General features: G+C 67.2%; 182 protein-coding genes, 2 other RNA genes and 1 pseudogene (1 of these 185 cut by a window edge). 60 read left to right on the top strand and 125 right to left on the bottom strand.

Annotation, left to right across the window (positions count from 1 at the left end; translation table 11 throughout):
- The 7 genes from Q8S38_RS20190 to Q8S38_RS20220 all read right to left on the bottom strand — a co-directional run.
- Positions 1-972 carry the 5' portion of an endonuclease/exonuclease/phosphatase family protein gene (locus Q8S38_RS20190; RefSeq protein ID WP_305682135.1) on the bottom strand. Its footprint begins 144 nt before the window's first position, so only the first 972 of its 1,116 coding nucleotides appear in the window; the start codon lies at positions 970-972; the stop codon falls past the left edge of the window.
- 193 nt (positions 973-1,165) lie between these two features.
- Entirely contained in the window at positions 1,166-2,014 is an 849-nt protein-coding gene (pdxY, locus tag Q8S38_RS20195; protein WP_305682136.1) for a pyridoxal kinase PdxY, read from the bottom strand.
- Positions 2,015-2,106: 92 nt separating this feature from the next.
- Positions 2,107-2,514: a nuclear transport factor 2 family protein gene (locus tag Q8S38_RS20200; protein WP_305682137.1), complete on the bottom strand. Its 408-nt coding sequence runs from the start codon at positions 2,512-2,514 to the stop codon at positions 2,107-2,109.
- A gap of 110 nt (positions 2,515-2,624) precedes the next feature.
- Entirely contained in the window at positions 2,625-3,677 is a 1,053-nt protein-coding gene (locus Q8S38_RS20205) for a sensor histidine kinase (RefSeq protein ID WP_305682138.1), read from the bottom strand.
- Positions 3,678-3,866: 189 nt separating this feature from the next.
- The gene (locus tag Q8S38_RS20210) at positions 3,867-4,892 is read right to left on the bottom strand and encodes an ABC transporter substrate-binding protein (protein ID WP_371125934.1); all 1,026 of its coding nucleotides are present in this window, start codon (positions 4,890-4,892) and stop codon (positions 3,867-3,869) included.
- A gap of 184 nt (positions 4,893-5,076) precedes the next feature.
- On the bottom strand, positions 5,077-5,865 hold the full coding sequence (locus tag Q8S38_RS20215; protein WP_305682140.1) for an ABC transporter permease: 789 nt from the start codon (positions 5,863-5,865) through the stop codon (positions 5,077-5,079).
- Entirely contained in the window at positions 5,862-6,758 is an 897-nt protein-coding gene (locus Q8S38_RS20220; protein ID WP_305682141.1) for an ABC transporter ATP-binding protein, read from the bottom strand. Before Q8S38_RS20220 ends, Q8S38_RS20215 begins: the two co-directional genes overlap by 4 nt.
- A gap of 221 nt (positions 6,759-6,979) precedes the next feature.
- Here Q8S38_RS20220 and Q8S38_RS20225 point away from each other — a divergent pair, with 221 nt between their 5' ends.
- Positions 6,980-7,522, top strand: a complete 543-nt coding sequence (locus Q8S38_RS20225) for a DedA family protein (protein ID WP_305682142.1) — start codon at positions 6,980-6,982, stop codon at positions 7,520-7,522.
- A gap of 199 nt (positions 7,523-7,721) precedes the next feature.
- Here Q8S38_RS20225 and Q8S38_RS20230 read toward each other — a convergent pair whose 3' ends face one another.
- The 11 genes from Q8S38_RS20230 to Q8S38_RS20280 all read right to left on the bottom strand — a co-directional run bounded on the left by Q8S38_RS20230 (position 7,722) and on the right by Q8S38_RS20280 (position 14,998).
- Positions 7,722-7,946, bottom strand: coding sequence for a hypothetical protein (locus Q8S38_RS20230; protein WP_305682143.1), 225 nt, complete (start codon positions 7,944-7,946; stop codon positions 7,722-7,724).
- A 20-nt stretch (positions 7,947-7,966) separates the two neighbouring features.
- On the bottom strand, positions 7,967-8,143 hold the full coding sequence (locus Q8S38_RS20235; protein WP_305682144.1) for a hypothetical protein: 177 nt from the start codon (positions 8,141-8,143) through the stop codon (positions 7,967-7,969).
- A 253-nt stretch (positions 8,144-8,396) separates the two neighbouring features.
- On the bottom strand, positions 8,397-9,416 hold the full coding sequence (gene ilvC, locus Q8S38_RS20240) for a ketol-acid reductoisomerase (RefSeq protein WP_305682145.1): 1,020 nt from the start codon (positions 9,414-9,416) through the stop codon (positions 8,397-8,399).
- A 46-nt stretch (positions 9,417-9,462) separates the two neighbouring features.
- Positions 9,463-10,113, bottom strand: a complete 651-nt coding sequence (locus Q8S38_RS20245) for a TetR/AcrR family transcriptional regulator C-terminal domain-containing protein (RefSeq protein ID WP_305682146.1) — start codon at positions 10,111-10,113, stop codon at positions 9,463-9,465.
- A gap of 135 nt (positions 10,114-10,248) precedes the next feature.
- Positions 10,249-10,461, bottom strand: a complete 213-nt coding sequence (locus tag Q8S38_RS20250; RefSeq protein ID WP_305682147.1) for a hypothetical protein — start codon at positions 10,459-10,461, stop codon at positions 10,249-10,251.
- 2 nt (positions 10,462-10,463) lie between these two features.
- Entirely contained in the window at positions 10,464-10,775 is a 312-nt protein-coding gene (locus Q8S38_RS20255; RefSeq protein WP_305682148.1) for a type II toxin-antitoxin system PemK/MazF family toxin, read from the bottom strand.
- A 10-nt stretch (positions 10,776-10,785) separates the two neighbouring features.
- Positions 10,786-11,103, bottom strand: coding sequence for an AbrB/MazE/SpoVT family DNA-binding domain-containing protein (locus Q8S38_RS20260; RefSeq protein ID WP_305682149.1), 318 nt, complete (start codon positions 11,101-11,103; stop codon positions 10,786-10,788).
- Positions 11,104-11,154: 51 nt separating this feature from the next.
- The gene (gene ilvN, locus Q8S38_RS20265) at positions 11,155-11,694 is read right to left on the bottom strand and encodes an acetolactate synthase small subunit (protein ID WP_305682150.1); all 540 of its coding nucleotides are present in this window, start codon (positions 11,692-11,694) and stop codon (positions 11,155-11,157) included.
- Positions 11,691-12,404 (bottom strand): glutathione S-transferase family protein, encoded by a 714-nt coding sequence (locus tag Q8S38_RS20270; RefSeq protein WP_305682151.1) that lies wholly within the window; start codon positions 12,402-12,404, stop codon positions 11,691-11,693. Before Q8S38_RS20270 ends, ilvN begins: the two co-directional genes overlap by 4 nt.
- On the bottom strand, positions 12,401-13,111 hold the full coding sequence (locus Q8S38_RS20275; RefSeq protein ID WP_305682152.1) for an aspartate/glutamate racemase family protein: 711 nt from the start codon (positions 13,109-13,111) through the stop codon (positions 12,401-12,403). Before Q8S38_RS20275 ends, Q8S38_RS20270 begins: the two co-directional genes overlap by 4 nt.
- Before the next feature lie 123 nt (positions 13,112-13,234).
- Entirely contained in the window at positions 13,235-14,998 is a 1,764-nt protein-coding gene (locus Q8S38_RS20280) for an acetolactate synthase 3 large subunit (protein WP_305682153.1), read from the bottom strand.
- Positions 14,999-15,330: 332 nt separating this feature from the next.
- On the opposite strand from Q8S38_RS20280, the gene Q8S38_RS20285 reads away from it, so the two are divergent.
- On the top strand, positions 15,331-16,791 hold the full coding sequence (locus tag Q8S38_RS20285) for a GGDEF domain-containing protein (RefSeq protein WP_305682154.1): 1,461 nt from the start codon (positions 15,331-15,333) through the stop codon (positions 16,789-16,791).
- Between the two features lie 4 nt (positions 16,792-16,795).
- Here Q8S38_RS20285 and miaA read toward each other — a convergent pair whose 3' ends face one another.
- Positions 16,796-17,731 (bottom strand): tRNA (adenosine(37)-N6)-dimethylallyltransferase MiaA, encoded by a 936-nt coding sequence (gene miaA, locus Q8S38_RS20290; RefSeq protein ID WP_305682155.1) that lies wholly within the window; start codon positions 17,729-17,731, stop codon positions 16,796-16,798.
- 17 nt (positions 17,732-17,748) lie between these two features.
- On the opposite strand from miaA, the gene serB reads away from it, so the two are divergent.
- Complete coding sequence (gene serB, locus Q8S38_RS20295; RefSeq protein ID WP_305682156.1) at positions 17,749-18,633, top strand: phosphoserine phosphatase SerB; 885 nt, start codon at positions 17,749-17,751, stop codon at positions 18,631-18,633.
- A 146-nt stretch (positions 18,634-18,779) separates the two neighbouring features.
- On the opposite strand, the gene Q8S38_RS20300 is transcribed toward serB, so the two are convergent.
- From Q8S38_RS20300 to Q8S38_RS20335, 8 genes are all read right to left on the bottom strand, one after another.
- On the bottom strand, positions 18,780-19,121 hold the full coding sequence (locus Q8S38_RS20300) for a DHCW motif cupin fold protein (RefSeq protein ID WP_305682157.1): 342 nt from the start codon (positions 19,119-19,121) through the stop codon (positions 18,780-18,782).
- Between the two features lie 141 nt (positions 19,122-19,262).
- On the bottom strand, positions 19,263-20,744 hold the full coding sequence (locus Q8S38_RS20305; protein ID WP_371125935.1) for a Do family serine endopeptidase: 1,482 nt from the start codon (positions 20,742-20,744) through the stop codon (positions 19,263-19,265).
- Positions 20,745-20,963: 219 nt separating this feature from the next.
- A complete protein-coding gene (locus Q8S38_RS20310) occupies positions 20,964-21,149 on the bottom strand; it encodes a DUF2065 domain-containing protein (protein ID WP_305682159.1) in 186 nt (61 codons plus the stop codon).
- Positions 21,150-21,170: 21 nt separating this feature from the next.
- Complete coding sequence (gene hflC / locus Q8S38_RS20315; protein WP_305682160.1) at positions 21,171-22,097, bottom strand: protease modulator HflC; 927 nt, start codon at positions 22,095-22,097, stop codon at positions 21,171-21,173.
- Positions 22,094-23,263, bottom strand: coding sequence for an FtsH protease activity modulator HflK (gene hflK, locus Q8S38_RS20320; RefSeq protein ID WP_305682161.1), 1,170 nt, complete (start codon positions 23,261-23,263; stop codon positions 22,094-22,096). Before hflK ends, hflC begins: the two co-directional genes overlap by 4 nt.
- Positions 23,264-23,416: 153 nt before the next feature.
- Positions 23,417-23,932, bottom strand: a complete 516-nt coding sequence (locus Q8S38_RS20325; RefSeq protein ID WP_305682162.1) for a dihydrofolate reductase — start codon at positions 23,930-23,932, stop codon at positions 23,417-23,419.
- A gap of 4 nt (positions 23,933-23,936) precedes the next feature.
- Positions 23,937-24,419, bottom strand: a complete 483-nt coding sequence (locus Q8S38_RS20330; protein WP_305682163.1) for a GNAT family N-acetyltransferase — start codon at positions 24,417-24,419, stop codon at positions 23,937-23,939.
- Entirely contained in the window at positions 24,416-25,225 is an 810-nt protein-coding gene (locus Q8S38_RS20335; RefSeq protein ID WP_305682164.1) for a thymidylate synthase, read from the bottom strand. The genes Q8S38_RS20330 and Q8S38_RS20335 overlap by 4 nt, the downstream gene beginning before the upstream one ends.
- 225 nt (positions 25,226-25,450) lie before the next feature.
- On the opposite strand from Q8S38_RS20335, the gene Q8S38_RS20340 reads away from it, so the two are divergent.
- The 7 genes from Q8S38_RS20340 to Q8S38_RS20370 all read left to right on the top strand — a co-directional run bounded on the left by Q8S38_RS20340 (position 25,451) and on the right by Q8S38_RS20370 (position 29,368).
- Positions 25,451-25,759, top strand: a complete 309-nt coding sequence (locus tag Q8S38_RS20340) for a PepSY domain-containing protein (protein ID WP_305682165.1) — start codon at positions 25,451-25,453, stop codon at positions 25,757-25,759.
- 137 nt (positions 25,760-25,896) lie between these two features.
- A complete protein-coding gene (locus Q8S38_RS20345; protein WP_305682166.1) occupies positions 25,897-26,208 on the top strand; it encodes a hypothetical protein in 312 nt (103 codons plus the stop codon).
- Positions 26,209-26,246: 38 nt separating this feature from the next.
- Positions 26,247-26,658: a transfer-messenger RNA gene (ssrA, locus tag Q8S38_RS20350) on the top strand.
- Positions 26,659-26,717: 59 nt separating this feature from the next.
- Entirely contained in the window at positions 26,718-27,371 is a 654-nt protein-coding gene (locus tag Q8S38_RS20355) for an SspB family protein (RefSeq protein ID WP_305682167.1), read from the top strand.
- Positions 27,372-27,460: 89 nt separating this feature from the next.
- Positions 27,461-28,870 (top strand): class II fumarate hydratase, encoded by a 1,410-nt coding sequence (gene fumC / locus Q8S38_RS20360; RefSeq protein ID WP_305682168.1) that lies wholly within the window; start codon positions 27,461-27,463, stop codon positions 28,868-28,870.
- A gap of 16 nt (positions 28,871-28,886) precedes the next feature.
- Positions 28,887-29,099, top strand: coding sequence for a DUF4169 family protein (locus Q8S38_RS20365; protein ID WP_305682169.1), 213 nt, complete (start codon positions 28,887-28,889; stop codon positions 29,097-29,099).
- Positions 29,096-29,368 (top strand): ribbon-helix-helix domain-containing protein, encoded by a 273-nt coding sequence (locus Q8S38_RS20370; protein ID WP_305682170.1) that lies wholly within the window; start codon positions 29,096-29,098, stop codon positions 29,366-29,368. The genes Q8S38_RS20365 and Q8S38_RS20370 overlap by 4 nt, the downstream gene beginning before the upstream one ends.
- Before the next feature lie 70 nt (positions 29,369-29,438).
- On the opposite strand, the gene Q8S38_RS20375 is transcribed toward Q8S38_RS20370, so the two are convergent.
- Positions 29,439-33,038 carry an AsmA family protein gene (locus Q8S38_RS20375; RefSeq protein WP_305682171.1) on the bottom strand — a complete coding sequence of 1,200 codons (3,600 nt, stop codon included), beginning with the start codon at positions 33,036-33,038 and terminating at the stop codon, positions 29,439-29,441.
- Between the two features lie 120 nt (positions 33,039-33,158).
- A complete protein-coding gene (locus tag Q8S38_RS20380; protein ID WP_371125927.1) occupies positions 33,159-34,598 on the bottom strand; it encodes an FAD-linked oxidase C-terminal domain-containing protein in 1,440 nt (479 codons plus the stop codon).
- A 241-nt stretch (positions 34,599-34,839) separates the two neighbouring features.
- Between Q8S38_RS20380 and Q8S38_RS20385 the strand changes: the two genes are divergently transcribed.
- Positions 34,840-35,400, top strand: coding sequence for a thioesterase family protein (locus Q8S38_RS20385; RefSeq protein ID WP_305682172.1), 561 nt, complete (start codon positions 34,840-34,842; stop codon positions 35,398-35,400).
- A 30-nt stretch (positions 35,401-35,430) separates the two neighbouring features.
- Here the strand turns inward: Q8S38_RS20385 and Q8S38_RS20390 are convergent, their stop codons facing one another.
- Positions 35,431-36,219 carry an ion channel gene (locus tag Q8S38_RS20390; protein ID WP_305682173.1) on the bottom strand — a complete coding sequence of 263 codons (789 nt, stop codon included), beginning with the start codon at positions 36,217-36,219 and terminating at the stop codon, positions 35,431-35,433.
- A 119-nt stretch (positions 36,220-36,338) separates the two neighbouring features.
- On the opposite strand from Q8S38_RS20390, the gene Q8S38_RS20395 reads away from it, so the two are divergent.
- The gene (locus tag Q8S38_RS20395; protein ID WP_305682174.1) at positions 36,339-36,620 is read left to right on the top strand and encodes a DUF427 domain-containing protein; all 282 of its coding nucleotides are present in this window, start codon (positions 36,339-36,341) and stop codon (positions 36,618-36,620) included.
- Between the two features lie 6 nt (positions 36,621-36,626).
- Here Q8S38_RS20395 and Q8S38_RS20400 read toward each other — a convergent pair whose 3' ends face one another.
- The 4 genes from Q8S38_RS20400 to Q8S38_RS20415 form a co-directional block, all read right to left on the bottom strand.
- Complete coding sequence (locus Q8S38_RS20400) at positions 36,627-37,244, bottom strand: class I SAM-dependent methyltransferase (protein WP_305682309.1); 618 nt, start codon at positions 37,242-37,244, stop codon at positions 36,627-36,629.
- A gap of 44 nt (positions 37,245-37,288) precedes the next feature.
- The gene (locus tag Q8S38_RS20405; RefSeq protein ID WP_305682310.1) at positions 37,289-38,542 is read right to left on the bottom strand and encodes a BtaA family protein; all 1,254 of its coding nucleotides are present in this window, start codon (positions 38,540-38,542) and stop codon (positions 37,289-37,291) included.
- A gap of 95 nt (positions 38,543-38,637) precedes the next feature.
- Positions 38,638-39,606, bottom strand: a complete 969-nt coding sequence (locus Q8S38_RS20410) for a tripartite tricarboxylate transporter substrate-binding protein (protein WP_305682175.1) — start codon at positions 39,604-39,606, stop codon at positions 38,638-38,640.
- A 64-nt stretch (positions 39,607-39,670) separates the two neighbouring features.
- Positions 39,671-40,375: a GntR family transcriptional regulator gene (locus Q8S38_RS20415; RefSeq protein WP_305682176.1), complete on the bottom strand. Its 705-nt coding sequence runs from the start codon at positions 40,373-40,375 to the stop codon at positions 39,671-39,673.
- 116 nt (positions 40,376-40,491) lie between these two features.
- Between Q8S38_RS20415 and Q8S38_RS20420 the strand changes: the two genes are divergently transcribed.
- The 3 genes from Q8S38_RS20420 (at position 40,492) to msrA (ending at position 42,769) form a co-directional block, all read left to right on the top strand.
- On the top strand, positions 40,492-41,568 hold the full coding sequence (locus Q8S38_RS20420) for a tartrate dehydrogenase (RefSeq protein WP_305682177.1): 1,077 nt from the start codon (positions 40,492-40,494) through the stop codon (positions 41,566-41,568).
- Between the two features lie 123 nt (positions 41,569-41,691).
- On the top strand, positions 41,692-42,132 hold the full coding sequence (msrB, locus tag Q8S38_RS20425) for a peptide-methionine (R)-S-oxide reductase MsrB (protein ID WP_371125928.1): 441 nt from the start codon (positions 41,692-41,694) through the stop codon (positions 42,130-42,132).
- 1 nt (position 42,133) lies between these two features.
- Entirely contained in the window at positions 42,134-42,769 is a 636-nt protein-coding gene (gene msrA, locus Q8S38_RS20430) for a peptide-methionine (S)-S-oxide reductase MsrA (RefSeq protein ID WP_305682178.1), read from the top strand.
- Between the two features lie 21 nt (positions 42,770-42,790).
- Here the strand turns inward: msrA and Q8S38_RS20435 are convergent, their stop codons facing one another.
- Positions 42,791-43,141, bottom strand: coding sequence for a hypothetical protein (locus Q8S38_RS20435; RefSeq protein WP_305682179.1), 351 nt, complete (start codon positions 43,139-43,141; stop codon positions 42,791-42,793).
- A 157-nt stretch (positions 43,142-43,298) separates the two neighbouring features.
- On the opposite strand from Q8S38_RS20435, the gene Q8S38_RS20440 reads away from it, so the two are divergent.
- Positions 43,299-45,665, top strand: coding sequence for an ATP-dependent helicase (locus tag Q8S38_RS20440; RefSeq protein WP_305682180.1), 2,367 nt, complete (start codon positions 43,299-43,301; stop codon positions 45,663-45,665).
- A gap of 18 nt (positions 45,666-45,683) precedes the next feature.
- On the opposite strand, the gene Q8S38_RS20445 is transcribed toward Q8S38_RS20440, so the two are convergent.
- Together Q8S38_RS20445 and Q8S38_RS20450 are read right to left on the bottom strand one after the other, a co-directional pair.
- The gene (locus Q8S38_RS20445) at positions 45,684-46,010 is read right to left on the bottom strand and encodes a helix-turn-helix domain-containing protein (protein ID WP_305682181.1); all 327 of its coding nucleotides are present in this window, start codon (positions 46,008-46,010) and stop codon (positions 45,684-45,686) included.
- Positions 46,007-46,390 (bottom strand): type II toxin-antitoxin system RelE/ParE family toxin, encoded by a 384-nt coding sequence (locus tag Q8S38_RS20450; RefSeq protein WP_305682182.1) that lies wholly within the window; start codon positions 46,388-46,390, stop codon positions 46,007-46,009. Before Q8S38_RS20450 ends, Q8S38_RS20445 begins: the two co-directional genes overlap by 4 nt.
- A gap of 68 nt (positions 46,391-46,458) precedes the next feature.
- Here Q8S38_RS20450 and Q8S38_RS20455 point away from each other — a divergent pair, with 68 nt between their 5' ends.
- Positions 46,459-46,629, top strand: a complete 171-nt coding sequence (locus Q8S38_RS20455; RefSeq protein ID WP_305682183.1) for a hypothetical protein — start codon at positions 46,459-46,461, stop codon at positions 46,627-46,629.
- A gap of 142 nt (positions 46,630-46,771) precedes the next feature.
- On the opposite strand, the gene Q8S38_RS20460 is transcribed toward Q8S38_RS20455, so the two are convergent.
- On the bottom strand, positions 46,772-47,185 hold the full coding sequence (locus tag Q8S38_RS20460; protein WP_371125936.1) for a winged helix-turn-helix transcriptional regulator: 414 nt from the start codon (positions 47,183-47,185) through the stop codon (positions 46,772-46,774).
- A 109-nt stretch (positions 47,186-47,294) separates the two neighbouring features.
- On the opposite strand from Q8S38_RS20460, the gene Q8S38_RS20465 reads away from it, so the two are divergent.
- The gene (locus Q8S38_RS20465) at positions 47,295-48,038 is read left to right on the top strand and encodes an SDR family oxidoreductase (protein ID WP_305682184.1); all 744 of its coding nucleotides are present in this window, start codon (positions 47,295-47,297) and stop codon (positions 48,036-48,038) included.
- A 157-nt stretch (positions 48,039-48,195) separates the two neighbouring features.
- A complete protein-coding gene (locus Q8S38_RS20470) occupies positions 48,196-49,143 on the top strand; it encodes a 50S ribosomal protein L11 methyltransferase (RefSeq protein WP_305682185.1) in 948 nt (315 codons plus the stop codon).
- A gap of 172 nt (positions 49,144-49,315) precedes the next feature.
- On the opposite strand, the gene Q8S38_RS20475 is transcribed toward Q8S38_RS20470, so the two are convergent.
- Together Q8S38_RS20475 and Q8S38_RS20480 are read right to left on the bottom strand one after the other, a co-directional pair.
- Positions 49,316-49,444, bottom strand: a complete 129-nt coding sequence (locus tag Q8S38_RS20475; RefSeq protein WP_305682186.1) for a hypothetical protein — start codon at positions 49,442-49,444, stop codon at positions 49,316-49,318.
- A 78-nt stretch (positions 49,445-49,522) separates the two neighbouring features.
- Positions 49,523-49,765: a hypothetical protein gene (locus Q8S38_RS20480; protein ID WP_305682187.1), complete on the bottom strand. Its 243-nt coding sequence runs from the start codon at positions 49,763-49,765 to the stop codon at positions 49,523-49,525.
- Between the two features lie 302 nt (positions 49,766-50,067).
- Between Q8S38_RS20480 and Q8S38_RS20485 the strand changes: the two genes are divergently transcribed.
- Entirely contained in the window at positions 50,068-51,909 is a 1,842-nt protein-coding gene (locus Q8S38_RS20485) for an aminopeptidase P family protein (RefSeq protein WP_305682188.1), read from the top strand.
- Positions 51,910-51,977: 68 nt separating this feature from the next.
- Positions 51,978-52,655, top strand: a complete 678-nt coding sequence (locus tag Q8S38_RS20490) for a hypothetical protein (protein ID WP_305682189.1) — start codon at positions 51,978-51,980, stop codon at positions 52,653-52,655.
- A 1-nt stretch (position 52,656) separates the two neighbouring features.
- On the opposite strand, the gene Q8S38_RS20495 is transcribed toward Q8S38_RS20490, so the two are convergent.
- From Q8S38_RS20495 to ligA, 4 genes are all read right to left on the bottom strand, one after another.
- On the bottom strand, positions 52,657-52,956 hold the full coding sequence (locus Q8S38_RS20495) for an AzlD family protein (RefSeq protein WP_305682190.1): 300 nt from the start codon (positions 52,954-52,956) through the stop codon (positions 52,657-52,659).
- Positions 52,953-53,669, bottom strand: a complete 717-nt coding sequence (locus tag Q8S38_RS20500; RefSeq protein WP_305682191.1) for an AzlC family ABC transporter permease — start codon at positions 53,667-53,669, stop codon at positions 52,953-52,955. The genes Q8S38_RS20495 and Q8S38_RS20500 overlap by 4 nt, the downstream gene beginning before the upstream one ends.
- A gap of 12 nt (positions 53,670-53,681) precedes the next feature.
- A complete protein-coding gene (locus Q8S38_RS20505) occupies positions 53,682-54,545 on the bottom strand; it encodes an AraC family transcriptional regulator (protein WP_305682192.1) in 864 nt (287 codons plus the stop codon).
- Between the two features lie 100 nt (positions 54,546-54,645).
- Positions 54,646-56,802, bottom strand: a complete 2,157-nt coding sequence (gene ligA / locus Q8S38_RS20510; protein ID WP_305682193.1) for an NAD-dependent DNA ligase LigA — start codon at positions 56,800-56,802, stop codon at positions 54,646-54,648.
- A 220-nt stretch (positions 56,803-57,022) separates the two neighbouring features.
- Between ligA and Q8S38_RS20515 the strand changes: the two genes are divergently transcribed.
- On the top strand, positions 57,023-57,826 hold the full coding sequence (locus tag Q8S38_RS20515; RefSeq protein WP_305682194.1) for a DUF2189 domain-containing protein: 804 nt from the start codon (positions 57,023-57,025) through the stop codon (positions 57,824-57,826).
- Positions 57,827-58,073: 247 nt separating this feature from the next.
- Here the strand turns inward: Q8S38_RS20515 and Q8S38_RS20520 are convergent, their stop codons facing one another.
- The gene (locus Q8S38_RS20520; protein WP_305682195.1) at positions 58,074-60,305 is read right to left on the bottom strand and encodes a DEAD/DEAH box helicase; all 2,232 of its coding nucleotides are present in this window, start codon (positions 60,303-60,305) and stop codon (positions 58,074-58,076) included.
- 361 nt (positions 60,306-60,666) lie between these two features.
- Between Q8S38_RS20520 and Q8S38_RS20525 the strand changes: the two genes are divergently transcribed.
- Positions 60,667-61,050 carry a hypothetical protein gene (locus Q8S38_RS20525; RefSeq protein WP_305682196.1) on the top strand — a complete coding sequence of 128 codons (384 nt, stop codon included), beginning with the start codon at positions 60,667-60,669 and terminating at the stop codon, positions 61,048-61,050.
- Between the two features lie 29 nt (positions 61,051-61,079).
- Here Q8S38_RS20525 and recN read toward each other — a convergent pair whose 3' ends face one another.
- The 20 genes from recN to Q8S38_RS20625 all read right to left on the bottom strand — a co-directional run bounded on the left by recN (position 61,080) and on the right by Q8S38_RS20625 (position 85,725).
- Positions 61,080-62,765 carry a DNA repair protein RecN gene (gene recN / locus Q8S38_RS20530; protein ID WP_305682197.1) on the bottom strand — a complete coding sequence of 562 codons (1,686 nt, stop codon included), beginning with the start codon at positions 62,763-62,765 and terminating at the stop codon, positions 61,080-61,082.
- 60 nt (positions 62,766-62,825) lie between these two features.
- Complete coding sequence (locus Q8S38_RS20535) at positions 62,826-63,761, bottom strand: outer membrane protein assembly factor BamD (RefSeq protein ID WP_371125929.1); 936 nt, start codon at positions 63,759-63,761, stop codon at positions 62,826-62,828.
- A 168-nt stretch (positions 63,762-63,929) separates the two neighbouring features.
- Positions 63,930-64,877 carry a UDP-3-O-acyl-N-acetylglucosamine deacetylase gene (lpxC, locus tag Q8S38_RS20540; protein ID WP_305682198.1) on the bottom strand — a complete coding sequence of 316 codons (948 nt, stop codon included), beginning with the start codon at positions 64,875-64,877 and terminating at the stop codon, positions 63,930-63,932.
- Between the two features lie 311 nt (positions 64,878-65,188).
- Positions 65,189-66,871 (bottom strand): cell division protein FtsZ, encoded by a 1,683-nt coding sequence (gene ftsZ, locus Q8S38_RS20545; protein ID WP_305682199.1) that lies wholly within the window; start codon positions 66,869-66,871, stop codon positions 65,189-65,191.
- 153 nt (positions 66,872-67,024) lie between these two features.
- Positions 67,025-68,353, bottom strand: coding sequence for a cell division protein FtsA (gene ftsA / locus Q8S38_RS20550; protein WP_305682200.1), 1,329 nt, complete (start codon positions 68,351-68,353; stop codon positions 67,025-67,027).
- A complete protein-coding gene (locus Q8S38_RS20555; RefSeq protein WP_305682201.1) occupies positions 68,350-69,285 on the bottom strand; it encodes a cell division protein FtsQ/DivIB in 936 nt (311 codons plus the stop codon). Before Q8S38_RS20555 ends, ftsA begins: the two co-directional genes overlap by 4 nt.
- 388 nt (positions 69,286-69,673) lie before the next feature.
- On the bottom strand, positions 69,674-70,600 hold the full coding sequence (gene murB / locus Q8S38_RS20560; RefSeq protein ID WP_305682202.1) for a UDP-N-acetylmuramate dehydrogenase: 927 nt from the start codon (positions 70,598-70,600) through the stop codon (positions 69,674-69,676).
- 40 nt (positions 70,601-70,640) lie between these two features.
- Positions 70,641-72,047, bottom strand: coding sequence for a UDP-N-acetylmuramate--L-alanine ligase (gene murC, locus Q8S38_RS20565; protein WP_305682203.1), 1,407 nt, complete (start codon positions 72,045-72,047; stop codon positions 70,641-70,643).
- An 87-nt stretch (positions 72,048-72,134) separates the two neighbouring features.
- A complete protein-coding gene (gene murG / locus Q8S38_RS20570; RefSeq protein ID WP_305682204.1) occupies positions 72,135-73,229 on the bottom strand; it encodes an undecaprenyldiphospho-muramoylpentapeptide beta-N-acetylglucosaminyltransferase in 1,095 nt (364 codons plus the stop codon).
- 4 nt (positions 73,230-73,233) lie between these two features.
- Positions 73,234-74,367 carry an FtsW/RodA/SpoVE family cell cycle protein gene (locus Q8S38_RS20575; protein ID WP_305682205.1) on the bottom strand — a complete coding sequence of 378 codons (1,134 nt, stop codon included), beginning with the start codon at positions 74,365-74,367 and terminating at the stop codon, positions 73,234-73,236.
- Positions 74,368-74,471: 104 nt separating this feature from the next.
- The gene (locus Q8S38_RS20580) at positions 74,472-75,656 is read right to left on the bottom strand and encodes a MalY/PatB family protein (RefSeq protein ID WP_305682206.1); all 1,185 of its coding nucleotides are present in this window, start codon (positions 75,654-75,656) and stop codon (positions 74,472-74,474) included.
- A gap of 134 nt (positions 75,657-75,790) precedes the next feature.
- Positions 75,791-77,221 carry a UDP-N-acetylmuramoyl-L-alanine--D-glutamate ligase gene (gene murD / locus Q8S38_RS20585; protein WP_305682207.1) on the bottom strand — a complete coding sequence of 477 codons (1,431 nt, stop codon included), beginning with the start codon at positions 77,219-77,221 and terminating at the stop codon, positions 75,791-75,793.
- A 2-nt stretch (positions 77,222-77,223) separates the two neighbouring features.
- Complete coding sequence (gene mraY, locus Q8S38_RS20590; RefSeq protein WP_305682208.1) at positions 77,224-78,306, bottom strand: phospho-N-acetylmuramoyl-pentapeptide-transferase; 1,083 nt, start codon at positions 78,304-78,306, stop codon at positions 77,224-77,226.
- A gap of 20 nt (positions 78,307-78,326) precedes the next feature.
- The gene (locus Q8S38_RS20595) at positions 78,327-79,751 is read right to left on the bottom strand and encodes a UDP-N-acetylmuramoylalanyl-D-glutamyl-2,6-diaminopimelate--D-alanyl-D-alanine ligase (RefSeq protein ID WP_305682209.1); all 1,425 of its coding nucleotides are present in this window, start codon (positions 79,749-79,751) and stop codon (positions 78,327-78,329) included.
- Positions 79,748-81,202, bottom strand: a complete 1,455-nt coding sequence (locus Q8S38_RS20600) for a UDP-N-acetylmuramoyl-L-alanyl-D-glutamate--2,6-diaminopimelate ligase (protein WP_305682210.1) — start codon at positions 81,200-81,202, stop codon at positions 79,748-79,750. Before Q8S38_RS20600 ends, Q8S38_RS20595 begins: the two co-directional genes overlap by 4 nt.
- A 38-nt stretch (positions 81,203-81,240) precedes the next feature.
- Positions 81,241-83,001, bottom strand: a complete 1,761-nt coding sequence (locus tag Q8S38_RS20605) for a peptidoglycan D,D-transpeptidase FtsI family protein (RefSeq protein ID WP_305682211.1) — start codon at positions 82,999-83,001, stop codon at positions 81,241-81,243.
- Complete coding sequence (gene ftsL / locus Q8S38_RS20610; RefSeq protein WP_305682212.1) at positions 82,998-83,384, bottom strand: cell division protein FtsL; 387 nt, start codon at positions 83,382-83,384, stop codon at positions 82,998-83,000. The genes Q8S38_RS20605 and ftsL overlap by 4 nt, the downstream gene beginning before the upstream one ends.
- 3 nt (positions 83,385-83,387) lie before the next feature.
- Entirely contained in the window at positions 83,388-84,443 is a 1,056-nt protein-coding gene (gene rsmH / locus Q8S38_RS20615) for a 16S rRNA (cytosine(1402)-N(4))-methyltransferase RsmH (RefSeq protein ID WP_305682213.1), read from the bottom strand.
- Positions 84,440-84,916, bottom strand: coding sequence for a division/cell wall cluster transcriptional repressor MraZ (locus Q8S38_RS20620; RefSeq protein WP_305682214.1), 477 nt, complete (start codon positions 84,914-84,916; stop codon positions 84,440-84,442). Before Q8S38_RS20620 ends, rsmH begins: the two co-directional genes overlap by 4 nt.
- A 344-nt stretch (positions 84,917-85,260) precedes the next feature.
- A complete protein-coding gene (locus Q8S38_RS20625; RefSeq protein WP_305682215.1) occupies positions 85,261-85,725 on the bottom strand; it encodes a MarR family winged helix-turn-helix transcriptional regulator in 465 nt (154 codons plus the stop codon).
- Positions 85,726-85,954: 229 nt separating this feature from the next.
- Here Q8S38_RS20625 and Q8S38_RS20630 point away from each other — a divergent pair, with 229 nt between their 5' ends.
- Positions 85,955-86,377, top strand: coding sequence for an organic hydroperoxide resistance protein (locus Q8S38_RS20630; protein ID WP_305682216.1), 423 nt, complete (start codon positions 85,955-85,957; stop codon positions 86,375-86,377).
- A gap of 160 nt (positions 86,378-86,537) precedes the next feature.
- Here the strand turns inward: Q8S38_RS20630 and rnpB are convergent.
- Both rnpB and Q8S38_RS20640 read right to left on the bottom strand, forming a co-directional pair.
- Positions 86,538-86,945: RNase P RNA component class A (gene rnpB / locus Q8S38_RS20635), an RNA gene on the bottom strand.
- Positions 86,946-87,011: 66 nt separating this feature from the next.
- A complete protein-coding gene (locus Q8S38_RS20640) occupies positions 87,012-87,632 on the bottom strand; it encodes a transglycosylase SLT domain-containing protein (protein WP_305682217.1) in 621 nt (206 codons plus the stop codon).
- A 349-nt stretch (positions 87,633-87,981) separates the two neighbouring features.
- On the opposite strand from Q8S38_RS20640, the gene Q8S38_RS20645 reads away from it, so the two are divergent.
- From Q8S38_RS20645 to Q8S38_RS20670, 6 genes are all read left to right on the top strand, one after another.
- A complete protein-coding gene (locus tag Q8S38_RS20645; RefSeq protein ID WP_305682218.1) occupies positions 87,982-88,731 on the top strand; it encodes a J domain-containing protein in 750 nt (249 codons plus the stop codon).
- Positions 88,728-89,555, top strand: a complete 828-nt coding sequence (locus tag Q8S38_RS20650) for an N-acetylmuramoyl-L-alanine amidase (protein WP_305682219.1) — start codon at positions 88,728-88,730, stop codon at positions 89,553-89,555. The genes Q8S38_RS20645 and Q8S38_RS20650 overlap by 4 nt, the downstream gene beginning before the upstream one ends.
- 144 nt (positions 89,556-89,699) lie before the next feature.
- On the top strand, positions 89,700-91,370 hold the full coding sequence (locus Q8S38_RS20655; RefSeq protein ID WP_305682220.1) for an efflux RND transporter periplasmic adaptor subunit: 1,671 nt from the start codon (positions 89,700-89,702) through the stop codon (positions 91,368-91,370).
- A gap of 145 nt (positions 91,371-91,515) precedes the next feature.
- Positions 91,516-92,277 carry an ABC transporter ATP-binding protein gene (locus Q8S38_RS20660; protein WP_305682221.1) on the top strand — a complete coding sequence of 254 codons (762 nt, stop codon included), beginning with the start codon at positions 91,516-91,518 and terminating at the stop codon, positions 92,275-92,277.
- Entirely contained in the window at positions 92,274-93,506 is a 1,233-nt protein-coding gene (locus tag Q8S38_RS20665) for an ABC transporter permease (RefSeq protein ID WP_305682222.1), read from the top strand. Before Q8S38_RS20660 ends, Q8S38_RS20665 begins: the two co-directional genes overlap by 4 nt.
- Before the next feature lie 94 nt (positions 93,507-93,600).
- A complete protein-coding gene (locus Q8S38_RS20670) occupies positions 93,601-94,551 on the top strand; it encodes a sensor domain-containing diguanylate cyclase (protein WP_305682223.1) in 951 nt (316 codons plus the stop codon).
- A 66-nt stretch (positions 94,552-94,617) separates the two neighbouring features.
- Here Q8S38_RS20670 and Q8S38_RS20675 read toward each other — a convergent pair whose 3' ends face one another.
- The 8 genes from Q8S38_RS20675 to Q8S38_RS20710 form a co-directional block, all read right to left on the bottom strand.
- Positions 94,618-95,187, bottom strand: a complete 570-nt coding sequence (locus Q8S38_RS20675; RefSeq protein WP_305682224.1) for a flavodoxin family protein — start codon at positions 95,185-95,187, stop codon at positions 94,618-94,620.
- A 127-nt stretch (positions 95,188-95,314) separates the two neighbouring features.
- Positions 95,315-95,749 carry a GNAT family N-acetyltransferase gene (locus Q8S38_RS20680; RefSeq protein ID WP_305682225.1) on the bottom strand — a complete coding sequence of 145 codons (435 nt, stop codon included), beginning with the start codon at positions 95,747-95,749 and terminating at the stop codon, positions 95,315-95,317.
- Entirely contained in the window at positions 95,749-96,048 is a 300-nt protein-coding gene (locus Q8S38_RS20685) for an alkylphosphonate utilization protein (protein WP_305682226.1), read from the bottom strand. The genes Q8S38_RS20680 and Q8S38_RS20685 overlap by 1 nt, the downstream gene beginning before the upstream one ends.
- Before the next feature lie 128 nt (positions 96,049-96,176).
- Positions 96,177-99,932 (bottom strand): methionine synthase, encoded by a 3,756-nt coding sequence (gene metH, locus Q8S38_RS20690; protein WP_305682227.1) that lies wholly within the window; start codon positions 99,930-99,932, stop codon positions 96,177-96,179.
- Between the two features lie 17 nt (positions 99,933-99,949).
- Positions 99,950-100,177 carry a hypothetical protein gene (locus Q8S38_RS20695; RefSeq protein ID WP_305682228.1) on the bottom strand — a complete coding sequence of 76 codons (228 nt, stop codon included), beginning with the start codon at positions 100,175-100,177 and terminating at the stop codon, positions 99,950-99,952.
- 146 nt (positions 100,178-100,323) lie between these two features.
- Positions 100,324-101,238, bottom strand: coding sequence for a methylenetetrahydrofolate reductase [NAD(P)H] (gene metF, locus Q8S38_RS20700; protein WP_305682229.1), 915 nt, complete (start codon positions 101,236-101,238; stop codon positions 100,324-100,326).
- Positions 101,238-102,251, bottom strand: coding sequence for an ArsR/SmtB family transcription factor (locus Q8S38_RS20705; protein ID WP_305682230.1), 1,014 nt, complete (start codon positions 102,249-102,251; stop codon positions 101,238-101,240). The genes metF and Q8S38_RS20705 overlap by 1 nt, the downstream gene beginning before the upstream one ends.
- An 87-nt stretch (positions 102,252-102,338) precedes the next feature.
- A complete protein-coding gene (locus tag Q8S38_RS20710) occupies positions 102,339-103,766 on the bottom strand; it encodes an aminotransferase-like domain-containing protein (protein WP_371125930.1) in 1,428 nt (475 codons plus the stop codon).
- Between the two features lie 99 nt (positions 103,767-103,865).
- Between Q8S38_RS20710 and Q8S38_RS20715 the strand changes: the two genes are divergently transcribed.
- Complete coding sequence (locus Q8S38_RS20715; RefSeq protein ID WP_305682315.1) at positions 103,866-104,741, top strand: DMT family transporter; 876 nt, start codon at positions 103,866-103,868, stop codon at positions 104,739-104,741.
- A gap of 21 nt (positions 104,742-104,762) precedes the next feature.
- On the opposite strand, the gene Q8S38_RS20720 is transcribed toward Q8S38_RS20715, so the two are convergent.
- The 3 genes from Q8S38_RS20720 to Q8S38_RS20730 form a co-directional block, all read right to left on the bottom strand.
- On the bottom strand, positions 104,763-105,371 hold the full coding sequence (locus Q8S38_RS20720) for an MOSC domain-containing protein (protein ID WP_305682231.1): 609 nt from the start codon (positions 105,369-105,371) through the stop codon (positions 104,763-104,765).
- A 49-nt stretch (positions 105,372-105,420) separates the two neighbouring features.
- Positions 105,421-105,624, bottom strand: a complete 204-nt coding sequence (locus tag Q8S38_RS20725; RefSeq protein ID WP_305682232.1) for a cold-shock protein — start codon at positions 105,622-105,624, stop codon at positions 105,421-105,423.
- A 130-nt stretch (positions 105,625-105,754) separates the two neighbouring features.
- Positions 105,755-107,989 (bottom strand): glycoside hydrolase family 3 N-terminal domain-containing protein, encoded by a 2,235-nt coding sequence (locus Q8S38_RS20730; protein ID WP_305682233.1) that lies wholly within the window; start codon positions 107,987-107,989, stop codon positions 105,755-105,757.
- A gap of 180 nt (positions 107,990-108,169) precedes the next feature.
- Here Q8S38_RS20730 and Q8S38_RS20735 point away from each other — a divergent pair, with 180 nt between their 5' ends.
- Together Q8S38_RS20735 and Q8S38_RS20740 are read left to right on the top strand one after the other, a co-directional pair.
- Positions 108,170-108,799, top strand: a complete 630-nt coding sequence (locus Q8S38_RS20735) for a DUF6198 family protein (RefSeq protein ID WP_305682234.1) — start codon at positions 108,170-108,172, stop codon at positions 108,797-108,799.
- Between the two features lie 86 nt (positions 108,800-108,885).
- Positions 108,886-110,058 (top strand): alpha-hydroxy acid oxidase, encoded by a 1,173-nt coding sequence (locus Q8S38_RS20740; protein WP_305682235.1) that lies wholly within the window; start codon positions 108,886-108,888, stop codon positions 110,056-110,058.
- 16 nt (positions 110,059-110,074) lie between these two features.
- Here the strand turns inward: Q8S38_RS20740 and Q8S38_RS20745 are convergent, their stop codons facing one another.
- The 3 genes from Q8S38_RS20745 to Q8S38_RS20755 are packed head-to-tail and all read right to left on the bottom strand — an operon-like array spanning position 110,075 to position 112,747.
- Entirely contained in the window at positions 110,075-111,031 is a 957-nt protein-coding gene (locus Q8S38_RS20745; RefSeq protein ID WP_305682236.1) for a Bug family tripartite tricarboxylate transporter substrate binding protein, read from the bottom strand.
- A 2-nt stretch (positions 111,032-111,033) separates the two neighbouring features.
- Entirely contained in the window at positions 111,034-111,408 is a 375-nt protein-coding gene (locus Q8S38_RS20750; RefSeq protein ID WP_305682237.1) for an AtuA-related protein, read from the bottom strand.
- A 1-nt stretch (position 111,409) separates the two neighbouring features.
- Positions 111,410-112,747, bottom strand: a complete 1,338-nt coding sequence (locus Q8S38_RS20755; RefSeq protein ID WP_305682238.1) for an acyclic terpene utilization AtuA family protein — start codon at positions 112,745-112,747, stop codon at positions 111,410-111,412.
- A gap of 86 nt (positions 112,748-112,833) precedes the next feature.
- On the opposite strand from Q8S38_RS20755, the gene Q8S38_RS20760 reads away from it, so the two are divergent.
- Positions 112,834-113,757, top strand: coding sequence for a LysR family transcriptional regulator (locus tag Q8S38_RS20760; protein WP_305682239.1), 924 nt, complete (start codon positions 112,834-112,836; stop codon positions 113,755-113,757).
- 48 nt (positions 113,758-113,805) lie between these two features.
- On the opposite strand, the gene Q8S38_RS20765 is transcribed toward Q8S38_RS20760, so the two are convergent.
- Complete coding sequence (locus tag Q8S38_RS20765) at positions 113,806-114,810, bottom strand: alpha/beta fold hydrolase (RefSeq protein ID WP_305682240.1); 1,005 nt, start codon at positions 114,808-114,810, stop codon at positions 113,806-113,808.
- A 167-nt stretch (positions 114,811-114,977) separates the two neighbouring features.
- Between Q8S38_RS20765 and Q8S38_RS20770 the strand changes: the two genes are divergently transcribed.
- The gene (locus Q8S38_RS20770; protein WP_305682241.1) at positions 114,978-115,421 is read left to right on the top strand and encodes a MarR family winged helix-turn-helix transcriptional regulator; all 444 of its coding nucleotides are present in this window, start codon (positions 114,978-114,980) and stop codon (positions 115,419-115,421) included.
- An 89-nt stretch (positions 115,422-115,510) separates the two neighbouring features.
- Here the strand turns inward: Q8S38_RS20770 and Q8S38_RS20775 are convergent, their stop codons facing one another.
- From Q8S38_RS20775 to ettA, 3 genes are read right to left on the bottom strand one after another with little or no spacing between them, the layout of a single operon-like run.
- Entirely contained in the window at positions 115,511-115,810 is a 300-nt protein-coding gene (locus Q8S38_RS20775) for a hypothetical protein (protein WP_305682242.1), read from the bottom strand.
- Between the two features lie 18 nt (positions 115,811-115,828).
- Entirely contained in the window at positions 115,829-116,605 is a 777-nt protein-coding gene (locus Q8S38_RS20780) for a DUF4062 domain-containing protein (RefSeq protein ID WP_305682243.1), read from the bottom strand.
- Positions 116,606-116,623: 18 nt separating this feature from the next.
- Positions 116,624-118,276 carry an energy-dependent translational throttle protein EttA gene (ettA, locus tag Q8S38_RS20785; RefSeq protein ID WP_305682244.1) on the bottom strand — a complete coding sequence of 551 codons (1,653 nt, stop codon included), beginning with the start codon at positions 118,274-118,276 and terminating at the stop codon, positions 116,624-116,626.
- A gap of 174 nt (positions 118,277-118,450) precedes the next feature.
- Here ettA and Q8S38_RS20790 point away from each other — a divergent pair, with 174 nt between their 5' ends.
- From Q8S38_RS20790 to Q8S38_RS20800, 3 genes are all read left to right on the top strand, one after another.
- A complete protein-coding gene (locus Q8S38_RS20790; protein WP_305682245.1) occupies positions 118,451-119,005 on the top strand; it encodes a hypothetical protein in 555 nt (184 codons plus the stop codon).
- A 142-nt stretch (positions 119,006-119,147) separates the two neighbouring features.
- On the top strand, positions 119,148-120,110 hold the full coding sequence (locus Q8S38_RS20795; RefSeq protein ID WP_305682246.1) for a Bug family tripartite tricarboxylate transporter substrate binding protein: 963 nt from the start codon (positions 119,148-119,150) through the stop codon (positions 120,108-120,110).
- A gap of 115 nt (positions 120,111-120,225) precedes the next feature.
- The gene (locus Q8S38_RS20800) at positions 120,226-121,074 is read left to right on the top strand and encodes an MBL fold metallo-hydrolase (protein WP_305682247.1); all 849 of its coding nucleotides are present in this window, start codon (positions 120,226-120,228) and stop codon (positions 121,072-121,074) included.
- A 51-nt stretch (positions 121,075-121,125) separates the two neighbouring features.
- Here the strand turns inward: Q8S38_RS20800 and Q8S38_RS20805 are convergent, their stop codons facing one another.
- The gene (locus tag Q8S38_RS20805) at positions 121,126-122,934 is read right to left on the bottom strand and encodes a monovalent cation:proton antiporter-2 (CPA2) family protein (RefSeq protein WP_305682248.1); all 1,809 of its coding nucleotides are present in this window, start codon (positions 122,932-122,934) and stop codon (positions 121,126-121,128) included.
- Positions 122,935-123,025: 91 nt separating this feature from the next.
- Complete coding sequence (locus Q8S38_RS20810) at positions 123,026-124,039, bottom strand: aldo/keto reductase (protein ID WP_305682249.1); 1,014 nt, start codon at positions 124,037-124,039, stop codon at positions 123,026-123,028.
- 224 nt (positions 124,040-124,263) lie between these two features.
- Between Q8S38_RS20810 and fliK the strand changes: the two genes are divergently transcribed.
- The 4 genes from fliK (at position 124,264) to mog (ending at position 127,945) form a co-directional block, all read left to right on the top strand.
- On the top strand, positions 124,264-125,880 hold the full coding sequence (gene fliK / locus Q8S38_RS20815; protein ID WP_305682250.1) for a flagellar hook-length control protein FliK: 1,617 nt from the start codon (positions 124,264-124,266) through the stop codon (positions 125,878-125,880).
- Positions 125,877-126,194, top strand: a complete 318-nt coding sequence (locus Q8S38_RS20820) for an EscU/YscU/HrcU family type III secretion system export apparatus switch protein (RefSeq protein ID WP_305682251.1) — start codon at positions 125,877-125,879, stop codon at positions 126,192-126,194. Before fliK ends, Q8S38_RS20820 begins: the two co-directional genes overlap by 4 nt.
- A 2-nt stretch (positions 126,195-126,196) precedes the next feature.
- Entirely contained in the window at positions 126,197-127,321 is a 1,125-nt protein-coding gene (locus Q8S38_RS20825) for a GNAT family N-acetyltransferase (RefSeq protein WP_305682252.1), read from the top strand.
- Positions 127,322-127,399: 78 nt separating this feature from the next.
- Complete coding sequence (mog, locus tag Q8S38_RS20830; RefSeq protein WP_305682253.1) at positions 127,400-127,945, top strand: molybdopterin adenylyltransferase; 546 nt, start codon at positions 127,400-127,402, stop codon at positions 127,943-127,945.
- 4 nt (positions 127,946-127,949) lie between these two features.
- Here the strand turns inward: mog and Q8S38_RS20835 are convergent, their stop codons facing one another.
- From Q8S38_RS20835 to Q8S38_RS20900, 14 genes are all read right to left on the bottom strand, one after another.
- A complete protein-coding gene (locus tag Q8S38_RS20835) occupies positions 127,950-128,591 on the bottom strand; it encodes a flavin reductase family protein (protein ID WP_305682254.1) in 642 nt (213 codons plus the stop codon).
- A 4-nt stretch (positions 128,592-128,595) separates the two neighbouring features.
- On the bottom strand, positions 128,596-129,525 hold the full coding sequence (locus Q8S38_RS20840) for an N-carbamoyl-D-amino-acid hydrolase (protein ID WP_305682255.1): 930 nt from the start codon (positions 129,523-129,525) through the stop codon (positions 128,596-128,598).
- A gap of 101 nt (positions 129,526-129,626) precedes the next feature.
- Entirely contained in the window at positions 129,627-130,196 is a 570-nt protein-coding gene (locus Q8S38_RS20845) for a glutathione peroxidase (protein ID WP_305682256.1), read from the bottom strand.
- Between the two features lie 171 nt (positions 130,197-130,367).
- Entirely contained in the window at positions 130,368-130,757 is a 390-nt protein-coding gene (locus Q8S38_RS20850; protein WP_069055903.1) for a response regulator, read from the bottom strand.
- Between the two features lie 12 nt (positions 130,758-130,769).
- Positions 130,770-131,861: a chemotaxis-specific protein-glutamate methyltransferase CheB gene (cheB, locus tag Q8S38_RS20855; protein WP_305682257.1), complete on the bottom strand. Its 1,092-nt coding sequence runs from the start codon at positions 131,859-131,861 to the stop codon at positions 130,770-130,772.
- Positions 131,861-132,454 carry a chemoreceptor glutamine deamidase CheD gene (locus Q8S38_RS20860; protein ID WP_305682258.1) on the bottom strand — a complete coding sequence of 198 codons (594 nt, stop codon included), beginning with the start codon at positions 132,452-132,454 and terminating at the stop codon, positions 131,861-131,863. The genes cheB and Q8S38_RS20860 overlap by 1 nt, the downstream gene beginning before the upstream one ends.
- Positions 132,451-133,296, bottom strand: coding sequence for a CheR family methyltransferase (locus Q8S38_RS20865; protein ID WP_305682259.1), 846 nt, complete (start codon positions 133,294-133,296; stop codon positions 132,451-132,453). The genes Q8S38_RS20860 and Q8S38_RS20865 overlap by 4 nt, the downstream gene beginning before the upstream one ends.
- A gap of 26 nt (positions 133,297-133,322) precedes the next feature.
- Positions 133,323-135,257, bottom strand: a complete 1,935-nt coding sequence (locus tag Q8S38_RS20870) for a methyl-accepting chemotaxis protein (protein WP_305682260.1) — start codon at positions 135,255-135,257, stop codon at positions 133,323-133,325.
- 72 nt (positions 135,258-135,329) lie between these two features.
- The gene (locus Q8S38_RS20875; RefSeq protein ID WP_305682261.1) at positions 135,330-135,845 is read right to left on the bottom strand and encodes a chemotaxis protein CheW; all 516 of its coding nucleotides are present in this window, start codon (positions 135,843-135,845) and stop codon (positions 135,330-135,332) included.
- Positions 135,842-138,142, bottom strand: coding sequence for a chemotaxis protein CheA (locus tag Q8S38_RS20880; protein WP_305682262.1), 2,301 nt, complete (start codon positions 138,140-138,142; stop codon positions 135,842-135,844). The genes Q8S38_RS20875 and Q8S38_RS20880 overlap by 4 nt, the downstream gene beginning before the upstream one ends.
- An 11-nt stretch (positions 138,143-138,153) precedes the next feature.
- The gene (locus tag Q8S38_RS20885) at positions 138,154-138,513 is read right to left on the bottom strand and encodes a response regulator (protein ID WP_305682263.1); all 360 of its coding nucleotides are present in this window, start codon (positions 138,511-138,513) and stop codon (positions 138,154-138,156) included.
- Between the two features lie 5 nt (positions 138,514-138,518).
- Positions 138,519-138,800: an STAS domain-containing protein gene (locus Q8S38_RS20890; RefSeq protein ID WP_305682264.1), complete on the bottom strand. Its 282-nt coding sequence runs from the start codon at positions 138,798-138,800 to the stop codon at positions 138,519-138,521.
- Positions 138,801-139,007: 207 nt separating this feature from the next.
- On the bottom strand, positions 139,008-139,475 hold the full coding sequence (locus tag Q8S38_RS20895; RefSeq protein ID WP_305682265.1) for a response regulator: 468 nt from the start codon (positions 139,473-139,475) through the stop codon (positions 139,008-139,010).
- A gap of 73 nt (positions 139,476-139,548) precedes the next feature.
- Positions 139,549-141,003 (bottom strand): methyl-accepting chemotaxis protein, encoded by a 1,455-nt coding sequence (locus tag Q8S38_RS20900; RefSeq protein ID WP_305682266.1) that lies wholly within the window; start codon positions 141,001-141,003, stop codon positions 139,549-139,551.
- Between the two features lie 258 nt (positions 141,004-141,261).
- Here Q8S38_RS20900 and Q8S38_RS20905 point away from each other — a divergent pair, with 258 nt between their 5' ends.
- The gene (locus Q8S38_RS20905) at positions 141,262-142,008 is read left to right on the top strand and encodes a superoxide dismutase (protein WP_305682267.1); all 747 of its coding nucleotides are present in this window, start codon (positions 141,262-141,264) and stop codon (positions 142,006-142,008) included.
- Positions 142,009-142,152: 144 nt separating this feature from the next.
- Complete coding sequence (gene mbfA / locus Q8S38_RS20910; protein ID WP_305682268.1) at positions 142,153-143,145, top strand: iron exporter MbfA; 993 nt, start codon at positions 142,153-142,155, stop codon at positions 143,143-143,145.
- Positions 143,146-143,250: 105 nt separating this feature from the next.
- On the opposite strand, the gene Q8S38_RS20915 is transcribed toward mbfA, so the two are convergent.
- The 3 genes from Q8S38_RS20915 to Q8S38_RS20925 are packed head-to-tail and all read right to left on the bottom strand — an operon-like array spanning position 143,251 to position 145,588.
- Positions 143,251-144,645: an AtzE family amidohydrolase gene (locus Q8S38_RS20915; RefSeq protein WP_305682269.1), complete on the bottom strand. Its 1,395-nt coding sequence runs from the start codon at positions 144,643-144,645 to the stop codon at positions 143,251-143,253.
- Positions 144,642-144,866, bottom strand: coding sequence for a DUF4089 domain-containing protein (locus tag Q8S38_RS20920; protein WP_305682270.1), 225 nt, complete (start codon positions 144,864-144,866; stop codon positions 144,642-144,644). Before Q8S38_RS20920 ends, Q8S38_RS20915 begins: the two co-directional genes overlap by 4 nt.
- Positions 144,863-145,588 carry a cysteine hydrolase family protein gene (locus tag Q8S38_RS20925; RefSeq protein WP_305682271.1) on the bottom strand — a complete coding sequence of 242 codons (726 nt, stop codon included), beginning with the start codon at positions 145,586-145,588 and terminating at the stop codon, positions 144,863-144,865. Before Q8S38_RS20925 ends, Q8S38_RS20920 begins: the two co-directional genes overlap by 4 nt.
- 271 nt (positions 145,589-145,859) lie before the next feature.
- On the opposite strand from Q8S38_RS20925, the gene atzF reads away from it, so the two are divergent.
- A complete protein-coding gene (gene atzF / locus Q8S38_RS20930; RefSeq protein ID WP_305682272.1) occupies positions 145,860-147,656 on the top strand; it encodes an allophanate hydrolase in 1,797 nt (598 codons plus the stop codon).
- A 134-nt stretch (positions 147,657-147,790) separates the two neighbouring features.
- Here atzF and Q8S38_RS20935 read toward each other — a convergent pair whose 3' ends face one another.
- From Q8S38_RS20935 to Q8S38_RS20960, 6 genes are all read right to left on the bottom strand, one after another.
- The gene (locus Q8S38_RS20935) at positions 147,791-148,477 is read right to left on the bottom strand and encodes a GntR family transcriptional regulator (RefSeq protein ID WP_305682273.1); all 687 of its coding nucleotides are present in this window, start codon (positions 148,475-148,477) and stop codon (positions 147,791-147,793) included.
- A gap of 70 nt (positions 148,478-148,547) precedes the next feature.
- Positions 148,548-148,928: an oxalurate catabolism protein HpxZ gene (hpxZ, locus tag Q8S38_RS20940; protein WP_305682274.1), complete on the bottom strand. Its 381-nt coding sequence runs from the start codon at positions 148,926-148,928 to the stop codon at positions 148,548-148,550.
- A 142-nt stretch (positions 148,929-149,070) separates the two neighbouring features.
- Positions 149,071-150,774: a dipeptide ABC transporter ATP-binding protein gene (locus Q8S38_RS20945; RefSeq protein ID WP_305682275.1), complete on the bottom strand. Its 1,704-nt coding sequence runs from the start codon at positions 150,772-150,774 to the stop codon at positions 149,071-149,073.
- A 157-nt stretch (positions 150,775-150,931) separates the two neighbouring features.
- Positions 150,932-151,840 carry an ABC transporter permease gene (locus Q8S38_RS20950; RefSeq protein ID WP_371125931.1) on the bottom strand — a complete coding sequence of 303 codons (909 nt, stop codon included), beginning with the start codon at positions 151,838-151,840 and terminating at the stop codon, positions 150,932-150,934.
- Positions 151,841-151,844: 4 nt separating this feature from the next.
- Positions 151,845-152,858, bottom strand: coding sequence for an ABC transporter permease (locus tag Q8S38_RS20955; protein ID WP_305682276.1), 1,014 nt, complete (start codon positions 152,856-152,858; stop codon positions 151,845-151,847).
- Positions 152,859-152,976: 118 nt separating this feature from the next.
- Complete coding sequence (locus Q8S38_RS20960; RefSeq protein WP_305682277.1) at positions 152,977-154,566, bottom strand: ABC transporter substrate-binding protein; 1,590 nt, start codon at positions 154,564-154,566, stop codon at positions 152,977-152,979.
- Positions 154,567-154,878: 312 nt separating this feature from the next.
- On the opposite strand from Q8S38_RS20960, the gene Q8S38_RS20965 reads away from it, so the two are divergent.
- The 3 genes from Q8S38_RS20965 to Q8S38_RS20975 all read left to right on the top strand — a co-directional run bounded on the left by Q8S38_RS20965 (position 154,879) and on the right by Q8S38_RS20975 (position 159,915).
- Entirely contained in the window at positions 154,879-155,802 is a 924-nt protein-coding gene (locus Q8S38_RS20965; protein ID WP_305682278.1) for a LysR family transcriptional regulator, read from the top strand.
- 76 nt (positions 155,803-155,878) lie between these two features.
- Positions 155,879-157,930: a hydantoinase/oxoprolinase family protein gene (locus Q8S38_RS20970; RefSeq protein WP_305682279.1), complete on the top strand. Its 2,052-nt coding sequence runs from the start codon at positions 155,879-155,881 to the stop codon at positions 157,928-157,930.
- Between the two features lie 2 nt (positions 157,931-157,932).
- A complete protein-coding gene (locus Q8S38_RS20975) occupies positions 157,933-159,915 on the top strand; it encodes a hydantoinase B/oxoprolinase family protein (protein ID WP_305682280.1) in 1,983 nt (660 codons plus the stop codon).
- Positions 159,916-160,047: 132 nt separating this feature from the next.
- On the opposite strand, the gene Q8S38_RS20980 is transcribed toward Q8S38_RS20975, so the two are convergent.
- The 4 genes from Q8S38_RS20980 to Q8S38_RS20995 are packed head-to-tail and all read right to left on the bottom strand — an operon-like array spanning position 160,048 to position 164,347.
- Positions 160,048-160,764, bottom strand: a complete 717-nt coding sequence (locus Q8S38_RS20980) for an MOSC domain-containing protein (protein WP_305682281.1) — start codon at positions 160,762-160,764, stop codon at positions 160,048-160,050.
- Positions 160,761-161,651 carry an ABC transporter permease gene (locus tag Q8S38_RS20985; RefSeq protein WP_371125932.1) on the bottom strand — a complete coding sequence of 297 codons (891 nt, stop codon included), beginning with the start codon at positions 161,649-161,651 and terminating at the stop codon, positions 160,761-160,763. The genes Q8S38_RS20980 and Q8S38_RS20985 overlap by 4 nt, the downstream gene beginning before the upstream one ends.
- A complete protein-coding gene (locus Q8S38_RS20990; protein WP_305682282.1) occupies positions 161,648-162,604 on the bottom strand; it encodes an ABC transporter permease in 957 nt (318 codons plus the stop codon). The genes Q8S38_RS20985 and Q8S38_RS20990 overlap by 4 nt, the downstream gene beginning before the upstream one ends.
- A gap of 51 nt (positions 162,605-162,655) precedes the next feature.
- Entirely contained in the window at positions 162,656-164,347 is a 1,692-nt protein-coding gene (locus tag Q8S38_RS20995) for a peptide ABC transporter substrate-binding protein (protein ID WP_305682283.1), read from the bottom strand.
- Positions 164,348-164,580: 233 nt separating this feature from the next.
- Here Q8S38_RS20995 and Q8S38_RS21000 point away from each other — a divergent pair, with 233 nt between their 5' ends.
- From Q8S38_RS21000 to Q8S38_RS21020, 5 genes are all read left to right on the top strand, one after another.
- Positions 164,581-165,915, top strand: coding sequence for an NAD(P)/FAD-dependent oxidoreductase (locus Q8S38_RS21000; RefSeq protein WP_305682284.1), 1,335 nt, complete (start codon positions 164,581-164,583; stop codon positions 165,913-165,915).
- Between the two features lie 88 nt (positions 165,916-166,003).
- Positions 166,004-167,347, top strand: coding sequence for an amidase (locus Q8S38_RS21005; protein WP_305682285.1), 1,344 nt, complete (start codon positions 166,004-166,006; stop codon positions 167,345-167,347).
- Positions 167,348-167,418: 71 nt separating this feature from the next.
- Positions 167,419-168,741 (top strand): NAD(P)/FAD-dependent oxidoreductase, encoded by a 1,323-nt coding sequence (locus Q8S38_RS21010; protein WP_305682286.1) that lies wholly within the window; start codon positions 167,419-167,421, stop codon positions 168,739-168,741.
- A gap of 160 nt (positions 168,742-168,901) precedes the next feature.
- Complete coding sequence (locus Q8S38_RS21015; RefSeq protein WP_305682287.1) at positions 168,902-169,570, top strand: haloacid dehalogenase type II; 669 nt, start codon at positions 168,902-168,904, stop codon at positions 169,568-169,570.
- A gap of 4 nt (positions 169,571-169,574) precedes the next feature.
- Positions 169,575-171,044: an aldehyde dehydrogenase family protein gene (locus Q8S38_RS21020; RefSeq protein WP_305682288.1), complete on the top strand. Its 1,470-nt coding sequence runs from the start codon at positions 169,575-169,577 to the stop codon at positions 171,042-171,044.
- Between the two features lie 155 nt (positions 171,045-171,199).
- On the opposite strand, the gene Q8S38_RS21025 is transcribed toward Q8S38_RS21020, so the two are convergent.
- Positions 171,200-172,477 carry an NAD(P)/FAD-dependent oxidoreductase gene (locus Q8S38_RS21025; protein WP_305682289.1) on the bottom strand — a complete coding sequence of 426 codons (1,278 nt, stop codon included), beginning with the start codon at positions 172,475-172,477 and terminating at the stop codon, positions 171,200-171,202.
- A 196-nt stretch (positions 172,478-172,673) separates the two neighbouring features.
- Between Q8S38_RS21025 and Q8S38_RS21030 the strand changes: the two genes are divergently transcribed.
- Complete coding sequence (locus Q8S38_RS21030) at positions 172,674-173,549, top strand: GNAT family N-acetyltransferase (RefSeq protein ID WP_305682290.1); 876 nt, start codon at positions 172,674-172,676, stop codon at positions 173,547-173,549.
- On the opposite strand, the gene Q8S38_RS21035 is transcribed toward Q8S38_RS21030, so the two are convergent.
- From Q8S38_RS21035 to Q8S38_RS21075, 9 genes are all read right to left on the bottom strand, one after another.
- Positions 173,546-173,968, bottom strand: a complete 423-nt coding sequence (locus tag Q8S38_RS21035; protein WP_305682291.1) for a DUF1801 domain-containing protein — start codon at positions 173,966-173,968, stop codon at positions 173,546-173,548. The two genes, Q8S38_RS21030 and Q8S38_RS21035, sit on opposite strands and share 4 nt — an antisense overlap.
- Positions 173,969-174,006: 38 nt before the next feature.
- Positions 174,007-174,483, bottom strand: a complete 477-nt coding sequence (locus Q8S38_RS21040) for an Lrp/AsnC family transcriptional regulator (RefSeq protein WP_305682318.1) — start codon at positions 174,481-174,483, stop codon at positions 174,007-174,009.
- 122 nt (positions 174,484-174,605) lie between these two features.
- Positions 174,606-176,000, bottom strand: a complete 1,395-nt coding sequence (locus Q8S38_RS21045; RefSeq protein ID WP_305682292.1) for an aminotransferase class III-fold pyridoxal phosphate-dependent enzyme — start codon at positions 175,998-176,000, stop codon at positions 174,606-174,608.
- 47 nt (positions 176,001-176,047) lie between these two features.
- Positions 176,048-176,467 (bottom strand): helix-turn-helix transcriptional regulator, encoded by a 420-nt coding sequence (locus tag Q8S38_RS21050; protein ID WP_305682293.1) that lies wholly within the window; start codon positions 176,465-176,467, stop codon positions 176,048-176,050.
- A gap of 175 nt (positions 176,468-176,642) precedes the next feature.
- Entirely contained in the window at positions 176,643-177,569 is a 927-nt protein-coding gene (locus Q8S38_RS21055) for a 2-hydroxyacid dehydrogenase (RefSeq protein ID WP_305682294.1), read from the bottom strand.
- A gap of 13 nt (positions 177,570-177,582) precedes the next feature.
- On the bottom strand, positions 177,583-178,443 hold the full coding sequence (locus Q8S38_RS21060; RefSeq protein ID WP_305682295.1) for a GNAT family N-acetyltransferase: 861 nt from the start codon (positions 178,441-178,443) through the stop codon (positions 177,583-177,585).
- On the bottom strand, positions 178,443-179,165 hold the full coding sequence (locus tag Q8S38_RS21065; protein WP_305682296.1) for a cupin domain-containing protein: 723 nt from the start codon (positions 179,163-179,165) through the stop codon (positions 178,443-178,445). The genes Q8S38_RS21060 and Q8S38_RS21065 overlap by 1 nt, the downstream gene beginning before the upstream one ends.
- Before the next feature lie 115 nt (positions 179,166-179,280).
- Positions 179,281-180,630 carry an oxygen-independent coproporphyrinogen III oxidase gene (gene hemN / locus Q8S38_RS21070; RefSeq protein ID WP_305682297.1) on the bottom strand — a complete coding sequence of 450 codons (1,350 nt, stop codon included), beginning with the start codon at positions 180,628-180,630 and terminating at the stop codon, positions 179,281-179,283.
- Between the two features lie 105 nt (positions 180,631-180,735).
- A complete protein-coding gene (locus tag Q8S38_RS21075; RefSeq protein WP_305682298.1) occupies positions 180,736-181,464 on the bottom strand; it encodes an SDR family NAD(P)-dependent oxidoreductase in 729 nt (242 codons plus the stop codon).
- Positions 181,465-181,975: 511 nt separating this feature from the next.
- Between Q8S38_RS21075 and Q8S38_RS21080 the strand changes: the two genes are divergently transcribed.
- The 6 genes from Q8S38_RS21080 (at position 181,976) to Q8S38_RS21105 (ending at position 190,141) form a co-directional block, all read left to right on the top strand.
- Complete coding sequence (locus tag Q8S38_RS21080; protein WP_305682299.1) at positions 181,976-182,998, top strand: DNA-methyltransferase; 1,023 nt, start codon at positions 181,976-181,978, stop codon at positions 182,996-182,998.
- 195 nt (positions 182,999-183,193) lie between these two features.
- The gene (locus Q8S38_RS21085; protein WP_371125933.1) at positions 183,194-185,101 is read left to right on the top strand and encodes a DEAD/DEAH box helicase family protein; all 1,908 of its coding nucleotides are present in this window, start codon (positions 183,194-183,196) and stop codon (positions 185,099-185,101) included.
- Positions 185,094-185,303 carry a DNA modification system-associated small protein gene (locus tag Q8S38_RS21090; protein ID WP_305682301.1) on the top strand — a complete coding sequence of 70 codons (210 nt, stop codon included), beginning with the start codon at positions 185,094-185,096 and terminating at the stop codon, positions 185,301-185,303. Before Q8S38_RS21085 ends, Q8S38_RS21090 begins: the two co-directional genes overlap by 8 nt.
- A complete protein-coding gene (locus Q8S38_RS21095) occupies positions 185,300-187,285 on the top strand; it encodes an AAA family ATPase (protein WP_305682302.1) in 1,986 nt (661 codons plus the stop codon). The genes Q8S38_RS21090 and Q8S38_RS21095 overlap by 4 nt, the downstream gene beginning before the upstream one ends.
- Entirely contained in the window at positions 187,282-187,656 is a 375-nt protein-coding gene (locus tag Q8S38_RS21100) for a hypothetical protein (RefSeq protein ID WP_305682303.1), read from the top strand. The genes Q8S38_RS21095 and Q8S38_RS21100 overlap by 4 nt, the downstream gene beginning before the upstream one ends.
- Before the next feature lie 28 nt (positions 187,657-187,684).
- On the top strand, positions 187,685-190,141 hold the full coding sequence (locus Q8S38_RS21105; RefSeq protein WP_305682304.1) for a sigma factor-like helix-turn-helix DNA-binding protein: 2,457 nt from the start codon (positions 187,685-187,687) through the stop codon (positions 190,139-190,141).
- 204 nt (positions 190,142-190,345) lie between these two features.
- Here Q8S38_RS21105 and Q8S38_RS21110 read toward each other — a convergent pair.
- Positions 190,346-190,678 (bottom strand): annotated as a pseudogene (locus tag Q8S38_RS21110) (transposase); the annotation flags it as partial.
- Positions 190,679-191,065 lie beyond the last annotated feature (387 nt).

The raw sequence follows: 191,065 nt of genomic DNA on the forward strand, positions 1-191,065 counted from the left end.
GCGATAGGGCAGCCCGCGGCGGATCATTCGTATGGCAGGAGCGGGATTGGCCGCAGCCAGCGCCGGCGACAGGAGGATATGGTCGAGCGGCATATGCGTCTCGACCAGTTGCTGGCGCACCTCCGACCAGTAGCGGCGGAAATGCGTCCAGCGCTCATGCGGCGGGATGGCTTCCATCGGATCGACGGCGAAATTGTCGAGCAACGGCTCGATTCCGCTCTCGCCCTCGTCGATTCGCTCAGCCAGCGGCCCCAGCCCGAAGCGGTAGGCGTTGAGATCGCCCAGCACGATCCAGTTCGCCTCGCGCCAGCCCTCGCCGAAATGCTGCTTGATCAGCCCTTTGACCGCGCGCGCCTCGGCCCGGCGCACCGGCAGGGTCGCCACCCGCCCATCGTCGCGGCCATTGCTCATCGATTTGAAGTGGCAGCCGAACAAGGCGAGGCTCCGGTCGCCGAAATCGAGCTCGACCTGCAGGCAGTCGCGCGCAAACACCTTGCCGTCGCGGTCGATCCCGAGCGCGGCGAGATCGCGGTCATGGACGCCGGCCGCAGCAAAACTGAGATCCTTGTGCGAGCGCACGCTCACCCGCTGCGGCGCCAGCAGATCGCGCCGCGCGGCGAAGCCGATATCGATGTTGCGGCGGTCGTTGCCGTCCAGCAGCGTGAAATGGCCGTAGCGGTGGTCGGCAATGCGGTGGACGTAATTGGCGAAGAAGGCCTGCAGGCTCGCCAGCGAATCGACCTCCTGCAGCATCCAGAGATCGGCATGCGCCTCAGCCAGAGCGAGCGCGGTCATCTGGCGCTTGTCATCCTCCAGCGCAACCGCCAGCGAACGCTCGACCGCGTCGCGCTCGTCGACGCGGGGGAAATGGAACAGCGACATGGCGGGCGCGGTATCGCTGCGCTCGCCCGAGGAGAAGCGATGGCGCGTCAGCAGGTTCTCGACGTTGAAGGTGCCGACGCGCAGTTTCATGACGTCTGACGCTGCCGAACGCGGTGCGGAACCGCACCGTCAGCCCGCCCGCAGCCCTCATCCTGAGGAGCCGCGCAGCGGCGTCTCGAAGGATGCTCCAGATGGATCACGAACCAGCTGGAGCATCCTTCGAGACGCGCTCCTGCGGAGCGCTCCTCAGGATGAGGGCTGAGTGAGGGGCGCTTCATCCCGCTCAGAGCTTCTCGGGCACGAACTGGTGCGTCGGCGTCACGAACTCGTCCTGCGCCGCGACCGTCAGGATTTCGCGGGAGCCCGCCTCCTTGGTGCGCTTGAGCAGGCCGTAGATCGAGGCCGCGGCCTTCGCGAGCGCGGCAGCCGCCGATTCCTCGCGCAGGTAATGCACGAAGAACAGTGCCGCGATCGCGTCCCCCGCGCCGTTGACGCTGACGTCGAGCTTGGGCGTGCGGACGCGGAAAGCGCCCTTCGCGTCGGCCGCCATCAGGTCGATCGAGTCGGCCGGCGTCTCGTCGGTGACGAGCGAGGTGACGAGCACGACCTTCGGCCCGGCATCGCGCAGCGCCTCGACCGCGCGATGCGCATCCGCGATCGTGCGAATCTCGATATCGGTCAGCAATTCGAGCTCGAACTGGTTGGGCGTGACGATGTCGGCAGCCGGCACCGCCTGTTCGCGCATGAACTCAGGGATGCCCGGCCGCACGAAGACGCCACGCCCGACATCGCCCATCACCGGGTCGCAGCAATAGACCGCCTTCGGATTGGCCGCCCGAACGCGCTCGACCGCCGAGAGGATGGCATGGCCGATATCGGCCGAGCCCATATAGCCCGAGAGCAGGCCGGTGCAGGACGGCAGCACGCCGCGCTCGGCGATGCCCTCCATCACCTCGTCGATCATGCCGCCGTCGAAGACGCGGCCCTTCCAGGCGCCGTAGCCGGTGTGGTTCGAGAACTGCACCGTATGGATCGGCCAGACCTCGACGCCCAGGCGCTGCATGGGGAAGACGGCGGAGGCGTTGCCGACATGGCCATAGGCGACATGCGACTGGATCGAGAGGATGTTCATGGGCATCTCGGCAGAGTCTGGGGGCGCAAGCTCTAACCGCTCGCGCGGCCGGACGGCAAATCGAAAGCCGTCATGGCCACCATCACCCAAGCTCAGGTCGCGCTCAGCCTCGCGACGCCGGCCGTGTCCGTGAACTGCGTGACGCTGGCGATCTTGCCGTCGGCAATCGTGAAGATGTCGACGATCTCGAACGGGGCGCTGCGGCCGCTCGGCTTGCAGGCGACATCGGCCCGCCAATGCAGGATGGCCCGGTCGCCATCGACGGTGAGGCCGAGTTCCTCGACATTGCTGAAGACATAAGCCGCGATCAGCCCGGCCATCTGCTCGCGCACGGCCTCGAGGCCCTCGGGCTGCCGGAAGGCCTCGGCGGCGGCGGGTCCGCCGACGAGCCGATAGCAGCATTGCGGATGGAAGAAAGCCATCAGCGCGTCGAGATCGCCGCGGTGGCGCGCGGCATAGGCATTCCGGATGAGGGCTTCGCTCGCGACGGTGTCCGCCATCTCGCCTCTCCCTGCGTCAGCCACGATACTGTCGCGCCGATGCGGCGGAGTGTCCACCCTGCGACCGCACATCCCGGTTGCCGCGGACCTGCGCGGGAGACCCGGCCCGGTCAGTGCCGATCCGCCTCGCGCGGCACCATCTTGTCCATCGTCGTGACGAGACTGTAGCGGAAGCCATCCGGCGCGTAATCCAGCCGGGCCTCACCGCCGAAGGTCTGCGCCACGATCCGCTCGATCAGGCGCGAGCCGAAACCCATCCGCCCCGGCGGATTCACGGGCGGACCGCCGCTCTCCACCCAGTCGAGCCTGAAAGGCTGTGCGTTGTCGGCAAGACCGGCTTCCCAGCCGAGATCGACACGCCCTCCCTCCGTCGAAAGCGCGCCATACTTCACGGCATTGGTGATCAGTTCGTTGATCGCCAAGGCCAGCGTCAGCGCCTGGTCGGCGCCGAGTTCGAGGGCCGGGCCGGACACCGACAGCCGCGCCGGCTCGATGCCATGCGGCGCCAGCGCGCTGCGGATCACATGGCCGATCGGCGCGCCGCTCCAGCTCGACTGGGTGAGAATGTCGTGCGCCTGTCCCAGCGTGGCGATGCGCTCGCCGAACGTCGCCTGCGCCTGCTGGAGCGAGGTGGAGGCGCGGAAGGTCTGGCTGGCGACGGCGGACACCATGGCCATCACATTCTTCATCCGGTGCGCCAGCTCGGTGTTGAGCAGGCGCGCATCGCGCTCCGCCTTCATCTTTCCGGTCGTCTCGATGACCGTATCGAGAATGCCGACCACGGCGCCGGTCTCGTCACGCACCGGGCTGTAGCAGAAGGTGAACCAGGTCTGCTCCGGCCGGCCGAACCGTTCCACAACCAGCGGCATGTCCTCGAAGAAGCTGGCCTCGCCCGCCAGGGCCTTTTCGGCGACCGGGGCCAGATCGTCCCAGACCTCCGGCCAGACCTTGGCGAAGGGGCGCCCGAGCGCCTCGGGCTTGGCGCCGAGCATCGGCCGATAGGCGTCGTTGTAGATGCTGATCAGCTCCGCCCCCCAGAACAGACATTTGGGGAAGCGCGAATTGACCATCGTGCCGACGCTGACCTTCAGCGCGGTCGGCCAAGCCGCGAGCGGTCCTAGCGGCGTCGCCGCCCAGTCATGTCTGCGAATGGCGTCACCCATGACGCCACCGCCCGTTAGGAAATCGTCAATCACGCGGACCTGTCGAGTGAACCCGGGAAGTCCCGAAACCCATGACGCAATTCAGTCGGCTGTATATGCAGGAACGATCCGCCCTGACGAAATGGCCGGCCCCAGCACCCTTTTTTGGGCTGGAGCCGGCAAAAATGCCACAAAAACGACGATGCCGGACTAGCTGCCGGCAGCAGCCTTCTTCGCGAAGGTATCGATGAAGGTCGTCTTGAGATCGACATTCGACGAGGCCAGCTCGGGGTCGAGCAGCTTGAGCGCGTCATACATGCTCTTCATCGCCTCGGGCGTGGAGACGCCGGTGCGCGAATAGCTTTCGAGCGAGTTCTTCACCGCCCGCAGATAGAGCGGCTTGTCGCCGAGATGGTATTCGGCCGGCACCAGATCGGCGACGTCCTCGGGCTTGGCGGTTTCCAGCCATTTCAGCGCCTTGACGAAGGCGTTGGCGAGCTTCTGCGTCGTCACCGGGTTCTTCGTGGCGAAGTCGCCCTTGAGATAGAGCACCGCCGCCGGGTTGGAGCCGCCGAAGAGCGCCTTGGTGCCGGCCTCCGTGCGGGTGTCGATCAGCGCCACGACATCGCCGTCGGCCTCGAGCTTCGAGGTCACGGGGTCGAGATGCGAGATGATGTCGACCTGCTTCTGCTTCATCGCCGCCACCGCGCTCGCGCCCGCGCCGACACCGATGATCGCGGCGTCGCTGGCCTTCAGCCCGGCCTTGACCATGGCGTATTGCGCCGTCAGCGCCGTCGAGGAGCCCGGCGCGGTGACGCCGATCTTGAGGCCCTTGAAATCGGCGGCCGACTTGACCTTGTCGGCGAGGTCCTTGCGCACCGCGATGGTGATGCCGGGAAAGCGGCCGAGCTCGACCACGGCGCGGATGTCCTGGCCCTTGGCCTGCATCCGGATGGTGTGCTCATAGGCGCCCGTGACGACGTCGACCGAGCCGCCGACCAGCGCCTGCAGCGACTTCGCGCCGCCGCCGAAATCGTTGATCTCGACGTCGAGCCCCTGCTCCTTGAAGAAGCCCTTCTTCTCCGCGACCGTCAGCGGGAGATAATACAGCAGCTGCTTGCCGCCGACGCCGAGCGTCAGCTTGGGCTTCTCGGCATTCTGCGCGAGCGCGGCATAAGGGGCGAAGCCCAGCGCGGTGGAGAGCGCTAGCGCAGCCAGCGCCGCGCGGCGTGAAATCGTCATGGGTGTTCCTCCGGTTGAGTGAATTGCGCTTCTGGATGAGCGCATTGGGAAACAGGTTAGGCGAGATCGGAGCCGGCGGGCAAGAACTGCGTCATTCTCGGGCGAAGCGCAGCGCAGACCCGAGAATCTCCGGGCAGAGATGCTCGGGTCTGCGCCCGAGCATGACGCGGCTTCAGCCTCACACCGTCGTCGAACTCTGCCCCGGCCGCCAGACCAAAAGCCGCTTCTCGACCATGGTCACCACGGAATCGATCGCGATCACGAAGATCATCAGGATGACCATGCCGGAGAACACGCCGGTGACGTCGAAGACGCTCTCGGCCTCCTGGATCTTGTAGCCGAGCCCCGCAGACGAGCCGAGATATTCGCCGACCACCGCACCGATCAGCGCAAAGCCGACCGAGGTGTGCAGGGACGAGAACATCCAGGTCAGCGCGGAAGGCCAGTAGACGTGCCGGAACAGCTGGCGCTCGTTCATGCCGAGCATGCGAGCGTTCGCCAGCACCGTCGGCGAGACCTCGCGCACGCCCTGGTAGACGTTGAAGAAGACGATGAAGAAGACGAGCGTGAAGCCGAGCGCCACCTTCGACCAGATGCCCAGGCCGAACCAGAGCGCGAAGATCGGCGCCAGCACCACGCGCGGCAGGGCGTTGGCCGCCTTAATATAGGGGTCGAACACCGCCGCCAGCAGTTGCTGGCGGGCGAAGGCGAAGCCGAAGAAGATGCCGGCCGCCGAGCCGATGACGAAGGCCAGCACAGTCTCCGTCAGCGTGATGCCGATATGCCAGTAGATCTCTGTCCCGGTCAGCTGGTTCCAGGTCCGACCGATCACGGCGGCCGGTGTCGAGAAGAAGAACTGGATCGTCTTGACCTCGCCCATGATCGGATAGGCGGTGACGACATGCCAGATCAGCAGGAAGACGACCATCACCATCGCCTGAAGAAACAGGAGTTTGGCGCGCTTCATGACGCGGCTCCCTCGACCAGTTCGCGCCCGTCGCCCATCGCATAGGCCTTCTGCACCTCGACGCGCAGCGAGGCCCAGATGTCGCGGTGGATTTCGTGGAAGGCCTTCTCCAGCCGGATCTCGGCGATGTCGCGCGGACGCGGCAGGCTGACCCGGTAGTCGGCGACGATGCCCGCCGCCGGCCCCGCCGACATCACCACCACCCGGTCCGACAGCGCGATCGCCTCTTCCAGATCATGCGTGACGAAGATCAGCGCCTTTTTGTCCCTCGACCAGAGATCGAGCAGGAGATTGCCCATGATCTGGCGGGTCTGCGCGTCGAGCGGCCCGAAGGGCTCGTCCATCAGCAGGATTTCAGGATCGCGGATCAGGACCTGCGCCAGCGCCACGCGCTTGCGCTGCCCGCCCGAGAGCATGTGCGGATACCGATCGACGAAGGCGCGCAAGCCCACCCGCGCCAGCCATTCCCGGGCGCGCCGGTCGGCCTCCGCGTCGGGCACGCCCATCGGCTCGAGCGCGACCTTGACGTTGTCGAGCGCCGTCTTCCACGGCATCAGCGCATCGGCCTGGAAGAGGTAGCCGGCCCGGCGGTTCAGCCCCGACAGCGGCTTGCCGAAGATCGTGACGGTGCCGGCCGACGGCGTCAGCAGCCCGGCAGCCGCGTTGAGCAGGGTCGATTTTCCGCAGCCGGTCGGTCCGACCACCGAGACGAATTCGCCCGGCGACACCGCGAGGTCGATCCCCGTCACCGCCTGGTAGCGGTTGCCGCCGTCGAGATGGAAGGTGATGTCGAGCCCACCGAGCGCGACCGCCGCTGCCGGCTCTGGCGAAGCGGCGCGCGGCGACAGACCGATTCCGCCCGCAGCACCCTGCGGGTTGTGTTGCAACGCCATGAATCCCGTTTCCTCGTCGGCATCCGGCGCTCTTGGCGGCGCTGGCCGAACCTTGATGGCAATCGTTGTCGGGAGATTAGGGCATCGCGGCGCGAAGGCAACGGCGTCGGGCGACGGCCCAGCACCTCCGCACACCCGAATGTCAGCGTGCGGTCGGTTGCATTGGTCTGGCGGGGCGGCGATAAGCCTCCACTTTCCGCAAGCGAGCGCCCCGAACGACCATGGCCCAACTCGAACTCTGGATGCAGGCGCTGGTGCAGTTCATGCAGGCGAATCAGAGCTGGGCCGTGCCCATCGTCTTCCTGATCGCCTTTGCCGAATGCGTCGCGATCCTGTCATGGCTGGTTCCGGCCACCGTGTTCTTCACCGCCTTCGGCGCGGTCGCGGGCGCATCCGGCCTCAACCTCGTGCCGATCGCGTTTGCGGCGGCAGCCGGTGCCGGCATCGGGTTCTGGATTTCGTACTGGGCCGGCCAGGTTCTGGGCCCCCGTGTCGACGACTACTGGCCCTTCAACAAGAACCCGCAGATGCTGGAGAAGGGCCATGTCTTCTTCGAGAAATGGGGCGTCGCCAGCATCCTGATCGGGCATTTCTTCGGGCCGCTGCGGGCGGTCGTCGCCATCGTCGCGGGCATCGTCAACATGCCGTTCTGGCCGTTCCAGATCGCCAACTGGCTGGCCTCGATGGCCTGGGGCTTCGGCTTGATCTATGGCGGCGGCACGCTGGCGGAGATGGCCAAGCAAAGCGGCATGCTGTCGCGCTAGCGGGGGCTCCCCGTCAGGCGAGCCCCAGGATCACGGCGGCCAGAAGCGCAAGCGAGAGGGCGAGCGCGACCCCGGCCATCGTCGTCGGATGCATCAGTCTCGATAGCGTCATCGCGATCTCCCTGGTGCAGCGCGACCTCTCGGACGAGGGCCTGCCGGCGACAACCGTGCCACCCCCCGCAACTCCGAAAAGCCGGCGTCAGGCAACGGCCTCGACCACGAACCAGGCGACGATCGCCAGCACGAGGCCGCCCACCAGAACCATCAGCACGGGCGCACCGAGAAAGCCCTGGCGACCCTCGACCGGCGTCTCCACTGCCGGGCTCGCATTGGTGTGATCGTCGGCCCGCATCGGGGGCACCTTCGTGCCGTGCTCGGGGCCTTCGGTTTGCGTCTTGGCCCGGTCCGTCGCTTCGTTGGTCATGGTCGCGTCCTTTGTGACGGTCAGCCCGGAATCAGGCCCAGAAAGGTGTTGAAGAGCAGCGCCACCGCCAGCCCGCCGAGGAGCGCGCTCAGCAGCGGCCAGTCCTCGTCACGATCGGGGCGGGCGACGTCGCTGCGATCCCGCGCAGCGTTGCTCGCCTCGTGGCGCCTGCGCTGTTCGAAGGCCTCGTCGTTCATTGGCATCAGCCCGCTCCCATCTGTCCTGTGAGCTGAAAACGCAGACGAGCGGCATCGGTTCCTCATTCGTTAACGGGCCGCAGCCGAGCCAACGAAAAGGGCGGGCGCATCGCTGCGCCCGCCCTTTCGGGATTTTCAAAAACGGTGCAGGAACCGAGGCTTACACGCTGACCCTGAATCGTTTTGTCAATGACCGGCTCGCCTGGTGCCGATGACCGCCTTGGGAGCGGCCACCGCACTCGGGCACCGTCGATCAGTTCTTGGTCTTATCAACCAATGCCTTGGCCTTGATCCAGGGCATCATGTCGCGAAGCTTGGCGCCGACTTCCTCGATCGGGTGGGCGGCGTAGCGGGCACGGGTCGCCTTGAACGAGGTCTGGTTGACCTTGTTCTCCAGCATCCAGTCGCGGGTGAACTTGCCCGACTGGATGTCGGTCAGCACGCGCTTCATCTCCGCCTTGGTCTCGGCCGTGATGATGCGCGGGCCGGTGACGTACTCGCCGTACTCGGCCGTGTTCGAGATCGAGTAGTTCATGTTCGCGATGCCGCCCTCATAGATCAGGTCGACGATCAGCTTCACCTCGTGGAGGCACTCGAAATAGGCCATTTCGGGGGCGTAGCCCGCTTCCGTCAGCGTCTCATAGCCGGCCTTGATCAGCTCGACGAGGCCGCCGCAGAGCACGACCTGCTCGCCGAAGAGATCGGTCTCGCACTCTTCCTTGAAGGTCGTCTCGATGATGCCGGCGCGACCGCCGCCATTGGCCGAGGCATAGGACAGGCCGAGGTCATGGGCGTTGCCGGTGGCGTCCTGGTGGATCGCGATCAGCGTCGGCACGCCGCCGCCGCGCTGATACTCGGAGCGCACGGTGTGCCCGGGGCCCTTGGGGGCGACCATCAGCACGTCAAGGTCCTTGCGCGGCTCGATCAGGTTGAAATGCACATTGAGGCCGTGGGCGAACAGCAGCGCGGCGCCCTGCTTCATGTTGCCATGCAGTTCGTCGCGATAGATGTCGCCCTGCAGTTCGTCGGGGGTCAGCATCATCATGATGTCGGAGACCTTGGCGGCCTCGGTCGGGGTCATCACGGCAAAGCCGGCCTCTTCGGCCTTCTTGCGGGTGGCGGAGCCCGCCTTCAGGGCGATGACGACGTCCTTGACGCCGGAATCGCGCAGGTTCAGCGCATGGGCATGGCCCTGCGAGCCGTAGCCGACGATGCAGACCTTCTTGCCCTTGATCAGGTTGATGTCGGCATCACGATCGTAATAGACGCGCATGGGAGTGGTCCTTCCTTGGGTTTGGCTTTGGGAACGGGTGGTTTCTTCAGGCTTCCGGTGCGGCTGTCATCCGTCCGTAAAGGGTGAGGAACTGATCTGTGGCGCGGGCGGCGTCGCGCGCCACCTCGTCGGGACCGAGCGTGAGGCCGTCGCCGAGCAGAAGGCGGATCTGCACGTCGCGCCCCACAAGGCCGAAGAAAGTGCGGAACGCCGTCTCGGAATCGTCAAAAGCCAAAAGCCCCGCCTCCCGACCGGCCTCGAGCACCGGCCGCAGCCGCTCGCCGATGGCAAAGCGCCCGTTCTCCAGCACGATGCCGCCGAGATTGCTCTTGCGCGACGCTGCATGGCCGATCGCCAGGCGGTTGAGCGCGATCGATGTCGGGCTCGAGATCACCGCGAGCCAGGTTTCGGCAAACCCTTTCAGGCTGTCGCGCAAGGTGGCGATGTCGAGCGTCGGGCGGTCATAGCGCCCGGCGCGCACCCGGGCCGCCTGCCAGCGCACGGTCGCAGTGAGCAGCCCGTCGCGGTCGCCGAACCATTTGTAGAGCGTCTCCTTGGAGCAACTCGCCCGGCGCGCCACGGCGGTCATGGTAAGCTGGTCGCCCTCCTCCACCATCAACGACAGGACAGCGTCCAGCACGGCCTGCTGCCGCGCCGTCGGCTCGTCGGTGTCCGCGATGATCTGTGTCGCCGCCATGAGGGCCCGGGCCAGGAGGAGTTGCCGTACCGTACGTTACGGTTCGGCTGGATAGCGTAGCCTGCTCACCTTCGCAAGGGATTTCGTCGTCGCGGGATCGTGCCTCTCGGCGGCCCGCCGGCTCAGACCGCCACGCTACAAACCCGCCGCCTGCTGGCTCGCCATCCGCTGCAGGAAGATCGCCGCAACCGTGAGGATGAAGCCGGCCCACCATAAAGGCGAGCGCAGGCTCGAGCTGCTGCCGGGGGGCGGCGCCGGGATCTGGCCCCTCACGCGCTGCAGGATCGGCCAGGCGAAACAGGCCAGCCCGGCGATGCCGAGCCCGAGGGCAATCTGTTCGAGATTCATCGTCATCGAGCACCAGCGAATGCGAGGAGAAGCTGTCGAGCGAGCTGGGTGACGTCATCAGGCAGGCGGCCGGCATAGCGAAACCGCCGGACCCGCCGATCGACCATCCGCGCCTGATCCACCAGAATGGTGCCTGATACGACGCAGCCTTCGGGGATCATCACCTTGGTCGGCCAGGGCACCGAATTCGAGGTGATGGGACAGATCAGGACTCTGCTCGACACGTTGTGCAGCATCGCGTCGGACAGGACCAGCGCCGGGCGCCGTCCCGACTGCTCGGACCCCAGCACGGGGTCGAGATCGACCCAAAACACGTCGCCCGGCTCAGGCTCCGGGCTTGCGTGGATTGTAGTCGTCATAGATCACTTCCGAACCCATATCCCGGCCCCAATCCCAATCGTCCTTGGGCTCGTTCTCAGGCCCGAGGCGCTTGATCTCGGACACGATCCACTCGAGCGTGATCGGGTCGGGCATGCCATTGAGTTCCCGCACCGACTGGGGACGATTGGGCGCCAGCATCACCGACTGCCCCTCCACGGACACATCGACCGTCATCCCCGGCTTGAGCCCGAGTTGCTCCACCACGGCCTTCGGCAACCGCACCGCGGTGCTGTTGCCCCATTTCGCGACCTGAACCTTCATGGCCTCGCTCCTTGCCGGATATCCATAGCATCCGGCCCGGATATCCGCCAATCACATCGCCTCGGGGCCGCGGCTCATGGCGGCGATGCCGGTGCGCGAGACCTCGGTGAGCCCCACCGCCGTCATCAGCTTGATGAAGCGCTCGATCTCCTCGGTGGAGCCGGTCAGCTCGAAGACGAAGGAGGTCAGCGAGGCGTCGAGCGTGCGCGCGCCAAAGGCGGCAGCCAGCCGCATCGCCTCGACGCGGTGCTCGCCCTTGCCGACGACCTTGACCAGCGCGAGTTCGCGCTCCAGCGCCTCGCCCTGCAGGGTCAGATCGACGACGCGATGGACCGGCACCAGCCGGTCGAGATGCGCCTTGATCTGGTCGATGACATTGGCGGTGCCCGAGGTCACGACCGTGATGCGCGAGATATGCGCGTCATGCTCGGTCTCGGACACGGTCAGGCTCTCGATGTTGTAGCCCCGGCCCGAGAACAGCCCGGCGATGCGCGCCAGCACGCCCGGCTCGTTGTCGACGATGACCGCCAGCGTGTGGCGGGCGACGGGCTGCGCAACGGGCGCGTTGGGATAATGCGACGACGTGTTCATGAGGACGCTCGGCTGCGACTGAGGGAGGGACGAAAATCGGTCAGGACGGGCTCGTTTGCCTCGTCCTCGGCCACGATCCAGGGCTCGGCAAACGCGCCGAGCCGCCAGGACTGGAAGCCTTGCGTCGCCTGCACGGCGTCGCAATAGGCGGCACTGACGGGGTCGAGCGCGATGGAATAGCCCGAGAACCGCGCCGTGACCGGCGCAAACATCGCATCCGCTGCCGTGAAGGCCCCGAAGAGAAATGGCCCCTCCCCGCCGAAGCGCTCGCGCGCCTCGCGCCAGATTGCGCTGATCCGCGCGACATCGAAGGCGACCTTCGGGCCGCGATCGCGCGCGGCATGCACCCAGGCGAGGTTCATCGGGCAGGCGCCGCGCAAAGCCTGGAAGCCCGCATGCATCTCGGCCGCAACCGAGCGGGCCATGGCCCGGGCTGCCGGGTCGCGCGGCCAGATCGCCAGATCGGGCCGCATATCGGCGACATGGTCCATGATCGCCAGCGACTCCCAGACCTGGATCTCGCCATCGATCAGCGCAGGCACCTTGCCGGCCGGCGTGAAGGCGGACACCGCGCGCTTCCAGTCCGGGTCGTCGAAGGTGCGCCCGAACGGGATCAGAACCTCCTCGAAGGGGATGCCGAACGCGGTGAGCAGCAGCCAGGGCCGCAGCGACCAGGACGAGTAGTTCTTGTTGGCGATGACCAGCTTCATGCCGCGCGGCTCTCCGCCGCGAGCGCGAAATCGAGCGCGGCCGCGACATGCAGCGCCGTCGTGTCGAACACCGGGACAGCGACATCGCGCTGCGAGATCAGCAGGCCGATCTCGGTGCAGCCGAGGATGACGCCGTCGGCCCCCTGCCCGGCCACGGCAGCGGCGATGATCTCGCAATAGCGCGCTTTCGAGGCAGGCTCGATCCGGCCGCGGCAGAGCTCCTCATAGATGATGCGGTGGATCTCGGCGCGCTCGGCCTCGCCGGGCACGACCGCGTCGACGCCATGGGCGAGCAGCCGGTCGCGGTAGAAGCGCTGCTCCATCGTGAAGCGCGTCGCCAGCAGCAGGGGCCGGCGCGAAGGCGTGCGCATCACCGCCTGGGCGGTGACGTCGCCGAGATGCAGGAAGGGGATGCGCGTCGCCGCGGTGATCTGGTCGGCGAGCTTGTGCATGGTGTTGGTGCACAGCAGGAGGCAGCCCGCACCGGCCCGCTGCAGGCGCCGCGCGCTCTCGGCCAGCAGCCGACCAGCCGCGTCCCAGTCACCCACCGCCTGCATTTCCGCGACCGGCGAAAAATCAAGCGAATGCAGCAGGATGTCGGCCGAGTGCAGCCCACCCCGCCGCCCCCGGACGCCCTCGTTGAGCTGCCGGTAATAGACCGCCGTCGATTCCCAGCTCATCCCGCCGATCAGGCCGATGGTCGTCATGGTATCCCTCCCCCGCCACGCCAGCCTCGTCATTCTCGGGCCTGACCCGAGAATCCCGCGCAGGATGAAACAACCCATCCGGCCTGAGATGCTCGGGTCAGGCCCGAGCATGACGGTGAGGCGTCACACCAGCTGCTTGCCCTTGGCGTCGATGATCTCGCCGGTGTCGCCCTCGAAATCGGGCAGGATCATCTCGTTATGAGCCTTGCCCGACGGGATCATCGGGAAGCAGTTCTCCTGCTTGGCGACGAGGCAGTCGAAGATGACGGGCTTGGGCGTCTCGATCATCTCCATGATCGCGTCGTCGAGCGAGGCCGGATCCGAGCAGCGGATGCCGTGCCCGCCAAAGGCCTCGGCCAGCTTCACGAAATCGGGCAGGGATTCCGAATAGCTCTCGGAATAGCGGCCACCATGCAGGAGTTCCTGCCACTGCCGCACCATGCCCATATACTCGTTGTTGAGGATGAAGATCTTGACCGGCAGCCGGTACTGCACCGCCGTCGACATCTCCTGCATGTTCATCAGGATCGAGGCTTCGCCGGCGATGTCGATGACGAGCGCCTTGGGATGCTTCATCTGGACGCCGATGGCGGCCGGCAGGCCGTAGCCCATCGTCCCCAGGCCGCCCGACGTCATCCAGCGGTTGGGCTCCTCGAAGCGGTAGTACTGCGCAGCCCACATCTGGTGCTGGCCGACCTCGGTGGTGATGTAGGTGTCGCGGTTCTTGGTCAGCTCATAGAGCCGCTCGATCGCATATTGCGGCTTGATGACCGATCCGGACTGCTTGTAGGCGAGGCTCTGGCGCGCGCGCCAGCCATCGATCTGCGTCCACCAAGCGGTCAGCGCGGTCTTGTCGATCTGGGGCGAAGTCTCGCGCCAGACGCGGACCATGTCCTCGAGCACATGGGCGCAGTCGCCGACGATGCCGATGTCGACCTTGACCGTCTTGTTGATCGAGGATGGATCGATGTCGACATGGATCTTCCGCGAGCGCGGCGAGAATCCGTCCAGGCGGCCGGTGATGCGGTCGTCGAAGCGCGCACCGATATTGATCATGACGTCGCAGTCATGCATCGCGAGATTGGCCTCGTAGGTGCCGTGCATGCCGAGCATGCCGAGCCACTGCTTGTCGGCGGCGGGATAAGCGCCGAGCCCCATCAGCGTCGAGGTCACCGGGAAACCGGTCAGCCGCACGAGTTCGCGCAGCAGCGCCGAGGCGTGCGGGCCGGCATTGATGACGCCGCCACCGGTGTAGAACACCGGCTTCTTCGCCTTCGCCATCAGTTCGACCGCCGCCCTGATCTTGTTCAGGTCACCCTTGACGGTCGGGCGATAGGTCTTGTGCTGGTTGTCGCGCGGCCGGCTGTAGAGCCCGGTGGCGAACTGGATGTCCTTGGGGATGTCGATGACGACCGGCCCCGGTCGGCCATTGGCGGCGACGAAGAAGGCCTCGTGCAGGATGCGCGGCAGGTCCGCGATGCTCTTCACCAGGTAGTTGTGCTTGGTGCAGGAGCGCGTGATGCCGACCGTGTCGCATTCCTGGAAGGCGTCCGAGCCGATCAGATGCGTCGGCACCTGGCCAGTGATGACGACGAGCGGGATCGAATCCAGCAGCGCGTCGGTCAGGCCGGTGACCGCATTGGTCGCACCGGGGCCCGAGGTGACGAGAACGCAGCCGACCTTGCCGGCCGTCGAACGGGCATAGCCCTCGGCGGCATGGACCGCACCCTGCTCGTGGCGGACGAGAATGTGCTTGACCTTCTCCTGCTGGAACAGCGCGTCGTAGATCGGCAGCACGGCGCCTCCGGGGTAGCCGAACAGATGTTCGACGCCCTGATCCTGAAGCGCGCGGACGACCATTTCGGCACCGGTCATCATCTCGCTCATAACGCTCTCCTGCGGCAGTTTGGTGGGATAGGGGGTCGAAAACGGGCAATAAAAAAGGCCCTCGAAGGGCCTGGACATGCGCTGGCGTCGGGAAGACGCGGTTCCATCAAGAACCGGCCCCTACCAGCGCACCCCTACGATAATAAGCTTGCGCATCGCGCTTCGACCCTTTGCGAATGTTGCGTCACGCTAGTCGACGGCTGCCCGGCGGTCAAGGGTTAAGGCCCGCCCGCGCGCGACGCCCCCAGCGGATCGGGTAAAAGCCGTTCCGCAACGGAACACTTTATCAACGACGTGTTGCTAGCGTTCATCGCCAGAGCCTCGAGACGAGAATGTATCAGGAAGTTCACACGGAGAACATCGAGGCCCGTGCCCATGCGGCAGAGGTGGCCGAGTTGTTGGAGCGCTTCAGACGAAGCGCGCAGGGCCCGGCTGGCGTGCCCTATGAGGACTTTTGCAACGAGGTGATGGCGGATTTCGGCGCGGATCTCATGATCCTGGCGCCGACCGGCGATGGCGACTATCTGCACGTCCATTACGGGCGCGAGATCGTGCGCTACGCCGGTGGCAGCCGCATGGGCGAGCGCGTCTCGACGATGACGCCCCAGGTGGCACGCTTTACCATCGCCTGTTGCGACCGGGCTCTCGCCGACGGGAAGCCCAGCTACACCATCCATCGGTCGCTCAAGACGGTGCGGGTCTGCCTTTGGGAAAGGCTGGTCATGCCGGCGACCTCCCGCGACGGCGGCCGCTTCCTGCTTGTCTTCAGCCGGCCGCTCCAGTTTCGCGAGGAGCTGCTGACCACCGTGCTCGACACCTCGCCCTCCGGCATCGTGGCGCTGCGTGCGATCCGTGACCATGAGGGGCATATCGAACGCACGGTGATCATCACCGCCAACCGCCGCGCCGCGGCCCTGGCCGGTTGCGAGGGTGAGGGCCTGCTCGACAGCGACGCCCAGGTCAGCCTGCCCTTTCTGGCCGAGGCCACCGTCTGGCGGCGCTGCCTCTATGCGATCGAGCTGCGCCGCACCGACATGATCGAGGCCAGCTTCACCTCGGACGGGCGGACGATATGGCTGCAGATCGCGGTCGCACCGCTGGGTGACGGGCTGGTCCTGACCATCACCGACATCTCCGATCTGATCGTCGCCAACCAGACCCTGCAGAGCCGCGCCGCGACGCTGGCGCTGGAGATCGGCCGCGAGCGCGCCACCCGTCGCGCGCTTTCCCAGGAGATCGGCCAGCGCGAGGAGCGTGAACAGGAGCTGCGCCGCCTCGCCGAGACCGATCCCCTGACGGCGTTGCTGAACCGCCGGTCCTTCACCGAAAAGGCTCATGCCGCCATCCATGCCTGCGAGGCGGCCGGCACCGACATCTCGCTCATCGTCGTCGACCTCGATCATTTCAAGGCGGTCAACGACAGTTTCGGCCATCCGGCGGGCGATGCCGTGATCCGCGCCTTCGCCGATCTCCTGCTGGGCCAGGTCCGCAACGAGCGCGACCTGGTGGGCCGCTTCGGCGGCGAGGAATTCGCCATCCTGCTGCCGGGCGCCGATCTCGAAGCCGCGCTGCGCATCGCCCTGCGCATCCAGGACATTCTGGCCTCCCGCCGCTTGCCGGTGTCAGAGACCCTCGCGCTGCAGGTCTCGGCCAGCCTCGGCATCGCCACCCACCAGAAGCGGGAAACCCTGTCGGCTTTGATCGAACGCGCCGACAAGGCGCTTTACCGCGCCAAGCACGATGGCCGTCGCTGCATCCGCATCGCCGACCCCGACCTGTCGGTCGCCGCCTGAGGCCTCAGACGCCGGCGTCGAGCGCGCGCAGCGCGACATCGCGCGCCTCTTCGGGGGCGACCGCGAGCCAACCCGGCATCTGGTGGCGAAACCAGGTGACCTGGCGCTTGGCATAGGCCCGCGTATCGGCCTGGCCGCGGGCGATCGCCTCATCCAGCCTGAGCCGGCCGTCGAGATGGGCGATCAGCCCCGGCACGCCATGGGCCCGCATCACCGGCAGCAGCGGGTCGAGCCGGCGTTCGCGCAGGGCCGCGACCTCGTCCAGCGCGCCCTGCGCCATCATCGCCTCAAAGCGCCTGTCGATGCGCTGGCGGACCTCGTCCCGCTCGGGCGCGACGAACAGCTTGAGCATCGGGGCGCCATCGAGCGGCCCGGGATGGCGTTCCCCCTGGAAGCTCGCGATCGAACGGCCGGTCGCGATGAACACCTCGAGCGCCCGCATGATCCGCATCCTGTCGGCCGGCTTCAGCCGCTCGGCCATCTCCGGGTCGCACCGGCCGAGTTCGGCATGCAGGACGAGCGTGTCCTGGTCGGCGACGCGCTCGCGGAAGGCCGTCCGAACGTCCTCCGGCACAGGCGGGATCGCCGAAAAACCGTCGGTCAGCGCCTTGAAATACAGCCCCGTGCCGCCAACCAGCACCGGCACGCCGCCGGTCCCCGCGATCTCCGCCAGCACGGCCTCGACATCGGCGACATAGCGCATGGCCGAGTAGTTCACCGCCCCGTCGACATGGCCGTAGAGCCGATGCGGCACCGTCGCCTCCTCGGCCATCGTCGGACGGGCCGTGAGCACCCGCAGATCGCCATAGACCTGCATCGAATCGGCGTTGACGACCGTGCCGCCCAGCGCCCGCGCGATCGCGATGGCCAGCGCCGACTTGCCGCTGGCGGTCGGACCTGCGATGAGCACCGCCCTGATCCCCTGCGTTGCTCCCGTCACCTGACCAGGCCCTTCCCATGCTCGTCGCGACACTGGTTTCCGCCCATGGACAGGCCCTGCTCGACGACTCCCTGCTGAAGCGCCTCGAAACGGTCCCCGGAGCGCTGCGCAGCCAGCGCCTCGACGGCGCCATCGCCGCCGACCTCTTCGCGGAAGCGCGCGATGCGCGCAAGCTCGAAGCCGATCTGCGGGGGCTGCTCGGCGAAGCCGCAATCGACATCGTCGTGCAGCCCGCCGCGACGCGCCGCAAGGCGCTGTTCCTCGCCGACATGGATTCGACCATGATCGGCCAGGAATGCATCGACGAACTCGCCGCCTATGTGGGCTTGAAGGAGAAGGTCTCCGGCATCACAGACCGTGCCATGCGCGGCGAGATCGCCTTCGAGCCGGCGCTGCGCGAGCGCGTCGCGCTGCTGAAGGGCGTGCCGCTCTCGGTCGTCGCGGAGATCATCGCGCAGCGCATCACCCTGACGCCGGGCGGGCGTGAACTGGTCATGACGATGGCCCGCCACGGCGCTTACACCGCTTTGGTCTCGGGCGGCTTCACCGTCTTCACCGGCCCGATCAGCGCGACGATCGGCTTCGACGAGCATCGTTCCAACACCTTGCTCGCGGAAGACGGCGTGCTGACCGGCGCCGTCGCCGAGCCGATCCTCGGCAAGCAGGCCAAGCTCGATGCGCTCGTTGAACTGCGCAGCAGCCGCGGGCTGACGCCGGCTCAGACTCTGGCGGTCGGCGATGGCGCCAACGACCTCGCCATGCTCGGCGAGGCCGGCCTCGGCGTCGCCTTCCGCGCCAAGCCGGCGGTCGCCGCGGCCGCTCATGCGCGGCTCGACCATGCCGATCTCACCGCGCTGCTCTATGCGCAGGGCTATACGGGTGCGGAGATCGTCCGGGGGTAAACCGTCAGCGTCCCTGTGCTGCCGTCATCCTGGACCAGCCGCGAAGCGGCGCAGCCGGGATCCATCGTAGGGCCCGGTCGCGATCTATGATGGATCCCGGCCGGCCTTCGTCCGTCCAGGATGACGCCGGTGAGGACCGACCACTTTCAGTCCACGATGAACAGCTTCGCGCCGGTCGCCGTGCTGGAGCGATGCGCCTCGGCGCCGTCGGCGACCTGGTAGCTCATGCCCGCGGTGAGCGGCATCACTCGCCCGTCCTCCAGCGTCGTCTCCATCGAGCCCTCGAGGCACAGGATGATGTGGCCCTTGGAGCACCAATGGTCGGCGACATAGCCGGGCGAGTACTCGACCATGCGGACGCGGACCCGGTTGTCCGCCGGGCCGAAATACTGCGTGCGCCAGAACGCTTCGCCGACATCGCCGGCATGCCGCTCGGCGGGCACGGTGGACCAGTCGGTGGTCACGAAGGGGATGTCGCTCAGTTTCATGGGGCTTCTCCGGTCGCAGCGGCTCGACTCTGCCACTGCGATGCACAGGCGACCAATGCATATCAGCGATGGGCGCGATCACCCGAACGCAAAAGGGCGGCCACAGGGGCCGCCCTCGAACAGGCACGGTGGAGCCGAAGATCAGTTCATCGACACGGCGACGAAGCGGACCTCGCCCTGGGCGTTGGAGACCAGAAGCAGGGCCGACTTCTTGCCCTCCTTCTTCAGCGCATCGATGCGCTTGGTCACGTCCTCCGGCGAGTTGACCGCCTCCTGGCCGATCTCGACGATCAGTTCGCCGACCTGAACACGCTTGTCGGCGGCGTTCGAGTTCGGATCGACCTTGGTGACGACCACACCCTTGACGCCCTCCTTGATCGAGTAGCGCTTGCGCAGCTCCTCGGTCTGCGGCGAGAATTCGAGACCGAGCGCCGCGGTGACTGCAGGCTTGGCCGGTTCGGCCGGAGTGCGCGCCGAGGCCGGCTGGACCTTCTCGCCATCCTCGAGACGGCCGAGCTTGACCGTCTTCACCTCTTCCTTGCCCTTGCGCATGATCGTGACCGGCACGTCCTTACCGACCGGTGTCGCGGCGACGATGCGCGGCAGGTCGCGGGAATCCTTGACCTCCTTGCCGTCGAACTTGGTGATCACATCGCCGACGTCGAGACCGGCCGGCTTGCCCGGGCCCTTCTCGTCGACACCGGCGACGAGCGCGCCGCGCGCCGTGCCCAGGCCGAGTGCCTCGGCCGTGGCGTCATCGACGCTCTGGATGCGCACGCCGAGCCAGCCGCGGCGGGTCTCGCCGAAATCGCGCAGCTGGTCGACGATCGTGGTCGCCAGCGAGGACGGCACGGCAAAGCCGATGCCGACCGAACCGCCCGTGGGCGACAGGATCGCCGTGTTGATGCCGATGACTTCGCCGGCCATGTTGAACAGCGGCCCACCCGAATTGCCCTTGTTGATGGCCGCGTCGGTCTGGATGTAGGTGTCGTAGGGGCCCTGCTGGATATCGCGGTTGCGCGCCGAGACGATGCCCGACGAGACCGAACCGCCGAGCCCGAACGGATTGCCGATCGCCATCACGGGATCGCCGATGCGCATCTTGTCGGAATCGCCGAACTTCACCGCCGGCAGCGGCTTGTCGTGCTTCACGCGCAGGACCGCGAGGTCGACCTTGGCGTCCTTGCCGACGACCTCGGCCTTCAGCCGCAGGCCGCTGTTGAAGATCACCGTGATCTCGTTGGCGTCGCCGATGACGTGGTTGTTGGTGACGACGAGGCCCGAGCCGTCGATCACGAAGCCCGAACCGGCCGATTGCGAACGCCGCTGCTGCGGGGCCTGCCCCTGGCCCTGGCCCTGCTGGCCCTGGCCGCGGCGGTTGAAAAATTCCTCGAACAGATCGCCGAAGGGGGTGTCGGGGCCCAGCTGCGGAATCTGCGGCAGCGTGCGACCGCGCGTATCGCTCGTCGTCACGGCTGCGATGTTGACCACGGCCGGCATCACGCGCTCGGCGAGATCGGCCAGAGAGACCTGGCCCTGAAGGATCGGCGCCGACGCCGTCTGGGCCGAGGCGACGATCGGGGATGCCAGCAGCGCCAATCCGGCGACGCCCGCCGCCAGCATGCCGCGGCGCGCGCGACGCAGCACCGCATGGGGGAACCGGGAGGGAGCCGAGGCGGAAGCGGGGGCGAGAGAGGTGAGCGTTGCCATCAGTGTCCTCGTGAATTCAGATTCGGGCGTGCCGCGCGATGCAAAAACTAACCCAGAGTGAACCTCGAATTGCGGCGGAAGGTCGACACATGATCATGTCCATCGAACACGATCATGTGCGCCCGGCTGCCCTCAACCCCGGGCGAGCCAGACCAGAACCACGCCGACCACCGCAGAGGCGAGGCCGATCAGCCTCATCCTCTCCGGCGGCGTCTCGGCGGCGCTGCGCAGCGCATCTTTCGCGAGATTGGGCACCGCTGCAAACAGCAGGCCCTCGATCGCGAAAACAAGGCCAAGCGCCGCGATGAAATCAAACATGCGCGACGCCTATGGTGGAAATCAGGGCTGCGCCGGCGCCGGCACGGCCGGCGCTGCGGGAGCCTGATCGCGACGCGGCGCGTTGGGACCGTTGAAGAACCGGAAGAACGGCGAATCCGGCGATAGGACCATGCGCGTATCGCCCGCCTTGATGCTCGCCTCATAGGCCTGCATCGAGCGGTAGAAGGCGAAGAACTCCTCGTCCTGGCCGAAGGCCTTGGCGAAGACACGGTTACGCTCGCCTTCGCCCTGACCACGCACCTCGTCGGACTGACGCTGCGCCTCGGCCACGATCACGGTCGAATCCCTGTCCGCGCGAGCCCGGATCTCCTGGGCCTGCTGGGCACCGAGCGCGCGCGCTTCGGCCGCCTCGCGCTGACGTTCCGTCTGCATCCGCTGGAACACGGCGGCCGAGTTGGCGGCCGGCAGATCGACGCGCCGAAGCCGGACGTCCACGACCGTCATGCCGAAACGGGCAGCCTCGCGGTTCACCTCGTCACGGATGCGGTTCATCAGCCGCGCCCGGTCGTTGCGGACCATGGAGGTGAAGCTCGCCTCGGCCAGCACCGAGCGCACGTTACCATTGACGATCGACGCGAGCTGGGAGTTGGCCCGCGGGATGTTGTTGACCGCCTGGTAGAAGCGCAGCGGATCGGAGATGCGGTAGCGCGTGAAGGCATCGACCACGAGACGCTTCTGGTCCGAGGCGATGATTTCCTGCGCCGGCAGGTCGAGATCGAGGATGCGGTTGTCGAGCAGGGTGACCTGCTCGAACGGAGCCGGCAGCTTGAAGTAGAGGCCGGGCGCGGTGACGACGCTGCGGACCGCGCCGAAGCGCAGCACAAGAGCCGATTGCGTCTGCTGGACCACGAAGGTCATCGCATAGAAGACGATCGCGGCCAGTCCGAGGACGACGAGCAGGCCGATGCGGATGATGCCACTGTTCATCGGACAGCTCCCGTCTGCGGGGCGCCCGGAACGGGGCGCCTCTGCTGCAACTGGTCGAGCGGCAGATAGGGCACGACGCCCTGCCCGCCGGCCGTGCCGTCGAGGATGATCTTGTCGGTGCCGCCCAGCACGCGTTCCATCGTCTCGAGGAAGAGACGTTCGCGCGTCACAGCCGGCGCCAGCTTGTACTGCTCGTAGACCGCGTTGAAGCGGCTCGCCTGACCGAGCGCCTCGGCGACGGTCTGCTCCTTGAAGGCTTCCGCCGACTGGATCAGCTGGGCCGCGCGACCGCGCGATTCCGGCACGACGCGGTTGGCATAGGTCTCGGCCTCGTTGCGCAGGCGCTCCTGGTCGGCTCGCGCCGCCTGGACGTCACGGAACGCATCGATGACCTGCTGCGGCGGATCGACCTTCTGCAGCTGCACGAGGCGGATCTGCACGCCGGCATTGTAGCCGTTCAGCGTCTCCTGCATCAGCTGGCGCACTTCGGTTTCGATCGCGGCGCGGTCCGTGGTCAGCACGGGCTGGATGTTGCGCCGGCCGATGATCTCGCGCATCGCGCTCTCGGCGACGGCCTTCACCGTGCCCGGCGGGTCCTGGATGTTGAAGACGTAGTTCTCAGGCGCGGCCGGATCGATCTGCCACTGCACGATCACGTCGATGTCGACGATGTTCTCGTCGCCCGTGAGCATCAGGCTTTCTTCGATCACGTCGGACTGGCGCGAGGCGCGCACGGATTCGACGGTCCGGAAACCGACCTCGGTGGTGATGACGTTGGTGACCTGGGGCTTGATCACGGTCCCGATCGGATAGGGCCAGTTGTAGTTCAGGCCTTCGCCGGTCTTGCCGATGAACTGGCCGAAGCGCAGGTTCAGGCCGACCTCGTTCGGGCGAACGATGTACCAGCCCGTGAGCAGCCAGACCACGATCAGGGCGAGCAGGCCGAAGATCAGCCCCCTCCCGCCGAGATTGCCGCCGGGCAGCAGGTTTTTCAGCCTGTCCTGGCCACGACGAAGAATGTCTTCGAGATCGGGCGGGCCGCTGTTGCCGCCGCCGGAGCCGCTGCCCCAGGGGCCGCCGCCACCACCGCCGCCGCCGCTTCCCCCGCGCTGGCCCCAGGGTCCGCCCCCGTTATTGCCACCGCCGCTCTGGTTGCTCCAAGGCATACTTGCGCCGTTCCCTTTCTCTGCGACCAGCCGTGCCTCGCGGCGCCTGACGGTCGCGTGTCCGCGCTCCCTGGCGGAGCGTTCTGGGCTGAATTGGGCATGGGCCATGGATTCGTCAACGACGCAAGCCATTCATCGTCAACGGAAAGACGGTCAGACCCGGCGGCGAAACGTCGCGAAGGTAAACGGGTGCTCGTCGTCGGGGCTGCGCGGATGGCTTTCGCGCGCGCCAGCGTCGAAGGCGTTCCGGTCCCAATCGGGGAAGACGGCATCCCCCTCGGGCGCCGCGTGGACCAGCGTGAGCTCCAGCCGGTCCGCCAGCGGCAAGGCCTGCCGGTAGATCTCCGCACCGCCCGCGACCGCCACGGAATCGGCGCCCATATCCGCGCCGAGGCGCTGCGCGCGCAAAAGCGCCTCGTCCAGCGCATGGGCGACATGGACGCCCTCGGGACGGTAGGCGAGGTCGCGCGTCAGGACGATGGTTTCCCGCCCCGGCAGAGGCTTGCCGATCGACAGGAAGGTCTTGCGCCCCATCAGCACCGGCCGCCCCAGCGTCAGGCTCCGGAAATGGCGCAGATCGGTCTTCAGCCTCCAGATCAGCCGGTTGTCGTCGCCGATGACGCCGTTATCGGCGATGGCCGCCACGATGACGATGGGAAGCGCGGTCATCGCCTCACCCCTTCTCGGCCAGGCGCAAAAGCGCCTCGCCGTCGAGCCGCTTGACCGTCCATTCGTCCTGCGCCTTGGCGCCCAGCGAACGGTAGAACACGCGCGAGGGCTCGTTCCAGTTCAACACCCACCAGGCCAGGCGCGGCAGGCCCTCGGCGACGCAGCGCTTGGCCAATGCCGCGATCAGCGCCTTGCCGAGGCCGCGACCGCGATGCTGCGGATGCACGAACAGGTCCTCCAGCCAGATGCCGTGGCGGCCGCTGAAGGTCGAATAGGTGTAGAACCAGACCGAAAACCCCGCAGGCTCGCCCTCCCATTCGGCGATGTCGCAGAAGGCGCGCGGGTTGTCGCCAAACAGCGCCTCCGCGATCTCGGCCTCCGTCGCGACGACATGGTCGGCGAGTTTCTCGTAATCGGCGAGCGCCCTGATGAAATCGAGCACGAGGCCGGCCTCATCGGGCCGGGCGGGACGGATGATGAGGGTCATATCGCGATCGGCGCCTTGATCGCCGGATGGGGATCGTAGCCCTCGATCGTCACATCGGCGAAGTTGAAGTCCTCAAGCCGGGTCACGGCCGGGTTCAGCGTCAGTTTCGGCAGCGGCCTGAACTCCCGGCCGAGTTGCAGCTTCGCTTGGTCGAGATGGTTCACGTAGAGATGCGTGTCGCCGAAGGAATGGACGAAATCGCCGACGGCCAGCCCGGTGACCTGCGCCACCATATGGGTCAGCAGCGCATAGCTCGCGATGTTGAACGGCACGCCCAGGAACACGTCGGCCGAGCGCTGATAGAGCTGGCAGGAGAGTTTGGCCGGTCCTTCCGCCGAAGGCTGGACGAAGAACTGGAACAGGCAGTGGCACGGCGCCAGCGCCATCTTCGGAATATCGGCCGGATTCCAGGCCGAGACGATCAACCGCCGCGAATCCGGATTGCGTTTGATCTCGTCGACCAGCCAGGCGATCTGGTCGATCGTCGTGCCGTCGGGCGTCGGCCAGGAGCGCCACTGCCGGCCATAGACCGGGCCGAGCTCGCCATTGGCGTCGGCCCATTCGTCCCAGATCGTGACGCCGTTCTCCTGAAGGTAGCGCACATTGGTGTCGCCCCGCAGGAACCAGATCAGCTCGTGGATGATCGACTTGAGATGCAGCTTCTTGGTGGTAACGAGCGGGAAGCCCTCGCTGAGATCGAAGCGCATCTGGTGACCGAAGACGGCGAGCGTGCCGGTGCCCGTGCGGTCGTCCTTGCGGACGCCTTCGTCGAGAACGCGGCGAAGCAGGTCGTGATACTGGCGCATGGTCGAATCCCGGTCGAAACGGCGTCACCATAGCGGCAACCGCGCGCCATGGGGCGACAGGAGGTGCGTGGTCCACCGGTTTTCTCGCCCCGGTTTCGCGCCGCGGATCCTGGCATTCTCGCCCCTTTGGGGCCGCCGCGATCGCCAGGAATCGGAACCGGGCGGGCGCAGGGCGGTTGGTTTGGTGAAACCCGACCCACACCTTCGAGAGACGAGGAGATCCTCATGACCTTGCGCACCACGGCCTCTGCGATCGTTCTGTCCACCCTGATGGCCCTGCCCGCGTCCCTGACCCAGGCCCAGCCCGCGTCCGACAGGCCCGCCAGTCCGGCGATTTCGATGGATGACGCCCGCCGCATCGCCAATGACAACGGCATGGTCCGGGTCGAGCAGATCGAACTCGACGACGGCAAATGGGAGATCGAGGGGCGCGACGCTGTCGGCGCCGAAATCGAGATCGACCTGCGCGCGACCGACGGCATGGTCATCAAGATGGAGCGCGACCGTCCGGCAGCGGCCGGCGTCCGGCCTTGAACGCGAGCCAGCCTCACGTGATCGGGAGCGGAAGTGACCGGCTGGCCCGGTGACCGTTGCTTGTAGCGATACGAAATAGACCTCCGGCGCGACCCCGTTTCGCGTTGCGCGGGAGGCTTTCAATGCAGACTATTTCCATGCTGGCCACGATCAGGGCGTCGATGAGCGCCGTTCTGCTCATGGCACCCCTGGGCGCTGCCATGCCGGCCCTCGCCAGTGCGACGCCGCCCGTCGTCCAGTCTCCGTCGGTGCGTATCCCCGCGGCGGCGGCCCAGCCCAGGCAAGCGATTGCCGAGGCGGCGGCGCGGCAGATCGCCTGGCGCTCGGGCATCGACCATATCGAGGAGGCGCTCCTTTGGGGCGATCGCTGGGAGATCGCCGGTCGCGACCGCGAGGGGAACGAGATCGCGCTGGACATCCACGCCTATGACGGGCGGGTTCTTCGTTGAGAGGCCCGCATTGAAATAAGCCGGCGATCCGTTCATCGGCTCTTTCCCCGCAGGCCGGCACCCCCTATATTGATCTTGCCGTTCGCAAGATCGGCTATGGCGATAAACGAGCGTCGGAATAAGCTTTTCGGACCCGGGGGCGGTACCCGGCGCCTCCACCACAGCCCTGCGGCGAAAGCCTCGAGGGCGGCTTGCGGGATCTTTGGACCGCGGGCTGGCCAGGCCGTTCAGGCAGGGTTGCGGCGGGGGCGAAATAGGATCGACGAGAGTGTAAAGGCCGTTCTTTTGCCCGGTATGGTTCCGCCGTTATAGGGCTAACGCATAGTTGCCAATGACAACAATGCTCGGGTCGCTGTCGCCGCGTAAGCGGTGCTGGTTCCCAAACCTAAGTCCTTCCGTTTAGCGACGTAAGGCGGGGCCCGGAGGCGCCTGGCAACAGAAGCCTCCACTTTTTTTGATGGCCTGGCCGGCTGGCGCAGCCGGATACTGCAAGCGGAAGCCACGACCCGATGTCAAAGGATGTTCTTCGCTACGATCTGATGGTGCAGGAGGCACTGAAGGGGGTCGTGCGCAGGATTCTCACCGAGGCTGGGCGGGACGGCCTGCCGGGCGAACATCATTTCTACATCACCTTCCGGACCACGGCGCCGGGCGTGCGGGTTTCGCAACGCCTGCGCGACAAGCATGCCGAAGAGATGACGATCGTTCTCCAGCATCAGTTCTGGGATCTGAGCGTCAGCGAGCATGCCTTCGAGGTCGGCCTGTCCTTTTCCGGCGTGCCGGAACGGTTGCTGATCCCCTTCGACGCCATCACCACCTTCTTCGACCCGTCCGTCCAGTTCGGCCTGAAGTTCGAGACGCAGGACGCCGCCGATAGCGCCTCCGCCAACGACCAGGTGGCCTCGCCCAAGCCGCGCGGCGCCGGCTCCGAGCCGAGCGAGGCGCTGCCCGCGCCCGTTTCGCTCCCCGTCAAGGCGACACCGGCAGGCGTGCCCGCCATCAAGGGCAAGGTCGAGCGCGATCTCGCGCCGGCCGGCAAGGCCGGCGCCAAGGCGGCAAAATCGCGCCCCGACGATACGCCTGCGGATGCGGCAGCTGTGGCGGGCGACGACAATGCCGGCGCCCAGGTCGTCAGCCTCGACGCCTTCCGCAAGAAAACCTGACCCGCCGCCGAGCCTGACGGGCAAGAACCTCACCGGGCTCGACCCCTGCGCATCGTCGCCGACGGCAGCCCCCGCAGAGCAGGCTGACCATGCCCGAGACGCGCACCACCGACATCCGCACCGAGACCGATTCCTTTGGTCCGATCGCCGTGCCCGCGGATCGCTACTGGGGCGCGCAGACGCAGCGCTCGCTGGAGAATTTCCGCATCGGCGGCGAGCGCGAGCGCATGCCGCTGCCGCTCGTCCATGCGCTGGTCCTGGTCAAGAAGGCGGCCGCCCATGTCAATGCGAGGCTCGGCCTCATCGACCAGCGCGTAGCGGGAGCCATCGGCCAGGCCGCCGACGAGGCGCTGGCGGGCAAGTTCGACGGGCATTTCCCGCTGGTGATCTGGCAGACCGGCTCCGGCACCCAGTCCAACATGAACGCCAACGAGGTGCTGGCCAACCGCGCCAACGAGATCCTCGGCGAGGGGCTGGGCGCCAAGAGCCCGGTCCATCCCAACGACCACGTCAATCGCGGCCAGTCCTCGAACGACTGCTTCCCGACGGCCATGCACATCGCCGCCGTGCTCGAACTCTCGCGGCGCCTGCTGCCGGCGCTGCGTGGGCTCGAACAGGCGCTTGCGGCCAAGGCCGAAGCCTTCAAGAGCCTCGTCAAGATCGGCCGGACCCATCTCCAGGACGCCACCCCGGTCACGCTCGGCCAGGAGTTCTCCGGCTATGCGATGCAGCTTCATCTCGGCATCGGTCGCATCGAGGCCTCGCTCGGCGGGCTTCTCGCGCTGGCGCAGGGCGGCACCGCGGTGGGCACGGGGCTCAACACCCATCCCGATTTCGCCGTGCTGTTCGCAAGGGAGGTGCAGTCGCTGACCGGCCTGCCCTTCCGCAGCGCCGAGAACAAGTTCGAGGCGCTGGCGAGCCATGGCGCGCTCGCCGCTGCCCATGGCGCGCTGTCGGCGCTCGCCGCCGACCTGTTCAAGATCGCCAGCGACATCCGGCTGATGGGCTCGGGCCCGCGCTCGGGGCTCGGCGAGATCAGCCTGCCGGAGAACGAGCCCGGCTCCTCGATCATGCCCGGCAAGGTCAATCCCACCCAGGCCGAGGCGCTGACGATGGTGGCGGCGCAGGTTCTCGGCAACCAGACGACGATCGGCTTTGCCGCCAGCCAGGGTCATTTCGAGCTCAATGTCTTCAAGCCGGTGATCGGAGCCGCCTTCCTGCAGTCGGTCCGGCTGCTGGCGGACGCTGCCGAGAGCTTCCGTGTCCATTGCGTCGAGGGCATCCTCGCCAACGAGGCGCAACTCGAAGCCCTGCTGTCGCGCTCGCTGATGCTGGTGACGGCGCTGGCGCCGGCGATCGGCTACGACAAGGCGGCCGGCATCGCCAAGGCGGCCCATCACAACGGCACCACGTTGCGCGAAGAGGCCCTGCGCGCCGGCGTCGAAGCGGCGCTGTTCGATGCGACCGTCAGGCCCGAGCGCATGCTCGGCCCGGCCTGAACGGAGCCCGACCGCCATGGCCGAGATCGTCAATCTTCGTCGCGCCCGCAAGCAGCGCGCAAGGCAGGACGCGGAGGCGCAGGCGAACCAGAACCGGATCGCATTCGGCCGCACCAAGGCCGAGCGCAAGATTACCGAGGCTGAGGCCGACAAGGCGGAGCGCACGCTCGACGGACACCGGCTGATCGGCCGAGATGGCAAACCGAGAGACGACGAGCCTGCGCCGTGAACGCCGACCGCAAGCGCTCCCTGACGATCGCTGGGCACCGCACCAGCGTCTCGCTGGAAGAGCCGTTCTGGGAGGCGCTCAAGGACATCGCCGCGATCGAGGGCCAGACGGTGGCGGCGCTGATCGCGGCCGTGGACGGCCGCCGCGAGGGCGTCAACCTCTCCTCCGCCCTGCGGCTGCATGTGCTGGCGCATTACCAGGGGCTGGCGGCGCAGTCGGCCGTTTCTCACGCAGGCACCGAGGCCGCCAGGTCGCCTGAAAGCGATTGACCATCAGGCACTTGCCGCCGCCTCCTGAATCATCCTCGTAACATCTTGAATCAGAGTACGAAGCCGCCCTTCAGTTGGGCTGTCCGGTCCGCGACAAGGGCCGCGGCACGGACTCGATGTCGATCGGCGGCGCGAGCGGCGGGGCCGGCTGCAGGATCGCATCGGGGAAGTTCGCTCGGGGGGCGCCGGGCAGGATCAGCGGCCCGGGCTGCGGGGGCTGAGCCGCCGCGCGTTCCGCTGCCGACCGCTCGGCGGCGGCGCGCGCCCGCTCTGCCCGCTCCTCGCTCTCGATGCGGCGGCGCATCTCCTGCTCCATCCGCGCCTGCTCGGCGCGGCGCGTCTCCTCCGCCCGGCGCTCCTCGGCGAGCCGTCTGGCCTCCTCGGCCCGCCGCGCCTCCTCGGCCCGTTTTTCCTCGGCGAGACGGCGTTCTTCCTCCGCCTTGATGAATTCGGCAAGCTTGCGCTCGTTCTCGCGCGTTTCCCGCTCGGCCCGCAGCCGTCGCGAATGGGCAGCGCGCTCGCGCGCATCGGCCTCGAACGCCTCGACGCGCTCGATCTCGCGCGCCAGCGCCCGCGCCGCCACGACATTGGAGAGCGCGTTGACGTCGGTCTCCCGCCGCGGCGCGAAGAGCGGGCCGCGCCAGGCGACACCGACCTGCGGCGCCTCCGGGGGCCAGCCCTTCGGCAGGGGGCCGAGCGGCTTGAGGCCGAGCCGCAGATCGAGCGTCAGGGCGCGCAGATCGACGATGCCGCTGGCCTCGGTTCGCAAACCAGCGCGCTCGAAGGTCAGGGGCTGGAGCCGGATCAGTCCACCCGCCAGGGTGAAGGGCACGGTGACGCCGCCCAGCGCCCAGCTGTCACGGTCGAGCGCCTCGGAGAGCCGCTGCTGCAGCCGCGACGCATCGCTTTCGGAGGCGTCCTCGCCGGTGGCGGCGATGATGCGGGCATAGGCAGCCGGGTCGAAGCGGGTGAGGCGCGCCTCCGCGAAGGTCAGGCTGCCGGCGCCGCCGAGCCCCGCGATCAGCCGGGCCGGGCTTTCGCCCGAGCCGCCGGCCTCGAACTGGCCGGACACCTTGCCGCCGAGGGCGCCGCCTGTCAGCGGGGCGAGATCGACCCCATCGAGGCTGATCCGCCCCGACAGCTGCGCAAGCCCGCCTTCGCGGCGCGTTGCGAAACGCCCGCCGACGCGCCCGCCCCCATAGGCCGCAATCAGGTCGTCGAGCCGCAAGCCGTCCTGATCCGACCGCAGGCCGAAGCGCGCATCGCGCAGGACGATGCCGTCGCCTGCGGCCAGCGCGGCGGCCTCGATCGCGAGCTGAAAATCGGGCAGTCCGGCGGCTGCACCAAATCGCGTCGTCGACCAGGTCGCTCCTCCCGCCGGACCGGCACCAAGCGCCGCGCCCAGCAGCCGGCGCAGATCGACATCCGCCAGAGCAAGCCGGCCGCTCAGGCCCTTCTCCCGGGCGAAAGCAACGGCGCCGCGCGCCCCGGCGGGGCCCAGATTGACGACGAGGTCGTCGAGCGTCACGGCGTCCGGGCCGAAACCGACGCGGGCATGGGCGTCGACCAGGCCCTCGGGCAGAAGCCGCGAGGCTCCTTCGGGCAGAAGCTGCCCGATTCCGTCAGCCTGGATCGTCAGCCGCGCCGCCGCCGCCTCGTTCTCCAGCACGATCGAGAGGCCGGGGCCGGCGAGCGTCCCGACCAGCCGGTTGGCGCCCTGCTCCAGCACGAGGTCGCCGGGCCCGCCCTGGCGGGGCGCCGGCAGCCCCAGCGCAACAAAGATCTGACGGCGGTCGGCGACGTCAAAACGCAGCCGCGCGCCCGTCCAGCGCCCATTGCCATCGAGCCGCCCGGTCAGCGAGAGGCGCCCGGCCTGCGCCGAACCCTCGACGACGAGGCCGGTGTCGCCGGCAGGCGCCCGCGTCAGGCGAAAGCCCGCATCGAGCCGCGACAGACCGTCCCCAGCGCGCATCAGACCCTGCCGCGCCGCCTCGGGCAAAAGCGGCCCGGCGAGCGCGGCGATCGTCTCGAAGCGCGGCGCGCGGATGCGGCCGGCAATCTCCCCGCCCTCGGCCAGCAGCGCCCCCGAGCCCGCGACGCTGACGCCGCCGAAGCCCTCGATCGCCAGCCGGCTGAGGCGCCAGACCGGGCCCTCGCGGCGCAGGTCGAGGCTCGCCGAGCCCGGCGGCGCATTGCGGAAGCGCGCCTGTGTCAGGTTGAGGTCGAGCGCGAGGTCACGCGCGCCGAGCAGGCCGGCGAAGCTCTCGCCCGGCGGCAATGTGTTGAGATCGATGCCCTGCAGCACCGCTCTGGCCGCCAGCCGCTGCGGGGTGATGTCGCCCGACAGATCGAGCCGGACGCCCGACGAGCCGATCACCATCAGCCGCTGCAGGCCGATGCGCCCGCCATCCCAGGCGCCGATCGCCTCCGCATCGATCTGGCCGAGCCCCCCGACGAGGTCGGCCAGCGCCGGATCAAGACCCGCCCGGGCCAGCACGAGCCCGACCCGCCGCGCATCCTCGGCCTTGACGTTGAGCCGGCCGGCCAGGCCTCGGGGGTCGGCCGCACCGCTGGCGCCGAGCAGCGCACCGGCGATGCGCGCAGACGCCGTGGCCTGCGTCAGGCCGTTGCCATCCAGCCGCCCGCGCAGACCGAAGGCGGAGAAATCCTCGCCGCGCCAGAGGATCTGGTCGAGATCGAGCGAGATGTCGAAATGCCCCGGCAGGGCCTGCAGGGCCCGTTCGAAGCCGGCGCGCTCGGCCAGCGCACCGGCCAGCCCGTCGAGATCGAGCCGGCGCGCCCGCAGCGCCAGCGATCCCGTTCCCGCCGCCGGCAGGAACTGCCCCTCGCCTTCCAGCCGGGCCGCCCCGCCGGCGATGTCGAGGACGAGCCCCGTCGCGCTGAGTTGCCGGCTGCCGCCGCTGACCTTGCCCGACATGGCGAGCGCGCCGCCCGGCGACAGCGTGAACGCGCCGTCCAGCCCGAGACCGCTTGGGCCGTTCTCCGCCGGCAGCAGCAGATGGCCGTCGAAGCTGAACTGGATGTCCTGCCCGGTGACGAAGGTCTTGGCGCGCAGCCTGCCGTCAGGCTCCAGCGCGCCGGTGGTGATGCGAACCGACGCTCCGGCCGCCTCGCCCTCGAACCGCCACGGGCCCGACAGGCTGACGGCGGAAACCTCGGCGGCAACGGGGCCGATCGTCACGGGCTCCCGCCCGGCCTCGCGCCAGACCAGCACGGAGCGGCTGATCGCGAGCCGGTCGAGGCTTGTCTGCGTCGGCAGGCCGGAGCCCGTGCGCGCCGGCAGGCTGACCGCACCGGCCTCGTCGAGCACGACGGACACGACCGCACCGTCCGCCCGGGCGTCGGCGATGCGGAACTCGCCCCGCGCCAGCGCCGACAGCGCGAGTTCGACCGTCAGCGTCTCGACGGACGCCGTGCTGGCATCGGGCGTCGTGCCGCCGAAGCGCACATCCTGAAGCGTCAGCCGCGGCGACGGCAGCAGCCGCAGCCCGATTCCCCCGGCCAGGCGCGTCTCGACACCGAGCGCGCTGCCGAGCCTCGCCTCGAACTGGGGCCGGTAGCCGCGCCAGTCGACGAAGCCGGGCCCGATCAGGGCGGCCAGCAGCGCCAGCACCAGCAGGCCGGCCAGGACTGTCAGGGTCTCACGCAACGTCCGGCACTATCCTCGTCATCTGGGGGGCGACCCGGATCATGCAGGCAAGTCGCGGCGAGATCACGACATTTTCAGACAATGCGGTACAATTTGCCGAACCGTCCGTCCGGCGCACCGTCAGAGAACGAAAATCTTGCCGGGGTTGAGGATGTTCTGCGGATCGAGCGCACGCTTCAGCGTCCGCATCACCGCCATGGCGGGGGCGCCGTGCTCGGCCTCGAGATACTTGATCTTCTTCTGGCCGACGCCGTGCTCGCCGGTGCAGGTGCCGCCCATGGCCAGCGCGCGCTTGACCAGCCGGTCGAGGAAACCCTGGACGCGCGCAACCTCGTCCGCATCGGACAGGTCGAGCAGAGGCTGGGTGTGGAAGTTGCCGTCGCCGACATGGCCGGCGATGGGCGCGATCAGCCCGCTCGCCTCGATGTCGCGCTTGGTCTCCTCGACGCACTCCGCGAGCTGCGAGATCGGCACGCAGACATCGGTCGCCAGCGTCTCGGCGCCAGGCCTGAGCGCGCGACCGGCCCAATAGCCGTTGTGGCGGGCTTCCCAGAGCCGGGTCCGGTCCTCGGCCTTGGTCGCCCAGTCGAAGGGGCCGCCGCCATGCTCGGTTGCGATCTCGCCGAAGCGTTCCGACTGCTCCTTCACCCAGGCCTCGGTGCCGTGGAACTCGACGAACAGCATCGGCGTCTCCGGCAGGCCGAGCTTGGAATGCAGGTTGAAGCCCCGGATCATCACCTCGTCGAGAAGCTCGATGCGCGCCACCGGGATGCCGGTCTGGATCGTCATGATGGCGGTGTCGCAGGCCGCCTTGATCGAGGGGAACGGGCAGACGCCCGCGGCGATCGCCTCGGGGATGCCGTGCAGCTTCAGCGTCACCTCGGTGATGATGCCGAGCGTGCCCTCGGAGCCGACCAGCAGGCGGGTCAGGTCGTAGCCGGCCGAGGTCTTGCGGGCCCGCGTCGAGGTCTTGACGATCGAGCCGTCCGCCATCACCGCCGTCAGCGCCAGGACATTGTCCTTCATCGTGCCGTAGCGCACCGCATTGGTGCCCGAAGCCCGGGTGGCGGCCATGCCGCCGAGCGAGGCGTCGGCGCCGGGGTCGATCGGGAACATCAGTCCCATGTCGCGCAGATGCTCGTTCAGCTCCTTGCGGGTGACACCGGCCTCGACGACGCAGTCGAGATCCTCGGCATGCACCGCGACGATGGCCTTCATCTGGCTCATGTCGATGCAGACGCCGCCGAAGGGCGCGTTCACATGCCCCTCCAGCGAGGTGCCGGTCCCGAAGGCGATGGCGGGCACGCCATGCTGGGCGCAGAGCTGCACAATCTGCGAGACCTCCTGCGTGCTGTGCGGAAACACCACCGCATCGGGCGCCTGATTAGGGATCCAGGTCAGCGTGTGGCCGTGCTGCTGGCGCACCGCCAGGCTCGTCACCAGCCGATTGCCGAAGGCCGCCGCCAAGGCACGGGTCACGGCGGCGACGGATTCCGGCGAGGGCGGCAGCATGGCGGCCGGTGCGGGGGCTTCATGCGCGGCAGTGGCGGGCAAACTCATTGTCAACATCCGGCTCTGGAGATTAGACTTGAAACAGTTCGGTTTTGCAGACCGTTACGATCCGGGCGGCACCACGGCGCCGGCTGGTTCGGCGGTCTCTCACCGGGCTGACGGCGGCTCATCATGCAGTATGACAGACCATCGCGGCAGGCAACGGGCAGGCGCGACGCGGCGCTCTGCGGGGAGGCCGGCGCAGGACGGGAAGCGTGAGCCAGCGAGGCTCCGACAGAGGGAGGCGGCCATGAAAGACGACACCCGCAGCCCCGTGCTGTTTTTCGCGCCCTTCGTGTCTTCGGCGATGCGGGTCGAGCCGCAATGGATCGACTATAACGGCCATCTCAACATGGCCTATTACCATGTGATGTTCGACCGCGCCGTGGACGAGGTGTTTTCGCTGGTCGGTCTCCACCAGCACTATGTCGACACCCGCCACGCCTCGACCTTCACGGCCGAGTGCCACATCCTCTACAAGCGCGAGCTGACCGAGAGCGACCAGGTCCGGGTCACCGCCCAGCTCATCGCCTTCGACGACAAGCGGCTGCATTATTATCTGGAGATGCGGCATGCCACCGAGGGCTGGCTCGCCGCCACCAGCGAGAACCTCTCGCTCCATGTCGATCTGACCACCCGCAAGGTCTGCCCCTTCCCGGCCGACATCCTCGCCAACATCGCCCTGATGAAGGCGGCCCACAGCATGATGCCGCTGCCGGCGACGATCGGCCGGATCATCGGCATGCCGCAGAAGACCGCGATCACGGTCGAGGGCATGACCGGCGAGCGCGAGACCGAAACGCGGCACTGATCGCGCGCCCTCTCCGGCCCGCCCGCTCTCTCAGTCCGGATCGGGAATGCACAGCATCATGCCGCAGGCCTTGCAGTGCACTGCGTCAGGCTCATGGCGCTGCAAACCGCATTGCGGGCAGGGAAACGTCACCTTGTTGGGCCGGAACACCGCCTGCGCAAGCCGCACGAACAGCGAGATGCCGACGATCATGACCACGATCGCCGTCAGCTTGCCGGCGATGCCGGGCAGGACGATGTCGCCGAACCCGGTCGTCGTCATCGTCGTGACCGTGAAATACAGCGCATCGACATAGCCCTCGATGCCCGGCCGGCCGGTGAAGAAGAAGCTGTAGATGAAGCCGCTGACGACGAAGAGAAAGGTCGTCAGGTTGATCACCGCGCGCGCGGCGTCCTCCCATTCGCGGAATCGCGTGCGGCGCAGCTGCATCCAGAGCGAGCCGCGCTTCGACAGCGACCAAAGCCTCAAAATGCGCAGGAAACCGAAATTCTCCAGCGAATCCGGCGCCAGCAGCGTCGCCAGGATGAACAGGTCGAGCAGCATCGTCGGCTGCCGCAGCAGGCGGAGGACATGCGACGCCGCCAGCATCCGCGCCACGATTTCTAGCGCCAGGATCGCGGCGATCGAATAGTCGATCCACAGGAAGGACGGCCTGTCGCGGATCAGCGGAGTCGCGATGAAGAAGGCGATGATCACGACATCGACGATCGCGGTCGCCATCTGGAAGCGCATCGCCGCCGGCGAGCGACCGTGGTAAAGCTGGCGCAGGCGGCCGCGCAAGCGCTGGAAACCGGCCTGAGCCGCAGTATCGATCGTCACTCCCATGCCTCGGCGCTAGCACGGGCCGCGGCAAACCGTCCAGCACGACACGGGAGACTGGCAAAGCGGCGGCCGCGCTCCCACCTCTCCTCGACAAAAACAACGATCAGGAGCGCGCCATGGTCAAAGCCGTCTGGAACGACACCATCATCGCCGAATCCGACGACACGGTCGTGATCGAGGGCAACCACTATTTCCCCGATTTTTCGATCCGCCCCGATGTCCTGAAGCCGAGCGCCACCACCACCGTCTGCGGCTGGAAGGGCACGGCGAACTACCATTCCATCGTCGTCGACGGGAAAGAGAACCGCGACGCGGCCTGGTATTACCCCGAGCCCAAGGCGGCCGCCGCCGAGATCAAGGGCCGCATCGCCTTCTGGAAGGGCGTCCAGGTCTCCTGACGCGCGTCAGGCCGTGCTGCGCAAAGTCGCCAGCACGGCATAGCCGCGATGCAGGGGCTCGACCGTGACGCCGGCCCCGCTTGCGCGTGCCGCCTCGTCGAGCACGGCAGCCAGCTCGCCGCGAGGCGTTACCTGGAACAGGGCGAGCCAGCGGTTCAGCAAAGCCCGGAACGGCGTCGGCAGCCCCGCCTGGTCGCCGAAATCGACGATGTGCAGCTCACCGCCCGGCGACAGACGCCGCAGCGCCTCCTCGACCACGCCCTGCCAGGGTGGGATCATCGAGAGCGCGTAGGAGATCACGATGCGGTCGAAGCCGGCCTGGCCGAACAGCGCCCGGGGCTCGAACGCCGTCGCATCGGCCTGTTTCAGCACGATGCGATCCGTCAGGCCCGTCCGCGCCACCGATTGCCGCGCCGTCTCCAGCATCGCCGACGAGACATCGAGGCCGAAGCAGACACGCCCGGGATAGGCCTGCGCGATCTTGATCAGGTTGCGGCCGGTGCCGCAGCCGATCTCGAGAACCGTCCCGCCCGGCGGCGGCGCCAGTCGTGCGATCAGCCGGTCGCGCCCGAGCAGATAGAATTTGCGGCTGGCGTCGTAGATGTGCCGCTGGTGGCGGTACATCGCATCCATCAGGCCGGCTGCGCCGGTGTCGGGCGCGGCCGCGCTCACGCCGCCGCCCCCGGCAGCACATAGAGATGGAAGCCGCCATAGATCGCCGAGCGGTCGCGCGCACACAGCGCCCGGCTCGTCGCCTCCTCGTAGCGCCACTGCTCGAGGATCTCGGCCGGGACCCGGCCGGGCAGCAGGCGCTCATCGGCCGCCGTGCGGAAGATCACGCGGGCGCCGGGCCTGGCCGTGCGGGTGATCTGCGACCACAGCGCGGTCAGGTCGGCATCGTTCATCCAGTCCTGCGCATCGAGCAGGACATAGGCGTCGCAGCTCTTGGCCGGCTGGTCCTCGAGGAAGGCCGTGATGGCGCTCTGGTGATAGGCGACGCGGCTGGAGCGCGTCTTAACCCGCTCGAAATTCTGACGCTGCAAATAGGGCGGCAGCGCGGCCTCCGGGCCTGGCTCATAGCTGCGCCCGAAGGCCTGCCGGGCGAAGTAGTTGGTCTTCAGGTCGAAGCCGCAGGCAAGACGCTCCATCCTGTCATAGAGCGCACCACGGATACCGTCTGAGCCGTCGGCGGCGAGCGCCTTGTACTGCGCCGGCGGGATGCCGAGCCCGTAGAGCGAGGCCGGCTGGCGGATCAGCCAGCGCACGAAGGGCTTGTCGAAGACCGGCGCGACATGCCGCTCGAACAGCACGCGCTGCTCGGCGAGATCGCGCGCCTCCAGCATCTTGCGGGGATCGCAGCCGAGCGCCCGGCCGAGCAGATGGCCCGCGCCGATGAAGCGCCCGAGCAGACCGAAGCGATAGACATTGCGGGCGAACATGCCGATGCGGCGGCGCCCGTCCAGCCCCCGCCCTTCCCAGTAGCTGCGGGAGGTCGCGTCGAGATGCGGCGCGATCAGGCGGTGGTAGCAGGCGACATTGTCGGCGGACTGCGCCTGCCCGAAAAAGCGCAGGAACTCGTCATGGCGGGTCATCTGCGCCAGCGCCGCGAGCTTCAGCTTGCCGAGTGCGATATGGGCGCCGTTGAGGTCGATCGCGCTGATCTTCGCGGGATCGGCCGTCAGATAGGACAGCACATTGCAGGAGCCCGAGGCGATCGCCACGACATGGTCGTCGGCGGTGAGGCGCAAGGCCTCCATGTCGACGACCGGGTCCTCCCAGATCTGCGGATAGACCAGCCCCGAAAAGGCCAGTGTGAACATCCGCTCCAGCAACCCCGCTTTCGAAAGCGGCTTGTTGCGGTGGACCGCCGTGGTCAGCCCGATGCTGGTCGTACGCCGGACCGTGCGGGCCGTCTGCGTCACATGCTGCGTCACCTGGCCCTCGCTCGCCATCCTTCGATGGCGAGCCGACTAGTGGAGTCGCATGACGCTTGGGTGACGGCCCGCAGCCGCCGCCGTTACTGCGCGGTCACGCCGGCCGCCTTGATCACCGGCGTCCATTTGTCGACCTCGGCGCGCACATGCGCAGCGAGCGCCGCGGCGCTCTGGCCGGCGTCATCGGGAATGATGCAGCCGAGTTCCAGCAGCCGCGTCCGCACGCCGGCATCGGCCAGCGCGGCGCGGCCGGCCGCGTTGAGGCGGTCGACGATCTCCTTCGGCGTGTCCTTGGGCGCGAAGATCGCGTTCCAGCCCACGGCCTGGAACTCGGGCAGACCGCCTTCGGTGCTCGTCGGCACGTCCTTGGCGACGTCGAGGCGGCTGGGCGTCGCGACGACATAGGTCTTCAGCTGGGTCAGCTGCGGCACGATGCCCACGGTCTGGTCGCAGACATAGTCGAGCTGCTTGGCGAGCAGCGCATTCATCGCCGGGCCCGAACCGCGGAACGGCACCTGCTGCACCGGCGCCTTGATCAGATGGTGGAAGAATACGCAGGTCAGATGCGAGGTCGAGCCGATGCCGCCATGGCCGTAATTGTACTTCGACGGGTTGGCCTTCAGCAGGGCGACGAACTCCTGGAAGGTTTTCGCCGGGAAGTCCTTATGCGCTGAAATCAGCATCGGCGTTCCCGCCGTGTTGATCACCGGGGCGAAATCGGTGCGCGGATCATAGGCGAGGTTGGGATAGAGCCCCACCGAAGCCGAATGCGTGCCGAGATTGCCCATCATCACGGTGTAGCCGTCGGGCGTGGCGCGGGCGACGCGCAGCGACCCGGTCGTGCCGCCGGCGCCCGCGACGTTCTCGACCACGATCGACTGGCCGAGCGTGCGGCTCATATGGTCGGAGACGATGCGGGCGATCACGTCGGTCGGCCCGCCCGCGGCGAAGGGCACGATCATCGTGATCGACCGTGCGGGATAGGTTTGCGCGGCCGCGGGTACCGCGGCCATGGCGAAAGCGGCCCCGAGGGCCAGGATCAGGCGACGCATAGTTTCCTCCGTGAGTTGATGCCGCGTTGACCGCGGTCTGGGATGGTTGGAACGGGCCGACGGCTCACATGTGCCGAAGGCCCACGCTCTCGATCAACGGCAGCAATTCGCCGCGCGCGCGGATGCGGTGCCGGCGCGCCGCCTCGCGGGCCAGACCCGGCAGGCCGCGCCGGATCGCTTCGCTGGTGTCGCGATGCTCCGCCTCGGAGGCTGGCAGGCGCGGCCGCAGCCTCAGGGTCAGCATGCGGGCGCGGTGCGACTGGTCGTTGACCGTCTGGATGATCCGCGCGAAGCGGCCATTGCCGCAGCCCTCGACGAGCAGCCTGTGGAACGCCTCGTCGGCATGCCCCCAGGCGGCCAGGTCGCCGGCGGCGAGAGCCTGCCCCATCTCGCTGGTGGCCCGGTCGAGATCGTCCGCCAGCGCGAGGCGCGCCGCGTCCGGCAGCCGCGCCGAAAGCTCGGCCGCGCCGGCCTCGATCGCGATCAGCACCTCGTAGATCTCGGCGATGTCATGGGGGGCGAGCGCGCAGATCAGGATGCCGCGCTTGGGGAGGATGCGGACGAGCCCCTCCTCCTGCAGCCGCAGCGCCGCCTCATGGACCGGCGTCCGGCTGACACCCAGCCGCAGCGCCAGTTCACCGGCTGAAGCCTGGTAGCCGGGCGCGAAGACGCTCTCGCGGATCGCGTGCTTGAGAGCGCCATAGGCGGCATCGACGAGGCTCTCACCCCGTTCCCCCACCGGCTCCATCGCCTTGCCGCGCAGCACCATCTCGCACCCTCCCCGCCTGAAGCTATCAGCTTCCATGGAAGCTGCAATGCATTCTTGACTTGCAGCGGCTTCGCTCGCAAAGACGCGTCAAGGACAGGTTCGAGGAGACAGGCGCCATGAAGACCCACCGCATCGCAGCCATCCCGGGCGACGGCATCGGCGTCGAGGTCATCGCGGCCGGCATCGAGGTACTTGAGGCCCTGGCCAAGCGCGACGGCTCCTTCGGCTTCGCGTTCGACCATTTCGACTGGGGCTCGGACTACTACAAGCGCACCGGCCTGATGATGCCGGAAGACGGGCGCGACCAGATCAAGAGCCACGACGCGATCTTCTTTGGCGCCGTCGGCGCGCCCGGTGTTCCCGATCACATCACGCTTTGGGGTCTGCGGCTGGCGATCTGCCAGCCCTTCGACCAATACGCCAATGTCCGCCCGACGCGGGTTCTGCCAGGCATCACCTCGCCACTGCGCCACGTCTCCGGCCCGGAGCTCGACTGGGTGATCGTGCGCGAGAACTCGGAAGGCGAATATGCCGGCGTCGGCGGGCGCGTGCACAAGGGCTTCCCCGAGGAGGTCGCCACCGACGTCTCGATGATGACGCGCACCGGCGTCGCCCGCATCATGCGCTACGCCTTCAGGCTGGCGCAGGCGCGGCCGCGCAAGCTGCTCACCGTCGTCACCAAGTCGAACGCCCAGCGCCACGCCATGGTGATGTGGGATGAGATCGCCGCCGAAGTCGCAGCCGAGTTTCCCGACGTGACCTGGGACAAGATGCTGGTCGACGCCATGACCATGCGCATGGTGATCAAGCCCGGCAGCCTCGACACCATCGTCGCGACCAATCTCCATGCCGACATCCTGTCGGATCTTGCCGCCGCGCTCGCCGGCTCGCTCGGCATCGCGCCGACCGCCAATCTCAACCCCGAGCGCGCCTTCCCCTCGATGTTCGAGCCGATCCATGGCTCGGCCTTCGACATCGCGGGCCAGGGGATCGCCAACCCGATCGGCACCTTCTGGACGGCGACGATGATGCTCGACCATCTCGGCGAGCCTGCGGCTTCGGCCCGACTGATGCGGGCGATCGAGCGGGTGACGGCCGATCCGGCCTTCCACACGCCCGATCTCGGCGGCAAGGCGACGACGCGGGCGGTGACGGACGCCGTCATCGCCGCGATTGCCGGCGACAACGCTTGAGCGTCAACGGCATCGTGACCCTGCCGCGCGCCAGGCGCTGCTGACAACCGGCCGCCCGCTCCCCATATCCTGCGCGAACGAATAGCCTCGGAACGCGCGAAAGGGAGAGCGGGAATGGGACTGATGAGCATGTTCGGCGGCAGCCAGGCGCCCAAGGAGCACTACCCCTACGAGCTCAGCGACGCCGAGTGGCGCGCGAAGCTGACGCCGGAGCAGTACAACGTGCTGCGCGGCCATGGCACCGAGCGCCCCGGCTCCTGCGCCCTGAATTTCGAGAAGCGCGCCGGCACCTTCTCCTGCGTCGGCTGCGGCCAGGCGCTGTTTCGCAACGGCACGAAGTTCGAGAGCGGCACCGGCTGGCCGAGCTTCAACGAACCGCTCGAAGGCGCCGTCGGCACCACCGAGGACCGCAAGTTCGGCATGCTCCGCACCGAGGTCCACTGCGCCAATTGCGGCGGCCATCTCGGCCATGTCTTCCCGGACGGCCCGCCGCCGACCGGTCTGCGCTACTGCATCAACGGCGTCGCGATGGATTTCGAGCCCGCCGACGGCTCGCAGGTCTGAGATGGAAACGCGCCGCACCCTCCTCGCCGGGCTCGCCGTTGCGGCAGGGCTCGGCCTGTCATCGCCCGGCCTCGCCCAGCAGCCCGCCGGTCCCGCGACCGCCACGGCGATTTTCGCCGGCGGCTGCTTCTGGTGCATGGAGCCGCCCTTCGACGCACTGCCCGGCGTGATCTCCACGACCTCCGGCTACACCAGCGGCCACACCATCGACCCGACCTACAAGGAGGTCTCGGCCGGCAAGACCGGGCACACCGAGGCGGTGAAGATCGTCTACGATCCGGCGAAGGTCTCCTACGGCAAGCTGCTGCAGGTCTTCTGGCGCAACCACGATCCGCTGACCGCCAATGCCCAGTTTTGCGACAGGGGCAGCCAGTATCGCGCGGGCATCTATTACGGCTCGGAGCAGGAAAAGGCGCAGGCCGAGGCCTCGAAGGCCGAACTCGAGACGTCGGGCCGGTTCAAATCCAGGATCACGACCGAGATCGTCGCGCAGACGACCTTCTATTCGGCCGAGGACTATCATCAGGATTATTATCTGAACAACCCGATCCGCTACAAGATCTACCGCGGCGGCTGCGGCCGCGACAGCCGTCTCAGGGAACTCTGGGGTGCGGAGGCCGGCGGCGGGCAGTCCTGACGGCGCAGATCAGGGCGGGGCTCAGCGCTCGGTCGGCATCTCGACAAAATAGACCGCCCGGTTGGCCGGCGTGCCCGCATGCAGGCAGACCACCCGCGCGCGGCGCATGCCTCCGGCATCCTCGACGGCGGCGAAGGCGATGTATTCGGTCGCGACGTGCTGGCCGCCGATCTTCTTGTCGAAGCGGTTCTCGATCAGGCTGTCGCCACGCTCGATCCTGATCGTCTTCAGGCTGCCGCCATCCTTCTTCGATTCCGTGACCGCGAAGCGTTCGCAATCGTCCAGCGGGTCGGAAGCGGACCGCGCCTGCGCCAAGGCCAGATGCGGCACAGCGACGAGCATGAGGACAGCGGCGCAGGAGATCGGATTCATCGCGAGGCCTCTTAGATCGGGAGGCCTGACCATGCGACAGCCGCAGCCTGCCGACAATCCTGTGGCCGCGAACCCGCAAAATGCCGCAGAGCCCGCGCAATCGCCTCTCGACACCCTATATTGACCGTGAACGAATCACGCACGAGCAGCGCCGATCTTGTCAGACCACAGCATCACCTCCGCCCCCCTGCCCCGCCCCGGCGGCCTCGCTGCGCGCGCTCAGGCCGCGCCCGCGGCCGGCTATCTCGCCGGGCTGAACCCGGAGCAGCGCCAGGCGGTCGAGGCCACCGACGGGCCCGTGCTCGTGCTGGCCGGCGCCGGCACCGGCAAGACCCGCGTGCTCACCACCCGCATCGCCCATCTGATCGCGACGAACCGCGCCTTTCCCTCGCAGATCCTCTCGGTGACCTTCACCAACAAGGCCGCGCGCGAGATGAAGGAGCGCATCGGTCATCTCGTCGGCGCGGTCGCCGAGGGCATGCCGTGGCTGGGCACCTTCCATTCGATCTCCGCCAAGATCCTGCGCCGCCACGCCGAACTGCTCGATCTGCGCAGCGATTTCACCATCCTCGACACCGACGACCAGATCCGCCTGATGAAGCAGGTGATCGCGGCCGAGGGCATCGACGAGAAGCGCTGGCCCGGTCGGATGCTGGCGGGCTTCATCGATTCCTGGAAGAACCGGGGCCTCGCCCCCAAGGATGTCGCGCCAGGCGAGGCCGCCGTCTTCGCCAACGGCAAGGGCGGCAAGCTCTACGCCGCCTATCAGGACCGGTTGAAGAGCCTGAACGCGGTGGATTTCGGCGATCTCCTGCTGCACTGCCTGACGCTCTTCCGCGACCATCCCGACGTGCTCGCCACCTATCACGAGCGCTTCCGCTACATCCTCGTCGACGAGTATCAGGACACCAACACCGCCCAGTATCTCTGGCTGCGCCTGCTGGCTCAGGGGCGGCGCAACATCGCCTGCGTCGGCGATGACGACCAGTCGATCTATGGCTGGCGCGGCGCCGAGGTCGACAACATCCTGCGCTTCGAGCACGATTTTCCCGGCGCCACGGTGATCCGGCTGGAGCGCAACTACCGCTCGACCGGCCATATCCTCGCCACCGCGTCAAAACTGATCGCCCGCAACGAGACGCGGCTGGGCAAGACGCTGCGCACCGAGGACGAACTCGGCGAGAAGGTCACCGTCACCGGCGCCTGGGACAGCCAGGAAGAGGCGCGGCTGATCACCGACGAGATCGAGGCGATGCAGTCGAAGGGCGACAACCTCGCCGAGATCGCCGTGCTGGTGCGCATCTCCGCCCAGATGCGCGAGCTGGAGGAGCGCTTCGTCCAGACCGGCGTGCCCTATCGCGTCATCGGCGGCCCGCGCTTCTACGAGCGGGCCGAGATCCGCGACGCCATGGCCTATCTGCGCTGCGTCGTCTCGCCCACCGACGATCTCGCCTTCGAGCGCATCGTAAACCAGCCCAAGCGCGGCCTGGGCGACGCCACCATCCAGATCCTGCACAACCACGCGCGTGCGACGCAGCTTTCGCTGCTGCAATCAGCCCGCGCCATCGTCGAGAGCGACGAGCTCAAGCCCAAGGCGCGCACGAGCCTGCGCGAACTGGTCGAGGCCTTCGGCCGCTGGTCGAAGCGGGCCGAGCACATGCCGCAGGGCGAGCTCGCCGAACTCGTGCTGGAGGAGAGCGGCTACACCGAGATGTGGCAGAAGGACCGCTCGGCCGACGCCGCCGGCCGGCTCGAAAACCTGAAGGAGCTGGTGCGCTCCCTCGACGAGTTCCCCGACCTGCCGTCCTTCCTCGAGCATGTCTCGCTGGTGATGGACACCGACAATGGCGACGTGACCGAGCGCGTCTCGATCATGACGCTGCATGGCGCCAAGGGGCTGGAGTTCGACACGGTCTTCCTGCCCGGCTGGGAGGAAGGCCTGTTTCCCAACCAGCGTGCGCTCGACGAGAGCGGCCGCGCCGGTCTGGAGGAGGAGCGCCGCCTCGCCCATGTCGGGCTGACGCGCGCCCGCAAGCGGCTGAAGCTCTATTTCGCCTCCAACCGCCGCATCCACGGGCTCTGGCAGTCGAGCCTGCCCTCGCGCTTCATCGACGAACTGCCCGAGGAGCATGTCGAGGTCGTCCAGGCGGCATCCAACTATTCGCAGGGCGGCTATGGCGCCTCGCGCTTCGACCGGATGGAGAGCTTCGGCTCCTCCTACAACACGCCGGGCTGGCAGCGCGCCCAGGAGAACAAGGCCAAGGGCGGCGGTTTTTCGGAGAACGGCGCCAATTTCGGCCAGAGCGGCTTCGGCAACAACCGCCAGCGCGGCCCCCTCCTGATCGAAGGCGAACTCACCGCCAAATCCTCAGGCTCCTCCGCCTATGACGAAGGCGCCCGCGTCTTCCACGTCAAATTCGGACCCGGCTCGGTCGCCAGCGTCGACGGCAACAAGCTGACGGTGGATTTCGACAAGGCCGGGCGGAAGATGGTGCTGGACTCATTTGTGCAGAAGGCGGGGTGAGCTGCTCGGGCGGTTCCCTCACATAATCCCCTCCAGCCCCTTCCGCATCACCAGGTTCAGCAGCTTCAGTGAGGCCCCGTCCGGCGTTTTCTCGCCGCGTTCCCATTTGCTGACCGTGCCTTTGCTGACGTTCAGGTAATGGGCGAAGACAGGCTGAGAGATGCGCTCGCGCTCCCGCAGGGCCTTGATGGCGTCGGGCTCGAGTTTTTCGACCGGCGCGAGGCAGCCCGCGTCGAACTCCCGCATCGTTTCGCGGTCTAGCACCCCGGCCTTGTGCAAACCGCTCATCGTCTCATGGAGGATCGCGAGCGTCCGTGTCGCCGCCTTGGGCCGTCTGAGCGTCATGATACACCCTCGCAATCGATCGCGATGATCTCCCCGGCGGCGATCGCCACCGCGATATCGGTCTGCGATAAACGCAGTGTCACCGCACTGGCTTTCTTGAACAGTGCCAGTTCCACGGCCGTGATGTTGTCTCTCTCGTTCTTCGCAAAGCCCCGGATGAAGAACAGATCTGTGCCCGAGCGAAACAGCACGATCGTCCGAAACCCTCCTGACCGGCCTTCGCCCTCCCGCGCCACCCGCTGCTTGATAACGCCGCCGCCGAGGTCGGCGTCGATCCGCCCAGCCGCAATGTCCCTGGCCGCACGACACAACAGCGAGTCGCTGATACCCGCCTTGCGTGCATAGCGGGCAAACGGCTTAAATGCGTAAACGGCTGCCATGCCGCGATCCAGCCTCGACCACGGCACCATAGCACCAGGGACCACACAAATAAAGCGGGGAGCTGCTGATGCACCACAAGCGCAAACGCCCGAAATCAGCCCGCGCCGGCTGCCTGCTCTGCAAGCCGCACAAGGCGAATGGCTGCTGCCCCGATCACAAAAATATGCGCTATGGCAACCGCCGCCGCTATGAGGCGGGCCGTGACCAACTGCGCTGCGAGGGCCTTAACGCGCGGTAGGTCAAGCCGCCCCGTCATCCCGGACAAGCCGCGAAAGCGGCGCCGATCCGGGATCCATCATCGAGCGATGTCCCATCCTATGATAGATCCCGGGACTTCGCTGCGCGAAGCCCAGGATGACGGCGCGGTTGTCTGAGCAGCTTCACCGCCCCTCCCGCGCCTTGAACGCCCGGCGCGCCGCCTCGACCTGCGCGTGATAGGTCTCCGCCCAGACCCAGACCCCGCAGAACGCCGCCGTCAGCTCGCGGCCGATCTCGGTCATCGTGTAATCGACATGCGGCGGGATCACCGGATGGACCTTGCGGGTGATCAGCCCGTCGCATTCCATCTGCCGCAGCGTCTTGGTCAGCATCTTCTGGCTGATGCCGCCGACGGTCCGCCCGATCTGGCGGAAGCGCAGCGTGCCGTGTTCCTCCAGCGCCTCCAGGATCAGCATGGTCCATTTGTCAGCGACCTGGCCGATCACGTCCCGCACCAGCGCCTCGACCTCCGGCGCGACCGCGGGATGGACCAGCCGGCCCTGTTCGCGCATCGCCTCCACGGCCTCGCGGATCATCTGCATGCGACGCTCTCCTTTGGGTGCCTATGGCACTTTCGGGTGCCTTCTTTCGAATGGAGAGCATCGGCCCTAGCTGTGTCGGACGCAACCGAGAAAGGGCCTTGCGATGAACATCACCGGCAACACCATCCTCATCACCGGCGGCGGCAGCGGCATCGGCCGCGCCCTGGCCGAAGCGCTGCATGCCAAGGGCAACAGCGTCATCATCGCCGGCCGCCGCGAGCGCGTGCTCGACGAAGTCACGCAGGCCAATCCCGGCATCGCGTCGATGCTGCTCGACATTCAGGACAAGGCGGACATCGCAGCTTTTGCCCGTGAGGCCGTCACGCGCTTTCCGGCGCTCGACGTCGTCATCCACAATGCCGGCATCATGAAACCGGAGACGCATGTCGATCTGACCATCGCCGAGGAGACGATCGCGACCAATTTGCTCGGGCCGATCCGGCTGACGGCGGCGCTGCTGCCGCATCTGCTCGCCCGGCCGCGCGCCTCGGTCGTCACCGTCTCGTCAGGCCTTGCCTTCGTGCCCCTGGCTGCGACCCCGACCTACTCCGCCACCAAGGCGGCGATCCATTCCTGGTCGATGGCGCTGCGCCATCAGCTTAAGGACACCTCGGTCGAGGTCGTCGAGATCGCGCCACCTTACGTGCAGACCGAACTCCTCGGCGCGCACCAGTTGACCGACCCCGACGCGATGCCGCTCGCCGCGTTCACCGACGGGGTGATGGCGATCCTCGAAGACGCCCCCGCCTCCGGGGAGGTCATCGTCGAGCGCTGCAAGCCGCTGCGCTTCGCAGAAGAAAACGGCAACTTCGCCGGCGTTTTCGCGATGGTGAACAGCCGGCACTGATCGGCAAGGACCCCCGCGTCATTCTCGAGCCTGAACCGAGAATCTTCCAAACCAGACAGCACTGGTTTCCGAGATGGTCGGGTCAAGCCCGACCATGACGCGGGGGCCGACATGGCGGGCCATGACAACGGCCCGCGCGCCTGCTAATCCCCCGATCATGCGTGAAGGTCTTCTGCCATCGACGGTCGCGACCGTCCTCGAACTCTCCACCTCGGGCGAGAAGGCGCGCGCGCTGACCGAGCTGCTGGGCGAGGTTTTCGACCCCACCGAAACCGCGATCTCGGCCTTCGAGATCGAAACCGGCGTCACCACGCTCTCGCTGAATGCGCCCTGGAAGGTCGAGATCTATTTCGCGGTTCATCCCGACGAGGAGGCCGTGCGCGACATGCTGCGCCCCATCGTTGGCGACGTCATTGACACCACGCCCTTCGAGACGGTCAACCAGCAGGACTGGGTCGCCGCCAGCCTCGACGGGCTGAAGCCCGTCCGCGCCGGCCGTGTCCTCGTCCATGGCGCGCATGACCGCGACGCGGTGCGCATCAACGATGTCGGCATCGAGATTCCCGCCGCGCTCGCCTTCGGCACGGGCCATCACGGCACGACCGCCGGCTGCCTGCTCGCGCTCGATGCCGAACTGAAGCGCCGTCGCCCGCGAAACGCCATCGATGTCGGCACCGGCACCGGCATTCTTGCGCTGGCGCTCGCCAAGCAGATCAAGCGCAAAGTCGTCGCCGGCGACATCGACGCCATCGCGGTCGAGGTCGCCGCCCACAACGCCCGCGTCAACCACGCACCGCACGCGCTCGATCTCTATGTCGCGCCGGGCCTGCGCCACGCCAGGGCGAACCGTCCGGGCCATTTCGACCTCGTCTTCGCCAACATCCTCGCTGGGCCGCTGAAACGCCTCGCCCCGTCGATCGCGCGGGTGCTGTCGGATGACGGCACGGTCATCCTCTCGGGCCTGCTGGCGATGGACGTCGCCGGTGTCGTCTCGACCTACCGGCACCAGGGGCTCTATCTCGCCCGCCAGTCGCTGCGCGAAGGCTGGGCGACGCTGGTCATGAAAAAAGGCGGCGCAGCCCCAAGGCCACGCCACCTTCGATAATCCTGAAAGTCGTTCAGGCGCCGCCGCGAGGGACGGAGTGATCCTTCGCTAGGACGCGGCGAATGGCGCGCCGCGCGAGAACCGGAGCGGAGCGGACATGAAGTCCGTGAGCACCGGAAGCGCAGCGCGGTGGGTCAGGCGCCCGGCCTAGTAGAAGGAGCGCCCGTCCCGCTCAGAAGCCGATATGGCCGTACTTGGCTTCCGCCTCCGCCTGCATCGCGCGGGCGTCGTGCCAGACGGCGGAGGTGAACTTCGCGGCGTCAATGATGGTCTCGTAAACATGCTTGATGATGGCGATCATGGTCTTGGTCCTTGAAAGCGCCGGAGGCCGGCGCGGAATGGGAGGCTCCGGCGCGTCATGCGCCGGACAGCACGGCGCTCACCGGTTGAAGGGCAGCGTCTCGTCGCTCGACAGCGTGGTGGCGGGAATGCCGCCGAGCAGGATGCCGGATTCGTTGATGCGGTAGCTGTAGGCGCGCAGTTCGCGCAGCGCCGAGCGGCGGCGGCTCTCGATCATCGCAGCGTAAAGGCGCTGCCAGAAGCCGGGGCCTGCCGAAGCGGCGGCAGTCTGCTTGACGTCGGTCGCAGGCAGGACGGAGGTGTCGTTCAGCACATAGGTCATAGGGATCCATCTCCTCAATCGAAACGAAGGACAGTCCCGGTCGCTTCCTCGTTCTCTTATGCGACCAAAGTGGTACGTCTTCGCACTTGCGAAAAGGGGACTTCGCAGATGCGAGATATGCGTCTGACGCATGCGTACCGCAGGTTTTCATTAACGATTGACGAATTCGCATAACGATGCGGCAGAAGCCTGCTTTTGCGGCGGCTGTCTCATGGGTCCTGATGGGCCGCGGCCCGGCATTTCGACTCGCCATCGCCGCCGGCAGCCGCGACGATGGCGCAAAGCTCAACCGGACCCGCCCGATGCCCGAATCGCCTGCCGCCCTCCCCGCCTGCCGTTTCCAGACCTTCTCCGAGCCGACCGATCCCGCCCAGGTCGCGCCGCGCATCGCGGCGCTGCGGCGCGAACTCGCAAGGCAGGGGCTCGCCGGCTTCATCGTGCCACGCGCCGACGAGCACCAGGGCGAATACGTCCCCGCCCATATGGCCCGCCTCGCCTGGCTGACCGGCTTCACCGGCTCGGCCGGCAACGCGATCATCCTCGCCGACAGAGCGGCACTGATCGTCGATGGCCGCTACACCATCCAGTCCCAGGAGCAGACCGACACGAACATCGTCACGCCGACGCGGATGGAAGAGACGCCGCTTGATCGCTGGATCGAGCAGAACCTGCCGGCCGGCGGGCGGCTCGGCTACGATCCCTGGCTACACACGGTCGACGGCGTCGCGAAGCTGGAGAAGGCGGCAGCCGCGGCCGGCGGCTCGCTCGTCGCGCTGTCGCAGAACCCGGTCGATGCGATCTGGCGCGACAGGCCGGCGCCCCCCGCCGCGCCCGTGAAGGCCCATCGCGGCGACTTCGCGGGAGAGGACGCCGCCAGCAAGCTCGCCCGCATTCAGGACGCGCTGACCAAGGCGAAGGTCGATGCGCTCGTCGTCTCGGACCCGCATGCGCTGGCCTGGACCTTCAACATCCGCGGCGGCGATGTCGAGCACACGCCCCTGCCGCTGGGCTATGCCATCGTCCCGCGCGAGGGCCGCCCCACGGTCTTCCTGGCGCCTGAGAAGATCACCAACGAAGCCGGAGACGCAATCGGCGCGGTCGGCGAGATTGCCGCGCCGGCCGCTCTGGCGACGCAGCTCGCGGCGCTGGGCGCGGCGGGGGCCAAGGTCAGGCTGGACGCGACGACGGCCGCTTCCGCGCTCGCGACCCTGATCCGCGATTCGGGCGGCACGCCCGATGCGGGCACGGACCCGATCGCCCTGATGAAGGCGCGCAAGAACGAAGCCGAACTCGCCGGCACCCGCGCCGCCCACCTGCGCGACGGCGCCGCGATGGTGCGCTTCCTGTCCTGGATCGCGCGCGAGGCACCCAAGGGCGGACTGACCGAGATCGACGCGGTCGCGGCGCTCGAAGCCGAGCGGCTGAAGACCGGCCTGCTCAAGGACGTCTCCTTCACCACCATCGCCGGCGCCGGCCCCAATGCGGCCCTGCCGCATTATCGCGTCACGGAAGCGAGCAACCGCCGCATCGAACCCGGCATCCTGCTGGTCGATTCCGGCGGGCAATACGAGGACGGTACCACCGATATCACCCGCACCATGGCGATCGGCGAGCCCAGCGCCGAAATGCGGGACCGCTACACCCGCGTACTCAAGGGCCATATCGCGATTTCGCGGGCGCTCTTCGTCAAGGGCACCTCGGGCGCGCAGCTCGATGCGCTGGCGCGGCTGCCGCTCTGGCAGGCGGGGTTCGATTTCGACCACGGCACCGGCCATGGCGTCGGCAGCTATCTCTCGGTGCATGAGGGGCCGCAGCGGATTTCCAAGCTCGGCACCACGCCGCTGGAGCCCGGCATGATTCTCTCCAACGAGCCCGGCTACTACAAGGAAGGCTATTACGGCATCCGCATCGAAAACCTGATCGTGGTCGAGGAGCGGGCCATCCCGGGCGGCGACCGGACCATCTACGGCTTCGAGACCATCACCTGGTGCCCCTATGAGCGCGCGCTGATCGACCGCGCCTTGCTGGACGCCGGCGAGATCGCCGGGATCGACGCCTATCACGCGCAAGTCTGGAGCCAGCTCGCGGGGCTGGTCGAGGGCGAGGCGAAGGCGTGGTTGAGGAGGGCATGCACGCCGCTATAAGCGAATATCGATATTGACACAACCTATGGTAGCATTATCGTCCCTGCCAATCTCGAGCGGGGGCGACCATGACCAGGCATTTCCTATCGATCGCATGCGGACTTCTGGCAGCCGGTTGCGCGACCTCGCCGCCGATCGATCTCAGTCAGCCCACCGGGGGCCGCGAGCTTCGGCCGGCGCGCGCCGGCATCAATGTCGGCTCGCTCTATTTCGCCCGCGAGAAGGCGACCGAGGACCGGTCCCGCCCCGTCAACCTTGAGCGTCTCTACGAAGTCGATCTGGCGCGATATGCCGTGCTGCCGGTCGATGCCAGACAGTCGGACGTCGATCTGAGCTTCAAGCTTGAGGCCAGCGGCGCGGTGAGCGGTATCAAGAACATCTTCGTCAATCTTGGCCTCAGTGGCAATTTCAGCGATCATTTCGAGTACAAGCTGACCAATGTCGTCGATCGCAGCATCAGCTATCAGGAGGCCGAGACGCTCTTCGCAGACCGGGCCTTCAAGCGCGATTGCAGCCACTGGCGCCGGAACATCTCGCGCGAGAACTGGGCGCGCTACCAGGTCCTCTCGCTCAAGACCGGCGACATCGTGCTCCGGCAGAAGACGGACAGCGGCGCCTCCGCCGACATCAAGGCCAAGATCGCCGTCGCAGAGCCGCAGCTCAAGGCCGCCCTGTCGCGCAGCTACAACCTCGCCGTGAGTGGACAGGGCATGGTGATCGCGGTCAACCCGATCATCCGCGACTGAGTCACGCGAGCGCCCGCAACGCCACCACCGCCGCGACGCCGACCGCCACCACGCCCAGCAGCGGCAGGCGCGTCGCGGCGAGCGCGGCGAGTAGCGCAGCCGCCGTCTCCGGCCAGCCGGTGGCGAGCGCGCTCGGCGCGATGACGGCGACGAGCACGGCCGGCGGGATCGCGTCGAAAGCGGCCTGGGCGCGTGGCGACAGCTGGAGCCGTCCGGCGAGCGCGAGCCCGGCGAGGCGCGTCGCATAGGTCGCGAGCGCCATGCCGAGGATGGCGAGCAGATTGTGCGGATCGAGCGTCATGGGCGCATCTCCGGCGCCGGCTCGGCATCCCCGACGGATCCGGCCGCGAACCAGGCGGCGGCGAGCCCGCAGAGCGAACCCGCCAGCACGTGCCAGGGCGGGCCAATGAGCCGGTAGGTCAGCGCCGAGGCCAGCCCCGCCGCCGCGACCGTCCAGAACGTCACCCGCCCCTTCCAGAAGGCGGCCACCAGCGCGATGAACAGCGCGGTGAAGGCGAAATCGGCCCCGAAGCGGCGCGGATCACCCAGCGCGGCGCCAACCACGGCACCGAGCGTCGAGGTCGCGACCCAGCAGGCGACGAAGGGCACCACCATCCCGAACCAGTAGGCCGGCGTCAGAGCGTGGGTGCGCGCCCGCTTCTCGGCCAGCGCCCAGTTCTCGTCGGCCATGAAATAGAGCCCGAGCGCCGTCTGCCCGCGCGAGAAGCCCGCGAGCTTCGGGACCAGCGAGGCGCTCATCAGCACATGGCGGGCATTGATCAGCAGCGTCGAGAACACCAGCGCACCGATCGGCGCCGGCGTCGCCCAGAGTTCGACGGCCGCGAATTGCGCCCCACCGGCGAAGACCAGGACGCTCATCGCCATCGTCTCCAGCGGAGACAGACCCTTGCCGGCCGCCAGAGCACCGAGCAGCAGCCCGATCGGCACGGCCGCCAGCATGGCGGGCCAGATGTCGCTGAGGCCCCGACGGGCATCGTCGCGCAAGGTGGACATCGTGATGGGCCTTCAGGAGAGATGGGCGGCGCGGAAGGCGCCCGGCGTCACGCCGAGCCTGGCCTTGAAGGCGCGCGTCAGATGCGCCTGGTCGCTGAAGCCGGTGGCGGCGGCCACCGCAACCGGCGCCTCCCCGCGACGCAGGCGGTCACGCGCGCGTCGCACCCGCACATCGACGAGGAAGGCATGCGGCGTCAGCCCGGTCTCAGCCCGGAAGGCGCGGATCAGGTGATGCCGCGGCAGGCCGACCGCAGCGCCGATCGCGGCGAGCGACAGATCCTCATCATGGCGGGCTTCGATCAGCGCCCGCGCGCGATCAACCGGTCCGGGTTCGCGCCCGATGAGGCGCGGGCCGAGATCGGCATGGCGCACGAGCATAGCGGCATAGGCCCGCAGCAGCGCCTCCTCGCCCGCCAGCGCATCCGCGCCCTCTTCCAGCAGCCGGTGGGCCGCGGCGAAGAGCGCAGCTCCGTCCGGATCATGCACGACGGGTGCGCGGAAGAAGGGCGTACCGGGGCTCCCGCGCCCGGTCAGCGAAGCCGCAAGCTCCTGCATCAGGTCGAGCCCGGGATAGCTCATCCGGTAGCGATAGCCGCCCTCGCTCGGCGCGCCATCATGGACGTCGAGCGGCTGATTCATCACGAGATCGCCGGGGCCGGCATAGAGCTTCCGACCGCGCGCATGCCAGACCTCGCAGCCGGTCAGGATCGTCCCGATCGCATAGGTGTCATGGGCATGGGGGGCATAGGCATGCGTGCGGAAGGTCGCCGCCAGGAACTCCAGCCCGTCGAAGCGGCGCGCGGCGAAGAGATGCGCCCGCTCTCCCGCCTTCAGCGGCGTCTCGGCCAGCGCCTGTTCCTGCGTGATCAGATCCATCGCGCGAGGTTAAACCCGATCACGCGGGGGCCGTCTTGAAGAAAAGTGATCGGGCGCATCAGCGCCGCCGATAGGACCTGGCAGGGAATAGGCGGCCGGCTCAGCCGCCGACGAGATCGAACCAGCCGGCCTCGTCGATCACCTGGACGCCGTGCTTTTGCGCATCCTTCAGCTTCGAGCCCGCGCCCGGCCCGGCCACCAGCAGATCCGTCTTGGACGAGACCGAGCCCGCGACCTTCGCACCGAGGCGCTCCGCCATCGCCTTGGCCTCGTCGCGGGTCATGCGCTCGAGCGCCCCGGTGAAGACCACGATCTTACCGGCGACGGGGCTGGCGGAGGCGACGGCCTCCAGCGGCTGCGGCGTCACCTGCGCCAACAGGCGGTCGAGCAGTTCCTCATTGTGCGGCTCGCCGAAGAAATCGGTCAGCGCCTCGACCACGGTGGGCCCGACGCCATCGATCGCGTCGAGCTCCTGCCGCTCTGGCGAGACCGGGTCGGCCGCCGCCAGCCCCGCCGCCCGCAGGGCGTCGAAGGAGCCGTAATGGCGCGCCAGCAGGCGGGCATTGGTTTCGCCGATATGGCGGATGCCGAGCCCGAAGATGAAGCGGTTGAGCGGGGGCGTCCGGCGCTCCTCGATCGCGGCGAAGAGCTTGGTCACGCTCTGGGCGCCGAAGCCTTCCTTGTCCTTCAGCTTCTTGAGATTGGCGGCGTCGCGCGCGGCGAGCGTGAAGATGTCGGCCGGCTCCTTCACCGGCAGGTCGGGATCGCCGTGGAAGAACTCGATCTGCTTGTCGCCGAGCCCGTCGATGTCGAGCGCGTCGCGCGAGACGAAATGCTTCAGCCGCTCGACCGCCTGCGCCGGGCAGATCAGCCCGCCGGTGCAGCGGCGCACCGCATCCTCCTTGCCGGAGCGCGGATTGATCTCGCGCGTCGGATGGCTGCCGCAGGCGGGGCAGAGCGTCGGGAAGACGTAAGGCTTGGCCCCCACCGGCCGCTGGCTCAGATCGACCGCCGCCACCCGCGGAATCACGTCGCCGGCGCGCTTCACCGTGACCGTGTCGCCGACGCGGATGTCCGGCGGCTCGCCGTCGCGGATGCGCTCGCCCTTGGAATCGTAGCCGCGGATGTAATCCTCGTTGTGCAGCGTCGCATTGGTGACGACGACGCCGCCGACCGTCACCGGGCGCAGGCGCGCCACCGGCGAGAGCGCGCCGGTGCGCCCGACCTGGATCTCGATCGCCTCCAGCACGGTCGTCGCGAGTTCTGCCGGGAACTTGTGCGCGATCGCCCAGCGCGGCGCCCGCGAGACGAAGCCGAGCCGCGCCTGAAGCGCGAGATCATCGACCTTGTAGACCACGCCGTCGATGTCGTAGCCGAGCGTGGCGCGCTGGCTCTCGATCAGCCGGTAATGCGCGATCAGCGCCTCGACGCTCTCGCAGCGCTGCATCAGCGGATTGGTGCGGAAGCCCCAGCGCCCGAAGGCCTCGACCACGCCCGACTGCGTCGGCGCCGGCAGCTCCGGCATCTCGCCCCAGGCATAGGCGAAGAAGCGCAGCGGTCGCGAGGCCGTGATCGTCGCGTCGAGCTGGCGCAGCGAGCCTGCCGCCGCATTGCGCGGATTGGCGAATTCGGGCAGCCCCTTCTCGCGCTGGCGCTCGTTGATCCCTGCGAAATCGGCATGGCCCAGATAGACCTCGCCGCGCACCTCCGCGACCGCCGGCACGTCCGGCCCGGCGAGCGCCTGCGGTATCTCGGCAATGGTGCGGGCGTTGACCGTGACGTCCTCGCCCTCCTCGCCATCGCCGCGCGTCGCGGCATGGACGAGCGCGCCGTTTTCATAGCGCAGTGAGAGCGACAGCCCGTCGATCTTGGGCTCGGCGGTGAAGGCGATGGGGTCCTCCTCCTTGCGGCCGAGGAAGCGGTGGACGCGCTGGACGAATTCGGCCACGGCCTCGTCGGTGAAGGCGTTGTCGAGCGAGAGCATCGGCACGCGATGGCGGATCTTGGCGAATTTGCCCGACGCCTTGGCGCCGACCTTGGCGCTGGCCGAGGCCGCTTCCTTCAGTTCCGGATGGGCGTCCTCGATCGCCACCAGCCGCAAGCGCAGCGCGTCGAAGGCGGCGTCGTCCATCACCGGTGCGTCGTTCTGGTGATAGGCGATGTTGGCCGCCTCGACCTGGGCGGCGAGGCGCTTGTGTTCGACCTTGGCCTGGCGGGCGGTCAGATCGGAGACGGGGATCGGCTGCGGCATGCTCATGGCCCTTCATTAGGCGAGAAGCCGTCGTCGAAAAAGGGCAGGAGCGCCGCGCGAGGGACCGCTCTCCCGCATTCGTGTTCGCGTCGGAAGCGACAGGGCGTGCATTTCGGGCTATCGTGGCACCAGCTGGGAATTGGAAGCTCGACGCCTTCAGGCCGTTGACCCAAGGATCGCGTCAAAGGGCTGCAAGGCGAACCGGGCCGCAACCGGGAGACACGCCATGGCCGATATCAATGCTCCTCTGCGCGCCGCCGCACGGGACCAAGGCCCCGCGCTGCCGCGCATCAACACCATCACCGTCGCGGATTTGCGCGATGCGCTCGCCCGCGGCTGGGAGGATTTCAAGGCCCAGCCCAGCCATCTCGTCTTCGTCGCGCTGATCTATCCCGTCATCGGCGTGCTGCTCGCGCAGGCGACCGTGAGCTTCAACATCTTCCCGCTGCTGTTTCCGCTGCTCGGAGGCTTTGCGCTGCTGGGCCCCTTCGCCGCGATCGCGCTCTACGAGGTCAGCCGCCGGCGCGAGCGCCAGCTCGATTCGGGCTGGGAGCATGCCTTCGCCGTTCTGCGCTCCCCGGCGATCAGCCAGATCCTGCTGCTGGGCGCGATGCTGACGGGCCTGTTCATCGCCTGGCTGATCTGTGCCTGGGTGATCTATCGCGGCCTGCTCGGGCTGCCGGCGGACGTCTCCACCGCAGACTTCCTGCGCACCGTCTTCACCACCCCGCAGGGCTGGATGATGATCGTCGCCGGCAATCTGGTTGGGCTGCTTTTCGCCATCGTCGCCTTTTCGATTTCGGTCGTCGCCTTTCCGCAGATCATCGACCGGCGCGTCGATGTCGCCACGGCGGTGCGCACCTCGATCGCCGCCGTCGAGCACAACCCGCGCGTGATGGTGATCTGGGGCCTGATCGTCAGCGGGCTGCTGGTTCTGGGCAGCCTGCCCTTGCTGGTCGGACTCGTGGTGGTCATGCCGGTTCTCGGCCACGCCTCCTGGCATCTCTACCGCAAGGTGGTCGACGGCTGAGGGCAGCCCCGCCCGAAGCAGAGCGGGGAACAATCGCCGGAAAGCGAGGTTCATGGAGCGTGAGCGACGAGGCTCACGGGCGCGCGGGCCAACGGGCCCGCCCTTCTTCCGGGGGCACCATCCATGAACAACATCATCTACATCGTCGGACTGATCGTCGTCGTCCTGGCCATCCTCTCCTTTCTCGGCCTGCGCTGAGGAAGGGTCGGCGGCGCCAACGCGGCCCGATGATCAGCCCACAATCATCTCAGCGCGGCTTCTTGCCCTTGTAGGGCGCCTTGCCGGCCGGGCGGGCATCGCCGTCGCGTGAGGCGGGCTTGCCGGCAAAGGGCTTGCCCGCGAATGGCTTGCCCCCACCCGACTTGCCCGCGCCGAACGGCTTGGGCGCATAGGGCTTCTTCTCGCCATAGGGCTTGTCGCCGGCCGGCTTGTCGTAGCGCGGCTTGGGGCCGGACCGGAACGAGACGTTCGGGTCCGACAGCGCGTCACGCTCGCTGCGCACCGGATCGTAGGGCTTGGCCGCGCCGAAGGGCTTCGACTTGCCCTCATAGGCCTTCTTCTTGCCCTCATACGGCTTCGGCTCGCCGCCTTCCGAGGGTTTGCCCTCATAGGGCTTCGGCTCATAGGCCTTCTTGGCGTAGGGCTTCTTCTCCCCGCCTTCGTAAGGCTTCTTCTCGTAGGGCTTCTTCTCGTACGGCTTCTTCTCGTAGGCCCGGACGGGGCGCGCATCGCCTTCCGGCTTGGAATAAGGCGCGGGCGCATGGCTCGCCTTTTCGGCGAAGGGCTTGGCCGGGCGGCGCTCCTCCTCGCCGGTGACCGGCTCGATCACGATCTTGTCGCGATCGACCGCCTTGGCCAGCTCGTAGAAGCGCTCGGCGACATCGGCGTCGATCTCGACCTTGGTCTCCTTGTCGAAGATGCGGATCGCGCCGACCTCGTCGCGGGTGATCTTGCCGCGGCGGCAGATCATCGGCAGCAGCTGGCGCGGATCGGCGCCGTCCTTGCGGCCGATGTTCAGACGGAACCAGACGGTGTCGCCACGCGGACCGGACTTGTGGCGCGGTGCGTCCGAACGCGGGCTGTCGTCGCGGTTTTCGCCGAAGCGCTGGCCCTCGCGCGGCGCGTAATCCTCGCGGGCCCGGGCCGGACGGCGCTCGTCGCGCGCGAAATTCGGGTCCCCGGCCTCCTCCGAAGCCGGCAGCCGGGCGCGGTAGATCCGCACCAGCGCGGCGGCGATCTCGTTGACCGTACGGCCGGCGATCAGCGCCTCGACCATCGCGGCATCGACCTCGCCCGGCTCGCCGGTCAGGATCGGGTCGCTGAGCAGGCGCTCCTTGTCGAGTTCGCGGATCTCGTCCTGCGTCGGCGGGCCGGCCCAGACGGCCTCGACCTTGGCCTCGGCCAGCAGCATCTCGGCCTTGCGCCGGCGCGACGGCGGCACCAGCAGCACGCTGGTGCCCTTCTTGCCGGCCCGCCCGGTGCGGCCGGAGCGATGCTGCATCACCTCCGGGTCGTTGGGCAGTTCGGCATGGATGACCAGCGTCAGGCCCGGCAGATCGATGCCGCGCGCGGCGACGTCGGTGGCGACGCAAACGCGCGCCCGGCCGTCGCGCAGCGCCTGCAGCGCCGAATTGCGCTCGCTCTGCGAGAGTTCGCCCGAGAGCGCCACGGCGGAGAAGCCCCGCTCCAGCAGGATCGCCTCGAGATGGCGGACCGCGTTGCGGGTGTTGCAGAACACCAGCGAGCACGGCGAATCATGGAATCGCAGCAGGTTGACGACCGCGAGCTCGGCTTCCTTCGGGTAGCACCGGATGGCGCGGTACTCGATGTCGGCATGGCCGCCCGGGGTGGCGGCGACCTCGATGCGCAGGGCATCATTCTGGTAGCTCTTGGCGAGCTGGATGATCGCCTTGGGCAGCGTCGCCGAGAACAGCAGGCTCTGGCGCTCGGCCGGCGTCGTCTTCAGGATGAATTCGAGGTCGTCGCGGAAGCCGAGATCGAGCATCTCGTCGGCCTCGTCGAGCACGACGGCCTTGAGCGCGGATACGTCGAGGCGATGGCGCTCGATATGGTCGCGCAGGCGGCCCGGCGTGCCGACGACGATATGGGCGCCCTCATCCAGAAGCGCGGCCTCGCGGCGCGGGTCCATGCCGCCGACGCAGGCGATGATGCGGGCATTGGCGTGCTTGTAGAGCCAGGCGAGCTCGCGCTGGACCTGGAGGGCCAGTTCACGCGTCGGCGCGATGATCAGGGCGAGCGGCTTGGAGGCGCGGCCGAAGGCCTCGGCCTCGCCCAGCAGCGTCGAGCCGATGGCGAGGCCATAGGCGACGGTCTTGCCGGAACCCGTCTGCGACGAGACCAGCAGGTCGCGGCCGGCGGCGGCCGCCTCCAGCACGGCGCTCTGTACCGGCGTCGGATCGGAATAATTGCGTTCGGCGAGCGCCCGCGCGAGCGGCGCACTCGAGGTCAGAAAGGACATGGATAAACGGGCCTAAAGGTTACGGCGCGAGATCGGAATGACGGCGCAGGATGTCGGCGATGGGCGTGGTCGCAGCCATCGATTGCAGCGGCTCATAGCGCAAATGGCGACGGAAAGAAACCGTGGTGGCAATCGCTGCCTGAAAGGGTACGCCCGACGATCCAAACGGGCCGTCATTCCGGACAAGCCGCGCCAGCGGCGCCGCTCCGGAATCCATCCTGGAGCGCAGCGCCCGACGATGGATTCCGGGTCTTCGCTGCGCTCGCCCGGAATGACAGAGCAGGTTTGATCAGCTCTTGTGGCCTTGACGACTCAGGCCCGTCGCGCGATCCCGCCGCCCTTTGCAGGGAAAGCGATGCGGATGCGGTGGGTGATCGTGGCGGTGGTGTTGGCGGCGAGCGCGCAGGCTCATGCCCAGGACGGCGCGCAGATGATGACGCTGGCCGAGGTCAAACAGCGCCGCGCCGAACTCGCCGGGCTCTTCATCCGCGTCGAGAACGTCACCGTCTCCGGCTTCACCATGGCCCGCGGCGGCCTCGCCCAGGACGCCAGCGGCACGGTGCGCCTCGACGATACCGGCATGCCGCAGGACACCATCACCTATCTCGAACGCCACTGCGCCAATGCCGGCGCGAAGGCTGGCGCGGCCGCCCCGGCCGGGTGCCGCGGCGCGCTGGAGTTCACGGTCGCCTCAGCGCAGGGTGCCTTCACCATCAGTGACGCGCAGTTCATTCCAGGGCGGTGAGGTTCAGCCGAAGCGCGGCTGGCCTCCTTCTACCCACGCACCCCGGCAGCCTCCAGCAACCGCCCGGCGGCCGCCCTCGCCTCTTCGGTGATGCTCGCGCCCGCCAGCATGCGGGCGATCTCCTCGCGCCGCGCCTGATCTTCAAGCGCCGTCACCCGCGTCACGGTGCGGGAGGCGGCGTCACCGGCGAGCGCCGATTTGGCGATGAGGAAATGCTGGGAGGCCTTGGCCGCGACCTGCGGCGCATGGGTCACCGAGATCACCTGGACCTTGCCGGCGAGCCGCGCCAGCCGCTCGCCGATCGCGTCCGCGACCGCGCCGCCGACGCCGGTGTCGATCTCGTCGAAGACCAGCGTCGGGGCCGAGCCGCGCTCGGCCAGCACGACCTTGAGCGCCAGCATGAAGCGCGAGAGTTCGCCGCCCGAGGCGACCTTCATCATCGGCCCCGGCCGCGTGCCCGGATTGGTCTCGACCCAGAACTCGACGCGGTCGAAGCCTTCCGGGCCCCGCGCCGTCTCGTCGCTGTCGATCTTGGTGATGAAGCGGGCCCGCTCCAGCTTGAGCGGCGGCAATTCGGCCTTCACGGCAGCGTCGAGCTTCGCCGCCGCTTTCTGGCGGGCTGCGGAGAGCTTGCCCGCGAGTGCGACGAAGCTCGCCTCGGCCTTCTGCAGCGCGTCTTCGAGCCGACCGAGCGAGATCTCGCTGTCGTCGAGCGCCGCGAGATCGGCTGTCATGCTCTGCGCCAGCGGCACCAGGCCATCGACCGGGACATCGTATTTGCGGGCGGCGCCCCGGAGGGCAAACAGCCGCTCCTCGACGCGCTCCTGCTCGCGCGGATCGTATTCGGCGGCGCGCATGCCGGCCGAGAGCGTCTCGCCCGCTTCTTCGAGCGCGACGATCGCGGTGTTCAGCGCCGCAAGCGACGGGTCGATCAGCGCCGGCGCCTGCCCGGCCCGGCGCTCCAGCCGGCGCAGCACGGCCGACAGCGCGGATATCGGCGAGCCCTGCCCGCCCACCGCCTCATAGGCGTCGATCAGGTCGCGGGCGACCTTCTCGGCCTGCATCATGCCCTGGCGCTGGGCTGCGAGCCCCTCCTCCTCGCCGGGCTTGGGCGCGAGCTTGCCGAGTTCGGCGACGGCGTGGCGCAGGAAATCGGCCTCCTTGCGCGCCGCCTCGACGCGAATTCGCTGCGCCTGCAGGGCCTGGCGGGCGCGCTTGAGCGTCTCGCTGGCGGCGGCCACGCTCTCGGCCTGCGCCTCGAACCCGCCGAAGCCGTCGAGGATCATGCGGTGCTGGGCGGGGTCGGTCAGCGCGCGATCGTCATGCTGGCCATGGATCTCGACGATCGCCGCCCCGATCATCCTGAGGATCTGGACGCTGACCGGCTGGTCGTTGACGAAGGCGCGCGTGCGCCCGTCCGCATATTGGACACGGCGCAGGATCAGATCGCCGTCGGTGTCGATTTCCTGGGCCTGGGCGAGCTTGCGGGCGCCATGCTCATGCGGCAGGTCGAAGACGGCACTGACCTGGCCCTGTGCCTCGCCATGGCGCACGAGACCGCCATCGCCGCGCCCGCCGAGCGCCAGAGCGAACCCGTCGAGCAGGATCGACTTGCCGGCGCCGGTCTCGCCGGTGAGCACGCTCAGGCCGTCCCGAAACGTCAGGTCGAGACGGTCGATCAGGACGATGTCGCGTATCGACAGTTGGACCAGCATGGCACTCAGCGCAAACTCGAGGGGCGGGGCATGCGCGAGCGACCCTCTTGTCGGGCGAGACTAGATCCGGCCGCCGAACCCGACGATGCCCGTGACCGCGCGCGAGAAGCCCTGGAAGGCCCGGCTGATATAGGAGCCGCGATCCTCACGAGGCTGCAGGCCGCCGCTTTCGAGCAGGACATAAGCGTCCTTGTACCACGGGCTGTCGGGGAAGTTATGCCCGAGAACGGCTGCCGCCGTCTGCGCCTCGTTGGTGATGCCCAGCGCCATATACGCTTCCGTCAGGCGCATCAGCGCCTCCTCGACGTGGCGGGTGGTCTGGTACTTGGTGATGACATCGCGGAAGCGGTTCACCGCGCCGGTGTAGTTGCGCTTCTCGAGATAGAAGCGGCCGACATTCATCTCCTTGCCGGCGAGCTGGTCACGCGCCACCAGAAGCTTCTCCTTGGCGTCGAGCACATATTCCGACTTCGGATACTTCTGGATCAGCTGCTCGAAGGCGGCGATAGCGAGCTGGGTGCGCTCCTGGTCGCGCGTCGCGTCCGGGATCTGGTTGAAATAGGACATCGCCATCAGATACTGCGCATACGCGGCATCCGGGCTCGCCGGGTTCTGTGCGATGAAGCGCTTGGAGGCGGTGATCGTCTCCTCCCACTTCGAAGCCTGGTAATTGGTATAGGCGGCGAGGATCAGCCCGCGGCGCGCATAAGGCGAGAACGGCGTGGTCTTGTCGATCTCGTCGAACTTCTTGGCGGCGCCTTCGCTGTCGCCGTTCTGCAGGCGCGCGAGCCCTTCATTGTAGAGCCTGTCGGCGGGAACGACCTCCTTGACCTCGGGCTTGTAGACCTCGGGCCGGTCGAAGGGGTTGAGCGACGAGACGGTGTCGCAGCCGCCGAGCAACAGGGCGGCGCCAAGGGCCAGGGCAGCGCCCCTCCCCACCGACTTGTTCGATTCGGCGCGCTTGGATGTCGGGGTGTTCAGCCGCTTGACGCTCACGTCGTCCGTCCTCTTGTCATCGTCCCCGCTCGGTGGGGATGCATGCCTTACCTCAGACGCCGAAGCCGCGCCACTGCCGAAAGCGCAAGCCCACGGCAACAGCGTCGTCTATTCGACAGAAAACCGGCAACAGGAAGGCGCTGGGGCGGAAAAAGCGGCGCTTGGCCTTCAGTGCACATCCGGCGCGAAAGCGGCCGGCGCGGCCGCGGCCATCTGCACGGCGCGGCGCGGCGCATAGACCGGCTCGGCCTCGACGATCGCGTAATTGGCGCGGTCGGCGAAAAGCGCCTCGAGAATGCGCACATTCATGCGGTGGCCGCCGCAATAGGAGCGGAACTCGCCGATGATCGGATAGCCGGCGAGCGCCAGATCGCCGATCGCGTCGAGAACCTTATGGCGGACGAACTCGTCGCCATAGCGCAGGCCTTCAGGGTTGATCACCTTGTCGTCGCCGACGGCGACGGTGTTGTCGAGCGAAGCGCCGAGCGCGAAACCAGCCTTCCAGAGCTGCTCGACATCGCGCATGAAACCGAAGGTCCGGGCGCGCGAAATTTCCTGGGCATAGGCCGAAGCCTCGAGATCGAAGACCTTGCGCTGGCGGCCGATCACCGTCGTGTCGAAATCGATCTCGACATCGAGGCGGAAGCCGTTCGCCGCAGGCAGCAGTTCCGCGAAGGCGCGGCCATGCTCGACGCGCACCGGCTGCAGCACCTTGAGATAACGCCGCGCGGCAGAGAGGCCGACGATGCCGGTGGCCTCGATCGCCGTCACGAATTCGGCGGCGCTGCCGTCCATGATCGGCATTTCCGGCCCGTCGATCTCGACGAGGACATTGTCCAGGCCCAGACCGGCGCAGGCCGACATCAGATGCTCGATGGTCGCGACCGAAGCCGAGGCGCCGTCGCCGATCACCGTGCAGAGTTCGGTCGCGCTGACCTTGGTGTGCTTGGCGTGGATGAGCTGCGCGGGAGCATCTTCGAGGCCCGCGCGGAGAAACACGATGCCGGAATTGGCGCTGGAAGGCTTCAGGCAGATCGTTGCGGGGGCTCCGGAATGGACACCGATACCGGTCAGCGTCACAGGGGCCCGCAGGGTGGTCTGCCGATCGAAGCTCATTCGGGTATCCAATCCTGATCGCGAACGACGCCGTTTCATCGGCTTGTGACCGGGCGACGAGGGGTCGTTGGCGATGTGTCTGAAGGCTGGAGCAGGACGTTGCCCTGTTCCGGTATCCCATGGTGCGGCTGCAACATAAGCTTTTGGAGCAGGGTCACAAAATCACGCTTTCTTTCGCTCTGTTACAGCGCAGCGAACCGGAGCCTCAGCAGGTATCGATTTGAATTCCTTAGGCTTTTTGGCAGAGCAAAACCCCGGCGCGCACAGCGCGCCGGGGTGGTGTTTACAAGCCGTGAAGTCTGGCCTCCGGCTCAGGTCGCCTGCCGGCGCAGGAAGGCGGGGATCTCGAGATGATCCTCCTCGCTGCTGCGATTCGGCGCGGCGCGGCCATGCGGGTCGAGCTGACCCTGCGGCGGGCGGGCGACCGGAGCCGCCGGGCGGCGCATATACTCGGCATGGGCCGCGCTCGGCGCCTGCGGGATCGCGGGAGCGGGCGGGGCCTGGCGCACCGGCATCGGCTGCGGCTCGGCCGCCTCGTCGTCCCGGCGGCCGAAGCCCACGGAAGCGAGGCGCTGCATCAGCGACATGCGCTTCTGGTCGGCCATGTTCGGCGCCGGCGGAGCCGTCTGCGCGATCCGGTTGGCGGCGATCTGGTTTTGCGCAGGCATCGGCAGATCCTCGACCCGCGGCATGCGCGTCGGGCGGACCACGGAGCGCTCCGGCATCGGCGGGATGAAGCTCTCCTCCAGCATCGGGGCGGGCTCGGGCGGCAGCATCGGCGCGGGGGCTGCGCTCATCACCGGACGCGGCTGGGCCGGCTCGATGCGGATGTCTTCCGAGAGGCTGGCGCGCGGCTGGGTGTCGATAGAGATCGGCATCCGCATCTCCAGCGGCGGCTCGACCGGGGCCGGCGCAGGCGCAGCCTGGCGGGCGGGCGGCGCGGTGCGCAGGCGCGCCTCGGCCTTCAGCCGCTCGGCAACCTGGGCGATGCGGGCCTCGGTCTCGTCCATCTCGGCCTGCGAGGTCACCGGCTTGTCGATGCCCGTCGCCACGACCGAGACGCGCACGATGCCCTCGAGCGCCTCGTCGAAGGTCGCGCCGACGATGATGTTGGCCTCGGAGTCGACCTCCTCGCGGATGCGGGTGGCGGCCTCGTCGACCTCATAGAGCTTCATGTCGCGCCCGCCGGTGATCGAGATCAGCAGGCCGCGCGCGCCCTTCATCGAGACGTCGTCGAGCAGCGGGTTGTTGATCGCCGCCTGGGCCGCGTTCAGCGCACGCTTGTCGCCCTGCGCCTCGCCGGTGCCCATCATCGCCTTGCCCATGCCGCGCATCACGGCGCGCACGTCGGCGAAGTCGAGGTTGATCAGGCCCGGACGGACCATCAGGTCGGTGATGCAGGCGACGCCCGAATACAGAACCTGGTCGGCCATGCCGAAGGCGTCGGCGAAGCCGGTGGTCTCGTTGGCGACGCGGAAGAGGTTCTGGTTGGGGATGACGATCAGGGTATCGACCGCCTCGTTGAGCTCGCCGATGCCGGCTTCCGCCATACGCATGCGGCGGTGACCCTCGAACTGGAACGGCTTGGTGACGACGCCGACCGTCAGGATGCCCATGTCGCGGGCGACGCGGGCGATGGCGGGAGCCGCGCCCGTGCCGGTGCCGCCACCCATGCCGGCGGTGATGAAGACCATGTGCGCGCCAGCGAGGTGATCGCGGATCTCGTCGATCACCTCCTCGGCGGCCGCGCGGCCGACCTCGGGCTGCGAGCCGGCACCGAGACCCTCGGTCACCTGCAGGCCCATCTGGATGATCCGCGAGGCGCGCGAGAGCGCCAGCGCCTGGGCATCCGTATTGGCGACCACGAAATCGACACCATCGAGACCGGCCTCGATCATGTTGTTGACGGCATTGCCGCCGGCACCACCGACGCCGAACACCGTGATCCGGGGCTTGAGTTCCCGGATGTCCGGGGCTTGCAGATTCATCGCCATGGTTGCCTCTTTTGATCCTTTGTCCGGCGCCTGGCGGGAGCCGTCCCGATTGCTACATTCGACGCCGTGGCCCGCCGCGAAGCGAAAAGCCGGTACTCACTCGTTTTTCGATCAGGATGCGGACAAACGGGTGCCCGCTGCTCCGCGCCCTGATCAGAAACTCTCCTTCAGCCACCGGCCGACGCGGGAGAAATACCCGTCCGTCCCGGTGGCGAAATACGCCTGCCCCGCGCGGGGCTCGAAATGCTCGACATGGGCCACCTGCGGATAGACCAGCAGGCCGACCGCCGCCGCGAAGGCCGGGCCCTTGCCGGCCTCCGGCAAACCCTTGATGCCCAGCGGCCGCCCCGTGCGGACCTGGCCGCCGAGGATGCGACGCGCCACTTCGGGCAGGCCGGTGAGCTGGCAGGCGCCGCCCGTCAGCACGACGCGGCGCCCGGCCTGGGCCGAGAATCCGGCCTGGGTCAGGCGGTCGCGCACCAGTTCGAGGATTTCCTCGACGCGCGGCTTGATGATCCGCACCAGCTGCGACTTCGGCAGATGGTTGGGCGTGTCGCGCTCGTCGTCGTCGACCTGCGGCACCGAGATCATGTCGCGCTCGTCGGACGCGCTGGCGATGCAGGAGCCGTGCAGCGTCTTGAGACGCTCGGCCGCCGAAACCCGGGTCGAGAGCCCGCGCGCCACGTCCATGGTGATGTGGTTGCCGCCGACCGCGATCGCATCGGCATGCATCAGGTGCCCGCCGGAGAACACGCCGAGGCTCGTCGTGCCGCCGCCGAGATCGACGACCACGACGCCCATTTCGGCCTCGTCGTCGACCAGCACGGACAGGCCCGAGGCATAAGGCGTCGCGACCACCGCCTCGACCTCGAGATGGCAGCGCTCGACCGCCAGCATGACATTGCGCGCGGCCGAGGCCTCGCTGGCGACGACATGCATGTCGACCGAGAGCTTGCCGCCGATCAGGCCGCGCGGATCGAGCACGCCCGGGACGCCGTCGAGCGCATAGCCCGTCGGCAGGGCATGAAGCACGGCCTTGCCGGGCCGCAGCGCATGGGTCGCGGCATGGGCGAGCACGCGCTTGACGTCGCCGTCGCCCACAGAGCCGGCGCGCAGATCGACGCTGGCCGCGTAATGCTGCGAGGCGAGGCGCCCGCCGGTCAGGTTGACGATGACCGACTGGACCTCGACCTTGGCCATGCGCTCGGCTGCGTCGACCGCGGCGCGGATCGCCTTCTCGGCGCTTTCGAGATCGATGATCGCGCCGCCCTTGAGGCCGAGCGAGCGCTGATGGCCGATGCCGATGATGCGCGCGACATGGGTGCGGCCGCGCAGCCGTTCATTCGCCTCGGCCGGGTTCAACTCGGCGATCAGGCAGACGACCTTGCTGGTGCCGATGTCCAGAATCGACAGCGTCGCGCTCTTGCGCGACGAGAGCGGACGCATTCGCGGTGTCAGTCCCTGGGAGGTGAGGTGGTTCATGCCTCGCCTCCCTTCTTCTTGGTCTTGCTCTTGAGCTGCTCGGCGCGGGCGGCGGCGCCCTCCTCCGTCAGCCGCATGACGACCCGGTCGGGCTGGCGCAGATCGATCGCCATCACGTCCTTGTCGAAGATCCGGAAATCGGCCTGCAGCGAGGCCAGCCGTTTGACGGCCGCCGCGGGCTCGACTTCGGGAAGGCGCACATCCATGCCGTTGTCGAGCTTCAGGTTCCAGCGCCGACCCGAGACGAGCGTCGCCGCGCGAATATGGGGGGCGATTGCGCCAGCCTGACCCCGCAGCGCCACATATTCGCGCGCACGGCTGTTGGCCTCGGGCCCGACGACGAGTGGCAGATGGGCGAAGCGGCCATCATCCATCTTGTCGATCACGGTGCCATCGGCAGCGATGACGAAGAGCTCGCCCTTGACCTGCCAGAGCGCGAAGGGCTCGCGCTCGACCAGGGTGATCGCGACTTCGCCGGGATAGAGCTTGCGGACCGCCGCCTCGCGAATCAGCGGCGCGGACTCCAACCGCTTGCGGGCCTGGTCGGCATCGAAGAAGGCGAGCGAGGTCTTCGAATCGATTCCCGCCGCGACCAGGACCTCGACCTCGGACAGCTCGGCGATGCCCGAAATCGTGACACGGTCGATGCCGAAGCCGACCAGGCTCGCCAGCATGTGGTGCGGCTCGCCATAGGTTTCGCGCAGGGTGTCGAGATGTCCGCCGAGAACCGTGCCGGTTCCCAGGCTGAGGCTGATGAAGCCGAGCGCCAGCCAGGTGCCCAGCCGCCGCGGCAGACGCTGCGCCAGCGGCACGGCCACCGCGCTGCGGCGCGAGCGGCGCAGCCAGCGACCGCTCCGCTCACCGACGAGCAGTTGCGGCCCGGGAGCCGGGACCGGCAAACGCGAGGCGGCCGGAGCCGCTGCCGTCTTCACCGATCGAGGGAGGCGTCCTGCACCGTCCATCTGACGCGTTCACCGAAGTTGAGGCCCGTTTGGGCAGCCAGTTCGGGCATCACGCGGGGTCTCGGTCGTTCCGGGTCGCCCGCTGGCTTCCGGGCGAACGAACCTTTCGGTGTCGTCGTCGCGAAGGCCCTCAATGGCTGGCGTCCCGGCACCCGATTGCTTGATGCGCCGTTAACGCCACTCTTCGATCTGCTGGTAAATTTTTGGTAAAGTTTGAGCGATGACGATGTGGATCGCGCGCGCTTTCTTGCCGGCCACCGGCTTGCCGAGCACGCCCAAGGCAGTTCGCAGCGGAGACCGCGGATCAGCGTCCACGGGCATTCTGCGAGGACGGCACCCGCCACCCGAGCCGTGCCGTTCAGGCCGCCACGCCGATGCGCTTGATCTCCCAGTGCAGATCGATGCCGGATTGCTCCTTGACCCGCCGGCGGACCTCCTCGCCCAGCGCCTCGACATCGGCCGCGGTCGCGCCGCCCGTGTTGATCAGGAAGTTGCAGTGCATCTCGGACACCTGGGCTCCGCCGACGCGCAGCCCTCGGCAGCCGGCCGCGTCGACGAGCTGCCAGGCCTTGGCGCCGGGCGGGTTCTTGAAGGTCGAGCCGCCGGTGCGCTCCCTGATCGGCTGCGCCGCCTCGCGCGCCGCCGTGACCCGGTCCATCTCGGCCTGGATCTGCGCCTGATCGCCCGGTCTCCCTTGAAACAGCGCCGAGGTGAAGATGATGTCCTGCGTGTCGGCCCCGCTGCTGCGGTAGGCAAACCCCATCTGCGCGTGGCTCAGCGTGACAATCGCGCCCGCCAGCGTCACCCCACGCGCCTCGATGAGGACGTCGGTGGTCTCGCCGCCATGGGCGCCGGCGTTCATTCGCAGCGCCCCGCCGATGCAGCCGGGGATCCCCCGATAGAAGGCGAGCCCGTCGAGGCTGGCATCAGCCGCCGCACGCGCGACCTTGACGTCCGGCACAGCCGCGCCGGCCCGCAGCCGATCGCCCGTCTCGATCGCGATCTCGCCGAAAGCCTTGCCGCCGAGCCGGATCACCAGCCCGGGAATGCCGCCGTCGCGCACGATCAGGTTCGAGCCCAGACCGACCACGGTGATCGGGACATCGGCCGGCAGATGAGCCAGCAGATAGGCCAGATCGGCTTCATCGGCGGGGGTGAACAGCGCCTGAGCCGGCCCACCAACCCGAAACCAGGTCAGCGGCGCCATCTCGGCATTGGACAGCAGGCGGCCACGCAGTTCGGGCGCGGCGGCGCGGATGGCGGGAGCGATGTCGGGGAAGGTCATGGTCGGCGCTATAACCGATGTCCCCCGAGGGGAGAAGAGATCAGGCCCCGAGCGCCGCCAGTTCCCCCGGCAAGGCGTAGGCCCATTGCGTGATGTTGCCGGCGCCGAGGAAGACGACATAGTCGCCCGGCCCCGCGACCTCGGCCACCATCGAGGCGAGGCTGGAGGGCCCCTCCAGCGGCAGCGCATGGCGGTGTCCGCGCGCCTTGATGCCCGACACCAGCGAATCGCGGTCGGCACCGGCGATCGGCGCCTCGCCCGCGGCATAGGTGTCGGCGACGATCACCGTGTCGGCGTCGTTGAAGCAGGCGGCGAAATCGTCGAACAGGCTGGCGAGCCGCGTGTAGCGATGCGGCTGCACGATCGCGATCACCTTGCCCTTGGTCGAGGCCCGCGCCGCCTTGAGCACGGCGGCGATCTCGACCGGGTGATGGCCGTAATCGTCGAAGATCAGCGCGCCGTTCCACTCGCCGGTCTTGGTGAAGCGGCGCTTGACGCCGCCGAAGCCGGCGAGGGCCGCACGGATGCTGTCGACGGGAATGCCGAGATCATAGGCGACCGCGATGGCGGCGGTGGCGTTGAGCGCGTTGTGATGGCCAGGCATCGGCATGATCAGGTCGCGCACGACTTCGTCGCGGCCGCGCTTGCGGTCGCGGATCAAGAGCGTGAACTTGGCCTGGCCGCCGGACAGGTCGATGTCGATCAGCCGGAAATCGGCCTGCGGGTTCTCGCCATAGGTGACGACGCGGCGATCCTCGATCTGCCCCACGAGGCTCTGCACGGTGGGATGGTCGATGCACATCACCGCGAAGCCATAGAAGGGCAGGTTCTCGATGAAGGTCCGGAACGCGGTCTTGATCGCGTCGAAGGTGCCGAAATGGTCGAGATGCTCGGGGTCGATATTGGTGACGATGGCGACGTCGGCGGGCAGCTTCAGGAAGGTGCCGTCCGATTCGTCGGCCTCGACCACCATCCAGTCGCTCTCGCCCATGCGGGCATTGGTGCCGTAGGCATTGATGATGCCGCCGTTGATCACGGTCGGATCGAGCCCGCCCTTCTCCAGCAGCGTCGCCACCAGCGAGGTCGTCGTGGTCTTGCCATGCGTGCCGGCGATCGCGATGCAGCTCTTCAGCCGCATCAGCTCGGCCAGCATCTCGGCGCGGCGCACCACCGGCAGGCGCTTCTCGCGGCCAGCGATCAATTCGGGATTGTCGCGCTTGATCGCGGTCGAGACCACGACCACCTCGGCCTCGCCGAGATTCTCGGCCTTGTGGCCGACGAAGGTCTTGATGCCCTTCTCGGCCAGGCGCTTGACGTTGGCGCCGTCGGAGGCGTCCGAGCCCTGAACCTGGTAGCCGAGATTGTGCAGAACCTCGGCGATGCCGGACATGCCGATGCCGCCGATGCCGACGAAATGGATGGAGCCGAGCTTCGGCGGCAGCTTCATGATGGAGCGATCCTTGATGAGCCTAGAGCGTATTCGGGCGAAGGGAGGGTCGGTTCGCGCGAAGCCAACGCGTGACGAGGACAGGGGCTAGAAACCGGCGACCTCGATGACGAGGCGGGCGAGTCGGTCGGCGGCGTCGGCGATTCCGGCGCTCTTGGCGCTCTCGGCCATGACCGTCAAGTGCGCCGGCTGAGCCAGCAGCGTGGAGAGCTCGCTCGCCAGCCGCCGCGGCGTGAAATCCGGCTGGAGGATGCGGACGGCCCCGCCGCACTTTTCGAGGAAGGCGGCGTTGGCCGCCTGGTCCTGGTCGAGCGCACCCGGCAGCGGCACCAGGATGGACGGCCGCCCGATCACGGTCAGTTCGGCCACGGTCGAGGCGCCGGAACGGCCGACGATCAGATGCGCCGTCGCCATGCGGGCGGGCAGGTCCTTGAAGAAGGGCGCGATCTCGGCCCTGACGCCGAGGCTCTCATACATCCCGCTGACCCGGCCGTCGTCTTCCTGGCGGGCCTGCTGGGTGATGAACAGGCGGCCCCGCTCGGCCGGCGTCAGAAGCTGGATCGCCGGCGGCAGGATGTCGGCCATGATCCGCGCGCCCTGGCTGCCGCCGAAGACGACCAGGTTGAAGGTGCCCTCGCCCGGCCAGGGATAGGGCGAGGCCGCCGCCACGACCGCCGGTCGCACGGGGTTGCCGACATGCCGGCATTTCGCACGCGCCTTCGGGGAAAGACCGCCGACCTCGGCAAAACCGGTCCCGATCGCATCGACCCAGCCCGAGAGAAAATGGTTGGCGCGGCCGACGACGGCGTTCTGCTCGTGGATCATCGTCTTGACGCCGCCCAGCGCGGCGCCGAGCACCGGCGGGACCGTCGGATAACCGCCGAACCCGACGACGAGCCCGGGCTTCAGGTCCTTGACGATCCGGCGCGCCGCCAGGACGCCCTTGCCGACCTCGAAGGCGACACGGATCTTGCCCGACAGCGGCAGGCCCGAGGGCGTCGCCGAGGGCACGGGAATGACGGCGTCGGCCGGGAAGTCGCCCGCGAACTCCGCCCCGCGCGGGTCCGTCATCAGCACCACCCGGATGCGCTGCGCCCGCAGCGCGTGGCTCAGTGCTTCGGCGGGAAAGAGATGGCCCCCCGTTCCCCCGGCTGCGAGAATGACGAGCTTGGACTTCGGCATGGCGTCAAGTCCTGTACTGGCCGAAATCGACGGCCCTTGGCCGCTTGCGCGTCAGGGCGAGCAGGAAGCCCGTCCCGATCGCCAGCGAAATCAGCGAGGAGCCGCCAGAGGAGATGAAGGGCAGCGTCATGCCCTTGGCCGGCATCATGTGCAGGTTCACCATCATGTTGATCGCCGCCTGGATGCCGAAGAGCAGGGCGAGCCCCGTGACCGCGAGGCGGATGAACGGGTCTTCCGCCTTCTGCGCGACCGACAGCGCGCGCAGCACGATCAGCGCAAACAGCATGACCAGCAGGATGCAGACGACGATGCCGAATTCTTCCGCCGTCACCGCGAAGATGAAGTCGGTATGCGCGTCGGGCAGGATGCGCTTGACCGTGCCCTCGCCCGGCCCTTTGCCGAGCCAGCCGCCCTGGGCGAAGCTCTCCAGCGCCGTGTCGATCTGGAAGGTGTCGCCCGAGCCCTTGTCCATGAAGCGCTCGATGCGGGCGCGCACATGCGGCACCAGCTCATAGGCGATTAGGATGCCGACCGCGCCGGCTCCACCCAGCCCGAGCACCCAGAACCAGTGCAGCCCGGCAACGAAGAACAGACCGGCCCAGACCAGCGTCACCAGCATGGTCTGACCGAAATCGGGCTGCAGCACGAGCGGCGCGATCGTCGCCGGCAGCAGCAGGAAGGCAATCCAGGTGCCCGGGAGATCGGGCCGGCGCGTGCCTTCCGCGAAGGCCCAGGCGGCCAGCACCACGAAAGCGGGCTTGAGGAATTCGGCGGGCTGCACCGAGCCGATCGGCCCCAGCGTCAGCCAGCGCCGCGCGCCCTTGACCTCGACGCCGAGATAAAGCGTCGCCACCACCATCGCGAGCGAGACCACGAAGATCAGCAGGGCGAGCCGCCGCACCTGGCGGGGGGTCAGGAAGGAGACGACGATGAAGACCGCCAGGGCCATGGCGAGATAGACCGCCTGGCGGTTGACGAAATGGAAGGTCGACAGGCCCAGCCGCTCCGCCACAGGCGGCCCTCCCGCCATCAGCAGCACGACGCCGGAGACCATCAGCGCCACGAGGGCGCTGAGGATCACCCGGTCGATCGACCACCACCAGCGACCGCTGAGAGAGGGTTCGGCGCGCGAAACCATGACGCGAGGCTCCAGAACAGGCAGCGGCGCGTCGATTGCGCGCTTGCTTTCCGAATCACTCTGTCAATGAAGGGTTAACGGAATGATTCCGGATGGAGCGGTTGCTACTGCAGATCGCCGAAGGCCTGCTTCAGGCGCGCCACGGCGTCCGCCACGACCGAGCGCGGCGTCGCGAGGTTGAAGCGCAGGAAGCTGCCGCCTCCGCTGCCGAAACTCGGACCGTGATTGGCCGCAATCCTCGCCTGCTTCTCGACGCGGGCGGTGAATTCGCCGGTCTCCATGCCGGTCGCGGCGAAATCGATCCAGGCGAGGTACGTCGCCTCGAGCGCCATCGGGCAAACGCCGGGGATCGTCGCCAGCCCCTCCTCGAAGAGGCGCCGGTTGCCGTCGAGATAGACCACAAGCTCATCGACCCAGGCCGCCCCCTCCGGGCTGTAGGCGGCGGTGGCCATGACCATGCCGAAGGAGTTCGGCGAGACGCCCTGGGCATTCAGACTGGCCTGGAAGCGGCCCCGCAACGCCTTGTCGGGAATGATGACGTTGCCGACATGGCAGCCGGCGAGATTGAAGGTCTTGGTGGTGGCGGTCATCATGACCAGCCGATCCTGGATATCGGGCGCCGCCAGCGGCATGACCGTGTGCTTGTGGCCAGGCATCACCAGATCGTGGTGGATCTCGTCCGAGACGAGGATCAGGTCGTGGCGGACGCAGAACGCCGCAATCGCCCGCAATTCATCGCCCGTCCAGACGCGGCCACCCGGATTATGCGGCGAGCACAGGATCAGCATCCGCTCGCCGCCGGTCATCATCGCGTCCCAGCCGGCGATGTCGAGGACATAGCGGCCCTCCTCGATCGCGAGCGGGCATTCGACCACCTTCCGGCCGGCCGCCGCGATGACGCGGGCGAAGGCGTGATAGACCGGCGTCATCAGGACGACGCCGTCGCCCGGCTTGGTATAGGCGTCGACGCAGAGCGCGGTGCCGTTGACCAGCCCGTTGGCGGTGAAGATCGAGGCCGATTCGACCTCCCAGCCATGGCGGGTCTTCATCCACCAGCGAATGGCATCGTGATTGGCGCGGTTGTCGCCGAAATAGCCGTAGAGGCCATGGGCCGCCATGCCTTCGAGCGCCGTCTGCACGCAGGCCGGCGGCCGGAAATCCATGTCGGCCACCCACATCGCGATGCCGTTGGCAGCGGGCACGCCATAGAGGGGCTCCATCATGTCCCACTTCGACGAATGGGTGCCGCGGCGGTCGATGATCTCGTCGAAGTTCGGGGCGGTGGTCATCGTCAGTCCTCGCTCGATCGGCATCCGGACCAGCCGGCTCGCCCTTCAGCCTTGTCGCGTTTCGCGGCCGCCGGCCAGTTCAGCGGCGTATGGCGACCATACCCCGAGCGCCTGCCTGCCATCGATTGTGGGACCTACCCCGCCCCGAACGCTGCAAATCCCGGCAACGCCGTGACCAGCGCCCGGAAGGCCTCGCCCCGCACCTCGAAATTCGGGAACTGGTCGAAGGAGGCGCAGGCCGGCGAGAGCAGGACGGCGATCTCGCCTGTGCCGCTGGCCGCGAGCGCGTCCTGTGTCGCCTGCGCCACCGCGCGGTCGAGCGTCCCGCTCCGGTCGTAAGCCACGCGGCCATCCGCGTCGAAGGTCGCGGCGAAGGCGTCCGACGCCGCGCCGATCAGATAGGCCCTGGCGATGTTGGGGAAGTAGCGTCGCAGGGACTCGATGCCGCCCTCCTTCGCCTTGCCGCCGAGGATCCAGAAGATGTCGCGAAACGAGGTCAGCGCCTTCTCGGTCGAATCGGCGTTGGTCGCCTTGGAGTCGTTGATGAAGACGACCCGGCCGATGCGGCCGATTTCTTCCATGCGATGTGCCAGCCCCGGATAGCTCCGGAACCCCGCCGCGATCTCCGCCGCCGTCAGGCCCAACGCGAAACAGGCGGCGAACGCTGCCGCCGCATTCTGCGCATTGTGCGAGCCGCGCAGCGAGCCGATGCCCGCCAGGTTGGCGACGATGCGCGGCTTGCCGTCGAGCACCTGGACGATGCGAGTTTCCAGCGTCCCGGCATTGGCGGTCACGCCGGCGAAGACGCCGGCATCGAGCGGCTGTTCCCCACTGATCTTCACCAGCGCCCGCCCGGTGGCCGCACGGCGCCGCGCCATCTGCTTGGACGCCTCGTCATCGACCCCGATCACGGCGACGTCGGCGTTGGCGACGAGCCGCTCCTTGATCGCGCCGTAGGCCTCGAAGGTCCCGTGGCGATCGAGATGATCCGGCGTCAGGTTCATCTGGATGCCGACGCTCGGCGCCAGCGAGGGCGCGAGATCGATCTGGTAGCTCGAACATTCGATGACGTGGATGCGCTCGGCGGCAGGCGCCTCCAGCGCCAGCACGGCGGTGCCGATATTGCCGCCCATCTTCACGTCGCGGCCTGCGGAGCGCAGCACATGCGCGATCAGCGCCGTCGTCGTCGATTTGCCGTTGGTTCCGGTGATGCAGACGACCGGAGCGGCCGGCGCGATCGCCGCGCGCTGCCGGAAAAACAGCTCGATATCGCCAATGATCTCGACGCCCGCGGCCCGGGCCTTCTCGACCGTCCAGTGCGGCGTCGGATGGGTCAGCGGCACGCCGGGCGCCAGGATCAGGCTGTGGAAAGTGGTCCAGTCGGCGACGGCCAGATCGACAATGGCTATGCCGGCCGCCGCAGCCTTGTCGCGGCTGGCCGGGTTGTCGTCGAAGGCAGCGACCTGCGCCCCACCGGCGATCAGCGCCCGAGCCGTGGCGAGCCCCGAACCGCCGAGCCCGAACAGCGCGACGCGCTTGCCTTCGAAGCAGGTGACGGGTGTCATGATCAGCGCAGCTTCAGGGTCGAGAGGCCGATCAGCGCCAGCACCACGGAGATGATCCAGAACCGGATCACCACCTGCGGCTCGGTCCAGCCCAGCTTCTCGAAATGGTGGTGGATCGGCGCCATCAGGAACACCCGCCTGCCCGTGCGCTTGTAGACGAAGACCTGGATGATCACCGAGAGCGCCTCGATGACGAAGAGACCGCCGACGATGGCCAGCACGATCTCGTGCTTGGTCGCGACCGCCACGACGCCGAGCAGGCCGCCCAGGCCCAGCGAGCCGGTGTCGCCCATGAAGATCTGGGCGGGCGGCGCGTTGAACCACAGAAAGCCGATGCCGGCACCGATCAGGGCGCCGCAGACCACGGCGAGTTCGCCGGCGCCCGGGACATGGTGGATCTGGAGGTAGTTCGCGAAGATCGCGTTGCCGGTCAGATAGGAGATGAAACCGAAGGTCGCCGCCGCGATCATCACCGGCACGATTGCGAGCCCGTCGAGCCCATCGGTGAGGTTCACCGCATTGCCGGCGCCGACGACGACGAACGCCGTCACCAGCGGGAAGAAGATGCCGAGCGGGATCACCAGTTCCTTGAGGAACGGCATGGCGAAGCCCGACGCGATCCCCGGCGGGCCCAGCTGCATCACCACCCAGCAGGCGATGAGCGCGATCACCATCTCCAGCCCGAGCCGCGCCTTGCCCGAAAAGCCCTTGTGGGACTGCTTCGTCACCTTGAGGAAATCGTCATAGAAGCCGATCGCGCCATAGCTGACCGTGACGCCGAGCACGACCCAGACATAAGGGTTGCGCAGATTGCCCCAGAGCAATGTCGCGACCAGCAACCCGCCGAGGATCATCAGCCCGCCCATCGTCGGCGTGCCGCGTTTGGCGAGGTGCGATTCAGGACCGTCCGTGCGGATCGGCTGGCCCTTGCCCTGCTTGATCCGCAGCCAGGAGATCGCGGCGGGGCCGAAGAAGAAGACCACGAGCAGCGCCGTCGCGGTGGCCCCGCCCGCCCGGAAGGTGATGTACCGGAAGACGTTCAGGATCGGGAACGTGCCGGAGAAATCCGCAAGCCAGACGAGCATCGGTTTGTGTGTCTCTTGTTCTAGTCGTCGGTCGATGCGGCGGGAAACCGCGCGGCGAGCGCCTTGACGATCGGCCCCATGCGCGAACCCAGGGACCCCTTGACCATGACGACGTCACCGGCGCGGATCGCGTCCAGCACGAGAGGCTCGAGCCCGCTCGCCTGCGCGGCATAAGCCCCCCGCAGGGTGGAAGGCAAGCCGTCATAGAGCCCGCGCATCAGCGGGCCGCAGGCAAACACGACATCGACGCCGTTGCCGAGGATCGCCTCGGCCAACCCCTTGTGCAGTTGCGGGCCCGTCGGGCCCAGTTCCAGCATGTCGCCGAGCACCGCGATCCGCCGGCCCCGGCCCGCAACCGGGATACGCCCGAGATTCTCGATCGCCGCCCGCATCGAGGCGGGATTGCCGTTGTAGCTTTCGTCGATCACGGTGAAGGGGCCGCCCGGCCCCTCGAGCCTCTGCTGCGCCCCGCGCCCGACGGGCGGCCGCAATTCCCCCAGCGCCAAAGCCGCCAGAGCGAGATCCGCGCCAAGCGCCTTGACCGCAGCGAGAACCGCCAGCGAGTTCAACACGATATGCTTGCCCGGGCTGCCGAGCCGATAGGTCACCGGCTGCCCCATCACCACGGCGTCGACCGTCGAGACATCGGATCGCAGCGCGCAGGAGATCAGCCGGACATCGGCGTCGAGGCTTTCGCCGAAGCGGATCACCCGTCCGGCCGGCCCCGACTTCGCGATCTGTTCGAGCAGATCGGCCTGCGGGATATCGGCGTTGACGATGGCCGTCCCGCCGGGTTCGAGCTCCCAGAAGACGCCGGCCTTCTCCTCGGCGATGCCTTCGAGCGACTCGAAGGCGGCCAGATGCACCGGCTGGATCGTCGTGATCAGCGCGACCTGCGGGCGCACCAGCCGCGCCAGCGGCAGGATCTCGCCGGGATGGTTCATCCCGATCTCATAGACGGCGTAATCCACGTCGCGGGGAGTCCGACATAGCGTCAGCGGCACGCCCCAATGATTGTTGTAGGAGGCCACGGGCGCATGCGTCTTGCCCTGGCGCGACAGCACCAGCCGAAGCGCATCCTTGGTGCCGGTCTTGCCGACGGAGCCGGTGACGGCGACGACGCCGCCCTTCAGCTGCGCGCGGCGGGCGCTGCCGGCCCGCTCCATCGCTGCGAGCACGTCGGGAACGATGGCGAGCGCGCCCTGGCCGGCGAACTGCGCGGCATGCGCCTCGTCGACGACGGCGAGCGCCGCTCCCTTGGCCAGCGCGGCCGCAACGAAATCATGCCCGTTGCGGGCTTCGCCGGTGATCGCGAAGAAGGCATCGCCCGGCTCCAGCGTCCGGGTGTCGATCGAGATCCCCGTGATCGCCGCGGGCACCGGACCGTCGGCGCGCGCGGCAAGCGCCGCCACCAGTTCGTCTCCGCTCCAGAGAGGGGCGCTCATCCTGCGATCTCCGCGATAGCCGTCCGCACCACGTCCTGGTCGGAGAAGGGATAGGTCCGGTCGCCGATGATCTGGCCGGTTTCATGGCCTTTTCCGGCCACGACCAGAACATCGCCCGGCATCAGCATGGCGACGGCGGCCCGGATCGCCTCCGCCCGGTCGCCGATTTCGGTGAGCTTCGGCGAGGCCGCCATCACCTGGGCCCGGATCCCGGCAGGGTCCTCGCTGCGCGGATTGTCGTCCGTGACGATGGCGATGTCGGCTTTCTCCGCCGCGATCGCCCCCATCACCGGCCGCTTGCCCGTGTCGCGGTCGCCGCCGCAGCCGAAAACGCAGATAAGACGCCCCGTGGCGTAGCCCCGCAAGGTCGACAGCACGGCGGCCAGCGCATCGGGCTTATGGGCGTAATCGACGACGACAAGCCCGCCATTCGCCTCGCCGACGCGCTCCAGACGTCCGGCAACCCCGGTGAGCCCGCCGATCGCCTGCAGCGCCGCTTCGGTGTCGTCACCGGTCGCTATCGCGAGCGCGGCCGCCACCAGCGCATTGCCCGCCATGAAATCTCCGACGAGCGGCAGGGTCACGATCACCTCCCGCCCCTCGACTGCGAGCGTCAGCCTCTGCGAGAAGCCCTCGCGCGCGCTTTCGATCAGCCGGATCGTTTCGCCCTGGCGGCCGATGCCGATCAGCCGGTGCCCGATGGCGGCAGCCGCCTGCGCGGCCTCCGCCGCATAGGGTTCGTCGCGGTTGATCACCACCGGCGCACCCTTGGGCAAGAGCGCCCAGAGCCGCAGCTTGGCCGCGAGATAATCCGCGATGGTCGGATGATAGTCGAGATGATCGCGCCCGAGATTGAGGAAGGCGGCCGCCTTCAGCCGCACCCCGTCGAGGCGGCGCTGGTCGAGGCCGTGCGACGAGGCCTCCATGGCGAGGTGCGTGATCCCCTCGCCGGCCAGCCTGTCGAGAGAGGCGTGCAGCGAGAGCGGGTCGGGCGTGGTCAGCGAACCGTAGTCGGCGCCCTTCGCCGTGACGACGCCGATCGTTCCAACGCTCGCCGCCTGATGTCCGAGCGCCTGATAGATCTGCCGCGTGAAGTCGGCGACCGAGGATTTGCCGCTGGTGCCGGTGACTGCGACGATCGTCTCCGGCTGGCGCGGATGCACGACGGCCGCCGCCAGCGACAGCGCCAGCCGGGGGTCGTCGACCTGCGCGAAGGCAACCGAGCCGTCCAGTTCGGCCGGCCGCGGCTGGCCCGAGACCACAGCGACCGCGCCCTTGGCGACGGCATCGGCAATGAAGCGGGCGCCGTCAGCCCTGGCGCCGGCCAGCGCGACGAAGACCGCACCCGGCGCAACCTTGCGGCTGTCGAAAGCGACGCCGGAGACGAGGCGCGACGCTTCGGGCTCGAAAGCTCCCGGAAACAGGCGGCCGAGGCTGAAAGCTTCTGTCATGTTCGCTCGCTACCGTGCCGGGGGAGTGTCGGCAAGCTTCAGCGCGTGCCCCAGGCTCCCACCCGCGCCATCAGCGGGAAGGGCGAGACCGGCGGCTCAAAGCGCGGCGGCAGGCCGAGGATCGGCGCCGTGCGCTCGATCACCTTGCCCGTGGTGATGCCGGCGTTCCAGGCGGCGGTCGAATAGCCGCCGCTTTCGGCATAGCCCTTGGGCTCGTCATAGATCGCCAGGAACAGGTATTTCGGCTTATCGGAGGGTGCGATCGCGGTAAACGTCGTGAAGTTCTTGTTCTTGGCGTAGCGGCCGTTGATCACCTTCTCCGCCGTGCCGGTCTTGCCGCCGACGAAATAGCCGGCGACATCGGCCTTCCGCGCCGAGCCCTTCTCGCCATTGAGGCGCATGATGAAGCGCATCGCCTCCGAGGTCTCGGGTTTGATCACCCGCACGCCGATCTTCTTCGCCTCGGCCTCCGAGCGTTTCAGGAAGGTCGGCGTGATCAGCGTGCCGCCATTGACCAGCGCCGCCACCGCCGCCATCGCCTGCAGCGGCGCGACCGCGAGGCCATGGCCGAAGGCGATCGTGGCCGTGTTGATCTCGCCCCAGCGCCCGGGAACGATCGGGGCTGCGCTTTCCGGCAGCTCCGTCGTCATCCGGTCGAGCTGCATCATCTTCTTCAGGAAGGCCTTGTGGCCCTCGACGCCGACGGCCAGCGCCATCTTGATCGAGCCCATGTTCGATGAATGCAGGAAGACCTCGGGTACGGTCAGCGTCCGCCCGGTGCCGTGATACTCGCGGATCACCTGCCGGCCGAAACGCATCATCCCGCCCGCGGTCGAATAGGTCGAGTTGATGTTGGCCTTGCCCGAATCCAGCGCCATCGCGATCGTCAGGGCCTTGAAGGTCGAGCCCATCTCGTAGACGCCGACATTCATCCGGTTGATCCGGTCCTTCTCCAGCGCGTCCACCGGATTGCCGGGGTCGAAATCGGGGAGCGACACCAGCGCGATCATCTCGCCGGTGTTGACGTCCATGATCGCGCCCGCGGCGGCGATCGCCTTGTATTTCTCGATGCCTTTCGACAGCTCGTCGCGCAGCGCATGCTGGACGCGCAGATCGATCGACAAGGTCATCGCCTTGAGATCAGAAGCCTGGGTGGCAAGCCCTGCGCCATTCAGATCCTGCAGCCCTTGCGAGTCGATGTATTTTTCCATGCCGGCGATGCCGACATTGTCGACATTGGCGAAACCCAGCACATGGGCGGCAGCCGGGCCGTTGGGATAGACGCGCTTGTTCTCGGGCACGAAGCCGACGCCGGGAATGCCGAGCCGGTGAACCTCGGCCTGCTGGCGCGGCGTGATCTCGCGCTTGACCCAGACGAAGCCCTTTTTGGTCGCGAGCTTGTCGCGCAGGTCCTTGGCGTCGAGATCGGGCAGGACGGCGGTGAGAAGCTCCGTCGCCTCGTCCTTGTCCAGGATCTTGCGCGGCTCGGCGAAGACCGAGACGGTGCGGATATCGGTCGCCAGCACATCGCCATTGCGATCGACGATGTCGGGCCTCGCGGCCGAAATCGCCGTGGTCGTGGCGCGGCGCAGGCCGACCTGCTCGTTGGGCAGCGTCGCCAGCATGACGAGCCGGCCGGTGATCGCCAGGAACAGAACCGAGAAGCCGAGGATCACGAGGCCGACGCGCGGCTCGCTCTTCTCGCCGCTCATGCGGAAGACGTTGCGCAGCGCGCCGAAGCGATGCGCCGGCGCAGCCTCGCCTTCGGGCTCGCCGGCGGTCGTCGTGGTCTCGCTCATGGGCGGCCTCCCGGCGTCGTGGCGCTCACCTTGCGGTCGCGCGGGGTCTCGGTCGGGAGCCCGAGACCCAGATCCTCGAGCTTGCGGCCGATGGCGTCGACCTTCGGCCCGCGATTGGGGACATCGGACATGCGGACGACCTGCGTCACCGAAAAGGCCTGGAGGTCGAGGTGACGGTCCGCCAGCGCCTGAACGCGGTCGGGGCGGTTCAGGAACTGCCACTCCGCCTTCAGGACCGCGATGGCGTCGCGCTCGCGCTGCGCCTTCATGCGGGTCTTCTGGAGCTGTTCGGCCTCGAGCGTGGTCTCGTACTTGATCGTGTAGGCGTAGAAGGCGGAGGACACGAGCGCGCCGATGGCGACGACATGGAGGAGCTTGATCATGACCTAGGGCCTCCGCCGGGGCTGGGGCGCGGGAATGCCCGCCAGGGCGACGAGATCGGGCTCAGGCTCCCGGGCCGGCGCGGCATTGCGCTCGGCGGCCCTCAGCTTGGCGGAGCGGGCGCGCGGATTGAGCCGCGTCTCGGCCTCGCCCGCCGCGATCGGCCCGCGGTTGACGAGGCTGAAGGTCGGCTGGGCGGCCGCGACGACGGGCGCATGGCGCGAGCCCGCCGGCGCCCGGCCGGAACGCTCGGCGAGGAACTGCTTGACGATGCGGTCCTCCAGCGAATGGAAGGTCACCACCACGAGCCGCCCGCCCGGCGCCAGCACGGCCTCGGCCGCGTGCAGCGCCGAAACCAGCTCGCCGAGTTCGTCGTTGACCGCGATGCGCAGCGCCTGGAACACCCGCGTCGCGGGATGGGCCGCGCCGGGCTCGGCCCAGACGATGCCGGCCACGAGCTCGGCCAGTTGCTTCGTCGTGGTCAGCGGCGCCTTGCGCCTGGCCTCGACGATGGCGCGCGCCACGGCGCGTGAACGGCGCTCCTCGCCGTAATGGTAGAAGATGTTGGCCAGCAGCCCCTCTTCCGCCTCGTTGACGAAATCGGCGGCGCTGCGGCCCTCGCAGCCCATCCGCATGTCGAGCGGGCCGTCGAAACGGAAGGAGAAGCCGCGCTCCGCCTGGTCGATCTGCATGGAGGAGACGCCGATGTCGAGCACGACGCCGTCGAGCGGCGCCATCTGGAAGCGCTGCGCCTCCTCGGCGAGGTCGGCGAAGCGCGCCTGCGCCAGCGTCAGCCGGCCGCCCATCGCCGCGACGAGACCGGCCCCGCCGGTGATCGCCGTCGGGTCGCGGTCGAGCGCGAGCAAGGTCGAGCCGGGCGCGGCCTCGAGGATGGCGCGCGCATAGCCGCCGGCGCCGAACGTCCCGTCGAGATAGCGCCCGCCCGGCCGGGGCGCGAGCGCCGTCAGGACTTCGGCGAGGAGAACCGGGATGTGAGGCGCGGAGACGCCATCGGCCGCCCCGCCGACGGCATCGTCATCCCGGGGGCCGCGACGTTTCATGCGCCTGCAAGCCCGGTCGACGGCAGGGGCTGCGAGCCGAGCGCGCGCTTCACGTCGCGCAGCCTCGCCTTCGCCGTCTCGAGATGGGCCTGGAAACGCTGCGGCTCCCAGATCTGGAACTTGTGGCCATGCCCGACGAAGGTCACCGCATCGGCAATCCCCGTATGCGCCTTCAGCGCCTCGCTCAGCATGATGCGCCCCTCGGGATCGACCTTGAGCACCTCGGAGGTGCCGTTGAGCGCTGTCGACAGCGATTCCCACTCCTCCGAAAAGGGCGAGAAGCGCGCCAGAATGTCGTCGATGGTTCGGCGCAACGCGTGGCCGCCCGCATCGAAGGCGGCGAGATCCAGCGCGGGATGGACATAAAGGCCCTCGTAGCCGTCCTTCGCCAGCACGGCGCGGAAGCTCGAAGGGATCGAGACGCGGCCCTTCGCATCGAGCCGGTTGGTGAAATTCGAGACGAAGCGGTCCATCAACGCCGCCCTCCGGCCCGGCCTCCACCTGACCGCCGGGCCCCGGAACGGGCGGGGCGGAAGCCCCCCGTCGAGGCAGACACGGCATCGGCACCGACCCGGATCCGCGCGGCACACGGACCTTGATCTGACGGTTGCCTGCCGGCCTCGACGGGATGATTTGGGATAGCATGGGTACTTATGGGCGTCAATGGAATCGGGCTTGCGGAGGCAGGCCTGAGAGCGTGCGCGACCATCACAGCTCGGTAAGGTTAAGTATCCGTAACCACGCGCGATTCCGCGTCCGGCGCCGCCGGGGGGCGGTTCGGGCACTCAAAAAAAGCGGCAAGAAATTTGGTCCGCGATCAGGTCCGGTCGCTGGCAGCCAGCAGCGCGACGCGCAGCGCGGCCAGATCGGCGAGCAGCCGGCCGTCCGGATTGAGGGCGGAGCCGATCGCCTGCCCCATCGCCTCCGGCACGCAGGCCCCCTTCTCGCGCAGCGCGTCGCCCACGGCGGTCAGGTGAAGCAGCACCTGGCGCTCGTCAGCGCTGCTGCGCCGGCGGCTGATCAGCCCCGCTGCCTCGAGCCGCTTGAGCAAAGGCGTCAGCGTGCCGGAATCGAGGGACAGGCGCTCGCCCACGGCCTTCACCGTGATGCCGTCGGATTCCCACAACACGAGCATGACCAGATATTGAGGATAGGTCAGGCCGAGCTCGGCGAGGATCGAGCGATACATCCGGGTGAAGGCATGGCCCGCCTGATAGACCGCGAAGCAGAGCTGCTCCTCCAGCCGCGGCCCGGGCCGACCGGGAACCTTTTTCGACGACATCGCTTCCCTATCTGCCTCTTGCGCTCGAAGCCCGAGCCCGGGCGCGGCACGGCGCGCCTGGAAAACCAGTTCTAGAACCAGACTCGACCGCGCAGAGCAATCAACTGCGCGTGAGCTACCTGTATCGATCGTTGACAATTAGATTGTGCGCGATCTAAGAAATCGACGCAAGGACATCGAGGTCGGGGACTCGATCCATCCCGGTGTCTCAACAGCGAAGGAGTTCGCCATGAAGATTCTCTACACCGCCCACGGCTCCGCGACCGGCGGCCGCGAAGGCAACGCCACCACCGATACCGGCAACATCAGCGTCGTCCTTCACACCCCCAAGGAGATGGGCGGCAGCGGCGGCGAGGGCACCAATCCCGAGCAGTTGTTCTCGATGGGCTATTCGGCCTGCTTCCTCGGCGCGCTGAAATTCGTCGCCGGCAAGGAGAAGGTGAAGATCCCGGAGGATGCCAAGGTCAGCGCCGATGTCGGCATCGGCCCGCGCGATGACGGCGGCGGCTTCGGCCTTGCGGTCAAGCTCACCATCTCGGTGCCGGGTGTCGACAAGGCCGTAGTCGAGGACCTCGTCCAGAAGGCCCACATCGTCTGCCCGTATTCGAACGCGACGCGGGGTAACATCCCGGTCGAACTAAAGGTCGCCTGACGACGGGTCGTTCGGCGCAGACCGAGCGATCTGGAAATTCGTTGCGGTGAGGCAGCTGGAGCGGGCATCGAGAACCGGAGCGGAGCGGACATCGGTCCGTGAGCACCGGAAGCGCAGATGATCGCTTCAGATGCCCGCCGCAGCGGATTTAGAGACGCGAGGTGCCAGTCGGCCTGTAAGCCGGGTTTTGGATGGCCGGAGGATCGCTCCCCCGACGTGACGGCCATTCCTCTGGGACGCGCATTGCTGCACGCCTCGAGCAACCAACCCGGACGACAAGGCCCAGAAACAGGCCCCTCCCCGCTTGCGCGAAAAGCATCGTCCCTATTCGGTTTTGCTCCCGGTGGGGCTTGCCATGCCGTCCCCGTTGCCGGGTCCGCGGTGCGCTCTTACCGCACCTTTTCACCCTTACCTGCGAGCCGAGGCACGCAGGCGGTTCGATCTCTGTGGCGCTTTCCCTGGGGTCGCCCCCGCCGGACGTTATCCGGCACCGTGTTTCCGTGGAGCCCGGACTTTCCTCCCTCGCGCAAACCTGAGTTCTTGCGAGAGCGGCCGTCCGGCCGACTGGCGGGAGGGCTAGTGCGCGCTCTCAGGTCCCGCGTCAAGGCGAGCCACCCGGACAGAGCGTGCCGTTTCAGTTGCTGGCGGTGATGGTGCGGACCTTGGCGCAATAGGTCCGGTTGGCGCCGTTCATCCGCGTCGCCATATGCCCGCTCTGGTACTTCATGATGGTGCGGCAGGTATCGCCGCCCGCGGCGCGATAGGCCATCGCCAGGTATTTCATGGCGTAGCGCGCATTGGTCTCGGCATCGAGCAGTCCCCCGGCGCCGCCGGAATAGCCCATGCCGCGCGCCGTCTGGTGGCGGATCTGCATCAGTCCGTAATTGCCGGCATTGGACGCGCGGGGATTGTAGCGGCTCTCGATGCGCACGACGGCATCGGCCAGCGAGAACGGCACACCGTTGGCGGCGGCGTGGCGCGCCACCAGCGCCTTCAGGCCTTCCGAGCCAACTGGGGCAGCAAGGGCTGCGCGTGCCGGCTTCTGCTTCGCGTCCACGGCCGAGGCGGCAACCGACCCGGTCGTCTCCGTCTTGTCCTCACCGGCCTCCGCAGCCGCTTTCGCGCGCTGGATCTCGGCGTCACGGACGATGAACGCGCGGGCGTCCGTCTCGGCATTGACCTGGGCTTGCGCCGACTGGAGGGAAGCGAGGCAAATCGCGAGCGCGGCGAAGGCGCCGCTGGAGGTATACCGCATCGTTGACTGAACCCTTACTGCCGCCAATTGGCTGGGAGGGCCAGTCCAGTGACCAGTAAATGCGACGAAAATCTGTCGGCCGATTCGGAAATTGGCTCGGTTTTGGCAGCTGGAGATCTTCTATACGTTATTTTACTATCAAGTATTAGCGCTGTATTCCGCCGGCAAGCGGCCCCTTCGTCGCGGCTAGCCTGTGTATTCCAGCCGGCTCAGCACTTTCTGCCTCCTTTTTGCCGCAATTGACGTTAGCGAGTCGATAAGATTCCCGATCGGGCGTGGGCGGGCTGTCGGCGCCCGCCTCTTCCCGCTATCATCGCGGCGTCAGCCCGAGGCCCGGAGTCGCCCGCATATGGTTTCGTCTTTCTGGGGGCTGCTGGGTGGCGGCAGCCTCGGCCTCGCGCTCGGTGGCCCGCTCGGCGCGCTCGTCGGCGCGCTCGCCGGCCATGTCCTGGTCGACCGCGAGGGCGCCCCGTTTGGCGCCGCCCCGCGCGAACTGGTCTTCACCACCGGCCTCGTCGCGCTCGCTGCCAAGATGGCGCGCTCGGACGGGGTCGTGACGCGCGACGAGGTCGCCGCCTTCCACCGCATCGTCACTGTGCCGCCCGAGCAGCAGGCGCGCATCGAGATGCTGTTCGACCTTGCCAAGCAGACCAGCGCAGGTTTCGAGGCCTATGCCGGGCAGATCGCCGAGGCCTTTCGCGACGAACCGGCCCTGCTTGAGGACGTGCTCGACGGCCTCTTCCTGATCGCCGCCGCCGATGGCGCGATCCACCAGGACGAGCATGCCTATCTGCGCGATGTCGCGACGATCTTCAGCATCGACGAGGCCGATTTTGCGCGCATCGAGGCCCGCCATGTCCGCCGCGCCGACGACCCCTATCTCGTGCTGGGCGCAAGCCGCGAGATGAGCGAGGCGGAGCTGAAGCGGCATTACCGCCAGCTGGTCTCCGACAACCATCCCGACCGCGAGATCGCGCGTGGCCTGCCCGAAGAGGCCGTCGCCATCGCCACCCGTCGCCTCGCCGCGATCAACGCAGCCTGGGACGCGATCGAGCGCGAGCGCGGCCTGCGGGCGCGGCTGACGAGCGAGCCCGCATGACCCCGACGCTGACCGCCCCGACCATGCAGCCCGACAGCCGCTTCGCCGCCAAGATCTTCCCCTCCCCCAACCATGGCGAACGCAAGGGCGGCGCCGCCGAAAAGGAGGGCGGCCCGACCGAAGGCGCGCCCCGTCGGCCCGACATGCTGATCCTGCATTACACGGGGATGGGGAATGCCGGCGAAGCCCTGCAATGGCTGTGCAACCCGGTCTCGCAGGTCTCCTCGCATTACTTTGTCTTCGAGAACGGCCACACGCTTCAGCTCGTGCCGGAAGCGCGCCGCGCCTGGCACGCCGGGGCCTCGCACTGGGCCGGCGAGAGCGACATCAACTCCTGCTCGATCGGCATCGAGATCGCCCATCCCGGCCACCCCGGCGGCCTGCCCGATTTCCCGCAAGAGCAGATCGCCGCCACGCTCAACCTCTGCCGCGACATCTGCGAGCGCTGGGCCATTCCGCCCGAGCGCGTGCTCGCCCATTCCGACATCGCCCCGGGCCGCAAGATCGACCCCGGCGAGAAATTCCCCTGGCGCCACCTTGCCGAAGCCGGCGTCGGGCTCTGGAGCGAACCCGCCCCGATCTGCAGCGGCCGCTTCTTCGCCCGTGGCGACGCAGGCCAGCCGGTCGAGGCCCTGCAGGCGATGTTCGCCATGCTGGGCTACGGCGTCTCGGTCGACGGCGTCTATGACGAGAAACTGGAGGCCGTCGTCGCCGCCTTCCAGCGCCACTGGCGCCCTGAAAAGGTCGATGGCGTCGCCGATGCCTCGACGATCACCACGCTGCGGGATTTGCTGGCGGCGACGCAGGAGGGGCGGACGGGGTGAGCGGCGACGCCCGTATCATTCGCGAAATAACCGGAAACGTGCGGGTTTTCGAACATTGCGGTAAGTTAACTCGCCGTTCGCACGCCCTTCTGGCATGGTCCGACGGATAACGCAGGCTCGCCTGCGCGACGATGGGGACGAACTTTGCGCAAATGGCTGATCGGATCGGGACTGGCGGCCCTCGTCGTGGCGGCCGGCTACTGGACGCTGCGTCCCGCCGGGGGGCCCACCAGTGAGGCCGCCTTTCGCACGGCGCCGGTCGATCGCGGCCAGATCACCGCGGCCGTGCGCGCCACCGGCACGCTGACGCCAATGACGACCGTGCTGGTCGGCTCGCAGCTCTCGGGGCAGATCGTCGAGATTCTCGCCGACTATAATTCGCAGGTGAAGGCCGGACAGGTCGTCGCGCGGCTCAACAGCGACCAGATCAAGACGCGCAGAGACGCCGCCCAGGCCGACGTCATGCAGGCGCGGGCCGATCTCCTGGTCAAGCGCGCCCAACTCGACCGCGCCCGCTCGACCCGGCTCAAGGCCAATTCGACGGTCAAGGACCTGGAAGCCCAGCGCGACCGCATCGCGGCGCAACTTGCCGATGCGCGGCGCACCTTCGAGCGCCAGAACGAGCTGTTCAGCCGCAACACCGGCTCGCAGCAGGCGCTCGATACGGCCCGCACGCAAGTCGAGGTCCAGGTCGCGACGCTGGCCTCCGGCGAGGCGCAGGTCGCCTCGGCGAAGGCCGAGCTCAACGGGCTCGATGCCGACATCCTGCTGGCCGAGGGGCAGGTGAAGTCCGGCGAGGCGCTGATCGCGCAGCGCGACGCCAAGCTGAAGGACATCCTGATCGACCTCGAGCGCACCGACATACGCTCGCCTGTGGACGGCGTCGTCGTCCAGCGCCAGGTCGATCTCGGCCAGACGGTCGCCGCCTCGCTCTCGACGCCGACCCTGTTCCAGATCGCGCAGGATCTGCGCACCATCGACATCTACGCCAATGTCGACGAGGCCGATGTCGGGCGCCTGAAGGCCGGCCAGCCGACGACCTTCACGGTTAACGCCTATCCCAGCCGCACCTTCGAGGGCCGCGTCGAGATGGTCAGGCTCGGCGCGCAGACCATCCAGAACGTCGTCACCTATACCGGCGTGATCCGCGTCGACAACGCCGACATGGCGCTGCTGCCGGGGATGACCGCCAATCTGCAGGTCGTGACCGAGGATCGCCGCGATGTGCTGCGCGTCGCCAATGCGGCCCTGCGCTTCCGCCCGGCCGGAATGGCCGCGGCGACGCCTGCGGCGGCTCCCCGGGCCGCATCGGGAGAAGGCACCGCGCAGGCCGGTCGCGGCGGCACGCAGGGCGCCGCATTTCGCGAACGCATCGAGACCGAATTGCAGCCGACGCCGGAGCAGAAGCAGGCGATCGCCGCGATCATGCAGGAGCGCCGTGCAGGCACCCGCGAAGCCATGGCCGGGCTCACCGAAGAGGAACGCGGCGCCGCCTTCCGCAAGGCCCGCAGCGAGATGGTCGCCAAGGTCGCGGCCGCCCTCGATCCCGAACGCAAGGCCAAGTTCGCGGCGATGATGCAGCAGGGCCGCGCCGCGCCCCAGCAGGGCACGCCGGGCCGCGTCTATGTTCTGGGCGAGGACGGCCAACCGAAGGCGGTTCCCGTGATGCTCGGACCCACCGACGGCGCCTATACCGAACTCGTCTCCGGCGAGTTGAAGGAGGGCCAGGTCGTGATCATCGGCGGTGGGCCTCGCGCCACGACTGCCCCGGCTGCTGCGGGAGGACCGCCGGTGCGCGGACCGCGGCTGTTCTGATGGTGGCCCGCGCCCTCGCGACGCGCGTCATGGTCGGGCTTGACCCGACCATCTCGGAAACCAGTGCGTTCTCGTCCAGAGATTCTCGGGTCTACGCTCCGCTCCGCCCGAGAATGACGCGCCTGCCCCGCACGGGACACCCCCCATGCCCCTGATCGAAGCCCGCGAGCTCTCCCGCGTCTACGACCTCGATTCCGGCCGCGTCACGGCGCTCGACCGGGTCTCGCTCGACATCGCGGCGGGCGAGCTGGTCGCGGTGATGGGCCCCTCAGGATCGGGCAAATCGACCTTCATGAATCTGATCGGCTGCCTCGACCGGCCCAGCGGCGGGCATTACCGGCTCGATGGCGTTGCGGTCGAGACGCTCGGCAGCGATGGGCTCGCCGCGCTGCGCAACCGCAAGCTCGGCTTCGTCTTCCAGCAGTTCAACCTTTTGCCGCGCGTCGATGCCTGCGCCAATGTCGAATTGCCGATGGTCTATGCCGGCGCCGACCGCAAGACGCGGCGGCAACGCGCGCTGGCCGCGCTCGGCCGAGTCGGCCTCGGTGAGCGCGCCCATCACCGCCCGATGCAGCTTTCCGGCGGGCAACAGCAGCGCGTCGCGATTGCGCGCGCACTGGTCAACGAACCGCGCCTGCTGCTCGCCGACGAGCCGACCGGCGCGCTCGACAGCCGGACCGCATTGGAGATCCTCGCCCTGTTCCAGGACCTCAACCGCGAGGGCGTCACCGTCGTGCTCGTCACCCATGATGCGGAGGTCGCCCGCCACGCCCGCCGCGTCATCCGCTTTCGCGACGGGAAGCTGTTGAGCGACCAGCGCCAGGAACCCGCCGACGCCCGCAGCGCCCTGGCGGCGCTCGACGCCGCGGCCCCCGCAACCGAACGACTCGCGGAGGCGACATCATGAGCCTGTGGGAAGCCGTCCGCTCCGCCCTTTCGGCCATCGGCGCCAATGCGCTGCGCTCGGCTCTGACAATGCTCGGCATCATCATCGGCGTCGCGGCCGTCATCGCCATGGTCGCGATCGGCTCGGGCGCGCGCGAACGGGTGACCTCGCAGATCAAGTCGCTCGGCGCCAATCTCGCCATCATCCAGTCCGGCAACGTCACGCAGGGCGGCGCGAGGCTGGGCGCAGGCGCCTCCTCGACGCTGACCGACGAGGACGCGACCGCCATCGCCAGGGAGATCGACGACGTCGTGGCGGCGGCGCCCGTCATCGTCACCCGCGCCCAGGCGGTCTATGCCGGCAGCAACTGGTCGACGCAGATCACCGCGACCGATCTCGATTTCTTCACCGCCCGCGAATGGGATGTCGCCGAGGGCCGCCTGTTCGAGCCGGAGGAGCTGCGCCGCGGCGAGATCGTCGCCATCATCGGCCAGACGGTCGCGCGCAATCTCTTCGGCGAGCAGAACCCGCTCGAGCAGCAGTTCCGCATCCGCAACGTGCCCTTCAAGGTCATCGGCGTGATGGCGCCGAAGGGCCAGTCGGCGCTGGGGCAGGACCAGGACGACGTGATCTTCGTGCCGCTCGACACCGGCCGGCGCCGCATCGTCGGCCGCAACTACGCCCGCGACCGCTCGGTCCAGACGATCATGGTCAAGTTCGCCAGCGAGGACGCGATCGCGCCCGGCATCGAGCAGACCAGCGCGCTCCTGCGCCAGCGCCATCGCCTGATGCCGGACCAGGACGACGACTTCATCGTCCGCAACCTGACCGAGATCGCCAACACCGCGACCCAGGCCGCCACCACCCTGTCCTGGCTTTTGGCGGCGGTGGCCGGCGTCTCGCTGCTGGTCGGTGGCATCGGCATCATGAACATCATGCTGGTCTCCGTCACCGAGCGCACCCGCGAGATCGGCCTGCGGCTCGCTGTCGGCGCGCGGCAGCGCGACGTGCTGGCGCAGTTCCTGATCGAGGCGACGACGCTGGCCACCATCGGCGGCGCGGTCGGGATCGCGCTCGGCGTCGGCTCGGCGCTCACAATCGCGCGAATAGCAGGCTGGCCTTCCGTCGTCTCGATCGAGACGATCCTGATCGCCGTGGGCGTTTCGGGCATGATCGGGGTGTTTTTCGGCTTCTACCCCGCCCGCCAAGCGGCCAGGCTCGACCCGATCGAGGCGTTGCGACGAGAATAAGCCGACCGCTTTCGCGCATCCCGGAAAGAGACGTTTAACACCACCGACCTATCTTTCGCGAGATGGCCCACCAAGACCTCGCGGACCCGCATTGATGCTCGATACCCGCACGGCGCCGGGCGCAATCAGCGCCGCAAGCCTCTACGAGCAGGCTCTGCTCGGGCCGGGCGGCGCATGGTGCTGCGATCTCGCCACCGAGGTTCTGACCTGGACCGACGGAGTCTATGACCTGTTCGGCATCAAGCGCGGCCTGAAGCTGAACCGGGCGATGTCGCTCGACGTCTATCAGAGCCAGAGCCGCAGCGAGATGGACCAGCGCCGGGCGGCCGCCATCAAAACGGGCAAGGGCTTTGCGCTCGACTGCCAGCTCAGGACCAACGGCCAGAGTCGCTGGATGCGCCTGCGCGTCGGCGTGACCTATGAACATGGCCGACCGACCCGAATCTTCGGTTCGAAGCAGGACGTCACCGCCGAAAAGAAGATGTGGGACGGCCTCGTGACGATCGCCGGGTATGACCCGCTGACGGGTCTGGCCAACCGCCGCGCCTTCGAGGAGGCGACGCGCGAACTCAGCCGCCATGCCGAGGGCTCTCATGGCTTTGCGCTCGCCGTGCTGTCGATCGACGATCTCGAGACGATCCGCGCCGAGCACGACCAGGCCGGCGCGCAGGCGTGCCTGCGCGGCATCGGGGAACGGCTCGCCCGGCTCTTTCCGGACGCGGTTCTGGTTTCGCGGATCGGCGGCGGCGAATTCGCGCTGCTGCTGCGCGTGTCAGGCGGCTCGGGCGGCCTGTCGACCACGCTCAACAACGCCCACCGGCTGCTGTCCCGCCCGGTGCCAAACGGCCCGGGCGCCATCGCGATCGGCCTGACGGTCGGCGCGGCCTTGCTGAAACCGGCGCATCGCAACGAGCCCGGGAGGCTGTTTGCAGAGGCCGATTCAGCGCTCTACGTGGCCAAGGCAGCAGGCCATGACTGCGTGCGGGTCTTCGACGGCATGATCGCACGCCCGGTCATGGCCGCCGCGGCCGCAGGATCAGGCTGAACCGGGACGGTCGCGCCGTCTTCGACGCATCGCGACCCTCCGCGCGCAGGCCGGCAGCGGGGCTCCTCAGCCCTTCACGCTCTTGACCACATCGGCAACATTCGCGCCGAAGGCTTCGGCCGTCTTCAGGTCGCCCGCGATCATCTCGTCGACGCCGGCATCCGACGGCGAGGTCACGAGCAGGCCCTGATAGCCGCCGAGATTGTTGAGATCGTCGCGGGTGCTCGCCTTGGCGTTGGACGGGTGCATGCCCGTGCCGGTCCAGAGCATTTTGTGCTGGGCGGCGAAGAGCGCGAGATAGGCGATCGTCGAGCCCTTGTCGCCGTTGAGCGTCGCGGAATTTGTGAAGCCGGCGGCGATCTTGCCCTTCCAGTCCATTGTGTACCAGGGCTTGCTCGAGGCATCGGCGAACTTTTTGAACTGCCAGGAGACGCTGCCCATATAGGTCGGCGAACCGAAGACGATGCCGTCGGCGGCCTTCAGGGTCTCCCAGGCCGCATCGGTAACGTTGCCCTCGGCGTCGATCGCGATCAGATCGACCTGTGCGCCGGTCGAAACCGCGCCCTTCCGGACATGCTCGGCGACCTTGGCCGTGTGGCCGTAGCCGGAATGATAGACGATGGCGATCTGGGTCATGGCGAAGCCTTTGCGTGGGTGAACCAACACGGTGCCGCCAGGATGTTGCACCGCGGCGACGGCTTCAATGGGCAAAGCATTGCGGGAGCGCAGGACGACGATGGCGCGTCCGCAATCCCCGATCGTCTCAGCCCAACGGCTTGATGAAAACCACGTTCCCGTCGAGCGAGACGCCCATCTCCTGCCAGCCCTGGCGGCGGTAGAATCCTTCGGCGCGCGTGCCGCCGCCCGTCGTCAGATGTGCCTGGACGATGCCCCCCGCCTGCAGCGCGTCGAGCGCCGCATCGAGCAGCGCCTGTCCGTGGCCGCAGCCCTCATGGGCCGGATCGACAAAGAGCGCCCAGATCAGCCCGGTCTGGTGGTTGGCGCAGCTGAAGCCGGCGACCTCGCCGCCCGCCTCCGAGACCAGGAAGATGGCCTGCTCGCGATACCAGGCGACCTCCTCGTCGGTGACACGCGACGGATCGCTGAGCACGTTCTCGCGCACGCCCATGCGGATCGCGTGGATGCGCGGCTGGTCGGCCGGCGTCGCCTTGCGGATGGGAATGCCGCCGGCCGTCATCAGCGCTTGCGAACGAATTCGGTCCGCAGCACCAGGCCCCGGATTGCGTCATGACGGCAATCGATCTCCTCGGGATCGTCCGTCAGGCGGATGGTCTTGATCACCGTGCCCTGCTTGAGCGTCTGGCCGGCGCCCTTGACCTTAAGGTCCTTGATCAGGACGACCGAGTCGCCATCGGCCAGCACATTGCCGGCGGCATCGCGGACTTCGGCGCGTCCCGGCGCAGCGGCGGCCACCATCTCGGACGCCGGACGCCACTCGCCCGTCACCTCGTCATAGACGTAATCGTCGTCGGCCATTTGCCCTGCCTCGTACCGTCAATCGCCGGAGCACCCGGCCCCGGACGGCTATACGACCCGCATCCTCAATTCAACAGGCGCGGGATGTATAAACGGGAATGCAGGTCGCCGTGGTGCCAACGACGCCCCTACTCCGCCGCTTCCAGCCGGTAGCTCGCCGGCTCGTAGTTCAGGATCGGCGCCAGCCAGCGCTCGACCTCGTGCAGCGGCATGCCCTTGCGCGCGGCATAGTCCTCGGCCTGGTCGCGCTCGACCTTGGCGACGCCGAAATAATAGGCGTCCGGATGCGAGAGATAGATCCCCGACACCGACGAGCCCGGCCACATCGCGAAGCTCTCCGTCAGCTTGACGCCGACGCGGCGCTCAGCCTGCAGCAACTCGAACAGGGTCGCCTTCTCGGTATGGTCGGGCTGGGCCGGGTAGCCCGGCGCCGGCCGGATGCCGCGGTATTCCTCGCGGATCAGATCCTCGTTCGAGAGCGTTTCGTCGGGGGCGTAGGCCCAATAGTCCCTGCGCACGAGCTGGTGCATGCGCTCGGCGAAGGCCTCGGCGAACCGATCCGCCAGGGCCTTGACCATGATCGAACGGTAATCGTCGTTGTCGCGCGCGAATTTCTCGGAGATGCGCTCTTCTTCCGCCCCCGCGGTGACGACGAAGGCGCCGACATAGTCGGGCCGCTCGATGCCCTCCGGCGCGATGAAGTCCGACAGGCACATATTCGGCTTGCCGTCGCGCTTGGAGAGCTGCTGGCGCAGACCGTGGAAGGTGGCCAATGTCTCCTGCCGGCTTTCGCCGGTGTAGAGGCGGATGTCGTCGCCGACCGCATTCGCCGGCCAGAAGCCGATCACGGCCTTGGGGTTGAACCAGCGCTCCTCGACGATGCGCTTGAGCATCGCCTGCGCATCGTCCCACAGCGCGCGCGCCGCCTCGCCCTGCTTCTCGTCCTCCAGGATCGCCGGGAACCGGCCCTTCATCTCCCAGGTCTGGAAGAACGGCGTCCAGTCGATCAGCGGCACCAGATCGGACAGATCATAGGTCCGGAACGTCCGCGTGCCGAGGAAGCTCGGCTTGGGCGGCTGATAGGCGCTCCAGTCCGCCTTGAAGGCGTTGGCGCGCGCCTTGGCCAGCGGCAGGCGCTGCTTGTCGGCTTCCGAGCGGCGATGCGCGGCGGACACCTTGGCGTATTCGGCGCGAATGCCCTCCACATAGGCCGGCTTCTGGTCCTGCGAGAGCAGCGCCGAGACCACGCCGACCGCCCGGGACGCATCGGTCACATAGACCGTCTGGCCCTTTTCATAGGCCGGATGGATCTTCACGGCCGTATGCACCCGGCTCGTCGTCGCCCCGCCGATCAGCAGGGGAATGTCGAACCCCTCGCGCTCCATCTCGGAGGCGACGGTGACCATCTCGTCGAGCGAAGGCGTGATCAGGCCGGACAGGCCGATGATGTCGACCTTCTCCTTGCGGGCGACGTCGAGGATCTTCTGCGTCGGCACCATGACGCCGAGATCGATGACCTCGTAATTGTTGCACTGGAGCACGACGCCGACGATGTTCTTGCCGATGTCGTGAACATCGCCCTTCACCGTCGCCATCAGCACCTTGCCGGCGGCCGAGCGCTCGCCGCCGCCGTTCAGGCGCTTCTCCTCATCCATGAAGGGCATGAGATAGGCGACTGCCTGCTTCATCACACGGGCGGATTTCACCACCTGCGGCAGGAACATCTTGCCGGCGCCGAACAGGTCGCCGACGACGTTCATGCCGGCCATCAGCGGCCCTTCGATGACATGCAGCGGCTTTTCGGCCTTGGCGCGGGCCTCTTCGGTATCGACGTCGATGAAGGCCGTGATGCCGTTGACCAGCGCATATTCCAGCCGCTTCTCGACCGGCTCCTCGCGCCAGGCCATGTCCTTGCCGGAAAACGCGACCGAGCCGTCGCCCTTGAAGCGGGGCGCGGCGTCGAGCAGCCGCTCCGTGGCATCCTTGCGGCGGTTGAGGACGACGTCCTCGCAGAGCTCGCGCAGTTCCGGATCGAGCCCGTCATAGGAGCCGAGCTGGCCCGCATTGACGATGCCCATATCCATGCCGACCTTGATGGCGTGGTAGAGGAAGACCGAGTGCATCGCCTCGCGGACCTTCTCGTTGCCGCGGAACGAGAAGGACAGGTTCGAGACGCCGCCCGAGATATGGGCGTGCGGCAGCGTCTCGCGGATCGTCTTGGTCGCCTCGATGAAGTCGTTGCCGTAATTGTCGTGCTCTTCGATGCCGGTCGCCACCGCGAAGACGTTGGGATCGAAGATGATGTCCTCGGGCGGGAAGCCGATGGTCTCGGTCAGGAGCTTATAGGCGCGCGTGCAGATCTCGATCTTGCGGGCGTAGGTGTCGGCCTGGCCGGTCTCGTCGAAGGCCATGACGACGACGGCCGCGCCGTAGTTGCGGCAGATGCGGGCTTGCTCCAGGAAGGCCTCCTCGCCCTCCTTCATCGAGATCGAGTTGACGATCGGCTTGCCCTGGATCGTCTTCAGGCCGGCCTCGATCACGGGGAACTTCGACGAGTCGACCATGATCGGCACGCGCGAGATGTCCGGCTCCGAGGCGACGAGGTTGCAGAACTCGGTCATCGCGGCCTGCGAGTCGAGCAGGCCCTCGTCCATGTTGATGTCGATGACCTGCGCGCCATTGGCGACCTGGTCGCGGGCGACGTCGAGCGCCGCCGCATAATCGCCGGCCGTGATCAGCTTCCTGAACTTCGCCGAACCGGTGACGTTGGTGCGCTCGCCGATATTGACGAAGGGGATGGTCTCGTCGAGCGTGAACGGCTCCAGCCCCGCCAGCCGCAGATAGGGCTTGATCACCGGCACCTGGCGCGGCGCCTTGCCGGCCACGGCCTGGGCAATCGCGCGGATATGGTCGGGCGTCGTGCCGCAGCAGCCGCCGACGACATTGACCAGGCCAGCATCGGCGAATTCCGCCAGCATGCCCGCCGTCGCCTCGGCGCTCTCGTCATACATGCCGAACTCGTTGGGCAGCCCGGCATTGGGATAGGCGCAGACCAGCGTGTCGGCGACGCGCGACAGGTCCTTGATATGAGCGCGCATTTCGCGCGCGCCGAGCGCGCAGTTGAGGCCAATGGTCAGCGGCGCGGCATGGCGCACAGCGTTCCAGAAGGCTTCGGTCGTCTGGCCCGAGAGCGTGCGCCCCGACAGATCGGTGATCGTGCCGGAGATCATCACCGGCAGGCGGACGCCCTTCTCATGGAAGACGTTCTCGATCGCGACGATCGCGGCCTTGGCGTTGAGCGTGTCGAAGATCGTCTCGACCAGGATGATCTGCGCCCCGCCATCCATCAGGCCGCGCACCTGCTCGGCATAGGACTCGCGAACCTGGTCGAAGGTCACGGCGCGGAAGCCGGGATTGTTGACGTCGGGCGAGATCGACAGCGTGCGGTTGGTCGGGCCGATCGCACCCGCGACATAGCGGCGCCGGCCGTCGGCCTTCTGCGCGATCGCGGCCGCCTCGCGCGCCAGCTTCGCCGACTCCACGTTCAGCTCATAGGCCAGCGCCTCCATGCCGTAATCGGCTTGGGCGATCTGGGTCGAGGAAAAGGTGTTGGTCTCGACGATGTCGGCGCCGGCCTGGAAATACGCCAGGTGGATGTCGCGGATCGCTTCGGGCTGGGTCAGCACGAGTAGATCGTTATTGCCCTTGAGATCGTGGTTCCAGCCCTTGAAGCGTTCGCCCCGGAAATCGGCCTCCGAGAACTTCTGGTCCTGGATCTGCGTCCCCATCGCGCCATCGAGCACGAGGATGCGCTCGGAAGCGGACTGGCGCAGCGCGCGCTCGATCTCGGCGCCGTCGACGGGGGTAAGGGTGAACTCGGACATGGCCAGGGCTTTCGATCTCAATGCTTGGTTTCGAGCGCCTTGAGGCGACTCTCCAGCGCTTCGACGCGCTTGATCAGTCCATTTGCGAGGCCGCGAACGAGAATGGCCTCGCCCTGCATGAATTTCTCCATGGCACGCGTGTCTAGGCTAGCCATCAAATCAGACGCAGCTGCGAGAGGCTCGGCCCAGAGCCGCTCCCTGAACGCGAGCAATTCGCCAAGGCTCATATTCTCGATCCTCGCCATCGCCATGTGCCTCCCTCAGCCCTCATCCTGAGGAGCACTTCGCAGAAGTGCGTCTCGAAGGATGTTCCTGATTTCTCCCAAGCCTCCTTGACCATCCTTCGAGACGCCGCCTTCGGCGGCTCCTCAGGATGAGGGCTCGTCAGAATTCACTCCGCCGCCGCCGCAGCCTGCGCTGCCATCTTTTCGGGCTTCACCCCGACCAGATGGCAGATGGCATAGACCAGATCGGCTTTATTCATCGTATAGAAGTGCAGATCGCCGACGCCGCGATCGATCAGGTCGAGCGCCTGTTCGGCGCAGACGGCGGCCGCCACCAGGCGACGCGTCGCCGCGTCCTCTTCCAGCCCCTCGAACCGGTCGGCCAGCCATTGCGGCACGCTCGCCCCGGTCTTGCGGGCGAAATTCGCGGTCTGCTTGAAGTTCTGCACCGGCACGATGCCGGGCAGGATCGGGATGTCGATCCCAGCGGCGCGGACCTTGTCGAGATAGCGGAAATAGACGTCGTTATCGAAGAAGAACTGGGTGATCGCCCGCGTCGCGCCGGCATCGACCTTCTTCTTCAGCGCGTCGATGTCGGCCTCCAGCGAGGCGGCTTCCGGATGCTTCTCCGGATAGGCCGAGACCGTGACCTCGAAATCGCCGATGCGCTTCAAGCCGGCGACGAGATCGGAGGTCTGGTGGTAGCCTTGCGGGTGCGGCTCATAGACCGTGCCGAGCCCGCCGGCAGGGTCGCCGCGCAGCGCCACGACATGGCGCACGCCGGCTTCCCAATAGGCGCGGATGACCTCGTCGACCTCGTCGCGGGACGCCGAGACGCAGGTGAGATGCGCAGCCGGCTTCAGCGCCGTCTCCTCGACCATGCGCTTGACGGTGGCGTGCGTCCGTTCGCGGGTCGATCCGCCGGCGCCATAGGTCACCGAGACGAAGGCAGGGCCGAGCGGCTCGAGCCGGCGCACACTCTCCCAGAGCGCGACCTCCATCTCCGCCGTCTTGGGCGGGAAGAACTCGAACGAGATCTTCGGGCGGCGCGAGCCATGACGGCTGGGGCGAAACGCGTTCATCAGGCGACCTCCAGATTGTTCTGTCGCGGCATCGGATCGGACTGGACGCGCCGATCGCAGCCCCGCCACAGCATGACCGGCAGCTGGCCGGAACCGCCGCCGGCGAGCTTGATTTCATCGGACAGGTCGCAAGCCAGCCCGCTCTCGGCAAACCAGCCCGCGATCTGGGCCCGCGAAAAGCCGAGCCGGCGATGGGCATGCTCGGTCCGCAGGAACTCCATCTCGTGGGGAGCGAAATCGACGACGATCAGCCGCCCGCCGGGCGCCAGCATCGCGGCCGCCTCGCGCACGGCGCGTCCGGGGTCGTCCAGAAAATGCAGGACCTGGTGGATGACCACGCAATCGAAGCTGCCGCGCGGAAACGGCAGAGCGTAGATGTCGCCCTGGCGCAGTTCGACGCGGGCGAGCCCCACCTTTTCCAGATTGGCGCGCGCCACCGCCAGCATGGCGTGGTTGGCGTCGACGCCGACCGCCCGGCCGAATTTCGGCGCGAGACGCTCCAGCATGCGGCCTGTCCCCGTGCCGAGATCGAGCAGGCTGCCGGGCGTGCCCCGGCCCACCGCCATCTCGACCGCGGCCTCGACCGCCTCGTCGGGCACATGCAGCGTGCGCAGCCGGTCCCAATCCCGCGCGACGCTGGCGAAATAGCTCTGCGCGACCTCGGCGCGCGTGCCCCTCACCGCAGCCAGGCGCTCGCGATCGGCCGCCAGCACCGGGTCGCTCCGGTCGAGCCAGGCCGCCAGAGACGCGGCGAAAGCCCCGCCAGTGCCGGTTTCGTCGAGCCGGAAGAAGGCCCAGGCGCCCTCGCGCGCCCGCCGCACCAGGCCGGCCTCGGTCAGCAGCTTGAGGTGGCGCGAAATGCGCGGCTGCGACTGGCCGAGAATGTCGGTCAGATCCGACACGGACAGCTCCCCCTCCGACAGCAGCGCCAGGATCCGCAGCCGCGTCTCCTCGCCTGCGGCCCGCAGGCCTGCGAGGAGGACATCCGAGGATAGCGTGGTCGGCAAACGCAAGCGCACAAACTCCGGGATCACAGCAGAGAGACAACGAAGAAAAAGATATAAAGATATCTTTATGTCGAGAGCAGCCGCGACGCAAGCCTATTCTCCGGCCGCGCATCCGCCTTGCGCCACCATCGCCCGCTGCAGCGCCCTGAACAGGCGCGGATCGCCCGATTGCGCGACATTGAAGCGCATGAACCGATCCGCCGTTTGCGACAGGCTGTAGACATTGCCAGGCGCCAGCACGATGCCCTCGCTCAGGAGTTGCCTCGCGATCACGGCGGCATCCTGCCCTGTTGGCAGCTCGCACCACAGGAACATTCCGCCGCGCGGTTCGATCCAGGGCAGGATGCCGAGCCCTCTCAGGCGCGCCGAGGTCTCGCCCATGGCCCGCGCGAGCCGCGCCCGCAAGCCGTCCATGTGCTTGCGGTAGCTGCCATCCGTCAGCACGCTCAGGACCAGTTCGGCCGCCAGCCGCCCGGTACCGAAGGATGCGGCGATCTTCAGATCGATCAGCGCCTCGATCCAGTCCGGCCGCGCGGCGATGTAGCCGCAGCGCACCGAGGCCGAGAGCGATTTGGAGAAGCTGCCGATCTGGACAACGCGCTGGAGCCCGTCGAAAGCCGACAGCCGCGGCGATGGCTCCGGCTCGAAATCGGCGAAGATGTCGTCCTCGACGATGGTCAGTCCGAACTGGTCGGCGAGCTTCAGCACGCGATGCGCCACGAGTGGCGACAGCGTCGCGCCGGTCGGGTTGTGCAGCGCCGAATTGGTGACGTAGAGGCGCGGGCTTTCCGCCGCCAGCACCTGTTCCAGCGCCGCGATATCGGGGCCGCTGGCCGTGTAGGGCACGCCGACGATGCGAACCCGGTGCGCCCGCAGCAAGGCGTGGAAGTTGAAATAGCAGGGATCGTCGACCAGCACCGTGTCGCCGGGCTCGACCAGCAGGCTGCAAACCAGATCGAGCGCCTGCGTGCCGGATTCGGTCAGCATGATCTGGTCGGGCGACGCCTCGACGCCATGGACCGCCAGGCGGCGCGCGAGAACCTGCCGCAGCGGCGAAAGGCCAAGCGGCGAGCCGTAATCGGCCAGCGTCTCGTCGGCGGCGCGCGACAGCCGGCGCAGGCCCCGGCGCAGGGCCTCCTGCGGCATCCAGTCCGCCGGCAGCCAGCCGCAGCCCGGCTTGAGCACGCCCTCCCCGGCATCCAGCGACTGCCGCGAGACCCAGAACGGATCCACCGCGCGCTCCAGGCGCGGCCCGAGATCGGCCGGCGAGAACGGCGGCGCATGACCGGCAACGTAGAAGCCAGAGCCACGGCGCGCCTGGATGACACCCTCGGCGGCCAGCCGGTCATAGGCCTCGACGACCGTCGATTTCGACACCCTGAGGCTCTCCGCCAACGCCCTGATCGACGGCAGCCGCGCGCCGGACGCCAGCGCCCGCCCGGCGATGCGCGCGCCGATCGCCTGCATGACGAGCCCGACGCGCGGCGCGCCCTTCTCATTGAATCCCTCGACTGGGCGCATCTGTCTGACTCCTTGACCAGTACAGTTTGTCCGAATTGTCCTGAACTGTCTCTGGAGAACTTGTTGATCCTGCCCGATGCGGACGGCAGCGGCGGGATGATGGACATGATGGCGAGCGGCTGGATCAACGGGTTTCTCGGCGTGCTGATCTTCGCCGGCTCTCTGCCGGCGACACGGGTCGCCGTGGCCGATTTCGACCCGGTCTTCATGACGCTCGCCCGCGCGGCGATCGCCGGCCTCGTCGGCCTGGCGCTGCTCGGCATCTTCCGTGAAAAGCGCCCCGTACGCCGCGATCTCCTGCCCCTGCTGGTGGTGTCGCTCAGCGTCGTCATCGGGTTCCCGCTGCTGACGGCACTGGCCCTGCAGCAGGTCACCTCGGCCCATTCGATCGTCTTCATCGGCCTGCTGCCGCTCTCGACCGCGCTGTTTGCCGTGCTGCGCGGCGGCGAACGGCCCCGCCCCGCCTTCTGGCTGTTCTCCGGCCTCGGCAGCGCGCTGGTGGCGGGATTTGCCCTGGCGCAGGGTTTTGCTGCCTCGCCGACCGGCGATCTGCTGATGCTGGCCGCGATCGTCATCTGCGGCCTCGGCTATGCCGAAGGCGCAGCGCTCTCGCGCCGGCTCGGCGGCTGGCAGGTCATTTCCTGGGCGCTGCTGCTGTCGCTGCCCATTACCGCGGCGCTGAGCTGGATCACGGCGCCGGACTCGCTGAGCGGCGTGGGGCTGCCGGCCTGGCTCGGCCTGGCCTATGTCTCGCTGTTCAGCATGCTGATCGGCTTCGTCTTCTGGTATCGAGGCCTCGCCCAGGGCGGCATCGCGGCCGTTGGACAATTGCAGTTGCTGCAACCCTTCTTCGGGCTCGCGCTCGCGGCGCTGCTGCTGGGCGAGACGGTGACCTGGCCCATGCTAGCCGTGTCGGCGGCCGTGGCGGCCTGCGTCGCCGGAGCCCGGCGCTTCGCCCGATCACGCCCCTCCTGAGGCGCCTCGCGGCGCCTGGCCTCAGCCGCCCCTCGCCAGCACGGGCGGGATCACCACGACCGCATCGCCGGGCCCGATCGTCCCGGCGAGATCGACCGAGAGCACGAGCCCCCGCAATCCCGCCGCTGCCTTGACGAAGGCGAAGGTGAGGTCCTTGCGGCCGGTGGCGGCGGCGATCGCAGCCCCTGCCCGGCGGCAAGGCGCGTTGTAGGCCTCGACGCGCAGCACAGCCGCGCCGTCGAACCGGCCCTGGCCGCACCATTGGCCACCAATGGCCAGCCGGCTGCCGGGAGCGATATGGGAAAACCCCGCCAGACCCTCGACCAGAAGATTGCCGCCGAGCCATTCGGCCGGCAAGGCGTCGAGCCCGAGCCGCTGGGCGATCACACCCAGTTCGGCCGGGCACAGCGCCGACAGCTGGCGATCGTTACGCAGGGTCCGGCCGCGCGGCAGCCAGGGTTCGCGGGCCCCGGACGTCCGCGTCGCACCGGCATGGAGATCGCCCCGGATGCCGCCCTGGTCGAGCGGCAAAGACCCCGTCGGCACCGTGACGAAGGGGTAAGCGGCCGCAGTCGTGCCGCTTGCGACGAAGACGCCTGTCACGGCGCCCAGGGCGCGCAGAACTTTCATGCGGGCGGCATCGCTCCATGCCCCCGGTGCTGTCAAGCGGCCGAACGGCTCACATCAACTGCAACGAACCCGCTGCGGTCTTGCCGCGTTCGGTCTTGAGTTCGAACGCGACTTTCTGCCCTTCGGTCAACGTCATCAGACCCGCTTCCTTTACGGCAGTGATGTGAACGAACACATCCTTGCCGCCATCGGCCGGTTGAATGAAACCAAAGCCCTTTTCAGTATTGAACCATTTCACGGTTCCGGTCGCCATCGCCACATCCTTTGAAGCCAAAGCATCGACGTAACCCTCGCCCGCAAGCAGCCCAGGTCACGGCTTCGAAGAATTGACCGAAAATGCACGTCTGTCGAGAGCAAAGGGCAGGCCAGCTAGTCCTGATCGATCAAGATTTGGTCAAACGCACTTGCGTCATCACCGAGGTTTGCGACGAGCCACCTAGATATATCTCAACATCTCCGGGCTCGACATTGTAACGGCCCGCCTCGTCATGGGCGCCCAGCCGTGCCGCGTCGAGCCTGAACCGCACCGTGCGGGTCTCGCCGGCGCGCAGCATCGGCTTGTCGAAAGCCTTGAGTTCCCGCACCGGGCGCGAGCGGCTGGCGACAGGCTGGCGGATGTAGAGCTGGACCACCTCCTGCCCGTCGCGCGGGCCCGCATTGGTGACGTCGACCGAGACCTCTACGGACCCATCCAGCCTCATGCTCGGCTTCGAAACGCGCGCATTGGCGTAGGTGAAGCGCGTGTAGGACAGGCCGTGGCCGAAGGGGTAGAGCGGCTCGTTGGCCTCGTCGATGAAGATCGATTCATAGCGCTGGCGGATCTTCTGCGGCCGCCCCGTCGGAAGATGATCGTAATAGACCGGGATCTGCCCGACGGAGCGCGGGAAGCTCATCGGCACCCGGCCCGACGGATTGACCTTGCCGGTCAGGATGTCGGCGATGGCCGTGCGCCCTTCCGTGCCGCCATGGAAGGTCTGCAGGATGGCCGCGACATGGGCATCGGCCCAGGTCAGCACGAGCGGGCGCCCGGTGGCCAGCACCAGCACGACCGGCTTTCCGGTGGCGACCAGCGCTTCCAGCAGGGGCTGCTGCACGCCCGGGAGATCGAGCCTGGTGCGCGAGGCGCCCTCGCCCATGAACTCGCAATCCTCGCCGAGCATGGCGATGATCAGGTCGCTGGCCGCCGCGGCCCGGATCGCGGCCTCCTTGTCGGCGAACTCCGTGCCGCAGGCCTTGGTGAAGGCCGGCTCGTAGGTGACCGAGACATCCGCCGGCAGGCGCTCCTTCAGCGCCTCGGGCAGCGCCTGCACGACGCGGCGGCCGAGACCGGCCGGGTCCGTCCAGACGCGCTCGTCCTCCGGCCGCGCCATCGCGCCGATCACCGCGACGGATTTGACCGAAGGGCGGATCGGCAGGATGTCGTCCGCGTTCTTGAGCAGCATCGCGCCTTCCTGCGCTGCCGTAAGGGCAACATCGCGGGCGGCCTGCGTCTGCATCATCGCAGGGGCCGCTGCAGGGTCGACATCGGGGCGGTCGAACAGGCCGAGATGGAACTTGACCCGCAGCACCCGCCGCACCGCCTCGTCCAGCACCTTCACCTGTACGCGCCCGGCCCGCACCTCGGCGGCGAGGTGCTTGTGGTAGACGTCGCCCATCATGTCCATGTCGATGCCGGCGAGCAGCGCCTTGCGCGCGGCCTCCGCGTCATCCCTGGCGATGCCATGCAGGCGCAGCTCGGTGATCGAGCCGAAATCCGAGGTGACGAAGCCCTTGAAGCCCCATTGCCCGCGCAGCAGGTCCGTCAGCATGCCCCGATGAGCGGTGGCCGGCATGCCGTTGAGCGCATTGAAAGCCGCCATCGCGGTCATCGCGCCCGCATCGAAGGAGGCCTTGAAGGGCGGCAGATGCAGGTCGAAGAGCTGGCTCGTCGGGATCCAGGTCGAGTTATAGTCGCGCCCGGCCTCGCCCGCGCCATAGCCGACGAAGTGCTTGACCGAGGTCGCGACGCCGCCGCGCTGGTAGCCGCGCGTGCGCGCCGCCGCCACGACGGACGCCAGATGGACGTCCTCGCCCGCGCCTTCGAGCACGCGGCCCCAGCGCGGGTCGCGCGACATGTCGACCATCGGCGCGAAGGTCCAGTTGATGCCGGCAGCCGAAGCCTCGCGGCCGGTCCAGTAGGCGGCCTGCTCGATCAGCGCGGGGTTCCAGCTCGAGGCCTGGCCGAGCGGAAGCGGGAAATAGGTCGAGAAACCGTGGACCGCGTCGAGCCCGATGATCAGCGGGATCTTCAGGCGGCTCTCGCGAACCGCCTTCTGCACAGCCAGAACCTCGGCCGGCACGACGAAGTTCATCACCCCGCCCATGCGCCCGGCCTTGACCTGAGCGATGTCGAAGCCGTCGCCGCGCCCCGACAGGTGGAGCTGGCCGACCTTCTCCTCCAGCGTCATCTTCGCCAGCAGCGCGTCGATGCGCCGCTCGATCGCGGCGGCCTCGCGCCCGGTCTTCCAGGCCACCGGCATGGCCGCGGCCGCCGGCACGGCCTGGGCCTGCGCGGTGGTCGTGACGATGGGCAGCACGAGGCAGAGGGCGAGGAGCGGGGCGGCGAGCCGCGAATTCATGAAGCGCATCTTTCGACAGGAGACGAAGGCGGGCGGGCGGGCGGAAGACAGGTGACGAACGTCGCACGCCGCCCTACAGGAATGGCCGGATCGGCTCAACCGCCGCGGGATGTGCGCCGCTGGCTCGACCGTTGCATCGCAGGCCCTGCCTGAACGCGCCCTGAATCGGAACACGCCGCCATGTCGCAGATCACCGCCCCCCTCGCCTCGTCGACGGAGCGGCACCGGCTCTATGAGGACGCGCTGGCGATCCTGTTGGGTACGCTGATGGTGTCGGTCGGCGTCGCCCTGTTCTCCAAGGCGATGATCATGACCGGCGGCGCTGCGGGCCTCGCTTTGCTGCTGCAATACGCCACCGGGCTCGAGTTCGGCCTGCTGTTCTCGCTGATCAACCTGCCCTTCTACTGGCTGGCGTTCAACCGCATGGGCTTTCGCTTCACCCTGCGGACCTTCGTCGCGGTCGGCATCGTCTCGCTGCTGGTGCAGGCGACGCCATGGTGGCTCGACATCGCCAGCGTCAATCCGATCTACGCCGCGCTGGCCGGCGGCAGCATCATGGGGCTCGGCCTGCTGGCGCTCGCCCGCCACCGCACGGCCATCGGCGGCGTCAACATCCTCGCGCTCTACCTTCAGGAGAAGCGCGGCTGGCGCGCCGGCTGGGTGCAGCTTTCCATCGACGCCGGCATCTTCCTCGCGGCGGCCTTCGTGCTGCCGCCAGACCGGCTGGTGATCTCGCTGATCGGCACGCTCGTCCTCAATGCGGTGCTTGGCATGAACCACAAGCCGGGCCGCTATATGGGCGTCTCCTGACAGCCGCCGCAGCCCTGGTCTTGCGCGTCAACACGCGCCATGCGAACCACCCCATCGGGTGATCCAACGCGACGAGGCTCGACACCATGGCCCAGCCCCTGACCATCGAAGATCTGCGGCTGCTGGCGAAGCGCCGCGTCCCGCGCATGTTCTACGACTATGCCGATTCCGGCGCCTGGACGGAGGGCACCTACCGCGCCAACGAAACCGATTTCCAGAAGATCAAGCTGCGCCAGCGCGTCGCGGTCGACATGACCAACCGCACGCTGGAATCGACCATGATCGGCGAGAAGGTCGCGATGCCGGTCGCGCTCGCCCCCACTGGCATGACCGGCATGCAGCATCCCGACGGCGAGATCCTGGCCGCCAGGGCCGCCGCCAAGGCGGGTGTGCCCTTCACCCTCTCGACCATGAGCATCTGCTCGATCGAGGACATCGCCAACCATGTCGGCAACCCGTTCTGGTTCCAGCTCTATGTGATGAAGGACCGCGACTTCAGCGCGCGGCTGATCCAGCGCGCCAAGGCGGCCGGCGTCTCGGCGCTCGTGCTCACGCTCGACCTGCAGATCCTCGGCCAACGCCACAAGGACATCCGCAACGGCCTCTCCGCCCCACCCAAGCCGACGCTCGCCAACCTGATCAACCTCGCGACCAAGCCGCGCTGGTGCCTGAAGATGCTGGACACGCCGCGGCGCAGCTTCGGCAACATCGTCGGCCATGTCTCGGGCGTCGCCGACATGTCCTCCCTCTCCTCCTGGACCGCCGACCAGTTCGACCCGAAGCTCGACTGGGACGACGTCAAGCGGATCAAGGAGCAATGGGGCGGCAAGCTCATCATCAAGGGCATCCTTGACCCCGAAGACGCTGAGATGGCCGCGCAGAGCGGCGCCGACGCGCTGATCGTCTCCAACCATGGCGGCCGCCAGCTCGACGGCGCGCTCTCCTCGATCGAGGCGCTCCCGGCCATCGTCGACCAGGTCGGCAACCGCATCGAGGTGCATTTCGACGGCGGCATCCGCTCGGGCCAGGACATCATCAAGGCGCTCGCGCTCGGCGCGCACGGCACCTATATCGGCCGCGCCTTCCTCTATGGGCTCGGCGCGATGGGCGAGGCCGGCGTCACCCGCTGCCTCGAGATCATCCGCAAGGAACTCGACGTCACCATGGCGCTCTGCGGCCTGCGCGACATCAAGGCGGTGGACGAGAAGATCCTCGTCGGCGGCCGCGAGGGCGCAATGCAGCGGCTGGCGGCGGCCTGAGCCGCCGCGACATACCTCACTCCGGCTGGATGCCGGCCTTCTTGACGATATCGGCCCATTTGCCGATTTCAGCGACGACGAACGCCTTCAGCGCCTCCGGCGTGCTGCCCTCGGGCTCGATGCCGGCGGCCAGCAGCCGGTCCTGCGTCGCCTTGTCGGCGAGCGCCGCCGCGATCGCCTTGTGCAGCGCATCGACCACGGGCCCGGGCGTCTTGGCCGGCGCGAAGGCGGCAAACCACGCCGCGAGATCATAGCCGGGGACGCCAGCCTCGATCATCGTCGGCAGGTCCGGCGCCAGCACGCTGCGCTGGGCGGTCGAGACCGCGAGCCCGTTGATCTTGCCGGCGCGAACCTGCGGCATCGTCGTGGAAATATCGGCGAAGACGATGTTGATCTGGCCACCGAGCAGGTCCGTAATCGCCTGCGGGTTGCTGCGATAGGGCACATAGGTCAGATCGATGCCGGCCATCGACTTCAGCATCTCGCCTGCGATGCGCGACGAGCTCGAACCGGCGCCGAAGGTCAGCTTGCCGGGATTGGCTTTGGCATAGGCGACCAGTTCAGCGACCGTCTTGGCCGGAACGGCGGGGTTGGTGGTCAGCGCCAGCGTGATCGTGCCGATCTTGCCGATAGCCTCGAAGCTGCCGACTGCGTCATAGGGCACCGATTTCAGAAGGCTCTGATTGGCGCCATGGGTGGTGTTGGTGGTGATCAGGACCGTGTGCCCATCGGGATCGGCGCGCGCGACGTTCTGCGCCGCGATCACGCCACTGGCTCCGGCGAGGTTCTCGATCACGACCGGCTTGCCCAGCGTCTTGCCGACATGCTCGCCGACAATGCGCGCCACGGCGTCGGTGGCGCTGCCGGCGGCGAAGGGCACGACGAATTTGATGTTGCGGCTGGGGAATTCCTGGGCTTTGGCCGGCAGCGCCAGCGCGAGCCCCGCGGCGATGAGGGTCACGAGCGTTTTCATTGTTAGTCCTCCCTGGTTTGTTTTTGGCTTGGATGGTCTTCGAACGGCTCTGCGGCGGCGGATGGGCCGCGCGAGCCGTCGATTTCGAGATCGAGCAGGGCCGAGCTCAGGCTCTTGCCGTGGGTGTCGAGGGCCAGCGAGCGGGTGACGCCGCCCCCCAGCGCCTGGCGCATCACGAAATTCAGGGCGCCGAGGCTGGCGATCTCGTAGCGGACGACCTCGCCGGCGACGAACGCGCTGAAATGCGTTTTGACGCGCTGCGCCGTGACCTCGCGCAGCAGCACGGGATAATCGGCCGGGTCATAGGCGATCAGCGAGAGGTTCGAAATGTCGCCCTTGTCGCCGGAGCGCGAATGGGCAATGGCGCGCAGCTTCATCTCACGCCTCCAGCCAGGTGATGGTCGGGCGCACCTGCGCGCGCGGGATGAGCGCCGAGCGGATGCCGAGAACCTCGCGCACCTGCCGGCTGACACCGCCGCCCCCCGCGGGGCCGTTGGTGTAGAGCGCCTCGACCTCCTCGCCGATCCGGCGGGCGACGGCGGCGCTGGCGGTGCGGGCGGCGACCCGCAGGCGCACCTCGTAGGGTTCACTGCCGCTGCGGGCCAGCCCGGCTCCATGGAGGGCGTCGAGGCCGATCAGGTCGCAGCGCAGCTCCTGCAGCGGCAGCCCGGCCCGGGCCAAGCGCTCCCGCACGATCTCGCGCGCCAGTTCGCCGCGGGCCACAGCGCCCGCGCCGGCATAGGAGATCTGCCCCTCGCCGACGAAGCCTTCCATCAGCCCCAGCGACACCTTCAGCCCGGCGGGCCGCGCCCGCCCGGAGCCGCCGACGACGCGCACGCGATCGGGGCCGATCGTCTCGACGCGGACCTGCGAAAAGTCCGCACTGACATCGGGCGTCAGATAACAGGCGGGGTCGTGAACCTCGTAGAGGATCTGCTCCTTGCAGGTCGCGGGCGTTACGCATCCGCCACTGCCGGCGACCTTGCTGATGACGAGCGAGCCGTCCTCGGCGAACGTCCCGATCGGAAAGCCAAGCCGGTCGAGGCCTTGCACATCCTTGAAGCCCGGATCGGCGAAATAGCCTCCCGTAACCTGGCCAGCGCATTCCAGCAGATGCCCCGCCAGCGTCGCCTGGCCGAGCCGGTGCCAGTCGTCGAAGGTCCAGCCGAAAGCATGCACGATCGGCCCGACATAGAGCGAGGGGTCGGCGGCACGCCCGGTGAGGACGATGTCGGCCCCGCCGGCCAGCGCCTCAGTGATCGCCTCGGCGCCCAGATAGGCATTGGCCGAGACGAGCATGTCGCCCAGATCCGCGACGCGCTGGCCGGTCTCGTCGAGGACGATGTCGCCATCGAGCCCTGCCATGACGTCGTCGCCGGTGACGGCCGCGATGACGAGCGATCCCAGTCCGAGGCGGCGCGCGATCTGGCGGGTGCGCTCGGCGGCTGCCAGGGGATTGGCCGCGCCCATATTGGTGACGATGCGCGTGCCCCGCGCCCGGCAGGCCGGCAGCACCGCCTCGAACCGGGCTTCCAGCAGCGGATCGAACCCGCTTGCCGGGTCGCGCCGCCGCGCCTGCTGCGCCAGCGCAATCGTGCGCTCCGCCAGGCATTCGAAGACGAGGTAGTCGAGCTCACCCTGTTCGGCGAGCTCGACCGCGGGCTCGATGCGATCCCCCGAAAACCCCGCTCCCGCCCCCAGCCGAACCTGTCGCACGCGCTTCCTCCTGCCACACCGCAAGGGACCACCGCGCCGGTCATTCAACAATTGAAATAATTGGATCGCAGTGATTATCTTTGGATATGAATATCGACCTTCGCCAGATGCGGGCCTTCCTCGCCGTTGCGGCGACCGGCAGCTTCACGCGCGCCGCCGACCAGCTCGCCTTGTCGCAGCCGGCGCTGACCGTGCAGATCCGCAAGCTGGAAGAGGCGCTGTTGCTGCGCGTCTTCGACCGCAACACCCGCAGCGTCGCGCTGACCCGCGCCGGCCGTGAGCTTCTGCCGGTGCTCGGCAGGCTGGTCGCCGAATTGGACAGCGTCGTCGCCGACAGCCGGGAACAGGCGAGCGCGCGTCGCGGCGTCGTCAGGCTCGCCGTGCTGCCCTCCATCGCCTCGGGAATCCTGCCGGAGGTCATCGCCCGCTTCCGGCGGGCGCATCCCGACATTCTCTTCGTCCTGCACGATGCCATTGCGGCGACCGTCAACGCCGCGACGCTGGCCGAGGAGGTCGATCTCGGCATCACCGGCGGGCTGTTGGAGACGCCGGAACTCGAGGCGCTGCTGACGACGAGCGACCATATGCACGCCGTTTTTCCGGAGGGACACGCCCTGGACGCAAGCGGCGACATCGCTCTGGCCGATCTGGCCGTCCATCCGTTGATCCTGATGGACCGAGCGACCAGCGTGCGGCAGGTCGTCGACCGGGCCTTCGCAGCGGCCGACCTGAGTCCGCTGGTGGCGGCCGAGGCGACCTATATGAGCACTGCCGCCGCCATGGTCCGCGCCGGGCTCGGCGCAGCCATCCTGCCCGGTTCGGCAATGGAGGTGCGCGACGTGCCCGGTCTGCGCTCGCGCCGGATCGTCTCGCCCGCCTGCCTGCGCCCGATCACGGTCATCCGTCGCGCCGGTCGCACCCTGCCGCCGGCGAGCGCACTCTTCCTGGCAGAGCTGGAGCGGGCGCTGGCTGAGCCGATCGACGCCAGGTACCCGGTCGCGCCGGCCTGATCGCGGGAGCCCGCAAGGTGCTCCCGCGATTGTCGTCGTCAGCCGTGCTCAGGCCTTCAGGAAGGCGAGCATGTCCTGGTTCAGGCGGTCCTTGTGGGTCTCGGAGAGGCCGTGCGGGGCGCCCTCATAGACCTTCAGGATCGCACTCGGCAGCAGCCGCTTGACGGCGCGCGCGGTCGTCTCGATCGGGACGATCTGGTCGTCGTCGCCATGGACGATGAGCGTCGGCCGGTCGACCTTCTTCAGATCCGCGACGAAGTCGGTCTCCGAGAACGCCTTGATCGAGTCATAGGTGTTCTTGAAACCGGCCTGCATGCCCTGCGCATACCAGGCCTCGATCGCGCCCTGGCTCGCCTTGGCGCCGGGGCGGTTGTAGCCGAAGAAGGGGCCCGACGCGATGTCGCGGAAAAGCTGGCCACGGTCGGCGAGGAAGCCCTTGCGGATGCCGTCGAAGACCTCCATCGGCACGCCCTCGGGGTTGGCCGAGGTGCGCAGCATGATCGGCGTCACCGCAGCGATGAAGCCGACCCTGGCGACACGCCCCGTGCCATGGCGACCGACATAGCGCGCCACCTCGCCGCCGCCGGTCGAGAAGCCGAAGGCTGAAACATTCTTCAGGTCGAGCGCCTCGATCACCTCCGCCAGATCGTCGGCGTAATGGTCCATGTCGTTGCCGTCCCAGACCTGGCTGGAGCGGCCATGGCCGCGGCGGTCATGGCTGATGACCCGGAAGCCGTTATTGGCGAGGAAGAAGGCCTGGTTCTCCCAGCTGTCGGAGGACAGCGGCCAACCATGGCTCAGCGTCACGACCGGGCCGTCCTTCGGGCCCCAATCCTTGAAGTACAGCCGCACACCCTCGCGGGTCACGACATGGTCGCCGTCGACGATCGGCTTGGCCCGGCGGGCGGGCGCCTTCGTGGCGGGGCGCGCCTGGGCGGCGGCTTCGCTGGCGGGCAGCGACGCGGCGGTGGCAGTGACGGCAGCGAGCGCGATCCCAGTCAGCAGGTCGCGGCGGGCGGGAGCGTTGGCGGCGGGTTCGTTGGCGTTCGACATGATCTCGTCTCCTTCTGGTTCGGGTGGCCCGGCGGAGGACCGTCGGCCGATCTGTAATCGTTCACGATTAGATCGTGAACGATTTAATAGGAGCGAGCTTTGTCGCTGTCAATCCCTTGCGATTGGATCGCACACGATTATTTTAAGGACATACCGAGGAGATGCCGATGACCGCCCCTGCCCCGCCATCCGATCTGAAGCTCGATGAGTTCCTGTGCTTTGCGGTCTATTCCGCCAGCCACGCCTTCAACCGGCTCTACAAACCCCTGCTCGACGAACTCGGCCTGACCTATCCGCAATATCTGGTGATGGTGACGCTCTGGGAGCGCGACGACCGCACCGTTGGCGAGATCGGCGAGCGACTCTTCCTCGAATCCAACACGCTGACGCCGCTGCTGAAGCGCATGGAGGCGGCAGGGCTGGTCTCGCGCAGCCGCGACCCGGCCGACGAGCGCCAGGTCCGCCTGCGGCTTACGGACGAAGGCCGCGCCCTGCTCGACAAGGCCCGGCAGGTCCCGCCCTGCGTGCTGGACGCAACCGGGCTCACAGGCGAGGAAGCCCGCAGCCTCACCGATCAGATCGGCGCGCTGCGGACGGCGCTGTCGCGGTGAGAAGCTGCGGCCCGGGCCCGGAGCCTGCCCCGCGCCGTTGAACGAGGCATCTGCTGAGAGCGGGACATCAGCGGATACGTGCTAGGCGGTCAATCTCCGCCGCCCGCTTCCTTGCCTTCAGCACGGCCCGCAATGTCAAAAGCCGATCGACGGAGAGCACGAACTTCGTACATGTATTTTTCGCCCGCAGGCGTCAGCGTCCAGTAGCTGGACTTATCTTGAATTGGGCGACGCTTTTGACCTTTTTGAATGAGGCCCAAAGCCGTAAATTGCACAATAACGATATTTAGGGATTCGTCAGATATAGAGAATCCCTTGTAAGCATACCCCTTACTATCACAGAACTTTAACAATTTATCCCGATGCTGATCACCAAATCTACTTGCCAAAACGGATCCGAATTTGGATTAAGTAGCTTCATCAATTAAATCGGGAGAAACATTGAAAAATATCTGCTCCCAATTTGATTTGATATCCCATTTAAAGTTTGTTCGGCTGAAATATGAATCAGGATCCTCCGAAACAGATAGAATAAAGCTCAGATCAACAGCATCCAAACCTCTGGATAGCAACTCGAAATTTTTCGGATCGACCTTCAAGCTCCGCGACGCCTCTCCCTCAAGCTCCTCAACGCGCCGCTTCAGATTAAGAATCTCTTCTCGCGCCGCATCGCTGCTGATGTTATCTCCCCTGACCCATCCAACTGCGGGATTGTCTTTGATAAGACGAATTAAGCTACGGCTGACAACCGACCCTAACTCGGCAGGACTTTCCCAGAATTTTACTAGTTTCTCTTGCACAAGAGCGCGAAAGTTCGCTAATTTCGCTTGCTTTGAAGGATCAGTCTCATATTTCGCCGCTGCGATCTTTGATGGATCCTTATGGACAAATCCGATAATCGGCTTACCTTTTGACATGGCATACCGATACTCCATCTCGGTATAGCTAATCTCTTCTTTTGAAACCGAACCATAACGGCCCGCAATAATAACAATATAATAATCGCAATCGTCGATGACGCGCTTTATCAACGTCCACTGATCATCGTTGGCAGCAGGAAAAAGCTCCATCCCCGACGGGATACAGTCGAGCTCCAAGAGCGCCTGCATAACTTCTTGGCGCTCTTCGGTTAAGTCTTGATAGGTAGAGCTAACGAATACTTGGTGCCGCCGCTCTATCGCCATCCGAGCCGTCCTTTTGAATCAGCGCGAGAACTTCTTGTACTGAATACGCTTGGGGATCGTGGAGTCGATGCCGAGGCGACGCTTCTTGTCTTCCTCGTAATCGGCGAAGTTGCCCTCGAACCACTCGACATGGCTGTCGCCCTCGAAGGCGAGGATGTGCGTCGCGATCCGGTCGAGGAACCAGCGATCATGGCTGATGATCACGGCGCAGCCGGCGTAATCCTCCAGAGCCTCCTCCAGCGCGCGCAGCGTGTCGACGTCGAGGTCGTTGGTCGGCTCGTCGAGCAGGAGCACGTTGGAGCCGGCCTTCAGCATCTTGGCGAGATGGACGCGGTTGCGCTCGCCGCCCGAGAGCGAGCCGACCTTCTTCTGCTGGTCGCCGCCCTTGAAGTTGAAGGTCGAGCAATAGGCGCGGGAGTTGATCTCGCGCTTGCCGAGATAGAGGATGTCGTTGCCGCCCGAGATCTCCTCCCAGACGTTCTTCTTGTCGTCGAGCGAGTCGCGGCTCTGGTCGACATAGCCGAGCGTGACGCTCTCGCCGATCTTGATCGTGCCGGAATCGGGCTTGTCCGCGCCCGTGATCATCCGGAACAGCGTGGTCTTGCCGGCGCCGTTGGGACCGATCACGCCGACGATGCCACCCGGCGGCAGCTTGAAGGTCAGCCCGTCGATCAGGAGCTTGTCCTGGAAGCCCTTCGAGATGTTCTCGAAATCGACGACGTTGTTGCCCAGCCGTTCGGCGATCGGGATGATGATCTGCGCGCCGTCGGGGCCCTTGTTGTTGGCCTTCTGCACGAGCTCGTCATAGCGCTGGATACGCGCCTTGCTCTTGGCCTGGCGGGCCTTGGGCGAGGCCGAGATCCACTCCTGCTCGCGCTCCAGCGTCTTCTGCCGCGCGACGTCCTCGCGGCCCTCCTGGGCGAGGCGCTTCTGCTTCTGCACCGACCAGGCCGAGTAATTGCCCTCGTAGGGGATGCCCTGGCCGCGATCGAGCTCGAGGATCCAGCTGGTGACGTTGTCGAGGAAGTAGCGATCATGGGTCACGATCAGGATCGCGCCCGGATAGGTCCGTAAGTGGCCTTCCAGCCAGGCGGTGGTCTCGGCGTCCAAATGGTTGGTCGGCTCGTCGAGCAGCAGCAGCTCCGGCTGCTCCAGCAGGAGCTTGCAGAGCGCGACGCGGCGGCGCTCGCCGCCCGAGAGCTTGGCGACCTCCCAGTCGTCGGGCGGGCAGCGCAGCGCATCCATCGCCTGGTCGACCTTGGAATCGAGATCCCACAGGCCCTTGGCCTCGATCTCGTCCTGAAGCGCCGTCATCTCGTCGGCGGTCTCGTCGGAATAGTTCATGGCGAGCTCGTTGTAGCGGTCGAGCACGGCCTTCTGCGGCGCGACGCCGAGCATGACGTTGTCGCGGACGTTCAGGGTCTCGTCGAGCTTGGGCTCCTGCGGCAGGTAGCCGACGCGCGCGCCCTCGGCGACCCAGGCCTCGCCGGTCCACTCCTTGTCGTAGCCGGCCATGATCTTGAGCAGCGTCGACTTGCCCGCGCCGTTGACGCCGAGCACGCCGATCTTGGCGTCCGGATAGAAGGACAGGTGAATGTCCTTGAGAACCTGCTTGCCGCCCGGATACGTCTTCGACAGGCCGCGCATATGGTAGATGAACTGGCGGGACATGGGCGTGCGGGCTCCGCTGGCGGACTGAGGGTCGCAAGGGTCGGGGAATCTGGCGCGTATGTAGCGAGACACGCCGCCAGCCGCAACCGGCATGCCACCCCGCGCGCCGCGATTGCGCCGTCGCGCCTCCCCTGAATAATGCCGCCTTGGACATGCGAGCGAGGCTGAACGGACATGACACGCACCCCGGGCGACGCCACCATCGAGCTGCGCCTCGCCAACGGCGCCCAGCTCTTCAACACGCTCGACCCCTTCCCCTTCAGCGAGGGCGACATCTCGGCCGAGGCCGAGCGCTATATCGTCGAATGGGCGCAGGACCTGCCGAAGGACGCCCCCATCGCCATCACCATCCACCTGCCGGCAGCGGAGATCGCGGGCCCGCCCGGCCCCGACCTCGCGACCGCGCTGACGGGCTGGTTTGCCGCCAAGACCCGGTCAGAGGGCCATGCCCTGCGTGAGCACTTCCGCGACGGGCGGCGCGCCTTCCTGATCGGCTTTGCCGGACTCGCTTTCTGCCTCGCCATCAGCTTCGCGCTGACCAAGGCCTTCGACGGGCCTTTTGCCCGCATCGTGCAGGAGAGCCTCGTGATCATCGGCTGGGTGGTGATCTGGCGCCCGGCCGAGATGTTCCTCTACGACTGGCTGCCGCTGCTGCGGCGAAAGCGGCTCTACCGGCGTCTGGCGGAGGCGCAGGTCACAGTAAAGACAGTGACGCCCGACAGCCCCTGACCGTCCCAAGAGGCCAGATGCCAAGCCGCCGCCTGAACACCGAACACTGTATGCAGCATATCTTGAAGGACTGCGGGAAAGCGGTCTAAGCTCGCCCCAGGACCAGCCGGACCAAGCCGGCGGCCATCCCTGGGGAGGGACCATGAAGACCATCGTCAAGGCTGCGCTCGGCGCGGCCGCCCTGCTCTCTGTCGCCGGCCCGAGCTGGGCTTTCCCGGACCGCCCGGTCCAATTGATCGTGCCCTGGGCCGCCGGTGGCGGCATGGACGCCGTCATGCGCATCTTCGCCGCCGGCTACGAGGCCGAGCTGAAGCAGCCGGTCAATGTCGTCAACCGCACCGGCGGCGGCGGCCTGACCGGCCACAGCGCCATCGCCAACGCCACGGCCGACGGCTACACCGTCGGCGGCATCAGCCCGGAAATCTCCTTCTTCAAGACGCTCGGCCTCGGCGACATCACCATCGACAGCGTCGATTCCTTCTCGCGCGTCTCGCTCATCCCGGCCGGCGTCACGGTCAAGGCCGACAGTCCGCTGAAGACGGCGGCCGATTACATCAAGGCGGTCAAGGACAGCCCCAAGGGCACCTTCATGGCTTCGGGCACCGGCGTCGGCGGCTCCTGGCACATCGCCTCGGGCGGCCTGCTCAAGGCGGCGGGAATCGCCCCCGACGCGGTGCGCTGGGTGCCGAGCAACGGCGGCGCGCCCGCCCTGCAGGATCTCGCCTCCGGCGGCATCAGCGTCTTCACCGGCTCGCCGATCGAGGCCAAGGCGATGCTCGACGCGGGGCGCGTGCGCACCATCCTGATGATGACCGAGGAGCGCCACCCGAACTTCCCGGACGTACCGAGCGCCAAGGAAGCCGGGCTGGACTGGACCTACCAGAACTGGTTCGCGCTCGCGGCGCCCAAGGGCGTGCCGGCCGATCGCCGCAAGATCCTGTTCGAGGCGGCCGAGCGCACCATGCAGCGGCCCGAGGTCCGCAAGGCGATGGCCGATCGCGGCATCACCCCGGTCTGGGACAAGCCGGGCGAGTTCGCGGCCTATGCGACGACCTTCACCGAGCGCGGCAACGCCGTGCTCAAGGACCTCGGCCTGGCCAAGTAAAGGCGCCGATCCCGCGCCGGCGCTTTCACAAACGCGACATCGCGGCGTCGGCCTGCTTCCCTTCGGCCCGGACCATGCATCACATTGGCCGGGCCGAAGCGGCAGGAGGAGAGCGATGCGACGAGCGACGACGTTCGGGACCGGTTTTCGCCTCGGGTTGATTGCCCTGCTCGCGATGTGGCTCGGCCCCGCCCCGGCCCGCGCGCAGGCGGATGTCCCGGGCTGCCGGCCGGACATGGCGTCGCTGGGCTTGCCGATCCAGCGCGTCAACCTCGCCTCGCGCGACCTCACTATGGCCAATCTCGGCAAGGACGAGGTCCGCATCACCTTCGTCGGCCACGCCACCTTCCTGATCGAGAGCGCCGGCGGGGTGAAGGTCGCGACCGACTACAACGACTATGTCCGGCCGCAGGTGACTCCCGACATCGCCACGATGAACAAGGCGCATTCGACGCATAACTCGCGCAACCCCGACCCCGGCATCAAGCAGCTGCTGCCGGGCTGGGACCCGACCGGCCGCGGCGCCGCCAGGCATGACGTCACCATGGGCGACATGCGCGTGCGCAACGTGCCCACCAACATCCGCTCCTATTCGGGCTCCACCGATTTCGACGGCAATTCGATCTTCGTCTTCGAGATCGGCGACCTCTGCATCGCCCATCTCGGCCATCTGCACCACCCGCTGGAGCCCGGCCATCTGCGCGCGCTCGGCCGCGTCGATGTCGTGCTCTTCCCGGTCGACGGCAGCTATACCCTCGACCAGGAGGGCATGCTCGAGGTGCTGAAATCGCTGCAGGCGCGGGTGATGATCCCCATGCATTTCTTCGGCGGCAGCACGCTCAGCCGCTTCCTCGCCCGCTCGCAGGACAGCTGGCCGGTCGAGCGACGCGAACAGCCGGTGATCACCGTCACCAAGGACGGGCTGCCGGCCAGGCCGACCATGATCGTGCTGCCGGGAAACTGACGAAACGGAACGAAAGGCCCGGGGCCCTGCGGCCCCGCTCCGCGGATCGCGTCATAGGGAACCGAGATCGTCGGGCATGTTGCCGTGGATTTGTCCCGCCGCTTTCGGCTTGGTCAGCGGAGCCGGCACCGGCGCATTGCCCCGCAGCAGATCGGACCCGGCATGGATGTCGCTGGCGACCTGGAGGTCGAGCCGCTCGGCGTCGCGGCGGCGGACATCCTCGGCGATCTCGGCCGCCTCGTCAGCCGGGACGCCCATGCCGAGCAGGACGGCCGTGCCGAAGGCCATCGCGGATTCGAAGGTCTCGCGGATCTGGTAGTCGACGCCGGCGCGGATCAGATCCATCGCATGGCCGCGGTCATAGGCGCGCACGAACAGCTTAGCATGCGGAAACGCCTCCTGCGCCACCGCGACGATATGGCTGCTCGTCTCGCGCTTGTCGACGCAGACCAGGATGACCTCGGCCCGCTCGGCGCCCGACGCGTGCAGGATTTCCGGCCGCGTGCCGTCGCCGTAATGGACCTTGAAGCCGAACTCCGCCGCAACCTTGATCAGGTCGACATCGACCTCGATGATCGAGACGCTGAAGCCGCGCGCCAGCAATGCCTGGCTCGCGACCTGGCCGAAGCGGCCGAAGCCGATGATCAGCGCGCGACCATTGAGACCGTCGGCACGATCGACCCCGTCGAGCGAGGCCGCCTCGGGCGGCAGGAAGCGGTCGAGCGCGATCGCCAGCAGCGGCGTCAGCGCCATCGACAGGATCACCGTCGCGCTCGCCACCGCATTGATCTGCGCCGTGAACAGGCCAGCCGACAGCGCCGCCGCATAGAGGACGAAGGCGAACTCGCCGCCCTGAGAAAACAGCGAGATCCGGGTGATCGCCTCGCGCGTCGACGATTTGGACAGCTTGGCGACGATGAAGATGCCGAGCGCCTTGACGCTCATGAACGCAACCACCGCCAGCCCGATCAGCACCCATTGCCGCGCGATCAGGCCGAGATCGAGCGACATGCCCACCGCGAGGAAGAACAGCCCGAGCAGAATGCCGCGAAACGGCTCGATATCGGCCTCAAGCTGATGACGGAAACTCGATTCCGACAAAAGCACGCCGGCCAGGAACGCCCCCATCGCCATCGACAGCCCGCCGAGTTGCATGGCCAGCGCCGAACCGAGCACGACCAGCAGCGCTGCCGCCGTCATCACCTCGCGCGCCTGCGCCAGCGCCAGCAGGCGGAACATCGGGTTGAGCAGATAGCGCCCGGCAAGCACGAGGCCGGCGACGCAGGCCGCCGCGATGGCGAAGGACACCCAGCCATTGGCTCCGGGGTTTCCGACCGGGCCAAGCAGCGCCACGATCGCCAGCAGCGGCACGATGGCGAGGTCTTCAAGCAACAGGATCGAGACCGCCTGCTGGCCCTGCGGCGTCGAGGTCTCGCCGCGCTCGTTCAGCATCTGCATGACGACGGCGGTGGACGACAGCACGAAGCCCATGCCGGCGATGAAGGCGGCCGGCAGCGGCAGGCCATAGGCATAGCCGACGCCCGTCAACAGCGCCCCGCAGAGCGCGACCTGCGCAACGCCGAGCCCGAAGATCTCGCGCCGGAGGTTCCACAATCGCGACGGCTGCATCTCCAGCCCGATGATGAAGAGGAACATCACCACGCCGAGTTCGGCGACATGCAGCACGGATTCGGGGTTGGGAAACAGGCCCACGCCATAGGGGCCGATCGCCAGGCCCGCGGTGAAATAACCCAGCACGGAGCCGAGCCCGAGGCGCCGGAACAGCGGCACGGCGACGACGCCCGCACCCAGCAGGCTCACGACCTTGATCAGGTCGCCGGTAAGGCCCTCGACTGCCATCTGCCTCTCCGTCCAGCTCGCGCCGCCCACCCGGCGCGATCGCGCTCAGTTAGGTGCGCTGCAGCGACAAGGCAAATGCCGGGCCGCCCGATCACGCAGCCGTGCGCGCGGGCCGGCCTTCGAGCGGATAGGCCGGGTCGCTGTAGCCCGGCGTCGAGGGATGGCCCGCCGGAACCAAGCCGTCGATCAGCGCCTCGTCCTCGGCGCTGAACGAGACCTCCAGCGCCGCGAGATAGGCCTGCCACTGCTCCAGCGTGCGCGGCCCGGCGATGGCGGCGGTCAGGAACCGGTTGTTCAGCACCCAGGCGACCGCGAACTGGATCGGCGTCATGCCGCGCGCGGCGGCGTGCTGCTTGATCGTCTGGGCGATGACGAGGCTCTCCTGGCGCCATTCCGTCTGCAGAATACGCTTGTCGCCGCGGGCTGCGCGCGTGCCCTGCTGCGGCGCCTCGCCGGGCTCGTACTTGCCGGTCAGGACGCCGCGCGCCAGCGGCGAATAGGAGGCGACGCCGAGCCCGTAATAGCCGCAGGCCGGCAGATGCTCGACCTCGGGCATCCGGTTCATCGCGTTGTAATAGGGCTGGCTGACGATCGGCCGGTCGATGCCGAGATCGTCGCAGAGACGGCAGATCTCGGCCAGGCGCCAGGAGCGGTAGTTCGAGACGCCGAAATGCCGGATCTTGCCCTGCGCGACGAGGTGCCCGATCGCCCGCATCGTCTCGACCAGCGGCGTCGCATGGTCTTCCTTGTGCAGATAATAGATGTCGATGAAGTCGGTGCCGAGCCGGCGCAGGCTGTCGTCGCAGGCCTGCAGCACCCATTTGCGCGAAAGCCCGCCCTGGTTGGGCCCCGGGCCCAGGGGGTTGGCGACCTTCGTCGCCAGCACCCAGTCGTGCCGCGACGCCGCGATCGCGCGCCCGGTGATCTCCTCCGAACGGCCTTCGGTGTAGACGTCCGCCGTGTCGATGAAATTGACCCCGGCCTCGCGTGCATGATCGACGATCGCCCGCGAGCCGACCTCATCGGTCGCACCGCCGAACATCATCGTGCCCAGGCAGATCGGCGACACTTTCAGGCCCGAGCGGCCCAGCTGGCGATAATCCATCGAAACGCTCCGTCGCAAACGCGCGGCCGGCCTCGGGGCACGGCCGTCTTCCCTGCTGCGCCGAGCCTGCCCCAGCCCCGCCCGGCACGCCAGCGCCGCTGACGCAGCCGCGCCCTGCAAGCCGTGCGCCGCTGGCCGACGACGGCGCGGGCAACCTGCCTAACCGCAAGGAAATGCTTAACCTTTCATGGCAGGGTCAGGCATTGCCCTGACGGCTGGAGCCGATGGACCTCGCCACCCTCGCCAAAAACCAGACCCTGGCCACGCTGCTGCAGGCGCTCGCGCCGACGACCGGGCTGGTCGCGGGCAAGACCGTCGAGGCGCGCCTGCTGGCACTGGCGGGCGACGGCACGGCCACGGCGCAGCTCGGCGCCGAGACCTTCTCCCTCATCCTCGCCGGCCCTGTCGCCAAGCAGGCTGCGCTTCAGCCCGGCGCGACGCTCGTCCTGCGGCTCGACGCCGGAGCCGATCCGACCGCCCCGCTGCAGGCAACCCTCGTCGCAGTGCGACCACCCTCTGTGCAGGGCGCGCAGAATGCGGCCACGACATCATCACAGGCCCCGACCTCACCGACAACGCCCGCGGGAGCGCCGGTGCCGGCCTCCGTTCCCGTTCCTTCCGCGACCCTATCCGGTCAGGCGGCAGCGCCCGCCCCTGCCGCGCTCCCGTCAGCCACCTCTGCAGGCGCAGGCACCGCCACGGCCTTATCCGGCGCGCCGTTCTTACCCAGCGCCCCCTTCCAAGCGCCAAGCGGCGCGCAGAGCGCGACCCTGCGAACGAGCACCGCGGCATCCACCTCGGCCGCGGGAACGAACCCGGCGCCACAGGCGGGACCAACGCTTCAGACCGGCCCGACCGCTTCGCCGCGCACGCTGGCGGGCCCCTTGCTGGGGCCGGCGCTGGCGCGGCAGGACAGCATGGCGCCGCTCCTGGCCAATATGCGGGCGCTCGCCGACGGTTCCGTTTCGCTGACCTTGCCCCGGCCGATCCTGACGCTGGTCGACCGGGTTCTCGCCCAGGCGCTGCCGGTCGAGCGCAAGGCCGTGACCGCGCCCATGCTGAAGACGGCGATCCAGAATTCCGGCCTGTTCCTCGAGGCGCATCAGGCACAGGGCGGCACCCCGCCGCCGGGCGACCTGAAGGCAGGGTTGCAGGCGCTGCGCGATCATCTCGCGCCGCTCCTTCAGGCGCTGGCTGCGCCGGCCGGCAAGACCGCGCCTTCAGCCACGGGCGCCGCCCTGGCGAACCTGCCCCTGCCGACGACCGACCCAAACGCGCGACCGGCGCCGCCCCGGCGCGATGGCGCGCTGTTTCCACCGCCCATCGCCGAGGCGAGCCTGTCGGCCGGCGACAAGCCGCTCGCCATCGTCGGGACGCTGCTGGAGCAGACCGACGCCGCGCTCGACCGCATCACGCTGTCGCAATACGCCTCGCTCCCGCCGGAGGGCTCACGCGCCGAGGCGCAGGCCAGCCAGCGCTGGCTGACCGAGATCCCGCTCGCCTTCCAGAACGGCGCCACGACGCTGCCCCTGCAGATCGAGAAGGAGCCGCCGCGCCGCGAGGCGGAGGGGTCGGCCGGCCCGCTCTGGCGGGTCCGCTTCGCGCTCGACGTGGAGCCTCTCGGCCCCTTGCAGGGCGTCGTCACCCTGCAGGGCCGCAGCGTCGGCATCACGCTCTGGGCCGAGCGCGAGGACACCAGCAAGCTGCTGCGCGGCGCCTCGCCGGGGCTGGAAGCGGCTTTGGCCGACGCCCAGTTCGAAAACCGCGCCATCGACATCCACACCGGCCAGCCGCGGGTAAGCCAGCCCACCGCCGGCCAGTTTCTGGACAAGATGTCATGACCGCACCCAGGAGCCCCACCAGCCCGGCGCCCTCCCCCCGCCAGATCGCGGTCGCGCTCGAATATGATGGCCAGGGCGCGCCGCGCGTCACCGCCAAGGGTCGCGGCGAACTCGCCCAGCGCATCGTCCAGACCGGCCGCGAGCATGGCGTCGCGATCGAGGAGAATGCGGTCCTGGCGCAGGCGCTCTCGGCGGTCGAGCTGGACGACCAGATCCCGGAGGAACTCTACCGGGCCACGGCGCAGGTCATCGCCTTCGTGCTCTCGCTGCGCGGCGAGATGCGCGACCGTCGCCGCGACGGCCGCAGGACGTGACCATGGCCATCGTCGTCCGGCGCATCAGGCCCGCCGATTACGCGGGTTACGGACCAGCCTTCGCTGCACTGGCCGCGCGCGCCTGCGAGCCCAATCCGCATATGGCGCCGGCCGCCGTCGCGGCTGCCCGCATCGTCCTGCCGGAGGACGGCATCGTCATCCTCGCCGCCTGGCTGAGCGAGGCCCTGGGCTCGGAGCGTCTCGCGGGGCTCTGGGCGCTGCGCCGCCAGCGCGATGGCCGCAGCGGGTTTGCCCCCGTGCTGACCGCGCCGCTCCTGCCGCTTTACGAGGTCTCCTCGCTGCCGGTCCTCGACGCCGACCGCGCCCAGGACGTCATGCAGGCGATGCTGCGCCATATCCGGGCGGCGGGGGATCTGCCTCATACGCTGGCCCTGCCCCTGCTCCCGCTCGAAGGCCCGAGCTTCGCCGCGCTGCAGGAGGCCTGCCGCGCCGGCGGCGGCCGCCTGGCCGTCGCCGAACGCTGGCAGCGCCCGGTGATGCGCCCGCAGCCCGGCGACGATGCCGAGCGCTATCTGCGGCGCACGCTCGGCCAGAGCTACAAGAAGCGCATGCAGCAGTTTCGCGCCATCGCCCGCCAGGGCGAGGTCAACTTCCAGCGTCGGCGCGGCGCGGCGGCCCGCGAGGCCCTGCCGCAGTTCCTGGCGCTGGAGGCGGCCGGCTGGAAGGGGCAGGCCGGCACCGCCATCGCTCGCCTGCCGCAGGCGCACGCCTATTTCGACAGCCTCGCCGCGCAATTCGCCGCCACCGATTCGCTGCAGATCGACACGCTGACGCTCGATGGGCACCCCCTCGCCATGGGACTGCTGGTCGAAAGCGCCGGAACACGGCATTTCCTCAAGATCGCCTATGACGAGATTCAAGCCCGCCATTCGCCGGGCCGGGCCCTGACCATCGCGATGCTCCAGGCCGATTTCGCAGGCACGCCGCCGGCGCTCTTCGACAGCGGCGCCGGCGACGGGGTCGACGCCGGCACCTATATCTGGGGCGAGCGCCGCGCCATGGGCAACGCCGTGCTGCGCCTCGGCAGCAGCCGGCCCGGCCTGCCCGAGGCAGCGGTAAAGCTGCGCCAAGGCCTGCGCGTCATGCGCGCCCGCCTGCGGCGCTGACCCCGCGAGAAATCGGTGGCGCCGGCCCGGGCGATCGGCGACATCTGCGCCGGACCGACACGACAAGGATCCCAGCTCATGACCACCGCGATCAGGATCGGCATCGTCACGGTGTCCGATCGCGCCTCCGCCGGCATCTATGAGGACGAAGGCGGCCCGGCCATCAGGGCTTATCTCGACAGGGCGCTGGCTTCGGTCTGGACGCCGGTCGCCCGGGTCATCCCCGACGACCGTGCCGTGATCGCCAGGACCCTGATCGACCTCGCCGACGAAGAAGGCTGCTGCCTGATCGTCACCACCGGCGGCACCGGCCCGGCCCCGCGCGACGTCACGCCCGAGGCGACGGAGGATGTGATCGAGAAGCCGATGCCGGGTTTCGGCGAACTGATGCGGCAGGTCAGCCTCGCCAAGGTGCCCACCGCCATCCTGTCGCGCCAGACCGCGGGCATTCGCGGCCGCAGCCTGATCGTCAACCTGCCCGGCCGCCCCCGCGCCATCGCCGAATGCCTCGACGCGGTGATGCCGGCGATCCCCTACTGCATCGACCTGATCGAAGGTCCTTATTTGGAGACCGACCCGGCCGTCATCGTGGCGTTCCGACCGGGACAGAAGCCGAAAGGCTGAATCCTCAGCCGCCGCGCGTCGCCAGCCACTCCGCATAGGTGCCGCGCTTCAGGTCGAAGCGGTCGTTCTGGCGCGAATAGCCGTCGGCGAACATCCGCCCCACCGGCTTGTAGTCGCTCAGGCTGACCCGCAATGTCGCCGGATCGACCAGCCCCGCGCGGGCATGGATGCGCACGACCTCGCCGATCAGCAGTTCGCGCGTCGGCGTGAACGCCATCGACACGGTCTTGCGGCATTCCAGCGCGAACGGCGCCTGCGCGATATGCGGCACGCCGATGCTGACGCCGGGCAGGAGCGAGAGGCCCGCCGCCTCGATCTCGCTGACCTCGGGCGGGAAATCGATCGCGCAGATGTTCATCGCCTCGGCCAGCGCCTCGTCGACGAGATTGACGACGAATTCGCCGGCCGCCGCGATGTTGCGAGTGGTATCCTTGGGGTTGTTGCCCGGCTTGTGCTGGAGCCCGAGCACGACGAGCGCCGGGTCTTCCGAGAAGACGTTGAAGAAGCTGAACGGCGCCGCATTGACCACGCCCTCGGCCGAGAGGGTGGTGACGAGCGCGATCGGGCGCGGCGTGACGCTGGCGCAGAGCAGCTTGTAGCGCTCGCGCGGCGCGATCTCGGAGAAGGCGACGGTGAAGGCGCTCATCGCCTCACTCCGGCTCGACCACGCCCACTTGGGCGGTGATCTTGCCGTAATGCTCGATCCGGCGATGCCGCTTGAAGTCGAAGATCGTCTCCTTGCCGAAACGGGTGTCGTCGAGATCGCAGGACACGACGATGATCCCGTCCGCCTCGCCCTCGAGTTCGGCCACGATCTCGCCGTCGGGGTTCACGATCAGCGTGCCGCCCATCAGGTGGTGGCCGTCCTCGTCGCCCGCCTTGGCGACGGCCACGACCCAGCAGGAGTTCTGGTAGGCGCCGGCCTGCACCGAGAGCCGGTGGTGGAACAGCCGCTGTGCCAGCCCTTCCCCACCCTTCTGCGAGTTGACCGAGGGCGTGTTGAAGCCGAGCACGACCATCTCGACGCCCTGCAGCCCCATCACCCGATAGGTCTCCGGCCAGCGCCGGTCGTTGCAGATGCACATGCCGAGCAGGCCGCCCATCGTGCGCCAGACCGGAAAGCCGAGGTCGCCGGGCTCGAAATAGCGCTTTTCGAGATGCTGATGCGTCCGGTCCGGATCATACTCGACATGGCCCGGCAGATGGATCTTGCGGTACTTGCCGACGATCGCGCCGCTCTTGTCGACGATGATCGAGCTGTTGAAATGCTGCCCCTCCGGGGTCAGCTCGGCATAGCCGAAGCTCATGCCCATGCCATGGGCCAGCGCCCGGTCGAACAGCGGCTGGACGGCCGGGTTGGGCATCGCCGCCTCGAACCAGGCATCGGCCTCGGCGCGGTCCTCGTGATACCAGCGCGGAAAGAAGGTCGTCAGCGCCAGCTCGGGATAGACGATGAAATCGGCCCCCTTGGCCTTGGCCTCGTCCATCAGGGCGAGCATCCGTGCGACGACCTCGGCCCGGCCCTCGGCCTTCTGGATCGGCCCGAGCTGGGCGGCGGCGACGGTCAGGATGCGGGACATGGAAAACCTCGGCGGCGGGCTGGACAAGGGTTGGCGTAGCAACCTGACCGGCTTAGCGAAATCGATGCCAGCCGCCTATCCGCAAGCCATGTTCGCGACGCTCAGCCCGCCTGCAATTCCTGCCCGATGGCCCGCACCAATTGGGGGCCGATCGGATCGGTCAGCGAGGAATAACCGCCCAGGAGTTCGCCGGAGCGGCCGACCAGATACTTGTGGAAGTTCCAGCGCGGCGTCTCGCCCGGCTTCTGTGCCGCCGCCCAGCGATAGAAGGGGTGCGCCTCGGCGCCCCTGACGACCGACTTCTCGGCGAAGGCGTAGGTCGCGCCATGGCTCTGGCGGGCGGCCTCCGCGATCGCCGCGCCTTCCAGCGGCTCCTGCCCGCCGAAATCATTGCTGGGCACCGCGATCAGCATCAGGCCCCGCGCCCGGTAGCGCTGCCAGAGCTGTTCGAGCGAGGCGAACTGCCCGGCAAAGCCGCAATTCGTCGCCGTGTTGACGATCAGCACCGGACGACCGCGATAGGCCTGCAGCGGCAGCGAACCACCTCCGGCCTTGCCGAAGGTGAAGGACGAGGCGGAGGGCGCCGTCTGCGCCGCCACCGCCGCACCGGTGAACGGCAGCGCACAGGCGCCCGCCATACCACTCAAGACATCCCGACGCCGCAAGGTCATGACCCGATCCTCCTGGCTGCGGACGGACGGCGCCCGTCCCGCTTCATGCAATCATCGCACATACGAAGCGATCGCCGAAACGGATGTGCCCCGCGGCGTTTCAGCCCGGGGCACGCATCGTATTGGCCATGCGGATCGGTTCGGCCGGTCGCACCGGCCGAGCCCGTTTCGTCAGGAGCTGAGCGCCAGCACCTTCTTCACGCGCACTTCGAGGTCGCGCAGCTCGTAGGGCTTCACGACGTAATGATCGGCGCCGTTGGAGGTGGCCTCGTCCATCTTGTCGACCGACCGCTCGGACGTCGCCATGATGATCTTGATCTGGTTGAGCTCGGGGACCGAACGAATGGCCCGCAGCAGATCGATGCCGCTCATGCCGTCCATGTTCCAGTCGAGCAGCAGCAGATCATAGCGCTTGGTCTGCATCTTCATCAGCGCTTCGCGCGCGTTCTCGGCCTCGTCGATGTCCTGAAACTCGATCTGTTTCAGAAAATACGTCGCGAGGCCGCGCATGCTCTTCTGGTCGTCGACAACGAGGATCCTGTACTCGCTTCTCGCCTTCATCACGAAATCTCCTTACGCGGTGCGCAGATGCGACCGCTCACCGAGCAGGTTGCTGACGGCCGCACCAATCTGGTCGAGCGCCACAACCCGGTCGGCGGCACCTATTTCGAACGCCGCTTTCGGCATCCCGTTTACCACACAGGTTTCCCCGCTTTGGATTAACGTATCGGAACCCGATTTCCGCATGGCTAACAAACCCTCTGCGCCGTCTCGGCCCATGCCCGTGAGCAGGATGCCGATAGCATGAGCGCCGATGCTCCGCGCGACCGAATGGAACATCACATCGACGGACGGCGAATGACCGCTGACCAGCGGCCCCTCCCGCAGAACGCAGACGAACTCGCCACGGCGCTCCTCGATCTCGAGATGACGCGGACCACCCGGCGCGACCACCGCCATGCCGGGCTTGAGCTTGTCGCCGTCGCTGGCCTCGCGGACGTCGAGGCCGGTCGCCGTCGCCAGCCGCGCCGCGAACTTGGCCGTGTAGCCAGGCGGCATATGCTGGACCACGGCGATCGGCAAGCGCAGATGCGCGAGATCGCGCATGACGACCTGCACGGCGGGAACGCCGCCGGTCGAGGCCCCGATCGCGATGAAGGAGGCTTTGCCGCCGGCACGCGCCGGCTCCCGCGGGGCCAGGACACGGGCCGGCGCCGTCTCGCGCCTTGAGGCGAACATCCGGCGGCTGGCCGAAGCACGCTGCAGCGCGCCCACGAGATGGCGCATGAAGCCTTCGAGCGTGTTGGTCGTGCCGTCGGGCTTCTCGATGAAGTCGATCGCGCCCAGTTCCAGCGCCTGGATGGTGTTGTCGGCGCCGGGGCCGCCGAATGCGGAGACGATCAGCACCGGCAGCGGGTCCTGCTTCAGGACGCGCGCCAGCAGCTTCAGCCCATGGCGGCCGGGCAGTTCGAGATCGAGCGTCACCACGTCGGGGCGCAGCTCCTGGATCGCGTCCCAGCCCTCTTCGGCGCTGCCGGCGACGCCGATCACCTTGAAGCCGGGGGCGCCATCGATGATCTGCGTCATCAGCTTCTGCATCAGCACCGAGTCGTCGACGACGAGGACCTTGACCGGGCTGGCGGCGGAGGGGGAGCTTATCGGCATCACCAGACCTCCACTTCACCGCCCACGGGCTGGGTCTTGAGCCGGTTGAGATACGCCACTTCCTGCTGGTGGTCGGGATCGCGCGCCGTCGACTGGACATGCTGGACCCAGGCCCGCCCCGTCGAGGGCTGGTAGTGGATGCGTCGCGAGCGCGTCCCCCCGACATCCTTCGAGACGATCGGGATGCCTTCCCGGTTGAGGAACTCGGTGACGAAGGCGATGTTGCCGTCGCCGATCGCCAGCATCGTCGCTCCTGACAGGACGCGTGCGCCGCCGAAGACCTTGCATTCGAGATTGCCGCGTCGCGCGCCGCGCTTGAGCAGCCCGTTGATCAGCACCTCCATCGCCGTGTCGCCATAGCGCTCGCCGGCATTGGCGTCGGAGCCGCCATTGTTCTTGGGCAGCAGGAAATGGTTGAGCCCGCCAACCCCGGCCTGCGGATCGCGCATGCACACCGAGATGCAGGAGCCCAGCACGGTCGCGACGATCTCATCCTTGGCCGCGGTGATCTCATGTTCACCGGGAGCGACCGTGATGATGTTCGCTTCGAAACGTGGGTCGAAATAGCGACGGGAGGAACGCGCGACGCTCATGGCAGTCTCTCATAGATCGTGCGGCCGATCAGGCGCAGTTGAGGGTGAGGCTGTGGCAGGGATTCCGAATGCCCGAGATAAAGGAACCCGCCCGGCGCGAGCAGCGTGACGAAGCGATCGAGGATCGAGGCCTTCGTCTGCGTATCGAAATAGATGAAGACGTTGCGACAGAAGATCACGTCGAACGGGCCGCTCATCGGCCATTTCTCGATCAGGTTCAGCCGCTTGAAGGAGATCATCCGGCGCAGGTCTTCGGTGATGCGCGCCTCGCCCCGGCCGGCATGGGCCTCGACCTTGAGCAGCGGCTTGACGTCCGAGGGCAGCCTGTCGAACTGGTCGGCCGAGTAGACCGCCGCTTCCGCCTTGATCAGGATATCGGTGTCGATGTCGGTCGCCAGGATCTTGAAGTCGACATCGCTGCGCGAGCCCAGAACGTCGCGCGAGACCGCGGCGATGCTGTAGGGCTCTTCCCCGGAGGACGCCGCCGAGCACCAGATCCGGATGCGCCCGCGCCGGCCGCCGCGCTCCTGCACCAGACGCGGCAGCACGTCCTTGCGCAGATGGTCGAAATGGTGGCGCTCGCGGAAGAACGAGGTGTGGTTGGTCGTCACCGCGTTGATCAGTTCGGGAATCTCGTCGGCGGCCTGCGGCGTCTTCAGGTAGGCGCAGTATTCCGCGACCGAGTTCAGCCCGAGCGCCTTGACGCGCCGCGCCAGGCGGCCGCGCGTCATCGCTTCCTTGTGTTCGCGGATGACGATCCCGGCCTGCTCATAGACCAGCTTCGAGATGAAACCCATGTCGTCGCGCGTCAGCGTGACGTCCGTGAGCTGGCCCTGGGCCATGGCTGCATTCGATCTCGACATTGCCACTAGAACTCCGCCCAGTCATCGGCGCGTCCGCCGCCGGCGACACGCCGGCGCGGCTCGAGCCGGGGTTTTGCCGCCGGTTCGGGCCGGCGCGTTTCATTCGCTTTCGCAGCCATGCGCACCGGCATCGCGGGTGCCGCCGGCCGGATCGACCGCGGCGTCTCCATCAGCATCCGCTGCGGCGCCGGCACAGGCTGGGCATGGGCCATGGCGGCGCCATCGGCCCGGAAGAACGACACCAGCCGCCGCAGCGTGGTGATCTCGCTCATCAGCTCCGTTGCCGACGTCGCGCTCTGCTCGGCCAGCGCCGAGTTCTGCTGCGTCGTCTCGTCCATATGGGCGACGGCGCGGCTCATCTCCTCGATGCCGTGCGCCTGCTCGGCGGTCGCCCGCGAGATCTCGACGACGGTGGCCGAAACCTTGCCCGTGGCGGCGACGATCCGCTCCAGCGCATCGCCGGTCGAGCGCACGAAGCGGACCCCTTCGCCGACCTGTTCGTTGGAGGTGACGATCAGCCCCTTGATGTCCTTGGCCGCCTGGCCCGAGCGCTGCGCCAGGGCGCGCACCTCGGAGGCGACGACGGCAAAGCCCCTGCCCGCATCGCCGGCACGCGCCGCCTCGACGGCGGCGTTCAACGCCAGCAGGTTGGTCTGGAAAGCGATGTCGTCGATCACCGAGACGATCTCGGAAATGCGCTCCGACGAGCTTTCGATCCGCTCGATCGCGCCGACGGCCTTGACGACGACGTCCTTGCCGTCCTGCGCCACGCCCATCGCCTCGTTGGCGAGTTCCGTCGCCTCGCGCGAACGGGTCGCACTCTGCTTGACCGAGGCCGCGAGCTGCTCCGTCGTCGCGGCGGTTTCCTCGAGATTGGCGGCGGTCTGCTCGGTCCGCTCGGCGAGGTCGCCCGCGCCGGAATCGATTTCGCCGGCTGCGCGGGCGACATGCCCGGCCGTGCCCTGGATCGTCGCGACCGTCTCGCCGAGATGGGCCAGCGCCGTGTTCAGGCTGGCCTTCAGCTCGGCCAGGCGGCCCCGATAGGTCCCGGTCATGCGCTGGGTCAGGTCGCCCTCGGCGAGCCCTCCCACCACGGCCGCGAATTCGCCGATCGCCGATTCGACCAGCCCGTTGATCTCGTTCATGCCCTCGGCGATGCGCAGCAGGGCGTCGGGCTTGCCCGCAACCGGCACGCGGCGCGAGAAATCGCCCTCGACGGCCGCCGCCACCATGTCGGCGACCTCGGCGGCCGCGGCCAGCTCGTCCGTCAGCTCGAGCCATTCGACGGCGGTGCCGAGGCGGCGGCCATCGGCATGCATCACGGGCGAGAGCGACAGGGAAACCGTGCGCCGTCCGAGCGCAAAGCGGATCGCCTGCTGGGCGCCCGGATGCAGCGAGGCCTTGGCCTGCACGCTTTCCATGACGCGGCCGAGCATGTCCTTGGCCGAGCAGCCCGGAAACGCCGCGCGGAAATCCTCCTGCGCCTCGCCGAAGAAGCGCAGCAGCGAGCCGTTGACATAGACGACCCGGCCTTCGCCGTCGCAGACCATGACATTGGTGCGGCAGCCGTCGAGCGCGGCCCGGATGCGGGCGGCCTCCTCGCCGGACAGGTGCATCGCCTTGAGCGCGCGGGCGAGATCGCCGAGCGAGTCGCCACGGTCGAGCGCGGGAATCTCAGCGATGTCGCCGGTCGACAGGCGGATCGCGGCCTCGCGCAGCCGCATGATCGGCTGCTGGATGCGGCGTCCCGCGGCCCAGGTCGAGAGCCCCACGACACAAACGCCGGCGGCGGCGAGCCCGAGCAGGGATGGTCCGGTCAGCCCCAGGGCAGCTTGATAGGCCAGGATGCCGGCTGTCCCCGCCGTGACCATCGTGGTCGCGGCGAGCAGCAGCGGCAGTTCGAGACCGGTTTTCGGAGAGTGGCCGAGGGCGCTGCCCATTAATGCTGTCGTTTCTTGTTCGGCCCGCGCTTTATGCAACGCCACTCCTCGGGCCATCCATCGGTCGGTTGATCAGCTCGCGCGGGCGAGCTTCGCCATCGGGGTTTCGACACCGCCGTCGCGGATCACCGCCGCGAGGTCGAGCAGGGCGACGATGTCGGTGTCGAGCAGGACGAGGCCCTCGATCAGGCCGTGCTCGTCGCGCTCCAGGTCGGGCGCCGGGCGCACCGCGCTGACGGGCACGTCGACGATGTCCGAGACCGAGTCGACCAGCAGGCCGGCGACCTTGTCCTCGATGTCGACGACGACGATGACATGGGTCGCGGTCGCGTCTGTCGTGCCCAGCCCGATCGAGGTCCGCAGATCGTAGACCGCCAGGATCACGCCGCGCAGGTTGAGCACGCCGCGGACATGCGGAGCCGCATGCGGCAGCGGCGTCGTCGCCTGCCAGCCCTTGATCTCGCGGACCATGCCGACGTCGATTCCAAAGGTGCGGTCGCCAACCTTGAAGGTGACGATCCGGCGCGCTGCCGATTCCGGCTGCGCCGACGAGAAGTGCTTTTCGCCGAGTTGCAGGGTCATGGTCATCCAGCCAGTTTCAGTTCGGTTGCAGGGGGGCGCTCGCCGGTAGCGGCGAGGCGCAGCATGGAGTCGACGTCGAGAATCAGGGCGACGAGACCGTCGCCGAGAATGGTGGCGGCCGAAGCGCCATGGACGGTGCCGTAATTGCCTTCGAGGCTCTTCACGACGACCTGCTGCTGACCGACGATTTCGTCGACCGCGATGCCCACATTGTCGCCGCGCTCGGTCTCCGCGATGATGATGATGTTCTCGTTGCGGGTCCCCGAAGAGCCCATCACCGCACCCAGCCGATGCAGCGGCGTGATCTCGCCACGCCAGCGCAGAACCTCCTGCCCGAAGGTCAGATGCTCGATCGGCGTCGAGGCGAGATGCTGCGTCTCGATCACGCTGGCGATCGGGATGACGTAGCGGTCGGCCCCGCAGCGGATGACCATGCCTTCAAGCACGGCCAGCGTCAGCGGCAGGGCGAGCGTGAACTTGCAGCCGCGGCCCGGCTCGGAGTCGACGCTGATGCGCCCGCCGAGCGATTCGACGTTCCGGCGCACCACGTCCATGCCGACGCCGCGGCCCGAGACGTCGCTGATCACCTCGGCCGTGGACAGGCCGGCAGCGAAGATGAGCTGGTCGATCTCTTCCGGAGCGAGCTTCTCGTCGGCCCCGACGAGGCCGCGCGAGCGCGCCTTCGCCAGCAGACGGTCTCGGCCGATGCCGCGACCATCATCCGTCACCGAAATCACGATGCGCCCGGCGCGGTGCTCGGCGATGAGCTTGATCGTGCCTTCGGGGCTCTTGCCGGCCGCGATGCGGTCTTCCGGCGTCTCGAGCCCGTGGTCCATCGAGTTGCGGATCATGTGGGTCAGCGGATCGGCCAACTCCTCGATGATCGTCTTGTCGACTTCGGTGTTTTCGCCCTCCAGAACGAGGCGCACTTCCTTGCCGAGCGTCTGGGCGAGTTCGCGCACCAGGCGCGGCATGCGCTGGAACACGGCCTTCACCGGCTGCGCGCGCACCGCCATGACGTGGTCCTGGAGTTCGCGGGTCTGGCGCGACAGGGTCAGGATGCCTTCGGCGGTCTTGGCGTAGACGTCGTAGGGCAGCGAGCGGACGCACTCGACCAGCATCGACTGGGTGATGACGATCTCGCCGACGAGGTTCATCAGCTTGTCGATGCGGTCGAGATCGACACGCACGCTGACGGCCGTGCGCTGGCGCGCGGCGGCGGCATCGTTGGCGGGGGCGCGGGCGGCAGCCTTGGCGGCGGGCGCCTCGACCACGGCCGTGACCGGTGCAGCGACCGCGACCGGCGCGGCCGGCGCAGCCTCGGCGGCCTCGCTGCTGGGGCTGGCGGGGCCGAGTTTGGCCAGGATCGCCGACAGGTCGGCGGCAACCGAACCGGACACCTCGGCATTCCCGGCGGTGGCGGCCGGAGCCGGCGCGGCTGCGGCGGCGTCCTCGACCACCTCGATCTGGAATTCTTCGGTCGCGAGGGTGAAGTCGAAGCGACTGCAGATGTCTTCGACCGACAGTTCAGTGCGCATCGTCACGACGAAGCGCATGAAGCAGTCGGAGACGTCGATCGTCTCGAGCGCGGGAACCTGGCCGAGATCGCAGACGATCGAAACGATGTCGTCGGCCGGCAGCGAAGCGAAAACCACCCGCGGCTCGATCACGCGGCGGAACAAGTCCGATTCGGGCGCGATTCGCAGAATGATCGTGCGGCCGGGCTTGGTCGAAGCCGGCTTGGCGGGCTCATCGCCCCAGCCCGCGTCGACATTCGACGGCGACGCGGTCTTGGCCTCGACCATCGCCAGCAGATTGCCGAGCGCCGCGACGCCCAGGGGCGCGTCGGCCGCAGGAGCGGGTGCGGCGACCGGAGCAGGAGCTGCGGCAGGCGGCGGCGGCGCGGCTGCGGGCGCCGCGCCGGGCGCCTTGCCGACCTGCTCGAGCGCGGCCAGAAGGTCGGGCCGCGGACGGGCCGGCTCGTCGTTGCGGGCGGCCGAGACGAGGTCGGCGACCGCGTCGGAGCAGCGCAGGAACAGCGCGAACGGAGCATCTTCGAGCGCGACGCGACCCGACCGCAGATGGTCAAGCGAAGCTTCGAAGACGTGCGCGAAAGCCACCAGCTCGGTGCAGCCGAAGGCGCCGGCGCCACCCTTGATCGAGTGGATGGCCCGGAACGCGGCATTGACGTCTTCGGGATCGGTCGAGCCTTCGTCCAGCGCCTGCAGACGCAGTTCGAGCGCTCCCAGGAGCTCTTCGCACTCCTGGAAGAATGTCTGCTTGAGTTCAGCCAACGGATCCATGGACGCAAGCCTCAGTTCTGGTAGCGGGCGACGAGGCCGAGCAGCGTGTTGGGCTCGAAGGGTTTGACCATCCAGGCGCTGGCGCCGGCGCGCCGGCCCTCGGCCTTGATCTCAGCGCCGTTCTCGGTCGTCAAAACGATGATCGGCGTGTTCTGTCCGGCAGGACGGGCCCGGCAAGCCCGGGTGAACTCGATTCCGTCCATCAGGGGCATGTTGAGATCGGTGATCACGAGATCGGGCCGGAACTGGTCGAACTTGACCAGGCCGTCTTCACCGTTTTCCGCCTCCGCCACCTCGTGGCCGGCATTGCGCAACGTCAGACTCAGCAAGCTGAGCAGGGTCTTGGTATCGTCGATGGCAAGAATGCGCATTCAAATCACTCCAGAACGAGAGCGCTGTGAGCGGGATCGAACCCGATCGCCTGCAGGGAATCGCGGCACTCTACCGAAGCCGCCTTGAGCGAGACCGACAAACCGCGCGCCTTGGCGCTGGTGGCGGCGGAATGCAACAACTGGATCCAAAGGCTGGGAAACGGGCCCGCATCGGCACATTCGACGGCGATGCTCTCCTTCTGCTCCAGCGCCACGAGCAGCTGGTTGCGGAAGGTGGCCGCTTCCGAGCGGCCGAGGAAGGCAGGGAGGGAGACGGTGATGACCATGTGACTCGACCCAAGATTGCGCCAGTCAACATCGCGCCCAAGTGGTAAAAATTTCCCTAACCATGCGACGTTACGTCAATCATTTAGGCCGTACGCCGGCCAAATGCGGCAAAAGAGCCACATCAACAGGCGCTCCCCGGCGCTGTGCGGGGCTTTCGCGGCGCGCGGATGCCCTTGCGGGAGGCAGTGCCCCCCGAGTCGGCCGCGTCAGAACATGCTGTTGCTGATCGCCCGCGGAACCAGCGAGATGCTGCCGCTGGCCTCGCGGTACTTGCGCGGGATGTTGATGATTCCCGAGACATGCAGCCAGAGATTGTTGGGGGAGATCGGCTTGGTGATGATCTCATGGGCGCCGAGCTTCGCCGCCTGGACGACCGAGCGGCGGTCCGGCTTCTCCATCATCACCAGCACGGGCGCCTTGGCGAAGGGCGAGGTCTTGAACGAGCGAATCGCCGCGAGGCATTTCGTGCTGCCGTTATCCGGCAGGTCCCAGTCGAGGATCACGATGTTGGGCTGTTTCTGGATGAACATCGTCGCCGCCGAGGCGAGGTCCGACGCCTCGAAAATGCGGCTGAGCTGCGCCTGATAGAGCATCGTGCGGACGATGCGGCGGTAATGCGGGCTCGGATCGATCAGGAGGACCGAGAGATTCGGGAATGACGGCGCGATATGCATGGCGCGGAACTCGACAACTCACTCAACCGGAACAGACGTCACACCAAAAGCTTAACGAGGCGGCCTCCGGGTTCTAGACATTGAGGCCGAAGCGGAAGCCGCCCCAGTGCCGGCCCTTGACCATGATCGGTGCCGACAGGTCTTCCATCACCAGAAACTGGCCGCCGCCCATGTCGCGCCGGTAGGTCTGCAGCAGGAACGGTTTCCGGTTGCGCGCGGCCGCCAGGCCGGTGCGATCGTCGAAGATCCGCCGGTTGCGGCAATTGGCGTTGTTCCACACGGGATCAGGACCCTGCGGATGCGCATATTTGGCATTGTGAGTCGGGAGGAAGCCGTTGCGATCGACCGCCGCGCAGAACACGATGCGTCGGTTGGACGCCAGCAGCGGCTCCTGGATCGGCGGCAGGACCCGGTCGCACAGGTCGACGAAACGCGTCATGTGCTGCACCGGGTCGCTCCCGGCGATCGGCTGGTAGTTTTCGTCGAACAGGTCGGCGAGCGTGAGAGCCCCGCGATCGAGCGCGGTTTCGAACAGGCCGCCGATCCGGGCCGCGGTCTCCATCGCCGTCGCGATCAGTTCGGACTGGGCGGTGCGGACACCGGACGCGGCGATGGTGCCCAGGATGCCTTCGCTGATCGAGACCAGCGCATCGGTGCGCTGCGAGGCCTTGACCAGGTTCTCGCTCGAATGGTCGACGCCATCGACCAGAGCGCGCAGATCCTCGCCGACCTTGGCGAAGGCGACGGCATTCTCGCGCGTCGGGTTCGAGATGGCATCGATATCGCCGATGAGCTCGACCACAGAGCGGCTGAAACTATCGAGTTCGCCGATCTGCTGCGCGATCGACTGGCTCTCGTCGGAAGCGCGCCTGGCCGTCAGGGCATTTTCGTCGCTCTTGATCGCCAGCAAATCGACCGACTTGACCAGGGCCTCGAGTTGCCGGGAACTGAGCGCAGTGGCCTCGCGGGTCTGTTCGGCGAGATGCTTCACAGCCGCCGCGATCACCGCGAAGCCACGCCCCGCCGTTCCGCTGCGGGCCGCTTCGACGCCGGCATTGACCGACAGCAGCTGAATTTCGCGCGTGATCGACTGGATGGCGTCGCTCGACGCCCGGACCTTGTGGGCGTCGGCGACCGCCTGGGCGAGCGCCTGCGAGATCGTCTGGGCACCGAGCGAGAGCGCCTCGATGTCCGACTGCGCTGCATTGAGCCCCAGCCGTACCGCTCCCGTGACCCGCTCCAGCCCCTGGCGGACGGCCGAGGCCGTGCTCTGCGCGCCCTCCGCCGCCTTTTGAATCGAGCGATTGGCGCGCGACACCTGATCGACGGCGGTCACGACGCGGTGCAGGCCATGCGTCTGGCCGTCGAGGTTGCGGGTCACGTCTCCGATCCGCCCGGAGATGTCCGTGATCTCGGCGCCCAGCTTCCCGAAGCGCTCCGAGATGTCGCGGACCGCCCGCGCCGCCGCAGCCTCGTCCGGCAGGTCGTCGAAGGCCGGCTCGGGGGCGTTCAGCGCAAGCGCGTGCATGGTCGGCGGCTCCTCGGCGGGCCTCAGCAATCCAGCGTCAACCTAGCAAAACGCGGTAAATCGCGGGTTAACGCTACGGGAAGAGCGATGGGCCGCAGCCTCGCTGCCATCATGCAGCGACAGCCCCCTCCGCAACGAGAGATTGATCATGAGGCGAGCGCAGACTGTAAAAAACCGTATTATGGATGCATCCGCCGTCTGGGCTCCCGCATAACGTCGGGGCAAAGCCGAATCCGGCGCCGCTCATGGAGGATCACGATGATCACCGCTCATTCCGTCTCACGCCGCTCGCTGCTCGGCTTCGGCGCCACCGCCATCGCCCTGTCTGCAGCGCCCAAGGTCTGGGCCCAGGCGGCAGCCCCCGCCGCGCCGACCGGGCCTTTTTCCCTGCCCAAGCGCGCCTATGAGGCGGCCGCGCTGGAGCCGCATATCGACGCCATGACGATGGACATCCATTACACCCGCCATCATGCGGCGTTCATCACAGGGCTGAACAACGCCGCCAAGGACCATGGCGTCCTCGCCGCCAAGCCGATCAACGAACTCCTCGGCGATATCGGCGCCCTGCCGGAAGCCGTGCGCCTGGCGGTCCGCAACGCCGGCGGCGGCCATGCCAACCACAGCATGTTCTGGGAGATCATGGGGCCCGGCGCCGGTGGCGCGCCGACCGGAGACGTCGCGGCCGCGATCACCAAGGACCTCGGCGGCTTCGACAAGTTCAAGACCGATTTCGAGGCGGCGGGCCTGCGCGTCTTCGGCTCGGGCTGGGTCTTCGTCACGGTCGACAAGGCCGGTAAGCTCGCCCTCCTCGCCAAGCCCAACCAGGACAGCCCGCTGATGGACAAGCACATGGTCCTCATGGGCAACGACGTCTGGGAGCACGCCTATTACCTGAAGTACCAGAACCGCCGCGCCGACTACCTCAAGGGTTGGTGGAACGTGGTCAACTGGGCCAAGGTCAACGAGCGATATGCCGCCGCCAAGGCCGGCAAGCTGACCGTCTGAACGGCGCACCATCGCAATCAGGATCGATACCCGGCCCCCTCGGCCGGGTATCGTCGTTTCAGGCCTGGCGGCGCCGGCCCTGCGCCCTTGCATCGACGGGTCGGTCGGCCTAATTTAGAATTATTCTAAATTATGAGGCGCCTGATGCTCTCTCGTTTTTCCCTTCCGGGTTTCGGCGGCAAGCGTCGCTTCGACGAACTCTCCGAGAAGGAGGTCCTCGCTTTGGCGATTTCCTCCGAGGAGGAAGATGGCCGCATCTACGCGACCTACGCGCAGAAGCTGCGGACGGCCTACCCGGCTTCGGCCGCCGTCTTCGATGGCATGGCGAGCGAGGAGGACGGCCACCGCCAGCGCCTGCTCGCGCTCTATCAGCAGCGTTTCGGCGACGTCGTCCTGCCGATCCGTCGCGAACACGTCGCGGATTTCTATGCACGCAAGCCGGTCTGGCTGGTCGAGAACCTCGGTCTTGACCAGATCCGTGCCGAGGCCGAGGACATGGAGCGCCGGGCCAGCGACTTCTACGTCGCCGCCGCCGGTCGCTCGACCGATGTCGAGACCCGCAAGCTTCTGGGCACGCTGGCCGCCGCCGAGGCCGCCCACCAAGCCAGGGCGCAGGGGCTCACGGCCGAGCATCTCGACGGCGAGGCCCGCACCAGCGAGGATGACGCCGCCAAGCGCCAGTTCGTGCTGACCTGGGTCCAGCCCGGCCTCGCCGGCCTGATGGACGGTTCAGTCTCGACGCTTGCCCCGATCTTCGCAACGGCTTTCGCCACTCAAGACCCCCACACCACCTTCCTGATCGGCCTCTCGGCCTCGGTCGGCGCCGGCATCTCGATGGGCTTCACCGAGGCCGCCCATGATGACGGCAAGCTCTCCGGCCGCGGCGCGCCCTGGAAACGTGGCCTTGCCTCGGGCGTGATGACGACGCTGGGCGGGCTCGGCCATGCCCTGCCCTATCTGATCCCGCATTTCTGGACCGCGACCACGGTGGCGCTGATCGTCGTTTTCGTCGAACTCTGGGCGATCGTCTGGATCCAGAACCGCTTCATGGAGACGCCCTTTCTGCGCGCCGCCTTCCAGATCATCCTGGGCGGCGGGCTGGTGCTGGCGGCCGGTATTCTCATCGGCGGGGCATAGGCGCCCGTCATGCTCGGGCTTGCCCCGAGCATCTCTTGCAAAAGGATACGCCTCTTCCGGCAAGAGTTTCTCGGGTCCGCGCAAGCGCGGCCCGAGAATGACGACCTAGCCCAGCACCGGCGCCCGCGCCTCGCACGCACCCTCCTGCTGGAGCGCGAACGCCGCCCGCAGGCAGAGATCCTCGCGCCAGGGGGCGGCGATGATCTGCACGCCGATCGGCAGGCCGTCCCCGAAGACCGGCACCGCCGCGACCGGGAGGCCGATGGCCGAGATCGGCTGGGTGAACAGCCCGAGATTGGGCCGCAGCGGAACGCTCTCGCCGCGCAACTCCAGCGTCTTCTGTCCGACCAGCGGCGCCGGGCAGGGCGTGGCCGGCGCGATGATCAGGTCGACGTCGGCGAAGACGCGCATCATCGCATCGTGGAACCAGCGCCGCGCCCGCTGCGCCTGAACGTACCAGGCCGCCGGCAGCATCGCCCCGGCCAGAAAGCGGTCGCGGGTCTCCGGGTCGAAATCATCCGCCCGCTCCCGCAGGCGGTCGAGATGGAAGGTCGCGCTCTCGCTGTTGGTGATCAGGAAGGCGGCTGCGCGGGCGATCGCCGCGCCCTCGAGCGCCACGCGCTGCGTCGCGCCCAGCGCCTGCGCCACCCGCGCCACGGCTGCCGCCGCCTCCGGCATGCCCTCGGTCGCGAAATGCCCGCCCGCCATCGCGATCCGCAAACCACCGATGCCCGCCTGCAGAGATGGCAGCACCAGCTCGACCGGCCGCTGCGCGCAGGCCGGATCATGCGCGTCCGGCCCCTGCAGCGCGTCATAGGCGATCGCCAGATCGGTGACGTCGCGCGCAAAGGGGCCGAGATGGTCGAGCGAATCGCAGAAGGGGAAGCTGCGCGTGCGCGGCAGCCGGCCATAGCTCGGCTTCAGGCCGAAGACGCCGCAGAGCGAACTCGGCACGCGGATCGAGCCGTTGGTGTCGGAGCCCAGCGAGAGCGGGCTGAACCCCGCCGCCGTCGCCGCGCCCGAGCCGGAGGAGGAACCGCCGGCCATGCGGGCCGGGTCATGCGGGTTGCGGCAGGGACCGTCATGGGCGTTCTCGCCGGTGAAGTCGTAGGCGTATTCGCCCATGTTGAGCCCGCCGAGTAGAACGGCGCCCGCCGCCGTCAGCCGCTCGACCAGCACCGCGTCGCGCGCGGCCGGCTTCCGCTCGCGATTGATCTTTGAGCCCGCCCGGGTCGGCAGGCCTTCAATGTCGAACAGATTCTTGGCCGCGAAGGGCACGCCCGCCAGCGGCCCGAGCGGCGCACCGGTGGCGCGAGCGGCATCGACCGCACGCGCCTGCGCCAGCGCCCGCTCGGCGGTGACGTCGGTGAAGGCGTTGACGAGCGGGTCGAGCGCCGCGATGCGGGCGAGGAAGGCTTCCGTCACAGCCAGGGCCGTCACCTGCCCCTCCCGGACCTGCGCCGCGATGCGGTGGGCCGGCGCGAAGACATCAAGGCTCACGGGGTCGCCTCCGGCGCACCCGGCCGGAACACCGGGGCGAGTTCGAGCGAGGCCTCGTCGAGCGGCGCGGCGCCGACGATCTCGGCCATGCCATGAGCGATGGTCAGGAACTGCAGCACCACAGGCCGCTGCGCATCCGTGATGGTCAGCCCCAGCACCGGGGCCATCGCGTCGCAATGGCGCGCGGCGTCGAACGCCGTCTTGGGGTGGGTCTCGCTCACGCCGCCGGCTCCCATCGATCTTCGGCCTGCTGCAGCGGGGATTCGGCTGTCGCCCCGGAGAGCGCGGCCAGCACCTCCGTCGTCGTCGAAACCCAGCCGAAGATTCCGCCCTGGGCCGCGATCATGCGTAAGCCCACCTCGTGGAACTCCGGGAAATAGGAGGCGCAGGCATCGCCCAGCACGAGGCAGCGATAGCCCCGGTCGTTCGCCTCGCGCACCGTGGTGTGGACGCAGACCTCGGTGGTGACGCCGGTCACCATCAGCGTCTCGATGCCGCGATTGCGCAGCATCAGCTCGAGATCGGTCTGGTAGAAGGCACCCTTGCCCGGCTTGTCGATCACCGGCTCGCCGGGCAGCGGCGCCAGCGCGGGAATGATCTCGTGCCCGGCCTCGCCGCGGATCAGGATGCGCCCCATCGGCCCGCTAGCGCCGATGCGCTTTTCGGCCGGGCCGCGCTGGACCTTGGCTGGCGGCGCGTCGGCGAGGTCGGGCCGGTGGCCCTCGCGGGTGTGGATCACCAGCATACCGGCCGCCCGCGCCGCAGCCAGGATCGCCCGGCAGGGCTCGACCGCCGCCATCAGAAGCGAGACGTCGTTGCCGAGCGCAGCGCCGAAGCCGCCGGGATCGAGGAAGTCCCGCTGCATGTCGATGATGATCAGCGCGGTGCGCGCCATGTCGACGCCGAGCGGGTGGGGCCGGGCAGGAATTTCGATGCGGCTCATGGTGCAGCGCCCCCTGATCGCGGATCAGCGGAACGGGCTTTGCAAGGCCTGTGCCTGACAGCGAGTCAGCACCAGGGGCGGAATCAGATCATGAGAAGCGCAGCCGAACCCATTGCCGGAACGGTGAAATTCCGGCGATCCGAAATCTGAGCCGAAACGGCCTCGGCCCGCCGCATTCGACAAAGCAGCGGACGAGCGCGCTCGTTGCATAATCCTTGCATGCAACTCCTTGAGTTTTGCCTAATCGATAGGCGCTGCGAAAGAGAGCCCCGTGACGACCCTGACCAGCCTGCTCGCCACCCATCTCGATGGCAGCGCCACCATCCCGCAGACCATCGCCGCCTGCTATGCCCGCCACCGCGTCCATGGCGACGCGGCGATCTTCATCACGCTTCGGCCCGAAGCCGAGGTGCTGGCGGAGGCTGAGGCTCTGCAGGCGGAGGGACCGCGCGGCCGTGCGCTCTGGGGCATCCCCGTCGCGGTGAAGGACAACATCGACGTCGCCGGCCTGCCTACGACGGCCGCCTGCCCCGCCTTCGCCTATAAGCCGGAACGCGACGCAACCGTCGTCGCGCGGCTGCGGGCGGCCGGTGCCATCGTCATCGGCAAGACCAATCTCGACCAGTTCGCCACCGGCCTGAACGGCTCCCGCTCGCCCTATGGCGTACCGCGCAATGCCCTGCGTGCCGATCTCGTTCCCGGCGGCTCCAGCTCCGGCTCAGCCAGCGCGGTCGCCGCCGGCATCGTTCCGGTGGCGCTGGGCACCGACACGGCCGGCTCGGGCCGCGTGCCGGCGGGCTTGCAGAACCTCGTCGGCCTCAAGCCCAGCCTCGGGCTGGTTTCGACGGCGGGCGTCGTGCCGGCCTGCCGTACACTGGACTGCGTCTCCGTCTTTGCCCTGACCGTCGCGGATGCCTGGGCCGTTCTGTCCGTTGCCGCAGGCCCCGACGCGGGCGATCCCTGGTCCCGCGCCCTGCCGCTGGGCCGGCCAGGCGCGGTGCCACCAAAGCTCAGGATCGCCGTGCCCCGCCCGGAGGATCTCGACGTTGCAGGCGATGCCGCGGCGGCTGCGAGCTTCGCCGCCTCGGTCGAGCGCGCCAAGACCCTCGGCGCCGAGATCGTTCCGCTCGACATGGCTCCGTTCTACGAGACCGCCCGCCTGCTCTATGAGGGCCCCTGGGTCGCCGAGCGCTATCTGACGATCCGCGACCTCCTGGCGAAGGACCCCGAGGCGATCCTGCCCGTGATCCGCCAGGTCGTCGCGGAGCGGCCCCTGCCCGACGCGGCCGAGACCTTCGCCGCACGTTACCGCGTCGCCGAACTCGCGCTGGTGGCCAAGGCGGCGATGAAGGGCATCGACGCGCTGATGGTGCCGACAGCGCCGCGCCCGGTAACGCTGGCCGAGATGGCCGCCGACCCCGTCGGGGCCAATTCGCTGCTCGGGCGCTACACCAATTTCGTCAACCTGCTCGATCTCTGCGCGCTGGCCATCCCCGCCAGCCTGACCGCCGACGGCACGGCGGCGGGCGTGACCCTGATCGCCCCGGCCGGGCACGATGCCGTGCTCGCCGGCATCGGACAGACGCTGCATGCCGCCGCTGGGCTGCCGCTGGGCGCGACCGGCCTGCCTCATCCCGCCATGACACCCGCGCCGGTTCGAGCCGCGCCCGACGCCATCGAGATCGCCGTCGTCGGCGCGCATCTCTCCGGCATGCCGCTGAACCGCGAACTGACCGATCGGGGCGCCAGCTTCCTGCGCGCCACCACCACCACCGCCGACTACCGCCTCTTCGCCCTGCCGGGCGGCCCGCCGGCCCGTCCGGGGCTGATCCGTGTCGCGGCGGGCGGCGCCGCCATCGCACTCGAGGTCTGGTCCCTGCCGGCGGAGGGTTTCGGCCGCTTCGTCTCCGGCATCCCCTCCCCGCTCGGCATCGGCACGCTGGCGCTGGCCGACGGCACGAGCGTCAAGGGCTTCCTCTGCGAGACCATGGCCACGGACGGCGCCCGCGACGTGACGGACTATGGCGGCTGGCGGGCCTTCGTGGCGGCGCAGGCGAAGGCGGGGTGATTGTCTTGGCGGTCGCCGCGCAAGCCCCTCGCCGTCATCCCGGGCTTGCCCCGGGATCCATCAGAGGCCTCCGGAGTTCCACTTCGCTACGTCCGGGATGACGCCACGTTTTAGCAACCGCCTGCGGCCTGCCCTCACCGCGTCTCCGCATAGCTCCTGAACGCATCCCTGACGATCCCGATATGGGCGCGCATCGCCTCGCTTGCGCCTGGCTGGTCGCCGCGCAGGATCGCCTGCACGATCAGGTCGTGCTCGCGATAGGAGCCGCCCAGACGCCCCGTGGCGCGGAACTGCGCCCGGCGAAACGGCGCCACGCGGATGCGCGTCATCAGGGTCAGTTCGGCGAGATAGCTGTTATGCGAGCCGGCATAGATCGCAGCGTGAAAGGCCTCGTTCTTCTCGTGATAGCTCGCAGGGTCGCCCTCATGGACGAGGAGACGCAGCGCCTCGTGCAGGGCTTCCAGCGCCCGCCGCTCGGGCACGGTCATGTTGCGGGCGGCGAGCCCGGCGCAGAGCGCCTCCAGCTCCGCCATCGCCTCGAACATGTCGTTCAGCTGGCTCGGCGTCGGCAGCGCCACCACCGCGCCGCGATGCGGCCTGACGCTGACCAGCCCCGAGGCCGAGAGCTGGCGGATCGCCTCGCGCACCGGCGTGCGCGACACGCCAAAGCGGGTCGCGATCTCCTGTTCGTCCAGCGGCGTCCCTGGCTCGAGCTGTCCGGAGACGATCGCATCGGAGAGCTGCAGCCGCAGCGCCTCGGTGCGCGTCACCGGCGCCGTGGCGGGCCTTAGCGTTCGGACGGGAGCGGAACCTGGCTGCATGACCCTGTCGCCGTCGGAGGAAGGTGGTGCGGGAGGAGCAAGGGAGTGCGCGGTCTCCCGCAGCCGCCGCTTACTCGACGATGGCACTGACATGGGCGGCGACGACGCGCCAGCCCTCGGGGAATTTGACCCAGGTCTGGCTCTGGCGGCCGATCTTGCCCGCCATGCTCTCGCGCCGGAACAGCGTGTTGGCCGTGGCGAAGGCATCGCCATAGGTGGTGATGACGGTGCGCTCGATCGTGCGCTTCAGCCCGGCGGACGGGCGCGCCGCCCGGAACGCCGCAATCTCGCCGAAACCGTAGAGATTTTCGCCGATGCCATAGCGGATCGTCTCGGGCGCATCCTTGAAGCAGGCGTCCAGCACCGCGACGTCGTTCTCGTTCAGCGCCTTCTCATAGACCATGAAGGCGGCCTCGACTTCGGCGACGACGGCGGGATCGTTGAGGATCATAGTGTTCTCCAAGCTCTTGTCATTCCGGGGCTTCGCGAAAGCGAAGAACCCGGAACCCACGACCGGGTGAGACAACAGGCGTAAGAGCCCGGTCGTGGGTTCCGGGTTCGCGGCTGCGCCACGCCCCGGAATGACATTCGTTTCACGCCGGCGGGTGGGGAATCGCCGTCAGCAGTTCCTTGGTATAGTCCGCCTTCGGGTCGCCGAGCACCTCCTCGGCCGTGCCCTGCTCGACGATGGCGCCGGTCTTCATCACGATCACCCGGTCGCAGAGCAGGCGCACGACGTTGAGATCATGCGAGACGAAGAGGTAGCTCATCCCGAGCCGCTCCTTCAGCTCCTGCAGCAGGTTGAGCACCACCGCCTGGACCGAGACGTCGAGCGCTGCCGTCGGCTCGTCGAGGATGACGAGATCGGGGTCGAGCGCGATGGCGCGGGCGATGCCGACACGCGCCTTCTGCCCGCCCGAGAGCTGGTGCGGGAAGCGGTCGATCAGCTCGACCGGCAGCCCGACCAGCCGCGCCAGTTCCTCGCAGCGCGCCCGCAGGGCGTCGCGCCCCGAAATTCCGCCCATCCGCAGGATCGGATCGGCGATGGCGCGTTCCGCCGTGAAGCGCGGATTGAGGCTGTCGGTCGGATCCTGGAAGACCATCTGGATGCGCCGGCGATGCGCGGAGGCCGCGAACTGCTTGGCGGGAATCGCCCCGATATCCGTGCCGTCGAACAGGATCGAGCCGCTGGTCTTGTCGATCAACCTCGTGATCATCATCGAGGTCGTCGACTTGCCGCAACCGGATTCGCCGACGAGCCCGAGGGTCTCGCCCTTGGCCACGCTGAAGCTGATGCCGTCGACGGCGCGGAACGGGGCTTTCGGCGCCTCCGCCTTGCCCATCAGCTTCGCGAAGAGCGAGCCGCCCTGCGGCCGCGGGTACTCCTTCACCAGGTTCTCGACCCGCATCAGCGGAGCGGCATCGGGCGCCGGCGCGGCCTTGGGAGCGACCGGCTGTGCGGCCGGTCCCTTCTGCGCCTCCGGCAGCAGGTCGCGCAGGCTCATGCCGATGCGCGGCGTCGCCTGCATCAGCTTGCGGGTATAGGCGTGCTGGGGATTGCGGAAGATCTCGCTGGCTTGCGCCGTCTCGACGACGTTGCCCTTCTCCATCACCACGACCTTGTCGCAATAGGCCGCCGCCAGCCCGAGATCATGGGTGATCAGGATGGTCGACATGCCGCGCTCGCGCGTGAGCTCGACGATCAGGTCCATCACCGCCTTCTGGGTGGTGACGTCGAGGCCCGTGGTCGGTTCGTCGGCGATCAGCAGCTGCGGCTGGCAGGCGAGCGCGAGCGCGATCACGACACGCTGGCACATGCCGCCCGACAGCTCGAACGGATAGGCGTCGTAGCGCTCCTCCGGCCGCGCGATCCTGACCTTGGCCAGCGCCTCGATCGCCTTTTCCCTGGCCGTCGCCCGCGTCGCCTGGACATGCTCGAGCAGCACGTCCTCGATCTGCTTGCCGACCTTGCGGATCGGGTTCAGCGCCGCGCGCGGGTTCTGGAAGATCATCGAGATCTCGCGCCCGCGCAGGTCGCGCATCTGCGCTTCGCTGGCAGCCACGAGGTCGACGCCGGAAAACGAGATCGAGCCCTCCGCGACCCTGCCGGCGCGGTCCAGGATGCGCACCACGGCATAGGAGGTCACCGACTTGCCGGAGCCGGATTCGCCGACGATCGCCACCGTCTCGCCCTTGGCGACGCTGACATCGATCGCCTTGACTGCCTGCACCGTGCCCCGGCGCGTGGCGAACTCGACGGTGAGGTTCTTGATGTCGAGGAGCGGGGGCGACGTCATCGAATGCTTCCCCTGTCATTCCGGGGCTCGCGCAGCGAAAACCCGGAACCCACGACCGGGTGAGCGCTAGCGATCGAACAGAACGTGCCCCTGCCCGTGGGTTCCGGGTTCGCGGCTTCGCCGCGCCCCGGAATGACAGCGGTGGTTCCGCTCATCCTCAATTCCTCCGCTGCGGATCGACGAGGTCGCGCACGCCGTCGCCGAGCAGGTTGAAGCAGAACACCGCCGTCATCAGCGCCAGTCCGGGGAAGAAGGCGATCCACCATTCGCCCGATACGATGAAGCTCGCCCCCTCCGCGACCATGATCCCCCATTCCGGGGTCGGCGGGCGCACGCCGAGCCCGATGAAGGAGAGGCCCGCCGCGTTCAGGATGGCGTAGCCCATGGTCAGCGACATCTGCACCGCCATGATCGGCATGATGTTGGGCACGATCTGCGTCAGCAGCAGGCGCCAGTCGGAATTGCCGGAGAGGCGCGCAGCCTGGACGAAGCCGGCCTCGCGGCGCACGTTGGCCTCGGCCCGGGCGACGCGGGCATAGAGCGGGAAATTGATGATCGCGGTGGCGATGACGATGTTGGTGACGCTGTTGCCGAGCGCAGCCACGATGCCCATCGCCAGCACGAAGAGCGGGAAGGCCATGATCGTATCGGCGAGGCGCCCGACGACCTTGTCGACCCAGCCGCCATAGAAGCCGGCCATGACGCCGGCCAGCCCGCCCATCGCGAAGACGAGCGCCACCGAACAGACCGCGATGGCGAAGTCGAGCCGCGTCGCCACGATCACCCGGCTGAAGATATCGCGCCCGAGCTGGTCGGTGCCGAACCAGTGCCGCGCGCTGGGCGCCTGCAAAGCGGAGTTGGTGTTGCTGGCGAGCGGATCATAGGGGACGAGCGAAGGCCCGAAGATCGCGGCAAACAGGATCAGCGCGAAGAGCCCGAAGGCCAGCCCCGTCACCGGGTTCTCGGAGACGATGTGGCGGGCATGCGCCAGCAGGCTGGTCGAGGGTGGCGCCTCGAAGCGCAGCGCCGGCGCGGCGGTGGGATCGATCTTGGTCATGTCGTTCATGCCCTCAGCCCTCCAGCCGGACCCGGGGATCGATGACGCCGTAGAGCACGTCGATCATCAGGTTCAGCGCGACGTAGAGGATCGCCATCGTCAGGACGAAGCCCTGGATCGGGGCATAGTCGGAGGCGATCAGCGCCTCGACCGCATAGGAGCCGACGCCAGGCCAGGCGAAGACCTTCTCGACCAGCACATTGGCGCCGAGCAGGAAGGAGAACACCATGCCCAGCGTGGTGACGACCGGCAGCATCGCGTTGCGGAAGGCATAGGTGCCGATGACCTTGCGGCTGGAGAGCCCGCTGGCTCGCGCGGTCCGCACGAAATCGGCCCCGAGCACGGCGAGCATCGAGGCCCTCGTCATCCGCGTGATCGGGGCGAGCGAGAAGATCGCCAGCGTGATCGCCGGCAGCGCGATCTGGGCGAGCGTGGCGCGGAAGGTCGCGCCATCCCGCGCCAGCAGTGAATCCACCAGGTAGAGCCCGGTGATGCGGGCGGGCTCCGAGGCGAAGACGTCGAGCCGCCCCAGCGGCGCCGGCGCCCAGCCCAGGATGAAGTAGAACACATAGACCAGCAGCAGCCCGGTGAAGAACACCGGCAGCGAAACGCCCGCCGTCGCCACGATGCGGCAGAGATGGTCGATCCACGACCCCTGGCGGACGGCGGCGAGCACGCCGAGCGGGAGCGCCACCGACATCGCCAGCAAGAGCCCCGCCAGCGTCAGTTCGGCCGAGGCCGGCAGCCGCGCCGCGAGATCGGCCGTCACCGGCTGCCCGGTGGTCAGCGACATGCCGAGATCGCCCTTCACCAGCGCGGTGACATAGGAGACGAACTGCACCGGCAGGGGCTGGTCGAGCCCGAGCTTGCTGCGGATCTCGATGATCGCCTCCGGCGAGGCGGCCGGGCCGGCGAAATAGGCCGCCGTATCGCCCGGCAGCACCCGCGTCAGCAGGAAGGTGACGATGATGACGCCGATCACCGAGGGGATCGTCGTCATCAGGCGCTGGCCGATCAGGCGAAGCATGGCTGGTTCTCCTACGTGGCGTCAGCTTCGCCGTCATTCTCGGGCGGAGCGGAGCAAAGACCCGAGAATCTCGGGCAGGAGATGCTCGGGTCTTCGCCCGAGCATGACGTTCCTCGGCTCACACGCCCTTGGTCAGGTAGCGGAAGTCCGGCTCGCGGCAGGGCTGGAACTGATAGCCACCGATGTTCTTCTGCAGCGCGACGTCATGCGTCGGCTGGTTGATCGGCACCATCGGCACCTCGGCATTGATCAGCTTGATGAAGTCGATGACGTTGGCGTCGTAAGCAGCCTTGTCGGGGGCGAAGCGGGCGGCATCGACGAGCTTGTCCAGCGCCGGGTTCTGATAGGCGGCGATGTTGAAGATCGAGTTGTTGCCGTGCATCGTCCAGAACAGGTAGTAATCGGGATAGTCGAGCCAGCCCGCGAAACGGTTGAGCACCATCGGATTGGTCTTCTTGGCGATCTCGGTGCGGAAATTGGCACCCGGAACCTTGTTGATCTCGACCGTGATGCCGATCTGCGACAGCGATTCCTTGATCAGCACCGCCATTGGCTCGGCCACCGTCGCATTGCCGGCGTCGAAATAGAGCGTCGTCGAGAACGGCCCGCCGGCCGCATCGACCAGCGCCTTCGCCTTGGCGACGTCGGTGGTGTAGGGGAAGGGCTGCGGCCAGGCGACCTTAGGGGTCGTGCCGCCGGCCATCGAGACGCCGCGGCCAAACAGCGCCGCCTGCATGATCTTCTCATAGGGCATCACCCAGGCGACGGCCTGGCGCAGGCGCACATCCTTGAACGGCCCGACCTGCGTGTTGAGGTAGCAGCCCCAGACGCCGTTGGGGATCGGCACGCCGACGACGTTGATCTTGCCGCCGTCAGCCAAGTCCTTGAAGTCCTTCGGCGGCAGCCCGTAGGACACGTCGGCATCCCCGCGCTCGATCAGCGCCCGGCGGGTCGAGGGCGAGGCGATGTCGCGGGCGATGATGCGGCGCAGCTGCGGCAGCTTTCCGCAGGCCCAGGCGTCGTTGCGGACATAGATCGTCTCGACGCCGGGCTTCCAGCTCTCGACCTTGTAGGCGCCGGAGCCGGCGATGTTGTTCTTCAGATACTCCTTCGCCCATTGATCGCCGCCGCTGTTGGCGATGGCGAGCTCGGAGTCGAAGACGAAGGGAATGGTGACCGCCAGGTTCGGCAGCGTCATCTTGTCCTTGCGGACGAAATCGATGCGGAAGGTCTTGTCGTCCACGGCGACGAACTGCTCGGGCTTCTCCAGCGAGCCGGCGTTCATCTGCGTGGTGGCGAAGCCGCCGATCGAGACGGCGCGGTCCATCGACCACTTCACGTCCTTGGCGGTCACCGGCCGGCCGGAATGGAACTTGGCGTCGCGCAGCTTGAAGGTCGCGCTCATGCCGTCCGAGGCGACCTGGTAGCTCTCGGCCAGCTCGCCCTCGAGCTCGCCCATCGCGATGGTGTTGCCGCCACCGCCCGGGATCGGAACCGGCTTGAAGCGCAGCAGGCGGTCATAGCAGTTCAGCGAGACGCCGTTGACCGGCTGCGAGGCGCCGATGCCCTGCATGTCCAGGCTGTTGGGGCCGTATTCCTGCACGAGCAGCAGTGTTTCGGCCCGGCTCGGCGCCTGGGCCTGGGCACTGCCCTTGGCCACGAAGGGAGCGGCGAGGCCTGCGGCCAGGGCGGTGCGGCGCGTAATCATCGGGATCTGTCCTCGGTTGGCAGGCGGGTGAAGGAACGGAACACGCCGTTTCGCTAGCAGGGAGCGTGCCAATTCGGATGGCCTGTGATTCCAAGGACTTCGGAACGCCCATCGCCCTCGGCCTGCCTGCATCGCGCGCGATTGTATGCATGGCGTCAGATTGAGCCTTTTTTATAGGCAACATCTCGCCCGCCCCTTCACTGGGCTTAACCGCCCGTTCAGAACTCGCTCCATTCCCCACCGCCCCCTTGCGCCGCGACGAATCCGGCGGTGGAGTTGCCCTGCCCGCGGTACCGGGCCGGAGTGAAGCGGATGCGTGCGCGTCAGATCGAAGTCTTCCGGATGGTGATGCGCTGCGGCACGCTCACCAGCGCCGCCGAAGCCTTGAACGTCTCGCAACCGGCGCTCAGCCAGATCCTCCTGCACACCGAGGACGAACTCGGCTTCAAGCTGTTCCAGCGGGTCAAGGGCCGGCTGATCCCGACCCCGGAGGCCGAGGATCTCTACCCCGAGGTCGAGCGCCTGTTCGGGGACCTCGAGGCCCTGCGCGGCCGCGCCCGCGACCTGCGCCACGGCAAGGCCGGCATCGTCAGGCTTGCCGCCTCCGCCCCACCTTCGCTTTCGGTCGTGCCGGAGGCGCTGCGCCATTTCCGCAGCGCTCACCCCGCCTTGCGGGTGCTCTCCTATGTCGTGCCGGCCGAGATCATCATGCGCATGCTTGACGACGGCCAGGCCGGGCTCGGCGTCGCCATGACCGACGAGCCGATGGCGGGGATCGACACCGAGATCATCGGGCGGACGCGGATCGTCTGCGTGCTGCCCGCAGGCCATGAACTGGCGCAGAAGACATCAATCGCCGCCGGCGACTTGCTGGGCCAGACACTGATCTCCTACCGCGCCACCTCCCTGCAGGGGCGGTTGCTGCGCGAGGCCTTCGCCCGGGAGGGGCTCGCCTTCCAGCCCGAGATGGAGATCGACGTCTCGATCATCGGGCTCGCCTTCGTGCAGCAGGGGCTCGGGGTCGCGGTGGTGGATGGTCTCCTGCCCTGGCACAGCTTTCCCGGCCTGGTGACCCGGCCCTTCCTGCCCGAGGTCTCGCTGCCGCTCTGCCTGCTGACCAGCGCGCGCCGTCCGCTGTCGCGCAGCCACGATCTGCTGCGCGCCCATCTGCGCACCGCCTGCCGCGATCTCGGCCTGACGGAGGCGGACAAGCCCGACCATAAGCCAGCCTTATGAAGCAGGGCGGCCTTGCTCTTGGACGGCGGGGCGCGCGCAACCCGACATTGCCGCGAACTCCATGGACAGGCGGATCATGAGCTGGCGTATCGGCGTCGACATCGGCGGCACCTTCATCGACTTCTGTGCCCTCGAGACCGGCACCGACCGCGTCGAGACCATCAAGGTCCTGACCACGCCGGACGAGCCGGGCAAGGAACTGCTCGACGGGCTGCACCTGCTGCAGCAGCGCCATGGCATCGCACCCGGGGAGGTCGTCTCTTTCGTTCACGGCACGACCGTCGGCATCAACACCATCATCCAGCGCAAGGGCAGCCGGCTCGCGCTGATCACGACGGCCGGCTTCGAGGATGTCATCGAGCTCGCCCGGCTGCGCATGCCCGAGATGTACTCGCTGTTCTGCGCGAGGCCCGAGCAGCTGATCCCGCGTGACCGCATCTATGGCGTCCGCCAGCGCCAGCTCGCCAGCGGCGAAATCGCCGAACCGCTCGACACCGACGAGCTCGCCGCCGCCGTGGCCGCCATCCGCGCCAAGGGCGTCGACGGTGTCATCGTCTCCTTCCTCCATGCCTATCGCAATGGTGCCCATGAGGCGCAGGCCAGGGCGCTGATCGCGAAGCTCGCGCCGGAGCTTTTCGTCTTCACCACCAGCGAGGTCTGGCCGGTGATCCGCGAATATGAGCGCACGACGACGGCAATCCTGAACGGCTATGTCCATCCGCGCGTGGCGGGCTATCTGACCGCGCTGGAGGCGGCGCTCGGTTCGCGCGGCGTGCCGGCAGCCCCCATGCTGACCAAGTCGAACGGCGGCATCATGAACGCCCCCACCGGCAAGCGCGCTTGCGTCAACATGCTGCTCTCGGGCACGGCGTCGGGCGTCATCGGCGCCGCCTGGCTGGCCGAACAGGCCGGCGTCGGCAACGTGCTGACGCTCGACATCGGCGGCACCAGCGCCGACCTCGCGCTGATCATCGACGGCCAGCCGCAATTCGGCACCGGCGAGGTCGTCGGCGACTTCCCGCTCTTCCTCCCGAGCGTCTCCGTGACCTCGATCGGCAGCGGCGGTGGCTCGATCGCCTGGGCGGATGATTTCGGCGTCCTCAAGGTCGGCCCCGAGAGCGCCGGCTCGACGCCCGGCCCCGCCTGCTATGGCCGCGGCGGCACCCGCGCCACCGTGACCGATGCCATGGCGGCGAGCGGCTTCCTCGGCCACACCCCCCTCGCCTATGACCAGATCGGCATGGACCGCGCCCGCGCCGACGCGGTGATCGGCGACCTCTCCGCGAAGCTCGGCCAGACGCCCCAGGCCACCGCCGAAGCGATCATCGCGGTTGCGGTCTCCGAGATGTTCGTCGAGGTCAACAAGCTCGTCGCGCGCTACGGCGTCGATCTGCACGATTTCACGCTGATGCCCTTCGGCGGCGCAGGGCCGATGCTCGGCTGCTTCCTGGCGCGCGAACTCGGCATCCCCCGCGTGCTGGTGCCGCACCGGCCGGGCGTCGTCAGCGCGCTCGGAGGGCTCATCGCCGATGTGAAGGGCGACTTCATCCAGACCGTCTTCGCCGCCGCCGTGCCGGATGCGCTGCCGCTGCTGCGCGAGGCGCTGGCGAGGCTGAAGGCGGACGGGCTGGCCTGGATCCGGCAGGACCAGGGCTTCGACGGCCCCGTGGTCGAAACCTTGAGCGCCGACATGCGCTATCACGGCCAGTCCTTCGAGATCGAGGTGCCGCTCGATGAGGCCTGGCTGCACGACGGCGACCTCGCCGCCATGACGGCCGCCTTCCACAGCCAGCATCTCGCCATCTACGATTTCAACGACGTCGGTGCCGAGGTGCAGATCGTCAATCTGCGTCTGGTCGTCAGCGGCGCGACGCCGCGCCCCCGGCCCGCCCCGGCGGCGGACCAGCCGGCGGCGATGGCGACGCCAGCACGCCGGATCGAGGTCTGGCTCGACGGCGCCACCCGCGAGGTCGATCTCCATCACCGCGATGCCCTGCGCAACGGCCACCGCTTTTCGGGGCCGGCCGTCGTCGCTCAGCAGGACACGACGATCTGCATCCCCGAGGGCTTCGACGCCGAGGTCGATGCCCGCCTCAACCTCCACCTCATCCTGCGCAGCGAGGCCTGATCATGGTCGACAAGATCACCTTGCAGGTTCTGGCGAACCACTGCCGGGCGGCGGCCGAGAACATGGCCTACACGCTCTACCGCACGGCCCATTCGACCTTCGTCAAGGAGACCGAGGACTTTACCGTGATGGTGATGGACCGGACCGGCCGCGTCGTCGCCGTGCCGATGGATCTCGGCGCGACCTGGTATCCGGGCATGAACTACAACCGCGCGATCGAGCTGGTCGACGAATACCGGCCCGGCGACATCGCCTTCACCAACGATCCCTATAGCGGCTATCTCGCCACCCACGCGCCCGACACGCATCTGTGGAAGCCGATCTTCCACGAGGGCGAGATCGTCTGCTTCGTCGGCGGCCATGTCCACAACACCGACATGGGCGGCGCGGTGCCCGCCTCGCTCTCCCGCTCGCTGACGGAGATCCACCAGGAGGGCATCCGCTTCCCGCCGATGACGCTGATGCGCGACGGCGCCTTCGACGAGACCATCCTGCGGATCATGACGATGAACGTCCGCAAGCCCGCCCTCAACATGGGCGACCTGAAGGCGCTCGCCGGCGCGCTCAACACCGGCGAGCGCAAGATCCTGGCGATGGTCAAGAAATTCGGCGCAAAGGGCTTCATGGACGGCCTCGACGGGCTGATGGACTACGCCGAGCATCAGGCCCGCGACATCCTGCGCGGGATGCCGGACGGCGAATACGTCTTCGCCGACTATGCCGACGAGGACGGCGTCGACGGCAACCCCTGCCGCCTGAAGCTGACGCTGACGATCAGGGGCGATGAGGCGATCCTCGATTTCACCGGCTCGGACCCGCAGCTCGGCTCCTCGCTCAACGTGCCGACCGGTTCCGACCCGCGCCACACCCTGCTGCTCGTCGGCGTCTATTACGTCCTCTACACGCTGAACCCGCAGATCCTGCTCAACTCCGGCCTGACCCGGCCCTTCACCTGCATCGCGCCCGAGGGCACGGTGCTGAACCCGACCTTCCCGGCGGCCGTCGGCATGCGCAGCCTGACCTGCGCCAGGCTGCGCAGCCTGGTCTTCGGCGCCTTCAGCCTCGCCGTGCCCGAGCGCATGCCCGCCGCGCCGGCGGGGTCGAGTTCCATCGTCAACGTCATGACCACCGATGAGCGCACCCATCGCAGCGTCATCGCCGCGATCAACCCGGTCGTCGGCGGCGGCGGCGGCATGCCCCATCGCGACGGCACCAACGGCTCGGGCGCAGACGCCGCCTATCTCAAGAACACGCCGATCGAGATCACCGAGACCGAGGTGCCGATCCAGTTCACCCGCTATGGCCTGCTGCCGGATTCGGGCGGCCCCGGCCGCTGGCGCGGCGGGCTCGCAACCGTGATGGAGTTCAAGGTCTTCGCGCCGAACTCGCGCATCACCGTGCGCAACCGCGACCGCTCGATCTTCCGGCCCTGGGGCACGCTGGGTGGCCTGTCGGCCGAAACCTCGAACTTCATCATCAACCCTGGCCGGGCCGGCGAGCGCATCCTCGGCAACACCGACATCGCCATCGCCGAGCCGGGCGACGTCATCCACATCCATTCGCCGGGCGGCGGCGGGCGCGGCTGCCCGCTGGAGCGCGAGCCGGAGCGGGTGCGGCTCGATGTCGAGCGCGGCTATGTCGGGGTGGCGGCGGCCAAGGCGCGCTATGGCGTGGTGATCACCGACGGTGTCGTCGATGCCGAGGCGACGGCGGCCCTGCGCGCGACCCTACGCAAGGACGTCCACACGACCCATTTCCATTTCGGCCCCGAGCGCGATGCCTTCGAGCGCCTCTGGACGGCGCGCAACTACGACGCCCTGACGCGGCTGCTCGCGGCCCTGCCGGTCCATTGGCGCTTCTTCGTCAAGACCAAGCTCTTCGCCGCGATGCGCGAGGCGGAGAATGGCGGCGACGTCGCCGCAGCCTTCACCGCCGTGCGGCGCGACTATCCGCAGGTGCCGGAGGTCCTGCAGGCGGCGGAGTGACAAGGAGCGCTTCTCGTACGATCATCGTCATTCCGGGCAAGCGAAGCGCAGACCCGGAATCCATCGAAGGGCTCCGGGCCTTACGATGGATTCCGGATCGGCGCCGCTGCGCGGCTTGTCCGGAATGACGGTTCACCCCTGAACGATGACCTTATCGCCGGCCCGAATCTCACCGGGCACCACCACGTCGCAATAGATTCCGAAATTGCGCTCGTAGCGTTTCACGATCGTTCGCAGCAGCGCGACATCGAGCGGCAGCCCCTCCTGCTCGATCGTGATGAAGCCACAGCGCCCGCAGGGCTCGCGCCCCTTCAGCACGACGTCGCCGATGCGGATCTCCCGGCCGATCCAGTCCTGCTCCGGCATCGCCTCGGCCCCATCGGGCCAGTCGAGGACGAGACTCGGGCGGAAGCGCCGCGCATCGATGACGCTCTCGGGATGATCCCGTTCGAGGCTGCGCATCGCCGCCGTGGTGACGATGTGCAGCGGGGCATGCTCGTAGCGCGGCTGGAATCCCTCTCCCGGAACGGGATCGAAGGGCTTCAGCAGCGGCCGAAACCCGAAAATCGCCGACAGCGCCTCGATCGATTTTGGATCGTCAGGCGCCGCCCAGCTCTCGCCATCGGCGGAAATCGCGATGCCCTCGCCGGTGACGCGCGCATGGCCGCGCGGCACCTGGATGAAGTGCTTCTCGCGCCCCGGCGAGGCGATCCGCCCCGTCTGCGCGTCGAGAAGCCCCCAGATGCGATCACCCGCGATGCCCGACGGGCCGACCGGCGCCCGCTCCAGCCGCTCCCCGCCCATCGAACTGACCGGATAGCGCCAGAGCGAAGCAACCGATCCCGTCACGGCAGGTCCATGCGCGGGTCGAGTGCGTCGCGCAGGCCGTCGCCGACGAAATTGAAGCTCGTCACCGCCAGCGTGATCGCGGCGCCGGGGATGATGGCGAGCCAGGGCGCGCTCGTCAGGTAGCTTTGAGCGTTCTCCAGCATGTTGCCCCAGCTCGGCGTCGGCGGCTGGATGCCGTAGCCGAGGAAGGAGATGTAGCTCTCGGCCAGGATCGCATGGGCGACGTTGAGCGTGGCCGCGACCACGATCGGTGCGATCGCATTGGGCAGGAGCTCGCGCACCATGATGCGCATGTTGCTCGAGCCCATGGCGACCGCAGCCTGTGCGAACTCCCGCGTCCGCAGCGAACGGATCTGGGCTTCCACGACGCGGGCGACCTCCATCCAGGAGGTCATCGCGATCAGCACCACGATCGAGGGGACGGAGGGCTGGATCAGCGCCGAGATCGCCAGCAGCAGGAAGATCGTCGGGAAGCACAGCATCGCATCGACGAAGCGCATCAGCGCGGCCCCGATCACGCCCTCGTAGAAGCCGGCCGCGACGCCGACGGCGATGCCGATGCCCATCGAGAGCACCATCGCGCAGAAGCCGACAGCCAGCGAAATCCGGCCCGCCATCAGCAGCCGGGCGAGAATGTCGCGCCCGAGCGGATCGGTGCCGAGGATATGCGGGCCGGCAAAGGGCGGCGCGAAGCGCTGGCGGATGTCGATGAAGGTGTCGCTATAGGGCAGAAGCCAGGGGCCGATCACGCAGGCGAGCGTCATCAGGATGATCGTCACAGCCCCGAACACAGCGAGCTTGTGACGCCGGAAGCGGCGCATGCCGCGCCCGTTCCAGAAACCTTCCGCGCGGGCGGGCAAAGCGTCGAGTGTCGGATCCAGGCTCATCGGCCGCTCCTGGCAATGCGGGGATCGGCGACGCCGTAGAGCAGGTCGGCGAGCAGGCTGCCGAGCAGCACCATCACGGCGGTGAACATCAGGATGCCCATCACCACCGGATAGTCGCGATAGCTGATCGAATCGAGGAAGAGCCGGCCCATGCCGGGCCAGGTGAACACCGTCTCGGTGACGAGCGCCCCCGACAGCAGCGAGGGCACATGCAGGCCGGTGATCGTGATCATCGGCAGGAGCGCGTTGCGCAGCACGTGCTTCATCAGGATCTGCCGCTCCGGCACGCCCTTGGCCCGGGCGGTGCGGACGAAATCCTGGTTGATCACGTCCAGCATCGAGGAGCGCATGTAGCGGCTCCAGACCGCGGTCGAGACCAGCGCCAGCACGACGCAGGGCCCGACCAGATGGTGCAGCCGGTTCAGGAAGGAGCCGTCGCCGATGGTGAAGCGGTTGCCCGAGGGCAGCCAGCCGAGCCCGACCGAGAAGACATAGATCACGACGAGTCCGAACCAGAAGGTCGGGATCGACAGCGCGATCATCGTGCCGATCGTGGCGATGCTGTCGAACAGCGAATAGCGCTTCACCGCGCCGATGATGCCGATCCAGGCGCCGATCAGCATGGCGAGCAGGGTCGACGACACCATCAGCTCGAGCGTCGGCCCGAGATGGCCGGCGATGATGTGCAGCACCGGCTGCTGGTCGCGATAGGACAGGCCCCAGTCGCCACTCAGCATCCGCCAGAGCCACTCAGCATACTGCACCGGCAGCGGCCGGTTCAGCCCGAGTTGCTCGATGATGCGGTCGAGATCCTCCTGGTTCATCTCGCCGCCGGCCGCGAATTGCGACAGCGGCCCGCCCGGAGCCAGATGCAGGATCGCGAAGCCGATCATCGAGACGATGAGCAGCAACAGGATGGCCTGCAGAAGCCTCTGCAGAAGAAACCCGCTCATGGCGATGTCGGGTTCAGGGTGCCTTGGTCCGGGCGGAAGCGCGTCATGGTGTCAGCGCGCCCAGTACCAGCTGCCCATGTTCCAGGTGTTCTGGCGGGCATTGACGTTGGGCTCGTAGCCGATCAGGCCTTCCTTGTAGCCCTCGACCGGGGCGTACTGGAAGATCGGCAGAATCGGCAGTTCCTCGCGCGCAATCTCCTGAAGCTTCCAGTAGATCGCCTTGCGCTTCTCCTGGTCGAACGTCGTCTGGCCATCCTTCAGCAGCTGGTCGACCTCGGCGTTGGCCCATTGCATCTGGTTGGCACCGGCGCCGCTCTTGGCGGGAATCGCATCGGAGGCGAAGCGCGCCGCCGGATCGGGATCGATCACGGTGCGGAAGGCGGTGCCGACGATCAGCGATTCGAATTTGGAGCGCGTATAGAACTCGCCCCAGATCACCGCCGCCGGCATGTTGTTGATCGTCATCTTGGCGCCGATCTGGGCCCAATCCTGCATCATCAGCTGCTGGGCCTGTTCGCGCAGCGCCGCGCCCGTCGTGGTCGAGACGGCGAAGGTCAGCGGCACGCCGTCCTTCATGCGCGTACCGGAGCCCGAGCGCTTCCAACCGGCGTCGTCGAGGATCTTGTTGGCCAGCGCGATATCGTAGACGTGCTTGGGCAGGTTGGGATTGTAGGCCCAGGAATCCTGCGGCGAGAAGGATTCGGTGGGGATGTGCAGGCCGTAATAGATGATGTCGATGATCGCCTGCTTGTTGAGCGAGGCGTAGAGCGCCTTGCGCACCGCCTTGTCCTTCAGCACCGGATGCTCGAGGTTCGGCATCAGCATTTCCAGCGAAGCGCTCGGGATCTTCACGACCTTGCGGCCGGGCAGCTTCACGGCTTCGGCATAGAAATTCGCCGGGATGCCGGTACCGATGATGAGATCGACCTGGCCGGTGCGGAACTGGGCGTAGAGTGAGGTCTGCTCCGGCACGTATTTGAGAACGGCGCGCTCCAGATAGGGGCCCTTGCCGTGGAACTTGTCGTTGGCGACGAGCTGGATGTTGTCACCCGGCGTGCGCGTGCCCCATTTGAACGGGCCGGTGCCCACCGGCGTCTGGTTGAACGGCGCCGTATTGGGGTCGGCCGCCTTCTCCAGGATGTGCTTGGGCACGATGAAGGTGTTGGAGAGCAGCGCCAGATAGGGCGCATAGGCCTTCTCCATCCGCCAGGAGATCTCCAGCGGGCCGGTGACCTTGATGTCCCTGACGAAGGCGTGGCCGATGCGGGTGCGCGCCTTGAAGCCCGGCGCGTTGATCAGCTCGAGCGTATACTTGACGTCCTCCGCCGTGAACGGCGTGCCGTCATGCCAGGTCACGCCGGGACGCAGCTTCACCTTCCAGGCGAGGCCGCCCTCCGAGATGCCGCCATTGGCCTCGCTGGGAATCTCGACCGCAAGGTCGGGGATCAGGTTGCCCTTGGGATCAGCCACCCACATCGTGTTGAAGATCTGCATCCAGATCGTCTCGTCGACCTCGATGCCGGGCATCAGCGGGTTGAAGGCGGTCGGCTCCTGCGACAGGCCAACCACGACCTGCCCCGTCGGCTTGGCCGGCGGCGGCGGTACGGCCTTGGTCTGGGCGCGCGCGTTGCTGAAACCAGATGCCGCAAGCAGGCCGCCCGCACCGAGTGCGAGCATGTCGCGGCGATGGATGGCGGGCATCGGGAAAGCGGACGTCACGCTGCCGTCGGACTTCTTGGTCATTGGAAACCCCTCGTTATGAGCGATGACCTTGCCTTGGCGGCAGGTGATCGCGGTTGGCCGTTTGTCGGCCTTCCCTTCAGGCTAGGCGGCACACACGATATCGAACACCGATCGCCTCGGGCAGGTGCACAGATTATGCCGTTTCCACCGGTGCCTTTGGCATAGGCTTCTGTCGGGATAGGATGGTATCGAGGTCCCGCTCCCGGCCCCTGCCGCAGGATTCAACCGCACCGATGTCGCCCCCGGTCACCCGCATCCACAGCGACGCGACGCTGCCTCCCTCCGCCGACGTGGTGGTCATCGGCGGCGGCGTCGCCGGCATCACCGCCGCTTATCATCTGGCCAAGAAGGGCCACTCCGTCGCGGTCGTTGAGAAGGGCTATGTCGCCGGCGAGCAGTCGAGCCGGAATTGGGGCTGGTGCCGCCAGCAGAACCGGGACCTGCGCGAACTCCCCCTCGCCCAGCGCGCGCTCGAAATGTGGAAGGGCATGAACGAGGAGCTCGGCGCCGAGACCGGCTTCCGCCACACCGGCCTCGTCTATGTCACGACCAAACCCTCCGATCTCGCGGCCTGGTCGGGCTGGATCGACAAGGCGCGCGAGATGCAGATGCACAGCCGCGTGCTCTCCGCCGCCGAGGCCAAGGAGATGTCCCCGGGCTCGGCCGAGAACTGGGTCGGCGGCGTGCATTCCCCCAGCGACGGCAAGGCCGAGCCGTCCCTTGCCGTTCCCGCCTTCGCCGAAGCCGCGCGCCGGCTCGGCGTCACCATCCACCAGGACTGCGCGGCGCGGGGCCTCGAAACCTCGGCCGGCAAGGTCTCCGCCGTCGTCACTGAGAAGGGCACGATCCGCACCAGCAGCGTGCTCGTCGCCGGTGGCGTCTGGACCTCGATGTTCTGCCGCCATCACGGCGTCGACATGCCGATGGCCGGCGTCCAGTCGACCTCCTTCTTCACCGCGCCCATCCCGGGCCCCGACATCACGCTAGGGGGCATCTCGACGCCGGACGTCACCTTCCGCCGCCGGCTCGACGGCGGCTACACGATCGGTATCAGCGGTCGCGGCCTGCTGCGGCTCAGCCCGCAGGGCATGATGTATGCCAAGCCCTTCTGGCGCACCTTCAAGAAGCGCCACAAGCTTCTGACGATCACGGCCGACAAGACCTTCTTCGCCGGGCCGGAGGCGCTGATGCGCTGGAGCAACGACAGCATCTCCCCCTTCGAGCGGATGCGCACCTTCGATCCGCCGCCGCAGGAGAAGCTGATCTCGTTCGCGCTGAAGCGCATCGCCGAGATCTATCCGCAGCTCGCCGATGTAAAGATCGTGCAGAAATATGGCGGGCTGATCGACTTCACGCCGGACTGGGTGCCGGTGATCTCCCCGATCGACAAGCTGCCCGGCCTCTACGTCTCCGCCGGTTACAGCGGTCACGGCTTCGGCGTCGGCCCGTCTGCAGGCAAGCTCGCGGCCGACCTCATCACCGGCGACGCGCCCATCGTCGATCCCCACCCCTACCGCTACAGCCGCCTCGTCGACGGCTCCGATCTGGGCGAACCCGGTCTGATGTGAGCGGGGCTGTGAGGACCGCCTGCGCGGCATGGATTTCGCCGGCGCGCGGCGGTAAGCCGGACGCCTGACTGCATCAGGAGAGACGATCATGCTGCGGACCGTGCAAGGCTGCGCCGAGGCCCTCGCGAGCGGCGCCACCACGTCGCGCGCCCTGGTCGAGAACTCCCTGACGGCAATCGCCGATCCGGCAGGCGAAGGCGCCCGCGCCTTCATCTCCGTTTCAGCCGAAGCCGCCCGTGCCGCGGCCGACGCCCATGACGCCCTGCGCCGGGCCGGCCGTCAGCCATCGCCCTATGCCGGCATCCCCTTCGCGGTGAAGGATCTGTTCGACGTCGCCGGCGAGGTTTCGACGGCGGGCTCGCGCGCGCTCGCCGACGCCGCCCCCGCCAGGACTCACGCCCCGACGATCGCGCGCATGCTGGCGGCCGGCTTCATCCCTGTCGGCCGCACCAACATGACCGAGTTCGCCTATTCCGGCATCGGCGCCAACCCGCATTACGGCACGCCACTCAGCCCCTGGGACAGGGCCTCCGCGCGCATCCCCGGCGGTTCCTCCTCCGGCTCGGCGGTCGCGGTCGCCGACGGCATGGCGGTCGTCGCGCTCGGCAGCGACACAGGCGGCTCCTGCCGCATCCCCGCCGCGCTCTGCGGCATCGTCGGCTACAAGCCGACCGCCCGCCGTGTGCCGCTCGACGGCGTCGTGCCGCTCTCGGGCAGCCTCGATTCGCTCGGGCCGCTTGGCGCCAGCGTATCCTGCTGCGCCATCGTCGATGCGGTCCTCGCCGGAGACGTCCCCGCCCTGCCGGCGGCGCGCCCGCTCGCGGGCCTGCGCCTCGCCATTCCCCGCGAGATCATGCGCGACGGCATGGACGCAACCGCCGCCACCACTTTCGAGCGTGCGGTCGCGACGCTGACGGCGCTGGGCGCGCGGATCAGCGACATTGCGTTTTCGCCCCTGCTCGACATTGCGCCCGCGATGAGCCGCGGCGGCCTCACAGGCCCGGAATCCTTCGACTGGCATCGCGATCTGCTGGCCGCGAAGGGCGCGCTCTACGATCCGCGCGTGCGCAGCCGCATCGAGGCCGGCGCGACGATGACGGCCGCCGACTACGTCGCCCTGACCGCGGCACGCCGTCGCATCGTCGCGGCGATGGACGCGCTGACCGCCCCCTTCGACGCGCTGCTGATGCCGACCTGCCCGATCGTGGCGCCGCGCATCGCGGAACTGGCCGCGGATGCCGACTATTACCGCCTGAACGCGCTTCTGCTGCGCAATCCGAGCCTCGGCAACTTCCTCGACCGCTGCGCCATCAGCCTGCCCTGCAACCGCCCGGGCGAGGCTCCAGTGGGGCTGATGCTGATGGGCGAGACCAGCGGCGACGCGTCGCTTTTTGCGGTCGCAGCCAGTGTCGAGGTGGCTTTGGCCGCCTGATGCGAAAATGATCCAAGGCAGGCGCGCGGAACGCCGCTAGAGGTCCGGCCAGGATCTGCCGGAGAGACACCATGAGCCCCACGATCAAGCCGATTGCCAGCGACGCCGCCCTGCCCGCGCAGGCCGATGTCGTGATCATCGGCGGCGGCATCGTCGGTGCGGCCGCGGCGTATTTCCTAGCGAAGCGCGGCCGCTCGGTGGCGCTCGTCGAGAAAGGCGTCGTCGGCGGCGAGCAGTCCAGCCGCAATTGGGGCTGGTGCCGCCAGCAGAACCGCGATGCGCGAGAACTCCCGCTCGCCATGCGCTCCATGGAACTGTGGGACCGCTTCGCCAGCGAGATCGGCGAGGATCCCGGCTTCCGCCGCTGCGGGCTGGTCTATGCCACCAATGACGCCGCGCAGATCGCGCAATGGGAGCGCTGGCGCGAAACGGCGACGCAGTTCGGCGTCGCGACGCGGATGCTGACCGGGCCGGAAGCCTCCGCCATGACGGCGGGCACCGGCCGCAACTGGCTCGGCGGTGTGCATTCCGTGACCGACGGCAAGGCCGAACCGGCCCTGGCCGCTCCGGTTCTGGCGCTCGGCGCCCGCAAACACGGCGCGACGATCCATCAGGGCTGCGCCGCGCGCGGGCTCGACGTGACCAATGGCGCCGTCACCGGCGTCGTCACCGAAAGAGGCACGATCCGCACCCAGTCTGTCATCCTCGCGGGCGGCGCCTGGGCCTCGGGCTTCTGCCGCCATCACGGCGTCGTCTTCCCGCAGGCCAGCATCCGCGCCACCAGCCTGCGCACGGAGATTGCACCCGACTGGCTCGACGCCTTCTACACGCCCGAGATCGCCCTGACCCGCCGGCTCGACGGCAGCTACACCATCGCCATCAGCGGCAAGGGCACGCTCGAGCTGACCCCCCAGGGCATCCGCTTCGCCCGCCAGTTCATGCCGATGTTCGTCAAGCGGCTGAAGGCGGTGGAGTTCGGCATCGGCTCCTCCTTCTTCAACGGGCCTGAAGCCCTGGGCAGCTGGACGCTGGACAAGGAAACTCCGTTCGAGCGAATCCGCGTGCTCGACCCCGCCCCCAGCCAAAAGGCCATCGCCAAACTGCTGGAGCGCGCCCATGCGCTTGTGCCGGCCCTGCGCAACGTCGCCGTGCGGGAAAGCTGGGGTGCCTACATCGACTCGACGCCCGATGCCGTGCCGGTGATCTCGCCGACCGTCGGGCTGAAGGGCCTCGTCCTGGCCGCCGGCCTCAGCGGCCATGGCTTCGGGCTGGGCCCCGGCGCCGGCCATCTCGCCGCCGACCTCGCCACCGGCGACACCCCGATCGTCGACCCCCGCCCCTTCCGCCATGCCCGCCTCCTCGACGGGTCGCAGGGCGAGGTCGGCGAGTTCTGACGCGCCCACCGGCGGCGTGGCAATCCATGCTGCCGATGCCGGTTTGATCGGCAGAATCTTGGGCGGCCCGCCCGCAAATCCGCGCCCGCCCCTGCCCCCTGCCGCTAGGCTCGTCTCATCGGCGGCGATGCCCGCCCCTTCGACAGAGCGAGCGCGGACCATGACCACCTGGCGGCCGAAATTTATCACCTTCGACTGCTACGGCACCCTGATCTATTTCGAGATGGGCCCCGCCGCGCGTCGCGTCTATGGCACGCGCCTGTCGCCTGCGCAGATGGACGCCTTCGTCGAGGACTTCAGCAGCTATCGCCTCGACGAGGTGCTGGGCCCCTGGAAGCCCTATCAGGACGTCGTGCGCAACGCCGTCGCGCGTACCTGCAAGCTCCACGGCTTCGCCTATGACCCGGCCGACGCCCAGGCAATCATCGACGAGATCCCGGGCTGGGGTCCGCATCCCGACGTGCCGGCCGGCCTCGCCAAGGTCGCGAAGGAAATTCCCCTCGTCATCCTCTCGAACTCGATGACCGACCTGATCCCGCATTCGGTGGCGAGGCTCGGCGCGCCCTTCCATGCCGCCTACACGGCGCAGGAGGCCCAGGCCTACAAGCCCCGCATGCAGGCCTTCGAATACATGTTCGACCAGCTCGGCTGCGGGCCGCAGGACGTGATGCACTGCTCGTCCAGCTTCCGCTACGACCTGATGACGGCCCATGACATGAAGATCGGCCAGCGCGTCTTCGTCAATCGCGGCCACGAGCCGCCCAATCCCTATTACGGCTATAGCGAGATCAGCGGCATCGACGGGCTCCCCGGCCTCGTCGGGCTCTGAGGCGATGACCGATTTCGCGCCGGATTCGGTCGCTTTTTCGACCGGCCACTACATCGGCGGCGAGGTCGTCCAGGCGGGCGAGCGGATCGCCGTCTCGCGCCCCTCTGACGGCGCGACGTACGCCGATCTCCCGATCGCCAACGCCGACATCGTCGACCGTGCCGTCACCAATGCGACGAAGGCGGTCGCGGCCACCGGCTGGGCGACGCAGCCGCCGCGCGAGCGCGCCCGCGCCATGCGGCGCTGGGCCGATCTGATCGACGAACGCGCCGTCGAACTCGGCCGGCTCGAGTCGGTCGGCTCGACCCGGCCGATCGCGCAGGCCGTCACCGGCGATGTTGCCAGCGTCGCCGAGGGCATCCGCTTCTTCTCCGAATGGGCCGACAAGCTCGGCGGCGAGGTCGCGGCCACCCGTCAGGACCATCTCGGCCTGATCGTTGCGGAGCCCTATGGCGTCGTCGGCGCGATCACGCCCTGGAACTTTCCGCTCAGCATGGCCTCCTGGAAGGTCGGCCCGGCACTCGCCGCCGGCAACGCCATCGTGCTCAAGCCCTCGGAGCTGACGCCCTTCTCGACCGTGCGCCTTGCGGAACTCGCCGTCGAGGCGGGCATCCCCGCCGGCATCTTCAACGTCGTCCAGGGCAATGGCGTCGTCACCGGCGATGCGCTCTCGCGCCATCCCGGCCTCGCCAAGCTCTCCTTCACCGGCTCGACCCGCACCGGCATCGCCGTGATGAAGGCGGCCGCCGAAAGCGGCATCAAGCCGGTGACGCTCGAACTCGGCGGCAAAAGCCCGCAGCTCGTCTTCGCCGACGCCGATCTGGACAAGGCCGCCGCCTGCATCGCCGGCTCCCTTCTCGCCAATGCCGGCCAGGCCTGCGTCGCCGGCTCGCGGCTGATCGTCCAGCGCCCGGTCATGGAAGAACTGGTGGCGCGGCTGCAGGCACGGCTCGCCACCGTCGCTCCGGGCCCGACCTGGAAGGCCGCGACCGCCTACGCACCAATCATCTCGGAGACGCAGGCCCGGCGCATCGACGACATCCTCGAACGCAGCCGCCTTCAGGGCGCGGAATGCCTGCTCGGCGGGGCGCGCATCGAGGGCCATGGCGGCGCTTTCTACCAGCCGACGCTGCTTGCCGGCGTGACGGCGCAGACGGCGGCCGTGCGCGAGGAGATCTTCGGCCCGGTGCTGACGATCCAGGCCTTCGACGACGAGGCGGAGGGGCTGAGCCTCGCCGACCACCCCGAATACGGGCTCGCGGCCGGCGTCTACACCGCCGATCTCGGCCGCGGCCTGCGCGCCATGCGGGCGCTCAAGGCCGGCACCGTCTGGATCAACCGCTACAGCCGCACGCTCGACTTCATCCTGCCGACCGGCGGCTACAAGAGCTCCGGCATCGGCAAGGACCTCGGCCGCCAGGCGGTGGAGGCCAATCTGCGCCACAAGACGGTGCTGATCGACATCGGCGGGTGAGCCACCGTTCAAGCTTCTGCGGACCTCATCCTGAGGAGCCGCGCAGCGGCGTCTCGAAGGATGGTCCAGAGGGTTCGCGAGCCTCCTGAACCATCCTTCGAGACGCGGGCTTTGGCCCGCTCCTCAGGATGAGGGCCGAAGGCCGGCGGGACCGCTCAGTGCCGCCAGTCCTGATATTTGTAGTACATCCCGACGAAGGGCAGGAACCAGGGCGGGCCGAAATGGCCTGGCACCACCGGCCAGTCGAGCCCGGCGAGCGGGTTGGCGGCGGTGTCCCCGCCCATCACCCGGGCCATGATCTTCCCCATATGCACCGACATCTGCGTGCCGTGGCCGCTATAGCCGGTCGCGTAGAACACGCCATCGCGCTCGCCGGCGCGCGGCAGCCGGTCGGCGGTCATGTCGACGAGCCCGCCCCAGCAATAGTCGATCCGCGTCTGCGCGAGCTGCGGGAACAGCTCGAGCATCCGCGCCTTCAGGATGGCGCCGCTCTTGGCGTCGGACGACGGGCTCGACAGGGCGAAGCGGGCCCGCCCGCCGAAGATCAGGCGGTTGTCGGGTGTCAGCCGGAAGTAGTTGCCGATGTTCATCGTCGTCGTCGCGGTCCGGCGCGTCGGCATGATCGACGCGGCAAGATTGTCCGAGAGCGGCTCGGTCGCGATGATGAAGCTGCCGACCGGCACGATCCGCCGACGCAGCCAGGCGAAAGGCCCCTGGCGCGAGGCGCCCGTCGCCAGCAGCACCTGGCTGGCTTCGATCGTCCCGCGCGTCGTGACGACGCGGTGCGCCTGCCCGGCGATCCGCTGGAGCGACGTCACCGCGGCGCCTTCATGAATCTGCGCCCCTGCGCGGGCCGCGGCCTCCGCCAGGCCGACGCCGAATCGGCCCATATGCATATGGGCGCTGCGCGGAAAGACGAGCCCGCCATGGAAGCCGGACGAGCCGATCTCGCTCTGGACATCGCCCGGCGCGACGACCTCGAGATCGGGCTCGACGGTGGCCTTGAGCAGCTCGGCGCTCTTCTGCAGCTTGGCGAAATGGCCGGGCTTGGCCGCCAGCTTGATCTTGCCGGTGCGGGTGAAGTCGCAGTCGATCGCCTCCTCCTTCACCAGCGCCTCGACCGTGTCGACGCCGTCGTCGAAGACCCGGTAGAGCGCGCTCGCCCGCTCAATGCCGATCTGCGCCGCCAGCCCGCCGAGGTCATGCGCCAGGCCGTTGTTGCAGTGTCCGCCATTGCGGCCAGAGGCCTCACCGACGACGCGCCCGGCTTCGAGCACGGCGACCGAGGCACCGGCTTTCGCCAGCGCCAGCGCCGCCGACAGGCCGGTGAAGCCGCCGCCGACGATCGCGACATCGACCTTGCCTTCGACCGGCTCCGGTGAGCCGGAGGTAAAGCGCGGCGCGGAGGCCAGCCAATAGGGTTCGAGCTTCATCGCCAAAAAAGCCTCGGCCTTGCATCGATCGGGAGCATGTCTCGCTGGCGCCCGGCCGGAGCCGACCGAACCATCGCGGGAGCAGGAACCGCAAGCATTCAGGATGCTTAAGCTCCTGTATTGTATGAATTATGCTATTCTCGAAAGGCCCGGACGGTCTTATGATCGAACTCTTCCCCGCGTGAGGCCAGACGCCTTGGCTTACAGAACGGCAAAGCGCCGGCTCGGCTACGAGATCGCCATCCGGCCGATGGCGGAGGCCGATCTCGATCAGTTGCATCAACTGTCGATCGGCGTCGGCTGGCCGCATCGTCCCGAGGACTGGCGCCTCGTGATCGGGCTCGGGCACGGCATCGTCGCCTGCGACGCGATCGGCCGGGTGCTGGGTTCGGCGATGTGGTGGCCCTTCGGCGAGCGCTTCGCAACCGTCGGCATGGTCATCACCTCGCCGCGCCTGCAGGCGCAAGGAGCCGGACGCGAGCTGATGGACATGATCTTCGCGCAATCGGGCACGCGCGACCTGCGGCTCAGCGCGACGAAGGCCGGCTATCGCCTGTACCGCTCGCTCGGCTTCGAACCTGTCGGCCGGATCTTCCAGCATCAGGGACGCACCGTGGCGCTGCCGGCCCCGGCTGCGGCCATGCCAGGTGTCAGACCCGTGGTGTCTACGGACCTCGAGGCGCTCGCGCGCCTCGATGCCAGCGCCTATGGCGCCGACCGCAGCCACGTCATCGCGGCGCTGCTGGCGCATTCGGTGGGGACGGTCGTCGAGCGCAACGGTGAGATCGCGGGTTTTTCGCTCTGCCGCCCCTTCGGACGCGGCCATGTCGTGGGCCCCATCGTGGCGGAGGACGACGACATGGCGGTCGCGCTGGTCGCTCCGCATGTCGAAGCGCATCAGGGCAGCTTCCTGCGCGTCGATACCGCGCAGGAGCAGGGCCGCTTTGGCGCCTTCCTGGAATCCTGCGGCATGACGATCTTCGATTCGGTGACGCCGATGATCCGGGGAAACAACCACGGCGCCAGCGGCGCCGCGCGGACCTTCGGACTGATCAATCAGGCACTGGGTTAGGGCACCCAACCGGGCAAGGCCGCAGCCTGCTTCACCCAGTCAGCCATCTGAGCCTCGTCGAGCCGGTCTTTCTCGTAGATGTCGATCCAACGCGCTTCCCCGCTGCGCGCCGTGCCGCCGGGCGGAGGTGGATCCAGCAACAGGCCCTGCAGGAATGTCACCTTCACATAGCGGGTCAAGACGTGGAATGACAGGAACCAGCCGCCGCCCTCGACCGCGTAGAATGGCGAGTTCCAGCGCACCGCCTTGCGCAGGTCGGGAACGCTCCGCACCACCAGCGCGTCGAGCCGTTTGCCGAGATCGCTCTTCCAGCCCGGCATGGCAACGATATAGGCCTGCACCGGCGCATCGCCATCGGCCTTTGCGATCTGCGGGTTGCCGCCGGAAAGAAGGACCGGCTTCGCATTTGGACTGGCCATTTCCGCCTCGCCTCTGCGCTTTTGCATGGCTTCGTTAATCAGATGTCGAAGAGAACCGGCAGCGGATAACCCGGCTTCTGGATCGGCGACTTGATCACGACATAGCTGAAGTATTTGGAGATGCCGATGTTGCGGTCGAGCAGGGTCTCGATCAGCGACTGGTAATGCGTCAGCCCGCGCGTGACGAACTTGACGAGATAGTCGTAGCCGCCGCTGACCATGTGGCACTCCACCACCTCGTCGACCCGGCGCAGGGCCGTCTCGAAGCGGATGAAATACTCCTTGGTATGGTCGGCCAGCGTCACCTCGGTGAAGACGGTGATCGTCTCGCCGAGCTTCTGCAGGTTGATCGTCGCGCCATAGCCTGAGATGAACCCCGCCTGTTCGAGACGCTTGACCCGCAGCAGGCAGGGACTCGGCGACAGACCGACGGCATCGGCCAGATTGACGTTCGTCATCCGGCTGTTGTTCTGCAGCTCGATCAGGATCTTCATGTCGATGCGGTCGAGCCGCACGCCCGGTGTCACGACGAAAGCCTCACCCAAACCCACCACGCCCCAGGCCCGGGGATGGGCTGCAGCGGAAGCGGCAACCTAGACGGTTCGCCGCCCGGGGCAAAGCAAGGATCACGCCGCCGTCACGCGGCCTTGGCCGGCGCCAGCGCGGCCCGGACCTCCGGCAGGTCGAGCATGTCGTCGAGCGTCTGGCGCAGGCGAGAGACGATCAGGTCGATCTCGCTCTCGCTGCAGCAGAGCGGCGGGGCGAGCCCGATGATGTCGTCGGCGAAGGCGCGGAAGATCACGCCATTGGCATAGCCACGCGCGAAGAGATGCTCGGCCAGCTTGACGCTGCGCGGCAGCTTTTCCTTGCTCGCCTTGTCGGCGACGAGCTCGATGCCGGCGAGCAGGCCGCGCGCCCGCACTTCGCCGACCAGCGGATGATCGGCCAAAGTCGCGAGCTTCTTCTCGAAATAGGCGCCGACGCGCTGGCCATTGGCGAGGATGCCGCCCTCGTCATAGAGCCTGAGCACCTCGAGCGCGACGGCGGCCGAAACCGGGTGCCCCGAATAGGTCTGGCCATGGCCGACCGGCCCGCCCGCGGGCGCATTCTCCTTGATGCCGCGATAGATTTTCTCGCCGATCGCGAGCGCGCCAAGCGGCGCATAGCCCGAGGTCAGCCCCTTCGCCATCGTCATCAGATCGGGCACGACGTCTTCCGCCTCGCAAGCGAACATCGGGCCCGTGCGGCCAAAGCCGGTGATGACCTCGTCGGCGAGGAACAGGATGTCGAGTTCTGTCGCCGTGTCGCGCATCGCCTTGAGCCAGCCCTTCGGCGGCACGATCACGCCGCCCGAGCCGACCACCGGCTCGCAGAAGAAGGCGGCGACATTCTCCGCGCCCAGTTCCGCCACCTTGGCGCGCAGCGAGGCGACGCTGGCCTCGATCACCGAGGCATCATCGGAGCCGGTCGGATTGCGATAGGCGTAAGGCGCGGCGACATAGTGCTGGACATGGGCCGGGAAGTCGAAATTCGCATGGAAGGACGGCAGCGCGGTCACGCCGGCGCCCGTCGAGCTCGAGCCGTGATAGCCGCGCTCCAGCGACAGGATCGCCTTCTTCGTCGGCCGGCCGGTGACGTTGTAGTAGAACTGGATCAGGCGCAGCGCACCGTCGATCGCATCCGAGCCGCCGAGCGAGAAATAGATGTGGTTGAGGTCGCCCGGCAGGAGTTCCGCCAGCTTGGCGGCCAGCCGGATCGCGGGCTCGCTGCCGAAGGAGAAATAGCCGGTCGCATAGGGCAGCTCGCGCATCTGCGCGGCGGCGGCCTCGACGATGCTCTCATGCCCGTAGCCGACATTGACGCACCACAGCCCGGCGAAGCCGTCGATCAGCTCGTGCCCCTCGGCATCGGTGATGAAGGCGCCCTTGGCCGACTTCATGATGGTGACGCCGCGCGTCTCGTGGCCGGCCCAGTTGGCGACCGGGTGGACCCAGTGGAGGCGATCGAGCGCTTCGAGCGAATTGACGGACATGGCGGGCTCCTGGCGGCCGCGGATCGGCGCGGCGGTGTCTTGAAGGTTCAGGCGGCAGTCTGCAGGCAGGCCGGCGCATCGGGGCGCCGTTGGCGCACCTCGCCGACCTCACGCAGATAGCGCCCCGGCGTGATGCCGCAGATGTTCTTGAAATGACGCGAGAAATGGCTCTGGTCGAAGAAGCCGGCCTCCGATGCCGCCAACGCCATCGGCACCCCGTCGCGCAGGAGCCGCTTCGCATGACCGATCCGGCGATGGCAGATGAAACGGTGCGGCGTCAGCCCGACCTGTCGGCGAAACACGGTCACGAAGCGGCAGACGCTCAGGCCCGCCAGCGCCGCCAGATCCTCGAGATAGATCGCATCGGTGAAGTGGCGCTCGATATGCCCGAGCGCGCGCCGGATGCCGCTGCTGGCCGGCAGCGCCTGCGGCGCGATCCCGCTTTCGTGCAGGGCTGGATCATGCATGGACTTCGTCGACCTCCACAGACGGATTCTTCGTCAGGGGGGCAGGTTAGAACGCAGGCAGAGGAGATCGGCACGGGCTTGACGGTCCGCCGCGATATCCCCTGCCCTATTGGCCGCCATGCACGGCAGATCGTGCTTCGGCAGCGGCCCGCCAGTGCGCTGCTCGCGCTCGCGTTCAGTAGCCCCGCTGGCGATCGACGAGGCCGATCAGCGGCTCGCCCGCATGATGCCGGCGCAAATTCTCCAGCACCACCTCGACCGCCGTTTCCGGCTGGGTCATGCTGGCGATATGCGGCGTCACCAGCACGCGCGGGTGGCTCCAGAGCGGGTGGCCTGTCGTCAGCGGCTCGGGCGAGGTCACATCGAGCACGGCGGCCGAGATTTGGCCGCTGTCCAGCGCCGCCAGCAGCGCATCCTGGTCGAGATGCGCGCCGCGGCCCGAATTGACCAGCTTCGCCCCCTTCGGCAGCTGCGCGAAGAGTTCTGCATTGAGCATGCCGCGCGTCTCGTCGGTCAGCGGCAGCAGGCAGACCAGAATATCCGTGCGCGCCAGGAATTCCGGCAAGGCGTCCGTGCCGGCAAAGCTGGTCACGCCATCGATGTCGCGGCCCGAGCGGCTCCAGCCAGCGACCTGGAAACCGAACGGCACGAGCATGCGGCAGCAGGCCTCGCCGAGCATGCCGAGCCCGAGCACGCCGACGCGCCGCGTCGAAGCCGGCCGCACCCGGATCTGCTTCCAGACCTCGGCGCGCTGCTGCGCGACATAGTCGATCAGATCCCGGTGCAGGCTCAGCACCGCCATCGAGACATATTCGACCATGCCGTCGACGATTCCGGGCTCGACCATGCGTGCGACCGGAAGATCGGGCGGCAGCTTCGACAGGTCGAAATGGTCAACGCCGGCCCCCACCGAAATCAGCAGCTCCAGATTGGGGAACTGCGTCATCAGGTCGTCGGGTGGCATCCAGGCGGCGAAATAGCGGATATCGGCGGGGTCGCCGATCTCGGGCCAGATCCGGAACGACAGATCGGGCGCTTTCTGCGCCAGGATCGCAGCCCATTCGGCGCCGCGCGCGGGATCGGATTTGTAGAGCAATGCCATGATGTTCCCTCGCTCAGCCGAACGCCTGGCTTGCCGGCGCATGAACCCGCTGCGGCCCCTCCGCCACGGGCCAACCGCCACGCACCATGGTGACAACGTCGCCGACCGGCTTCAGCCCATGGGACTCCAGCCAGCCCGCCAGCGGCACGCCGGTGCCGGTATCGACCCGCATGAACTGCCCGCTCCGTCCATGCAACCAATGCGCCACCAAAACCCGCGCATCCGCGTCGTTTTCCGCGACGACCGGTCCCACGAGCAGTCCGCGCCCGAACCGGCGCAAGACGCTGTAGCCGACCGCCCGGCCATCTCGCTCCAGCACGGCGCATTCGCCGCGCTCCAGGAGCGAGGCCAGCAGGGCCCGGCGCGGCAGGCCGCAGGCCGCCCGGTCGAGGCGCTCCAGTTCGGCCATGTCGGAGACGCTCGCCGGCCGCAGCGAGGCCCCGGCGCCTGGCAGGGGCGCAGGCACGTCGAGAACCTCGCCGTGATGCTGAGAGATGCCGCCGCAGGGCACAAAACCCAGCTTCTCATAGAGTGGCTGGCCAGCGGCCGTGGCGTTCAGCATCACCGAACGGTCCTTCGCCTGCGCCAGCAGCCCCTGCATCAGACGGCGGCCGATGCCCGCGCCCTGATGGTCGGGCGACACGATGATCATGCCCAAAGTCGAATGCTTTTCGCCATAGGGCCACAACATCCCCACCGCCACGACCTCGCCGGCCATCGTCACGGCCAGGCCGCGGCCGAGTCCGATCGCCATCGCACAATCCTCCGCCCGGTGCGGCCAACCCACGGCGCGTGCCAGCGCCGCGCAGGCCGGCGCGTCGCCGGGCGCGATGTCGCGCAGCACGGCGGCTTCCTGAACCACGCTGTCGGACATCAGCTAGCCGCCTCCTGCACGACATAGAACTTGGCGACGTGAACCCGGCTCTCCCAGGCGCAGGGCGCGCCCTGCGGCACGAACACCGTGTCACCCTTCGAAACGGTCAGGACCGCGCCATCCGCGCCCGTCAGATCGACCGCGCCCTCCACGATATGCATCAGCTCGCTCAGCCGGTGCGGGCGCGAGATCCGGGCATAGGGCGTCGAATCCCACAGCCCCGCCCGCAACTCGATGGCCGCGTCCGTGAAGGCGTTGTGGCTGCGGCATTGCGGCGCCGGGCCGATCAGCACCTCGGCAGCCGGCGGGGACGAGGGCGACAAGGCCAAATCCTGCGTCAGCAGCGTCAGCCCCGGCAGCGCGCTCATGCCCGCGATCTGCGCATGGAAGGCCCAGATCGTGCCAGGCGCCGCCTCGAGGCGCAGCGTCGTGCCGCGCCCGATCACCACCCCGGTCTGCGGCGTCACGGTCAGCGACGGCGAACCGTCGACCGACAGCGTCAGCGCGCCGCTCAGAACGATCATCGTCTCGGTGTGCGGAAACGCCGCGATCTCGACCGTCCCGGCGAAGGCGACGCGGCCGGCCGCCGCAGCGGGATCCTGCCAGGCCACCTCGCGCCCGCCAGCGAACGGATCGGCAGGCCCGAGCGCCTGCCCCGCAGGAGCCAGGGACGAGGGCGCGGCCGAGGCGCGGTGAAGCATCACGAGGGCTGAAGAGGTCATGGGCAGGGCTATCCGTCGCGGTCGTTTCGGAGCGCTCAGCCGCTAAGGCAAACCCGGCCGGAAGGATTGGACTATCTTTTCGGCCCTCCCCCGCGCCGATCACACGGCGCGCGGATCACACCGCCCGGCTGTAGCGCCGTGCCGGCTGGTCGATATGGGCATCGAAGAGCGAAGCGACCTTGCGCACCAGCAGGCGCGACTGCTCCGGCAGCAACAGACGCGCGCCGTCGAACGCGATCACGCCCTCCTGCGACAACAGGTCGAGCCGCGACAGCGACGGCGCCAGCGTCCTCGGGTCCGCCCCGTGCCGGGCGCAGACGGCGTCGATATCCACCGAAAGGTCGCACATCAGCCGCTCGATCAGCTCGGCGCGCAGGCGGTCATCGGCGCTCAGGCAATAGCCCTTCGCCGTCGGCAGCGCACCGTCCCGCACCCGCTCGCCATAGCGCCCGATCACCACCTCGTTCTGGACATAGCCCTGCGGCAGCCGGCCGATCGCCGAGGCGCCGAAGCCCAGCAGCGCCTCGCAGCCATCCGTGGTGTAGCCCTGGAAATTGCGCCGCAGCCGGCCGCTGCCGAGCGCGCGCGCCATCTCGTCGGCGGGCCGCGCGAAATGGTCGAGCCCGATGCGGACATAACCGGCCGCGACGAGGCGCTGCGCCATCGCCTCCGCCTGCTCGTGCCGCGCCTGCCCATCGGGCAAATCGGCGGTGGCGATGCGGCTCTGGTGCTTCTTGAAGTCAGGCACATGGGCGTAGCCGAAGATCGAGAAGCGGTCGGGCGCCAGATCCAGGCAAAGCTCGACGGTCTCGATGCAGGATTCGACCGTCTGCCGCGGCAGGCCGTAGATCAAATCGAGATTGACCGCGGCGATACCGGCCCGGCGCAGGCCCTCGACCACAGTCGCCGTCTGCTCGACGCTCTGGATGCGGTTGATCGCCGCCTGAACGCTGGGATCGAAGCTCTGAACCCCGAGGCTGGCGCGGTTGACGCCGGCCGCACGCAGCGCGTCGATCATTGCCACCGTCAGATGGCGCGGATCGATCTCGACCGCGATCTCGGCATCCGGGCGCAGCGCGAACCGCCGACGCAACAAGGCGACGAGGTCGACGAAATCGTCGGGAGCCAGGATCGTCGGCGTGCCGCCGCCGAAATGGATATGCCGGACATCGAGCGGCGCGCGCAGATGATCGGCCACCGTCTCGATCTCGCGCCGCAGCACGGCGAGATAGTCGCCGATCGGCCCGTCGCGCCGCGCGACCGTGGTGTGGCAGCCGCAATACCAGCACATCGCCCGGCAGAACGGGACATGCAGATACAGCGAGCCCTTGGTGCCGGGAGCGAGGTCACCGAGCCAGCGACCAAATTGTCCCCCGTCGACATCATCCGTGAAATGCGGCGCGGTGGGATAGCTGGTGTAACGCGGCAGGCGCTCGTCGCGATAGGCTGTTGTCTGCGCGTCCACGTCCCGTTCTCCGCTTGCGCCGCGTGCCGGCGAACGGGGAAACTCTAGGCGGCGCGGCGCGGCTGTCTTTGAGGCAGAACAACTCGCAAGCCGCGATCGAGCCGCTCAGACGAGGCCGCCATCGACATGGATGATCTGGCCGGTGACATAGGAGGCCGCCTCCGAAGCAAGGAAACCGATCACGGCGGCCACCTCTTCGGGCGCGCCGCGGCGGCCCAGCGGGATGATCGCCTCCATGCGGGCGATCGACTCCGGCGAGAGCTTGCTGCCCCGGCCCTCGTCCTTGCGGATGAGCCCCGGCGCGACCGCGTTCACGGTGATCGCATCCCCTGCCAGTTCATGGGCCATCAACCGGACCGTGGTCTCCAGCGCCGATCGGCTGGCCGCGGTCGCGGCGAAGGGCTGCATGTCCGTGCGCAGCGCATGCGCCACGAAGGAGGATGTCGCCACGATCCGGCCGCTGCCGCCGGCCTTCAGCAGCGGACGGGCCGCCCGCGCCAGACGGAGCAGCGCCACCACGGAATCCTCCAGCGCCGCGCGGATCTCGGCCTCCGGCAGGTCCATGATCGCGCCTTTGCGGGCATGGCCGGCAACCGCGATCACGGCGTCGAGCCGTCCGAACATCTCGGCCGCCAGCGCAACCGCGCCATCACTCGTCGCCGGCGCGGCGATGTCGCCGAGCAGCGTCGCCACCGTCGCTCCTGCCGCGCGCGCGGCCTCCGCCACGGCCTCGAGACCGGTGGCGTTGGTGCCCGTGTGCAGCACGAGCCCGACGCCCGGCCCCGCCTGCATCAGCGCGGTCGCCCGGCCGATGCCGCTGGCAGCGCCGGTCACGAGAAGAACGCGTCCAGGCGACATCATCGGCGCATCGCCCCTGCCAGGGGTCGCGGTTGCGATCCCGATCGGAAATGGTGGGCCGGGCCGGAGCGCCCACCATCGGTTCAAACTGCTTTCCTGCCGACATTCTGGCCGGGGGGAAGACGAAGAATGTCCTACATCTATAGCCGACTTGTGTTGAACTGGCCAACGATCGCTAGCGGCCCGTGCAGTTGACTAACTGCTACTCGGCTCTTAGCCGCACCGCCTAACCCCAGCGCTTCCCGGCCTTCTCATTTCAAGCTGTCGACCGTGAACACACGGCATCTGCATGATGGAGGCAAAGCCTCCAAATCGCGCACGGTTCGTCATTAGTCGTATGCCCATTCGTGAGTGAAGGATCCACCGCCCCTTCCCCCGGCCGATCTGCACCTATATCGTGCCTGGCATCGCGTGCATGAGTCTAAGATTTTGCCTAGGCAGACCAGCCTAGCGGAAAAATGAAGTCACGCGGTAAGGGGAAGCGAGCTTGAGTCAGGCTAACGATCAAACAATATCAAGGTCTGACTCTCCTGTCAGGCCCGTAAAGCTCGCTTACCAAACAGCTTACGGCAAAATGCTACACGGGCGGATTGAAGACGCTCTGGACACCACCCCACTACTATCCTTGCGTGGCCAAATCAATTTGATCGCAACATCTCCGCCTTTTCCACTCGTGCGTAAAAAGCGGTACGGGAATGAGACAGGTGAAGCGTACCTCAAATGGCTCGAATCATTAGCAAAAAAACTCGCAGGTCTACTTACGCCGGATGGATCAATCGTAATTGAGATTGGCAACGCATGGGAAGAAGGCGTTCCCGTAATGTCGACCTTACCATTGGAAGCGCTACTTGCGTTCAAACGAGCAGCGGGGCTTCATCTCTGTCAACACATCATCTGCCACAATCCGGCCCGCCTTCCGAGCCCAGCAGCGTGGGTAAACATCAAGCGCGCTCGGCTAAAAGACTCTTACACTCACGTCTGGTGGATGTCGAAATCAGAATTTCCGAAAGCTGACAATCGTAAGGTGCTCAACCCGTACAGTAAGGACATGAAGAAGCTTCTAAAGGATCAGAAGTACAATGCTGGCACGCGTCCATCCGGACATGTCATATCGGAAAAAGGTTTCCTAACCGACCACGGCGGCGCAATAGGCCCGAACGTAATCGATTTGACCGGAGAACACTATCCGGAATCGTTACTGAAATACACTGGAACTAAATGGGACGCTAGCTACCGTGCGTATTGCAAAGCAGAAAACTTGCCAGCTCATCCCGCTCGAATGCAGTCCTCGCTGTCCGCATTCCTGATCAACTTCCTCACCGACAAAGACGATTTGGTGTTCGATCCATTTGCTGGATCAAACACAACTGGAGCAGTAGCTGAAGATTTGGAACGGAACTGGATTGGTGTGGAGGCCGAAAAAAATTATGTCGATGGCTCCAGAGGGCGTTTTGAGATTTTCCGCAAGCTAGTCAACCTCCGAAGCGACAACCTAGCTGGGGGCGATTGAGATTTGTCCTCGACCACTTGTGAGGCGTTAGGATATGCGGGCGATCTGAGTTCGGTCGCATTTGATACCGAATACCGGTCGATTAAAGACGACCCGGTACACAGGTTTTACGTTCAATGCTTACGTAACGCTTCGACCTATAGTCGGGCCGTAGGTTATTTTCGATCGAGTGTTTTCACTGTTGTAGGACCCGCCGTGCTCAGCTTTGTCCGCAACGGGGGCAGAATACAGATCATATGTTCGCCAGCCCTAGATGATCTGGACGCAGAACAAATTGCATTCGGCTATGCCAGACGGACAGATATTCTAGCTCAAACGTTACGCGCCGAATTTGATGCGCTTCTAGCCGACCAAAGGACTAATTTCGGCGCAAGGACGTTAGCTACGTTGATTGCCTTGGGCCACCTTGAACTCAAACTCGCTGTAAGAGCAGATGGTCGTGGAATATATCATGAGAAACTCGGCGTGTTCGCCGACACTCTCGGCAATCGAGTTAGCTTTAAAGGCTCCGCGAATGAAACTTGGAGCGGTTGGCATAACATGGGTAACTTTGAATCAATAGAGGTGTTCTGCAGCTGGCGCGGCGGCGTTGAACTCACGAGAGTCAAAAAGCATACTGAGCACTTTCAGCAACTGTGGTCGGAGCGTGACCCCCACGTATTTGTCGCCCCATTCCCACCTACTGTCGAAGAATATATGAAGCGTTACGCTGCTAGAGGAGTTGAGAACTTGCTCGACGAGCCTGTAACTCGAACCAGTGCCAAGCGGTCCGCGCTGCCACACCAGGTTTCGGCAATCCAGGCCTGGGAGGCTAACGGACGGCGTGGAGTGCTGGAACACGCTACAGGAAGCGGCAAAACGTTCACGGCGATCATCGCTATTCGAAAGCATGTCGCCGAGGGGAACCCCGCAATCATACTTGTCCCAAGCAAACTGCTCCTGGAGCAATGGGCGAAGGAAGTCCGGGATGAAATTCCCGAGGCTACCATGATGCTAGCGGGCGCAGGATATGATCGATGGAAAGCCACACGGCGCCTAGGAAGCATGACCGCCAACGATGACGACCTCGGCCCACGTATCATAATTGCCATGATGCCTACGGCGGCAACGGCAGAATTTCGCGAATCGATCACACAGGGGGACCACCTTCTTGTGGTCGCAGATGAGGTTCATCAGTGGGGAAGCAGGCGTAACTCAGAGTTTTTCAGCGTTGCTGCTGGTGCTCGCCTTGGCCTAAGCGCAACCCCCCAACGATACGGCGACCAAGAGGGCACAGCGCGTCTTTTCGGCTATTTCGGGCCGATAATCCCCCCACCAATCACTTTGGTTGATGCCGTCGCAGCAGGACGACTGGTCCCGTACGAATATCACCCGCACACGCTCAACCTCAGCGCCGCAGAAGCTGACGATTGGCTCAAAGCGACCAAACTCATCAAATTAGAAATGGCTCGCCAGAAAGACGGACCGGACGGAAGAAGGGTTTTTTCGGAACGCGCGAAAATGCTCTTAATCAAACGTGCGAGAATAGCAAAAAAAGCTTCTGCCAAAATCAGACTTGCATCTCAAATTATACATAGAAATTTCGAAGATGGACAAAGTTGGCTTGTATACTGTGAGGATAGCGGACAGCTTAAAGACGTGTTGGAATCCCTGCGCCAGATAGGCTTAAGCCCCGTCGAGTATCACTCTGCGATGGCGGGCGATCGAAACGAGACAATGGCTTGGTTTCGGTCTTATGGGGGTATTCTCGTATCGATTAAATGCTTAGATGAAGGCGTCGATATTCCAGCTGTTTCGCACGCACTCATCCTTGCTTCTTCTCAAAACCCTCGCCAATTCATACAGAGACGCGGGCGAGTCTTGCGGCACGCGCCGGGAAAACATATTGCCGTGATTCACGACGCGATCGTCGTACCTATAAATTCAGAAAAGGAACCTGAACAAATAAGTTTGCTCAAGGCTGAGCTTTTACGATCATTAGAATTTGCAAGCCATTCAATAAATAAGAATGCTGGCGCCGAACTTCGTTCAATCGCAGCAACAATGGATCTCGACGTGGACTCACTTATTGGCATTGAGGTGGAGGAAGAGGACGATGTCTGATAACGAGGACCTGGCACTGGAGACTTTACTCGCGATACGCAAGGAAGTGGCCCCCGATTTGAGCGAGGCACTGCTGAGACAGTGCTATGCAATTCAGAAACGACATCAATTCAGCGACGATAGGGTTCAAGCTTCGACTGCTATGGAGCGCCTGATCGACCAGGAACTCGATAAGATGCCAAAAGCGGACAATCACCAATGAAGCTTCACAAGCTAACTGCCACAAATTTCATGCCGTACAGAGGAGTAAATTCCGTGGATTTTCCACAGGATGAGTCTCGCAACGTCATGCTGATTGTTGGCGATAATATGCGAGGCAAAACATCGCTGCTCAATGCCCTCCGCTGGGGCTTCTACGGGCAGGCCGTGGGTCGCCACGCCCGCGTAATCCCACTTCAGGAAATTGTAAACAAGAATGCTGCTGACGAGGACGACTGGCGCGTTGACGTTTTAATAACATTCGAAGCGAATGGGCACGACTACGAGCTAAGACGATCGGCGGAAAAACGGCCTCACGTCGCAACCCCTTCGCGTACAGAAGACTTTATAGTTTCATCTTTCCTAAAACGCGATGGCGTCGTACTGCCAGGTGATCAGTTCGAGCCGGAAATTAATCAAATTGCTCCGGAGCAAACTTCAAGATTTTTCCTGTTCGACGGCGAACTGCTTTCCCAGTATGAAGAATTGCTCATAGAAGGCAGCGAACAGGGCCGACAAATTAAAGAAGCTATCGAACAAGTTTTGGGTGTTCCTTCGCTCATTAACGGTCGAAATGAGATGGGTTCAATTTTAAAGCAATCTACTAAGCGCCAGAGCCAGGAAATGGCTCATATGGCTGGACTTCAACAACAAGCAGAACAGACAGATCGCTTGACCACGCGTCTCGATAGCTTTGAAGACGACCTGAAAAAACTCCTAAGTCGTCGCGATATCACGCGGAGCGAACGTGCCCAGCTCGAAGACGAGCTCGATGCTGCAGCAGTAGTTTTAGCATTGAAGGCACAGATGGATGCGGCACGCGCGACCTTAAAAGCTCAACAGGACACAATTGCGCGAAAACGAGTCGAACGGCAAACCCTGTTGTCCGAGGCATGGAAAGACCTCCTGGACGGAAAACTTGAAGTAAAACGCTCGCTGCTGCGGGACCGGCAGCAGTCACTGACCGGTTTGGTAGGCGGTCGAGCAAGGCTTCAGGGAAGGGTTGAGGATATTCGGAAACTACTGGCAACAGAACACTGCCCAACATGCCAACAAGCGTTGTCGTCTGAAAAAAAGACCGGTCTCGGAACAGCGTTGGGATCGCTCGAGGTTGAGCTCAGCAAACAAGCTGATACAACCTCGGAGCTTCAAGACATCGCTGGACAGCTTGCCGGCCTAGAAAAGATTCGAGGTGTACGTGCACGAGCGAGAATCGTTGAAACGGATCGCGACTTACGATCGGCAGAGGTGACCGCCCAAAAGGCGGAGAACGACATCGAGCGACTGGTAGACGAGATCGCAGGCCATGACACAGCTGATCTAGCGCGTAAGCGGGTGCTAAAGGATGAGAAGCTGAAGGAAGAAGGTCGACTAACCGCAGATATTGAGAATGTGAAAATAAGCATCCAAAGGACGAAAGACGACCTGGCGATTGCCCAGAGAGCCATTCAGGGCTTTGCGTCGGCTCGGACAAACAAAAGCACGATGAAGGTCAAGCTCGCGTCAGAACTAGAGCGCTGCTTTAATGCAAGCGTAGAGAAGCTTCGCGATCGGCTCCGCGAACGGGTTGAACTATTGGCAAGCGGTGCATTTTTGAAGATGACCACTCAAAAAGCCTATCGGGGCCTTGAGATAAATGGAAACTATGGCCTCAGCATTATCGACAGCCATGGTAGAAAGGTCTCATTGCGGAGCGCGGGCGCTGAGCAGGTTGTGGCGTTATCTTTGATAGATGGCTTAAACCGCACCGGCAGGGCTGTAGGGCCCATTCTGATGGATACACCGTTTGGCCGTCTTGATCTCTATCATCGTGATAATATTCTCAAATATTTACCTTCGGTTGCAAGTCAGTTTGTCCTTTTGGTCCATGGAGGTGAAATTCGACTTGATACTGATTTGGCTTCCATAAAATCAAAGATTGGCGCAGTTTATGAGATCCGAGAGATATCTGAGACAGAGTCGAAGCTCGAAAGGACCGCACTATGAGTGGCGCCTCTGATATCATTACGGTCGGCCTTTCTTCGGAAGCCAACGACATGCTCGACGAGCTTAAGGAATTAGGCATTTTCGCCGATAAAATGGACGGGTATCGGTTTGCAGTGGCACTCGCTATCGCTCAAGGTGTTAAACCTCCGGAAATCGTCAAAAGACAAACTTTCCTTAATGTTGGTTCGCTCGATCCCGACCAAATGCTTCGCCGGACGGTAGAGGCGTTGATGAGCGATATGCTCAATGAGACAAGTGTTTATCGTCTTGTCGAACGGCTGGCTGATTGGGGATTGCGTGAGCTTCATGCGCAAGCGAAAGCAGGCGATATCGATTTTGTTGGCCTGCTTGGCCAGGTAGAGGCAGTCTGAAGTGGCTTCGACTTTACGGGCATTCTTAATGATGCGCTCTAGGGGCGCGTGGGAAACTTCGGTTTTCCATGATCTTGAGACACTTTTAGATGCTTGGAAACGCCGCCGGGATCCTGAATCGACCGCTATTGTTCATATCGGTTTTGATCGGAGCCCGGCTCGAGTTTTTGACGCTTTCGTTGATCAGTTTCCCGGAAAAGTTTTACTGACATCGGCGGCGAAGTTTGCTCTTCCGGATCAATTTTTATCAACTGAAAGTTCAGTCGCTCGATGCCTGGCCGGCCAGGTATATCTGGCCACCCTTGGCTGGGGTTACGATGCCACAGACTATGAGCCACAAGGCAATTTGACCGAGACTGGCAGTCTTGAGCTTGAGGGTTGGGTACGCGACTATGCAGCCGCAAACCCGGGGACGAAAGACGACCTCCTCGGAGCTGGTGTCTTGGGTGAAGCAAGCTATCTAGAGCAGGAAGCCGAATTGCCCCACGAGCTCCGTCACAAGCTCGGAGTTTATAGGTTTCGGTCATTCTGCACGCAGATAGACGATCCTGGCAGCATTGCAAGCGCGGCGCCCCCATGGCTTCGTAACCGCGAATTTGAGAAGTTACCGCTGACTGTTCGGCTTGCAAACATCTTGGGCGATTTGCAGGTTAAGAAAGTCTCTGACCTAGAGCGCTTTACAACGTCAGATCTACTTCGTGCACAGAACTGCGGTCGAAAATCGATTCGTGATCTAGTAGAAACCCTAGAATCGGCGTTGGATGCCGGACCGGTTGACAGCGATAAAGAGTTCTTCGCAGTAGAGAAGATTGGTTTGATTTCTGCGGTTCGCCGGTCTTTGCTCCTCTGCGGTGAGAGAGAGAGGGATATACTGACATCTCGTATGGGGCTGGATAACTCTCCGGAAACGCTGCATGAGATCGGATTGCGGTATAACGTAACCAGAGAGCGGATCAGACAGATTGAGAGCAAAACTCTGTCTCGCCTGCTAGCTAGCGAGATGTGGAGCAAATTGCTTGCGTCCAAATTAAGGAAACAGATTGCGGCGCGAGATTATCCCTTGCCCCTCAGAGGAATCGAAGCTGTCGATCCCTGGTTTGCCGAGGTGGGCGAGAAACCCAACGTCATTAGATATCTTCTGTCGGCTGTTAGCGATGCTGGTGTACAGATGGTAGAGATTGACGAGTTGGAGTATCTCGCGTTGGTCGATCAGCCCAAATGGGAGACGACTGTACGTTCAGCCAAGAGGCTCCTTGCAAGCAGCGTCGAAAATAATCTTACAGAGGCGGCGTGTCAGCACCTCGTGGAGGGATTGTTGCCGGAACAGGCTCGGGAGTTTCGCGGTCTGCTTTGGGCCAAAGCATCGAAGCTCTGTCACTTTGTTATGCGCGATGGGAGCAAATATCTCAGACAATATGGCAGAGGCGCTGAGCAGGTCGTAGAGACGGTTCTTGAAGAGAGCGATACGCCGTTGCATTTTAGCCAGATCGCGCTCAGATCTAGCGTCAGAGCGAGGAAGGAAATTGACTCGCGCCGTGCTCACAATGCTGCAGCCAGTGTTGGGCTCTTGTTCAGTCGAGGCACATACGGTCTACGTAAGCACATTCCCCTCGATACGGATCAGATGCAAATCATAGTAGAAATTGCCGAAGATATCGTCAATCAATCAGATATCGATCGGCAGTGGCACTGTGCAGAACTGACACTAGCTGTCACTGAGCGCGTCGAACGGAGTCTGGTCTTCGATCAGTACATCATGGAGATCGCGCTGAGGAGCAGCGGCAATCTAAAGCGTCATGGTCGACTGGTGTGGAGTCGTTCGAGCATTGGCGATGATGCTATGCGCATCGATATTCGACAAGCTATTATAGCGACTCTGCAAAATGCCGGCCGTCCTTTACGCGCCACTGACATCCGGCAACGCCTGGTTGCAGTTCGCGGCCTAAGCCAGTCATTTCAGATTGTACAACAGGACCCATTGCTAAAAGTGGGCCCTGCTACATGGGGATTGAATGACAGAGATATGCCGATCAAACGCGATAAGCAGCAATTGCTGTCTGATGATTTTGTGCGGGCACTAGAAGAGCGGCAGGTCGGGATTCATATAACGGAGATTGTCAATTTCGTTGACGCGCCACCTAATGTGGCGTCAGAAGCGTTGTTTTCTATCGCGACCCTTGATAGCCGCCTAAGAGTTAACGTGGGACAATATATCTTCCTTGCAGCTTGGGGGGAGGCGCGGAGGCAGAATATCCATGAGGCAGTGCTTTCGACACTGTCGACTCAATACGCTTCATTCAATGCCATCGTGAAGGGCGTTGCAGAAGCAATTGGACGGCCCGTCGATCGGCGTGTCGTTTCCGCATCGCTTCAAAGCTCAGGGGCTGAGTTTGATGGCAACGAGTCATGGCGCCTTTCGAGCGGCAATGGTGTTCAAGAGGAGGATGATGAAATCGATGCTCAAAGCGAAAGCCAAGCAGCATGATCATCAGGGCTTTGCGGATTACTGCTAGCGGTTGTAGCCGCGCGGTAAACCGTATTAATCGGCCTCGGCGAGTCGTGAAACTCCAGATGATTCAGTCCGTCCCAACGTCGTACGATCTATTCCAGATCGAAAGCGGGGCTGAGATCGGACGTGCGCCACAATGCCCTGGCGCTGGAGCAGCCCAGCGCAGTGCTAGGCCAGGGGCCCGGTGGCGTCGAGCGCGTCCTTCATCTTGCCCTCAAGCGTCTTCTTGCCAAGCAGCCGATGCAGTTCGCGGATCTGATTTTGCAGCATCCGGTAGTCCGACGCCGGGACGACCTCTTCCTCCGCCCGCGTCGCCGTCAGCGCCCCCTAGTTCGCCAGCCGACGCCAGGAGAAAACCTGGTTGGGCGCAATCCCGTGCCGCCGGGCAACCAAGCTCACGCTCATGCCCGGCTCATAGGTCTCCGCGACAATCGCCAACTTCTCGGCCGGCGCCCACCGACGCTGCCTCTCGGGTCCCGAAAGGATCTCACTCTTCGATATCGAACCAGTCATAGACACGACATTACTCCTACCCCTTACGGAAGCGGGATGACGTGCCCGGTCAATTTGGGGCGGCTTCATCAACAATCCTATGCAGGCTAACATAGTTTTGAGAGTCGTTAGCAATGTGCGAACCTAAGCCTTGTCCGAAATATATCTTGGGCCAGTTCCGGCCTCTGTAGCGAAGGATCGAGAACGGTCTATGTCGGTCACGTTACAAGACTCGACTAAGCTCTACCTTATGAAACAGTCGCGCCAACTGGCCTGCTGCCGGTTTCGTGGACACCGAGATTGGGTGTTTCATGAAGCCGGAGGTGGCAGATGCAGCGAAGACGATTTGGGCGTGAGTTCAAGATCGAGGCGGTTCGCCTGATCAAGGATCGCGGTGTGAGCGTCGCG

It is taken from the genome of Allobosea sp. (assembly GCF_030695125.1).
Lineage (GTDB): Bacteria > Pseudomonadota > Alphaproteobacteria > Rhizobiales > Beijerinckiaceae > Allobosea.

Excerpts from the sequence above, each read along its gene's own strand:
- Q8S38_RS20480 (WP_305682187.1), bottom strand. The coding sequence starts at position 49,765 with ATGACCTATGTGCTGAACGACACCTCCGTCCTGCCTGCGACCGACGTC.
- Q8S38_RS20835 (WP_305682254.1), bottom strand. The coding sequence starts at position 128,591 with ATGAGCGCCTTCACCGTCGCCTTCTCCGAGATCGCGCCGCGCGAGCGC.
- Q8S38_RS20485 (WP_305682188.1), top strand. The coding sequence starts at position 50,068 with ATGCCCGAATCGCCTGCCGCCCTCCCCGCCTGCCGTTTCCAGACCTTC.
- Q8S38_RS20345 (WP_305682166.1), top strand. The coding sequence starts at position 25,897 with ATGCTGGCCACGATCAGGGCGTCGATGAGCGCCGTTCTGCTCATGGCA.
- Q8S38_RS20285 (WP_305682154.1), top strand. The coding sequence starts at position 15,331 with ATGTATCAGGAAGTTCACACGGAGAACATCGAGGCCCGTGCCCATGCG.
- Q8S38_RS21095 (WP_305682302.1), top strand. The coding sequence starts at position 185,300 with ATGAAGCTTCACAAGCTAACTGCCACAAATTTCATGCCGTACAGAGGA.
- Q8S38_RS20250 (WP_305682147.1), bottom strand. The coding sequence starts at position 10,461 with ATGAATCTCGAACAGATTGCCCTCGGGCTCGGCATCGCCGGGCTGGCC.
- Q8S38_RS20825 (WP_305682252.1), top strand. The coding sequence starts at position 126,197 with ATGGCCATCGTCGTCCGGCGCATCAGGCCCGCCGATTACGCGGGTTAC.
- Q8S38_RS20735 (WP_305682234.1), top strand. The coding sequence starts at position 108,170 with ATGTCGCAGATCACCGCCCCCCTCGCCTCGTCGACGGAGCGGCACCGG.
- Q8S38_RS20605 (WP_305682211.1), bottom strand. The coding sequence starts at position 83,001 with ATGAGCGAGACCACGACGACCGCCGGCGAGCCCGAAGGCGAGGCTGCG.
- Q8S38_RS20340 (WP_305682165.1), top strand. The coding sequence starts at position 25,451 with ATGACCTTGCGCACCACGGCCTCTGCGATCGTTCTGTCCACCCTGATG.
- ftsA (WP_305682200.1), bottom strand. The coding sequence starts at position 68,353 with ATGAACCACCTCACCTCCCAGGGACTGACACCGCGAATGCGTCCGCTC.
- Q8S38_RS20270 (WP_305682151.1), bottom strand. The coding sequence starts at position 12,404 with ATGAAGCTGGTCATCGCCAACAAGAACTACTCGTCCTGGTCGCTGCGG.
- Q8S38_RS21035 (WP_305682291.1), bottom strand. The coding sequence starts at position 173,968 with ATGGCCAGTCCAAATGCGAAGCCGGTCCTTCTTTCCGGCGGCAACCCG.
- Q8S38_RS20875 (WP_305682261.1), bottom strand. The coding sequence starts at position 135,845 with ATGACCATGACCCTGCAACTCGGCGAAAAGCACTTCTCGTCGGCGCAG.
- fumC (WP_305682168.1), top strand. The coding sequence starts at position 27,461 with ATGCCCGAGACGCGCACCACCGACATCCGCACCGAGACCGATTCCTTT.
- Q8S38_RS20420 (WP_305682177.1), top strand. The coding sequence starts at position 40,492 with ATGAAGACCCACCGCATCGCAGCCATCCCGGGCGACGGCATCGGCGTC.
- Q8S38_RS20845 (WP_305682256.1), bottom strand. The coding sequence starts at position 130,196 with ATGACCTTGCGGCGTCGGGATGTCTTGAGTGGTATGGCGGGCGCCTGT.
- Q8S38_RS20870 (WP_305682260.1), bottom strand. The coding sequence starts at position 135,257 with ATGGGCAGCGCCCTCGGCCACTCTCCGAAAACCGGTCTCGAACTGCCG.
- Q8S38_RS20640 (WP_305682217.1), bottom strand. The coding sequence starts at position 87,632 with ATGCGGTATACCTCCAGCGGCGCCTTCGCCGCGCTCGCGATTTGCCTC.
- Q8S38_RS20620 (WP_305682214.1), bottom strand. The coding sequence starts at position 84,916 with ATGGACCGCTTCGTCTCGAATTTCACCAACCGGCTCGATGCGAAGGGC.
- Q8S38_RS20985 (WP_371125932.1), bottom strand. The coding sequence starts at position 161,651 with ATGAGCCTGGATCCGACACTCGACGCTTTGCCCGCCCGCGCGGAAGGT.
- Q8S38_RS20905 (WP_305682267.1), top strand. The coding sequence starts at position 141,262 with ATGATCACCGCTCATTCCGTCTCACGCCGCTCGCTGCTCGGCTTCGGC.
- ftsL (WP_305682212.1), bottom strand. The coding sequence starts at position 83,384 with ATGATCAAGCTCCTCCATGTCGTCGCCATCGGCGCGCTCGTGTCCTCC.
- Q8S38_RS20505 (WP_305682192.1), bottom strand. The coding sequence starts at position 54,545 with ATGGATCTGATCACGCAGGAACAGGCGCTGGCCGAGACGCCGCTGAAG.
- ilvN (WP_305682150.1), bottom strand. The coding sequence starts at position 11,694 with ATGAACACGTCGTCGCATTATCCCAACGCGCCCGTTGCGCAGCCCGTC.
- Q8S38_RS20580 (WP_305682206.1), bottom strand. The coding sequence starts at position 75,656 with ATGACCACCGCCCCGAACTTCGACGAGATCATCGACCGCCGCGGCACC.
- Q8S38_RS20770 (WP_305682241.1), top strand. The coding sequence starts at position 114,978 with ATGACCGCCCCTGCCCCGCCATCCGATCTGAAGCTCGATGAGTTCCTG.
- Q8S38_RS21025 (WP_305682289.1), bottom strand. The coding sequence starts at position 172,477 with ATGAAGCTCGAACCCTATTGGCTGGCCTCCGCGCCGCGCTTTACCTCC.
- Q8S38_RS20860 (WP_305682258.1), bottom strand. The coding sequence starts at position 132,454 with ATGAGCGTCGCGCGTTCCTCCCGTCGCTATTTCGACCCACGTTTCGAA.
- Q8S38_RS20335 (WP_305682164.1), bottom strand. The coding sequence starts at position 25,225 with ATGCGCCAGTATCACGACCTGCTTCGCCGCGTTCTCGACGAAGGCGTC.
- mraY (WP_305682208.1), bottom strand. The coding sequence starts at position 78,306 with ATGCTCGTCTGGCTTGCGGATTTCTCCGGCACGTTCCCGATCCTGAAC.
- Q8S38_RS20205 (WP_305682138.1), bottom strand. The coding sequence starts at position 3,677 with ATGGGTGACGCCATTCGCAGACATGACTGGGCGGCGACGCCGCTAGGA.
- Q8S38_RS20740 (WP_305682235.1), top strand. The coding sequence starts at position 108,886 with ATGGCCCAGCCCCTGACCATCGAAGATCTGCGGCTGCTGGCGAAGCGC.
- cheB (WP_305682257.1), bottom strand. The coding sequence starts at position 131,861 with ATGCCGATAAGCTCCCCCTCCGCCGCCAGCCCGGTCAAGGTCCTCGTC.
- Q8S38_RS20400 (WP_305682309.1), bottom strand. The coding sequence starts at position 37,244 with ATGTACCGCCACCAGCGGCACATCTACGACGCCAGCCGCAAATTCTAT.
- Q8S38_RS20305 (WP_371125935.1), bottom strand. The coding sequence starts at position 20,744 with ATGCTGGCGGCGGGCGTCGCCGGATTGGCGCTGCTGGCATCCCCGATC.
- Q8S38_RS20495 (WP_305682190.1), bottom strand. The coding sequence starts at position 52,956 with ATGACGCTCGATCCGCACAATCTGCTCGCCATCCTCGGCATGGCGCTC.
- ettA (WP_305682244.1), bottom strand. The coding sequence starts at position 118,276 with ATGTCCCGCCAGTTCATCTACCATATGCGCGGCCTGTCGAAGACGTAT.
- Q8S38_RS20395 (WP_305682174.1), top strand. The coding sequence starts at position 36,339 with ATGGTCAAAGCCGTCTGGAACGACACCATCATCGCCGAATCCGACGAC.
- lpxC (WP_305682198.1), bottom strand. The coding sequence starts at position 64,877 with ATGAGCTTCGATCGGCAGACCACCCTGCGGGCCCCTGTGACGCTGACC.
- Q8S38_RS21000 (WP_305682284.1), top strand. The coding sequence starts at position 164,581 with ATGTCGCCCCCGGTCACCCGCATCCACAGCGACGCGACGCTGCCTCCC.
- Q8S38_RS20820 (WP_305682251.1), top strand. The coding sequence starts at position 125,877 with ATGACCGCACCCAGGAGCCCCACCAGCCCGGCGCCCTCCCCCCGCCAG.
- Q8S38_RS20925 (WP_305682271.1), bottom strand. The coding sequence starts at position 145,588 with ATGAGCCGCATCGAAATTCCTGCCCGGCCCCACCCGCTCGGCGTCGAC.
- mbfA (WP_305682268.1), top strand. The coding sequence starts at position 142,153 with ATGCTCTCTCGTTTTTCCCTTCCGGGTTTCGGCGGCAAGCGTCGCTTC.
- Q8S38_RS20995 (WP_305682283.1), bottom strand. The coding sequence starts at position 164,347 with ATGACCAAGAAGTCCGACGGCAGCGTGACGTCCGCTTTCCCGATGCCC.
- Q8S38_RS20765 (WP_305682240.1), bottom strand. The coding sequence starts at position 114,810 with ATGTCGAACGCCAACGAACCCGCCGCCAACGCTCCCGCCCGCCGCGAC.
- Q8S38_RS20245 (WP_305682146.1), bottom strand. The coding sequence starts at position 10,113 with ATGGCGGCGACACAGATCATCGCGGACACCGACGAGCCGACGGCGCGG.
- Q8S38_RS20760 (WP_305682239.1), top strand. The coding sequence starts at position 112,834 with ATGAATATCGACCTTCGCCAGATGCGGGCCTTCCTCGCCGTTGCGGCG.
- Q8S38_RS20970 (WP_305682279.1), top strand. The coding sequence starts at position 155,879 with ATGAGCTGGCGTATCGGCGTCGACATCGGCGGCACCTTCATCGACTTC.
- Q8S38_RS20645 (WP_305682218.1), top strand. The coding sequence starts at position 87,982 with ATGGTTTCGTCTTTCTGGGGGCTGCTGGGTGGCGGCAGCCTCGGCCTC.
- Q8S38_RS21060 (WP_305682295.1), bottom strand. The coding sequence starts at position 178,443 with ATGTCCGACAGCGTGGTTCAGGAAGCCGCCGTGCTGCGCGACATCGCG.
- Q8S38_RS20960 (WP_305682277.1), bottom strand. The coding sequence starts at position 154,566 with ATGATTACGCGCCGCACCGCCCTGGCCGCAGGCCTCGCCGCTCCCTTC.
- Q8S38_RS20380 (WP_371125927.1), bottom strand. The coding sequence starts at position 34,598 with ATGAGTTTGCCCGCCACTGCCGCGCATGAAGCCCCCGCACCGGCCGCC.
- Q8S38_RS20680 (WP_305682225.1), bottom strand. The coding sequence starts at position 95,749 with ATGACGGCCGGCGGCATTCCCATCCGCAAGGCGACGCCGGCCGACCAG.
- recN (WP_305682197.1), bottom strand. The coding sequence starts at position 62,765 with ATGCTGGTCCAACTGTCGATACGCGACATCGTCCTGATCGACCGTCTC.
- murG (WP_305682204.1), bottom strand. The coding sequence starts at position 73,229 with ATGCCGAAGTCCAAGCTCGTCATTCTCGCAGCCGGGGGAACGGGGGGC.
- Q8S38_RS20850 (WP_069055903.1), bottom strand. The coding sequence starts at position 130,757 with ATGAAGGCGAGAAGCGAGTACAGGATCCTCGTTGTCGACGACCAGAAG.
- Q8S38_RS20795 (WP_305682246.1), top strand. The coding sequence starts at position 119,148 with ATGAAGACCATCGTCAAGGCTGCGCTCGGCGCGGCCGCCCTGCTCTCT.
- Q8S38_RS20950 (WP_371125931.1), bottom strand. The coding sequence starts at position 151,840 with ATGAACGACATGACCAAGATCGATCCCACCGCCGCGCCGGCGCTGCGC.
- Q8S38_RS21105 (WP_305682304.1), top strand. The coding sequence starts at position 187,685 with ATGATGCGCTCTAGGGGCGCGTGGGAAACTTCGGTTTTCCATGATCTT.
- Q8S38_RS20465 (WP_305682184.1), top strand. The coding sequence starts at position 47,295 with ATGAACATCACCGGCAACACCATCCTCATCACCGGCGGCGGCAGCGGC.
- Q8S38_RS20260 (WP_305682149.1), bottom strand. The coding sequence starts at position 11,103 with ATGAAGGTTCAGGTCGCGAAATGGGGCAACAGCACCGCGGTGCGGTTG.
- serB (WP_305682156.1), top strand. The coding sequence starts at position 17,749 with ATGCTCGTCGCGACACTGGTTTCCGCCCATGGACAGGCCCTGCTCGAC.
- Q8S38_RS20790 (WP_305682245.1), top strand. The coding sequence starts at position 118,451 with ATGACACGCACCCCGGGCGACGCCACCATCGAGCTGCGCCTCGCCAAC.
- Q8S38_RS20435 (WP_305682179.1), bottom strand. The coding sequence starts at position 43,141 with ATGAATCCGATCTCCTGCGCCGCTGTCCTCATGCTCGTCGCTGTGCCG.
- Q8S38_RS20280 (WP_305682153.1), bottom strand. The coding sequence starts at position 14,998 with ATGAGCGAGATGATGACCGGTGCCGAAATGGTCGTCCGCGCGCTTCAG.
- Q8S38_RS20975 (WP_305682280.1), top strand. The coding sequence starts at position 157,933 with ATGGTCGACAAGATCACCTTGCAGGTTCTGGCGAACCACTGCCGGGCG.
- murB (WP_305682202.1), bottom strand. The coding sequence starts at position 70,600 with ATGACCTTCCCCGACATCGCTCCCGCCATCCGCGCCGCCGCGCCCGAA.
- Q8S38_RS21020 (WP_305682288.1), top strand. The coding sequence starts at position 169,575 with ATGACCGATTTCGCGCCGGATTCGGTCGCTTTTTCGACCGGCCACTAC.
- Q8S38_RS20230 (WP_305682143.1), bottom strand. The coding sequence starts at position 7,946 with ATGACCAACGAAGCGACGGACCGGGCCAAGACGCAAACCGAAGGCCCC.
- Q8S38_RS20695 (WP_305682228.1), bottom strand. The coding sequence starts at position 100,177 with ATGGCGAGGATCGAGAATATGAGCCTTGGCGAATTGCTCGCGTTCAGG.
- Q8S38_RS20220 (WP_305682141.1), bottom strand. The coding sequence starts at position 6,758 with ATGGCGTTGCAACACAACCCGCAGGGTGCTGCGGGCGGAATCGGTCTG.
- Q8S38_RS20890 (WP_305682264.1), bottom strand. The coding sequence starts at position 138,800 with ATGGTCATCACCGTCTCCCTCCCTGCCTTCCTCGGCCGCTCGGAAGCG.
- rsmH (WP_305682213.1), bottom strand. The coding sequence starts at position 84,443 with ATGAAACGTCGCGGCCCCCGGGATGACGATGCCGTCGGCGGGGCGGCC.
- murC (WP_305682203.1), bottom strand. The coding sequence starts at position 72,047 with ATGAAGCTGCCGCCGAAGCTCGGCTCCATCCATTTCGTCGGCATCGGC.
- Q8S38_RS20355 (WP_305682167.1), top strand. The coding sequence starts at position 26,718 with ATGTCAAAGGATGTTCTTCGCTACGATCTGATGGTGCAGGAGGCACTG.
- Q8S38_RS20720 (WP_305682231.1), bottom strand. The coding sequence starts at position 105,371 with ATGAAAGTTCTGCGCGCCCTGGGCGCCGTGACAGGCGTCTTCGTCGCA.
- Q8S38_RS20460 (WP_371125936.1), bottom strand. The coding sequence starts at position 47,185 with ATGATCCGCGAGGCCGTGGAGGCGATGCGCGAACAGGGCCGGCTGGTC.
- hflC (WP_305682160.1), bottom strand. The coding sequence starts at position 22,097 with ATGAACAGTGGCATCATCCGCATCGGCCTGCTCGTCGTCCTCGGACTG.
- Q8S38_RS21090 (WP_305682301.1), top strand. The coding sequence starts at position 185,094 with ATGTCTGATAACGAGGACCTGGCACTGGAGACTTTACTCGCGATACGC.
- Q8S38_RS20525 (WP_305682196.1), top strand. The coding sequence starts at position 60,667 with ATGCGGTGGGTGATCGTGGCGGTGGTGTTGGCGGCGAGCGCGCAGGCT.
- Q8S38_RS20595 (WP_305682209.1), bottom strand. The coding sequence starts at position 79,751 with ATGAGCGCCCCTCTCTGGAGCGGAGACGAACTGGTGGCGGCGCTTGCC.
- Q8S38_RS20780 (WP_305682243.1), bottom strand. The coding sequence starts at position 116,605 with ATGGCGATAGAGCGGCGGCACCAAGTATTCGTTAGCTCTACCTATCAA.
- Q8S38_RS20215 (WP_305682140.1), bottom strand. The coding sequence starts at position 5,865 with ATGAAGCGCGCCAAACTCCTGTTTCTTCAGGCGATGGTGATGGTCGTC.
- Q8S38_RS20330 (WP_305682163.1), bottom strand. The coding sequence starts at position 24,419 with ATGACCCTCATCATCCGTCCCGCCCGGCCCGATGAGGCCGGCCTCGTG.
- Q8S38_RS20650 (WP_305682219.1), top strand. The coding sequence starts at position 88,728 with ATGACCCCGACGCTGACCGCCCCGACCATGCAGCCCGACAGCCGCTTC.
- Q8S38_RS20275 (WP_305682152.1), bottom strand. The coding sequence starts at position 13,111 with ATGACGACCATCGGCCTGATCGGCGGGATGAGCTGGGAATCGACGGCG.
- Q8S38_RS20385 (WP_305682172.1), top strand. The coding sequence starts at position 34,840 with ATGAAAGACGACACCCGCAGCCCCGTGCTGTTTTTCGCGCCCTTCGTG.
- mog (WP_305682253.1), top strand. The coding sequence starts at position 127,400 with ATGACCACCGCGATCAGGATCGGCATCGTCACGGTGTCCGATCGCGCC.
- Q8S38_RS20660 (WP_305682221.1), top strand. The coding sequence starts at position 91,516 with ATGCCCCTGATCGAAGCCCGCGAGCTCTCCCGCGTCTACGACCTCGAT.
- Q8S38_RS20900 (WP_305682266.1), bottom strand. The coding sequence starts at position 141,003 with ATGCACGCGCTTGCGCTGAACGCCCCCGAGCCGGCCTTCGACGACCTG.
- fliK (WP_305682250.1), top strand. The coding sequence starts at position 124,264 with ATGGACCTCGCCACCCTCGCCAAAAACCAGACCCTGGCCACGCTGCTG.
- Q8S38_RS21100 (WP_305682303.1), top strand. The coding sequence starts at position 187,282 with ATGAGTGGCGCCTCTGATATCATTACGGTCGGCCTTTCTTCGGAAGCC.
- Q8S38_RS20500 (WP_305682191.1), bottom strand. The coding sequence starts at position 53,669 with ATGTCCACCTTGCGCGACGATGCCCGTCGGGGCCTCAGCGACATCTGG.
- Q8S38_RS20630 (WP_305682216.1), top strand. The coding sequence starts at position 85,955 with ATGAAGATTCTCTACACCGCCCACGGCTCCGCGACCGGCGGCCGCGAA.
- msrA (WP_305682178.1), top strand. The coding sequence starts at position 42,134 with ATGGAAACGCGCCGCACCCTCCTCGCCGGGCTCGCCGTTGCGGCAGGG.
- Q8S38_RS20895 (WP_305682265.1), bottom strand. The coding sequence starts at position 139,475 with ATGCATATCGCGCCGTCATTCCCGAATCTCTCGGTCCTCCTGATCGAT.
- Q8S38_RS20445 (WP_305682181.1), bottom strand. The coding sequence starts at position 46,010 with ATGACGCTCAGACGGCCCAAGGCGGCGACACGGACGCTCGCGATCCTC.
- Q8S38_RS20730 (WP_305682233.1), bottom strand. The coding sequence starts at position 107,989 with ATGAATTCGCGGCTCGCCGCCCCGCTCCTCGCCCTCTGCCTCGTGCTG.
- Q8S38_RS20865 (WP_305682259.1), bottom strand. The coding sequence starts at position 133,296 with ATGGCCCAGGGCCAGCTCACGGACGTCACGCTGACGCGCGACGACATG.
- Q8S38_RS20225 (WP_305682142.1), top strand. The coding sequence starts at position 6,980 with ATGGCCCAACTCGAACTCTGGATGCAGGCGCTGGTGCAGTTCATGCAG.
- Q8S38_RS20745 (WP_305682236.1), bottom strand. The coding sequence starts at position 111,031 with ATGAAAACGCTCGTGACCCTCATCGCCGCGGGGCTCGCGCTGGCGCTG.
- Q8S38_RS20710 (WP_371125930.1), bottom strand. The coding sequence starts at position 103,766 with ATGCGCCCAGTCGAGGGATTCAATGAGAAGGGCGCGCCGCGCGTCGGG.
- Q8S38_RS20715 (WP_305682315.1), top strand. The coding sequence starts at position 103,866 with ATGGACATGATGGCGAGCGGCTGGATCAACGGGTTTCTCGGCGTGCTG.
- Q8S38_RS20490 (WP_305682189.1), top strand. The coding sequence starts at position 51,978 with ATGACCAGGCATTTCCTATCGATCGCATGCGGACTTCTGGCAGCCGGT.
- Q8S38_RS21005 (WP_305682285.1), top strand. The coding sequence starts at position 166,004 with ATGCTGCGGACCGTGCAAGGCTGCGCCGAGGCCCTCGCGAGCGGCGCC.
- murD (WP_305682207.1), bottom strand. The coding sequence starts at position 77,221 with ATGACACCCGTCACCTGCTTCGAAGGCAAGCGCGTCGCGCTGTTCGGG.
- Q8S38_RS20310 (WP_305682159.1), bottom strand. The coding sequence starts at position 21,149 with ATGTTTGATTTCATCGCGGCGCTTGGCCTTGTTTTCGCGATCGAGGGC.
- Q8S38_RS20625 (WP_305682215.1), bottom strand. The coding sequence starts at position 85,725 with ATGTCGTCGAAAAAGGTTCCCGGTCGGCCCGGGCCGCGGCTGGAGGAG.
- Q8S38_RS20455 (WP_305682183.1), top strand. The coding sequence starts at position 46,459 with ATGCACCACAAGCGCAAACGCCCGAAATCAGCCCGCGCCGGCTGCCTG.
- Q8S38_RS20750 (WP_305682237.1), bottom strand. The coding sequence starts at position 111,408 with ATGAAGCTGCGCGCCATTGCCCATTCGCGCTCCGGCGACAAGGGCGAC.
- Q8S38_RS21010 (WP_305682286.1), top strand. The coding sequence starts at position 167,419 with ATGAGCCCCACGATCAAGCCGATTGCCAGCGACGCCGCCCTGCCCGCG.
- ftsZ (WP_305682199.1), bottom strand. The coding sequence starts at position 66,871 with ATGGCGATGAATCTGCAAGCCCCGGACATCCGGGAACTCAAGCCCCGG.
- Q8S38_RS20675 (WP_305682224.1), bottom strand. The coding sequence starts at position 95,187 with ATGACCCAGATCGCCATCGTCTATCATTCCGGCTACGGCCACACGGCC.
- Q8S38_RS20235 (WP_305682144.1), bottom strand. The coding sequence starts at position 8,143 with ATGAACGACGAGGCCTTCGAACAGCGCAGGCGCCACGAGGCGAGCAAC.
- Q8S38_RS20945 (WP_305682275.1), bottom strand. The coding sequence starts at position 150,774 with ATGACGTCGCCCCCGCTCCTCGACATCAAGAACCTCACCGTCGAGTTC.
- Q8S38_RS20935 (WP_305682273.1), bottom strand. The coding sequence starts at position 148,477 with ATGCAGCCAGGTTCCGCTCCCGTCCGAACGCTAAGGCCCGCCACGGCG.
- Q8S38_RS20990 (WP_305682282.1), bottom strand. The coding sequence starts at position 162,604 with ATGAGCGGGTTTCTTCTGCAGAGGCTTCTGCAGGCCATCCTGTTGCTG.
- metF (WP_305682229.1), bottom strand. The coding sequence starts at position 101,238 with ATGAACGCGTTTCGCCCCAGCCGTCATGGCTCGCGCCGCCCGAAGATC.
- Q8S38_RS20665 (WP_305682222.1), top strand. The coding sequence starts at position 92,274 with ATGAGCCTGTGGGAAGCCGTCCGCTCCGCCCTTTCGGCCATCGGCGCC.
- Q8S38_RS20840 (WP_305682255.1), bottom strand. The coding sequence starts at position 129,525 with ATGTCCCGCATCCTGACCGTCGCCGCCGCCCAGCTCGGGCCGATCCAG.
- Q8S38_RS20520 (WP_305682195.1), bottom strand. The coding sequence starts at position 60,305 with ATGTCCTTTCTGACCTCGAGTGCGCCGCTCGCGCGGGCGCTCGCCGAA.
- Q8S38_RS20515 (WP_305682194.1), top strand. The coding sequence starts at position 57,023 with ATGGCCGATATCAATGCTCCTCTGCGCGCCGCCGCACGGGACCAAGGC.
- msrB (WP_371125928.1), top strand. The coding sequence starts at position 41,692 with ATGAGCATGTTCGGCGGCAGCCAGGCGCCCAAGGAGCACTACCCCTAC.
- Q8S38_RS20575 (WP_305682205.1), bottom strand. The coding sequence starts at position 74,367 with ATGGTTTCGCGCGCCGAACCCTCTCTCAGCGGTCGCTGGTGGTGGTCG.
- Q8S38_RS20885 (WP_305682263.1), bottom strand. The coding sequence starts at position 138,513 with ATGCGCATTCTTGCCATCGACGATACCAAGACCCTGCTCAGCTTGCTG.
- Q8S38_RS20325 (WP_305682162.1), bottom strand. The coding sequence starts at position 23,932 with ATGACCGCGCTTCCCATCGTCATCGTGGCGGCCATCGCCGATAACGGC.
- Q8S38_RS20300 (WP_305682157.1), bottom strand. The coding sequence starts at position 19,121 with ATGAAACTGAGCGACATCCCCTTCGTGACCACCGACTGGTCCACCGTG.
- pdxY (WP_305682136.1), bottom strand. The coding sequence starts at position 2,014 with ATGAACATCCTCTCGATCCAGTCGCATGTCGCCTATGGCCATGTCGGC.
- Q8S38_RS20805 (WP_305682248.1), bottom strand. The coding sequence starts at position 122,934 with ATGGCAGTCGAGGGCCTTACCGGCGACCTGATCAAGGTCGTGAGCCTG.
- Q8S38_RS20415 (WP_305682176.1), bottom strand. The coding sequence starts at position 40,375 with ATGGTGCTGCGCGGCAAGGCGATGGAGCCGGTGGGGGAACGGGGTGAG.
- Q8S38_RS20410 (WP_305682175.1), bottom strand. The coding sequence starts at position 39,606 with ATGCGTCGCCTGATCCTGGCCCTCGGGGCCGCTTTCGCCATGGCCGCG.
- Q8S38_RS20450 (WP_305682182.1), bottom strand. The coding sequence starts at position 46,390 with ATGGCAGCCGTTTACGCATTTAAGCCGTTTGCCCGCTATGCACGCAAG.
- Q8S38_RS20470 (WP_305682185.1), top strand. The coding sequence starts at position 48,196 with ATGCGTGAAGGTCTTCTGCCATCGACGGTCGCGACCGTCCTCGAACTC.
- Q8S38_RS20365 (WP_305682169.1), top strand. The coding sequence starts at position 28,887 with ATGGCCGAGATCGTCAATCTTCGTCGCGCCCGCAAGCAGCGCGCAAGG.
- hpxZ (WP_305682274.1), bottom strand. The coding sequence starts at position 148,928 with ATGATCCTCAACGATCCCGCCGTCGTCGCCGAAGTCGAGGCCGCCTTC.
- metH (WP_305682227.1), bottom strand. The coding sequence starts at position 99,932 with ATGTCCGAGTTCACCCTTACCCCCGTCGACGGCGCCGAGATCGAGCGC.
- Q8S38_RS20725 (WP_305682232.1), bottom strand. The coding sequence starts at position 105,624 with ATGGCGACCGGAACCGTGAAATGGTTCAATACTGAAAAGGGCTTTGGT.
- Q8S38_RS21015 (WP_305682287.1), top strand. The coding sequence starts at position 168,902 with ATGACCACCTGGCGGCCGAAATTTATCACCTTCGACTGCTACGGCACC.
- Q8S38_RS20955 (WP_305682276.1), bottom strand. The coding sequence starts at position 152,858 with ATGCTTCGCCTGATCGGCCAGCGCCTGATGACGACGATCCCCTCGGTG.
- ilvC (WP_305682145.1), bottom strand. The coding sequence starts at position 9,416 with ATGCGCGTCTATTACGATCGTGATGCCGACATCAACCTGATCAAGGGC.
- Q8S38_RS20475 (WP_305682186.1), bottom strand. The coding sequence starts at position 49,444 with ATGATCGCCATCATCAAGCATGTTTACGAGACCATCATTGACGCCGCG.
- Q8S38_RS20685 (WP_305682226.1), bottom strand. The coding sequence starts at position 96,048 with ATGGCCGACGACGATTACGTCTATGACGAGGTGACGGGCGAGTGGCGT.
- Q8S38_RS21050 (WP_305682293.1), bottom strand. The coding sequence starts at position 176,467 with ATGCATGATCCAGCCCTGCACGAAAGCGGGATCGCGCCGCAGGCGCTG.
- Q8S38_RS20670 (WP_305682223.1), top strand. The coding sequence starts at position 93,601 with ATGCTCGATACCCGCACGGCGCCGGGCGCAATCAGCGCCGCAAGCCTC.
- hflK (WP_305682161.1), bottom strand. The coding sequence starts at position 23,263 with ATGCCTTGGAGCAACCAGAGCGGCGGTGGCAATAACGGGGGCGGACCC.
- Q8S38_RS20600 (WP_305682210.1), bottom strand. The coding sequence starts at position 81,202 with ATGACAGAAGCTTTCAGCCTCGGCCGCCTGTTTCCGGGAGCTTTCGAG.
- Q8S38_RS20800 (WP_305682247.1), top strand. The coding sequence starts at position 120,226 with ATGCGACGAGCGACGACGTTCGGGACCGGTTTTCGCCTCGGGTTGATT.
- Q8S38_RS20880 (WP_305682262.1), bottom strand. The coding sequence starts at position 138,142 with ATGGATCCGTTGGCTGAACTCAAGCAGACATTCTTCCAGGAGTGCGAA.
- Q8S38_RS20810 (WP_305682249.1), bottom strand. The coding sequence starts at position 124,039 with ATGGATTATCGCCAGCTGGGCCGCTCGGGCCTGAAAGTGTCGCCGATC.
- Q8S38_RS20965 (WP_305682278.1), top strand. The coding sequence starts at position 154,879 with ATGCGTGCGCGTCAGATCGAAGTCTTCCGGATGGTGATGCGCTGCGGC.
- Q8S38_RS21055 (WP_305682294.1), bottom strand. The coding sequence starts at position 177,569 with ATGGCATTGCTCTACAAATCCGATCCCGCGCGCGGCGCCGAATGGGCT.
- Q8S38_RS20200 (WP_305682137.1), bottom strand. The coding sequence starts at position 2,514 with ATGGCGGACACCGTCGCGAGCGAAGCCCTCATCCGGAATGCCTATGCC.
- Q8S38_RS21045 (WP_305682292.1), bottom strand. The coding sequence starts at position 176,000 with ATGTCCGTCAATTCGCTCGAAGCGCTCGATCGCCTCCACTGGGTCCAC.
- Q8S38_RS21065 (WP_305682296.1), bottom strand. The coding sequence starts at position 179,165 with ATGACCTCTTCAGCCCTCGTGATGCTTCACCGCGCCTCGGCCGCGCCC.
- ligA (WP_305682193.1), bottom strand. The coding sequence starts at position 56,802 with ATGAGCATGCCGCAGCCGATCCCCGTCTCCGATCTGACCGCCCGCCAG.